Genomic DNA, 230,686 nt, shown 5'->3' on the forward strand with positions numbered 1-230,686 from the left:
GGGTCGGGCATGCCCCCATCGTAGGCGCGGCCGGAGCCCGGTCGGCCGGGTCGGAGGTCCCGGACCGGACGTGAGCCCCGTCGCACGACGAGCGCCGCGGAACGGCGCTACCGTGCACGGATGGACGCCCTGGCCTCCCTCGCGCGGGACAGCGAGCTGTTCGGCGACGCCGTGCGCAGCGCCCCGCCCGACGCGCGCGTGCCCGCGTGCCCCGAGTGGACGGGCGCCGACCTGCTCTACCACCTCGCCGAGGTGCAGGACTTCTGGGCGCGCGTCGTCGGCCCGGCTCCCGGGGAGGGGATGGACGGCGACGAGGTCGAGCCGCTCGCGCGGCCGGCGTCCGACGCCGAGCTGCCCGCGCTGCTCCAGCGCTCGACGAGCCGGCTCGTCGCGGCGCTCACCGGTCGCGACCCCGACGAGCCGTGCTGGTCGTGGCACGACGACGGCCGGCACGTCGGCTGGGTGCTGCGACGCCAGGCGCACGAGGCGCTCGTCCACCGCGCCGACGCGGAGCTCACGGCCGGGCGTCAGGTCACGCCCGCCGACCCGGGCGTCGCGGCGGACGGCGTCGACGAGGTGCTGTCCGTCATGGTGGACGGGGTGCCCGGGTGGGGCGTCTTCACGCCCGACGGCGCGACGGTCTCCGTCGTCGTCGACGGGCCGGGGGAGCGGCCGCGGAGCTGGGAGCTCGCGTTCGGCCGCTTCACGGGGACCGGTCCGGAGTCGGGGACGGCGTACGACCTCGACGTCGCCCAGCTCGTCGACCTGCCCGGCTCGACGACCACGCAGGTGTCCGGCCCGGCCTGGGCGCTCGACCTGTGGCTCTGGGGCCGCGGCCCGGCGGACGGGCTCGTCGTCACGGGCGACCCCGCCCTCGCCGCGCGCCTGCGCCGGGTCGCGGCGGAGGGCACGCAGTAGGGCCCCAGGGTCAGCGGTCGGCGACCTCGTCGTCGGGCTGACGGGCCGTCTTCTCCTCCAGCTCCTCGAGCAGGTTGCGGATCTCGGACCGCACGAAGTCGCGCGTGGCGACCTCGCTCAGCGCGATGCGCAGCGCGGCCATCTCGCGCGCGAGGTACTCGGTGTCCGCGAGGTTGCGCTCCGCGCGCTGACGGTCCTGCTCCGCGGTGACGCGGTCGCGGTCGTCCTGACGGTTCTGGGCGAGCAGGATGAGCGGCGCGGCGTACGACGCCTGGAGCGAGAGCATGAGCGTGAGCGCGGTGAACCCGAACTCGGCGGAGTCGAACCGCAACCCCTCCGGGCCCCACGAGTTCCACGCGATCCACAGCGCGCAGAACACGGTGAGGTAGACGAGGAACCGCGGCGTGCCGAGGAAGCGTGCGATGCCCTCCGTCGAGCGGCCGACGGCGTCCTGGTCGACCTTGACGCGCGGGAAGAAGCTGCGGCGCGCGGTCTTCGGCGTGTCGAGGCGGTCAGCCACGGGCCACCCCCGCGGTGCCCGGCCGTCCGGGCGCGGCGGTGCGCGCGCGCCCGCTCGCGACGGCACGGCGCGCGGCCTCGGTGTCCTCGTCGTCGGTCTCGCGCCAGTCGTCGGGCAGCATGTGGTCGAGCACGTCGTCCACGCTGATCGCGCCGAGCAGGCGTTTCTCCGCGTCGAGCACGGGCACGCACAGCAGGTCGTAGGTCGCGAGGATGCGGGTCACGCGCCCGAGCGGCGCGTCGGGCGTCACGCCCTCGACGTCGGAGTCGAGCACCGAGCCGACGGCCGCGTGCGGGGGCTCGCGCAGCAGGCGCTGGAAGTGCGCGACGCCGAGGAACCGGCCCGTGGGCGTCTCGAGCGGCGGGCGCGCGACGAACACCATCGACGCGAGCGCGGGCGCGAGGTCCTTGCGGCGGATCTGCGCGAGCGCGGTCGCGATGGTGGTCTCCGGGCCGAGCACGACCGGGTCGGACGTCATGAGGCCGCCCGCGGTGTCCTCCGCGTAGGAGAGGAGGCGGCGCACGTCGCGCGCCTCGTCGGGCTCCATGAGCTCGAGGAGCTGGGCGGCCTGGGCCTCGGGGAGCTCGTGCAGGAGGTCGGCCGCGTCGTCGGGCTGCATCGCCTCCAGGACGTCGGCGGCGCGGTCGGTGTCGAGCCCGGAGAGGATCGCGACCTGGTCGTCCTCGGGCAGCTCCTCCAGGACGTCGGCGAGCCGCTCGTTGTCGAGCGCGCCCGCGACCTCGAGCCGGCGCGTGTCGCCGAGGTCGTGGATGACGTCGGCGAGGTCGGCGGGCTTGAGGTCGTCGTACGCGGCGAGGAGCATCGCGGCGCCCTGCGCCTCCGTGCTCCCGGCGAGCCCGGTCACGGCGTCGACGTCGACGACGAGCGCGTCGCCCCGCCGGCGCAGCCCGAGCGTGCCCTTGTGCTGCGCCTGCCGGCGCACGTACAGCTTGGTGACGAGCCAGTCGCCGGTGCGCTGGCGCTCGATCGCGAGGTCCTCGACGGTCGCCGAGCCCGACCCGTCGACGAACTGCACCGTGCGCTCCAGGAGCTCGCTCACGGCGAGCGTCTCCATCGCGCGCTGCTCGAACCGGCGCATGTTGACCAGCCCGGTGGAGATGACCTGCCCCGCGTCGATGCTCGTCACGCGGGTCAGAGGCAGGAAGACCCGACGCCGGCCGGGCACCTCGACGACCAGGCCCACCGCGCGCGGGGCTCCCTTGGGCCGGATGAGCACGACGACGTCCCGCACCCGCCCGACCTGGTCGCCGATGGGGTCGAACACGCTGGTCCCGGCCAGGCGCGCGACGAAGACGGTGGTGGCTGCACTCACGCCGCCAGCCTACGCACGCGCCCCCGTCGCCGCGCTCCGTCCCGGCAGGTGGTGGGCGTCCCGAGCCGTCTCCCGGCCGCCTCCCCGCCGTCGTCGGCCGGTCGGGGCGGGGAGCGGCCCTCGCGCGCTCCGCCCGGGTAGGACAGACTGGGCGAATGAGCATGTCACGCCCGGGTGCCGTCCCCCGTGTCCCCACCCCGCCGCGCGGCGAGGAGGTGGCGTCGTACGCGACCTACCTCGAGGCGCAGAAGGCGGTCGACTTCCTCTCGGACAACAAGTTCGCGGTCGAGCTCGTGACGATCGTCGGCACCGACCTCAAGATGGTCGAGCGCGTGACGGGCCGCCTCACCTACGGTCGCGTCGCGATCGCGGGCGCCGCGTCCGGCGCGTGGTTCGGCCTCTTCGTCGGCCTGCTGCTCTTCATGTTCTCCGGCCAGGGCGGGTTCGTGCTCACCGCCGTCGGGATCGGCGCCGGGTTCGGCCTGCTCTTCTCGGTGCTGTCGTACGCGCTGACGCAGGGCAAGCGCGACTTCACGTCGCAGAGCCAGATCGTCGCCTCGTCCTACGGCATCCTCTGCGCGCCCGAGCGCGCGGGCGAGGCACGCCAGCTCCTGGGCCGCATGCCCGAGGGCGCGGGCGGCGTCCGCGCGCCCGCCGCGCCGGCCAACCCCGGCTGGGGCACCCCCGGCACCACGCCCCCCGCCGCGCCGCCCGCCCCGGCCCCGGAGCCCTCGGCGGGCGTCCCCGCCGCGGCCCCTCCGGCCGCGCCCCCGGCCCGCACGCCCGACCCGCGCTGGACGACGCCGACCGGCGAGCCGCGCTACGGCGCCATGCGCCCGACGTCGGACCAGCCGACCGACGCGCCGGCACCCGACGCGGGCCCCGGGTCGGCGCCCGCCCCCGGCACGCACCCGGACCAGCCCGAGCGCCCTGCCTGACCGAGCAGGCGTCCCCGGACCGGTGGGACGACGAAGGCCGACCGTCGGACGTCGTCGTCCGTCGGCCGGCCCTCGGCGGAAGCGCCGCTAGCGCTTCCGCGACTTCACCGCGGTCTCGGCAGCCCTCTCGCGCTTCTGGGCGCGCTTCTCCTTGATGGACATCGACGCTTCCTTCTTGATGCTCTTCGCCACGTGAGTTCACCTCCCCTCACCGGTGGATGAACGGGCCACCATAGCCCAGTTCCTCCGCCGGTGAGCCGGGCGCGACTCAGCCGCGCAGCCGCGCCATCCAGGCCTCGACGTCCTCGGGCCGACGGGGCAGCGCGGCCGACAGGTTCTCGTTGCCGTCGGCCGTGACGAGGACGTCGTCCTCGATGCGGACGCCGATGCCGCGGTACTCCGCCGGGACGGCCAGGTCGTCCGCCTTGAAGTACAGACCCGGCTCGATCGTGAAGACCATGCCCGGCTCGAGCACCCCGTCGAGGTAGAGCTCGCGCCGCGCCTGCGCGCAGTCGTGCACGTCGAGGCCGAGGTGGTGGCTCGTGCCGTGCACCATCCAGCGGCGGTGCTGCTGCCCCTCGGGCGAGAGCGACTCGGCGGCGCTCACCGGGAGCAGACCCCACTCCTCGAGGCGCGCGGCGATGACCTCCATCGCGGCGGCGTGCACGTCGCGGAAGCGCGCGCCCGGCACCGCGACGGCGAACGCGGCGTCCGCGGCGTCGAGCACGGCCTGGTACACGCGGCGCTGGACGTCGGTGAACTCGCCGTCGACGGGCAGCGTGCGCGTCACGTCGGCCGTGTAGAGCGAGTCGACCTCGACGCCCGCGTCGAGCAGCACGAGCTCGCCGGTCCGCACGACGCCGTCGTTGCGGATCCAGTGCAGCGTCGTCGCGTGCTCGCCGGCTGCGGCGATCGTCTCGTAGCCGACCGTGTTGCCCTCGAGGCGCGCGTGGGCGTCGAACGTCGTCTCGATGACGCGCTCGCCGCGACGGTGCCCGAGGGCGCGCGGCAGGCTCCGCACGACCTCCTCGAAGCCCGCGATCGTCGCCGCGACGGCCTCGCGCATCTGCTCGACCTCGTGCGCGTCCTTGACCAGGCGCAGCTCGGAGACCGCCTCGACGAGCGCGGCGTCCGTGCGGCGGTACGCGGCCTCGGCGCGCGCGAGCCACTCGGCCTCGCTGAGCTGCTGGTCCTCGGCGGCCTCGTCGACGCCCGCCTCCGCGCGGATCGCCTCGACGAGCGCCTCGACGGCCTCGTCCGCGCCCGCGACGACGAGGAGCGTCACCCCGCCGGCGCCGACGTCCTTCGCGAGCGCGTCACGCAGCTCGTCGACGTGCCGCGCCTCCACGCCGGTCGCGGTCGTGACGTCGTCGAGCGACGGACGCGCGCCGACCCAGAACTCGCCGTACCGCGCGTCCGCGTAGAACTCCTCGGTGTCGCGCGCCGCGAGCGGGCGGACGTAGAGCACGGCGTGGTGGTCGGACCCGGCGTCCCCGGTCCCCGGCTCCACGGGGTGCAGCACGAGCACCGCGTCGGGCTCCTGGTCCGTGCCGTAGCCCGTGAGGTGCGCGAACGCCGAGTGCGGGCGGAAGCGGTAGTCCGTGTCGTTCGACCGCGTCTTGAGCGGGCCGGCGGGCACGACGAGGCGCGCGCCCGGGAACCGGGCCGACAGCGCGGCGCGGCGCGCGACGGTGAACGGGGCGGCCGGCAGCGGCTCGACGTCGAGCGCGGCGCGCGGCGCCCAGCCGCTCGTGATGAAGGCCTTGAACGCGTCGGAGTCCGGGCGCTGGGAGCGGTTGCTCCCGCGCGCGGCCAGGTCCTGGGTCTCGCCGGGACCGGCGTGCTCGGTGGCCTGGTCGGGCGTCTCGGACGGGGGCGCGGGCGTGACGGGGGTGGCGTCGGTCATGCCCCCAGTCTCGCACCGCGCACGCGGCCGAAGTCCGCGAGCGCGCGCCCGAGCACGCGGTTGAAGGCCTCGGGGGCCTCGCTGTTGACGTCGTGGCCGGCGCGCGGCACGACGACGAGCGCTGCGTCCGCGGCCGCCGCGAGGTAGCGCTGCTCGTCGAGGCGCATGTGGTCGCGCGCGCCGTTGACGAGCCACACCGGGACGTCGACGTCGCGCACGTGGGCGAGCCACGAGCGGCCCGCGAGCTGGGTGAGCGCGTCGGTGACGACGTGCCAGCCGGGCGCGACCGGCGTCGGGGGCCCGGCGTCGGCCGGCCCGGCCAGCGCGTACGACGACGCGGCACCGCCTGGCAGGCCGCGGCCGCCGCGGGCGATCGTGCCCCACGCGGTCGCGGTCGTGCGCGCGGCCCAGCGCGCGCCGCGTCCGACGGCGCCGCCCCCGGCGACGACGAGGCGCGCGACGTCGCGGTACAGCGCGACGGGCTTGCCCTTGGGGTCGGACGTGCAGGCCGCGGCCACCACGCCCGCGAGGTTCGCGGGACGTCGGGCCGCCCAGGCGATCGACGTGTAGCCGCCGAGCGAGAGGCCGACGAGCGCGACCCGGCGGTCGGGGCCGAACGACGCGGCCGCCTCGTCGAGCACCTCGAAGGAGCGGTCGAGCGTGAAGCGCTCGTGCGCGCGGGCGCCGTGCGCGGGCAGGTCGACCGCGACGGCGTCGTGGCCGAGGGCGCGCACGTGCTCGACCTGGTGGTCCCAGATCGCGCCCGAGGTGCGCATGCCGTGGACGAAGACCACCGCGGGCGGGGCCTGCGTGGGGTCGGGGGACGCCGGCGTCGAGGGGGTCGAGGGGGAGGTCGTCGCGAGGGCTGCCGTGGGGGGCGTCGTGAGGGTCATCGCTCCCGACTCTGGCACCCCAGCCTGGGACGACCGTGGGGAGGGGCCGCGCCCCGTGTGGACATCGTGTGGGGGTCCCGTGCCGCCGCCTCGGTGCGTCGTCACTATCCTGGTCCCGTGCGCATCGACCTCCACACCCACTCGACCGCGTCCGACGGCACGGACGCCCCGGGGGAGGTCGTCGAGGCGGCCGCCGCGGCCGGGCTCGACGTCGTCGCGCTGACCGACCATGACACGACGGCGGGCTGGGCGCAGGCGACGGACGCGGCGCTCGCGCACGGGGTCGCGCTCGTGCGCGGCGCGGAGATCTCGGCCCGCTCCGGCGGCATCAGCGTGCACGTGCTGTCCTACCTGCACGACCCGGCGCACGCCGCCCTCCTCGCCGAGCTGGACCGCACGCGCGACGCGCGCACGAGCCGGGCCCGGCGGATGGTCGACCTCATCGCCGAGGACTACCCGATCACGTGGGAGGATGTGCTCGCCCAGACCGTCGCGGGGACGACGATCGGGCGACCGCACATCGCCGACGCGCTCGTCGCGGCCGGGCTCGCGCCCGACCGCTCCGCCGCGTTCGCGACCATCCTCGCCACGGACACCCCGTACTACGTGCCCCACTACGCGCCCGACGCCGTCGTGGCCGTGCGCGGGATCCGCGCCGCGGGCGGCGTGCCCGTCTTCGCCCACCCGGGCGCGGACGGTCGCGGCCGCGTCGTGGCCGACGCCGTGATCGAGGAGATGGCCGAGGCGGGGCTCGCCGGGCTCGAGGTGTTCCACCGCGACCACGACGAGCGTCAGCGTGCACGGCTCGAGGACCTGGCCCGGACCCTGGGCCTGTTCGTCACCGGGTCGAGCGACTACCACGGGGCCGGCAAACCGAACCGGCTCGGGGAGAACACGACAGCACCGACCGTGCTGGAGCAGATCGAGGAGCTGGGACAGTTGGACGTGATCCGATGATCGGACGATGAGCGAGTTCTTCGACGTCCGGCTCTTCACGGAGGTCTTCGTCACCCTGTTCGTCATCATGGACCCGCCCGGCACGGTGCCGGTGTTCCTGGGCCTGACGAGCGCGATGGGCGCCAAGCAGCGCAACCAGGCGGCGCGCACCGCGATCCTCGTGGCGTTCGGCGTGATCGTCGCGTTCGCGGTGTTCGGCCAGCAGATCCTCAGCTACATGCACATCTCGCTGCCCGCGCTCCAGACGGCGGGCGGCCTGCTGCTGCTCCTCGTGGCGATGGAGCTGCTCACCGGGAAGATGGAGGAGCCGCAGCCGTCGGGCAACAAGGGCGTCAACGTCGCGCTCGTGCCGCTCGGGACGCCGCTGCTCGCCGGCCCGGGCGCGATCGTCGCGACGATGGTCTTCGTGCAGCGCGCGGGGGAGCGCGGCGGGGGCGTCGCCGAGTGGGTCGCCATCGCGGCGGGCGTCGTCGCGGTGCACGTGTGCCTGTGGCTCTCGATGCGCTTCGCGAACGTCATCAACCGCGTCCTCGGCGACTCGGGCACGATCCTCGTGACCCGGATCGCCGGTCTGCTGCTCGCGGCCATCGCCGTGCAGCTCGTCGCCGACGCCGTGATCGAGTTCGTCCAGACCGCCTGACCGCGTCCCGCCGTCGGAGGCGACCGGCGTCCGGGAGCGGGTTCCCGGACGCCGGTCGCGTGCGCGACCGTGACCCGCTCGTCAGGGCCAGTACGCGTCGAAGCTCCGGGAGAACTCCCCGCCGTTGAAGCGGTCCCAGTTGATCGACCACGTCATGAGGCCGCGCAGCCCCGGCCAGCGCCCGTGGGTCCGGTACGACCCGCAGCCCGTGCCCTTCGTGAGGCAGTCCAGGGCCTGGGCGACCTGCGCGGGCGGGGTGTGGCCGTTGCCCGCCTGCGTGCTGGCCGGGAGGCCGATCGCGACCTGCTCGGGGCGCAGCGGGGGGAACATCCGCGTCGTGTCGCGCGCGACCGGGAAGCCGGTGAGCAGCATGTCCGTCAGCGCGACGTGGAAGTCCGCGCCGCCCATCGAGTGGTACTGGTCGTCGAGCCCCATGATCGGCCCCGAGTTGTAGTGCTGGACGTGGAGCAGCGTCAGGTCGTCGCGCAGGGCGTGGATCACCGGCAGGTAGGCGCCGCAGCGCGGGTCCTGGCCGCCCCACGGGCCGGAGCCGTAGAACTGGTAGCCGTTCTGGACGAAGAAGGTCTCCGGCGCCATCGTCAGCACGAAGTCGTCGCCGTACCGCGCCGTGAGCGTCTTGAGCGCGGAGATGAGGTTGACGATCACGGGGGTGGTCGGGGAGCGGAAGTCCGTGTCTCCCGGGTTCAGGTACAGCGAGTGCCCCTCGAAGTCGATGTCGACCCCGTCCAGCCCGTAGGTGTCGATGATCGAGCTCACGGAGGCGACGAACGCGTCCCGCGCGGCGGTCGTCGTGAGCTGGACCTGACCGTTCTGCCCGCCGATCGACAGGAGCACCTTCTTCCCGGCCGCGCGCTTGGCGGCGACGGCGGCCTTGAACTCCGCGACCGACTCCACGTTCGGGCACTCTGCCCGCGGGCAGAGGCTGAACCGGATGTCGCCGGACGTGACGCTCGTCGGCTCGCCGAACGCGAGGTTGATGACGTCCCACGAGTCCGGGACGTCCGCCATCCGGACGTAGCCCGAGCCGTTGGCGAACGACGTGTGCAGGTAGCCGACGAGCGCGTGCGCCGGCAGCCCGGCGCCGGGTCCGCCCCCGGTGCCGCCGGTCGCCGTGGTGACGGCGACGGCGGCGGAGCGGGGCGACTCGCCCGCGCCGTTGGTCGCGGTGACCTGGAAGGAGTAGGCGGTGGCGGCGGTGAGCCCGGAGACGGTGGTGGACGGGGCCGTGGTCGTGGCGACGCGGGTGCCGTCGCGGTAGACGGCGTAGCCGGTGGCGCCGGCGACGGCGCCCCAGGTGAGGGGCACGCTGGTGGCGGTGGGCGTCCCGGCGGTGAGGCCGGTGGGGGTCGCGGGCGGCTGCGCCGTGCCGCCGCCCGGGCCCACGAGGCTGACGTCGTCCACGAGGTAGGCGGGCTGGCCGTACCAGCCGTGCACGAAGACCGTCGCGGTCGTCGCCGCCGCGGTCGTCGTGAAGGTCACGCTGAGCCGTTGCCAGGTCGAGGCCGAGGGCGTCCAGGTGGTGACGTCCTGCGCCGTCGCGCCGCTCGCCCCGAGGTACGCGTAGGAGCCCTGGACCCACGCGCTGAGCGTGTAGGTCGACGAGGGTCGGACGGCGACGGTCTGCGAGCAGCGCGCGTTGTCCGTCCCGGCGGGCGTGGCCCGGAGCGCCCCGCTGCCGGTGCGGACCGTGCTCGTGACCGGCTGCCCCGTGGAGCCGGAGCAGGTCCACCCGGACAGCCCGGACTCGAACCCGCCGTTGACGGCGAGCTCGGTGTCCGCGGCCGCGGCGGTCGTGGTCCCGGTGAGGAGCGTCCCGACGAGCGTGGCGGAGGCGACCAGGGCGAGGAGGCTGCGCAGCCGTCGTCGGGGTCGTGACGCGGTGTGGTCCATGGTGGTCTCGCTTTCGCCGTCGAAGGAGCGGTCCTGTCGCAAGGTCCTCGCGGTGCCGCGCGCTGGTCAACCCCCGTACGCGGGACCCCGTACGCCCGCTGCGCCGCCCGCACCAAACAGGGGATGTTAGGTTCTTTCGGTGAACCAGCCGATCATGCCTCCCCGCAAGGTGTCGGAGCTCGTCGTCGAACGGCTCACGGAACGCGTCGAGCGCGGGGAGTGGCCCGTCGGCACGCGCATCCCGGCCGAGCCGGAGCTCGTCGCCGAGCTCGGCGTCGGGCGCAACACGGTGCGCGAGGCCGTGCGCGCGCTCGAGCACGCCGGGATCCTCGAGCCGCGCCGCGGCGACGGCACCTACGTGCGCGCGGCCGACGGGCTCGACGCCGCCCTGACCCGCCGGGCCCGGACCACGGACGCGCTGCACGTGCTCGAGGTGCGCGAGATCCTCGAGCGCGGCGCGGCGCGCGCCGCCGCCGGGCGGGCCGACGCCGTCGCGCTCCACCGACTCGACGCGGCGCTCGCCGCCCAGGTCGCGGCCCGCGACGGGGACGAGCAGGCCTTCCAGGCCGCCGACGTCGCCTTCCACGGCGAGGTCGTGCGCGCCGCGGGCAACCCCCTGCTGGCCGACCTCTACGACGGGCTCGACCACGCGCTCGTCCGCACGCTCCCGTCCGGCGGGCAGCGTCGGCACCACCGCGACGTCCCCGGCCACGAGGAGGTCGTCGCGGCGGTCCGGGCGGGCGACGCCGAGGCGGCCGAGGCCGCCGTCGTCGCGACGATCGACGCCGTGCGGGCGCAGCTCGTCGAGGCCGCCGCGGACCGTCCTGGTCGCGCCGACGCCGACGCCGACGAGGTCGAGGCGTGAGCGGGCTGCGCCGTCCGCTGGGGCTGGCCGCCGTCGTCGCGATCGTCCTCGCGGCGCTCAACCTCCGGCCGGCCGTCGTCGCGATCTCGCCCGTGCTCGGCGAGATCCGCACGGACCTGGGCCTCAGCGCGACGGCGGCGGGCGTGCTCACGACGCTTCCTGTCCTCTGCTTCGGGCTCTTCGCGCCGCTCGCGCCCGTGCTCGCGCGGCGCTGGGGGCTCGAGCGCGCGCTCTTCGTGAGCCTCGTCCTGCTGTGCGTCGGCTTCGCGCTGCGCCTCGTGCCCTCGACCGCCGGGCTGTTCGCCGGGACGGTCGTCGCCGGGTGCGCGATCGGGCTCGGGAACGTGCTGCTGCCCGCGCTCATCAAGCGCGACTTCGCCGACCGCATCGGTCTCATGACCGGCCTGTACTCCATGGCGCTCTCCGGCGGGGCGGCGCTCGCGGCGGGCCTGACCCTGCCGGTCGCGTCGGCGGCCGGTCTCGACTGGCGCGGCGCGCTCGCGACCTGGGGCGTCCTCGCCGTGCTCGGGGCGCTCGTGTGGGTGCCGCGCGCGCTGCGGCCCGACCCCGCCGGCACGGTGGCGTTCGGACCCGGCGCGGGGCCGGCCGCCGCGCGGTCGGCGGTGTGGCGCAGCCCGCTCGCCTGGGCTGTCACCGTCGTCATGGGCATGCAGTCGCTGTCGTTCTACGCGGTCAACGCCTGGCTGCCCGAGATCATGGTCGCGCTCGGCCGGACGCCGGAGGTGGGCGGCTGGCTCCTGGCGCTGTGCAACCTCGCGGGGATCGTCGGCTCGTTCGTCACCCCGGTCCTCGCCGGGCGCATGCCGCGCCAGCGCGGCATCGGCCTCGTGCTCGTGGTGCTCGTCGGCTCGGGGCTGCTCGGGCTCGCCGCCGCCCCCGGCGGCGCGGCGCTCTGGGTCGTGCTCGTCGGCCTCGGGCAGGGCGGCGGGATCAGCCTCGCGCTCACCCTCATGGCGCTGCGGGCGCGCGACGCCGCGCACACGTCCGAGCTCTCCGGCATGGCGCAGAGCGCCGGCTACCTGCTCGCCGCGACCGGCCCGCTCGGCCTCGGGCTCGCGCACGACGTCACGGGCACATGGACGGTCCCGCTCCTGCTCCTCGTCGCCGCGGCGGCCGTCCAGGGCGTCGCGGTGTGGTTCGCCGGGCGCGACGCGCACGTGCACTGACCCGGACGCGACGAACCCCGGGCCGCGTCCCCGCGGCCTGGTGACCGTGGGACGCGACCCGGGGTTCGTCGTCGGGCTCGGGAACCGCCGGGAGCGGCTACTCCGCGGGCTGGGCGGTCGCCTCGGCGGCACCGCCCTGCTGCTCGACGGGGCGGCCGCCGCGCGTGCGGCGGCGGCTGCGGGACCGACGGCGGCGCTCGCCGCCCTCGGTCGCCGGGGCGCCCTCGGTCGCCTCGGTGCGCTCACCCTCGGCACGCGCGCCCGTGCGCTCGGTCTCGCCGCGACGCCCGCCGGAGCGGCCCTGGCCGCCGGACCGGCCCCGGTCGCCCTCGGGACGGCCGCGGCCGCCGTCGGACCGGCCGCCCTGGCGCCCGCGCGACCCGCCCGCGGGCGTGTGCCGCTTGCCGGTCTCGCCGAGGTCCTCGATCTCCTCCGCCTCGAGCCCGGCGAGCGTGCGCCGCTCCTTGGGGAGGCGGCCCTTCGTGCCCTCGGGGATGTGCAGGTCGGTGTACAGGTGCGGCGAGCTCGAGTACGTCTCGACCGGCTCGGGGATGCCGAGGTCGAGGGCCTTGTCGATGAGCGACCAGCGGGGGATGTCGTCCCAGTCGACGAACGTCACGGCGGTGCCCTTGTTGCCCGCGCGGCCGGTGCGGCCGGTGCGGTGCAGATACGTCTTCTCGTCCTCGGGGCACTGGTAGTTCACGACGTGCGTGACGTCCTCGACGTCGATGCCGCGTGCCGCGACGTCGGTCGCGACGAGCACGTCGATCTTGCCGTTGCGGAACGCGCGCAGCGCCTGCTCGCGCGCGCCCTGCCCGAGGTCGCCGTGGATCGAGCCGGCGGCGAACCCGCGGTCGACGAGCTCGTCCGCAACCTTCGCGGCGGTCCGCTTGGTCCGGGCGAACACGATGGTGCGCCCGCGGCCCTCGGCCTGGAGGATGCGTGCCAGCATCTCGACCTTGTCCAGCGCGTGCGCGCGGTAGACGACCTGCTCGATGTTCTTGACCGTCTGGCCGCCGTCGTCGGGGTCGTTCGCGCGGATGTGCGTCGGCTGCTTCATGTAGCGGCGCGCCATCGAGACGACGGCGCCCGGCATGGTCGCCGAGAAGAGCATCGTGTGGCGCTGCGCGGGCGTGCGAGCCAAGATCTTCTCGACGTCCGGGAGGAACCCGAGGTCGAGCATCTCGTCCGCCTCGTCGAGGACCACGGTCGCGGCGCGCGTGAGGTTGAGGTGGCCCTGGTTCATCAGGTCGATCATGCGGCCGGGCGTGCCGACGACGACCTCGACGCCGCGCGTCAGCGCCTCGACCTGCGGCTCGTAGGCGCGACCGCCGTAGAGCTGGACGATGCGCACCGAGCGGCGCTTCGAGGCCGTGGTGAGGTCGTTCGCGACCTGGACGGCGAGCTCGCGCGTCGGGACGACGACGAGCGCCTGCGGCTTGCCGGGGGAGGGCAGCTCGTCGAAGCCGGGCTCGCCCGGGGCGACGACGCGGTGCAGCAGCGGCACGCCGAAGCCGAGGGTCTTGCCGGTACCGGTCTTGGCCTGGCCGATGATGTCGTGGCCGGACATGGCGACCGGGAGCGTCATCGCCTGGATGGGGAAGGGCTGGACGATGCCCGCGTCGGAGAGCGCGTCGACGATCTCCTGGCGGACGCCGAAGTCCGCGAAGGTCGTGTTGTCCGCGTGCACGCTGGCGGCGACGGACGTCGCGTCCGCGCTCACGTCCGGCGTCGCGTCGGTGGTGGTGGCGTCTGTGGTGGTCACTGGTGCCTCTGTCTCGTTCGGGCACGCGCGACCGTCGGCGGGCCCGTCGGGGCCCGGAGCCGGGGAGGTTCCCGGTCGCGGTCGTGCGCACCTCGTGGCCGGCAGCCGATCGTGGGATGTCGTGGCCAGGCCCGCGCTGCGGACCGTGCCGTGCCGTCGTCGTACGCGTGACGAGCGTGAGGTCTGGACGACCGGGCAACCGATGTACGTCGGCCATGATATCGGAGAACTATCCTGGCCCGATGAGCGACGCCGAGCACGCGAGCCCCACGACCCTGCCCCCGGCGGACCACACCGACGCGGTGGAGCTGCTCGGCCTCGTCGCGTACACCGAGCTCGCGAGCTTCGGGCGCCTCGCGGGCGACGCCGCGCACGCCCCCACGCTGCGCCAGCGCCAGGCCCTGTCCCGTCTCGCGGCCGCGATGCTCGACCGGCAGGAGCGCGTGCTCGTGCGCGTCGAGGAGCTGGGCGGTGACCCGGCGGACTGCATGACCCCGTTCGACGGCCTGTTCGACGACTTCGACGCGCGCACCAAGCCCAGCACGTGGTGGGAGGGCATCCTCAAGGGCTACGTGGGCCAGGGCGTCGCGGACGACTTCTGCCTCCTCGCTGCCCACGGTCTCGACGAGCGCTCGCGCGACGTCGTCGTGGAGGCGCTCACGCACGACACCCCCTCGCAGCGCTACGCCCCGGTCATCGCCGAGGTCGCCGCCGAGGACCCGGTGCTCGCGTCGCGCCTCGCGCTGTGGGGGCGGCGTCTCGTCGGCGAGGCGCTCGGCGTCGTCGGCGACGTGCTGTCGCGGCGTCCAGCGCTCGCCCGGCTCGTGGCGGCGGGGGCCGAGCCGGTCGCCGCGGGCGGCGGCAGCGGGCCCGCGCCCGCGACGCAGTCCTGGGTGTTCGCGCGCCTCACGGCGGAGCACTCCCGACGGATGGACCGCCTGGGTCTCGCGGCATGACGAAGCCGCCGCCGCGCCCGGGGGCGCGACGGCGGCACGTGACGCTTGGGTCCCGACGCTCGGGGCCCGACGTTCAGACCTTCAGGCTCAGAGGGAGCCGAAACCGACCCGGCGCTGCTCCTCGGTGCCGATCTCGACGTAGCCGAGCGACGCCGTCGGGACGATCACGCGGCGACCGCGCGAGTCGGTGAGCTCGAGGGCGGGGGCGCCGCCGAGCGCGTCGGCGACCGCGGTGGCCACGGCCTCGGCGGTCAGGTCCGTGTCGACGACGATCTCACGGGCCAGGTTCTGCACACCGATCGTGACTTCCACTCAGCTCTCCTCACAGCGGCTGCGCCAGGCGCAGCGACGACGGGCCTCGGGCCGCCGGTGGGCGTCCCACCGGCGGCAACGCGATCGATAGTAGTCAGATTCCCGTCGCCGACCCGTCGGGCGCGCTGAGGGAGCCCGACGGCGGCCGCCGCAGCATGCCGCGCACCCCGCGCCACACGAGGCGCGGCACGAGGCGGGTGACGTCGTCGGCCGTCGCGCCGCCGTCGGGGCGCACGACCTCCGTCGCGGCGGCCCGCCCGACGGCGGTGCACGTCCGCGCGACGACGAGCGCCTCGTCGGCGTCGAGGTCCGTGATGCGCACGAGCACGTCGGCGAACGCGCCGGCGATCGTCGTGTCCGGCGCGAGCACGCGCGCCCGGACGACCGGGTCCCGCATGACGTCGGACTCGAAGAGCAGCGCGGCCGAGCGGCCCGCCGCGCGCGCGTACGCGACGTAGGCCCGCACGATGCCCTCGATCACGGCGAGGCCGTCGACCGCGAGGGCGTCGAGGTCGCCCGCGGGGTTCCCCGGCGCGGGCTCGCGGAACGGGTCCAGCGTCGCGTGCACGGCTCCCACGAGGCGTTCGCCCTGGTCGTCGACGATCGCGAGGTAGAGGTCGAGCTTCGACGGGAAGTGCCGGTACAGCACGGGCTTGCCGACCCCGGCGCGGTCGGCGATGTCGTCCATCGAGATGTGGTGGTAGCCGTGAGAGGCGAAGAGCTCCTCGGCGATCGTGAGGAGCTGCGCGCGGCGCTCGTCGCGCGGCATCCGGGTGCGCAGGCCCGGGGGAGCGGCGGCCGCGCCGCGCGTGCGTCCCTCGGTGGCTCCCATGGGGGGAGGATACGGAAACCGCGGTTCGTGTCGACCTCGCGTCGCGAGGAGTGGGACGATGGGCGGGTGCCCGACAGACATACCCCCCCGAACCGCCTCTCGACCGCCCGTGCCGGGGGTCGCACGACGGGTCTGCGGCACGGCGCCGCGGTCGCCGCGTGCCTCGTCGTCGGCCTCGGCGGCGGTGCGGCGACGGCGGAGGTCTGGGACCTGGGCCGGGCGGCGGGCACCGCGGCTGTTCCCGCCACAGACGTCCGCGCGGAGCCGCCGGCCCCGGAGCGCGACGAGTCGGCGGCCGTGAGCCGGTCGTCCGTCGAGCGCGCGGGCGCCGTCGAGCAGGGCCCGGGCCTCCTCGGCCCGATCGCGCCGCGCCCGGACGCGATCACCGCGCCCGAGCCCACCCCCGCCCCCACGACGACGACGCCCGAGCCCCTCGCGGAGCCGGCACCCGTCGAGACGCCCGAGGCCCCGGTCGCGGAGCCCGGCTCCGGTCTGGTCGGGACGGTCGTCGTCGCGCCGGACCTCGGCGGTTCGCTCGTCGTCGTGCCGGGGGAGAGCCCCGCGCCCGGGACGGGCACCGTCCGCTCCGTCCGGGTCGAGGTCGAGGCCGGGCTGCCCGTCGACGGCGAGGTGTTCGCCGCCGCGGTGCTCGCGACGCTCAACGACCCGCGCGGCTGGTCGGTCCCCGACGGCGTGACGTTCTCGCGGACGGCGGCCGACGACGCGTCCATCCGGGTCGTGCTCGCGAGCCCCGCCACGACCGACCGCCTGTGCGCCCCGCTGGCGACCGAGAGCCGCTACTCGTGCGGCAACTCGGTGACGGGCGCCGCCGTGCTGAACTTCGAGCGGTGGGTGCTCGGGGCGCCCGACTTCGGCGACGACCTCGCCACGTACCGGCAGTACCTCGTCAACCACGAGGTCGGGCACGTGCTCGGCCACGGCCACGAGGACTGCCCCGCGCCGGGCGCCGTCGCCCCGGTCATGGTCCAGCAGTCCATCTCGGCCCAGGGCTGCCTGACCAACGGCTGGCCCGTCCCGTAACCCCCGGCCCCACGGCGCGCGCCCGCGCGGCGGTGTGGGTGGCGCGTGATGGGATCAGGTCCGTGCCCCGGACGACGACCGCCCCCCGCCTCGTCGCGCGGCCTCGCGAGCTCGAGGCCGACGCGGTGCTCGACGACTCCCAGCGCGCGGCGCTCGCCGCCGCGGCCGGCCCCGGGGCCACCCTCGTGGTGGGCGCATCCGGGACGGGCAAGACCCTCGTCGCGCAGGAGGTCGTGCTCGCGGCCCTGCGCGACGGCGTGGCGCCCGAGCGGGTGCTCCTCCTCGCGGCGTCGCGCCGCGCCGCCGCCGCGCTCCGTGACCGGCTTTCGGCCCGCGCGCGCCGCACGGTCGGCGCGCCTCTGGTGCGCACCGCCGCGTCCGCGGCCTTCGCCGTCCTGCGGGAGCGCGCGGCCGCGCTGGGCGAGCCCGTCCCCACGCTGATCTCCGGCCCGGAGCAGGACCTCGTGCTCGCCGAGCTCCTGGAGGGCCATCTCGACGGCGGCCTCGCGCACCTCGGCACCCCGCTCGCGCTGCCCGCGGGCCTGCCCGAGGAGGCGCTCGGCCTCCGGGGGCTGCGCCAGGAGCTCCGCGACCTCCTCATGCGCGCGGCGGAGCGCGGCCTGACCCCGGCCGACCTCGCCGCCCTCGGCGAGCGCTACGACCGCCCGGAGTGGTCGCTCGGCGCGCAGCTCTTCGCGGAGTACCTCGACGTCACCGCCCTGCGCACGGGCACGCCCGACGCCGGGTCGCGGTTCGACCCGGCGATCGTCGTCGACGAGGCCGCGGAGGCGCTGCTCGCCTGGGACGACGAGGTGCCCGACGCCGCCCGGCCGCGCTGGGACCTCGTCGTCGTCGACGACTACCAGGAGGCGACGGTCGCGACCGCGCGCCTCCTGCACGTGCTGCACGACGACGGCGCGCGCCTCGTGCTGCTCGGCGACCCCGACGCGGCGGTGCAGACGTTCCGCGGCGCGAGCCCGGGGCTCGTGGGCCGGGCGTCCGCCCCGGCCCGGCGGGACGGCGCGCGCCGGGGCGAGCTGGGCGCGCGCGTCGCCGTGCTGGGCACCGCCTGGCGCCAGAGCGCGCCGCTGCGCGAGGTGACGCGCCGCGTGACCGCGCAGGTCGGCACCGTCGCCGGGGCGGTGCACCGTGGCGCCGCGCCGCGGGACGTCGACGGGCGTCCGGGCGAGGCGGCCGACGTCGGCCCCGGCGTCCCGCCCGTGCAGGTCGCGGTGCTCTCGGCCGTCGCGCAGGAGGCCGCGTTCGTCGCCCGGGAGCTGCGCGCGGAGCACCTGCTGCACGGCACCCCCTGGCACCGGATGGCCGTCGTCGCGCGCACGGGGACGCGGCTCGCGGCGCTGCGCCGCGAGCTCGTCGCCGCCTCCGTCCCCGTGACGCTGCTCGGCTCCGACGTCCCGCTGCGCGACGAGCCGGCGGTCGCGCCGCTCCTCGCGGCCGTGCGCGTGTGCGTCGCCGACGCGGAGGACCCCGAGGCTCTCGACCCGTTCACCGCGGCGGCGCTGCTCACGTCGCCCGTGGGCGCGCTCGACGTCGTCGCGCTGCGCCGTCTGCGCCGGGCGCTGCGGGCCGAGGAGCTCGAGGGCGGGGGCGGGCGCTCGTCCGACGCGCTGCTCGTCGAGCTGCTCCTCGACCCGGCGCGCGCCGCGACGCTCCCGCCCACGGTGCGTCGCGGGCCGGTCGCGGTCGCGCGGGCGCTCGCGGCGGGGCGGGCTGCGGCGGCGGAGCCCGGCGCGACGGCGCAGACGGTCCTGTGGGCGGTGTGGGCCGCGACCGGTCTCGCGGAGCGCTGGCGCTCGGCGGCGCTCGACGGCGGCCCCGCCGGGGCGCGCGCGGACCGTGACCTCGACGCGGTGCTCGCGCTGTTCCGCGCCGCGGAGACGTTCGTCGACCGCATGCCGGGCGCGCCCGCCGGGGCGTTCGTCGAGTACCTCGCCTCGCAGGACCTGCCCGCCGACTCGCTCGCGGCGAGCGCCAGCGGGGCCGACGCCGTCGCGGCGCTCACCCCGGCCGGTGCGGCCGGGCGCGAGTGGGACGTCGTCGTGGTGGCGGGCGTCCAGGACGGCGTGTGGCCCGACCTCCGGCTGCGCGACTCGCTGCTCGGCTCGCAGGCGCTCGTCGAGCTCCTCGCCGGCCGCGCCCAGGACGCGCACGGGGTCGGTTCGCAGGCGCGAGCCCAGGTGCTCGCCGACGAGCTGCGGGCCTTCGTCGTCGCGACGTCGCGTGCGACGCGTCGCCTCGTCGTGACGGCCGTGCAGGACGCCGAGGAGGCGCCGTCGGTGTTCTGCGACCTCGTCGTGCCGCCGTCGGCGCCCGAGGGCCCCGACGGCACGGACGGTCCCGACGAGCGTGGTCCCCAGGACGGCCCGGACGTACCCGCGGCGGGTGCCGGTCCCGCACCCGTCGGCCCCGCACCTGTGGGCCGCGCACCCGTCGGCCCGGGGTCCGCGGACGGCGGGGGCGGGCAGGTCGAGCCGGCCGAGCCCGCCGAGCGGCGGCACGTGCGCGTCGGGGCGCCTCTCGACCTGCGCGGGCTGGTCGCCGCGGCCCGCGGCGTCCTCGTCGAGGCGGCTGCGCGCGAGGCCGGCGGCGCCGGGACGCCCGGGCCGGACGAGCGCGCCGTCGCGGCGGCGACGCTCCTGGCGGACCTCGGGGCGCTCGGCGTCGCGGAGGCCCGCCCGGAGACGTGGTACGGCGTGGCGGGCGTGTCGAGCACGGCGCCGCTGCGCGGTGCGGAGGAGACCGTCACGGTGTCGCCCTCGAAGGTCGAGACGGTCTCGACGTGCCCGCTGCGGTGGTCGCTCGAGGCGGCCGGCGGGACGGCGCCCGACGCGACGCACCAGAGCCTCGGCACGCTCGTCCACTCGATCGCCGAGACCCACCCGTCCGGGTCGCTCGCCGAGCTGCGCGCGGAGCTCGACCGCCGGTGGGCGGAGCTCGCGCTGCCCGACGGCTGGCCTGCGCGCCAGCTCCGGCGCCGGGCCGAGCGCATGGTCGAGAAGCTCGCGGCCTACGTCGCGCAGGCGGGCGAGCCGCTCCTCGTCGAGCCGTCGTTCGACGTCACCGTCGGCCGCGCCCGGCTGCGCGGCACGATCGACCGGGTCGAGGCAGCGGGGGAGGGCAAGGTCCGCGTCGTCGACCTCAAGACCGGTCGGCGCACCGCCACGAAGGCGGAGGGCGCGGAGCACCCCCAGCTCGGTGCCTACCAGCTCGCGGTCGAGGCGGGCGCGCTCGACGTGCCGGAGGGCACGCGCAGCGCGGGTGCGCAGCTCGTCTACGTCGGGAGCACCCACGTGGGCCCTGCCGTCGTGGCCCAGCCCGCGCTGGAGCCGGAGCCCGACGGGTCGAGCTGGGCGCGCGACCTCGTGGAGGAGGCCGCCGGCACCATGTCGGCGGCGACGTTCACGGCCCGCCAGAACGGGCTGTGCGAGATGTGCCCCGTGCGCCGGGCGTGCCCGGTGCAGCCCGAGGGCAGGAGGGTGGTGGCGTGAGCAGCGAGCTGTTCGAGCTCCCGGAGGCGGGCGCGAGCGGGCCGACGGTGCGTCTCGTCGCGGCCGACGGCCTCCCGGTCGAGAGCGCCGACGCCCCGGGCGACGGGCACCGGGCGGCGGAGGCGCCGCAGCCGACGCTCTCCGCGACGCGGATCGCCGACCTCCTCGGACGTCCTCGCCCGACCCCGGAGCAGGTCGAGGTGATCGAGGCGCCGCTCGAGCCGACGCTCGTCGTCGCCGGGGCCGGCTCGGGCAAGACGGAGACGATGGCGGCGCGCGTCGTCTGGCTCATCGCGAACGAGCTCGTCCCGCCGGACGCGGTGCTGGGCCTCACGTTCACGCGCAAGGCGGCGGGGGAGCTCGCGGAGCGCGTCCAGGTGCGGCTCGCCCAGCTCGCGCGCGCCCGGGGCGGGGCGGCGTCGGCGCTCTCGCTGCTCGACCGGCCGACCGTCGCGACGTACAACGCGTACGCCGCGTCGCTCGTCGGCGACCACGGGCTGCGCGTCGGCGTCGAGCCGGGGGCCCGCCTCCTCGGCGAGGCGCAGCAGTGGCAGCTCGCGTCCGAGGTCGTGGAGTCGTGGGACGACGACCTGGGCACCGACCGCGCGCTGAGCACGGTCGTCGCGGCGGTACTCGGCCTCTCCGGCGCGCTCGGCGAGCACCTCCTCGACCCCGCCGAGGCGCGGGACCGCCTGGCCGAGATCGTCGAGCAGCTCGACGCGCTCCCGCTCGGGCCGCGGCAGAAGGCCCGGACCAAGGAGGTCGAGAAGCTCGTCGGCGACGTCGCGGAACGGGTCCGCCTGCTCGACGTCGTCGCGGAGTACCGCCGCCGCAAGCGCGCAACCGACTCCCTCGACTTCGGCGACCAGGTGGCGCTCGCGGCGCGGCTCGCGCGCGAGGTGCCCGTGGTGGGGGAGACCGAGCGCGCCCGCTTCCGCGTCGTCCTCCTGGACGAGTACCAGGACACGTCGCACGCGCAGGTCGAGCTCCTCGCGGGGCTGTTCGGCGGCGGGCACCCCGTGACGGCCGTGGGCGACCCGCACCAGTCGATCTACGGGTGGCGCGGCGCGAGCGCGGGCGGCCTCGCGCGGTTCCCCGACCGCTTCCCGCGCGCGGGCGGCGACCGCTCGGCCGTGCGCTTCCTCTCGACGTCGTGGCGCAACGACGCCGCCGTCCTCGCGGCGGCGAACGTCACGGCCGGTCCGCTGCGCGGTGCCGTCGCCGGTGGCCGGGGCGACCGGGTCGAGGTGCCGCCGCTCGCGCTGCGTCCCGGCGCGGGCCCGGGCGCGGTGGCCGCGCACGTGGCGGCGACCGCCGAGGAGGAGGCCGCGGCCGTGGCCGAGCGCGTCGCCGCGCGTTGGCGCCCGGCGAGCGCGCCGGGCGGGCGCGTCACCGCGGCCGTGCTGTGCCGCAAGCGCAGCCAGTTCGCGGCGGTCGAGGTCGCGCTGCGGCGGCGCGGGCTCCCCGTGGAGGTCGTCGGCCTCGGCGGGCTGCTCACGACGCCCGAGGTCGTCGACGTCGTCGCGCTGCTCGAGGCCGTGCACGACCCCTCGCGCGGCGACGCGCTCGTGCGTCTCCTCATCGGGCCCCGGCTCAACCTCGGCGCCGCCGACCTGCACGCGCTCGGGAGCCGCGCGGCGGACCTCGCGCGGCTCGAGGGCGCGCTCGGCTCGCGCCGTCGTGCGCCCGCCGCGGAGGACGCCGAGTCGGGGCTCGTGGTCGTCGAGGGCGACGTGGCCGACCACCGCTCGATCGTCGACGCGCTCGACGACCTCCCGGACCCGGGCGAGCCGGCGGCGGACGGGCGCACGCTCTCCGCGGAGGGCCACGCGCGGCTCTCGGCGCTCTCCCGGACCCTGCGCGCGCTGCGCGGCCTCACCTACCTGTCGCTCCCGGAGCTCGTCGTCGAGGCGGAGCGCGCCCTGGGCCTCGACGTCGAGGCCGTGACGAACGAGGCGCTGCTCGCGTCGCGGCGGCTCGTCGACCCGGAGGCGGTGAGCGACCGGGCCCGCGAGCACCTCGACGCGTTCCGCGACGTCGCCGCGACGTTCACGCAGACGGCGGACGTCGTGACGCTCGGGGCGTTCCTCGCCTGGCTCGGGGTCGCCTCGACCCGGGAGAACGGGCTCGACCTGCCCGTGCGCGAGCCCGACCCGGACGCGGTGCAGGTCATCACCGCGCACGCCGCGAAGGGCCTCGAGTGGGACGTCGTCGTCGTGCCTGGGCTCGTGGACGGCGTGTTCCCGACCACTGCGCAGTCGTCGTCGGGGGTGCGCGCGGACAGCGGCTGGCTCACCGACGTGAGCCAGCTCCCGTACCCGCTGCGCGGCGACGCCGCCGACCTACCGGAGTTCCGCTTCGACCTCGCCGCGGACACGAAGGAGCTCGTGGCGCGGCGCGACGAGTTCCGCGCGGCGAGCGGGGAGCACCAGCTCGCCGAGGAGCGACGGCTCGCCTACGTGGCCTTCACGCGCGCGCGGCGCGAGCTGTACCTCACGGCGTCCTGGTGGCAGACGGGGTCGCGCCCGCGCGCGCTGTCGCCGTTCCTCGTCGAGCTCGTCGAGGCGGGGGTCGTGACGGCCGACGGGTGGTCGGCACCTCCCGGCCCCGACGACTCCAACCCGCTCGAGGACGTCGAGGTGACCGGGACGTGGCCCGTGCCCGACGACGCTCCCGGCGGGTCTGCGCGGTCCGTCCTGCGGGACACCGCGGCGGCCGTCGAGCGTGCGGCGGCCGAGCGTGCGGCAGCCGAGCGTGACGCGGCGGGACGTGACGCGGCGGGACGCGGCGCGGCGGACCGTGTCGCGCCCGCCGGGGCCGGGACGGTCGACGCCCTGCCCGGGCAGGGGGGCGTGGACGGCACGGGCGGCCCCGCCGGGCTCACGGCGCCCTCCGGGGTCCTCGTCGACGCCGAGGGGCGTGACCTCGTCGCGCTCGCGCGCGTCCTGCTCGCGGAGCGCGCCGAGCGTTCGGGCCGGGAGGTCGAGCTGCCGGCGCACGTCTCGGCGTCGAGCCTCGTGCGGCTCGCGGCGGACCGCGACGAGTACGCGCTCCACCTGCGCCGCCCGGTCCCGGTCGAGCCCACGGTCCACGCGCGCCGGGGCACCCGGTTCCACCTGTGGGCCGAGCGGTACTTCACGACGTCGTCCTTGCTCGACGTCGAGGACCTCCCCGGGGCGGACGACGACGACCTCGACCCCGACGCCGACCTCGAGACGCTCCAGCGGACGTTCCTGGCCTCGGAGTGGGCTACGCGCACGCCGGTCGCGGTCGAGGTCGACGTCGAGACGCCCGTCGGGTCGACGGTCCTGCGGTCGCGCATCGACGCGGTGTTCCCCGAGCTCCCGGAGCACGCGGGCGGCGCCCACGACGCCGTCGTGGTCGTCGACTGGAAGACGGGGCGTGCGCCGTCCGACCCGGAGGCGCGCAGCGTGCGCGAGGTGCAGCTCGCGGTCTACCGGCTCGCGTGGTCGCGCTGGACGGGGGTGCCGCTGGAGCAGGTGAACGCCGCGTTCTACTACGTCGCGTCCGACGAGACCGTGCGTCCGCGCCGCCTGCTGAGCGAGGCCGAGATCGAGGCGCTGCTGGTCGCCGACTGAGCCGGCGACGCCTCAGTCGTCGGCGTCCTGCGTCGCCTCGTCGAGGTCGGCCAGCATGTCGAGGGCGTCGGCGACCACGTCGTCGAGCCCGTTGCGCACGCCGTGCAGGAGCCAGCGCGCGAGCGCGAGCTCGCCGACGAGGAGCGCACGGTCCAGCAGGTGCTTGTCGGTGAGCTCGGTGCGGCGCAGCTGGTACGCCTCCATGATCGAGTCGACGGCCTCGGGCGGTGCCGAGACGAGCAGCCACGCGAGGTCGTCGGCGGGGTCCGCGACGCGCGCGCTCGCCCAGTCCGTCACAGCGACGACGCGTCCGCGGGCGACGAGCACCTGCTCCGGGCCCAGGTCGCCGTGCACGACGACCGGCTGGAACCGCCACAGCGAGACGTCCTCGAGCGCGGTCTCCCAGCGGCGCAGGAGCGTCGGCGGGACCTTGCCCGTGGCCGCGGCCTCGTCGAGCTCCGCCATGCGGCGCGCGCGGTACTCCTCGACCTCGTAGCCCGGCAGGCCGGCGTCGTCGACGATCGTGCGCGGCAGCTCGTGGACCGACGCGAGCACGCGGCCCAGGTCGGCCGCGAGGCCCGGTCCGGGCCGCAGGCTGTCGACGTCGAGCGGCTCGCCCTCGAGCGCCGGGTGCACGACGGCCCGCCCGCCCTCGGGCAGGAGCGCGGTGCCGCTGACGCGCGGCACGGCGAACGACAGCACCCCCGACTCGGCGTAGTGCTGCAACGAGCCCAGCAGCTCCGCCTCGGCCTCGAGCGCGGCGCCGGCCTGGAGGCTGCGGGGTGCGCGCACGGTCCAGCGGGCGCCGTCGGCGTCTGTGACGACGGCGGTGTCGTAGTCGCCCGGGTCCTCGACGGGTCGCGCGCTGCGGGCGTCCAGGCCGGGCACGGCGGCGGTCGCGAGCGCGGCGAGGGTCAACGGAGAGCGAGGCACGCGACCACGGTAGTCGGTCCCCGCACGCGCCCGGTCGACCCACGCCGTCCGACGCCGCACCCCGCCCGGCGGCGCCCGCGCAGGCGGGTGGCCCGGCCGGGGGTGGCCTACGGTCGGGGGGTGAGCACCCCTGCCGCCCGGCCGTCGTCGGGCACGAGCGACCCCGCCGCGGCCCCGGACCGACCCACGACCACGTCGACCGGCACCCCGACCGACACCGGGACCGGCACGGTCCCCGGGCCGGGCGCCCTGCCGCGCACCCCGCTGGACCACCTCCCGCTGCCGCTCGACGGCGCGTTCGTCGACCGCGCGGAGCACCGCCGCGCGGAGCCGGACCTCGTGCGCACGCTGCGGTCGCAGCCGACGACGCGCGTCCTGCTGGTCCACCGCGGCCGGCTCGCGCTCGGCGGCCCGGGCGCGGCGGACGGCGTCGCCCTCCTGGACCCGGCCGAGCTGCGCGACGTCGACCCGGCGACCGACGACGACCAGGGCCGCTGGCTCTTCCTCGGCGAGGGCGACGGCACGGCGTACCTCGCGCTCGTCCTGCCCGACGACGCCGACGCCGAGGAGGTCGACATCGAGGGCGTGGACGCCTCCGAGCCGTTCGCCGTGCTCGCGCGCGAGCGGACGTGGTCGGGGCTGCGGGACCTCGTCGGCGAGGTCGCGGCGCCCGTCGCGGGGCTCGCGACGGAGGCCGTCGCGCTCGCGGCGTGGCACGCGAACCACCCGCGGTGCCCGCGCTGCGGCGGCCGGACGACCGTCGAGAAGGGCGGCTGGACGCGCCGCTGCGTGGCCCAGGGCGTCGAGCTGTACCCGCGCACGGACCCGGCGGTCATCATGACGGTCGTGCACGGCGAGGGGTCCGACGAGCGCCTGCTGCTGGGGCACGCGGCGCACTGGCCGGAGCGGCGGTTCTCGACCCTCGCGGGCTACGTCGAGCCCGGGGAGTCGCTCGAGAACGCGGTGCGGCGGGAGGTCGCGGAGGAGGCGGGCGTCGTCGTCGGCGACGTGGCCTACCGGGGGAGCCAGCCGTGGCCGTTCCCCGCCTCGCTCATGCTCGGGTTCTCGGCGCGCGCGCTGACGACCGAGCTGCACGTGGACGGCGTCGAGCTCACCGACGCGCGCTGGTTCACGCGGGCCGAGCTCGCCGACGCCGTCCGGTCGGGCGAGGTGCTGCTGCCGGGCCGGTCGTCGATCGCGCGGGCGCTCGTCGAGGACTGGTTCGGCGCGCGCCTCGCCGACGACTGACAGCGGCTCAGGGCCGCTCAGAGCGGCGGGCGGCGAGGGGCGGCGCGACGCACCGCCGTCGGACGACCCCTGCTCGGGGACGCGGAAGGGCCCGGTCCGGACGTCCGGACCGGGCCCTCCCACGACCGCGTCAGGCGGCGAGGCGCTTCTTGACCTCCGCGAGGGACGGGTTCGTCGCGGCGGAGCCGTCCGGGAAGACGACGGTCGGCACGGTGCGGTTGCCGTCGTTGACGGACTCCACGAACTCGGCGGTGCCGGGCGTCTCCTCGATGTTGACCTCGGTGTAGCCGATGCCCTCGGAGTCGAGCTGCGTCTTGAGGCGGCGGCAGTACCCGCACCAGGTCGTCGAGTACATGACGATCGAGCCGGCGTCGGGAAGGGTCGGGGCGGTGCTCATCGAGGGCTCTCCTGCTGCGGTTCCGGGCGGCGCGTGCCGCGGGCGGTCGGGTCGTGACGGTAACACCGGGGGAGCGCGGGCTGTTCCCCGCCCGCGTGTCACCGGGGGCTGCGAGAATCGCGGGTGATGTCCACGCCACCGGTCTCACGCCCGCTCTCCCACCGCTCCGCCGACGAGATCCTCGACGCGCTCGACCCCGACCAGCGCGACGTCGCGGTCGCGCTGCGCGGGCCCGTGTGCGTGCTCGCCGGCGCGGGGACGGGCAAGACGCGCGCGATCACGCACCGCATCGCGTACGGGGTCCGCACGGGCGTGTACGTGCCGACGAGCGTGCTCGCCGTGACGTTCACGGCGCGCGCGGCGGGCGAGATGCGCACGCGGCTGCGCGAGCTCGGCGCGACGGGCGTCCAGGCGCGCACGTTCCACGCGGCCGCGCTGCGCCAGCTCGGCTACTTCTGGCCCAAGGTCGTCGGCGGGGCGCCGCCGCGCATCCTCGAGCACAAGGCGCCCGTCGTCGCGGAGTCGGCGCGGCGGCTCGGCGTCGGGGTGGACCGCGTCGCGGTGCGGGACCTGTCGTCCGAGATCGAGTGGGCCAAGGTCTCGCTCGTCACCGCCGACGACTACGTCCGGGCGTGCGAGGCGATCGACCGCGAACCCCCGGCCGGCTACGACCACCAGACCGTCGCGCGCCTCCTCACGGCCTACGAGGACGTGAAGACCGAGCGGTCGGTCATCGACTTCGAGGACGTGCTCCTCATGCTCGGCGACATGCTCGCGACACAGGGCACGGTGGCCGACGAGGTGCGGCGCCAGTACCGCCACTTCGTCGTCGACGAGTACCAGGACGTCTCGCCCCTGCAGCAGTTCGTGCTCGACCAGTGGCTCGGGGGGCGCGACGAGCTGTGCGTCGTCGGGGACCCGTCGCAGACGATCTACTCGTTCACCGGCGCGACGCCGCACCACCTCCTCACGTTCTCGCGCACGCACCCCAAGGCCCAGGTGATCCGCCTCGTGCGCGACTACCGCTCGACGCCGCAGGTGGTGAACCTCGCGAACCAGCTCCTCGCACGCGCGGGCCGTGCGGGCGGCGCGCACCAGGCGCTCGAGCTCGTCGCCCAGCGGCCGGCGGGGCCGCCCGTCGCCTTCACCGCGTACGACGACGACGAGGCGGAGGCGAGCGGGATCGCGCAGCGCATCGGGCGGCTCCTCGCCGCGGGCACGCGCGCGAGCGAGATCGCGGTGCTCTACCGGACCAACGCGCAGTCGGAGGCGTTCGAGTCGGCGCTCGCGGACGCGGGCATCGGCTACCTCGTGCGGGGCGGGGAGCGCTTCTTCCAGCGTAAGGAGGTCCGCGACGCGATCGTCCTGCTGCGCGGGGCGGCCCGCTCCGCCGACCCGGACGTCCCCATGCCGGAGACGGTGCGCGACGTCCTGGCCGCCGCGGGCTGGGCCCCCGCGCCGCCGGCCGCGCGCGGCGCGGCGCGGGAGCGCTGGGAGTCCACGCAGGCTCTCGTCGCGCTCGCCGACGACGTCGCCGGGCTCGCCGCGGCGTCCGACGCCCCGGCCCCGACCGTCGCGACCTTCGTCGCCGAGCTCGACGAGCGCGCCGCGGCCCAGCACGCCCCGACGGTCGAGGGAGTGACCCTGGCGTCGCTGCACGCGGCGAAGGGCCTGGAGTGGGACGCCGTCTTCCTCGCCGGGATGAGCGAGGGGCTCATGCCGATCTCCCTCGCGGAGACAGACGAGGCGGTCGCGGAGGAGCGCCGGCTGCTCTACGTCGGCATCACGCGGGCACGCGAGCACCTCGAGCTCTCGTTCGCGCGCTCGCGCAACCCCGGCGGCCGGGCGACGCGCCGGCGCACGCGGTTCCTCGACGGGCTCTGGCCCGACGAGCCGGGCGTGCGCGGGACGCGACGTGCGCGCGCGGGGCAGTCCAAGGTCCGGCTCACGGGGGAGTACGACCAGGCGCTGTTCGAGGAACTGCGCGAGTGGCGTCGCCAGGTCGCGCAGGAGACGGACAAGCCGGCGTTCACCGTGCTCGTGGACTCGGCGCTCGCGGCCGTCGCCGAGACGCGGCCGACGAGCCAGGCCGACCTCGCACGCATCAACGGTCTGGGGCCCGCGAAGATCGAGCGGTACGGGGCCACGATCCTCGAGATCGTGCGCCGCGCGGAGGGCTGACGAGCCCCCGTCCGTGCCTCTCGACGAGGGCCGGGTGAACTCGTCGAAGAATTTCTCGTAAATAAGTTGTGCCTCCTGTGAGGGGCGGCATATGGTCGACGAGTCCTGTTGGGAAGGGGCGCGCCGAGAGGCGGGCGCCTGATGGAGAGAGGGGGTGGGAGAGCTGATGAACAACCAGATCGCCATGGCGAACCTGCTGGATCACGCGTCCGCGTACACGGGCACGCCAGGAGAGCTCCGTCCGCGTGCCATCGCGCACCGCGGCGGCACCTTCATCGCCCGCCCCGCTCCCGACTCCGCCCCCAGGACGAACCCGGTCTGACCGACCGGAACCTTCCAGGCCGCGGAGTCCCTCTAGGACCCGCGGCCTTCGTGTTCTCCGAGCACGTCCGCCGATGAGGATCACCGGCCCCACCCGTCTCCACGAGACGGGGCCGCTGTCCTCAGGGTCCTGTGACGACGACGTTCACACCCACGACAGGACATCACTGGAGGACATCGTGCGGCTCACCGCGCTGCTCGACAACATCACCGCTCAGGGGGGATCCGGCCCCTGGGTCCCTCACCAACCGCTGGCCACGCCGCTCGGCGAGAACGACTCCGCGGAGTTCGACCGCCTTCTCGCGGGCCTGCTGCCCTGCCGCACCAACGACCCGGAGCTCTGGTTCGCCGAGCGCACCGCCGAGGTCGAGGAGGCCAAGGCCCTGTGCCGCACCTGCCCGCTCGTCGAGGGCTGCCTCGCCGGTGCGGTCGAGCGTCGCGAGCCCTGGGGCGTCTGGGGCGGCGAGGTCTTCGTGGACGGCGTCGTGGTCGCGCGCAAGCGCGGCCGCGGCCGTCCGAGCAAGGCCGAGGTGCTCGCCCGCGAGGCCGAGCGCCAGGCCCAGGAGGCCGCACGGACCGAGGCGTCAGTCGGCGCCTCGACGGCGGCCTGACATGGGCAGCGGCGCCCCGTCCGGGGGCGTGCGCGCCAGCTCGCCGCACCCGCAGCGCGGGTGGCGGCTCGACCCGCGCAGCCGCGGCACGGCATCGGGAGCAGGAATCTCGATGCAGGCCGTGGCTGCGCGGGGCACCAGCCCGTCCAGGGCTGCCAGGACCTGACCGAGCGCGACGGCCGCGGCCGACGCCGCGAGCAGCGTCTCCTCGCTCCGGTGCGCGGACGCCTCGCGCAGCTGTCGAGCGACCTGCGGCCAGCAGGGGTCCACGTCCGCGCGGTGCAGGTCCGCGCACGTCAGGCACGGGTCGAGCCCCGGCCGGACGAACGGCCCGACCACGACGTCGGCCTCGCGCACCACGACAGACAGGTGCGCGACCCCCGCACCCACCAACCTCCGGACCCGGACCGGGTCCGCGGCTCCGTGCTCGACCACGACGACGACGTCGGGCGCGGGGGCCCGCGCCTCCTCCGGCGTGACCGGGGTCGAGGTCGTCACGACGCCCGGAGCGACCTCCTCGACGATCCGCCGCACCGCGCCCTCGCGCGGCGACCCGACGTCCCGCAGCCGGTACGCCCCGCCCCCGACGTCCGTCGCGAGCACCGTGCCCGGGTCGTCGAGCACGAGCACGCCCACCCCCGCGGTCGCGAGGTGGACGGCGAGCGCGGCACCCACCCGGCCGAGCCCGACGATCCCGACCGTCGCCCGGGCGCGCGCCGCGAGGACGCGGTGCCCCGCGCCGTCGGGCAGCAGCGCCGACAGCACCGCGAGGTCCGCCGCGCCGTGGCCCGGGGCGGGCGACGCCGGCCGACGCCGGCGCGCCGCCACGAGGAGGTGCGCCTCGTCGAGCAGGCGGACGAGCGCGGCGCGGCGCGTGCGCTGCGCCGGGGAGCCCGGGACGTCGGGTGCGTCGCCGCGCCGCGCGGGCCCGGCGAGCGCGCGGAGCCAGCGCTCCTCGTCGGCGTCGAGCCCGGTGAGCCGCACCGACCACCGGGGGTCGGAGCCGACCTGCACCTCGCCGGGGCCCCGCCGCAGGAGCGGCGCCTCGGGTCGCAGCACGCGTCGTCGCTGCACGGCTCCTCCGTCCGTTCGTCGTCCGGGCGCCCGACCGGCCGCCCGCCGTCAGCCTGGCACGGCCCCGAGGCGCGCCGACGGTTGTCCACAGGCTCTTCGCGATGGTCCCGCGGGGAGGATTTCTTTGCCGTCGCCACAGGTCTCCACGTCGTCCGCTCGACCGAACGTCGCGGGAGAGCGCGCCACTCCGGGCGTGCCCCTGCCATTTCGTGGCGAGAACCACTACGGTCTGAGGCGTGGTCCGGGAGACGATCGTGGAGGTTCGGCGCAGCCGCCGACGCAAGAGCACGGTGAGCGCCTACCGCGACGGCGAGCGCACGATCGTCGCGATCCCGGCGCGGTTCACGCGCGCGCAGGAGCGCGAGTGGGTCCAGCGCATGCTCGACCGCCTCGCCGACTCCGAGCGTCGGCGGCGGCCGTCGGACGCCGAGCTGGCGCGCCGCGCCGTCGAGCTGTCCGACAAGTACCTGGACGGCCGCGCCCGCCCCACGAGCGTGCGGTGGGCGGGGAACCAGGACCGCCGCTGGGGCTCGTGCACGCTCATCGACGGCACGATCCGCATCTCGACGCGCGTCCGGGGGATGCCGTCCTGGGTCCTCGACTACGTGCTCCTGCACGAGCTCGCGCACCTGCTCCACGCCGGCCACGGCCCGGGGTTCTGGAAGCTCCTCGAGGCCTACCCGCGTACCGAGCGGGCACGAGGATTCCTGGAGGGCGTGTCGTTCTCGCGCGACGCGGACCTCGAGCCGGACGACGCGGACCTCGAGCCGGGCGACGTCGAGGCGGGGGACGGCGCCGCGGAAACCGCGGCACCGCCCGCGGACGCCGGGAACTGACGCCCAGGTCAGGTCAGCGCGGCGCGCCGCCCTGGCCGGTCGCCTCGCCCGTCCCGCCGTCGTCCGTCGGTCCGGCCGCGTCCGGGTCGTCCGCGGACCCGTCGGCGACCGGGGCGTCGTCGTCCGAGCCGTCGGCCGTCGCCTGCGCCGACTCGGTGGTGGGCGATCCCTCCGCGGCGCGGAAGATCTCCTCGAGCGCGCGGTCGACGTCGGCCTCCTCCGCACGGGTCGCGGCGCGCCGGCCCTCGTAGCCGGACGGGTCGTCGAGGTCGGTCCCGTCGGGGAGCAGGTCGGGGTGGTCCCACACCGCGTCGCGCGCACCCGCGCCGGACTGCGCCGCGATGAGCGCCCACAGGGCGGCCGCGTCGCGCGAGCGCCGCGGGCGCAGCTCGAGGCCGACGAGCGTCGCGAACGTGTGCTCCGCGGGCCCGCCCGCCGCCCGACGACGGCGCAGCATCTCGCGCAGCGGGACGGCGTGGGGCAGGTGGGGGAGCGCGGCGACGGCGGTCACCTCGTCGACCCAGCCCTCGACGAGCGCGAGCGTCGTCTCGAGGCGCAGCAGGGTCGCCTGCTGCTCGGGCGTGTTCTGCAGGCCGAAGACGCCGCCCGACAGCGCGCGCTGGAGCGCGTCGGTGTCCGCGAGGTCGACGTCCGCGAGCTGCGACTCGAGCGCGGAGAGGTCGATGGTGATGCCGCGCGCGTAGGCGTCGACGAGCCCGCGCAGGTGCCCGCGCAGCCACGACACGTGCGTGAACAGGCGCGCGTGGGCGGCCTCGCGCAGGGCGAGGAAGAGGCGGACCTCCTCGGCGGGGGCGTCGAGGCCCTCGGCGAACGCCGCGACGTTCGTGGGCAGGAGGACCGTCGCGGGCCGGTCGAGCAGCGGCAGCCCGACGTCGGTCGCGCCGAAGACCTCGCGCGAGAGCGTCCCGGCGGCCTGGCCCACCTGCATGCCGAACACCGCGGAGCCGAGGCGCCGCATGAGCGCGGCCGGGTCGCCCGCGGGCAGCCCGAGCGCACCGGCCGGCACGCCTGGCAGGGTGAACCCGACGCCCGGCAGGGCGGAGGTGTCGTCCCCCATGCCCTCGGGGAGCTGGTCGCGCAGGACCGTGGCGAGCGCGTCCGCGACGGACGCGGCGACCGGGGCGACGAGCTCGTTCCACGCGGGGAGCGTGTGCTCGACCCACTCGGACCGGCTCCACGCCTGGCTCTTCCCGCCCGACGGCGGCAGGTCGGTGACGGCGTCGAGCCAGAGCTCGGCGACGGACAGCGCCTCGGTGACCGCGCGCTGCTGCGCCGGCGAGATCGACGGGTCGCCCTCGGCGACGGCGACCTGGCGCGCGACGTCGTGCGAGACGTCGGTGTTGACCGGGCCGTCGCTCGGCGTCGAGAGCATGCGCTGCACCTGCGCGAGGACGTGCTGGAAGAGCTGCGGGTCGGCCGCGCCGCCCGCGGCGAGCGCCTGCGGGTCGAGCCCGCGGGCACGCAGCTCGCGCAGCGCCTCGTCGGCGTCGGGCCCGAGCATCGAGCGGAGCAGCTCCTCGAACCGCGGGTCGAAGGGCGTGTCGTCGTCCGGTCCGGGCGTGCGGTCGGGGGGAAGGCTGCTCATGGCGACTCCTCACGGTAGCGTCGGTGATCACCGTAACCACGATCGAGCGCCGAGAACGGGGGCTGGGCCATGTCCGAGGGCCGGGTTCGCTCACGGCGCAGCGAGGCGCTCCCCGCGGCGGGCGAGCCCCCGGCCGGTCCGGGGGAGGACCCCACGGCGAGCGCGGTGACCGCCCCGGCGGACGAGGTCGCCGACCCTCACCCGGTGGTGGTCGTCGGCGTCGGGCAGGTCGCGGACGCGGTGCGCGCGGGCCTGGGCGCCGCCGAGGCGTCGCCCGTGGACGCGCTCGTCTGGCCCGCCGGGGCGCGACGGCTCGTCGTGGTCGCTCCCGCGGGGGAGTTCGGGACGCCGCGCGCCCGGACGGACGCGGAGCAGCGCGCGCGCCTCGCGCTCCTGGGCCGTCGTGCGGGGGAGGCGGCGGTCGCGGCCGGGATCGAGCACGTCGTCGCCGTGTCGTCGGCCGCGGTGCACGGCGCGTCGCCCGAGCGGGGCGTGATCGACGACGACGACCCCGTGGCCGCCGACGACGGGCCCGGCTTCGCGGGCGACCTCGTCGCGTTCGAGGACGCGCTGCGCGACGCGCTCGACGGGGTGCCGCTCGCGCTCGTGCGGCCGGCGGTCGTCGTCGGGCCGGGCGTGGACACCGTGCTCACGCGGCACTTCGAGGCCCCGCGCCTGCTCACGGTGCGCGGCGGCGGCCGCACGTGGCAGCTCGTGCACGTCGACGACGTGGTGGGCGCGGTGCGCGTCGCGCTGGACCAGGGTCTCGTCGGCGGACTGACGGCCGGGCCGGTGCGCGACGGCGAGCCCGACGCGCTCGACTCGGAGACGGTGGCCGCGGCGGCCGGGATGCGCACGGTCCAGCTCCCGCCCGCGACGGCGTTCGGCACCGCCGAGCGGCTGCACCGGGTCGGTGCGCTCCCGTCCCCGGCGAACGACCTCGCGTTCGTCGTGCACCCGTGGTCGGTCTCGGCGCGGCGCCTGCACGACGCCGGGTGGCGCCCGGAGTGGTCGGGCGCCGCGGCGCTCGAGGTGCTCCTGGCCGAGGTGCGCGGCCGCACGGGTGTCGGGGGCCGCCGGTTCGGCGGCCGGGACGCCGCGGCGCTCGGCGCGGCCGGGGCGGCCGTCGCGGTCCTGGGCACGGCCGCCGTCTGGCGGCAGGCCCGCTCGCGCCGCCCGTAGGGGCGGCTCCCGGGCGGTGTCCCCGCCGTCGGCAGGGAGATCCCAGCAACCTCGGGGATGATGTCCCGGTGAGCGACGCCCCCTCCTTCGACGCCCTCCTCACCGAGGACGAGCACGACCCGCCGCCCGTGACCCGGCGGTCGCTGACGTTCGGCATCTCCCTGCTCGCGACGACGCTGCTCGTCGCGGGCCTCGCGATCCTGCCCGCGCCGTACGCGGTGCGGTCGCCGGGCCCGACGGAGGACACGCTCGGCCAGCAGGACGGCACGCCCCTCATCTCGATCACGGGCGCCGAGACGTACGACTCGACGGGCGAGCTGCTCCTGACGACCGTGTCCGTCGCCGGCGGCCCGGGCTACCCGGTGAACCTCGGCCAGGTGGTGCAGGGCTGGTTCGACCGGTCGCGCAGCGTGCGCCCGGTCGAGGAGGTCTTCCCGACGGGCCGCACCAAGGAGGAGACCGAGCAGCAGGGCCAGGCCGAGATGATCAGCTCGCAGGAGAACGCGACGGTCGCCGCCCTCACCGAGCTGGGGTACGACGTGCCCGCGACGCTCACGGTCGAGGGGACGGTGCCGGACAGCGGGTCCGACGGCGTCGTCGAGCCGGGCGACGTCATCGTCGCGCTCGACGGCGCGCCCGTGCGGACGTACCAGGACCTCATCGACGGGCTGGCCGCGGTCGACCCGGGCGACGACGTGACGCTGCGCGTGCAGCGCGACGGCGCGGAGACGGACCTCACGGTCGCGACGACCGACGGCGGCGACACCGCGCTGCTCGGTGTGTTCATCGACCCCGCGTTCGACTTCCCCGTCGACGTCGAGATCCAGATCGAGGACATCGGCGGCCCGAGCGCGGGCACGATGTTCGCGCTCGGGATCGTCGACCAGCTCACGCCCGAGGACGAGGCGAACGGCGTCGTCATCGCGGGCACGGGCACCATGAGCGTCGAGGGCGACGTGGGGCCGATCGGCGGCATCCAGCAGAAGCTCTACGGCGCGCTGCGCGACGGCGCGACGTGGTTCCTCGCCCCGCAGGCCAACTGCCCCGAGGTCGTGGGGAACGTGCCCGACGGCCTGCACGTGGCGGCGGTCTCCACGCTCGCCGACGCGCGCGCGGCGATGGAGGCCATCGGCGCGGGCGAGGGCGACTCGCTGCCCACGTGCGAGGCGCGCGGCTGACGACGCCGCGCGCCGTCAGTCCTCGAGCGTCGCGCGCAGCGCCTCGACCAGCCCCGGCACGAGGTCCGGTCCGCCCGCGACGTCCGTCGCCGAGTCGTGGGCGCGCGAGCGGACGGCGCACCACGTGGTGCCGTCGCGCAGCACGCCGACGGCGAGGCGCACGTCCTGCCGGTCAGGGTGGTTCGTGAGGTAGTCGAGCGCGGCGTCCGGGTCGTCGGGGACGCCCTCCTCGGCGGCCGGCGGCAGCACGATCCGCTCGACGACGAGCGCGGCGCCGTCGACCGTCGCCGGCCACGCGACGCGGGCGAGCCCGTCCTCGAGGTCGCCGTCCACGGCGAAGCCCTCCTGCTCGATCGACAGCAGGTGGTGCGGGTCCGCCTCGGCCGCGGCCACGACGTCGGGCGGGAGCCGGTCGGCGAGCGTCGGGTCGGCGCCGAGGGCGCCCGCGGTCCCGACGAGCGCGAACAGCCGGGGCGGGACGTCCCAGCCCGCGTCGGCCGCGTGCGACTCGATCTCGTGCACCGCGAGCGCGAGGGCGTGCTGCGGGGTGGGGCCGCCGGGCGCGACCGGGTCGGGACCGGCGTCGGGTCCGGGCGCGGGGGTGGTGGCGTCGGGACCGGGGGCGGCGTCGTCAGGCTGGGGCATGACCCCATCGTCCCTCATCGGCGCCGCCCCGCGCCGCCGCGGGCCGGGTGCCGGCCGTCCCCCACGAGGCGCCGGACCGTGGGAACCTTGGGGGAGGACCGGGCGTTGACCCCGGTGCACGCCCGAGCCACGACCGAAGAGGTATACCCACCGTGTCATTCGCCGCAGCGCCCCGCCGGCCGTCCTCCGGGGGGCGGCCCGCCCGGCGCCGGAGCCCGATCGGGATCGCGATCGCCGTCGTCGGCGCCCTCGTCGTCCTCCTGCTCCTGCTCGCCCAGTTCTGGACCGAGGTGCTGTGGTTCCAGCAGCTCGACTTCGCGAACGTCCTGTGGACCCAGTGGGGCACGCGCATCGCGCTGTTCGTCGCGGGCTTCCTCGTCATGGGCGGGCTCGTCTTCCTGTCGTTCTCGCTCGCGTACCGGTCGCGGCCCATCTACGCGCCGTCCACCCCCGAGCAGGCGACCCTCGACCAGTACCGCGAGGCGATCGAGCCGCTGCGCAAGGTCGTCATGATCGTGGCCCCGGCGCTCGTCGGCTTCTTCGCCGGCGCGGCGGCGTCCTCGCAGTGGCAGACGGTCCTCCTCGCGCTGAACTCGGTCCCGTTCGGCACGACGGACCCGCAGTGGGGCATCGACCTGTCCTTCTACGTCTTCACGCTGCCCGCCCTCCGGTTCGTCGTGAGCTTCCTCATGGCGGTCGTCATCATCGCGGGCATCGCCGCGGTCGCGACGCACTACCTCTACGGCGGCCTGCGGATCGGCGGCGGCTCCGACGCGGGCCCGCGCACGACGACCGCCGCGCGTGTCCAGCTCTCGGTGATCGCGGCGCTGCTGCTCGTCCTCATCGGCGCGAACTACTGGCTCGACCGGTACTCGATCCTCACGTCGGGCGGCGCGAAGTTCGACGGCGCGTCGTACGCGGACGTGCACGCGGTGATCCCGTCCAAGGCGATCCTCACGGTCGTCGCGCTCTTCGTCGCGGCCCTGTTCGTGGTGACCGCGGTGCGCGGCAACTGGCGCCTGCCCGCCATCGGGGTGGGCCTCATGGTGGTCTCCGCCATCGCGATCGGCGGGATCTACCCGGCCGTCGTCCAGCGCTTCCAGGTCACGCCGAACGCGCAGGACTTCGAGGAGGAGTACATCCAGCGCAACATCGACGCGACGAAGGCTGCCTACGGCATCGACAACGTCGAGACCGAGCAGTACAACGCCAAGACCGAGGCCGAGGCCGGCGCGCTGCGCGAGGACGCGGACACGACGGCGTCGATCCGCCTCCTGGACCCGGAGATCGTCAGCCCGTCGTTCAGCCAGCTCCAGCAGAACAAGCAGTACTACCAGTTCTCGAGCTCGCTGTCGGTGGACCGCTACACGATCGACGACGAGAGCCGCGACACCGTCATCGCCGTGCGCGAGCTCAACCAGGACGGACTCGGCGCCGACCAGCGCAACTGGGTCAACGACCACACCGTCTACACGCACGGCTTCGGCGTCGTGGCGGCGTACGGCAACCAGATCGGCCCCGACGGCCGCCCGGCGTTCTACGAGGGCTCGATCCCGTCGACGGGTGCGTTCACGGACGCCGGCGGCTACGAGCCGCGCATCTACTTCTCGCCCGAGGCGCCCGAGTACTCGATCGTCGGCGCGCCCGAGGGTCGTGAGCCGTGGGAGCTCGACTACCCCGTGGACGACGCGGGCGGCCAGGTCAACAACACGTTCCCCACGGACGAGGTCGCGGCCGGGCCGAGCGTCGGGTCGTTCGTCAACAAGGTGCTCTACGCCCTGAAGTTCGGGTCCGAGCAGATCCTGTTCTCCGACCGCGTGACGGACGAGTCGCAGATCCTCTACGACCGCAGCCCGCGCGACCGCGTCGCGAAGGTCGCGCCGTACCTCACGCTCGACGGGCGCGTGTACCCGGCGGTCGTCGACGGTCGCGTGAAGTGGATCGTGGACGGCTACACGACGTCGAACGCCTACCCGTACTCCACGTCCGAGTCGCTCGAGGACTCGACGCGCGACTCGCTCGTCGCGGCCAACTCGGTCGAGGCGCTCGCCCCGCAGCAGGTGAACTACATCCGCAACTCGGTCAAGGCGACGGTCGACGCGTACGACGGCTCCGTCGACCTCTACGCGTGGGACACGGAGGACCCGGTCCTCCAGGCGTGGTCGAACGTCTTCCCGAGCTCCGTGCAGCCGCTGTCCGAGATCTCGGGCGACCTCATGAGCCACCTGCGCTACCCCGAGGACCTGTTCAAGGTGCAGCGCACGCTCCTCGCGAGCTACCACGTGGACGACGCGAACGAGTTCTTCTCGGGCCAGGACTTCTGGCGCAGCCCGGAGGACCCGACGGCGAGCGGGAACAACAAGCCGCTCCAGCCGCCGTACTACCTCACGCTGCAGATGCCGAGCCAGGAGGCGCCGACCTTCTCGCTCATGTCGACGTACATCCCGGGCGGTGGCTCGGACCGCAACATCCTCACCGGCTTCCTCGCGGTGGACGCGGAACCGGGCAGCGAGGCCGGCGTGCGGTCGGAGGACTACGGCACGCTGCGGCTCCTCGAGCTGCCGCGCAACGCGACGGTGCCCGGACCGGGCCAGGTGCAGAACAACTTCAACACCGACCCCACGGCGGCCGACGGCCTGCTGGCGCTGCGCCGCGGTGACTCGACGGTCATCAACGGCAACCTGCTGACGCTGCCGGTCGGTGGCGGCCTGCTCTACGTCCAGCCGGTGTACGTGCAGTCGACCGAGGGCACGCGGTTCCCGCTGCTGCGCAAGGTGCTCGTCTCCTTCGGTGACGAGATCGGCTTCGCCGACACGCTCGACGAGGCGCTGGACCAGGTGTTCGGCGGCGACTCCGGCGCGAACGCCGGTGACGCGGACGGCGGCGTCGAGACCGAGGTCCCGGACCAGCCGGCCGACGGCGAGTCGCCGGACGCGGGCACGACCGACCCGGGCACGACCGACCCCGGCACCGAGCCCCCGGCGACCGAGGAGCCGGCCCCGCCGGCCGACGGCGGCACGGTCGACGGCGGCGCGCGCGCCGAGCTCGACCAGGCGCTGCGCCAGGCGCAGCAGGCCATCGAGGACGGCCAGGCGGCGCTCGCCGAGGGCGACTTCGCGGCCTACGGCGAGGCGCAGGACCGCTTGCAGCAGGCGCTCGAGTCGGCCCTCGCGGCCGAGCAGGCGCTCGACACCGAGTCGTCGGCGGGCTGACGCACCGGTCGCGCGAGCGACGCAGCGCCACGGACGGGCGGGGACACCAGCGGGTGTCCCCGCCCGTCCGTCGTCTGCGGCCGTCCGGGACGGAGTTGTCATTTCTCGCCCCGGGCGGGAGGATCGCTCCTCGTGACTTCTGCAACGGTTTGCAGCAACGCTTTCAGCGCGGCGAGCGACGAGACCACGACCGTGCCGGCGGTGCGGCTGCACCACACCTCCGGCGCCGAGCTCGTGGTCACGCTGCGTGGCGCCGCCGTCCTCGCGTGGCGCGCCCCCTGGCGCGGCGCCGACGGCGTCAAGCGCGTCGAGGACCTCGTCGACGGGTACGCCGACGAGGCGGAGGTCGCCGCGCACGACGCCGCGCGGTCGGCGCTCATGGCGCCGTTCGTCAACCGCCTCGCGGGCGGGGAGTACGTGTTCGACGGCGTCCGGCACCACGTGCCCCCGGTGCTCCCCTGGGAGCCGCTCACCATGCACGGGTTCGCGCGCACGCTCGACTGGACGGTCGTCGAGGACGCGGGGGAGGGCGGGGTCGCCGCGCGCGACACGGCGGCCGCCGACGGGGCGGAGCGGGAGTCCGTGACGCTCCGGACGGTCGTCCACGCCGACGCGCACGCGGGCTACCCGTTCGCGCTCGTGCTGGAGGTCCGGTACGTCCTCGGCGCCGGCTCCCTCGACGTCACGCTGTGCGCCCGCAACGTCGGGACGACGGCGGCCCCCGTCTCGCTCGGCTGGCACCCCTACCTCCGGGTCCCCGGGCACGGCACGGTCGACGCGTTGGAGCTCACGGTGCCGGCCCGTCGCGCCGTCGTGACCGACGGCGGGATGCTCCCGCTCGCGGGGGAGGCCGCGTTCGGGGCGATCGACGGCGTCGGTCCGCTCCCGCTCGCGGGCACGAGCCTCGACCACGCGTTCGCCGACCTCCGGGCCGACGCCGACGGCCGCGCGCGCACGGTCGTGCGCGACCCCGCCACGGGGCAGGGGCTCGCCGTCTGGCAGGAGCGTGGCCTCGTGCACGTCTACACGGGCGACGGTCTGGCGCGGCGGGGCCGCGCCGCCATCGCGGTCGAGCCGGTGGAGACCCTGACCGACGCGTTCAACCGTCCCGACTGCGCCGCCGACGTGCGGCTCGAGCCGGGGGCTGTCCGCGAGTTCGGCTTCGGGGTCGAGGTCCTGGCGTGACCCACGTCTCGTCCACCCGATTTGGCCTGGTCCGGAACCTCACGTAGAGTAGTGATCACCGACGCGGGGTGGAGCAGCTCGGTAGCTCGCTGGGCTCATAACCCAGAGGTCGCAGGTTCAAATCCTGCCCCCGCTACTCCTGAGAGGCCCTCGGTCAGCAGAAATGCTGACCGAGGGCCTCTCGCTTTGTCCCGTGCGCGGCGGGTGTCCTCGTGCTGTGACGCGCCCCACCCGGCCGAGGCGCGGGCGGGGGAAGCCCGGCCCACGGCCCGGCGTTATCGTCAGTGGCCGGCGCCCACCACTCCCGCGGGCGCCCGACACCCGGAAGGTCACCATGCGCCGTCTGCGTCCCCGTCCCGCCGTCCTAACCGCCGTCACGGCGGTCGCCGCGCTCACGCTGGCGGCCTGTTCGTCGGGTGCCGACGACGGCGGCGACGCCGCGAGCCCGAGCGAGAGCGCGTCGGGCGACGCGCAGTGCGAGCCCGGTGCGCTCCCGACGCTCACCGACGGCGTGCTGACCGTCGGTGCGGGCGAGCCGTACTCCCCGTGGTACGTGGGGGAGCAGGACTCGGGCGAGGGCTTCGAGTCGGCTCTGATCTACGCCGTCGCGGACCGCCTGGGCTACGCGGCGGACGACGTGGTGTGGGAGACGGTGACGTTCGAGCAGATCATCAGCCCGGCCGTGAAGCCGTTCGACGTGGCGGCGTACCAGACGTCGATCACGGACGAGCGCAAGCAGGCCGTCGACTTCTCGAGCCCGTACCTCACGACGCGCCAGGGCGTCATCGTCATGGAGGACGGCCCGTACGCGGGCGCGACGACGCTGGCCGAGCTCGACGGCGCGCGCATCGGGGTCACCGCCGCCCAGACCAGCCTCACGCTCGCGGAGGCCGCGTGGGGCGAGGACGCCGACATCTCGCCGTACAGCGCTGCGGGCGACGGCATGCAGGCGCTGCAGTCCGGAACGATCGACGCGATGGTCATGGACGTCGACCAGGGGGTCGCCGCCTCGACCGAGTACTTCCCGGACTCCGTCGTCATCGGCACCCTGCCGGACGAGGGCGTCGTCGAGCAGTACGGCCTCGTGCTGGACCTCGGCTCGGAGCTCACGGACTGCGTGTCGCAGGCCGTCGACGACCTGGAGGCGGACGGCACGCTCGCCGAGCTGCGCACGACGTGGCTCAAGTCGGACGACATCCCCGTCATCCAGTGACCCGGCCATGACCGTGCCCGACGACGCGCGCCCGCCCGGAGGCGTCGGGTCGCCCGACGCCGTTCCGGCCGCCGCGTGGTCGCCGTCGCCGCTCGCGCTCGACCGGGCTGCGTTCCGGCGTGCGCAGCGGCGGCGCTCGCTCCTGGTCGCGCTCGTGAGCACGGTGCTCGTCGTCGCGGCGGTCGTGCTCGTCGTCGTGAACGCACCGGGCTGGGAGCGCGCGCGGACCGCGTTCTTCGATCCGGCGATGGCGTGGGAGTCGCTGCCCGCGATCCTCGAGGGCCTGTGGCTCAACCTGCGCGTGTGGGTCGTCGCGGGCGTCGTCGGCACGGTGCTCGGGCTCGGCCTCGCGGTCGCGCGCACGAGCCGTATCCCGGCGCTGTTCCCGCTGCGCGCGTTCGCGACGGTGTACGTCGACCTGTTCCGCGGCGTGCCGCTCCTGCTCGTGCTGCTGCTCGTCGGGTTCGGGCTGCCGGCGTTGCGGCTGGAGTGGCTGCCGACGTCGGGCGCGTTCCTCGGCGCGCTCGCGATCGTCCTCACGTACACCGCGTACCTCGCGGAGGTGTTCCGCGCGGGCATCGAGTCGGTGCACCCGTCGCAGGTCGCGGCGGCGCGCTCGCTCGGCCTCACGCGCGCGCAGACGACGCGGCGCGTCGTGCTGCCGCAGGCGGTGCGCAACGTCACCGCGCCGCTCGCGAACAACCTCGTCTCGCTGCAGAAGGACTCGGGCCTCATCTCCGTCCTCGGCGCCGTCGACGCGATCCGCGCCGCGCAGATCGCGACGACGGGCAGCTACAACTTCACGCCCTACGTCGTCGCGGGGATCCTGTTCTTCCTCGTGTCGTTCCCGCTGACGCGCGCGGTCGACGCGTACCAGGCGCGCCGCGGCTGGGGCCGGTCGCTCGCGACGGTGAGCGGAGCGGGGGACATCCGATGAGCGCGTCCGCGACGTCCGGCGCGATCCCCCAGGACGCGCGTCACCTGCTGTCCCTGCGGGGCGTGCGCAAGACGTACCCGGCTGCGGGCGCCCCGGGCGGGCGGCGGGTCGTGCTCGACGGCATCGACCTCGACGTCGACGCCCACCGGTGCGTCGTGCTCGTCGGGTCGTCCGGCTCGGGCAAGTCGACGCTGCTGCGCGTCGTCAACCTGCTCGACGAGGTCGACGACGGCCAGATCCTGCTCGACGGCGAGGACGTCGCCGACCCGCGCCTCGACGCGAACCGCGTGCGGGCGCGCATGGGCATGGTCTTCCAGGCGTACAACCTCTTCCCGCACCTCACGGTGCTCGACAACGTGACCCTCGCACCCCGGCTCGTGCACCGGCGCTCGCGCGACGAGGCCGAGGCGGCAGCGGTCGAGATGCTGGGTCGCGTCGGGCTCGGGCACAAGGTGACGTCCTATCCCGACCAGCTTTCGGGCGGCGAGCAGCAGCGGGCGGCGATCGCGCGCGCCCTCGTCAACGGCCCCGAGCTGCTCCTGCTCGACGAGGTGACGTCCGCGCTCGACCCCGAGCTCGTGGGCGAGGTGCTCGACCTGCTCGCCGAGCTGCGCGCGGAGGGCCGCACGATGCTCGTCGCGACGCACGAGATGGGGTTCGCGCGCCGCGTCGCCGACGAGGTCTGCTTCCTCCACGAGGGTCGCGTCCACGAGCGCGGCACGCCCGAGCAGGTGCTCGGCGACCCGCAGCGCGAGCGGACCCGCGCGTTCCTGCGCCGTCTGCACGTCTGACCGCGCCCTCGGGACCGCGCCGAGCAACGCCCGACCCGGCCCGGACCCCGGTCAGCCTCGCAGCACGAGCACGACCGTGGCAGCGACCGACGCGCAGGCGACGAGGACGTACGGCCACGTCCACGTGCGCTGCCCGGCGACACGCAGCACCACGGCCACCGCGAGCGCGGCCAGGGCGAGCACGGGACCGTCGACGAGCGGGGCCAGGTCGACCGAGACGCGCAGGGTCTCCAGGAGCTGTGGCGGCAGGGGGACGAACGGTTGGCTCTGGCGGGCCGCGCCGTCGGGGACGAGCCACAGCGTGCGCAGGACCGCCAGGACCGCGAGGACGCGCGGAAGAGCCCGCAGGAGCGCGCCGCCGACCCGGGAACGGTCCTGGGACGACGACGCGGCAGGTCGGGCGGGCCGTGCGGACCGCGTGGCCGACGCCGAGGCCGCCTCCTGGTGCGGCGCCGTCGCGGCCGCGGACGGGCCGACGGCGCGCGGGGCCGGGGTGCTCGTGACCGCCGCACCGACGATCCGTGGCCGGGCGGACCCCGGACGCGCGGAGGGCGACGACGGCGTCGGGCCGAGGTGCTGGACGGGGCTCCGGCGCGGCGGGACCGACGGCGGGACCGGCCGGCCGACCTGCGTGGCGACGAGGTCGGGGGAGTCCATGACGCGGGTCCGTCCGACCGCAGCCGCAGCCGCAGCCGGAGCCGGCTCCGGCCGGGGTCGCGCCGACGGACCGCGGCCCAGCGTGGAGACCCGCTGCACGGGCACCGGCCAGGGACGCGGGTCCGGGGAGCCGGACGCCGGCACCGGGACGGGGCCGTCGGTCCGCGACCGCGAGCCCCGGGCCACGGGCTCGGCGCCGGAGCCCGGCACGGGGAGCATCGGGTGCGTCGGGCGACGGTACTCGCGCCACCCGCGCAGGGTGTCGGCGTGGCCCGCGGGCGGTGCCGCGGCCTGCCACCGCATCGCCTGCCAGAGCCAGTCCTTGAGCTCCGCCGGGGTCCGGCCGTCGGCCACGTGCGCGCCGATGCTCGCGACGTGGTCCGCGATGACCTCGGCGGCCGCGCCGTCGAACCCGTCGCCGTGCACCTCGGCCAGCACGCTCATCAGCGTCGCGTCGTAGACCAGGGCGTGCCACGGCTCCCGGACGCGGGCCGCGCCGGCCGCCCTGCCGACCGGCGAGACCTCCGTCGCCCGCTCGGCCCGGACGGGTGCGCCGGTGGCGGCGGCCAGCCCGGCGACGGGGCCCAGCGCGCGCTCGGCCGCGGTGGCGCCGTCGGCCACGATCCGTGACGTGAGGAGCAGGGTGTCGTCGGGGGAATCCCCGGCGAGCCGGGCGCGCAGCACCGCGACGACGCTCTCGAGCGCGGGGCGGTGGTTCGGCTGGTAGCGGGTCGCCGACAGGATGAGGTCCTGCAGGTGGGGGTCGATCTCGGGCAGCTCGGCCGGGGACGGGGCCGGTTCCGTCCCGGCCGGCACCCCGACCAGGTCGTCCGGGACCTCCCGCACGAGGTCGGCGGCCTCGAGGTCGCGGCCGAGGAAGTTGAGGTCCGCCGGCACGACCCCCGTGGTGGCGAAGATCAGGAGCAGGCCGAGCGCGTACACGTCCGAGCGGGGGTGCACGCGGCGGGCGAACAGCTCCGGCGCCATGTACGCGAGCGTCCCGACGGGTTGGGTGGACGTCGCCGTGTCGAACAGCTTGGCGATGCCAAGGTCGATGAGGACCGCCCGGTCGCCGTCGACCATGATGTTGGCGGGCTTCAGGTCGCGGTGCACGCAGTGCTGCTCCTGCAGCACGAGCAGGGCCTCCGCGACGTGCGAGGCCAGCCGCAGCGCCTGGCGTCCGTCCAGCGGGCCCGACGCGCGGACCTGCTCGCGCAGCGTGGTGCCGGGGACCAGCTCCATGGCGAACCACGGCTGGTCGTCGTCCAGGCCCGAGCGCACGAACGCGGGGAAGCCGCGCCCGCCCACGGCCTCCAGCAGCCTCGCCTCCTGCGCGAAGCGCTCGCGGGAACCCTCTTGGAGACCCGTGAGCACCTTCACGGCGACCTCCGCGCCGTCCGCGTCCGTCGCGCGGTAGACGTGCGCGAACCCGCCGTGCCCGAGCACGTCGCCGAGGGTGAACGGGCCCTTGCGGTCACCGCTCGCCGGCACCTGGCGGACGGGCCGGCGGGGCAGCGGCGCGGGGCCCGGCCCGGCGTCCGGATCGGCGGCAGGTCGGACGGGGACGTCGGTCGCCACCGCGAGGGCGGGCTGCTCGGGGCCGGGCATGGGCGCAACGTTACAAGCGCGCCGCTCCGGGACGGAGCAGACAACTCCGACGGCCCGGGCCGCGAGCGGCGCGTCGACCTGGGAGGCTGGACGTCATGGTCAACCGTCTCGCCGCCGCCGTGAGCCCGTACCTGCGCCAGCACGCCGGCAACCCGGTCGACTGGTACCCGTGGGGCGCCGAGGCGTTCGCGGAGGCGCGCCGCCGGGACGTGCCGGTCATGGTCTCGGTCGGGTACGCCACGTGCCACTGGTGCCACGTCATGGCGCGCGAGAGCTTCTCGGACCCGGACATCGGTGCGCTCCTCGCGCGCGGGTTCGTCGCGGTGAAGGTCGACCGCGAGGAGCACCCCGACGTCGACGCGAGCCTCCTCGCCGCGGCGAGCGCGTTCACCCCGGACCTGGGGTGGCCGCTCACGGTGTTCACCACGCCCGACGGCGCCCCGTTCTACGCGGGCACGTACTGGCCGCCCGTCCCCGTCGCCGGGCGACCCGCGTTCCGGGACGTGCTCGACGCCGTCGCGCAGGCCTGGGAGCAGCGGCGCGACCAGGCGGTCGAGACGGGGGACGCGATCCGCGCGGCGCTGCGCGACGCGGCGGCGGGCCGGAGGACGGGCGTGCCGCGCGCGGCCGCGACGGCGGTCGACGGCTCGGGGGCGTCCGCCGGCGCGGACGCCGGGCCGGTCGCGGACCTGGCCGAGCACGCCCGCCGGGTCGTCGAGCGGCTGGAGGCGGCGGAGGACCGCGTGCACGGCGGCTTCGGGGGCGCCCCCAAGTTCCCCGTCGCCCCGACGCTCGAGCTCCTGCTCGACGTCGCGGCGTCGTCCGTCGTCGACCCGGAGGTCGCGCGGCGCGCGCTCGTCCTGGCGGGGCGCACGGTCGACGCGATGGCGGCGAGCCCGCTGCGCGACGTCGACGGCGGCTTCTTCCGGTACGCGACCCGGCCGGACTGGTCGGAGCCGCACTACGAGCGGATGCTCTACGACAACGCGCAGCTGCTCTCGGCCGCGACGACGCTCGCGGTGCTGCGCCGGACCGGGCCCGTGGACGGACCGCTGCGCACTCCCGCCGAGGCGCCCGGCACGCCCGACCCGGGCGAGGCCACGGCGGAGGTGGCGGGCGACGTCGGGCGCTTCCTCCTGCGCGTGCTGCGCCTGGCCGACGGCGCCTTCGCGAGCGCGCAGGACTCGGAGTCCGTCGTCGACGGCGAGCGCGTCGAGGGCGGGTACTACCTGCTCCCGCCGGGCGAGCGCGCGCACCACGAGCCGCCCCCGCTCGACACGAAGGTGCTCACCGGGTGGAACGGGCTCGCGATCGAGGCGCTCGCCCGCGCCGGGCACCACCTCGGCCTGCCCGACCTCACGGACGCCGCGCGCGCGGCCGCCGACCGGCTGCTCGCGACCCACGTCCGGGCCGACGGGTCGCTCGTGCGCGCGTCGGAGGGCGGCGTCGCCTCGGACGCCGTCGCGACGCTGGAGGACCACGGCGCGCTCGCGACGGCGCTCCTCGTGCTCGGGGGCCTGACCGGGGAGGCGCGGTACGTGCGCGAGGGCCTGCGCCTCGTCGACGCGACGGTCGGCCCGGACGGCGACCTCACGCCCCCGCAGGGCACGGACCCGGTGCTCACCGACCTGGGGCTGGCCGCCGGTGCGGCGGCCGACCCGTCGGAGGGCGCGGTGCCCTCGGGCACGACGGCGGCCGCCCGGGCCGCTCTGCTCGCCCACCTCGCGACGGGCGAGCCGCGGTACCGGGACGCGGCGCTCGCGCACGCCGCCGCGGCCGCCGCGGCGAGCGAGCACCCGCTCGGCGCGGCGGGGGTGCTGCGCGTCGCCGTCGGGCTCGCGGAGCCGCCCCACCAGCTCGTGGTCGTCGCCGACGCCGACCGGCGCGAGGGGTTCCTCGCCGCCGCGCGCGACTGGTACCACCCGGGCGCGCTGCTGCTCGCCGCGACGCCCGACGCCGCCGCGACCCTCGCCGCCGACGGCGTCGCCCTGCTCGCCGACCGCGGGCCGGGCGCCTACCTCTGCGCGGACTTCGTGTGCCGGCTCCCGGTGCACGACCCCGCGGCGCTGCGGGACCAGCTCGGCGCCCGGACTCGCTGAGACCGGGGGTGCAGCGCACTCCCCGCGGTCGCATGATGGAAGGACGGTGCGGCACGAGGAGGAGCCATGAGGGCATCGGTCGGGGACAGGATCGTGACCGCCTCGGGCGTCGTCGGCGGGGCGGTGCGCGACGGGGTCGTGGTCGAGCTGCGGCACGAGGACGGCTCGCCGCCGTACCTCGTCGAGTGGGCCGACACGGGCGAGCGGACCCTCGTCTACCCGGGGTCGGACAGCTACGTCGAGCACGTCCCGGGAGCGGAGACGGGCGACGGCACGGACACCACGAAGGTGTGGCGCGTGCAGGTGAGCGTCGTCGAGTCGGAGGGCCGGACGACGGCGGAGGCGGTCCTCGTCGCGGAGACGCCGGAGCACGTGCGGACCGTCGGGCGGGCGCGGCGCGACCCGCACGACCGCGACGTCCCGCTCATCGGCGACGAGATCGCCGTCGGGCGGGCGCTGCGCCGGCTCGCGGACCGGCTGCTGGACGACGCCGAGTCGGACATCGCGTCGTCGACGGGCGCCCCGGCGCACGTGCACCAGTGACGCGCCCGGGGGAGGGCGCGGCGCCCGGTGCCGCGGACGCCGCCGTGCGAGCGCGCGTGCACGGGCGCGTGCAGGGCGTCGGCTTCCGCTGGGCGACGCGCGAGCGGCTCGCCAGGCTCGGCCTCGACGGCACCGCGACCAACCGGCCCGACGGCACCGTCGAGGTCGTCGCGTCCGGGGCGCCGGACGCCGTCGACCGCCTCGTCGCCTGGCTGCGCGACGGCCCCACGCCGGGCGACGTCACGCACGTCGACGTCGAGCGGGCGCACGCCTCCTGAGGACGCGCCCCGGCGCTCCCGGGGTCCCCGGCGCGACCGGCGGCGGGCTCAGCCGTCCGCGCGTGCCAGCACGGACTCCCAGTGCCAGGGCTCGGGCACGCGCCCGTCGGGCTCGGCGAAGTCGGGGTGCGTCCAGCCGTAGGTCTCGGCGTGCTGCTTGAGCCACTCGTACTGCGGGGTGCCGAACGCCTGGACGCCGCCGCCCAGGTCGACGGCGAACCCCAGCCCGTGGTTCGAGCACCCGGGCGGCGCCGCGATGGGCGACGACGGGTCGTACAGGCCCTGCTGCTCCTCGAACGTCCGGTAGGAGGAGTTGACCGTCAGGTGCACGCCGAACCGCTCGACGTACGCGGCGTCGAGGGCGACGAGCCCGTCCAGCACGTCGGCGCGCACACGGTCGGTGGGGGACCACGGGATCGGCGCGAGGGCGGAGTCGGGCACGCGGCCGCTGTCGGGGTCCCACACCTGGTCCGGTGCCGGGCACGAGACGGCGTCCTGCGCGACCGACGTCTCCTCGGTCGACGCGCTCACGACCCCGAGGCCCGCGCCCAGGTCGAGCACCGCCTGCTCGAGCGTCGAGAGGTCGTCGCCCGCGAGCCCCGCGTCGGCGGCGGCGTCGGCCGCGGCCGCGGTGTCCAGCGCGTCGCGCAGCCGGGCGCGGACCGCCTCGTCGGCACCGAGCCCCTCCGTGGCGGCGTAGATCTTCTCGCCGAGCTCGCGGGCGGTCGCGAGGCTCGCGCGCGCCGCGGTCACCTCGTCGCGCGCGTGGTCGAGCATCGAGGCGTGCACGGCGTCCGAGGCCGACACGAGCGACCGGTCCGCCGCGTCCGTGCCCGTGGTCATCCGGTCGAGGAACGGCGCCGCGAGCAGGGCGCGGGCGTCGTCCACCTCGGTCGTCAGCGCGGTCCGCACCGCCGGGTCCGCGACCTTCCCGTCCGACGCCGCGAGCAGGTCCTCGGCGGTCGCGGCCCGGTCGGCCAGCGCGTCGTACTCGGTGTCCCGGTACCAGGCGAACGCGCCGCCGCCCCCGCCCAGCACGAGCACGAGCGCCACGACGGCCGCGATCCACGCAGCCCGGTGCCGACGCTGAGCGCGCGCGTGCCGACGCTCCCGGCCGCCCGGCGGGTGGTCCGCGGGGCCGGCGGGCGGGGCGGTGCTCGTGGCGGTCACACCGCCAGAACCTACGGCACGACGACGGCCCTCCCGGACGGATCCGGGGGTGCGCACGGACACGCTCACGGCTTGCTCACGAACCCCGACCGGTCCGTGCGTCGGCAGGCGCCGTCGTGCATCAGCCGGGGCGCGACGACCCTCCCCAGATGGTGTCCCCGACGCGCCGCCGGGGGCGGATCGGGGAGGGACCATGAAGCGGCTGGTGCTGTGCTGCGACGGCACGTGGAACTCGCCGGTGAACGCGAGCGTGTCGAACATCGAGAAGATCGCGCGCTCGGTCCGCACCGGGATCGGACCGGACGGCGTCCAGCAGATGGTGTTCTCCGTCGAGGGCGTCGGGGCGCAGGGCTACCTCGTCGACCGGCTCCTCGGCGGGGCGTTCGGCTACGGCCTGACGCGCAACGTCGTCGCGGGGTACCGCCACCTCGCGCTCAACTACGAGCCCGGCGACGAGATCTACGTGTTCGGGTTCAGCCGCGGGGCGTACACCGCGCGCAGCGTGGTCGGGATGGTCGCGACCGTCGGCCTGCTCACCCAGGACGCGCTCGCGCGCGACCACCTGTGCGAGGCAGAGGAGGTCTATCGCGACCGCGACCCCGCCCGCCGCGCCGACCGTGCCCGCACGTTCCGCGCCGCGTACTGCCACGACCACGTGCCGGTCGCGTTCCTCGGGGTGTTCGACACGGTCGGCGCGCTCGGCGTGCCGGGCCTGTCGCGCCGCCGGAGCCGGTTCCACGACCTGCGCCTGTCAACCGACGTGCGGTGCGCCCGCCAGGCGCTCGCCATCGACGACCGCCGCATCACCTTCGAGCCGTGCCTCTGGGACGTGCCCGTGGCCATGGCGCCCCGGGTCAAGCAGGTCTGGTTCCCCGGCGGGCACAGCGACGTCGGCGGCGGCGCGCGGGCGCGCGCCCTCTCGGACACCGCGCTGCTGTGGATGCTCGGCGAAGCCGTCGCGCGCGGTCTCGTCGTCGACGAGGAGCGGCTGCGCGCGTAGCTCCACCGGGACGACGAGCTCGTCTGCCGCGTCCGCCCCGGGCTGCTGTTCGGCGCGCTCAACCTCGTCAAGCGCCTGCACCACCGCCCGCGCTTCCGCGGCGCGCTGCGCGTCCTCGCGGGCGTGCCCACCCCGCCCGAGACCGTCGACGCCGTCTACCTCGCCGAGACGGCGGTGACGCTCAGCGCCGACCCCGCGTCGGTCTACGCGCGCCACGCGCGGAACCTCGGCTGGTGGCGCGACAGCGCGGGCCCGGACCTCGCGCGTCTCGTGGAGCCCGTGCCGGGCGCGGCCCAGGAGACCCGGCCGCTCGCGCTCGCCTGACCGCGGGCGCCGCGCCCGTGCCATGCTGGGCAGCGTGAGCGAGCAGACCCCCGACCGCGTCCCGGCCGAGCAGCTCGTCCCCGCCGACGCGCACGTCCTCGGGGACCCTGCCGCGCCTGTCACCATCGTCGAGTTCGGCGACCTCGAGTGCCCGTACTGCGCCGCCGCCGCCCCGGTGCTGCGGCAGGTCGTCGAGTCCTCCGGCGGCCGGGTGCGGCTCGTGTTCCGCCACTTCCCGCTGTTCGAGATCCACCCGCACGCGCTGTCGGCCGCGCTCGCCGTCGAGGCGGCCGCCGCGCAGGGCCGGTTCTGGGAGATGCAGGCTGCGCTGTTCGCGCACCAGGACCAGCTCGGCGAGGCCGGGCTCGCCGAGCGGGCCGAGGAGCTCGGGCTCGACGGCGCGTCGGTCGTCGGGGACGCGGCCCAGCAGTACGCCGCGCCGGTGCAGCGCGACTACGCCGACGCGCTCGCGGTCGGCGTGCAGGGCACGCCGACGCTCTTCGTCGAGGGCGTCCGCTACCGCGGGCGCGTCACCGCGGAGGGCTTGCGGGCCGCGATCACCGCCGCGGCGCGGCCGTAGGCGCTCGCGGGGCCGGGCGCCCGGGCGGCGCCCCCACTCACCCGTGCGGTGCCGTGCCGTGTGCTCCCACGCGCCGCCCGGTCACGTGGTCGCGGGCGGGTGCCAGGGGAGCGGCGGGAGCTCGGGCGGCGGACCGTCCGCGCCGGGCGAGCACAGGGGCCAGCGCTCGCCGAAGAGCCGGAGCGCCACGGACCCGAGCACGGCGGCGACGAGCGAGCCCGCGAGGATGCCGATCTTGGCCTGCTCGACGAGCGCCTCGTCGTCGAACGCCAGCTCGGCGATGAAGAGCGAGATGGTGAACCCGATGCCGGCGAGGATCGCCCCGCCGAGCAGGTGGGAGTACCGCACGCGCCCCGGCAGGTCGCCGAGGCCGAGGCGCAGGGCCAAGGTCGCGGCCCCGAAGATGCCGACGGCGTTGCCCACGACCAGCGCGACGGCGACGCCGATCGTCACGGGCGACGTGGCCGCCGCGCGCAGCGACTCGCCGTCGAGCTGCACGCCCGCGTTCGCGAGGCCGAAGACGGGCACGACGACGTACGCGCTCCACGGGTGCAGCACGCGCTGGAGGCGCTCGCTCGTGGGCACGGCCGCGCGCGCGGCGAGCTCGGTGAGGTGCTCGCGCTCCGCCGTCGTCTCCTGCGCGAGCCGCTTGGCGTACTTCGGCACGACGGCGACGTCCACGGGCCGCGACGAGCGCGACGGTACGAGCAGGCCCACGAGCACGCCCGCGAGCGTCGCGTGCACGCCCGACGCGTAGACCGCGCCCCACAGCGCGATCCCGGCGAGCGCGTACGGCGCGAGGCGCCAGACGCCGAGCCAGCGCAGCACGAGGATCACGACGACGAGCACGGCGGCGACGAGGAGGCCCGGGAGCCAGAGGTCGTCGGTGTAGAAGAGCGCCATGACGGTGATCGCGCCGATGTCGTCGACGACGGCGAGCGTGAGGAGGAAGAGCCGGAGCTGGTCGGGGCAGCGCGGCCCGAAGAGCGCGAGGATGCCGACGAGGAACGCGGTGTCCGTCGACATGACGATGCCCCAGCCGTGCTGCGCGGGGGACCCCACGTTGAACGCGAGGTAGATCAGCGCGGGCACGGCGAGGCCGCCCAGCGCGCCCAGCGCGGGGACGGCGACGGTGCGGCGGTTGCGGAGCTCGCCGCTCGTGACCTCGCGGTTGATCTCGAGGCCGATGACGAGGAAGAACACGGCCATCGCGGCGTCGTTGACCCAGTGGTGCAGGTCCATCTCGAACGTCCACGGCCCGACGCGCCAGCCCGCCTCCGTGGACCAGAGCGCGTCGTAGGCGCCGGACCACGCGGAGTTCGCCCACACGAGCGCGACGACCGTGGCGGCGAGGAGCAGGACGGCGCCGCCCGCCTCGGTCGCGAGGAACGAGCGCAGCGAGGGCGCCACGGGGCGGAGCTGGAAGCGTAGCGGCGGGCCCGGCCGGGCGGGGACGCGGACGACGGGGAGGGACGACGGCGGAGCGGGCTCGGTCACTGGGCCTCCGGGTGGGTCGGGACGGGGCGACGCCCCGGGCGTCGGACCTGCGCTGGGACAACTCTTCCGGGCGGCAGATCCTTCCGCAACAGTCCTCGTGGGGGCGCTCCGGGCACGGACCCCCGGGGACCTCGTCCATATCGTGGAAAAGTTCTTCCGAAACTCTTGTGGCGTCCGTCACGCGCTGCTAGCGTCGAGCGTGCCAACGGCGGGCCCGGGCCGAGCGACACGCTCGGTGGTCGACACGTTCGATCCGACACCGGCAGCTACCTACCAGGCGGACGTGACAACTCGCCTGCAGCGGCCCGCCGGCCGCCTCCTCCCGGCTCACCGACGAGCCCGGACGCCGGAGGCGGAGCACCCGGCGTCGCTGCCCGAACCGTGGAGACTCACCATGGACACTCTTGTCGTGGACACCGCACACCTGGACCGAGCCGTCGCCCTCGCGGTCGACAGCGTCGCGCACGCCGGAGGACCCTTCGGCGCCGTCCTCGTCACCGCCGACGGGCAGGTGTTCGAGGGCAACAACCGGGTCACGCAGGACAACGACCCGACCGCGCACGCCGAGGTCACCGCGATCCGGCGCGCCTGCGCCGCGCTCGGCACCTTCGACCTGACGGGCGCGACGCTCTACTCGAGCTGCGAGCCGTGCCCCATGTGCCTCGCGTCCGCCCTCTGGGCGCGCGTGCACGCCGTGCACTACGCCGCCGACCGGTACGACGCCGCGCGCGCCGGGTTCGACGACGCCGCCTTCTACGACTTCTTCGACGCCGACCCGGCCGACCGGGTCATGCAGGTCGTGCACGAGCGCACGGCCACCGCCACCGCGCCGTTCGACGCCTGGCGCGCCCTCGAGTCCCGGGTCGAGTACTGACCGGCCGCGCGGCCGGTCAGTACCTCAGGAAAGGGCACAAGGACGTGACTCTCCTCGGCATGCGGCGGGAGACCGCCGGGAACGACGACGCACGCGGCACCGGACCGGCCACCGGCCGGCTCGACCGCTTCTTCCGGATCACCGAGCGCGGCTCGACCACCGGGCGCGAGCTCCGCGGCGGGCTGGTGACCTTCTTCGCGATGGCGTACATCGTCATCCTCAACCCCCTCATCCTCGGCGGGACGAGCGCCGAGAACGCGCCCGTCGACGTCGCGGGCGGGTGGCTCCAGACGGCGCAGGTCGGCGCGATGACCGGCCTCGCCGCCGGAGGTCTGACCATCCTGTTCGGGCTCGTCGCGAACCTCCCGTTCGCGCTCGCGGCCGGGCTGGGCATCAACTCGTTCCTCGCCGTCGCCGTGATCGGCGACGTCACGTGGCCCGAGGCGATGGGGCTCGTGCTCGTCAACGGCCTGCTCATCGTGCTGCTCGCCGTGACGGGCGCCCGGTCGGCGATCTTCAACGCCGTCCCGCGCCAGCTCAAGGCGGCGATCACGGTCGGCATCGGTCTCTTCATCGCGTTCATCGGGTTCGTCGACGCCGGGTTCGTCACGCGCACCCCGGGCGGGCCGCCGGTCCAGCTCGGCGACGGCGGGTCGATCACCTCGGTCCCGACGCTCGTGTTCGTCGTCGGGCTGCTCACCATGGGCGTCCTCGTGGCGCGCAAGGTCAAGGGCGGGCTGCTCATCGGGCTCGTCGCGACGACCGTCGTCGCGATCGTCGCCGAGTCCGTGCTGCACCTCGGCCCGGCGTCGGAGACGAACCCCGGCGGCTGGCACCTCACCGTGCCCGCCCTGCCGAGCTCGCTCGTCTCGGTGCCCGACCTCAGCCTGTTCGGGCAGCTCTCGTTCGGCGCGTTCGACCGGATCGGGGCGCTCGCGGCGACGATGCTCGTGTTCACGCTGTTCTTCACGAACTTCTTCGACGCGATGGGCACGATGACGGGGCTCGCCAAGCAGGGCGGCCTCGCCGACGCGGACGGCAACTTCCCGCGCATCAAGTCGGCGCTCGTCGTCGAGGGCGTGGGGGCGGTCGTGGGCGGCGCGACGTCGTCGTCGTCGAACACGGTGTTCGTCGACTCGGCGGCGGGCGTGGGCGAGGGGGCGCGGACGGGCCTCGCCTCGGTCGTCACGGGCGGGCTCTTCCTCGTCGCGATGTTCCTCACGCCGCTCACGGCGGTGGTGCCGATCGAGGTCGCGAGCGCGGTGCTCGTCGTCGTGGGCGCGATGATGATGGGCCAGATCAAGGAGATCGACCTCACCGACTTCACGGTGACGCTGCCGGTGTTCCTCACGATCGTGACGATGCCGCTCACGTACTCGATCGCGAACGGCATCGGCATCGGGTTCGTCACGTGGGTCCTGCTGCGGACCGCGTGCGGGAGGGCGCGCGACGTCCACCCGCTGCTGTGGGTGGTCGCGGCCGGGTTCGTCGTGTACTTCGTGCGCGGTCCGCTCACCGCGGCCGTGGGAGGCTGAGCCTCGACATCGACCGCACGGCCGACGGGTCGCCCGCTCCTGGGGGTGGCCCGTCGGCGTGCGGGGAGCGGGAAGGGCGAGGCATGGCAAGAACAGCACGGGTGAGCGTCGACGAGCACCGCGCGGACGTCGCGGCCCTCCTCGCACCCCTCGTGGACGCGGCCCGACGCCGCACCCGCACCGAGGACGTCGACCTCGCCGACGCGCTCGGCCGGGTCCTCGCGGGCGACCTCGTCGCGCCCGTCGCCGTCCCGCTGTTCCGCAACGCGCAGATGGACGGGTACGCCGTCCGCGCCGCGGACGTCGCCGACGCGCGGGCGGACGCGCCCGTCCGGCTGGCCGTGGTCGCCGAGATCGCGGCGGCGCCGGGCGTCCCGCCGCGGCTCGCGCCGGGCACGGCTGCCCGCATCATGACGGGCGCGCCCGTGCCCGAGGGGGCGGACGCCGTCGTGCCCGTCGAGGACACCGCGACCGGGACGTTCGCCCGCACGCCCGCGGGCACGGCGCGCGCGGGCGTCACCGACCCGGCGGCCGGACAGGCCTCCACGACGCCGACCGACCCGGAGCCCGTCGAGGTCCGGGTGCCGCGGGCCGCGGGGGACTTCGTGCGCGAGGCGGGCTCCGACGTCCGCCCGGGCGACGTCCTGCTGACCGACGGGACCGTCCTCGCGCCGCACCACCTCGCGGCCGCCGCGGCGTGCGGGGTCGGGCGCGTCCGGGTCGTCGCGCGGCCGCGGGTCGCGGTCCTGTCGACGGGGTCGGAGCTCGTCGGCCCGGAGGAGGCCCCGGGGCCCGGGCAGGTCTTCGACGCCAACGCCGACGCGCTCGGCGCCGCCGTGCGGCGCGCGGGGGGCGACGTGGTGCTCACGGCCCGCTGTGGCGACGACGCCGAGCGGTTCGCCGCCGTGCTCGCCGAGGCTGCGGCGGTCGCGGACCTCGTCGTGACGTCGGGAGGCGTGTCGCAGGGCGCGTACGAGGTGGTCAAGGACGTCCTCGGCGGCGGTGCGTCGTCGGACGTGACGTTCCGCTCCGTCGCGATGCAGCCGGGCGGGCCGCAGGGGTTCGGCACCGTGGACGGGACGCCCGTGCTCACCTTCCCGGGCAACCCGGTGAGCGCGCAGGTGTCGTTCGCGATGTTCCTGCGCGAGCCGCTCGAGCGGGCCGCCGGGCTGCCCGGCGCCGAGCGCGTGCGCACGGCGGTGCTCGCCGAGCCGCTGACGTCGCCCACGGGCAAGCGGCAGCTCCTGCGGGGCGCGACGGGTCCGGGGGGCACGGTGCGCGTCGTCGGGGGAGCGGGCTCCCATCTCGTCGCGTCGATGGCGCGCGCGGACGTGCTCGTGGACGTCCCGGCCGACGTGACAGAGTGGGCCGCCGGGACCGAGGTGGAGGTGCGGGAGCTGTGACGCAGACGACGGACGGCGGCGCGCCGCCCACAGACCCGAGCCGCGTGACGACGGACGTCCTCGACGACGCCGTGTCGCGCGCCGTCGAGGACGCCGTCGGGGGTCCCGAGTGCGGGGCCGTCGTGACGTTCCGCGGCGTGGTCCGCGACGTCGACGGCGGCCGGGGCGTGACGCGGCTCGACTACGAGGCGCACCCCGACGCCACGGCCGTGATCCGGCGCTGCGTCGCGGACGTGGCGGCCGAGACGGGGCTGCGGGTCGCCGCGGTCCACCGGTACGGCAGCCTGGGGATCGGCGACGTCGCGCTCGTCGCGGCGGCCGCCGCGGGCCACCGCCGGGAGGCGTTCGAGGCCTGCTCGCTGCTCGTCGAGCGCATCAAGGCCGAGGTGCCGATCTGGAAGCGCCAGCACTTCGACGACGGCGTCTCGGAGTGGGTCGGGCTGTAGGACGCGTCCCTGGACCGCCCGCGAGACGACGAGAGGCGAGAAGTGGCCCCCGGCCGGAGCCGGGGAGGGGCCACTTCTCGCCTCTCGTGAGTTCTTCTGATCCGCCGGGCGACGACGATGTCGGGCGGGGACCCGGCCGTGCGGGCCGGGAGGGGGAGAGTCGGGTCAGCGCTCGGCGGGGCGGTTGTCGAGCAGCATGCCGATGCCGAGGCCGACGGCGGTGCCGAGGACGAGGCCGAACCAGCTGAGCACGACGACCCCGACGACGGCGCCGACGGCCGCGCCCAGGACGCTCTTGGTGCCGGCCTTCCAGGCGGCGGACCGCTCGTCGGTGCGGTAGATCGGGAGCGCGGACGCGCTGTTGTCCGGGGTCGTCGAGGACGCGCCGGAGATCGAGGAGGATGGGCGGTTGGTGGGTGCAGGAGAGATCGTCGTCACGACATCCATGGTAGGAAGAGACGGCGGCTCTGACCTGGGCTGATGCCCTGAGGTGACCGGCTTCACCCTATGATCTGCGCCACCGCCGGGCGCCCGCCTCAGCCGCCGATCGCGCCCATGCTGCGGGTCGTCGCCGCGAAGGCGTCGGCGGCGAGCGTCGGGGCGTCGCTGCCGTGCGCGAGCGGCTTGCGCCACATCGCGCCCTGCCACGCGCGGGCGAGGGCGTCGTCGCGCTCGTCCTCGGCGAGCTCCGCCGAGCGCAGGATCGCGCGCAGGTCGGTCTCGTCGTCGCCGAACAGGCACGAGCGCACGGTGCCCTCGGCGGTGAGCCGGGTGCGGTCGCACGCGCCGCAGAACGAGCGCGTGACGGAGGCGATGACGCCGACCGTCTGCGGCCCGCCGTCCACGAGCCACTCCTCGGCGGGCGCCGACGGGTCGTCGCGCCCGACCTCGAGCAGGTCGAAGCGGGTGCCCAGCACGGCCAGGAGGTCCGTGGCCGACACGAGGTCGTCGCGCGTCCAGCGCCCGTCGGCGTCGAGCGGCATCTGCTCGATGAACCGCAGGTGGCAGCCGTGCTCGACGGCCCACGCGAGGAGGTCGGCCGCGCCCGCCAGCGTCTCGGGCATGAGGACCGCGTTGAGCTTCACCGGGGCGAGGCCGGCGTCGAGCGCGGCGCGGATCCCGGCGAGCACGTCGGGGAGGCGGTCGCGCCGCGTGAGGCGCGCGAAGTGCGCGCGGTCGACCGAGTCGAGGGAGATGTTCACGCGGTCGAGCCCGGCGTCGACGAGCCCGCGGACGCGCTTGTCGAGGCCGATCGCGTTGGTCGTCAGCGAGAGGGACACGCCCGGCGCGGCGGCGCGCGCGGCGCGCAGGATGTCGGCGAGGTCGTTCCGCAGGAGCGGCTCGCCGCCGGTGAACCGGACGTCGGTGATGCCGAGCCGCTCCACCGCGACCCGTACGACCCGGCCGATCTCGTCGGGCGTGAGCAGGTCCTCGCGGGGGATCGCGGGCAGCCCTTCGGCGGGCATGCAGTACGTGCACCGCAGCGAGCACTTCTCGGTGATGGAGACGCGCAGGTCGCGTGCCACGCGGCCGTACCGGTCGACGAGCGCGTCGGTCGCCGGGCGGGCCGGGTCCAGGTCGTCCGGAGCGCCGGAGGGCACGGCGGACCGCACCCTGGGCATCCCGAGCGAGACGGCGGTCATGGGCCGATCGTAGTCGTCCGTCCCGCCGGGCCGGTGACCTGCGCCTCATCGCGTGCTAGCGTGGAGTCCGTTGAGTGGAACTGTAGTTCCATCAGACGGAACTCTCTCCCATGAGTCGGAGGGGGTCCACAGCGGATTCAAGCCCTGTGTTTCGGCCGCGTCACAGGGGACGCGGGCCAGGACACGCAGGGGACTCACCGCAAGGGTTCACTGGAAGGACGCCGGTACGCCGGCACCCTGCGGAAGCGAGGCCACGATGCTCCACATCGTCGACCGGCTCGCCCCCTGGCTCGGTCCGGGGCAGCCGCCCTTCGCCGTGGCGACGGTGGTCGCCGCGTCGGGGTCCGTGCCGCGCCCGGTCGGCACCGCGATGGCGGTCCGCGCCGACGGCGCCGTGCTCGGCAGCCTGTCCGGCGGGTGCGTCGAGGGCGCCGTCCACGCCGCGGCGCTCGACGCGATCGCGTCCGGCACGAGCCACCGCGAGACGTTCGGGTACAGCGACGACGACGCGTTCGCCGTCGGGCTGAGCTGCGGCGGGACGCTCGACGTCCACGTCCAGCCCGTGCTCCCGGACGACGACGCGACGCGCGCCCTGCACGCGCTCGCTGCGCGAGCCGAGCCCGCCCCGCCCGTGGCGCTCGTCCGCCGCATCGACGGCGGCGCGCGCACGGCCGTCGTCGTGGACGACCCGGGCGCCACCGACGAGGCGGCGGTCGCCCGGGCGCTGCGCGGCCTCGTCGGGCCCGACAGCCTGACCGCCGCCGCGGCGCAGGTCGTGGCGGTGCTGCGCGCGGGCGGCACGGCGACCGTGCACGCGGCGCACGGCGGCCCGGGCGCGTCGCCGTCGGCGGGGCGCGCCGCCGCACCGGCTCCGGCAGGGGGAGCCGCCGGCGACGCGTGCGACGCGGCCGAGCCCGTCACGCTGCTCGTCGAGACGCGGCTGCCCGCGCCGCGGTTCCTCGTGTGCGGGGCCAACGACTTCGCGGGCGCGCTCGTGCGGCACGTCCGGCTCCTCGGCTACCGCGTGACGCTCGTCGACGCGCGCGAGGTGTTCGCCGACCCGCGCCGCTTCCCCGAGGCGGAGGTCGTCGTCGAGTGGCCCGACCGCTACCTCGCCGGCGAGGCCGCCGCGGGCCGGCTCGACGCACGGACCGCCGTCGCCGTCCTCACGCACGACGCGAAGTTCGACGTGCCGCTCCTGCGGCTCGCGCTGGACCTGCCGCTCGCGTACGTCGGCGCGATGGGCTCGCGCCGCTCGCACGCCCAGCGCGTCGCCGCGCTGCGCGCCGAGGGCGTGGGCGAGGCCGCGCTCGCGCGCCTGCGGTCGCCCATCGGGCTCGACCTCGGCGCCGTCACGCCCGAGGAGGTCGCCGTCTCCATCACCGCGGAGCTCGTCGCCGCCCGGCACGGGCGCTCCGCCGTCGTCCCGCTCAGCAGCAGCTCGGGCCCGCTCCACGCGGAGCCCGCCGCACGACCGGACGGTGCACCGACGCACCGCCCCCACCCCGAGGAGGCCCCCTGATGGACCTGGGCACCGTCACCGACCTCGTCCCGACCGCCGACCCCGCCGACTGGCGCGAGGGCGACGCGTGGCTCGCGGGCGGGACCGTCCTGTTCTCCTACGGCAGCGAGACGCTCCGGCGCCTGCTCGACCTGACGAGCGCGGGGTGGCCCGCGCTGACCGTCACCGACGAGGGCCTCGAGATCGCCGCGACGTGCACCGTCGCCGAGCTGTGGGCGTTCGAGGAGAGCGCGCAGGCCGCGCCCGTGCGCGACCGGTGGCGCGCGCTGGACCTCGTGCGCCCGTGCTGCGACAGCTTCGTCGCGTCGTTCAAGATCTGGAACACGTCGACCGTCGGGGGCAACGTCTGCACGTCCCTGCCGGCCGGGCCGATGATCTCGCTCACCGCGGCGCTCGACGGCGTCGCGGAGGTCTGGGGGCCGGGCGGTACCCGGCGGGAGCAGCCCGTCGTCGACCTCGTCACGGGCGAGCTGCGCAACACGCTCGCGCCCGGGGAGCTCCTGCGCGCGATCCGTCTGCCGGACCACGCGCTGCGGTCGCGCACGGCGTTCCGCCGCCTGTCGCTGTCGAACCTCGGGCGCTCCGGCGTGCTGCTCGTGGGTCGGGTCGACCCGCCCGACGCCGGGGGCGCCTTCGTCCTCACGGTCACCGCCTCGACGCGCCGGCCCGTGCAGCTCCGTTTCGCGGCGGACGCGCTGCCCACCGCCGCCGACCTCGTCGCCACGCTCGACGCCGCGATCCCCGCCGACCTCTACCACGACGACATCCACGGGCTGCCCGAGTGGCGCCGGGACATGACCTACCGCCTCGGCGAGCAGATCCGCGCGGAGCTCGTCGACGGCACGACCTCGGACGGAGGCCTCCGATGACGACGACGCCCGCCCCGCACCCGGCCCCGCCGGTGACGATCGACGGCCGCACCGCCCGCACCGAGCCCCGCGCGGGCCAGTGCCTGCGCACGTACCTGCGCGAGCAGGGCGCGCTCGGCGTGAAGAAGGGGTGCGACGGCGGCGACTGCGGCGCGTGCACCGTGCACGTCGACGGCGTCCCGGTGCACTCGTGCGTCTACCCCGCGCGGCGCGCGGCGGGCCACGAGGTGACGACGATCGAGGGGCTCGCGGCGACGTCGTGCCCGGGCGGTGCCGGGGACGAGGCGGCGGGCGCGTGCGACCACGACCCCCACGGCCCGCAGGACGCGCTGCACCCGGTGCAGCAGCAGTTCCTCGACGCGCAGGGCTTCCAGTGCGGGTTCTGCACCGCCGGGATGATCATGACCGCCGCGACGTTCGACGACGCGCAGCGCGAGAACCTGCCGCGCAACCTCAAGGGCAACCTGTGCCGCTGCACGGGGTACCGCGCGATCGAGGACGCGGTCCTGGGGCGCGGCGACACGACCGGGACCGCGCCGGGCACGGGCGAGCGTGCGCCGTCGGGCGGCGACCGGGCCTCTACCTCGCCGGACCGGGGCTCTACCTCGGCGGACCACGGCGCTACCTCGCCGGACCGGGGCTCTACCTCGGCGGAGCAGGGCTCTGGCGAGGCGGGCCGGGCGTTCGGGCGCGACGTGCCCGCGCCCGCGGGCCGGGGGATCGTCACCGGGACGGTGCGGTACACGCTCGACGTGGACCCGGCCGACTACCCGGGCCTGCTCCACCTCAAGCTCGTGCGGTCGCCGCACGCGCACGCGCGCGTCGTCGCGATCGACACGACGGACGCGCTCGCGGTGCCCGGCGTGCACGCCGTGCTCACGCACGAGGACGCGCCCGCGACGCGGTTCTCGACGGCGCAGCACGAGCTGTTCACCGACGACCCCGACGACACGCGGATCCTCGACGACGTCGTGCGGCACGTCGGCCAGCGGGTCGCGGCCGTCGTCGCCGAGACCGTCGCGGCCGCCGAGGAGGGGGTGCGCCGGGTCCGCGTCGAGTACGCGCCGCTGCCCGCCGTCGTCGACCCGGAGGAGGCCATGGCCCCGGGGGCGCCGCTCGTGCACCCCGAGCTCGACGCCGCCGCCGCGCGCGTCTCGCGGCCGGAGGCGAACGTCGTCGCCGAGGTGCACAGCGAGCTCGGCGACGTCGAGCGCGGGCTCGCGGAGGCCGACGTCGTGCACGAGGCCACGTACCGCACCCACCGCGTGCAGCACGCCGCGCTCGAGACGCACTGCGCCGTCGCGTCCCTCGACGACGACGGGCGGCTCGTCGTGCGGTCGTCCACGCAGGTCCCGTTCCTCGCGCGCCGCCACCTGGCGCGCGTCCTCGACCTCGACCCGGAGCGCGTGCGCGTGCACTGCGAGCGCGTCGGCGGCGGGTTCGGCGGCAAGCAGGAGGTGCTCACGGAGGACGTCGTCGCGCTCGCGACGCTGCGGCTCGGCCGGCCCGTGCAGCTCGAGCTCACGCGCCGCGAGCAGTTCGTCGGCACGACGACGCGCCACCCGTTCCGCATCCGCGTGCGCGCGGGCGCGCGCCGCGACGGCACCCTCACGGCGCTGCACCTCGACGTCCTCAGCAACACCGGGGCGTACGGGAACCACGGCCCGGGCGTCATGTTCCACGGGTGCGGCGAGTCCCTCGCCGTCTACCGGTGCGACAACAAGAAGGTCGACGCCCACTGCGTCTACACGAACACCGTGCCCGCGGGCGCGTTCCGCGGGTACGGGCTGTCGCAGATGATCTTCGCGGTCGAGTCCGCGGTCGACGAGCTGGCGCGGCAGCTCGGCATGGACCCGGTCGAGCTGCGGCGTCGCAACGTCGTGCGCGACGGCGACCCCATGCTCTCCACGCACCCGACGCCCGAGGAGGACGTGCTCTACGGCAGCTACGGGCTCGACCAGTGCCTCGACCTGGCCGCCGACGCGCTCGCGCGCGGCCGGGCGCGCGACGTCGTTGCGTACGGCGCGGGCGCCGGGTCGGGGCCGGACGCGCTCCCGGACCTCGGCCCGGAGTGGGGCGTCGGGGAGGGGACGGCACTGTCCATGATCGACACCGTCCCGCCCCGGGGGCACTACTCCCACGCGCGCGTGCGGCTGCGGCCGGACGGGGTCGTCGAGGCCGAGGTCGGGACCGCCGAGTTCGGCAACGGCACGACGACCGTCCACGCCCAGCTCGTCGCGAGCGCGCTGGGGCAGGACGCCGCCGACGTCGTCGTGCGGCAGTCCGACACCGACCTCGTCGAGCACGACACCGGCGCGTTCGGCTCCACCGGCACGGTCGTCGCGGGCAAGGCGTCGCTCGCCGCCGCGCAGGACCTGGCCGAGGCGGTGCTCAAGGTCGCGGCCGGGGTCGCGGGCGCGGCGCCCGGCGACTGCCGGCTCGTGCCCGGCGGCGTCGACTGCGCCGGGACGGTGCTGCCGCTGGCCGACGTCGCGCGCGCCGCCGACGACGCCGGGATCGCGCTCGTCGCCGAGGGCCGCTGGGGCGGCACCCCGCGCTCGGTCGCGTTCAACGTCCACGGCTTCCGCGTCGCGGTGCACCGCGGGACGGGGGAGATCCGCATCCTCCAGTCCGTCCAGGCCGCCGACGCCGGGGAGGTCGTCAACCCGCGCCAGTGCCGCGGCCAGGTCGAGGGCGGCATCGCGCAGGCCCTCGGCGCGGCGCTCTACGAGAACGTGGTGGTCGACGAGACGGGCCGCGTGACGACCGACATCTTCCGCCAGTACCACCTGCCCACGTTCGCGGACACCCCGCGCAGCGAGGTCTACTTCGCGCGGACGTCGGACACCGTGGGCCCGATGGGCGCGAAGTCGATGAGCGAGAGCCCGTTCAACCCCGTCGCGCCCGCGCTCGCCAACGCGATCCGCGCCGCGACGGGCGTGCGGTTCACCGAGCTCCCGCTCGCGCGCGACCGGGTCTACCTGGGCATCAAGGCCGCCACCTCCGCCCGCTGAGCGCGGGAAGCAGTCCCGTCCGACGCCGGTCGGCGCGACTGCTTCCCGCACTCAGCGGGGCGTGGGGTCGTCCAGGAGGTCGAGGTCGGCCGCGGTGTCGAGGTCGCGGCCGTCGCCCGCGTGGTCGACGACGTCGACCAGGTCGGCGTGGGCACGCAGGAAGCCGCGTGCTCCGTGGTCGCCGCGGGCGCTCGCGGCCGCGGGCCGCGCGAGCGCGGCGTCGAGGACGAGCGGGTGCGCCCACCGAGGGCGGCCCGTCCCCACAGCGTCCTCCGCCGCGTCCTCCGCGGCGCCCCCGGCGAGCCACCGCGATGCGGTCACGCGACCGGGGCGGTGCGCGGCGAGGAGGTGCGCGACGTCGTCGGGCCCGACGCCGGGCTGGTCCACGTGCGCGACGACGACCCGGGCGGGGCCGAGACCGAGAGCGGCGGCGACGCCGACGCGCAGGGACGACGCCATCCCGGTGGCCCAGTCGGGGTTGTCGACGACGCGCACCCCGGGCCCGTCGAGCGACGACTCGGCCCGCACGCGCGCGGCCTCGGCGCCGAGCACCACGACGACGGCGTCGCACCCGCCCGTGAGCAGGACCCTCGTCGCGTGCTCGACGAGCGTCCCGCCGCGGTGGGGGAGCAGCGCCTTGGGGCCGCGGCCGAGGCGCGTCCCCGCGCCGGCGGCGAGCAGGACCGCGACGGCGGGCGCGGCAGCCGTCGGCGGGCCCGACGGTGGCGAGGTGGGCACCCGGCCAGGGTAGGTCGCCGCGCCGCGCGCGCGTCGTGGCCACCAGTGGGTTTTACCCGTCCTTGGCCATTTCATCGGCAGACGGGGATGCCGCTATGCTCGGCGCGCCGGGGCGACGCGGCGGGTCGCGGACCTGCTCGCTGGCGACCGTCCCGCACGACGAGCGAAGGAGTCCGGATGAGCTTCATGGAGAAGCTGCGCGGCCAGCTGATCGACATCGTCGAGTTCCTCGACGAGAGCCGGGACACGATCGTCTGGCGCTTCCCGCGCCAGGGCAACGAGATCAAGAACCAGGCGAAGCTCGTCGTGCGCGAGGGGCAGAGCGCCGTCTTCGTCAGCGAGGGCCGGCTCGCCGACGTGTTCGGGCCGGGCACGTACACGCTCGAGACCCAGAACCTGCCGATCCTGTCGACGCTGCAGGGCTGGAAGCACGGGTTCAGCTCACCGTTCAAGGCGGAGGTCTACTTCGTCACGACGCGCCAGCTCACCGACCTCACGTGGGGCACGCAGAACCCGGTGATCCTGCGCGACCCGGAGCTCGGCGCGGTGCGGCTGCGCGCGTTCGGCACGTACGCGCTGCAGGTCGTGGACCCGGCGGCGCTGCTGCGCCAGCTCGTGGGCACCGACCCGCAGTTCCGCACCGACGAGATCGGCGACTACTTCCGCCGCCTCGTGGTCGGCCAGCTCGGGCCGGCGCTCGCGGAGACCGGCGTCGCGGCGGTCGACCTCGCCGCGAACCAGGGCCAGATCGCCACGCGCCTCGCGGGCCAGCTCTCGGAGGACCTCTCGGAGTACGGCATCGCCGTCCGGCGCTTCGTCCTCGAGAACGTCTCCTTCCCGCCCGAGGTCGAGGCGGCGCTCGACAAGCGGACCCAGATGGCCGTCGTCGGGAACCTCGACCAGTACACGAGGTTCCAGGCGGCGAACGCGATCGAGACCGCGGCGGGGAACCCCGGCGGGGCGGGCGACGGCCTGGGCCTCGGTGCGGGGATGGGCTTCGGGGCCGCGATGGGGCAGCAGCTCGCGCAGTCGCTCGGGACGCCGTCGGCCCCGCAGGCTCCGGCGGCGCCCGCCGGTCCGCCGCCGCTGCCCGCCGCGGAGTCGCCCTGGTACTGGGCCGCGGACGGCGCGCAGGCGGGTCCCGGCACGGCGGCGGACCTCGCGGGCCACGTCCGGTCCGGGGCCCTGACGCGCGGTTCGCTCGTCTGGCAGCAGGGCATGGACGCGTGGACGCCCGCCGGGCAGGTACCCGCGCTCGCGTCGCTGTTCGCCGCGACCCCGCCACCGCTGCCGCCGACGGGCACCCCGACCGGCACCTCCAGCGACCCGGCGGCGGGCTGACGGTGAGCGACATCCCGGGCGAGCTGGTCCGCACGCGCTGCGACGCGTGCGGGTCGCAGCTCGCGTACGCGCCGGGCACGCAGCACCTGCGCTGCGTCGCGTGCGGCGGCACGGTCGACATCGTGCACGCCGCGGGCGACGCCGTCGACGAGCACTCCTTCGACGCGTGGGCCGCGGCCCAGGGCGGCGTGCGCGCCGGGATCCTCGACGCGCGCACCCTCGTGTGCGACGGCTGCGGCGCGACGACGCAGGGCACGGACCTGTCCGTCGCGTGCCGCTTCTGCGGGGGCCACCTCGTCGTGGCGGGCGAGGCGGACGGGCTCGTGCAGCCGGAGGCGGTCGTGCCGTTCGGCGTCGAGCAGGCGCAGGCGCGCGAGGCGTTCCGGCGGTGGGTCCGCTCGCGCTGGTTCGCGCCGGGCGAGCTGAAGAAGGTGGGGGACACCGAGTCGCTGCACGGCTCGTACGTGCCGCACTGGACGTTCGACGCGCGCACGTCGTCCGCGTACACGGGGCAGCGGGGCGACGCGTACTACGTCACCGTGAAGCAGGGGGACCAGGAGCGCCAGGAGCGGCGCGTGAGCTGGACGCACGTCGCGGGGCACGTCGCGCGCGACTTCGACGACGTGCTCGTGCCCGCGTCGTCCCAGGTCGCCGAGCGCGACCTCGCCCGGCTCGGGCCGTGGCCGCTCGCGCAGGCCGTGCCGTTCCGCGCCGAGTACCTCGCCGGGTTCGCCGCGGCGCGCTACGAGGTCGAGCCGCCCGTCGGGCTCGAGCGGGCGCAGCAGAAGATGGCCCCGGTGATCCGGAGGGACGTCGAGCGCGACATCGGCGGCGACGAGCAGCGCGTGGGGTCGGTCCGCACCGCCTACGCCGACGTGATGTTCAAGCTCGTGCTCCTGCCGCTGTGGGTCGCGACGTACGTGTACGCGGGCAGGCAGTGGCAGGTCATGGTCAACGCGAACACGGGACAGGTGGTCGGACGACGCCCCTACAGCGTCGGCAAGATCGTGCTCGCCGTCGTGGCTGGCCTGCTCGTGGTCGCCGCGCTCGTCTGGTGGTACGTGCGCTCGCAGACGTGAGCGGTCAGTCCCGGCGCGCGTCGTACGCGCGCTGGGACGCCGACACCTCGTCGACCGCGCCCTCGAGGACGTCGATGAGCCCCGAGAGGCTGTCCGCGACGCGGCGCCCGAGGTCGGTGAGGGAGTACTCGACGTGGGGCGGGATGCTCGCCCGCACCTCGCGCACGACGATGCCGTCGCGCTCGAGCGACTGGAGGGTCTGCGCGAGCATCTTCTCGCTGACCCCGTCGATGCGGCGGCGGAGCGCGTTGAAGCGCACCGCGCCGTCGCGCAGGCCCGCGACCGTGAGCACGCCCCAGCGCCCGGTCACGGCCTCGAGCACGTGGCGCGAGGTGCAGCCGCGCTGGAAGACGTCGGCCACCATCGCGTCGGTGGGTCCGGTGTCCTCCGCGGGGCGGGCGTCGGTCGTCATCGCCCCAGGATACGGCGCGCCCGCTCGGACAGCACTGTGAGATAGAACGCACTCTCTACTTGTTGGCACTTACGAAAAGTAAGCGCATCCTGGTGGTCGTGCGGCCGACCGGCCGCGCTCCCCGCACTCGAAGGAGCCCGCGCATGTCCATCGCCGTCACCGGAGCCAGCGGCCACCTCGGCCGCCTCGTCGTCGAGTCCCTCCTCGCCCGCGGGGCCGACGCGTCCCAGGTCGTCGCGCTCGCGCGCACGACCGCCAAGGTCGCGGACCTCGCCGACCGCGGCGTCGAGGTCCGCGAGACCGACTACGCACGGCCCGAGACGCTCGCCCCGGCGCTCGCCGGGGTGGACGTCCTCGTGCTCGTCTCCGGCTCCGAGGTGGGGCAGCGCGTCGAGCAGCACCGCAACGTCGTCGACGCCGCACGGGCCGCCGGGGTCGCGCGCGTGATCTACACGAGCGCCCCGCACGCGACGACGTCCGCGCTCGTGCTCGCACCCGAGCACAAGGCGACCGAGGAGCTCCTCGCCGCCTCGGGCCTCGCCACGACGGTGCTGCGCAACAACTGGTACACCGAGAACTACGTCGGCGACGTGCTCGGCGCGCGCGAGTCCGGCGAGATCGTCGCGAGCGTGGGCGACGGCCGCGTCGCGAGCGCGAGCCGCGCGGACTTCGCCGAGGCGGCGGCCGTCGTCGCGCTCGCCGCGCACGAGGACGCGTCCGCGCACGCGGGCGCCGTGTACGAGCTGAGCGGCGACGTCGCGTGGACGTACGACGACCTGGCTGCCGCGGCCGCCGAGGTGCTCGGGCGCCCCGTCGTCTACCGGCGCGTGTCGCCCGACGAGCACCGCGCGCTCCTGCTGGGCGCCGGCCTGGACGAGGGGACGGCGGGGTTCGTCGTCGCGCTGGACGGCAACATCCGCGACGGCCTCCTCGCCGAGGTCACCGAGGACCTGCGCCGGCTCCTGGGCCGCCCGACGACGCCGCTCGTCGACGGGCTGCGCGTCGCCGTCGCGCAGGGCTGAGCCGGGCGGCGCGGCCGTCCGGGCGACCGGGCGGCCGCGCGACGGCGTCCGTCAGTGGGACGCCTTGACGACGAGCACGGGGACGGGCGAGTCCAGCAGGACGCGCTGCGTGGTGCTGCCGAGCAGGAACTTGCCGACGGGTGAGCGCTTGCGCGCCCCCACGACGACGAGGTCGGGGGTCGTGCGCTCGGCCTCGTCGATGATCGCCTCGGCCGGGTCGCGGTGCTCGGGGCGGTACGACACCTCGGGGCGCGCGACCTGGGCCGGGAGCGTGTCGAGCAGGTGCGCGAGGCTCGCGGGGACGCCCGCGTCGGCGTCCTGCGGCGTGAGCACGAGGACCGCGAGCGCGGTCGAGCGGTGGACCGCCTCGGCGACGGCCGCCCGGAATGCGGTCTCGCCCTGCGGGGAGTCGTTGTACGCCACGAGGACGGTCATCGCGCAGGCCCTTCCGTCATTCCTTCGTGCTGCGGTTGAACTCTCTCACAGCGCGGCGTCCGTCGCCGGTCGGCGGGTCGCCCCGTCGCCGGAGCCGCGGAGCGCGGCGTCGGGCACCGCCAGGGTCGGGGGCAGCAGGGGCGGCACGACCTCCCGCAGGACCGCCTCGATCTCCCGCCGTCGTCGGGGGCCGAGCCGCTCGGCGGGCGCCGTGACGCTCACGGCGGCGACCGGCTGCCCGGCGCGCAGGACCGGGACGGCGACGCAGCTGATGCCCGGCTCGTTCTCCTCCGTCTCCGTGGCGAACCCCGTCGCGCGCGTGGCCTCGCACGTCGCCCTCAGCGCGGCGGGCGTGACGGGGTGGTCCTCGGGCGCGGCGGCGGCGTACCAGGCGAGCGCGCCGTCGTCGAGGGTCTGCTGGGAGAGCAGCGCGCGCCCGAGCGCGGTGGTCGCCGCGGGGCGGCGGCGCCCGACGGCCGACCAGACGCGGACGGCGCGCGCCGGCTCGACCTTGTCGAGGTAGACGATCTCGGTCCCGGCGAGGGTACCGAGGTGCACGAGCTCGTCGGTCGCGCGGCACACGGCGACGAGCACCGGGTGCAGGAGCGCGGGGAGGTTCTCCTCGCCGAGGTAGACCGTCGCGAGCGCCGTCGCCGCGGGGCCGAGGCGGTAGTCGCCGGTCGTCGCGTCCTGCTCGGCGTACCCGCGGAACCGCAGGGCCGCGAGCGTGCGGTGCAGCGACGCCTTGTGCAGCCCGAGCGAGCGCGCGAGGTCCCCGAGCGCGACGCCCTCGGGGCCGGCCGCGGCGAGCGCCTCGAGCGCGACGAGGGCCTTGTCGACGCTGCCGAGCGGGCTCTCGGCCGACCCCGGGGTGCCCGACGGCGCACGGCCGGCTTCCGCCATGGTGACTCCTTCGCCTAGAGTACGTTCCGTAGTGAACAACAGGTGTTCACCATAGCGAAACGGAGCCTGGATGTCACCCCTGGGACCCCTGGAGAGGATCGCCCGCGCCCGCGTCGTGCCGGTCGTCGTGGTCGACGACGCGGCGCAGGGCGTCCTCGTCGCGAGCGCGCTGCGCGACGGCGGCCTGCCCGTCGCCGAGGTCACGTTCCGGACCGCCGGGGCGCGCGCGGCGATCGAGGCGATCGCGCGCGAGGTGCCCGACGTGCTGGTCGGGGCGGGCACCGTCGTCACGGCCGCCCAGGTCGACGAGGCCGTCGACGCCGGGGCGCGGTTCCTCGTCTCGCCCGGCCTCTCCGCCGCGGTCGTGCGTCGCGCCCAGGAGCTCGGCGTGCCCGTCGTCCCCGGCGTCGCGACGCCGTCGGACGTCATCGCCGCGCTCGACCTCGGCCTCGACGTCGTCAAGCTGTTCCCCGCGAACATCGTCGGCGGGCCGGCCGCGGTCAAGGCGTTCTCCGCGCCGTTCCCCGGCCTGCGGTTCGTGCCGACCGGCGGCGTGAGCGCCGCCAACCTGCTCGACTACCTCGCCCTGCCCGCCGTGCTCGCCGCCGGCGGCTCCTGGATGGTCGACGCCGCGCTCGTGCGCGCGGGCGACACCGCCGAGATCGCGCGCCGCACGCGCGAGGCCGTCGCGCTCGCCGCGACCGCCCCCCACCCCGCCGAAGGAGCCTGACCCATGACCGACACGACCACCGCCCGCGCCCCGCTCGCCGTCCGCCCCGCGGCCGACTGCGCCTACGACGTCGTCGCGCTCGGCGAGGTCATGCTGCGCCTCGACCCGGGGGAGCGCCGCATCAAGACGGCCCGCCGCTTCGACGTGTGGGAGGGCGGCGGCGAGTACAACGTCGCGCGCGGCCTGCGCCGTGCGTTCGGCCTGCGCGGCGCGGTCGTCACCGCGCTCGCGGACAACGAGGTCGGGCGCCTCGTCGAGGACCTCATGCTCACGGGCGGCCTCGACACGCGCTGGGTCCGGTGGCGCGAGGACGACGGCATCGGCCGCACGGTGCGCAACGGGCTCAACTTCACGGAGCGCGGCTTCGGGGTGCGCGGCGCGGTCGGCGTCTCCGACCGCGGCAACACCGCGATCGCCCAGCTCCGGCCCGACGACGTCGACTGGGACGCCGTGTTCGGCAGCGGCGTCCGGTGGTTCCACACCGGGGGGATCTTCGCCGCGCTGTCGGAGTCGTCCGCCGACGTCGCGGAGGCGGCGATGGCCGCCGCCCGCCGTCACGGCACGGTCGTCTCCTACGACCTCAACTACCGCCCCTCGCTGTGGAAGGGCATCGGCGGCGTCGAGCGCGCGCAGGAGGTGAACCGCCGCCTCGCGCGGTACGTCGACGTGATGATCGGCAACGAGGAGGACTTCACCGCGTCGCTCGGGTTCGAGGTCGAGGGCGTCGACGAGAACCTCACCGACCTCGACACGTCCGCGTTCCGCGCGATGATCACGCGCGCGGCCGAGGAGTACCCGAACTTCCAGGTCGTCGCGACGACGCTGCGCGGGGTGCGGACCGCGACGGTCAACGACTGGGGCGCGATCGCGTGGTCGCGCGTGCAGGGCTTCGCCGAGGCGACGCACCGCCCCGGCCTGGAGATCCTCGACCGCGTGGGTGGCGGCGACTCGTTCGCCTCGGGCCTCGCGTACGGGCTCATGGAGCTCGGCTCGATCCAGGAGGCCGTCGAGTACGGCGCGGCGCACGGGGCGCTCGCGATGACGACCCCCGGCGACACGTCGACGGCGTCCCTCGCCGAGGTCCGCAAGCTCGCGTCGGGCGGCAGCGCGCGCGTGCAGCGCTGACCCGTCGACCTCCCGTCTCCCGCCGTGCCGGGCCGCACGTCCAGGGTTAGTGTGGGCGCGCTGTCAGCGGGAGGCGGGAGGTACGGCGTGGCTGGTGGGGCCTTCGTGCCCGGGCTGCCCCGCCGCGGCGCCGAGGAACCGCCGGACCTGGGTCGAGCCCTGGAGCACGCGCGCATCCTCCGCGCGGCGGGAGACCCGGCCGGTGCCGCCCAGGTCCTGGACCGGGCCTTCGCCGCCGAGGGCGTGCGGACCCGCACCGTCGCCGAGCGCGTCCGGTTCCGCGCCCTGGTGCTCCGTGCCGACCTCGCGCTGGCCCTGCACGACGACGCGGCCGCCGCACGGTTCCTCGAGGGCGTGGAGTGGTTCCGCGCCGGGGCCGACTTCCTCCCGCGCGTGGCCGACGCGCTCGCCGCCCTCGACGACGAGGTGCTCCTCGCCGACGAGCTGCGCGACCGCCTCGCGAGCGAGCGCCGCACGGGCTGAGCCGCACCGGCAGCCTGCCCGGCCGGGAACCGCTCACGCCGGAGCCGCGTTGGACTGCGCAGTACCGGTGCGGGCGCCGACCGCGCCCGGCCCATCTCGCGAGGAGGCAGACATGCTGTGCCCCACCGACCAGACCGTGCTCGTCATGACCGAGCGCAAGGGCGTGGAGATCGACTACTGCCCCACGTGCCGCGGCGTGTGGCTCGACCGCGGCGAGCTGGACAAGATCATCGACCGCTCGGTGGAGAGCGAGATCGCCGCCGAGGCCGCGGGGCCGGCCGCCGCCGTGCCGCCCGCACCTGCCGCGCCCGCCCCGACGTCGTACCCGCCGGCCGCCGCCGTGGACTACGGCAGCCCCGCCCCGCGCTCCGGGGAGCGGTACGGCGACCGCCGCGAGGACGACCGCGACCGCTACCGCGAGGACCGGTACCGCGACGACCGGTACGACGAGCGCTCGCGCGACGACCGGTACCGCGACGACCGGGACCGCCGGTACGACGGCCGCGACGGCTACGACCCCCGCTACCGCAAGCGCAAGAAGAAGGAGTCGTGGCTCGAGGACCTCTTCGACTTCTGACGCGCCCCGTGGTCGACTGTCCCGCGTGACCGTCCTCGACTCGTTCTCGCTCGTCGGCCGCACGGCCCTGCTCACCGGCGGCAGCCGCGGCATCGGGCGCGCCGTCGCCCGTGCGCTCGGCGAGGCGGGGGCCCGCGTCGCGGTCACGGCGACCACCGCGGCGGCGGCCGACGAGGCCGCCGCCGCGCTCCGGGACGCGGGCACCGACGCCCGCGGCTACGTGCTCGACGTCACCGACCGCGAGCAGGTGGACGACGTCGTCGCGCGCGCCGCCGCCGACCTCGGCACGGTCGACCTGCTCGTCAACAACGCGGGCGTGTCGATCGGCGGCGCGGCCCTCGAGATCGGCGACGACGTGTGGCACCGCACGCTCGCCACCAACCTCGACGGCGTCTGGTACTGCTCGCGCGCCGTCGCCCGGGAGCTCGTCGCGCAGGGCCGGCCGGGGACGATCGTCAACGTCGGCTCGATGTCCGCGTCGATCGTCAACCGGCCCCGCTGGCAGCCCGCGTACCTCGCGTCCAAGGCGGCGGTGCACCAGCTCACCAAGGGCCTCGCCGCCGAGTGGGCGCCGCACGGCATCCGCGTGAACGCGGTGGCGCCCGGGTACGTGCGCACCGAGGCGTCGCCGGTGGACCGGCCGGAGTACCACGACGACTGCGTCGCGCCCGCCGCGATGCAGCGCTGGGCGGAGCCGGAGGAGATCGGGCCGCCCGTCGTCTTCCTCGCGAGCGCGGCGTCGAGCTTCATGACGGGCGCCGTCGTCACGGTCGACGGCGGCTACACGCTGTTCTGACCGGGCGGGGCGGCCCCGTCGGGCGCTCCGGGCTGGACGACGGGCGCCTGCCGGGCGGGTGCCGCCCCGGGTCGTGCGCCGGGCTAGGCTCGGTCCCCGTGCGCGCAGTCCTGAGCAGGTGGGTCGACCCCTTCGTCGTGACGCTGCTCGTGGTGCTCGTGCTCGGGCTCGTCGTGCCCGTGGGACCGGGCGCGCAGCGCGTGGTCGACGCCGCCGCGGACGTCGCGGTCACCGTCCTCTTCCTCGTCTACGGCATGCGCCTGTCCACGCGGGAGGTCTGGGCCGGGCTGCGCAACTGGCGCCTGCAGGGCGGGATCCTCGCCGCGACGTACGTCGTCTTCCCGGTGCTGGGGCTCGTTACCGCGTGGGCGATCGAGCCGCTCGTCGGGGCGCCGCTCGCGGCCGGCATGCTCTACCTGTCGCTGCTCCCGTCGACCGTGCAGTCGTCCGTGGCGTTCACGTCCGTCGCGCGCGGCAACGTCGCCGGGGCGATCTGCGGCGCGACGGTGTCGAACGTCGCGGGCATGGTGATCACCCCGCTGCTCGTGCTGTGGCTCATGACGGGGACCGGCGGGGGAGCCGACGGGCCCACGGGCGGGCTCGGCGGCCTGCGCACCGTGCTGCTCCAGCTGCTGCTGCCGTTCGTCGTCGGGCAGCTCCTCCAGCCGTGGGCGGGGGACTGGGTCCGGGCGCGGCGCTGGCTGACGCTCGGCGTCGACCGCGGCACGATCCTCGTCGTGGTGTTCGGCGCGGTCGCGGCGGCGTCGTCGGCGGGCGTGTGGTCGAGCGTGTCCGGGTGGTCGATCGTCGCGCTGCTCGTCGTGAGCGCGATCGTCCTCGCCGTGATGCTCGCGGCCACGTGGTGGGGCGGCGCGGCGCTGGGGCTCTCGACCGAGGACCGGGTCGCCCTGCTCATGTGCGGGTCGAAGAAGTCGCTCGCGACGGGCCTGCCCATGGCGAGCGTCCTGTTCCCCGTCGCGGTCGCCGGCGTCGTCGCCGTGCCGGTGATCGTCTTCCACCAGCTCCAGCTCGTCATCTGCGCCGTCCTGGCGCGACGCCTGGCCCTCCGAGACTGACGCGCCCGAACCGACTGACGCCGACCATGCGGAGGCGTCCCGTCGTGGCGGCCGGGCGGGCGACGACCGCATGCTCGGCGGGTTTGGGCGGGTCTCCCGTCAGCCGCGGGCCGCGACCTGCTCGCGGACCTGGCGCTTGGCGCGCGTGAGCATGCCGTTCATCCCGCCGATGCGCAGCGGGCTCACCGCGCGCGTCAGGCCGATCGACATCGGGAAGTCGTCGGGCACGTCGAGCACCTCCTGCACCGTCAGGCCCGAGAGACCCTGCGCGAGGATCGACGCGAAGCCGCGCGTCGTCGGGGCCTCGGCCGGGGCGGTCGCGTAGAAGTGCACGACGCCCGCGTCGTCGACCTCCGCGAAGGCCCGCACCGGCGACTGGCACTCCTCGATCCGCTCCAGCAGGCCGGGCGCGCTCGCGTAGCGCTCGGGGAGGTCGGGCAGCTCGTTCGCGAACTCGAGCAGCAGCTGGAGGCGCTCGCGCTCCGGCATCGCGAGGAAGTCCTCGCGGATCTCCGCGAGCGTCGCGGGCAGGTCGGGCGAAGCGTCGGAGGGGGAGCTCATGGGGGCGATCCTCGCATCGGGGCCGGGGCGGCGGGACGGCAGTCCCACCGTGCGGAACGCTCCGCGGACGCGTCGTATGCCCGCGGCACGCCGACGGCGCGCGGCCCGTCGTGAAGGACGGGCCGCGCGCCGTCGGGCACGCTCGCGCGGGACGCGGGTCAGTTGAGCGACGCCGGGGCCTCGCCGGGCTCCTCGCCCTTGACGATCGGCACGCGCACGGCGTTGCCCCACTCGGTCCACGAGCCGTCGTAGTTGCGGACCTTGTCGAAGCCGAGCAGGTACGTGAGTGCGAACCACGTGTGGCTCGACCGCTCGCCGATGCGGCAGTACGTGACGACCTCGTCGTCCGTCGCGAGGCCGAGGCCGCCCTCCTGGTAGATCGCCTCGAGCTGCTCGCGCGACTTGTAGGTGCCGTCCTCCGCGACCGCCGTCGCCCACGGCACGTTGCGCGCCGTCGGGATGTGCCCGCCGCGCAGCACGCCCTCCTCCGGGTAGTCGGGGATGTGCAGGCGCTCGCCGGTGTACTCCTGCGGGGAGCGGATGTCGACGAGCGGCCCGTTGCCGATGTGCGCGAGGACGTCCTCCTTGAACGCGCGGATCGTCACGTCGTCGCGCTCGACGACCGGGTACTCGACCGCGACCGGCTCGGGGACGTCCGTCGTGACCTCGCGGCCCTCGGCGATCCACTTGCCGCGGCCGCCGTCGAGCAGGCGCACGTCCTCGTGGCCGAACAGCGTGAAGACCCACGCCGCGTAGGCCGCCCACCAGTTGTTCTTGTCGCCGTAGACGACGATCGTCGTGTCGCGCGCGATGCCCTTGCTGCCGAGGAGCTGGGCGAAGCCCTTGCCGTCGATGTAGTCGCGCGTGTCCGGGTCGTTGAGGTCGGTGTGCCAGTCGATCTTCACCGCGCCGGGGATGTGCCCGGTCTCGTAGAGCAGCACGTCCTCGTCGGACTCGACGACGACGACGCCCGGCTCGCCCAGGTGCTCGGCGAGCCAGTCGGTGCTCACGAGGCGGTCGGGGTGGGCGTACTGCGTGATCTTCTCGCTGGTGTCGAGCGGTGCGGGCATGGTGTCCTCCGGGCGCGTGGTGGGCGTTCGCTCGTCAGGCTAGGTCGGCCGTCCGCATCACGGAAGGCGGACGACGCATGCTGAGACGGTGTAAACGCACGCTGCGGACGCTCGCTCCGGGAGCCACACTGGACGCGTGACCGCGACCGTCCCGGAGCGCGTGCGGCGCGCCGTCGAGCTGCTCGACCTCCGCGGCGACGAGGCCGTGCTCGAGATCGGACCCGGCCCGGGGGCCGCCGCCGAGCTCGTGCTCGCCACCCACCCCGGCGTGCGGTACGTCGCGCTCGACCGGTCCGCCACGGCGGTCGCCCGCACGACGGCGCGCAACCGGGTCGCTGTCGACGACGGCCGCCTCGTCGTGCGGCGCGGGGAGCTCGCGGCGACCGGCGGTCCGGACGTCCCCGGCGGCCCGTTCGACGTCGCGTTCGCGGTGGACGTCAACGTCTTCTGGACGCGCGTGGCCCACGCCGAGGCGAGCGCCCTCGCCGCGCTGCTCGTCCCGGGCGGAGCGATCTGGCTCGTCCATCAGACGCCCGACGGCGCCGACGACCGGGTCCGCGACTGCGTCCGCGCGTCGCTCGACGTCCCCGCGCTGGGCCCGGTGACGGTCGTGCGTGACGGGGTGCTCGCCGTCGGCGCGCGCCGGGTGGCCGATCCGCCCGGATGACGGGCGGTCAGCCCAAGAGCTCGCGCGCCGCGTCGCCGAGCGCCCGGTCGAGCAGCTCGAGGCCGAGGTCGAGCTCCTCCTCGCTCACGGTGAGCGGGGGCGCGATGCGGAACACGCCACCCATGCCGCGGAGCTGCACGACGTTCATGTGGAGCCCGAGCTCGAGCGCACGCCGCGTGACGAGCGCGCCGAGGGCGTCGGCGCCCTCCTTCGTCTCGCGGTCGAGCACGAGCTCGATGCCCTGGAGCAGCCCGCGCCCGCGGACGTCGCCGATCGTCGCGTGGCGGTCCTGGAGGTCGAGCAGCCCGGCGCGCAGGCGGTCGCCGAGCACCCGGACGCGGGCATCCATCCGCTCGGCCTGGAGCACGTCGAGCACGGTGGTGCCGACCGCCGCGACGAGCGGGTCCGAGACGTGCGTCGTGAAGAAGAGGAAGCCGCGCTCGTGCGCGCGGGCCTCGATCTCGGCGCTCGTGACGACCGCGGCGAGCGGGAGCCCGGCACCGAGGGTCTTGGAGAGGGTGAGGATGTCCGGCACCACGGGCTCCTCGCCGTCGCGCCCTTCGAACGCGTACCAGGAACCCGTGCGGCACAGCGCCGTCTGCGCCTCGTCGAGGATCAGGAGCATCCCGCGCTCGTGGCACTTGTCGCGCAGCGCCGCGAGGTAGCCCGGTGGGAGCTCGACGATCCCGCCCGAGCTGAGGATCGGCTCGACGAGGCATGCCGCGAGGCTGCCGGTCGACTGCACGTCGACGAGGTCGAACGCGAGGTCGAGCTGGCGGCGCCAGTCGTGCGTGCCGTCGGGCGCGACGTGGTCGGGCCGGTACGCGTTGGGCACGGGGATGACGAGGTTGCCGGGCGCCGTCGGGCCGTAGCCGCGGCGGCCCGCGCTGTACGTCGCGGCGGCCGCGGCGTGCGTCATGCCGTGCCACGACCCGGCGAGCGAGACGACCTCGTGCCGCCCCGTGACGAGCTTCGCCATCCGGATCGCGGCCTCGTTCGACTCGGCCCCGGTGGTCAGCAGGAGCACCTTCTCGAGCGGGTAGGGCAGCGTGTCCGCGAGCCGGCGCGCGAGGTCGACGACCGGGCGCGACAGCATCCCGGAGAACAGGTGGTCGAGCGTCCCGACCTGGCGGCGCACCGTCTCGACGATCGCCGGGTGGCTGTGCCCGAGGATCGCGCTCATCTGCCCGGACGTGAAGTCGAGGACCCGGCGCCCGTCCGCCGTCGTGACGAAGCTGCCCGCCGCGCTCTCGACGATCTCCGGCGTGAACGGCCCGCCGTACCGCACGAGGTGACGGTCGGCGTCGGCCCAGAACCGCGCGGCGTCGTCCGCGGCGGCCCGGCCCCCACCGGGGGACGGGGCGGACGGCGGGGCGGGCGCGGGGGAGGGCGGGAACGTCATCCTCGGAGCGTAGGGATGCACGGCTGTGCGCGTACAGCGCGAGTCTGCGTACAGTCTGTGCGAAGAACCCGCACAGAGAGGAGTGCGCACTTGCTCAACGCGGCCCGGCTGCAGATCCTCGCGCGGCTCGAGAGCCTCGGGACCGTGCGCGCCGTCGGGGCCTCGCTCCACCTGAGCCCGTCGGCCGTCTCCGCGCAGCTCGCCGCGCTCGAGGCCGAGACCGGCGCACGCCTCCTGGAGCGCACGGGCCGACGCGTCCGCCTCACGCCTGCCGGCCGCACGCTCGCGCGGCACGCGCGCGTCATCCTCGACCAGATGGCGCTCGCCGAGGCCGAGCTCGCCCATCCCGACGGCGAGCCGGCCGGCGTCGTGCGGGTCGCCGCGTTCTCGAGCGCGGTGCGCGCGCTCGTCATCCCGCTCGCGGCGCGGCTCGCCGTCGAGCACCCGCGCGTCGAGGTGGAGGTCGACGAGCTCGACCCGCGCGAGAGCGGGCCCGCGCTCCGGCGGGGGGACGTCGACGTCGCGGTGACCGCTGACCTGCTCGACGGCGCGCTGCTCGCCGGGCCCGACGTCGCGACCGTCCCGCTGCTCGAGGACCCGGTCGTGCTCGTCACGGCGCGCGGCGACCAGGCCCCCGGCGAGCCGGCCGACCTCGCGCGCCTCGCCGACGCGCCGTGGGCGGCCGACCTTCCCGGGCGCTACCTGTCCACGCTCGTCGAGAGCGCGTGCCGCGAGGCCGGCTTCGAGCCGCGCGTCGTCGCCCGGCTGCCCAGCTACGAGCTGCTGCTCGCGCACGTCGAGGCCGGGCTGTCCGTCGCGCTGCTGCCGGGTCTCGCCGTCGACCCGCGGTACGCCGTCGACGCCCGCCCGCTCCGCGTGCCCCGGACCCGCCCGGTGTACGCGGCCGTGCGCCGCGGGTCACCGCCGACCGCCGCGACCACCGTCGTCCTCGGCACCCTGCGCCGCGTCGCGCGCGAGGTCGCCGGTCCCGGGCCTGCCGGCACCGGCTGACGCCCGCTCGCGCCGGATCCCGCGCGACCTACACTGGCCCCAGCACCGCACGACGACGTGGAGGTCCCGTGCCGCGCACTCCCGCACCGCCGCCCCGCTCCGAGGAGCACCCGCGCCGCCCCGACGCGCGCCGCGACCCGCGCTCCGTGCGCGCCGCCTACCGCTCGTTCCTCGACCACGGCGTCCTCCCGCGCGGCGTCCACCCGCTCGTCGCCGACTCGTGGCGCCGGTCCGTGCACAGCGGCGTCGACCCGGAGGCGCCCCGCACCGACTCGGGCCTCGCCCACGACGACCTCGTCGCCTACCGCGAGGCGCACCCGCTCGCGGGCGTCATGCCGGTCGTGCGCGAGCTCGTCGTGGACGCCGCCGCCGACGACGGCCTCGTCGTCGCCGTGTCCGACGACGCGGGCCGCCTCCTGTGGGTCGAGGGCGACCGGGCGCTGCGCGACGCCGTCGACCGGGTCGGGTTCGTCGAGGGGTCGGTCTGGCGCGAGGAACGGGTCGGGACGAACGCGCCCGGCACCGCGCTCGCGACGCGCAGCCCGGTCCAGGTCCTCGGCGCCGAGCACTTCTCCCGGCCCGTGCAGGCGTTCAGCTGCACGGCCGTGCCCGTCCACGACCCCGCGAGCGGGCGCGTCCTCGGGGTCCTCGACGTGACGGGGCGCCAGTCCGCCGCGTCGGGCGTCGTGCTGTCGCTCGTGCGCGCGACGGTGCTGAGCCTCGAGCGCGAGCTCGCCCAGCGCGCTGCGGCGACGGGTCCCGACGACGGCCCGGGCCGGCTCCCGGGACCTCCCCGCGACGGCGCGCCCGAGCTGCTCGTGCTCGGCACGGCGCCCGTGCTGCGCTCGCCGGACGGTCTCGACCACCGCCTCTCGCTGCGGCACGCCGAGATCCTCGTGCTCCTCGCGACGCACCCCCGCGGGCTGTCCGCCGACGAGCTCGCCGTCCTGCTGCACCCCGGCGAGCTCTCCGACGTGACCGTCCGCGCCGAGGTGTCGCGCCTGCGGCGCGTCGCGGGCGCGCTCCTCGCGGGATCGCGCCCCTACCGGCTCGCGCGACCCCTGCGGACCGACGCCGACGTCGTGCGGGACCACCTCGCGGTGGGCGACGTCCGCGGCGCCGTCGCCGCCTACCGCGCGCCGCTCCTGCCGCGCTCGGGCGCGCCTGCCGTCGAGCACCTGCGCGCCGAGCTCGCGGCCGAGCTGCGCACCGCCGTCGTAGCCGCGGGCGGCGCCGACGTGCTCGACGCGTGGACGCGCACCGACGACGGCGCCGAGGACCACGCCGCGTGGACGCGGCTGCAGCGCGTCACGGACCACGGCAGCCCGCTGTGGCTGCGCGCCCGCGCCCACCTCGACCTGCTCGACGACGAGCTCGCCTGAGGTCGGGCAGGGGCCGCCCGCTGCAACGGTCCTGCAACCCTGCGCCGCCTACCGTCGGCCGCACGGCGCGACGAGGCGCCGGGCCGCGCACCGCCGTCGGACGCTCCCCGCCCGACGGCGACCTCCCCCAGGGCGCGGCGAGGACCAGCACTGCGAGTCAGCACTGCGAGGAGGCAGACGATGACGGTCTACGCAGCCCCCGGCACGGACGGGGCGATCGCCGAGTACAAGGCCCGGTACGACCACTGGATCGGCGGCGAGTACGTCGCGCCGGCCGGCGGGCAGTACTTCGAGAACCCGAGCCCCGTGACGGGCCGGACCTTCACCGAGGTCGCGCGCGGCACCGCCGACGACATCGAGCGCGCGCTCGACGCCGCGCACGGCGCAGCCCGGTCGTGGGGCCGCACGAGCGCGACCGAGCGCGCCAACGTCCTCAACAAGATCGCCGACCGCATGGAGGAGAACCTCGAGCGGATCGCCGTCGCCGAGTCGTGGGAGAACGGCAAGCCCGTCCGCGAGACGCTCGCCGCCGACATCCCGCTCGCGATCGACCACTTCCGCTACTTCGCGGGCGCGATCCGCGCGCAGGAGGGGTCGATCTCCGAGATCGACGAGGACACCATCGCGTACCACTTCCACGAGCCGCTCGGCGTCGTCGGCCAGATCATCCCGTGGAACTTCCCGATCCTCATGGCCGTGTGGAAGCTCGCCCCGGCGCTCGCGGCGGGCAACTGCGTCGTGCTCAAGCCCGCCGAGCAGACCCCCGCGTCGATCCTCTTCCTCATGGACATCGTCGGGGACCTGCTGCCGCCCGGGGTGGTGAACGTCGTGAACGGGTTCGGCGTCGAGGCGGGCAAGCCGCTCGCGTCCAGCCCCCGCATCCGCAAGATCGCGTTCACGGGTGAGACGACGACCGGCCGCCTGATCATGCAGTACGCGAGCCAGAACATCATCCCGGTCACGCTCGAGCTCGGCGGCAAGTCGCCGAACATCTTCTTCTCCGACGTCGCCGACGCGCGCGACGACTTCTACGACAAGGCTCTCGAGGGGTTCACGATGTTCGCCCTCAACCAGGGCGAGGTGTGCACGTGCCCGTCGCGCGCCCTCATCCAGTCGTCCATCTACGACACGTTCCTCGGCGACGCGATCGAGCGCACGAAGGCGGTGCGGCAGGGCAACCCGCTCGACACCGAGACGATGATCGGCGCGCAGGCGTCGAACGACCAGCTCGAGAAGATCCTGTCGTACATCGAGATCGGCAAGGCCGAGGGCGCGAAGGTGCTCACGGGCGGGTCGCGCGCCGAGCTCGGCGGCGACCTCGCGGGCGGGTACTACGTGACGCCCACGATCTTCGAGGGCAAGAACTCGATGCGGATCTTCCAGGAGGAGATCTTCGGGCCCGTCGTCGCGGTGACCGACTTCTCCGACTTCGACGACGCCATGACGATCGCCAACGACACCCTGTACGGGCTCGGGGCCGGCGTCTGGTCGCGGTCGGGCAACACCGCCTACCGCGCGGGCCGCACCATCGAGGCCGGGCGCGTGTGGACGAACTGCTACCACGCGTACCCCGCCGCCGCCGCGTTCGGCGGCTACAAGGGCTCCGGCGTCGGCCGCGAGAACCACAAGATGATGCTCGACCACTACCAGCAGACGAAGAACCTCCTCGTCTCCTACTCGGCCCAGAAGCTCGGCTTCTTCTAGCCCAACCCCACCCGCCCTGCCCGCCCTACCGACCACGGGCTCGGCTCCCCCCGGGGCCGCCGAGCAGGTGGTCTTGGCTCGTCCGGCCGTCCGGACGGACCACGACCACCTGCTCGCGGCGCCGGGATCGCCTGGTCGGCCGACACCTGGAGAGTTTCGTGGTCGACGACGTTTCCTCGGTCCGCCCGGTTGGCGCGACACCCGCGCGCGTCGCGCTCACCGACGACGCCGCGGCGCTGCTCGCGCGGCTGCGGACGGTCCACGGCGAGCTCATGTTCCACCAGTCCGGCGGGTGCTGCGACGGGTCGTCGCCCATGTGCTACCCGCAGGGCGAATTCCTGCTCGGCGACGCCGACGTGCACCTCGGTGACCTCGTCGTCGACGCGCCCGGTCGCACGGACGGTCCCGGCGCGGACGGCCCCGCCGGGGCGGACGGCCCCGCCGGGGCGGACGGCGCGGCGGGCCGGTTCGTCGTGCCCGTCTGGATGAGCCGCGCACAGTTCGAGTACTGGAAGCACACCCACCTGACGATCGACGTCGTGCCCGGCCGCGGCGCCGGGTTCAGCGTGGAGGCGCCCGAGGGCGTGCGTTTCATCATCCGGTCGCGCCTGCTCACCGACGACGAGTGGGCGGCGCTCGACGTGGCCTAGGCTGACCTCACCGACGGGCTCCACGACGGGCCCGACGGCGGGCCCTACGGGGCCCCGACGGCCCGGAGAGGAGGCGGTGCGATGAACGACCTGCTCGTCGTGGCGCGCGACCTCGCCTCCGCGCTCACGCTCCTGCTCGGCACGTCGACCCTCACGGCCACGCTCTTCCTCCTCGGCGCCACCGCCCTCGTCGCGGCCGTGGCTGCCGTGGCCGCGCGCTGGGGCGCACCCCTCGCGCTCGGTGTGGCGGCTCGCCCCGCGGGCCGCCTGCGCGACACGGTCGACGTCGGTCCCGCCGTCACGCAGAGCGACCCGGACGCCCCGGGTCGTGCCCGACCCCGGGCTCCCGGCCGACTCCTCGGCTGATCACCCGGCCGAGGGGCCCCACCCGCACCCGCGTCGCTGCGCGGCGTGCTGCTGCCTGCCCACCGCAGGGTGATCGGCGAACGCGTACCCCGCACGTTCGACCGAGGACACCACCATGAACCTGCTCGACCTCCCGCTCGTCTCCACCGTGCTCGACGCCGCGTACCGCGCGCTGATGGGCCTGTCCGACCTGCTCGAACCCCTCGCGGGCGGCGCCGCGGCCGCGGCGGCCGTCGTCCTGCTGACGCTCGCCGTGCGCGCCCTGCTCGTCCCCGTCGGCGTGTCGCAGGCGAAGGCGGAGCGCGACCGCGCGCGTCTCGCACCGCGGCTCGCCGAGCTCCAGCGTCGGCACCGGAACGACCCCGAGCGGCTGCGGCGCGCAACCGTGGAGCTCTACACCCGCGAGGGCACGACGCCGCTCGCGGGGTGCCTCCCGATGCTGGCCCAGGCGCCCGTGGTCGGGGTGGTCTACGCGCTGTTCCTGCACGCGGAGATCGCCGGCCACAGCAACGCGCTGCTCGGCCACACCCTGTTCGGCGCGCCCCTGGGCTCGAGCCTCGTCGGCGGGCTCGGGGCGGGTGGTGTGCCGACCGTGGTCGTGGCCGGCGTGGTCGTGCTCGCGATCGCCCTCGTCGGCGAGCTCACGCGCCGCGCCTCCCTGCCCGGCGGTCGGCTCGCGCTGCCCCGGACGACGCCCGGTGCCGACACCGGGCCGAGCATGTCCGGTGCGGCGGTGCTCTCCGGCCCGGGCCTGCAGAACGCGCTCGGTGCCCTGCAGTTCGTCACCGCCGTGATCGCCTGCTTCGTGCCCCTCGCCGCGGGCCTGTACCTGCTGGTGACGGTGACGTGGACCCTCGGGCAGCGCCTCGTCCTGCGCCGCCGGTACCCGCTCGTCGCGACGGCGTAGCGGAGGCCGCGGGGCTGTCCAGCGGACCGTCGGCCGCGCGAGAGTGTCGGGGTAGGGCCGACCTGTCGCCCTTGCGCGAGGCCGTCAGCGCGCTCCCCGCAGCCCCGGGGCGGCCTGGGGGCGGGCCGCGGCCCGCCCGCGGGTCACAGCGCCGCGAACCGGCCGACGGCGACGAACACCGCGAGGGCGAGCAGCACCACGTTCGCCGGGACGGCCTTCGCCTCGCCGAGGCGCCGGTGCAGGGGGATCGCGCCGACCTGCGTGAGCGCGAGCCCGACCGCGGCGACGGGGGTGAGCACCGGCGCGACGCCGAGCGCCCAGGGCAGGATCACTCCGACGGCGCCGGCCACCTCGAGCCACCCGATGGCGCGCACGCCCGCCGCGCGCTCGGGCGTGACCCACCGCATCTGCTCCTGGAGCACGGGGATCGGGCGCAGCGCCTTCATGAGCCCGGCGCCGAGGAAGGCGGCGGCGAGCAGACCGGAGGCGATCCACAGGGCGACGTTCATGCGTGAGTCCTTCGAGAGGAGGCGGCGACGGCCCAGGATGGCCGGTCACTCTTTGTGCCTGGGCACATGATGGGTAACCATGAGCACCGGTACAAAAGGCACACCGGTGTGCGTGAGGCACACGGAGCAGCACCCGGAGAAGACGGAGACACCCATGACGACGACGCCCAGCACGGACGTGCCGGTGGTGCGCGAGCTCGCCGAGCGCCACGGCATCCCGGTCGACCGCGGCTGCGCCGCGGCGGAGGCGACGAGCGAGGTGCGCTCGGTCCTCGACCGGGTGGGCGACAAGTGGAGCGTCCTCATCCTGGGGATGCTCTCCGCCGGCCCGCAGCGCTTCACCGAGCTGCTCCACGGGATCGACGGGATCTCCCAGCGCATGCTCACCCTCAACCTGCGCCAGCTCGAGCGGGACGGCCTCGTGAGCCGCACCGTGCACGCCGTCGTGCCGCCGCGCGTCGACTACGCGCTCACAGGGCTCGGCGAGACGCTGCTGCCGCCCGTGCTCGCGCTGGTCGAATGGGCGCTCGCCCACACGCGCACCATCCGCGAGAACCGAGACGTGTTCGACGCGCGGCGCCCCGCGGGCTGACGGGGCCGTCCTACCCGCGGGGGACCGAGCGGGTCGGACGCAGGGCGGTCAGCCCGCGAGCGGGTCGGCCGCGCGCAGGTACCAGGGCTCGTACCGCTCCAGCGAGAGCGTCCAGAGGCCGGGGGCGCCCGCCGGCACCGCGAGGCACACGTTGCCGGTCACGGTGTCGCCCGAGCCGATGAGGCCCGTGCTCACGAGCGCGTGCGGCACCGCGCCGCACCCGCTCTCGGCGTGGACGCCGTCGTCGCCGACGAACCCGACGTCGACCGCGCCCCACGCGGTCACCTGCGAGCTGGACCCGGTGTAGGTGGCGGTGACGGGCACGATCCAGTACTCGACGCCGTCGGGCGGCGGGGCGTTGACGTCGTCGTGCGCGAGCACGTCCGCGGTCGCCTCGTACGGCTCCTCGAGGAGGACCTCCCACTCCTCGCCGCCGATCGTGTACCCGTCGAACAGCCACGGGTCGTCGCGGGTGCCCGTGCCCTCCCAGTCGCCCTCGGGCCAGTCCTCGTCCGACCAGCCGTCGCCCGGCCACTCGTCGCCGTACGCGTCGTCGGTCGGGGCCGTGACCCACGCGGCGATCCGGGCGCCGGCGTCGGTCGCGACGCCCGCGGCGTACCCCGTCCCGCCCCCGACCACGAGGCACACGACCCCGACGAGCAGCCCGACGGCCGTCCGAGACAGACCGCCACGCCCCGGTGCCGCGCGCGGCGGGGCCGGCTGCGGGACGTGGGGGTGCGGCGGTCCCGGGTGCGGTGCGAGGGGCTGCGGGGCGCCCGCGTACGGAGGGCCGGGGTGCGCTGCGGACGGCGGCGCCGCGTACGGGTTCGGGTGCGCGGCCGGGCCGGGGGAGGAGGGCGGCGGGCCGGGAGGGGGCGTCGGCGAGGACGGCGGCGTCACAGGGGTGCTCATGGTGCTCCGGTGTCGTGCGGGCGGGCGCCCGGACGACAGGTGCCACCGTGCGTGGCCGGATGCTCCCACACTGCGGTCTCCGCCGTCGAGGGCGATGGCACGCGCCCGTGAGCACGGCCTCGGTGCCGCCGCCGGGTGGGGCGACGGCACCGGGGCCGTGGAGGGCGGGAGACCGCGCTACGGCTGGTCCACCTCGGAACCCACGAGGAACTGCGAGTACGCCCCGATGGTGAGGAACGTCGGGAAGTCCTCGGCGAGCGCGACGGCGCGGAACACGTGCGCGGCGTCGTCGATCCGGTTCCCCGGGGTGCGCGGCAGGTCGTCGACGATCTCCGCGAGCAGCGCCTCGACGCGCTCGCGCGTGATCGGCACGCCGTTCTCGGTGCGCGTGCCGGACGCGATCCACTGCCACACCTGCGACCGCGAGATCTCGGCCGTCGCGGCGTCCTCCATGAGGTGGTCGATCGCGGCGGCCCCGACGCCGCGCAGCCACGACTCGAGGTACCGCACCCCGACGGAGACGTTCGAGCGCAGCCCCGCAGCGGTGACGGTGGCCCCGGCCCGGCGGGCCGACCCGATGTCGAGCAGCTCGTGCTGGCCCACCCGGACGTCGTCGCGCTGCCGCGAGACCTGGTTCGGCGCGTCCCCCAGCACCGCATCGAACTCGGTGCGCGCGACCTCGATGAGGTCGGGGTGCGCGACCCACGTGCCGTCGAACCCGTCCGTCGCCTCCCGGCGCTTGTCCGCGCGCACCTGCTCGAACGCGCGCTCGGTGACGTCCGGCCGACGGCGGTCCGGGATGAACGCGCTCATGCCGCCGATCGCGTGCGCGCCGCGCCGGTGGCACGTCTGCACGAGCAGCTCGGTGTACGCGCGCATGAAGGGCGCGGTCATGGTGACCTGCGCGCGGTCGGGCAGCACGTACGAGTCGCCGCGCGTGCGGAACGCCTTGATCACGGAGAACAGGTAGTCCCAGCGCCCGGCGTTCAGCCCGGCGCAGTGGTCGCGCAGCTCGTGGAGGATCTCCTCCATCTCGAACGCCGCGGGCAGCGTCTCGATGAGCACCGTGGCGCGGATCGTGCCCTGCGGCAGGCCGAGGTAGTCCTGGGCGAGCACGAACACGTCGTTCCACAGCCGGGCCTCGCGGTGCCCCTCGAGCTTGGGCAGGTAGAAGTACGGGCCTCGCCCGCGCGCCACGAGCTCGTGCGCGTTGTGGAACAGGTACAGCCCGAAGTCGACGAGCGACGCCGACGCCGAGACGCTCACGCCCGCCCGGTCGACGTACCGCATGTGCTTCTCGATGAGGTGCCACCCGCGCGGGCGGAACACGATCGTCGGGAGGTCGGTGAGCGTCGTCGAGCGCAGGCGGTACTCCTTGCGGTGCTCGCCCGAGCCGGTCGTGTGCGTCAGCGTCCCGCGGATCGCGTCGTGCAGCGCGAGCTGGCCCTCGATCACGTTGCGCCACGTGGGGCTCGACGCGTCCTCGGCGTCTGCGAGCCAGACCTTGGCGCCGGAGTTGAGGGCGTTGATCGTCATCTTGGGGTCGGTCGGGCCGGTGATCTCGACGCGGCGGTCCTCGAGTCCCGGCGCGCCGGCCGAGCCCGCGACGCGCCACGACGGGTCGTCGCGCACGGGCCGCGTCGAGGCGCGGAAGTCGGGGTCGATGCCGTCCGCGACGTCCTGGCGGCGCTGCTGGCGGTCCATGAGCAGCTCGTGGCGGCGCGCCACGAACCGGTCGTGCAGCAGCGTGAGGAAGTCGAGCGCCTCGGGCGTGAGGATCTCGCGGTAGCGCTCGCCCAGCGTGCCGGTGACGCGCAGGGTCCCGGTGACCCGCGGGCTGCTCGCGGGGGCAGGGGACGACGGGGGAGAGGTGGTCGTGGTCAGCGTGGTCATGGCGTGCTCCGAAGGTCGATGTCGCGAGGTAGAGCTCTGGCAGGCCGAGGTAGGGCTTGGGTCCCGCGAGGTAGAGGCGTGGTCATGACCAGGCCTCTACCTCGCGGGACCGCTCCTCTACCTCGCGAAGGGCTTAGTGGAACTGGGCGGTCTCGGTGGACCCGGCGAGCGCGAGGGTGGCGGCGTCGGGGTTGAGAGCCGTGGCGACCCGGTCGAAGTAGCCGGTGCCGACCTCCCGCTGGTGGCGGGTGGCGGTGTAGCCGTCGGCCTCGGAGGCGAACTCGGCCTCCTGCAGCTCGACGTAGGCGGACATCGCGCGCTCGTTGTAGCCGCGCGCGAGCTCGAACATGGAGTGCGAGACGGCGTGGAAGCCGGCCAGCGTGATGAACTGGAACGCGTAGCCCATCGCGGCGAGCTCCTTCTGGAAGCTCGCGATCTGGGCGTCGTCGAGGTGCTTCTTCCAGTTGAACGACGGCGAGCAGTTGTAGGCGAGCTTCTTGCCCGGGTGCTGCGCGTGGACCGCCTCGGCGAACGTCCGCGCGAGCTCGAGGTCGGGCTCGCCCGTCTCGACCCAGATGAGGTCGGAGTACGGCGCGTACGCGAGGCCGCGCGCGACGACCGCGTCGAAGCCGGGGCGCACCCGGTAGAAGCCCTCGGACGTGCGCTCGCCGGTGAGGAACGGCTGGTCGCGCTCGTCGACGTCGGACGTGAGGAGGTCCGCGGCGAGCGCGTCCGTGCGGGCGATGACGATCGACGGCACGCCCGCGACGTCGGCCGCGAGACGCGCGGCGTTGAGCGTGCGGATGTGCTGGCTCGTGGGCACGAGCACCTTGCCGCCGAGGTGGCCGCACTTCTTCTCGGACGCGAGTTGGTCCTCCCAGTGCACGCCCGCCGCGCCCGCGGCGATCATCGAGTGCATGAGCTCGTAGGCGTTGAGCGGGCCGCCGAACCCGGCCTCGGCGTCGGCGACGATCGGGGCGAGCCAGTCGCGGTCGGGCGCCTGCCCGTCCGACGCCGCGCGCTCCGCCGTCTCGATCTGGTCGGCGCGCAGGAGCGCGTTGTTGATGCGGCGCACGACGGCGGGCACGGAGTTGGCGGGGTAGAGCGACTGGTCGGGGTACGTCTGTCCGGACAGGTTGGCGTCGGCCGCGACCTGCCACCCGGACAGGTAGATCGCCTTGAGGCCCGCCCGCACCTGCTGCACGGCCTGGTTGCCGGTGAACGCGCCGAGCGCGGCGACCCACTCCTCGGTGTGGATGAGGTCCCACAGCGTCTCGGCGCCGCGGCGGGCGAGCGTGTGCTCCTCGCGCACGGAGCCACGCAGCGCGACCACGTCCTCGGCGGTGTAGTCGCGCTGCAGGCCGGCCCAGCGCGGGTCGGTCGCCCACTGCTCGGCGAGCTCGGCGGCGCTCTGCGTCTGGTCGCCCGGACGGGCGGACGGGCGCGAGGCGTCGCCCGGGGTCGGGGCGGAGCCGGGGCCGGTGACCGTCGCCGTCGTCGCGACGGCGCCGAGCGGGCGGGCGCCGCCCGCGTACTCGGACGGGGAGCGGCGGCTGACGATGGTGGGCCTGTTCACGGGTGCCTCCTGGTGGTGCGCCGGCCCGCGTGGTGCGGGCCGGCCGGGCCGGTCGGTGGACCTCGGCGAGGTCCGTGCTTCGACCTTCCTCCCGCCTGCAAGCCCTTCTCAAGCCAGATCGGACGAAAGAAACGCGGTTCTTCTCTTGTGCGCAAGGAGTGGCGCGTGTCACTCTCAGTCATGGCTATCCCGACGACGCGACCGGCCGGAATCGCGGAACATGCGGAAATCCCGCTCGAGAGCGAGCCCGACGCCCTGACGATCGGCCGCAGGATCCGGCACCTGCGCACCGCGCGCGGCATGACCCTCGACGAGCTCGGCGCCGCGATCGGCCGCGCGCCGTCGCAGGTGTCGCTCCTCGAGAACGGCAAGCGCGAGCCGAAGTTCGGCCAGCTCCAGGCGGTGGCGCGCGCGCTCGGCGCGAGCCTCGACGACCTGCTCTCGCCGGAGGCGCCCTCGCGCCGGGACGCGCTCGAGATCGAGCTGGAGCGCGCCCAGCGCGGCCCGCTCTTCGACGCGCTCGGGCTGCGGCCCGTGCGGGTGGGCAAGTCGCTGCCCACCGACGCGCTCGAGACCATCGTCGCCCTCGAGCGCGAGCTCCAGCGCCTGCACACCGAGCGCGCCGCCACGCCCGAGGAGGCGCGCCGCGCGAACGCGGAGCTGCGCGCGACCATGCGCGCGCAGGACAACTACTTCCCCGAGCTCGAGGACGCGGCGGCCGGGCTGCTCGACGGCGTCGGGCACGCGGGCGGGCCGATGCCCCAGCGCGTCGCGGCCGACCTCGCCGCCCACCTAGGCTTCACGCTGCACTACGTCGGCGACCTGCCGCACTCCACCCGGTCCGTGCTCGACCTGCGCCACCGCCGCGTGTACCTGCCGAGCAACGGGATGCGCGGGCGGTCCAACGCGACGTCGGCGCTGCTCCAGGCGCTCGCGCCGCACGTGCTCGGGCACGCGGAGCCGCGCGACTACCGCGAGTTCCTCCGCCAGCGCGTCGAGGCCAACTACCTCGCCGCGGCGCTCCTGCTCCCGGAGCGGCACGCGGTCAAGGCACTGCGCGCCGCGAAGGACGCGCGCGAGATCTCCATCGAGGACCTCCGGGACGCGTTCGCGGTGTCGTACGAGACCGCCGCGCACCGGTTCACCAATCTCGCGACGAAGCACCTCGGCATCCCGGTGCACTTCATGAAGGTGCACGAGTCCGGGGTGATCCACAAGGCCTACGAGAACGACGGCGTGCGCTTCCCTGCCGACCCGCTCGGCGCGGTCGAGGGGCAGTACGTGTGCCGGAGCTGGACCGCGCGCACCGTGTTCGCCGTCGAGGACCGGCTCAGCCCGTTCAGCCAGTACACGGACACCCCGAGCGGCACCTACTGGTGCACGTCGCGCGTGCAGGCGTCGGCCGACGGCGAGTTCTCCGTGAGCGTCGGCGTCCCGTTCGCGCACGTCAAGTGGTTCCTCGGGCGCGACACGACCGAGCGGCTCGTGTCCCGCTGCCCCGACGGCGCGTGCTGCCGCCGCCCGCCCGACGACCTCGCCGACCGCTGGGCCGGCCACGCCTGGCCGAGCGCCCGCCCGCACGCGTCGATGCTCGCGGCGATGCCGACCGGCGCGTTCCCCGGCGTCGACCAGACCGAGGTCTTCTCGTTCCTCGAGGCCCACGCGCCGGGTTAGCCGGCCCGTGCCTGCGCGCGCTCCGCCCGGTGCGCGCCGTCCGTGCGAGCCGGGTCGGCGGACGCCGGTCGGCCGTCAGCCGATCGAGCCGCCCTCGACGGGCGCGACCATCGCGTCCTTGAGGCGCGCGGTGTCGGCGTCGGTCCAGCCGTCGGGCGCGTGCAGCGCGGCGAAGCCGTCGGCGTACTCGAGCTGGTAGACGTGCCCGTGGCCGGGCGGGATGTCGGACGCGGCCGCGACGAAGAGGTCGCCCGTGAGCTGCCAGAACGTGACGAACGGGTACCAGCGCACGTCGCCGAGCACGTCGGGCCCGCGTGGCTCGCGGAGCCAGTCGGGCTCGGACCACAGGGTCTCCGGGCCCCACCAGGTGACGCCGTCGGACGCGTGCTGGAGGTACACGACGCGCGGCTCGTCCCAGCGCGGGCCGGGGCCCCAGAGGTCGGCGACGCCGGTCGCGACCGGGTCGCCCCAGCGGACCTGGCGGCCGTCGTCCACCACGGGTGCGTACTCGAGCGACCCGGGGTCCCGCGCGTCGGTGAGCTCGCGCCACATCGGCGTGAACCCGGGCGTCCCGGTGAACATCGCGCCGTCGGAGCGAGCCTCGACGTCCTGCACGCCGCTGAACGCGCCCTGCATCCCGAACGACCCGAGCGAGATGCCGAACGCGAGCAGGCGCGGGCGGTCGCCCTCGGGCAGGTCCGACCACCGCGCCCACACCGCCTCGAACAGCGCCTTGCCCGCGGCGGGCGGGGTCGAGCGGTCGCCGACGAAGCTGATCCAGCTCGGCAGGTAGGAGTACTGCATGCTGGCGATCGCGGTGTCGCCGCCGTGCATGAGCTCGAGCGCCTCGACCATGGCGGGGTCCACCCAGCCGGTCCCGGTCGTGGTCGCGACGACGAGGACGGACCGGTCCCACGCGTCCGTCCGGTCGAGCTCGTCGACGACGCGGGCCGCCGTGGCGTCGAGGTCGCCCTCGGGGTCGAGGCCCGCGTACGCGTGGATCGGCTCGCGCACGTCCGCGGGGTCGACGACGTCGCCCGCCGCGGCGAACGCGCGCAGCTCGTCGAGGGTCGGGCCGGAGACGACGAACTTGCGCCCCTCCGCGCCGAGCGAGTCCCAGGGCTCGAGGGAGTCGGGGGAGCCGGACCGTTCGGGGAGCGTCGGGGGCGTGAGCCGAGGGCTGATCTCGGCGTTCGCCGCCGCGTAGACCGAGTTCAGCGCGCTGAGCGTGCCTGACCAGATGACGCCGTTGAACAGCAGGACCACGACGACGGCGACCGCGACGCCGCTGACGAACCGCGCCACGGGGGCAGGCACGACCTTGCCGACGAGGACGCTCAGCCATCGGGCGACGCGGCGCAGGCCGCGGCCCGCCTGGAGCACGAGCAGCGCGACGGCGAGCGCCGCGAGCAGCGTGACGACCTCGCGTCCGGGGACATCCTCCGACATGCCGAACAGGTGCCGCAGCTCGATCTGGCGCCGCGCCCCGAGGATCAGCGCCAGCGGCACGAGCACGACGGTCGCCCCGGCGAGCACCCACCACGCGATCCGGCTCGCGCGCGCGGTCCACCGGATCCGCAGCCCGACCTTCACGGCGAACCACTCGACGAGCGCGCCGACGGCGTACCCGCCGACGGCGCTCACGCCCGAGATCACGGCCTGGTAGTACCAGGCGCGCGGGATGAGCGACGGCGTGAACGACAGGCAGAACCAGGCGAGCGCGACCACGAGCCCGGTGGCGGAGAACCGCCGGAGCCACCGCCCCCACGCGCCGTGCCGGGGGCGCTCCTCGTCGACGGGCTCGGGGGCGCGGGTCTCCGTCGTGGTGGGCTGCACCTCGCGATCGTAGGCGCGGCGCCCCGAGCCGTCCCCTCGAACGGCCGGGGCGCCGTCGGCCCACCGGACCCGGGCGAGCCCTACGCCTCGAGCAGCAGCGCCTCGCCCTGGCCCCCGCCGCCGCACAGCCCGACGGCGACGCGCCCGCCCCCGCGGCGCGCGAGCTCGTGCGCCGCGTGCACGGCGAGGCGGGCGCCGGACGCGCCGATGGGGTGCCCGAGCGAGATGCCGCCGCCGTGCACGTTGACGACGTCGGGCGAGACCCCGAGCACGCGCGTGGAGACCGCGACGACGGTCGCGAAGGCCTCGTTGATCTCGACGAGGTCGAGGTCGTCGACCGTCCACCCGGCCCGGTCGAGGGCCTGCCGGATCGCGCGCGCCGGCTGGGAGTGCAGCGACGTGTCGGGGCCGGCGACCTGCCCCCACGCCCGCACGGTCGCGAGCACCGGCGTGCCCGCGGACTCGGCCCGGGCGCGGGTCGTGAGCACGAGCGCGGCGGCGCCGTCGGAGATCTGCGACGCGTTGCCCGCGGTGATGGTGCCCTCGGGGTCGAACGCGGGCCGCAGGCGCGCGAGGCCTTCGACCGTCGTGTCGGGGCGCACGCCCTCGTCGTCGCGCACCTCGACCGGCTCGCCCCGGCGCTGCGGGACGCTCACGGGGGCGAGCTCGGCGTCGAACAGGCCGTCCTTCGCCGCGGCCGCGGCGCGCTGGTGCGAGGCCGCCGCGACGGCGTCCTGCTCCTCGCGGGGGACGAACACGTCGCCCACGTTGGTGCGCTCGGTCGAGACGCCCATGGAGGTGTGGTCGAACGCGTCGGTGAGCCCGTCGCGCGCGACGGCGTCGACGAGCGTCGCGTCCCCGAACGCGAACCCGGCGCGCGACCCGGGGAGCAGGTGCGGCGCGTTGGTCATGGACTCCTGGCCGCCGACGAGCACGACCTCCGCCTCGCCGGAGCGGATCATCCGGGTGCCGTCGATGACGGCGGTGAGCCCCGAGAGGCACACCTTGTTCACCGTCACGGCGGGCACGTCCCAGCCCACGCCCGCGGCGGCGGCCGTCTGGCGCGCGGGGTTCTGGCCCGCCCCGGCCTGGAGCACCTGGCCGAGCACGACGGCGTCGACGGCGTCCGCGCCGAGGCCCGAGCGCTCGATCGCGGCGCGCGCGGCGACCGCGCCGAGCTCGACCGCCGTCAGCGCGGCGAGGGAGCCCTTGAGGCGGCCCTGCGGCGTGCGGGCGGCGGCGACGACCACGACGTCGTCGGGGGAGTGCGGGGTGGTGGTGCTCACGGCTGGACCTCCAGGGGTGCGGACGGCGGTGTCTGCGCGGGCGCCGGGGGTGTGGCGCCCGCTCGTGCGGCGGCGGCGTCGACGTCGGCAACGGCAGTGTCGACCAGCCCGAGCAGGAGCCCGAGGAACACGTCCGGCTCCTCGAGGTGGGGGCTGTGCCCGATGCCGGGCCGCACCTCCTCACGGTACCGCCCGCCCGCGGCCGCGTAGGCGTCGAGGACGGCCCGGGTCTGCGCGACCATCGGCTGCGGCGGGTGCGTCTCGACCCCGGGCCAGCCAGGGACGGCGCCGAGCGCGCCGAGCTGCGCGAGGTCGAACAGCGACGTGTCCGAGACGATCGCGTCGGCGTCGCCGCGCACCCACAGCACGGGCGCGGTGGCGCTGGACGTCGCGAAGCCGGACAGGTCGCAGTACTTCGCGCTGATCGCGTTGTTCATGCCGCGCGTCCCGGGCGCCACGCCGGGCCACGTGCCCGACACCGTCCGGTCGCCCGGGTAGCTGTCGTCGCCCGTGCGCGTGGAGAGCACGGAGTCGAGCAGGAGCTCCTCGAGCGCGCCGAGCGGCTCGCCGAGCGCGGCCGGGTCGGCGACGTAGAAGCGGCGCAGCACGTCGCGGGGCGACCCGGCGTCCTCGCTGCGATCGCCGGCGGCGAGCGCCGCGACGAACGCCGGGTTCGCCGTGCCGCCGCCCGAGCCTGCGAAGTCGGGGGAGAGCGGCGTCCCGGCGACGTCGCGCGTGCCGCCGAACCCGTACGGCGACATGGGCGCCTCGAGGAGGATCGCGTCGAACAGGTCGGGCCGGTCGGTCGCGAGCTGCAGCACGACGCCCGCCCCCGCCGAGTGCGCGACGGCGACGAGCGGGCGCGCGAGGTCGAGCGCGTCGAGGACGGCCGCGACGTCGTCGGCGAAGTCCCGCACGCCCCGGGTCGCGTCGACGGGCCGGGGCTCGGCGTCGCCGTACCCGCGCAGGTCGACGGCGACGCCGCGCACGTCGGCGGGGAGCGCGCGCAGCAGCGGGTCGAAGAACGCCGACGACGAGCAGTTGCCGTGCACGAGCAGGACCGTCGCGCGGGCCGCACCCTCGGCGGCGACCTCGCGCACGTGCTCCCGACCGCGCGGGGTCGGGACGTCGCGGCGCAGCACGTCGCGCGTCACGACGGCGTCCCCGCGGCCTGCGTGGACGGTCCTGGGCCGGCGTCGGCGACGTCGAGCGGGGCGTCGTCGAGCGCGACGGCGAGGTCGGGCTCGGTCGCGGCCCGCACGTCGTCGACGCTCACGCCGGGTGCGGTCTCGCGCAGGACGAGCCCGTCGGGCGTCACGTCGATCACCGCGAGGTCGGTGATGACCCGGTGCACGACCCCGCGCCCCGTGAGGGGCAGCGAGCACGAGCGCAGGATCTTGGGCGACCCGTCGCGCGCCACGTGCTCCATGAGCACGATCACGCGGCCCGCCCCGTGCACGAGGTCCATCGCGCCGCCGGGGCCCTTGACCATCCTGCCGGGGATCATCCAGTTGGCGAGGTCGCCCGTCTCGGAGACCTGCATGCCGCCGAGGATCGCGGCGTCGATCTTGCCGCCGCGGATCATGCCGAAGCTCAGCGCGGAGTCGAAGAACGCGGCGCCCGGCAGGACGGTGACGGTCTCCTTGCCGGCGTTGATGAGGTCGGGGTCGACGGCGTCCTCGGTCGGGTACGGCCCGACGCCGAGGATCCCGTTCTCGGACTGGAGCACGAGGTGCTTGTCCTCGGGCACGTAGTTGGGCACGAGCGTCGGCAGGCCGATGCCGAGGTTGACGTACCAGCCGTCCTGGAGCTCGCGCGCGGCGCGCGCGGCCATCTCGTCGCGGGTGAGCGGCACGGCTCAGCCCTCCTTCGTGCTGGTCGCGGTGCCCGACGGCGCGGGCGCGGGCTGGTCGGTCGGGGCGGCCGAGCGCACGGTGCGGCGCTCGATGCGCTTGGGCACGTCCGGGCCCACCTCGACGACGCGGTGCACGAACACGCCGGGCAGGTGCACGGCGTCGGGGTCGATCTCGCCGGGCTCGACGAGCTCCTCGACCTGCGCGACGCACACGCGGCCCGCCATCGCGGCCAGCGGGGAGAAGTTGCGGGCCGACCGGTGGAACACGAGGTTGCCGTGCCGGTCGCCGCGCAGCGCGTGCACGAGCGCGAAGTCCGTGGTGATCGCGTCCTCGAGCACGAACTCGGCCTCGTCGGCGAACGCGCCGTCGCGACCGCGCGGCCCGACGCCGAACGTGCGCACCTCCTTGGGCGCGCTCGCCTGCGCGACGCCGCCCGCGCCGTCGTACCGCTGGGGGAGGCCGCCCTCGGCGACCTGCGTGCCGACGCCGGTGCGCGTCCAGAACCCGGCGATGCCCGCGCCGCCGGCGCGCAGCTTCTCGGCGAGCGTGCCCTGCGGGGTGAGCTCGAGCTCGAGCTCGCCCGAGAGGAACTGCCGCTCGAACTCCTTGTTCTCCCCGACGTACGAGCTCGTCATCTTCCGGATGCGGCCGGCGCCGAGCAGGACGCCCAGGCCCCAGTCGTCGACGCCGCAGTTGTTGCTCACGACCCACAGGTCGCGCGTGCCCTGGGCGAGCAGCGCCTCGATGAGCGCGATCGGGTTGCCGCACAGGCCGAACCCGCCGACGGCGAGCGACGCGCCGTCGGGCACGTCCGCGACGGCCTCGGCCGCGGACGCGACCACCTTGTCCAGCCCGGTCCCTCGTGGGGACGCGATCGTGGGGCTCATGCCGTGACCTCCTCGTCACTCGCCGGTCCGGGTCCGTCGCTCGTGACGGCGGCCAGGGCCCGCAGGGTCTCGCCCGCGACGGCCTCGACGCCGGGCGGGCTCATGATGATCGTGTAGTGATTGATACCCGCTATGTCGCGGGTGCGCAGCCCCGGCAGCCGCGCGCGCCACGCGGCGAGGTGCTCGGGGGAGTAGAGGGCCTCGGGCTCGTCGAGCAGGCCGCGCGGCGCGCGCAGCAGCACGAGGGGGACGTCGAGCGGGTGGTCGCCCGCGAGCGCGTCCGCGAGCGGCCCGCCCTCGTAGAGCTCGAGCGAGTCGGCGGAGACCGCCGCGCCCGACGACGCCGGGCGCAGCGCGGGCGCCTCGCCGACGAGGTCGTAGTCGACGTACCCCGCGACGACGTCGGCCCACGGCTCGTCCCACGCGCTCGCGAAGGCGGGGTGCGCGCGCCAGAAGCCGCGGTACTCCTCGTGGTCGGCGAACGTGCGCTCGAGGCGCTCGACGGCCGGGCCGAGCAGGGCGCGCAGGACCTCGTCGTGCGTCGCGTCCGGCGCGAGCCCGGTCGGCGGCGGGAGCGGGATGCCGCCGTCGACGAGCACGAGCCGGGAGACGCGGCCGGGGTGGCGGTGCGCGAGCACGACGGACACGAACGCGCCCATGGAGTGGCCGAGCGCGACGACGTGGTCGATCCCCAGCGCGTCGAGGACCGTCGCGAGGTCGTCCGCGTGCGCGCCCATGCCGTACGGGCCGGGCAGGCCGTTGCTGCGCCCGCGCCCCCGCAGGTCGGGCGCGACGACGCGCACGCCCGGCAGCGCCGCGACGACGGCCGGCCACGCGCGGTGCGACGCCGTGATGCCGTGCACGGCGAGGACGGTCGGGACGGCGTCGTGCGCGGGGGGCGCGCCGCCGTCGGGCCGGGCGCCCGGCTCGGGTGCGGGCGGGCCGACCGGGTCCCACACGCCGACGCGCATCCGCCCGCCCGCGACGGGGACGTCGAGCGTCGCGTAGGTGTGGGTCGCGGCGGTGACGTCGTCCGGCGCGGTCGTCGGCGCGGTCACCGGGCGCTCCAGCCGCCGTCGATCGTCCACGACGCGCCCGAGACCATCGACGCGTCCGGGCCGGTGAGCCAGCCGACGAGCGACGCGACCTCCTCCGGCTCGACGAGCCGCTTCACCGCGGACTCGGCGAGGAGCACCGTCGCGAGCACCTCGGACTCGGGGATGCCGTGCACGCGCGCCTGGTCGGCGATCTGCTTCTCCACGAGCGGCGTGCGCACGTACCCGGGGTTGACGCACACGCTCGTCACGCCGTGCGGACCGCCTTCGAGCGCCGTCACCTTGGACAGGCCCTCGAGCCCGTGCTTCGCGGACACGTACGCCGACTTGAACGGCGACGCCACGAGGCCGTGCACGGACGACACGTTGACGACGCGCCCGAACCCGCGCGCGTACATCCCGGGGAGCGCGGCCCGGACCAGCAGGAACGGCGCCTCGAGCATGATCGCGTGCAGCAGGCGGAAGTCGTCCGGGCGGAAGTCCTCGATGGGGCTCACGCGCTGCACGCCCGCGTTGTTGACGAGGACGTCGACGTCGAGCGTGAGGTCGTCGAGCGCGCGCGTGTCGGCGAGGTCCACGACCCACGCCTCGCCGCCGAGCTCGTCCGCGAGGCGCTGCGCGCCGCCGGGGTCGACGTCGGCGACGGTCACGTGCGCGCCGCGCGCGGCGAGCTCGCGCGCGCACGCCGCGCCGATGCCGCTCGCGCCGCCCGTGACGAGCGCACGACGCCCGGAGAGGGTCGGGGCGGTGCCGGGGCCGGTGGCGGGGACGGTCATCGCGCGTCTCCTTCGGTGTCGGTCGAGGTGGCGGGCCTGGTCCCGGTCGGGGGGGCGGTCCGCGGCGCGGCGAGCGCGCGCTCGATGAACTGCATGGTCTGCTCGAACACGTGCGGGGGGACCTCGGCGGCCGCGGTGTCGTACGACGGCGGCTCCGCGCCCTCGTCCCAGCGCCCGCCCCACAGCACCCAGCGCATCCCGACGATCTCGCCGATGCCCATGAGCGCCCACGCGGCGACCTCCGGGTCGACGTCGTGGCCGACCTCGCCGTTCGCGCGCGCCTTGTCGAGCCCGGTCATGTAGCCCTCGACGATGCGCGCGTAGTGGCGGCGCAGCGCCCCGGGCGAGACGAACTCGGCCTGCCGCACGATCCGGTAGAGCGCCGGGTGCTCGGCGGTGAAGCGGAAGAACGCCTCGAAGCCCGCGCGCTCGGCGGCCAGGCGCGTCGTCGCCTGCGAGCTCGCCTCGATCATCGCGTGCCGCACGCGGCGGTTGAGGTCGTCGACGAGCTCGTCGAACACGTCGATCTTCGACTCGAAGTACAGGTAGAACGTGCCCTGCCCGACGCCCGCGGACTCGGTGATCTTCACGATCGACGCGTCGTGGTACCCGACCTCGGCGAACACCTGCTCGGCCGCGGCGAGGATCTTCGCCCGGGTGCGGTTGCCGCGGGCGGTGCGGGGCTGGGTGCTCATGAGTCCTCCGGGACGGTCACGCGCTCGGCGAGCGAGCGGCGCGACACCTTGTGCAGCGACGTGCGGGGCAGGGACGGGACGAGGTCGAAGCGGCGCGGGACCTTGAAGTGCGCGAGCTCGCGGCGGCAGAACGCCTCCAGCTCCTCGGCGTCGGTGGGGTGGCCGGCGCGCGGGACGACGAACGCGGCCCCGACCTCGCCCCACCGGTCGTCGGGGACGCCCACCACCGCGACGTCCGCCACCGCGGGGTGGCGGCGGAGCACGGCCTCCACCTCGGACGGCGTGACGTTCTCGCCGCCGACGATGAAGACGTCCTTGAGGCGATCCACCACGCGGTAGCACCCGTCGACGTCGCGCTCGACGAGGTCGCCGCTGCGCAGCCAGCCGTCGCGCAGGACGGCGGCCGTGGCGGCCTCGTCGCGGAAGTACCCGGCGAACACCCCCGGTCCGCGGACCAGCAGCTCGCCCGCCGCGGGCCCGTCGAGGTGGCGGCCCGTCACCGGGTCGGCGACGGCGACCTCGACGTGCGGGTACGGCGTTCCGGCCGAGCCGCTGCGCTCGCGGGCCTGGTCGTCGGGCAGGCACAGCACGTTGGGGCCCGCCTCCGTGAGCCCGTAGCCCTGCGAGAGGGCGACGCCGCGGCGGTGCCACGTGCGCAGCAGCGGCTCCGGCATGGGCGCGCCGCCCACGACGGCGTGCCGCAGCGACGACAGGTCGGCGTCCGCGAAGCCGGGGTGCTCCGCGAGGAGCAGGTAGTTCGTCGGGACGCCCATCATCGTCGTGACGCGGCGCTCGGCGACGAGCTGGAGCACGCGCTCGGGCTCGAACGTGCGCTCCAGGACGACGGTCGCGCCGGTCCACCACGCGAGCAGCGGCTGGATGTTCCACCCGCCCGCGTGGAACTGCGGCAGCACGCTCAGCACGACGTCGTGGCTCGTCAGCTCGACCGTGCGCGAGAGCGAGAGGTTCGTCCAGAAGCAGTTCGCGTGCGTGAGCAGCGCGCCCTTGGGCGTGCCCTGCGTGCCGGACGTGAACACGAGGAGGAGCGGGTCGTCGTCGCGCACGGGCCGGCGCTCCGGCGCGGGGCCCCGCCGCGACGGCGGCGGGACGTGCGCCTCGACGCCGCTGCGCCCGAGCTCCGCCCGGCGGGGCGGGCGGCCGGGCCGCTCCCCGTCGAGCCGGCGCAGCGGGTCGAGCCGGTCGAACGCCGAGTCCGCGAGGCCGGAGAACTCCTGCTCCACGAGCACCAGCGCGGGGTCGGCCTGCTCGACCTGGGCGGCGAGCTCGCCGGGCGACAGCCGCCACGACAGCGGCGCGAGCACGAGCCCGGCCTGCGCGCACGCGAAGAACAGCACGACCTGGTCTGCGCTGTTGCCCGTGACGGTCGCGACGCGGTCCCCGACGCCGTAGCCCGCCTCCCGGAACGCGGCCGCCAGGGCGCTCGCGCGCTCGTGCAGGTCGCGGTAGCGCAGGGTCACGCCGCGGTCGTCGACGGCGACGCGGTCGGGCGTCGCGAGCGCGCGGTCGCGCGTCCAGCGCCCGAGGGTGTGCAGGCCGTCCTGGGCGTCCTGGTGCTGCGTCGTCATGCCACCTCCTCCAGGCGCTCGCGGGCCTCCTCCCGATCCTCCCGCGGGCGGCGGCGCGCGGCGAGGCGCGACGCGGCGCCCGCGATGCCGCCTGGCAGGAACATCACGACGAGGATGAAGAGGGTGCCGAGCAGGAACAGCGGCTCGCTGAGCGGCACGCGCAGCACGGCCGGGAGGTCCGCGACGGCCGCGGAGCCCGCGAGCGTCCCGAGCCGCTGGTCGAGGATCGTGTAGAGCACGCCGCCGACGATCGCGCCCCACCGGGACCCGACGCCGCCGAGCACGACCATGACGAGCAGCGTGAGCGTGAAGTCGGCGGACGTCGCGCGCGGCACGGCCCCGGACTGGAGCAGCAGGTACGCCATGCCGACGACGGTCGCGAGCGTCGCCGCGAGGACGAACACGAGGAGCTTGACGAGGTAGGGGCGCCCGCCGATGACGCGCACGCGCATCTCGTTCTCGCGCGTCGCCGCCGCGACGTGCCCCGCGCGCGACCGCTCGACCCACAGCACCACGAGGTAGACCAGGACCAGCACGGCGAGGGCGAGCCAGTAGAGGTTGCGCGTGTTGAGCACGCCCACGAACGCGTCGGGGACGTTCCGGGTCGCGAGCGCGAGGCCCTCCTCGCCGCCGGTCGTGCCCCCGGGGTTGCGGCGCACGAGCACGTTGCCCGCCTGGGCGAACGCGAGGGTGACCATGGCGAACGAGATGCCCGTGACCCGCAGCGAGACGGCCCCGACGACGTGCGCGAGGACGATCCCGCCGACGAGCACGAGCGCCGCGGCCGGCAGGAGCGGGATCTCGGTCGTGTCGAGCACGATCGCGAGCCCGTACAGCCCGGCCGCGAAGTACAGCGCGTGGCCGAAGCTCAGCAGCCCCGCGACCCCGAACAGCAGGTGGTAGCTCAGCGCGAGGGCGCCGATGAGCCAGCACATCGCCATCATCTGGAGCGCGCCGGGCGTGTACGTCGGGCCGGGCAGGACGCCCGGCACGTGGAGCGCGAGCAGCGGGAGGCACGCGAGCAGCGCGACGAGCGCGACGCCCGCGAGCGTGCGGACCAGCGTGCCCGACGGCGCCCGGCGGGCGGGTCGGTCGGCGCGCGGTGCGTCGTCGGCGGGGGCGGCCGGGGCCGTGGGAGCGGTCTGGGTGGTCATGCGGCTGCCCTCCCGAGGAGGCCGGTGGGACGGACGAGGAGCACGAGCGCGAGGAGGAGCACGACGAGGAGGTCGCCGTAGCCGAGGTAGTAGTTCGCGAACTGCTGCAGGACCGCGACGAGCACGGACGCGACCGCCGCGCCGGTCAGGGAGCCGAGCCCCCCGATGACGGTGACGATGAACGCGAAGATGAGCAGCGACCCGCCGAGGTGCGGGGAGACGTACCCGAAGTACTGCGAGGCGAGGACCCCGCCGAGCCCCGCGGCGGCGCCGCCGACCGCGAAGACGAGCGTGAACGCCTTGCGCACGTCGATGCCGAGCGCGGTGACCATGGACCGGTTCTCGACGCCCGCGCGGATGATGAGCCCGTAGCGGGTGCGCTGGAGGAACAGCACGATCGCGCCGAGCACGAGCGCCGCGGCGCCGATCGCGACGAACCGGTCGTTGGGCACCGGCGCGCCGGCCAGGTCGGTCGTGCCCTTGAGCCACGCCGGGCCGGAGATGAACTCGGGGTCCGATCCCCACATGCCCTCGAACAGCGCGACGGACGCGAGCGAGAGCCCGACGGTGACGAGCACCTGCTCGATGTGCCGCTCGTAGAGCGGGCGGATGAGCAGGAGCTCGGTGAGCGCCGCGGCCCCCGCCCCGACGACGGCCCCGGCGAGCAGCGAGAGCGCGAAGACGCCCCACGAGTCCGCGCCGAGGGAGCGTGCGACGAACCAGCCGCCGAACGCGCCGAGCGTGAGGAACGACCCGTGCGCGAAGTTGAGGACGCCCATGAGCCCGTAGATGAGCGACAGGCCCGACGCGACGAGGAAGTACAGCGCCCCGAGGCCGAGCCCCGTGACGAGGAGGAGGACGATCGTGCTCACCGGGCCACCGCCCCTTCGGTTCCGTGGTGGTCGACCTCGGCGTGCACGCCGAGGAGCTGCTGGACGCGGTCGGGGTCGTCGAGGAGCTCGCGCGCGGGACCGGTGTGCACGACGCGGCCCGCGTCGATCACGACGACGCGCTCGGCGAGCCGCTCGATGACCTCGAGGTTCTGCTCGACGAGCAGGATCGGGACCGTGCGGGCCGCCTCCGCGAGCGCGTCCGACACCTCGCCGACGATCCGGGGCGCGAGGCCCTTGGTGGGCTCGTCGACGAGGAGCAGGCGGTTGGCGTTGAGCAGGGCGCGCGCGAGCGACACCATCTGCTGCTGCCCGCCCGAGAGGGTGCCCGCGCGCTGGGCGGCGCGCTGCACCAGGTCCGGGAACAGCTCCGCGACGAGCTCGCGTCGCGGGTGGGCGTCGCGCTCCGCGAGCCGCAGGTTCTCCGCGACCGTGAGCCCGGCGAACACCTCCCGGTCCTCGGGCACGTACCCGACGCCGCGCCGCACGATCCGGTCCGTGCGCTCGCCGTCGACGCGCTCGCCCGCGAGCAGCACCTCGCCCCGGCGCTCGATCAGGCCGAGCACGGCCTTGAGGGTCGACGTCTTGCCGACGCCGTTGCGGCCCAGCACCGCCGTGACCCCGGTGGCCGGGACGGAGAAGGTCACCCCCTCGACGACCTGCTGGCCCGCGATGCGCGCGGACAGCCCGCGCACCTCGAGGACGGGTACGTCGCTCCCGACCGCGGGCTGGGCGGTGCTCCTGCTGCTGCCGCTCATGCTGCCTCTCCTGCCGTGACGCCGAGGTAGGCGCTCTGCACCGTCGGGTCCGCCATGACGGCGTCGGGGGTGTCGCACGCGAGCAGCTCGCCGTGGTGCATGACGGCGACGCGGTCCACGAGCCCCAGCACGACGTCCATGTGGTGCTCGACCATGAGCACCGTGCAACCGGTCGCGTGCAGGTCGCGGATGACCTCGACGAGGCCGGGCACGTCGGCCGACGACACGCCCGCCATGGGCTCGTCGAGCAGCACGACGCGCGGCTCGGTCGCGAGGAGCACCGCGATCTCGAGCTTGCGCTTGTCGCCGTGCGACAGGTCGCCCGCGGCGACCTCGGCGCGGCGCACGAGCCCGACGGTCTCCAGGTGCCGGTCCGCCTCCCGCGTCGCGGCGTCGCCGCGACGCGGGAAGCGCAGCACCGACAGGGCGCCGCCGAGGCGCCCCTGCGCGGCGAGCCGCACGTTCTCCCGGACGCTCAGGCGCGGGAACAGGCTCGACGTCTGGAACGTGCGGCCCAGGCCCGCGCGGGCGCGCGCGGCCACCGAAGTGGTCGTCACGTCCGCGCCCTCGAGGAGCACCGCCCCGCTCGTCGGGCGGTGGATCCCCGAGACCAGGTTGAAGAGCGTCGTCTTGCCCGCGCCGTTCGGCCCGATCACGCCGAGCATCTCGCCCTGCCCGACGGCGAGGCTCACGCCCCGCAGGATCCGCGCGCCGCCGATCTGGAGCCCGAGGTCGCGGACCTCGAGCGCGGGGAGGGTGTGCGGCTCGCCCACGTCAGCCCGCCTCGGCCGGCGCGACGTCGTCGCCCGGCACCTCGGCGACGAGCTCGGGAGCCCAGCCGTCGCCCTCGGCCACGAGCTTCACCTGGTACATCGGCTGGACGAGCGCGTGGTCGGACGCGCGGACCGTCGTCGTGCCCTTGGGGCCGTCGAAGCTCCAGCCCTCGAGCGCGTCGACCATGGCGTCGACGTCGTCGCCGCCCTCGGCGATCGCGTGGACGATCATCTGCGCGGCGACGAAGCCGTCGGGCGTGAAGAGGTCGGCCTGCTTCCCGGCCTCCTCGACGGACGCGAGCATCGCGGCCTCGACCTCGGTGCCCGCGGCGCCGGGGAAGTAGTGGTTGAGGAAGTCGACCTTGCTCGCCGCGGCGCCGTACGCGCCGTAGGTCGCGACGTCGCCGAGCCCGGTGACGACCGTGGTCGCGTCGAGGACGCCCTGCTGGTCCAGGCCCTGCCACATCGCGCCCGACGTCGCCCCGGCCCACGCGACGAACACGAGGTCGGGCGCGGCGTCGACGATCTGGTGCGCGAACGGCGTGAACTCCGTCGCGTCCTCCGGCACGAGCACGCTCGTCACCTCGGCGCCCTGCGCGCCGAGGACGGCCTCGACCGCGGCGAGGTTGCCCTGGCCGAACGCGTTGTCCTGGGCGAACACGACGACCTTCGCACCGTCCGGGTCGACGAACGTGCCGGCGGTCGCGACGTCCTGGAGCGACTGGCGCCCCGAGCGGAACGTGTAGTCGTTGATGCCCGTGAGCGCGTCGACCGCGGCGGGCCCGGAGATGTAGAGCACCTTGTTCTGCTCGGCCTGCTCGGCCAGCTTGAGCGCCACGCCGGACACGACCGTGCCGCCGAGGATCTGGTAGCCCTTGCCGATGAGGTCCTTGGCCTGCCCGACCGCCTTGTCGGGGTCGCCGCCGTCGTCGTGGAACGTCACGTTGACGGGGCGGCCGTCGACCTCGCCCGTGCCGTCGGTCGCGTAGTCGAGACCGGCCTGGAAGCCCTCGTAGTAGGCCTCGCCGTAGGCCGCGAGCGGCCCGGTCTTGGAGTAGATGATGCCGACGTCGACCGGGTCGGCGCTCGTGCTGGTCTCGCCTCCGGCGCTGCCGCCGCCGCTCGCGTCGGTCGGCGCGCAGGCGGCGAGCGCGAGGCTCGCGGCCGCGAGCGCGGCGACGGCGAGCGCCGACCGCTGGGACTTCTTCGTCCGCATGACTTCGCCCTTCGTTGGGTGGTCCTGAGGGGGAGCGCCGCTCGAACATGAGAGGCGATTCAGGTTGCGGGAATCATGGATCCCCGGGCGGCGCGGTGTCAACCCGCGTCGGGAGGGACCGCCGTGCGCCCGGTGTCGCGAGCGCGCCGGTCGCGGCAGACCTGATGTTGACAGGTGATTCAGGTCACACGTAGCGTCCGGTTCGCCCGGGTCCGGCGCGCGACGGTGCGCGCCACGGCGCGCGAAGCGCCGACGGCGACCCGACCTCGACGTGGAGGTTCAGATGGTCAGGCACTCCCTCAGACAGCGCGCCCGCGCCCGCCGGAGCGCCGTCGCGCTCGCCCTCGGCGCGGCGCTCGCGGTCGTGCTCGCCCCGCTCGTCACCGCACCGGCCACGGCCGCCGGTTCGTGGTCCCAGCGCACGGCCGGCGGGATGACGGTCGAGCTCTACCGGCCGTCGACGGCGCCCGCGCTCCCCGGCGGTCGGGCGCTCATGGTCTCCCTGCACGGGTGCGTCCAGACGTCGCAGGTGCTCAAGAACGGCGGCAACTGGACCGCGACCGCCGACGAGCACGGCATGGTCGTCGCGGTCCCCGCCGCGCCGAACGGCGGTGTCCTGCTCGGCTGCTGGGACTACTACGACACGAACCACAGCCGGACGAACCCCGCGCGGCACGACGACAACCTGCTCGACCTCGTCTCGACCCTGCTGGCAGACGCCTCGCTCGGCATCGACCCGGACCAGGTCTACGTGAGCGGCCTGTCGTCCGGCGGCGGCCAGGCGATGGTCATGGGCTGCCTCGCGCCCGACGTGTTCGCGGGCGTGGGGATCGCGGCGGGGCCGACGGTCGGGACGACGTCGGGCCAGATCGGGAGCGTCGCGACGACGCTCGCGCAGGCGCGCTCGACGTGCCGGACCTTCGCGGGGACGCACGCGGCGGACTTCGGCTCGCAGGTGACGTCCGTCGTCTTCGGCAGCGCCGACACGACGGTCGCGACCGGGTACGGGACGCTCAACGCCCAGGTCATGGCCGACCTCTACGGGGCCGGGACCACGTCGTCGTTCTCGCTCGCCGGGCTCGCGGGCACGAACCGAGCGGGCACGGGGACGCTCTGGTCCGACGCCGCCGGCCCGCGCGTCTCGCTGGTCCAGAACACCGGGCTCGCGCACGCGTGGCCCGCGGGCGGAGGTCCCGGCGGGTCCTACGTGTCGACGAACAGCATCGACTACCCGGCCTACCTCACCGACTTCCTGTTCGCGAGCAACCGGCGCGTCGACCGCGACCCGGGCCCCGACCCGGACGTCACGGCGCCGACGGTCGCGATCACCGCGCCCGGCGCGGGCGCCGCCGTCTCGGGGACGATCCGCGTGGAGGCCTCGGCGTCCGACGACCGCGCGGTCGACCGCGTCGAGCTGAGCGTCGACGGCGCGGCGCTCGCGACGCTGCGCACCGCCCCGTACGGGTTCGACTGGGACACGACGGCGCTCGCGGCCGGCTCCCACGTGCTCAAGGCCCGCGCGGTCGACACGGCGGGGAACGCGTCGACCGCGCAGGTCACGGTGACGGTGCAGGCGCCGACCGGGCCGTGGTGCGGCACCGCGACGAACGCGCAGCACCGGGCCGCGGGGCGCGCGATCTCCTACGGCGTGAACCCCTACAACCCGTACTACGCGGTCGGCTCGCTCGCGTACCTCGGGCAGGGCGACGCGACGGTCACGACGCTGCGCGAGGCCGCGCCCGGCCGGTTCGAGGTCGCCGCCGCCTGCTGAGCAGGGCGGGCCCGCTCGGGCTAGTGCTCCAGGCGGTCCTTCGGGTCACCGATGAAGTCGGTGACGTCGTCCGGGAGGTCGTCGCGGTTCATGTCGTTCGAGCGGGCCCGGCGGGCGTCCCAGCGCAGCGCGAGCGCGGCCAGCACCGCCGCGATCGTGGACGCCGCGAGGATCGCGATCTTCGCGCCGTCGGTGTGCTCGGCGTCGGGGAACGACAGCTCCGCGATGAGGAGCGAGACGGTGAAGCCGATGCCCGCGAGGAACCCGACGGGCAGGAGGTCGCGCACCCCGATGCCGGCCGCGAGCCGCAGCGGCGTGAAGCGCGTGACGAGCGCCGTGACCCCGAGCACGCCCACGAGCTTGCCGACGACGAGGCCGAGGACGATGGCGAGCACGACGGGCTGCGTCAGCACCTCCCCGACGGGCGTCTCGCCGCCCACGATCGAGACGCCGGCCGCGAAGAACGCGAACACCGGCAGCGCGACACCCTGCGAGAGCGGGCGCACCGTGTGCTCGAAGCGCTGCGTGCGCGACTCGCGCTCCCCGTGCACCGCGAGCGCCGGGACGGTGAAGCCGAGCAGGACGCCGGCGATCGTGGCGTGGACGCCCGACTCGTGCATGAACGCCCAGGCGACCACCGCGACGGGCAGCAGGAGCCACCAGCGGGTGCGGCGAGCGCGCACGAGGACGGCGTAGAGCGCGACGGCGAGCAGCGCGAGCCCGAGGTAGCCCCACCGCAGCTCCGCCGTGTAGAAGATCGCGATGACGACGATCGCGAGCAGGTCGTCGACGACCGCGAGCGTGAGCAGGAACGTGCGGATCGCGACGGGGAGCCCACGGCCGAAGACGGCGAGCACGCCGAGCGCGAACGCGATGTCCGTCGCCGTGGGGATCGCCCACCCGTGCAGCGCGCCCGGGTCGCCCGTGGTCAGCAGGACGGCGACGAAGATCAGGGCCGGCACCGTCATGCCGCCCATCGCCGCGAGCACCGGGACGCCCGCCTGCCTCGGGTTGCGCAGGCTGCCCGCGACGAACTCCTGCTTGAGCTCGACGCCGACGACGAAGAAGAAGATCGCGAGCAGGCCGTCGGCCGCCCACGTCGACAGCGTCAGGTCGAGGTGCAGCGGGGAGGACGGGCCGACGACGGTGCTCGACAGCGTCAGGTAGGACTCGCGCCAGGGCGAGTTGGCCCAGACCAGCGCGAGCAGCGCCGCGCCGATGAGCAGGGCGCCGCCCGTCGTCTCGCGCCCGACCCAGCGGCGCAGGCGTGCACCGGGGGAGGGGCGGTCGGTCGGCGGGGTGGCCGAGGGGCCGGAGGGCAGGGCGGCGTGGGTCATCGTGCTCCCGGGGTCGCTGTCGTGTCGCACGGCCGCGTCGCGGACCGTGGCCGACCAGACTTCCCGGCACACCGCCCACAATCCTACGGGGCTGCGCACCCCTCGCGGTCGACGTGTCCGGCTCGCGGTCCAGTCTCCTGGCGCTCGTCCCGCCGCGCGCGTCAGGGCGGGGTGTCCTCGGCGAGCGCGAGGAGGCGCGTCGTCGTTCTCCAGTTCCGGCCCGTCACCGGGGTCCCGGCCGCCTTCGCGAGGACGGCCGCCGTCAGCCTCGACCGACCGACGCCGTCGGGGTAGGCGACGTAGAGGACGCCGTTCGCGACGACGGCGCGCTCGGTCGTCAGGCGCGGCCCGAGCGCGGCGGCGGCGTCCGGGTCGACGGGCTCCTCGCCCACGTGGACCAGCAGCCCGGCCGGGCGGTCGGCGGCGTCGTCGGGCAGCGGGTTCCCGCGCACGATCTTCCGGAGCCGCTCGGTCGTGAGCACCGCGACCGCGGCGTCGACGCCGAAGCGCTCGGCGACGCCGTCGTGCAGGAGGCGCGCGACGTCCGCGGGCGATGACGCACCGGACGACCCCGGCCCGACGACGAGGTTCCCGCTGTTCACGACCGTGCGGGCGTGCGCGAGCCCCAGCTCGCCCGCGAGGTCCCGCAGCGCGGTCGACGGGACCTTCCGCCCGCCCACGTTCACGGCGAACAGCAGGCAGGCGTACGCCGTCACGACGACGTCCCCGGGCGACGGTGGGACCACGGCGCGGCCTCCTCGAGCCGCGTCGCGAGGGCCAGCAGCAGGGCGTCGTCCCCGTGGTCCGCGCCGAGCATCACCCCGACGGGGACGGTCGCCGCCGACCCGTCGGGGTCGGTGACGCGCGCCTCGCCGAGCGGGAGGGAGACCGCGGGCCGCCCCGTGAGGTTCCAGACGCTCGTCCAGGGCGTGAACGCCGTCTGTGCCGCGAAGTCGGCGGCCGGGTCGTCGTCGACGCGCTGGCTGCCGACGAGCGCGGGCGGCTGCGCGAGCGTGGGGGAGAGCACGACGTCGACGCCCGACCACGCGGCGGCGACCTCGCGCGTGAGCTGCTGCACCCCCGCGAGCGCCGTCGCGTACGCGAGCCCGCTCACCGCGCGCCCGCGCTCGCGCAGCCACCGCGTGAGCGGCACGAGCAGGTGCTCGCGCTCCGGCGGGACGGGTGCCTGGAGCGCCCCGACGGACCACAGCGCCGCGAACGCGTCCCAGCGCTCGGCCCCGAACGGGGGCGGGATCTCGACGACGTCGTGCCCGAGCCGGACGAGGAGCTCCGCCGCCGCGCGGGCGGCGTCGGCGCACGCCGGGTGCACGGGGGCGTCGGCGGCGATCACGGGCTCCAGCAGCAGCCCGACGCGGAGCCGCCGCCCGTCCGGCGGGGCGCCGAGCCGCGCGGTGAAGGTGTCGCCGGGCCAGGGGCGCGCGAGCACGTCGAGGAACGCGGCGGTGTCGCGGACCGACCGGGTGAGGACGCCGTGCGTCGCGAGCCCCGCGCCGTCGACCCCGTACGGGCCCGGGCTCACGAGCCCGCGCGACGGCTTGAGCCCGACGAGCCCGCACGCGCTCGCGGGGATGCGCAGCGAGCCGCCGCCGTCGCTCCCGTGCGCGACGGGGACGACGCGCGCCGCGACCGCGGCGGCCGCACCCCCGCTCGACCCGCCCGCGGACCGCGCGAGGTCCCACGGGGTGCGGGCGGTCGGGCCGACGTCGGGCTCCGTGTAGCAGGGGAGGCCGAGCTCCGGGGTCGAGGTCTTGCCGACCATCACCGTGCCGGCGCGCCGCAGGAGCGTCACGACGCCGTCGTCGTACGGGGCGGGGAACGGGTCGATCGCGGCCGAGCCCGCGCGCATCGGCACGCCCTCGACCATCGTGAGGTCCTTGACGGGGCAGGGGACGCCGAGGAACGGCGGGAGGCCGTCGCGGGGACCGGCCCGGCCGTCGCGCCGCGCCGCCACGAGCGCGTCCTGCGCGGCGAGTGCCTGCGTGCGCGCGAGGTCCGGGGTGAGCACGGTGAAGGCGCCGACGGCGGCACCGACCCCGGCGGCGGCGTCGAGCGTCGCGTCGAGGACCTCGACGGGGGAGACGTCGCCGGCGCGCAGGGCGCCGGCGAGCGCGGTCGCGTCCAGGTCCAGGAGCTCGGGGGCGCTCATGACTCGTGAACCTACGCGCGCCGTCGCACCCGCGCGACCCCGCCCCCCGCGACCCCCCCGCGCGCGCGACCTCCGCGACGCCGCGCGTGCCGGCCTCGGCGGTCGACACCGGCCGAGCGCAGGCGTATATTCCAACCGGAATATTCCAGCCGGACGCGAGCTCCCCACCCGCCGGCCTGCTACCCCGCCACCCCGTCCCGGAGACCACCGTGACCTCCCCGCGCCTCAGCCCCACGGCGACCCTCGTGCTCGCCGTGCTGCTCGAGCAGCCCATGCACCCGTACGAGATGCTCGTGCGCCTGCGCAAGCGGCGCGACGACCGCCTCGTGCGGCTCAACCCCGGCGCCGTCTACCACGCGGTGGACCGCCTCGAGCGCGACGGCCTCGTCGAGCGCGCGGGCGTCGACCGGGACGGCAACCGCCCCGAGCGCACGCTCTACGCCATCACCCCGGCCGGCGTGGCCGCGCACGACGCCCGCACGCGCGACCTCGTCCGCGAGACGCCGCGCGAGTACCCCGCCTTCCCCGTCGGGCTCGCGCTCGTGCACGACCTCCCGCGCGAGGACGCCCTCGCGCTGCTCCGCGAGCGTCGCGCGGCGCTCGCGGCCGCGATCGACGGGGTGCGCGAGCGCCTCGACGACGTGGTCGCGCGCGGCCTGCCCCGCCGCTACCTGCTCGACGCCCACTTCGAGCTCCACCAGACCCAGGCCGAGATCGCCTGGCTCGACGCGACCGTCGCGGACGTCACGTCCGGCGCGCTGAGCTGGACCGAGGAGCCCGGGCCCGCGTTCCGCCACTCCCGCACGACCTCACCTCAGGAGTCCTCGTGACCACTCCCGCCCCGGGCACCGGCCCGGCCCCGGCGCCCGCCGAGGCCGGCGCACGCGTCGTGCCCCTCGTCGACCTCCACGGCCGCAGCGCCTGGAGCATCCTGCCGCCGCTCATCCTCGGCTTCTTCATGATCATGGTGGACACCACGATCGTGAACATCGCGGTCCCCACGCTCCAGCGCGAGCTCGACGCGTCGCTGGTCGCGGTCGGCTGGGTCAACAGCGCCTACCTGCTCTCGTACGCGGTGCTGCTCCTGCTCGCGGGTCGCCTGGGCGACCGGTACGGGCCCAAGCCGGTGTTCGTCGTCGGCCTGGCGGTGTTCACGCTCGCGTCCGCGTGGTGCGGGCTGTCGGGCTCGATCGGGATGCTCATCGCCGCGCGCGTCGTCCAGGGCGTCGGCGCGGCGCTCATGACGCCGCAGACCATGGCCATGATCACGCGCGTGTTCCCGCCGCGGCAGCGCGGGGCTGCCATGGGGCTGTGGGGCGCGACGGCGGGCGTCGCGACGATCGCCGGCCCGCTGCTCGGCGGGCTGTTCGTCGAGTCGTGGGGCTGGGAGTGGATCTTCTTCGTCAACGTCCCGGTCGGGGTCGTCGCGCTCTGGCTCGCCCTGGTGCGGCTGCCGCGCCTCGCGACGAACAAGCGCTCGTTCGACGTGGTCGGCGTCGTGCTGTCCGTCGTCGGGCTCTTCGCGGTCGTCTTCGGGCTCCAGGAGGGCCAGACGTACGACTGGGGCACGATCACCGGGCCGGTCACGGTGTGGGGCGTGATCGGCGTCGGCCTGCTCGTGCTGGCCGCGTTCGTGCTGTGGCAGCGCCGGCTCGGCGACGACGCGCTGCTGCCGCTGCGGCTCTTCCGCTCGCGCAACTTCTCGCTCGCGAACGTCGCGGGCATGTCCGTGTCGTTCGCGATGATCGGCATCTTCTTCCCGCTGACGATCTTCCTCCAGTCGATCCTCGGCCTGTCGCCGCTGCACGCCGCGCTCGTCAACCTGCCGGGCTCGCTCGTGTCGGGGATCGTCGCGCCGCTCGCCGGGCGCCTGTCCGACCGCGTGCCCGCGAAGTGGGTCGTCGCGACGGGGTTCGGCGTCCTCGCGGTCGCGATCGGCTGGCTCGCGGCGGTCGTCGGGCCGGGCGTGTCGGTCGTGACGATCGTGCTCCCCATGACGCTGTTCGGCATCGGCACCGGGTGCGTCTTCTCGCCGCTCGCGAACCTCGCGACGTCGGGCCTCGACCACCGCACCGCCGGGGCGGGCGCGGGCGCCTTCAACACGACGCGCCAGGTCGGCGGCGTGATCGGGTCGGCGGCGATCGTCGCGACGCTCACCGCGCGCCTCGCGGTGACCCTCCCGGCGGCCGCGCGGGACGCGGCGGCGTCGCTCCCCGAGCAGTTCCGCCAGCAGTTCGTCGACGGGTTCGCGAACGCGGGGTCGCTCCAGGGCGGCCAGGGCGGGTCGTTCGACCTCCCGCCGGGGGTGCCCGACGACGTCGCGCGCCAGGTCACGGACGCCGCGACCACCGCGTTCCACCAGGGCTTCGCGACCGCCGTCGGGCAGACGCTCGCGGTCACGGCCGTGGTGCTCGTGCTCGGGTTCGTCGCCGCGATCGCGATGGCGCCGAAGCACGTCGAGCACTGACCCCGTCCGGGATCGACCCGACCGTCACGACGCCGGCCCCGGAGGGTCGGTCTCGGGCGCTCGGGTCGATCTCGCGCACCCGGAGGTGCGGCCTCCGCGTGAACGGTGGGTTAAACCTCGCGCGGAGGCGTGTCGGGGGTGGTGACCCGAATCACACGGGCGTAGTTTCGAGGGGACGGACGGCACCTTCGCCGTCCTCCGGGAGGCCAGCCGATGGGGTTCACGCTCCGCTCAGGAGGGCCGGCACCGGCGCTGTTGAGCCGTGGCACCCACGGCCCGACGGCCGGTCGCCCGCCTCGCCCAGAGAGAGAACGGCGCGCGTGCGCCGGAGGGGAGCCCTCGTGGTCCATTCCTCACCCACCCCCGGTACCTCACCCACACCGCAGGACGACGCACCGGACGGCGCGCGCCGCACGTTCGTCGTCGACACGTCGGTCCTGCTGAGCGACCCGCGCGCCATCGGGCGGTTCGCCGAGCACGACGTGGTCCTCCCGGTCGTCGTCATCACCGAGCTGGAGGCCAAGCGCCACCACGCCGAGCTCGGGTACTTCGCGCGCAGCGCGCTGCGCATGCTGGACGACCTGCGGGTCAAGCACGGCCGGCTCGACGCCCCGATCCCCGTCGGCGACGTCGGCGGGACGCTGCGCGTGGAGCTCAACCACACCGACCCGGGCGTGCTGCCGGCCGGGTTCCGGCTGGGGGACAACGACACCCGCATCCTCTCCGTCGCCGCGAACCTCGCGGCCGAGGGCCACGACGTCACGGTCGTGTCGAAGGACCTGCCGATGCGGGTCAAGGCGTCGGCCGTGGGCCTGCGGGCCGAGGAGTACCGGCACGAGCTCGCCGTCGACTCGGGCTGGACCGGCATGGGCGAGATCTCGTTCACCGACGCGGAGGCGGCGGCGCTCTGGGAGCACGAGTCGGTCGAGCTCACGAGCCTGGACCCGGCGGTCGTCGAGGCGGCCGGCCCGCTGCACTGCCACACGGGTCTCGTCGTGCACTCGCCGCGCGGGTCCGCCCTCGGGCGCGTCACCGCGGACAAGCACGTGCAGCTCGTGCGCGGCGACCGCGAGGTGTTCGGGCTGCACGGGCGCTCCGCGGAGCAGCGCGTCGCGATCGACCTGCTGCTCGACGAGAGCGTGGGGATCGTCTCGCTCGGCGGGCGGGCCGGGACGGGCAAGTCGGCCCTCGCGCTGTGCGCGGGGCTGGAGGCCGTCATGGAGCGCCGGCAGCACCGCAAGGTCATGGTGTTCCGGCCGCTGTACGCCGTCGGCGGGCAGGAGCTCGGGTACCTGCCCGGCTCCGAGGCCGAGAAGATGAACCCGTGGGCCCAGGCCGTCTACGACACCCTCGGCGCGCTCGTCTCGCCGCAGGTGCTCGACGAGGTCATCGACCGCGAGATGCTCGAGGTGCTCCCGCTCACGCACATCCGCGGGCGCTCGCTGCACGACGCGTTCGTCATCGTCGACGAGGCGCAGTCGCTCGAGCGCAACGTCCTGCTCACGGTGCTGTCCCGCATCGGGCAGTCGTCGCGCGTCGTCCTCACGCACGACGTCGCGCAGCGCGACAACCTGCGCGTGGGCCGGCACGACGGCGTCGCCGCGGTCATCGAGGCGCTCAAGGGCCACCCGCTGTTCGCGCACGTCACGCTCACGCGCTCCGAGCGGTCGCCCGTGGCGGCGCTCGTCACGGAGATGCTGGAGTCGATCGAGGTCTGACCCGCCGCCGAGGTAGAGGTCTGGTCATGACCAGGCCTCTACCTCGCGGTGCCAGGCCTCTACCTCGGCGGACCGGGGGTCTCGCTCGCGCGGCGGCGGGTCCGCGGGTGGACGAGGACCACCGCGAGGACGCCGACGACGGCGCCCAGGACCGTGTCGAGCGCGCGGTCGAGCGCGAGCGCCGACGGGTCGGCGGGGTGCGCGAGCGAGGTCATGAGCAGCGCCATGGGCGTGATGGTGAGCATCGCGAGCCCGTAGTGGCGCCCCACGATCGTCTCGGTGGCGGTCTGGAGCACGACGACGACGGCGGCCGTCCCCCAGAACCCGAGCGGCGCGGCGAGCAGCGGCCAGGCGAGGAGCGCGCCCGCGACCGTGCCGGCCCCGCGCTGCAGCGCCCGCACGACGGCGTGGCGCGTCGACTCGCCCTGGAGCACCGCGGTCGAGCCCATGGTCGCCCACGCCGCGTGCCCGAGGCCGGCGACGGCGGCGACCGCACCGGCGACGAGCCCGGCGACGCCGACGCGCACGGTCGGGAGCCGCCAGGGTCCTGCGACCCGGGACCGCGCCTGGGCGCGCAGTGTCGTGCGGACCGCCGGGCCGGTGTCCCCGCGCGGCACGCCGCTCGCGTCGAGCGCCTCCTCGACGGCGTCGAGCTCTGCGGCGAGCGCGGGGACGGCGGGCCGCGTCCGCCACCAGGAGGCGTCGTCCGCGAGGACGTCGCGCGCCCGGGCGACGGCACCCCGGGCAGCGTGCGCGGCGTGCCGCGCGGCCCCAGGTCGTTCGGCGGCGCGCACGGCGTCGGCGGCGCGGCGGACGGCGAGGCGCGCGGGCGCCGTCGGGCGGACGAGCACGCCGGCCGTGCACACGAGCCCCGCGAGGAGCGCGCCGAACGCGGCCGCGAGCGCGCGCGGGGCGACGTCGGCGAGCGTCGGCGCGCCCGCGAGGCCCGCGCCCGCGGCGAAGACGACGATCGTCGCGCCGGGCGGGCCCGTGCGGACGAGGAGGCAGAAGGCCGTGGCCCCGGCGGCGAGGAGCGCGACGGCGGCGGTCGTGACGAGCGCGGGCGTGCCCGCCGCGGCGAGGAGCGTGAAGGCCGCGATCGTGCCGGTCATGAGCGTGCCGACGGTCGAGAGGAGCGTGGCCCGACGCCGGTACGGGTCGTACCGGCCGTAGAGCGACGTGAGCGCGCCGAGCGACGCGAACGCCGCGAGGCCGGGGCGCCCGAGCAGGCCCGGGACGGCGATCGCGAGCGCGACCGCGGCGCCGCAGCGCAGCGCGGCGGCGACCGTCGCGTCGGCGGGGCTCACGCGCAGGGCGGCGCGGAGGTGGGCGGGGTCGAGGACGTCCTGGGCGGCGGCGCGCACGGGCGCGAGCGCCGGGCGGGCGGGGGAGGAGAGGGGCATCGACGGATCAGCCTAGCGGTGATTCCGAGATGTTTCACCAGTGAAAGAGTGTGAGACGCGCCCTATCCTGGGTCCGTGGACTACGTCGACCGCGTGCGCGCGGAGTGGGCTGAGCAGCGGCCGGACCTCGACACCGCGACGTCGGCGGTCGGGGCGCGGCTGCGTCGCGTCGCGGCGCTGCTCGAGGCGGCGCTGGAGCGCTCCGCGGCACGGCACGACGTCTCGCGCGCGGAGTTCGACGTGCTCGCGGCGCTGCGCCGCGCCGGGCGACCGCTGCGCGCGGGCGAGGTCACGACGATGACCGGCGCCCCCGGCGCGTCGATCACCAAGCGCCTCGACCGGCTCGAGCGCGCCGGTCTCGTCGAGCGCACCGTCGCCGAGCGCGACCGGCGCGGCGTCCTCGTCGCGCTCACCGACGCCGGGACGACGCTCGTCGACGAGGTCTTCCCGCAGCAGCTCGACCGGGAGCGCGCGGCGCTCGTCGATCTCGACGAGGCCGAGCGCGCCGAGCTCGCGCGCCTGCTCGCCGTCGTGCTGCGCCGCCTCGACCCCGTCGACTACTGACGTCCTCCCGCACGACCCGGGGACGACGGAGGCCGGGCGGAGCGGGACGACCCGCTCCGCCCGGCCTCCGTGGACCCGGGTCGCGGACGCTCAGGCCTGCGGCGGGCGCGTCATCGACAGGACGTCGAGCGCCTCGTCGAGCTGCGCCTCGGTGACCTCGCCGCGCTCGACGAAGCCCAGGTCGATCACGGCCTGGCGGACGGTGAGGCCCTCCTTGACGGAGTGCTTCGCGACCTTCGCCGCCGCCTCGTAGCCGATGACGCGGTTGAGCGGCGTGACGATCGACGGCGACGACTCGGCCAGCGCGAGGGCGCGCTCGACGTTCGCCGTGATGCCCGCGACGGTCTTGTCCGCGAGGACGCGCGACGCGTTCGCGAGGAGGCGGATCGACTCGAGGACGCCCTGCGCGATGACGGGGATCTGCACGTTGAGCTCGAACGAGCCCGACGCGCCGGCCCACGCGACGGTCGCGTCGTTGCCGATCACGCGCGCGGCGACCATGAGCACGGCCTCGGGCACGACGGGGTTGACCTTGCCGGGCATGATCGAGCTGCCCGGCTGCAGGTCCGGGATGAAGATCTCGCCGAGGCCCGTGTTCGGGCCCGAGCCCATCCAGCGCAGGTCGTTGCAGATCTTGGTGAGCGAGACGGCGATCGTGCGCAGCGCGCCCGAGAGCTCGACGAGGCCGTCGCGCGAGGACTGCGCCTCGAAGTGGTCGCGCGCCTCCGTGAGGGGCAGACCCGTGTCCTCGACCAGCAGCGCGATGACGCGCTGGGGGAACCCGGCGGGCGTGTTGATGCCGGTGCCGACGGCGGTGCCGCCGAGCGGGACCTCCGCGGCGCGGGGGAGCGCCGACTCCAGGCGCTCGACGCCGTAGCGGATCGCGGCGGCGTACCCGCCGAACTCCTGGCCGAGCGTCACGGGCGTGGCGTCCATGAGGTGCGTGCGGCCCGACTTCACGACCGTCGCGAACTCGGCGGACTTCGCCTCGAGCGCCTCGGCGAGGTGGCCCAGCGCGGGCACCAGGTCGCGCACGACCCCGGCCGTCGCGGCGACGTGCACCGACGTGGGGAACACGTCGTTCGACGACTGCGACGCGTTGACGTGGTCGTTCGGGTGCACGTCGCGCCCGAGCGAGCGCGTCGCGAGCGTCGCGAGGACCTCGTTCGTGTTCATGTTCGACGACGTCCCGGACCCCGTCTGGTAGACGTCCACCGGGAAGTGCGCGTCGTGCGCGCCCGACGCGACCTCGTCGGCCGCGGCGACGATGGCGGCCGCGACGTCCTCGTCGAGCACGCCGAGCTCCGCGTTCGCGCGGGCCGCGGCCTTCTTCACGCGGGCGAGCGCCTCGATGTGGCCGCGCTCGAGCGGGGTGCCCGAGATGGGGAAGTTCTCCACCGCGCGCTGCGTCTGCGCGCGGTAGAGGGCCTGCGCGGGCACGCGCACCTCGCCCATGGTGTCGTGCTCGATGCGGTACTCGGTCGTCGGTGCGGCCGCGCCGGCGGCGGCGCCGGGAGCCTCGGGAGATGCAGTCATGGGGCCATCCTGCCGCACCGCGCGCCGGCCCCCGCAACCCGCGTGAGCGAGGTCACGCGGGCTGCGGGGAGGGTCGCGCGCAGGTCGGCGGGAGCCGCCCGGGACGAGCACGCCGGGCCCGCCGGGCCAGCCCTGGCCGTGGGGTCAGGCGTCGGCGCGGGGCTGCTCGCCGACGTCGCCCACGACGTCGACCAGGTGCGCACGCCCCTCGGCGAAGTCGTACTCGACGCCGACGATCGCGCAGCGGCCCTCGGCGACGGCGGCCGCGAGGCCCGCCGAGTAGGAGTGCAGCATGTCGACCGTGTTGCGCACGTGCTCGCGGCGCAGCACGGCGGGGTCGAGGTTCTCCAGCGTGCCGTTCCCGGCGCCGGTGATCTTCGCCACGGAGGGGATGACGCGGTCGACGACGGCCCGGACGAACCCGTTCGCCTGGGCGCCCGTCCGCAGCGTCTCGACCGCCGCGCCCACGGCGCCGCACGAGTCGTGCCCGAGCACCACGACGAGCGGCGCGGACAGCACCTCGACGCCGTACTCGATCGAGCCGAGCACCGTGGTGTCCACCACGTGCCCCGCGGTGCGGACGACGAACATGTCGCCCAGGCCCTGGTCGAAGATGATCTCCGCCGCGACGCGGGAGTCGGAGCAGCCGAACAGGACCGTGTGCGGGTGCTGCGCGGCCGACGTCTCGCGCCGCCTGTCCGCGCCCTGCGACGGGTGCAGCGGGGCGTCGGCGACGAAGCGGTCGTTCCCGGTCCGCAGCGTCGCCCACGCCTCGGCGGGGGTGAGCGAACGGACCGGCTGTGCGGGGGCGGGAGACGTCATGGCTCCCATCATCGCGCAGGTCGGGGCGTGCCCCGCGTGCCCGTTCGCATGGCGGGCGGCGCCCGGGGGCGGTATCCATGGAGGGTGACACCCCCGGTACTCGGGGAAGCGCGACCGAGGGGAGCTGACGTGCGCCGACGCACCCGAGCGCTCGCCGTCCTGGTCGCCGCGGGGCTCGTGGCGCCGCTCGCCGCGTGCGGCCCGGGCGACGACGGGACGCCGGAGCTCACGTGGTACATCAACCCGGACAACGGGGGCCAGGCCGACATCGCGGCGGCCTGCACCGAGGCCGCCGGGGGCGCGTACCGCATCACGACCGAGCTGCTGCCGCGCGACGCCGCGTCGCAGCGCGAGCAGCTCGCCCGCCGCCTCGCGGCGAAGGACTCGTCGATCGACATCATGAGCCTCGACCCGGTGTTCATCGCCGAGTTCGCCGAGGCGGACTTCCTGGCGCCCGTGCCCGACGACGTCGCGCAGGCGACGACGCAGGACGTGGTGCAGGGCGCGATCGACGCCTCGACGTGGAAGGACGAGCTGGTCGCCATCCCGTTCTGGGCGAACACGCAGCTCCTCTGGTACCGCAAGTCCGTGGCCGAGGCCGCCGGGCTCGACATGTCGCAGCCCGTCACGTGGGAGCAGATCATGCAGGCGGCCCAGGACCAGGACAAGCTCCTGGCCGTCCAGGGCGCCAAGGCCGAGTCGCTCACGGTGTGGATCAACGCGCTCGTCGAGGGCGCGGGCGGCCACATCATCGACAACCCCGAGGCCCCGGCCGACGAGGTGAAGCTCGGTCTGGACACGGACGCGGGCAAGGCCGCCGCAGAGATCATCGGGGGCATCGGCACCTCGGGCGTCGGTGGGCCGGGCCTGCCGAGCGAGGACGAGCCGGCGTCGCTCACCAAGTTCCAGGGGGACCGCGGGTCGTTCATGGTGAACTGGCCGTTCGTCTGGTCGTCCACCCAGAGCGCCGTCGAGGCCGGGTCGCTCGACCAGGCGCTCCTCGACGACATCGGCTGGGCGCTGTACCCGCGCACGACGGAGGGCGAGGACGCCCGTCCGCCCTACGGCGGCATCTCGCTCGGCATCGGCGCGTTCGGCAAGCACACCGACCTCGCCTACGAGGCGGCCCAGTGCATCGTGAGCCCCGAGAACCAGGCCGAGTACTTCGTCACCAACGGCAACCCGGCCGCGAGCATCAAGGCCTACGACGACCCGGACGTCCAGAAGGCGTTCCCGATGTACGACGTCATCCGCGACTCGCTCGACCAGGCGGCGCCGCGGCCCCAGACGCCGTTCTACAACGAGGTCTCCACGGGCCTCCAGCAGACGTGGTACCCGCCCGCGTCGGTCGACCCCGACACGACGCCGCAGGAGTCCACCGAGTTCATCACCGCCGTCCTGCGAGGGGAGCGACTCCTGTGAACGCCGGACCCCCGACCGAGCCCGCACCCCGCGGCCGGCACGCCACCACGCCGTCGACGGCGACCGACGACGCCCCGCCGCGCGGCGCGGCCGCTCCCCGGTCGGGGTCGCGCGGCGCGCCGGACGCCGCCGCCAAGGCCGCACGCAGCGACCGCTCGCGGGCCGAGGCCCGCCTCGGCTGGTACCTCGCCGGGCCGGCGTTCGTCGTCATGCTCGCCGTGACGCTGTACCCGATCCTCCAGGCCGTCTACGACTCGCTCTTCAACTACAAGCTCACCGCGCCGGACGACCGGTCGTTCGTCGGGCTCAACAACTACGTCGTGATCCTCACGGACTCCGTGTGGTGGCGGGACCTCGGGGTCACGCTCTTCATCACGGTCGTCACGGTCGTGATCGAGCTGATCCTGGGCTTCGCCCTCGCGCTCGTCATGCACCGCGCGATCAAGCGCCTGCGCGGGCTCCTGCGCACCGCGATCCTCGTGCCCTACGGCATCATCACGGTCGTCTCGGCGTTCGCGTGGTTCTACGCGTTCGACATCACGTCCGGGTACGTCAACCACTGGTTCGACTGGGTGCCGGGCGTCGGGCCCGACCTCAACTGGTTCGCGCAGCAGGGCACGAGCCTGTTCGTCATCATCGCGTCCGAGGTCTGGAAGACGACCCCGTTCATCTCGCTCCTGCTCCTCGCCGGCCTCGCGCAGGTGCCGGGCGACCTGGAGGAGGCCGCGAAGGTCGACGGCGCGACCGCGTGGCAGCGGTTCACCCGCGTCATCGTGCCGAACATGAAGGCCGCGATCATGGTGGCCGTCCTGTTCCGCGCGCTCGACGCGTTCCGCATCTTCGACAACGTCTTCATCATGACGAACGGCGCGAACGGCACCGAGGTGCTGTCGCTGCTGGCCTACCGCACGTCGATCGGCCAGCTCCAGATCGGCATGGGCTCGGCGATCTCGGTGCTGCTCTTCCTGTGCGTCGTGCTCATCTGCTTCATCGCGATCAAGCTCTTCAAGGTGGATCTCGCCGGCGCGAGGGGGGAGAAGTGATGGGCAGCGTCCTCAGCACCAAGGCCAAGATCTGGTGGGCCGTCATCACGGTCGTCGTGCTCGTCGGGGCGCTGTTCCCCGTGCTGTCGATCTTCATGACGAGCTTCAAGGGGCCCAGCGACATCAACTCCGGGACGTTCCTGCCGCCGCAGTGGAGCACCGCCAACTACGAGCAGATCCTCGCGTCCGGCGGGTCCGCGCAGGAGCTGTTCCTGTCCGCGCTGCGCAACTCGATCGGCATCTCGCTCATCGCGACGGTCATCGCCGTCGTGCTCGCCACGCTCTGCGCCTACGCGATCGCGCGCCTCGACTTCCCGGGCAAGCGCCTCATCCTCACCACGGCGCTCGGCGTGTCGATCTTCCCCGTCGTGTCGATCGTCACGCCGCTGTTCAACCTCTGGCGCAACATCGGCCTCTACGACACCTGGCTCGGCCTGATCATCCCGTACCTGTCGCTCACCCTCCCGATCTCCATCTGGACGCTCGCGGCGTTCTTCCGCCAGATCCCGTGGGAGCTCGAGCAGGCCGCGCAGGTCGACGGCGCGACGCCGTGGCAGGCGTTCCGCAAGGCGATCGTCCCGCTCGCCGCGCCGGGCGTGTTCACCACCGCGCTCATCGCGTTCTTCATCGCGTGGAACGACTTCGTCTACGGCATCTCGCTCACGTCGACGAGCGCGGCCCGACCGGTCCCGGCGGCGCTCGCGTTCTTCACCGGGGCGTCGTACTTCGAGGAGCCGACGGGCGCGATCTCCGCGGCCGCGGTCGTCGTGACCATCCCCGTGGTCATCCTCGTCGTGCTGTTCCAGCGCCAGATCGTCTCGGGCCTGACCCAGGGGGCGGTGAAGGGATGAGCACCGCGTCCCCGGCCCGCCCCGTCCACCACCGCACGCCCTCCCGGTCCGCCGGGCACCGTGCCGCACGCCGAACCCGAGGAGAGAGCTGATGGCGTCGATCACCCTCAAGGACATCGTCAAGCGCTACGGCGACGGCTTCCTCGCCGTGGACAACGTCAACCTCGACATCGCGGACGGCGAGTTCGTCATCCTCGTCGGGCCGTCCGGCTCGGGGAAGTCGACGGTCCTGCGCATGATCGTGGGGCTCGAGGACATCACGGCGGGCGAGCTCGAGATCGACGGCGTGCGCGTCAACGAGAAGGCGCCGCGCGAGCGCGACCTCGCGATGGTGTTCCAGAACTACGCGCTCTACCCGCACCTCACGGTCGCGGAGAACATCGCGTTCCCGCTGCGCCTCGCGAAGGGCAAGCACAGCGAGGAGGAGATCCGGGAGAAGGTCGAGCGCGCGGCCGACATGCTCGACCTGCGCGAGCACCTCGACCGCAAGCCCGCGAACCTCTCGGGCGGTCAGCGGCAGCGCGTCGCGATGGGCCGGGCGATCGTGCGCGACGCGAAGGCGTTCCTGTTCGACGAGCCGCTGTCGAACCTCGACGCCAAGCTGCGCGGGCAGACCCGCACCGAGATCGCGCGCCTGCAGCGCCGGCTCGGCACGACGACCGTCTACGTCACCCACGACCAGACCGAGGCCATGACGCTCGGTGACCGCGTCGCCGTCCTGCGCCGCGGCGTGCTCCAGCAGGTCGCGAGCCCGCGCGGCCTCTACGAGCAGCCGGTCAACCTGTTCGTCGCGGGCTTCATCGGCACGCCGCCCATGAACTTCCTGCCCGGCGAGGTCTCGGGCGGGAAGATCACGCTGCCGTTCGGCGAGTTCGACATGCCGGAGAGCATCGCGACGGCCGTCGGCGACCGGGGCCTGGTGATCGTCGGCCTGCGGCCCGAGCACTTCGAGGACGCGCGGCTCGTCGACCCGGCGAAGAAGGACCGGGGCCACACGTTCGAGGCGCAGATCGACGTCACCGAGTGGCTCGGCGCGGAGCTCTACGCCTACGTCCCGTTCGAGATGCACGAGTCCGTGAAGGGGCAGCTCGACGAGCTGGACCGCGAGCTCGACGGCGAGGGCGTGCGCACGCAGTTCGTCGTGGCGCTCGACTCGGCGTCGCGTGCGCGCGACGGCGACGTGACCGACCTGTGGTTCGACCCGACGAAGATGATGATCTTCGACCCGGAGACGAGCGAGAACCTCACGCGCGACACCGCGGAGGCCGAGCGCATCGAGCAGGAGAACGTCGAGGACCGCAAGCGCTCCCTGGAGCGGGCGCAGAAGCAGGACGCGCAGGTCTGACGCAGGTCTCGGCCGCCCGGGCTCGTGCCCGGGCGGCCGACTTGTGCTCAGGCCCGTGGCCGGGCTCTGGGCGGGCTCGTGCCCGGGCTCGTGGGCGCGGCCTCGGAGCCGTGGTCGGGCTCAGCCGAGGGCGAGCTCCGCGCGTCGCGGCGGGTTGGCCCCGGCGCGCGAGACGGTGACGGCGGCGACCGCGACGCAGCGGCGCAGCACGTCGCCGAGCACGGTGGCGTCGATCGCACGCAGCGCCTCGCGCCGGTCCGCGCCGAGCAGGCCGGCCTCCCACAGCCCGTCGAGGAGCGCGCCCATGAACGAGTCGCCCGCGCCGACGGTGTCGACGACCTCGACGCGTGGGGCCGTGACGCGCTGCTCGCCCGCCGCGGTGACGGCGACCGCGCCCTCGCCGCCGAACGTCACGACGACGAGCGCCGGGCCGAGCGCGAGCCACTTGCGCGCGACGGCGACCGGGTTCGCGCCCGGCACGAGCCACGCCACGTCCTCGTCGCTCACCTTGACCACGTCGGCGAGCGCGACGAGCGCCTCGATGCGGGTGCGCGCGTCGGCGGGGTCGCCCATGAGGGCGGGCCGGGCGTTGGGGTCGTACGTGATCGCCGCGGTGTCGCGCGCCGCGGCGACGAGCGCGCGGACGTCGGACGCGCCGGGCTCCAGCACCGCGGCGATGGAGCCCGTGTGCACGGCGAGCGTGCCGGCGTCGGGAGCCGTGCCCGCGGGGACGCGCCACTCCAGGTCGAACTCGTACGTGGCCGCCCCGTGCGCGTCGAGGTGCGCGGTGGCGACGCTCGTCGTGGGGGCGTCGGTGCTGCCGGGCGTGAGGGTCACGGCGGAGTCGTCGAGCCATGCCCGCACCGCCTCGCCGTGCGCGTCCTGCCCGAGCCACGTGGCGAGCCGGGCGTCCCGCCCGAGCCGCCCGAGCGTGAGCGCGACGTTCGCGAGGCTGCCCCCGGGGTGCTCCGCGACGCTGCCGTCCGCGCGGTGCACGACGTCGACGAGCGCCTCGCCGACGACGAGGACGTGCTCGGTGGGCGCCGCGGCGGCGGGCTGGGCGGGGTCCGTGCTCGTGCTCATGCGTCGTCTCCGGTCGGGTCGTCGGGGTCGGTCGTGCCGCGTGCCGTCGCGTCGTCCTGCGAGCGCGCGGCGTCGAGGCGGGCGCGCGCGCCGTCGAGCCACTCCTGGCAGCGCGCGGCGAGCGCCTCGCCGCGCTCCCAGAGCGCGAGCGAGTCCTCGAGCGGCTCGCCCCCGGCCTCCAGCCGGGCGACGACCTGCACGAGCTCGTCGCGCGCCTGCTCGTAGGAGAGCGTCGACACGTCGGACGTGACAGCGTTGTCAAAGGAAGTCACGGCAGTATTCAACCCCATCTGTGCGTCGTGGCCCGACCGGTCGTCCGGCGGGCGGTCCAGAACCGGCGCGGGCGAGTCACGACGCCTCCCGGCCGGGAGCGGGTCCGTCGTCGTGCGTGCCGGTGACCGCCACGTCCAGCGCGCCGCGCGCGAGACGCACGCGCACCGCGTCGCCCGTCGCGACGTCGGCGGGGGAGCGGACCACGTGCCCGTCGGCCCGCTGCACGACGGCGTACCCCCGCTCGAGCGTCGAGGCCGGGGACAGGGCCCGCACCTGAGCCTCGAGCCGGCCGACCTCGCCCGCCGCGCGCACGAGCCGCGCGTCGAGCGCCCGGCGTGCCCGGTCCCGCAGCGCCCCGACCCGATCCTGCCGGTCGGTGAGCATCCGCCCGGGGTCGGCGAGCACGGGCCGGGACCGCAGCGCGTCGAGCCCTGCCTGCTCGCGGGACACGCGCCCCGCGATCGCGCTGCGCAGGCGCTGACGGCCCTGCGCGACGCGGGCGCGCTCCTCCGTCACGTCGGGCACCACCCGCTTGGCCGCCGCCGTCGGGGTCGAGGCGCGGTAGTCCGCGACCAGGTCGAGCAGCGGGCAGTCGGTCTCGTGGCCGATCGCGCTCACGAGCGGCGTGCGGCATGCCGCCGCGACGCGCACCAGCGCCTCGTTCGAGAAGGGCAGGAGGTCCTCGACGGCGCCCCCGCCGCGCGCGACGACGATGACCTCCACCTCCGGGTCGGCGTCGAGCGCACGGATCGCGTCACCCACCTGCTGCACCGCGTGGGCGCCCTGGACGGCCACCTCGCGGATCTCGAACCGGACCTGGGGCCAGCGGGCGCGCGCGTTGACCACGACGTCGTGCTCCGCCTTGGACTCGCGCCCGCACACCAGCCCGACGACGGCCGGGAGGAACGGCAGCGGCCGCTTGCGGTCGGCGTCGAACAGGCCCTCCGCCGCGAGCACGCGCTTGAGGTGCTCGATCCGCGCGAGCAGCTCGCCCACGCCGACGGGACGGATCTCGCGCGCCTGGAGCTGGAGCGTGCCGCGCCGCGTCCAGAACACCGGCTTCGCGTGCACGACGACGTGCGCGCCCTCCTCCACCGGCGTGCCCTGGAGCACGCGGGACGCGGCCGACACCGGGAGCGACATGTCGAGGTCCGTGTCGCGCAGCGTGAGGAACGCCGTCGACGTGCCCGGGCGCCGGTTGAGCTGGACGACCTGGCCCTCGACCCAGACCGGCGCCATCCGCTCGACGTACTGCTCGATCTTGCGCGACAGGAGCCGGACCGGCCACGGGTGCTCCGCGCTCGTCTCGAGCGCGCGCGCCGGCAGGGGGCCGCGGGCCGCCGGACCGGCGGGCGCGGCACCCGGACGCGGGGCGTCGTCGGGCAGCGGGAGGGAGGCGGTCACGGGACCAGCCTGCCGCACCCCACCCACGCCCACCCAACGCACCGCGGTACCGAGCGCGCCGGCCGGCGCGCCGGTCGAGCGCTCAGGGCGCGAGCAGGTCGACGGTGACGAGGCGGTAGCCCTGCGCGCGCAGGTCGTCGACGATCCCGGGCACGGCGTCGACGGTCGAGGCGTGGATGTCGTGCATGAGCACCACGCTGCCCGGTTGCGCGCCCTCCACCGCGCGGCGTCGCGTCTCCGCGGCGTCGCGCGTCTTCCAGTCGAGCGTGTCGAGGTTCCACAGCACCACCTGGAGCCCGGAGCGGAGCGCGACCGACCGCACGCGGTCGTCGACGTCCCCGTACGGGGGCCGCAGGAGCGTCGGGGTGACCCCCGCGGCGCTCTCGATCGCCGCCTGGGTGCGCGCGAGCTCGTCGCGGACGGCGTCGTCGTCGAGCGTCGTGAGCTGCGGGTGGTCCCAGGTGTGGTTCGCGAGCAGGTGGCCGGCGGCCGCCGTGTCGCGCACGACGTCGGGCCGCTTCTCCACGTTGCTCCCGACGAGGAAGAACGTGGCCGAGACGTGCTTCTCCGCGAGCACCTGCAGGAGCCGCTCGGTGTCGGGCCCGGGCCCGTCGTCGAACGTGAGCGCCACGCACCGCTCGACCGCGCAGTCCACGCCCGTCGCCCGCGCCTGGTCGCGCCGCTGGGCGAGCTGGAGCGCCAGCCGGTCCGACCAGACGGCCTCCGTCGCCGCGAGCACCGCGTCGCGCAGCGCCACGGTCTCGGCGACCGGGGCGCCGCCCGGGCCGGCGTCCAGCGTCGTCGTCGCCTGCGTCAGCAGCCCGTCGAGCGTCGTGCGCGTGCCCTCGTCCGTGACGAGGCCGGCCGACTCCGTGAGGACGGGCCGGCCCTCGGTCGCCGCCGCCTCGAGACCGTCGTACGCCCACTGCCGCTGCGCGGTCGCGACGGGCTCCGCCGCCTCGACGACGGCGGTGGCGGCCTCGTCCAGGGCGTCCGCCGCGGGCTCGGAGCCGGTCACGACCTCGACGTGGACGGCGGGGCGCGAGCCCGGGTGCAGCGGGTTCGGGCGGGACAGGGCGTCCACGGTGCGGTCCTCCTCCGGGTAGGTCACCGGGGTCGTGCGGAGCGTGGTGGCCTCCTGGAGCGCGGCGGCCAGGGGCTCGCGGACCGCCGGGTCGTCCACCTGGCCCTCGCTCGCGGCGAGCAGCGCCGCGCTCGCGACCTCCGCCGCGGTCGTCGGGACGAGCCGCGTGAGGTACGCCGCCTCGGCCCGCGCGCGCCCGTCCGTCGCGTCCTGCGTCACGCGCGCGACCTCGGCGTCGTAGCGCTCGACGGCGGCGACCCACGCGCGGTGCTCCAGCGTCCCGACGACCACGACCGCCGCCGCGACGACGACGAGCAGCAGCGGGACGAGCCACCACCACACGCGGCGGCGTCGTCGGTGCGCGTCGGGCACGGGTGACGTCGTGCCGCCCGGGTCGTCGCTCATGCCCTCGATCTTGGGGGGCGGCGGGACGGACGTCGACCCGGCGCGCCCGGCGGGCGGGTGCGACACGCGTGCCGCACGCCGCGCCTGCGGAGGGTCTGTGTGCGCCTCGCGCGCGGGACGTGACGACGTCGGGGCCGGGCCGTGGGTGAGCGGGCTCACCGGGGTCGGGCGACCGCCGCTCGCCTAGACTCGGGAGCGTGAGCGTCCTCCCCGCCGGCTCGTCCGCGTCCCCGACCGACCGCCCCGTCGCGACCCCTGCCGTCGACGGGACCCGCAAGCGCGTCCTGCTGGCGGCGCCGCGCGGCTACTGCGCGGGCGTCGACCGCGCCGTCGTCGCGGTCGAGAAGGCGCTCGAGCACTACGGCGCGCCGGTCTACGTGCGCAAGGAGATCGTGCACAACAAGTTCGTCGTCGAGACGCTCAGCGAGCGCGGCGCGATCTTCGTCGACGAGACCGACGAGGTGCCCGAGGGCGCGCGCGTCGTGTTCTCCGCCCACGGCGTGTCACCCGCCGTGAAGGCGGCCGCGGCCGCGCGCAACCTCGACACGATCGACGCCACGTGCCCGCTCGTGACGAAGGTGCACAAGGAGGCCGTGCGCTTCGCGAAGGACGACTACGACATCCTGCTCATCGGCCACACGGGCCACGAGGAGGTCGAGGGCACCGCGGGGGAGGCCCCCGACCACGTGCAGGTCGTCGACTCGCCCGACCACGTGGACGACGTCGTGGTCCGCGACCCGGACAAGGTCGTGTGGATCTCCCAGACGACGCTCTCCGTCGACGAGACGATGGAGACGGTCCGCAGGCTGCGGGAGAAGTTCCCGACCCTCCAGGACCCGCCGAGCGACGACATCTGCTACGCGACGCAGAACCGCCAGGTCGCGGTCAAGAAGCTTGCTCCCGACGCGGACGTGGTCATCGTGGTCGGCTCGGCGAACTCGTCCAACTCCGTGCGCCTCGTCGAGGTCGCGCTCCAGGCGGGGGCCGGGGCGTCGTACCGCGTCGACCACGCGAAGGAGATCGACCCGGCCTGGCTCGACGGCGCGACGACCGTGGGCGTGACCTCGGGCGCGTCCGTGCCGGAGATCCTCGTGGACGACGTGCTCGCCTACCTCGCGGAGCGCGGGTTCGGCGCGGTCGAGGAGGTCCGCACGGCGACGGAGGACCTCATGTTCTCGCTGCCGCGCGAGCTGCGCGCCGACCTCAAGGGCTCGACGGCCGACGGCGGGCGCCCCACCCGCGGCGGCCGCACCTCGCTCTCCGTCCAGCCCGTCTGACGCCCGCGCCGGAGCCTTCCGCGGCCGTCGGCCCCGGGGGAGCGTTCAGGCGCTCGCCCCGCCGGCCGACGGCTCCCGCCGAGGCTCGTCGCGGTCGTCGGGGCGCTCGTCGATCGCGACCACGGACTCGTTGACGGACGCGAGCAGCTCGGGCGCACTCACCGCGCTGAGCTGCGGGTTCACCGTCGGGGGCGTCGTCAGCTCGTCGTCGACCACGTGCAGGTCCGCGAACCGGCGCGCGCTGACGAGCACGCGCGTCTCGAGCGAGCCGACCGTCCGGTTGTAGGAGTCCGCGGCGCTCTGGAGCTGGCGCCCGAGCTTCGCCAGGTGCGACCCCATGACCGCGAGCCGCCCGTGGAGCTCCTTGCCGAGCGTGAGGACCTGCTGCGCGTTCGTGGCCAGGGCGTCCTGCCGCCACGCGTAGGCGATCGTCCGCAGCATCGCGACCATCGTCATGGGCGTCGCGATGACGACGTTTTTGGACACCGCGTGCTCGAGGAGCGACGGGTCCTGCTCGACCGCGGCCGAGAGGAACGACTCCGCCGGGACGAACATGACGACGAACTCCGGTGCCGGGCCGAACTGGTCCCAGTAGCGCTTGGCGCCGAGGTCGTCGACGTGCTTGCGCATGTGGCGGGCGTGGGCGGCCAGGCGGTCCGCGCGCACGGCCGGATCGGTGGCGCCCTGCGCGTCGAGGTAGCCGAGGAACGCGACCTTCGCGTCGACCACGACCTGCTTGCCGCCCGCGAGCCGCACGACCATGTCCGGGCGCAGCGCGCCGTCGTCGGTCGCGACCTGGTCCTGCTCGACGAAGTCGACGTGGGGGAGCATGCCCGCCGCCTCGACGACGCGGCGGAGCTGGAGCTCGCCCCACGCGCCCCGCACCTGCGACGAGCGCAGGGCCGTCACGAGCTGCGACGTCTCGGCGCGCAGCAGCTCGGACGCGTCGCGCACCCCGCGCACCTGCTCCGCGAGGCTCCCGTGCGCGGCGAGGCGGGCCCGCTCGGCCTCGGCGACCTCCGCGCGCACCTTCTCCAGCGCCCCGGCGAGCGGCTCGACCAGGTGGCGCACGGCCTCCTCGCGGCGCGCGAGCTCGGCCGCCCCCTGCTCCTGGCTGCGCCGCATGCGCTCCTCCGCCTGCACGAGGAACTGCTCCGTGCCCGCGGCGAGCACCTTGCGCGAGAGCGCCTCGAACTGGGCCTCGAGCCGCCGGTGGTCGCCCTGGACCTCCGCGACGCGGCGCTCGGCCGCGGCCCGCAGCTCCGCGAGCTGCTGCTCGTGGGTGGCCCGGGCGAGGTCGAGCCGCTCGTCCGCGCTGCGCTGGGCCGCGCCGAGCTGGCGCGCGAAGCCCTCGCGCTCCGCCTCGAGCCGTTCGGCGAGGCCCGCGCCGCGCGCCGCGTCCTGCTGCGCCTGGCCCAGGAGCTGGGTGAGACGGCGGACCTCCGCGCCCGCGGCGTCGGGCGAGGCGCGCCGCACCGCGAGCACGAGCGCGGCGCCGACCACCAGCCCCAGCACGAGTCCGACGGCGAAGAGCAACCATCCCGAGGAGTCCATGGCCGCACCCTCCCACGGGGCACCGACAGCACGGCCGGTCGGCGCGCGGGCGGGCGCCGTCGCGCAGGTCGTGACAAAAGGCACCGCCCCGCGGCCGAGGGCTCGGCTACCTTGGCGCCATGGTCGATCCCCACCCCGCCCCACCTGTCGCGCCCGTCCCCGGCAGCGTGCCGGGCGCCGCGCCCGACCCCCGGCCCACGGCTCCGCCGGGACAGCCCGCGCCCCCGGACCCCACCGCCGCGCTGTCCCTGCGCGCCCTGTGGAAGCGCTTCGGGGAGAAGATCGCGGTCGCCGGCATCGACCTGGACGTGCCGGCGGGCTCGTTCTACGGGCTCGTGGGCCCCAACGGCGCCGGCAAGACGACGACGCTCTCCATGGCGACGGGCCTCCTGCGGCCCGACGCCGGCTCCGCGCACGTCCACGGGACGGACCTGTGGGCCGACCCGGTCGCGGGCAAGCGCCAGCTCGGCGTCCTGCCCGACGGCGTCCGGCTCTTCGACCGCCTCACCGGCGCCCAGCTCGTGACCTACGCGGGCCTGCTGCGCGGCATGGACCGCGACACGGTGGCGGAGCGCACCACGGAGCTGCTCGCGGCCCTCGACCTCGCGAAGGACGCCAACACGTTCGTCGTCGACTACTCCGCGGGCATGACGAAGAAGATCGCGCTCGCGACCGCGCTCATCCACGCGCCGCGCACGCTCGTGCTCGACGAGCCGTTCGAGGCCGTCGACCCGGTCTCCGCGGCCAACATCCGCGACATTCTCGCCGGCTACGTCGCCAGCGGCGGGACGGTCGTGGTGTCGTCGCACGTCATGGACCTCGTCCAGCGCATGTGCGACCACGTGGCGGTCGTCGCGGGCGGGCACGTCCTCGCGGCCGGCACCGTGGACGCGGTGCGCGGCGACCAGAGCCTGGAAGACCGGTTCGTCGAGCTCGTGGGCGGTCGGCAGAGCACGGAGGGCCTCGCGTGGTTGCGCAGTTCGTAAGGCTCAAGCTCACGCTCATGGGGAACTCGTTCCGCCGGAGCGTGTGGCAGACCATCGGCTTCGTCGTCGGGGTCCTCTACGGGCTGTTCGTCGTCGGGATGCTCGTCGTCGGGATGGTCGTCCTCGGCACCGAGGACGCCGCACTCGCGGGCTCGATCACGATCCTCGCCGGGGCGCTCGCCGTCCTCGGGTGGTGGGTGATCCCGCTCTTCGCGTTCGGCGTGGACGCGACCCTCGACCCGCAGCGCTTCGTGCTGTTCGGCATCCCGCAGCGCCGGCTGCTCGCCGGCCTCGCCGTCGCGGGCGTCGTCTCGATCCCGGGCATCGTCACGGCCCTCGCGGCGCTCGGCGCGTCGTTCGCGTGGTGGCGCACGCCCCTCGCGGTCCTCGCCGCGCTCGTGGGAGCCGTGGTCGCGGTCGCGCTGTGCGTCGTCGGCTCGCGCGCGACGACGACCGCGCTGGCGCCCCTGCTCGAGTCGCGGCGCTACCGCGAGGTCGTGACGATCGCCGCGTTCGTGCCGCTCGTCCTCATCGGGCCCGCGTTCGCGTGGCTGGGGTCCCAGCTGGGCGGGGGCCCGGTCGACGGCGACGCGGTGCGCGGCATGGTGACGCGCCTCGCCGACGTCGCGGCCTGGACGCCGTTCGGCGCGCCGTGGGGCCTCGGCGCCGCGGTGCACGACGGCGCGTGGGGCCTCGCGCTCGCGCGGCTCGTCGTCGCGCTGGCGACCCTCGCGGTCGCGTGGGTCGTGTGGGACAAGGCGCTCGCGCGCGCCCTCGTCACGCCGCCCACCTCCGGCGGGGGCGGCCGCGCCAAGGGCCTCGGCTTCTTCTCGCGCTTCCCGGCGACGCCCACGGGCGCCGTCGCCGCGCGCACGGCCACCTACTGGCTGCGCGACCCGCGCTACTCCGGGTCGATCGCGGTCGTGCCGCTCATCCCCGTCGTGCTGCTCGTCGTCGGCGGCGGCACCGGCTCGGAGATCTTCCTCGCGCTCGCGCCCTTCACGGCGTGGATCCTCGGCTTCTCCATCTCGGCCGACATCGCCTACGACCACACCGCGTTCGCGCTCCACGTGTCGTCGGGCGTCCCCGGGCGGGCGGACCGCTGGGGCCGGGCGCTCCCCGTGCTCGTCGCCGGCGGCGCCGTGTCCTTCCTGTTCGCGGTGGTCTCCGTCGCGGTGGCCGGGCGCTGGGACGCGCTGCCCGCGCTGCTCGGCCTCACCGCGGGCGTGCTGCTCACCTCGACCGGCATCTCCAGCGCGACGTCGGCGCGCCTGCTCTACCCGGTGCCCAAGCCGGGCGACAGCCCGTTCAAGCAGCCGCAGGGCGCCGCGATGGCGACCCTCGTCGCCCAGACGGTCGCGATGCTCCTCGTCCTGGCGCTGTCCCTCCCGTTCCTCGTCCCGGGCGTCATCGCGATCGTCGCCGACCTGCCCGTGCTCGGGTGGGTCACCCTCGCGGTGGGCGTGGTCGTGGGTGCCGTGGTGCTCGTGCTCGGGGTGCGGTGGGGTGCCCGCACGTACGACCGCCGGGCACCCGAGCTGCTCCAGCGCGTGCTGTCGTACGCCTGACGCGCGGGCCGGGACCGCGCGCCGCGGTCCCGGCCCGTAGACTCGGCCGACGTGGCACTCACTATCGGCATCGTCGGCCTGCCCAACGTCGGCAAGTCCACCCTCTTCAACGCCCTGACGCGCAACCAGGTCCTCGCCGCGAACTACCCGTTCGCGACGATCGACCCGAACGTCGGCGTCGTGTCCCTCCCGGACCCGCGCCTCGACAAGCTCGCCGAGATCTTCGGCAGCCAGCGCGTCCTGCCCGCCACGGTGTCGTTCGTCGACATCGCGGGCATCGTCAAGGGCGCGAGCGAGGGGGAGGGGCTCGGCAACAAGTTCCTCGCGAACATCCGCGAGGCCGACGCCATCTGCCAGGTGACGCGCGCGTTCTCCGACCCGGACGTGGTCCGCGTCGAGGGCTCGACGGACGCCGAGGGCGACATCGAGACCATCAGCACCGAGCTGATCCTCGCCGACCTCCAGACGCTCGAGAAGACGGTCCCGCGCCTCGAGAAGGAGGTCCGGATCAAGAAGGGCGACGCCGCCCTCCTCGACGCGGCCCAGAAGGCCCAGGCGGTCCTCGAGGCCGGCACGACCCTCTTCCAGGGCGCGGCCGCCGCGGGTCTCGACCTCGCGGACGTCGCGAGCCTGCAGCTCCTCACGGCGAAGCCGTTCATCTACGTCTTCAACACCGACGACGCGGGCCTCGCCGACGAGGACCTCCAGGCGCGCCTGCGCGCGCTCGTCGCGCCCGCCCAGGCGATCTTCCTCGACGCCAAGTTCGAGTCCGAGCTCGTCGAGCTCGAGCCCGACGAGGCGAAGGAGATGCTCGCGGAGTCGGGCCAGACCGAGGCCGGCCTCGACCAGCTCGCGCGCGTCGGCTTCGACACGCTCGGCCTGCAGACGTACCTCACCGCCGGGCCCAAGGAGGCCCGCGCGTGGACCATCCGCAAGGGGTGGACGGCGCCCCAGGCGGCCGGGGTCATCCACACCGACTTCGAGCGCGGCTTCATCAAGGCGGAGGTCGTCTCGTTCGAGGACCTCGTCGAGACCGGCTCCGTCGCTGCGGCGCGCGCCGCGGGCAAGGCGCGCGTCGAGGGCAAGGACTACGTCATGGCCGACGGCGACGTGGTGGAGTTCCGCTTCAACGTCTGAGACGCAGGTCACAGCCCTGGACGCCCGCCGCATCGTGAGACGCGGCGGGCGTCCACGCGTCCGGGGCCGGAGGTTTCGCGCGTGTTTCCCGGCCGTCGCGGCCCGGAAACGCGCCCGTACCGGCCAGTATCAACTCGGTAACGATCACCTGCCGCAACCGGGCAAGGGGGAGATCCTTCGCAACTTGCTGGGTAGCGTGGCCTCAAACCGTGGTGGGCATGCCCGTCCACGCGCGCCGACCCCCGGGCGAGCGCGCGAGCGACGGGGCGGCCGAGGGGCGATCGACGCCCGCTCGTCCGCGCCCACCATCCCTTGGAGGAGGAACATTGAAGATCAGGCGCACGAGTGCCGCCCTGGCCGTGACGGTCACGGGGGCGCTGCTGTTCTCGGCGTGCAGCGGCACGTCGGGTGAGGGCGAGACCGACGGCGGCGACGACGCGGGCATCAACACCGCGACCGCCGTCACCGTCGCGTGGGAGGCTCCGCTCAACGAGCTCAACCTGAGCTCCCAGAACGGCAACGCGACGCAGAACGCCGTCATCAACTACATGCTCAACTCGGGCTTCAGCTACTACGACGCCGACCTGAACATCGTCAAGGACGAGTCGTTCGGCACGTACGAGAAGCTCTCGGACGACCCGCTGACGGTGAAGTACACGTTCGGTGACGACACCAAGTGGTCGGACGGCACGCCGGTCGACGCGACGGAGATCCTGCTGGACTGGGCCGGTCAGTCCGGCAAGTTCAACACGGTCGAGGCCCAGACGGACGAAGAGGGCAACGTCACGAACCAGGCCGAGGTGGACGCCGGTGTCTACTTCGACGGCTCGGACCCGGGCGTCGCGCTCATCTCGCAGAACCCCGAGATCTCGGACGACAACAAGTCGATCACCGTCGTGTACGACAAGCCGTTCGGTGACTGGGAGCTCAGCTGGACGAACGAGTTCGTCCCGGCGCACGTCGTGGGCCAGAAGGCGCTCGAGATCGAGGACCCGGAGGAGGCCAAGGCCGCCGTCCGCGACGCGATCCTCAACAACGACACCGCGGCGCTGGCGAAGATCTCGAAGTTCTGGAACGAGGGCTTCGAGTTCACCTCGCTGCCGGACGACCCGTCGCTCTACGTCTCCAACGGCGCCTACACGCTGGAGGAGTACAAGGAGAACCAGTACCTCACGCTCAAGGCGAACCCGGACTTCAAGGGCAAGAACAAGGGCTCGGTCGAGACGATCACGGTCCGGTACATCGACGACCCGATGGCCCAGGTCCAGGCGCTCGAGAACGGTGAGGTCGACCTGATCGGCCCGCAGGCCTCCGCGGACGTCCGCACGGCGCTCGAGGGCCTCGACGGCGTCGAGACCCACTCGGGCATCGAGGGCACGTACGAGCACGTCGACCTGGTCTTCCAGAACGGTGGTCCGTTCGACGCCAACACCTACGGTGGCGACGCCGAGAAGGCCAAGGCCGTGCGCCAGGCGTTCCTGCTGACGATCCCGCGCCAGACGATCGTCGACAACCTCATCAAGCCGCTGAACCCGGACGCCGAGGTGCGCAACTCGAACATCCTGCTCCCGGGGTCGCCGAACTACGACCAGATGGTCGCCGAGAACGGCTCCGACTTCTACCCGCCGGCGGGTGACATCGAGAAGGCGAAGCAGCTGCTCGCCGACGCCGGCGTCGCCACCCCGGTCAAGGTGCGCTTCGCGTACAACAACGAGAACACGCGTCGCGTGAACGAGCTCGCGCTCATCACCGACACCGCGGCGCAGGCCGGCTTCGAGATCGTCGACACGGGCCGCCCGGCCGCCGAGTGGGGCACGCTCCTCGCCACCGGCCAGGACCAGTACGACGCGTCGCTCTTCGGCTGGCAGTCGACCTCGACCGCGGTCACCGAGTCGGACGCGAACTTCCGCTGGGCGCCGAACCCGGGCGTCAACAACTACGGCAAGTACGACAACCCTGCCGTGGACGCCGCGCTCGACAAGCTCCAGGTCTCGACGGACCCGGAGGAGCAGTTCCAGCTCCAGCTCGAGGTCGAGAAGAACCTCTGGGCCGACGGCTTCGGCGTGACGATCTTCCAGTTCCCCGCCATCCAGGGCTGGGACGAGAACCTGAAGGGCGTCGAGTCGATCACGATCAGCCCGACGATCTTCCACGGGTTCTGGAACTGGACGTTCGAGGGCTGAGTGCCCTGAGTCCGTGACGCGCCCTGCCGCCGCCCCGTGCGGCGGCAGGGTCGTCCAGGTGTGAGACCGGGGGTCCCGGCGGCTTTCCGCCCGGGGCCCCCGGTCCTCGCGTGCACCCGCCCCGACGCCCAGACCCGCGGCGTCCCGGGCCCTCGGTTCACGACCACGCGAGACCCGCGCGTAGAATCGACCGGCCCCTGACCCGGGGTCCCTACCGACCAGCGAGGTAAGACCTCCGATGTTCTCCTTCATCTCGCGGCGTGTGCTGGCAGGGTTGGCGACCCTCCTCGTGTCCACGTTCGCGATGTACCTGCTCGTCGACGCCGCGATCCGGCCGTACATCTTCGCGGATCTCGAGTCGAGCACGAAGCCCAACAAGGCCCAGCTGATCGCCCAGCGCACCGCCGACCTCGATCTCGACACCCCGTCGGTGATCCGCTACTTCAAGTGGCTCGGCGACTTCGTGACCGGTGACCTCGGCACGGCCTGGCAGAGTGGCCAGTCCGTCTCGACCCTGCTCCAGGGCGCGGTCATCTCGACGATCCAGCTCGTCGCCGCCGCGACCGTCCTTGCCGTGGTCTTCGGCGTCATGGTCGGCATCGTCAGCGCGCTGCGGCAGTACAGCACCTTCGACTACCTGACGATCTTCGTCTCGTTCGTGCTCTACTCGCTCCCGGCCTTCTGGGTCGCCGTCCTGCTCAAGCAGTGGGGCGCGATCGGCTTCAACGACTTCCTCCGCGACCCGAACCTCTCGATCCTCGTGATCGTGGGCATCGGCGCGATCTCCGGCCTGCTGTGGTCCCTCGCCTTCGGCGGGACCGCGCGGCGGCGGCTCACGGTCTTCGGCCTGGGCTTCGCGGCGAGCGCGCTCGCGCTGCTCTACCTGCAGCTCTCCGGCTGGTGGGAGAAGCCGAACCTCGGGCCGGTCATCATCGTCGTTACGGGCGCCGCGCTGGCCTTCGCCATCACCGCGCTCGTCTCGGGCCTGAAGAACCGCCGCGCCCTGTACGCGTCGCTCACCACGGTCCTGATCGGGGTCGTCGTCTACTTCCCGATCCAGTCGGTCCTCAAGCAGGTCGACAACTGGTGGATCGTGCTGGTGCTCGCCGTGGTCACCGTCGGCGTCGGCATCGGGGTCGGGTACGCGTGGGGCGGTCCCGACAAGGGCGTGTCCGCGCGTGCTGCGGCCATCACCGCGTTCCTCGTCGGGTCCATGGTCTTCGTCGACAAGGTGATGTCGGTCTGGCCCGCGTACTTCGGCGCACCGGCGATCAACGGCCGGCCCATCCCGACGATCGGCAACAGCACGCCGAACCTCGGCGGCAACTTCTGGGTGCAGGTCCTCGACCAGTACACCCACCTGCTGCTCCCGACGATCGCGCTCGTGCTCATCCAGTTCGCCGGGTACACCCGCTACTCGCGCGCGAGCATGCTCGAGGTGATGAGCCAGGACTACATCCGCACGGCGCGGGCGAAGGGTCTGCCGGAGCGGACCGTCGTCATGCGCCACGGGTTCCGCAACACGCTGATCCCGCTCGCGACGATCGTCCCGATCGACGTCATCACGCTCCTGGGCGGCGCGATCATCACCGAGAAGGTGTTCGCCCGGCCCGGCATGGGCCTGCTCTTCCTCAACGCGCTGCAACGCGGCGAGATCGACCCCGTCATGGCGTACCTCGTCATCGTCGCGGCCCTCGCCATCATCGCCAACATCGTGGCTGACCTCATCTACGCAGCCCTCGACCCGCGGATCCGGGTGAACGCATGACCAACACACCGAACGACGCGTCGCAGAGCGGCGCGGTCGAGAACCAGATCGAGCTGCGCGAGGTCGAGGGCCTGTCCCAGGGCCAGATCGTCCGCCGTCGCTTCTTCCACCACAAGGGCGCCGTGGTCGCGCTCGTCGTGCTGATCGGCATCGTCGCGCTCGCGATCACCTCGATCGGCATCGGCGGCTGGCAGGGCTGGTACGCCTACAAGCCGTCCGGGCAGGGGTCCACGTACCCCCTGGTCAACGGCGGTGCACCGTCCGAGGCGCACATCTTCGGCCAGGACGAGGCAGGTCGTGACGTGTTCGCCCGCGTCATGCAGGGCACCCAGACCTCGTTGCTCGTCGTGCTCTCCGTCGGCGTCATCGCGACGATCGCGGGCGTCCTCGTCGGGGCGCTCTCCGGGTACTACCGCGGTCGTACCGACTCGTGGCTGATGCGGTTCACGGACCTCATCATCACGATGCCGGTCATCGTCATCGGTGCGGTGCTGGCCCTGCTCTCGGGCGGCAGCAACGCGCTCATCCTCGGGGCGTTCCTCGGGCTCGTGCTGTGGCCGCCGCTCGCGCGCCTCGTGCGCGGCGAGTTCCTCTCGCTGCGCGAGCGCGAGTTCGTCGACGCCGCCCGGGTCGCGGGCGCGAGCGACCGGCGGATCATCTTCAAGCACATGCTGCCGAACGCGGTCGGCGTGATCATCGTCAACGTCACGCTGCTCATGAGCTCGGCGATCCTGCTGGAGACCGCGCTGAGCTACCTCGGCGTCGGCATCCAGGCGCCGGCGACCTCGCTCGGCAAGCTCATCAGCGACTACCAGGAGGCGTTCGCGACGCGTCCGTGGCTGTTCTGGTGGCCGGGTCTGTTCATCGTCGCCATCGCGCTGTGCGTCAACTTCATCGGTGACGGCCTGCGCGACGCGTTCGACCCCCGTCAGAAGCGCATCCCCTCGGAGCGCAAGATGGCCCGTGCGAAGCGCGTCGCCCGCCCGACGGCCGCCACGGCGCCGAGCGCGACCGGCGAGGCCGGGGCCAGCTGATGACCGCCGTCGTCGCCGCCCGCCCGGGAGGTCGTGGACCTCTCGGGCGGCGCGGCGCGCCGCGGTCAGGCGGTGAGCGCCACGACCGTCCCCACCGCGAGCGCGCCCAGCACGGCGAGCTGCACGACGTGCCACGTCGTGCGGGCGCCGGGGGCGCCCTGGACCGCCCGGTCGAGGTGGCCGGCCGCCGTGAGCATCGCGTGGCGCTGTGTCACGGCGTCGGCCACGGCCTCGGCGCTCGCGCCGGTGACCACCTGCTCCTGGCCGACGGCGCGCCGTCGCGAGCTGCGCAGCCAGCGGGCCGTGCCGCTCGAGCGGGGCGCGGACCACGCGGTCACGCGTCCGCCGGCGTAGCGCACCTCGAGCGAGTAGCGGGTGTCGACGCCCTCGTACGCCGTCCACGGCACGTGCACGGTGCGCGTGACGTTGCGGACCTCGACCCCGCCGTCGGACACCTCGACGGCGGGACGCCAGAACAGCATCCAGACGAGGTACGTCACGAGCGCGGCGGGCACCAGTGCGCCGACGACCGCGCCGACGTCCCCCGTCAGGGCCGTGCTCACGCCCAGGGCGACGGCGACGACGCCCGTCGCCACCGTGAGAACTCGGCCGTACGTCGAACGGAAGACCAGCGTGGGACCCATGCGCCCATGCTCGCAGAGTCGCGGCGCCACGAGCGCCGGCTCCGGCAGGAAGGACACTGATCAGCGTGGCCATCGAGACGTCTCCCGCGGCCCCGGCCGCGCGCCAGGGCAGCCCCGTGCTGACCGTGCGCAACCTCGGCGTGGACTTCTACGTCGACAAGGCCTGGTACCCCGCGGCCGCGGACGTGAGCTACGACCTCCACTCCGGTGAGGTCCTCGCGATCGTCGGCGAGTCCGGCTCGGGCAAGTCCCAGTCGTCGCTCGCGCTGCTGGGCCTGCTCCCGCCGAACGGCCGCGCCAGCGGCTCGGCCAAGCTCGGCGACCGCGAGCTCATCGGCATGTCGCACGGCTCGCTGCGGCATGTCCGCGGCAAGGAGATCTCCATGATCTTCCAGGAGCCGATGACGGCGCTGAACCCCGTCTACACGGTGGGCTTCCAGATCGTGGAGACCATCCGGACGCACTTCAACGTCGGTCCCGCCGACGCGAAGAAGCGTGCGATCGAGCTCCTGCGGCTCGTCGAGATCCCCGAGCCCGAGCGCCGGTTCGACGCGTACCCGCACCAGCTCTCCGGCGGTCAGCGCCAGCGCGCGATGATCGCGCAGGCCCTCGCGTGCGACCCGAAGCTCCTCGTTGCCGACGAGCCCACCACGGCGCTCGACGTCACTGTCCAGGCGGAGATCCTCAAGCTCCTGCGCGACCTGCGCTACCGCGTCGACGCGGCGATCATCCTCATCACGCACGACATGGGCGTGGTCGCCGACATGGCGGACTCGATCATGGTCATGAAGGACGGCCAGGTCGTCGAGCGCGGCACGTCGGCCGAGATCTTCGGCAACCCGCAGCACCCGTACACGGTGCGCCTTCTCGAGGCCGTGCCGCACCTCGGCTCCAAGCGCGGCACGACGACCGCCACGGACCGCGTGCCGGCGGGCGCCCCGGTCCCGGAGCGGCCGCTCGTGCTCGACGCGCAGGACATGGTCATCGAGTACCCGGGCCGCGGCCGGCAGGCGGCGTTCCGGGCGGTCGACGAGGTCTCGCTCCAGATCCACCAGGGCGAGGTCGTCGGCTTGGTCGGCGAGTCCGGCTCCGGCAAGACGACGATCGGCCGCGCGGCCGTGGGTCTGCTGCCCGTCACGGGCGGCTCGCTGAAGATCGTCGGGACGGACATGGTGGGCGCCCGGCCCAAGGACCTCAAGCCGCTGCGCACCGAGGTCGGCATCGTCTTCCAGGACCCGGGGTCGTCGCTCAACCCGCGCCTGCCCATCGGCGAGTCGATCGGCGAGCCGCTCATGCTGCACAAGGGCGTCAAGGGCAAGGAGCTCAGCCGTGAGGTCGAGCGCCTGCTCGACCAGGTCGAGCTTCCCCGGGCGATGCGCAACCGCTACCCGCACGAGCTCTCCGGCGGTCAGCGCCAGCGCGTCGGCATCGCGCGGGCGCTCTCGCTCGAGCCGAAGCTGCTCGTCGCGGACGAGCCGACGTCGGCCCTCGACGTGTCGGTCCAGGCGAGGGTCCTCGACCTGTTCACCGACCTGCAGCGCGAGCACGGGTTCGCGTGCCTGTTCATCTCGCACGACCTCGCGGTCGTGGAGCTGCTGTCCGACCGCATCGCCGTGATGCACAAGGGCAAGCTCGTCGAGGTGGGCGACACGTCGCAGATCGTGCACGAGCCGAAGCACGCGTACACGCAGCGCCTGCTCGCCGCCGTCCCCGTCCCGGACCCGGCCGCGCAGCGCGAGCGCCGCGCCGCGCGCGACGCCCTCCTCGAGGCCGCCGCCCGCGACATCGCGAACGACGAGGTGTCCTCGCTGGCGGACGAGGAGCGCGCGCTCGCAGCGGCGCGCGAGGACGTGGACCACGAGCGCAGCGCCCCGCCCACCGCGGGCGCCGGCTTCTGACCGCACGCTCCACGGCTCGCTGAGCCCTCACGACGCCCCGGGGGCGGCCGCGCACGCGGCCGCCCCCGGGGCGTTCCCGCTGCCAGGACCGGCGTTGTTGCTGCCGGGGCGGGCGTTCCGGTTGCCGGGGCCCGCGCGTCCGACAAGCCTTGAGACCATGAACGCCCCGCACCACGAGACGCCCCGCGAGCCAGCACGTGACGAGGAGGCCGCGCCAGCGCCCGACGGGGGAGGGGCCGACGCGCCCCGCGACGGGGGCGCCGCGACGACCGGCGCCGCGACGACCGACGCCGCGACGGCCGATGCCGTGGCGACGGACGCCGTCGGGCCGGGCACCGGCTCCGCGCCGGTCGTGTCCTCGCACGATCCCGACGCCCCGCGGACGGGTCGGCCGGACCCGCGCGTCTTCTACCCGGCGGCGGGCATCATCCTGGTCTTCGTCCTGCTCACGGTGCTGTTCACGGACACCGTCACGTCCGTCATGGAGACCCTGCAGTCGGACGTGATCGGCGCCTTCGGGTGGTACTACGTCATCGTCGTCGCCGGCTTCGTGGTCTTCTCGCTGTGGATGGGTCTGAGCCGGTTCGGCGACATCGTGCTCGGCAAGGACGAGGAGACCCCGCTCTTCCGCCTGCCCGTGTGGTTCGCGATGCTGTTCGCCACCGGGATGGGTATCGGCCTCGTCTACTGGGGCGTCGCCGAGCCGCTCTCGCACTACGTGAACCCGAAGCCCGGCGTCGAGGGGAGCGACGCGTCGCTCGCGCAGGCCGCGATGGGGCAGAGCTACCTGCACTGGGGCATCCACGCGTGGGCGATCTACGTCGTCGCGGGCCTCGCGCTCGCGTACGCGATCCACCGCAAGGGCCGCCCCGTCTCGATCCGCTGGGCCCTCGAGCCGTTGTTCGGCGACCGCGTGAAGGGGCGCCTCGGCGACGTCATCGACGTCGTCGCGATCATCGGGACCGTCTTCGGCGTCGCGACGTCGCTCGGTTTCGGGGTCCTCCAGATCGCGGCCGGACTCGGGTACCTCGACGTCGTCGAACCGAGCACCGCGCTCGAGATCGGGCTCATCGCCGCGATCACGGCCCTCGCCACGCTCTCCGTCGTCTCGGGCCTGGGCAAGGGCATCAAGTGGCTGTCGAACGGCAACATGGTCCTCGCCGGCGTCGTGCTGGCGCTCGTGCTGGTTCTCGGCCCGACGCTGTTCCTCCTGCGCGAGTGGGTCCAGTCGCTCGGCTACTACCTGCAGAACGTCGTGCGCCTCACGTTCGACACCACCGCCTTCCAGGGCCAGGCCGGCCTCGAGTGGCAGTCGCAGTGGACGATCTTCTACTGGGGCTGGTGGATCTCCTGGGCCCCCTTCGTCGGGGTGTTCATCGCCCGGATCTCGCGCGGTCGCACGGTCCGCGAGTTCGTCCTCGGCACCCTCCTCGTCCCGACGATCGTCACGACGCTCTGGTTCTCCGTGTTCGGCGGGTCGGCGCTGTACCGCGAGCTCATGGAGCCCGGCAGCATGCTCGTCGACGGCGAGGTCGACACGGACACCGCGCTCTTCCAGCTGTTCGACGGCCTGCCTCTCGGGAACGTCCTCGCCGTGGTGGGGATCGTGCTCATCGTCGTCTTCTTCGTGACGTCGTCGGACTCCGGCTCGCTCGTCGTCGACATGCTCGCGAGCGGGGGTAACCCGAACCCGCCCACCTGGAGCCGCATCTTCTGGGCGGGTACTTCCGGCCTGCTGGCCATCGCGCTCCTGCTCGCGGGCGGTCTCCAGGCGCTGCAGACGGCGGCGATCCTCATCGCGCTGCCGTTCTCCGTGGTGATGATCGGGATGGCGGTGTCCACGGTGCGTGCGCTCCGGGTCGAGCACGCCGCGATCCTGCGCGCCGAGCGGCGCGCGGCGCGCGCCGCCCTCACCGAGCACGTGACGACGCGCGTCTCGGAGTCGATCTCCGAGCAGTGGGAGGAGCTCTACCCCGACCGCCCGGACCGGTGGCGCGCGCTCGTGCGTCGGCCGCGGCGCAAGACGCCCTCCGGAGGAGGCACCTCCTGAGGAGGCACCTCCGAACGGTGCACGACGGCGGGCATGGTGTCCCGAGCGCGGACCCGGTAGGATAGCCGGGCCCGGGTGACGGCCCGTGCTCCGTGATGCTGCGGCGGGCCGAGCCCGCCGTCGTGCGCGCTGAGGTGGCCGGCCGTCGTCGCCCCTCGTACCCCACGAAATGAGAACCGTAGATGTCTGTGCGCTCCGACCTGCGCAACGTGGCGATCGTCGCCCACGTCGACCACGGCAAGACCACGCTCGTCGACGCGATGCTGCGCCAGTCCGGCGCCTTCTCCGCGCACCAGCACGTGGACGAGCGCGTCATGGACTCCGGTGACCTCGAGCGCGAGAAGGGCATCACCATCCTCGCGAAGAACACCGCGGTGCGGTACGCCGGCCCGGCGGCCGCCGCGGTGGGCGAGCCCGACGGCATCACGATCAACGTCATCGACACCCCGGGCCACGCCGACTTCGGCGGCGAGGTCGAGCGCGGCCTGTCCATGGTCGACGGCGTCGTGCTGCTCGTGGACGCGAGCGAGGGCCCGCTCCCGCAGACCCGGTTCGTGCTCCGCAAGGCGCTCGCGGCGAAGCTCCCGGTGATCATCGTCGTCAACAAGGTCGACCGGCCCGACTCCCGCATCACCGAGGTCGTCGCCGAGGCGACCGACCTGCTGCTGGGCCTCGCGTCCGACCTCGCGGACGACGTGCCGGACCTCGACCTCGACGCGATCCTCGACGTCCCGGTCGTCTACGCGTCCGCGAAGGCCGGCCGCGCGTCGCTCGACCAGCCGCTGGACGGCCAGCTCCCCTCGAACGAGGACCTCGAGCCCCTGTTCACGACGATCCTCGAGAAGATCCCCGCGCCGACGTACGACGAGGGCGCGCCGCTCCAGGCGCACGTGACCAACCTCGACGCCTCGCCGTTCCTCGGGCGCCTCGCGCTGCTGCGCATCTTCAACGGCGAGCTCCGCAAGGGCCAGGTCGTCGCGTGGGCGCGCCACGACGGCACGCTCCAGAGCGTGAAGATCACCGAGCTGCTGGAGACGAAGGCGCTCGACCGCGTCCCCACGGACAAGGCCCGGCCCGGCGACATCGTCGCCGTCGCGGGCATCGCGGACATCACGATCGGCGAGACGCTCACCGACCCCGACGACCCGCGCCCGCTGCCGCTCATCACGGTCGACGACCCGGCCATCTCGATGACCATCGGCATCAACACCTCGCCGCTCGCGGGCAAGGGCGGCAAGGGCCACAAGGTCACGGCCCGCCAGGTCAAGGACCGCCTCGACGCCGAGCTCGTCGGCAACGTGTCGCTGCGCGTGCTCCCGACCGACCGCCCCGACGCGTGGGAGGTCCAGGGTCGCGGCGAGCTCGCGCTGGCGATCCTCGTCGAGCAGATGCGCCGCGAGGGCTTCGAGCTCACGGTCGGCAAGCCGCAGGTCGTCACGCGCACGATCGACGGCAAGACGCACGAGCCGATGGAGCGCATGACGATCGACGTCCCCGAGGAGTACCTCGGCGCGGTCACCCAGCTCCTCGCCCAGCGCAAGGGCCGCATGGAGACCATGTCGAACCACGGCACGGGCTGGATCCGCATGGAGTTCATGGTCCCGGCGCGCGGCCTCATCGGGTTCCGCACGCGGTTCCTCACCGAGACGCGCGGCACCGGCATCGCGTCGTCGATCTCCGAGGGCTACGAGCCGTGGGCCGGCGCGATCGAGACCCGCACCACGGGCTCGCTCGTCGCCGACCGTGCGGGCAAGGTGACGCCGTTCGCGATGATCAACCTCCAGGAGCGCGGCTCGTTCTTCGTCGACCCCACGCAGGAGGTCTACGAGGGCATGATCGTCGGCGAGAACTCGCGCAACGAGGACATGGACGTGAACATCACCAAGGAGAAGAAGCTCACGAACATGCGGTCCTCGACGGCCGACAACTTCGAGAACCTCGTGCCGCCGCGCCACCTCACGCTCGAGGAGTCGCTGGAGTTCGCGCGCGAGGACGAGTGCGTCGAGGTCACGCCCGAGGTCGTCCGCATCCGCAAGGTCGTCCTCGACCAGACCGAGCGCGCCCGCGCGGTCTCGCGCGCGAAGCGCGCCTGACGCCACCCCCGGGGTGACCGTCCCGCAGAGGCAGCAGGCCGCCGTCGTGCCCGACGGCGGCCTGCTGGCCGTCCACGCCCACCCCGACGACGAGACCCTGGCGACGGGCGCGCTGCTCGCGACCTGGGCTCGCGCGGGGGAGCCGGTCACCGCCGTGACGTGCACGCGGGGAGAGCGGGGCGAGGTGATCGACACGCCCGCGCACCCGACGGGCGTCGGGCACCTCGAGGGCGACGGGCCCGCGCTCGCGGCGTTCCGCGAGACCGAGCTCGCCCGCGCGCTCGCCGCGCTGGGTGTGCGGGACCACGTCTTCCTCGACACCGTCACGAGCCCGGTCGAGCCGTCCGACGGCGGCGCGACCGTGCGGTTCGAGGACTCGGGCATGGCCTGGGTCGCGCCGGGCGTGGCCGGCGGGGTCGCGACCGAGCAGCTCCCGCCGCGCGCGTTCGTCGGCGTCCCGCTCGACGAGGCCGCCGCCCGCCTGGCGGCGGTGGTCCGGGACCGGCGTCCCGCCGTCGTGGCGACGTACGAGGCGGGCGGCGGCTACGGCCACCCCGACCACGTCCGGGCCCACGATGTCACGGTCCGCGCGCTCGAGCTCCTCGCCGCGGACGGCGAGCCGCTGCCCGCGCTGTGGCAGGTCGTCGCCCCCGAGACCACGGTGCGCGCGGCACGCCGCGCCCTCGCCGAGCACCCCGGCGCGCTCGAGCTGCTCGCGGCCGACGCGCGGCTCACGCTCCCGGACCCGGACGAGGCGCTGCCCCCGCTCGCGCGTCCCGACGCGTCGCTGCCCGCGCTCGTGAGCGTGCCGGTGGGGCCCGTGCTCGACGACGTGCTCGGCGCGATGCGCGCGCACGCGACACAGGTCCAGCACGTGACGGCCGCCGCGGGGGGCGAGCCGGTGCTGCTCGGGTGGTACGCCCTGAGCAACGACGTGCTGGCGCCCGTCCCTTCACACGAGTTCTACGCTCCCTCCGGCCCTGCTCTCCCGGGCGACCAGGTCCCGCCCGGACCCACGCGTTAGCCTGGGGCCCGTGGAGACCGGTACGGGGCGGCTCGTGGGCCGCGGGGTGGCGTGCGCGCTCGTGGGCGCGCTCGTCGGGCTCGTCGGCACGGTCGCGCACCGGGCGCACCTCCTGGGCGTCGACCTCCCGGGCGGGGCCGGGCTCGGCATCGTGCTCGCCCTGCTCACCGTCCTCGCGGCGGCCACCCTGGCCCGCGCCTGGGGCGGGATGGCGGGTCTCCTGGGCTTCGGCATCGGGTGGGTCGTCGTCGTGCAGCTCCTCTCGCTCGAGGGGCCGGGAGGCGACGTGCTCGTCCCGAGCGAGCCCGTCGGGTACGTCTGGATCTACGGCGGCATGCTCGTGGTCGCCGCGGCGGCCTTCCTGCCCCGGTCGTGGTTCAGCGACCGCCCGGTCCGCACGGCCCAGCACGGGCGTCCCACCAGGCACGACGGACCCGAGAACCCCCTCGCGTCCCGCTAGTATTCGCCGTGCGGATCCCCGCACACCCCTCGTCGTCGCGCGGACCGCCGCGCGCCTTTCGTCACGGAGACAGTGGATGGGTCAGCCGACCGACCGAGACGCCGATCTCGACTCCCCTCAGGACGCCGTGCCGGAGCCCGCCGAGACGGTCGAGCCCGCGGCTCCCGAGACGGCGTCCGGCCCCGACGCGCAGCGTACCGACGCTTCCGGCGACGTCGCCCCGGGCGCTCCCACGCCGACGGACGAGCCGACGAGCGCGTCGACGGACGAGCCGACGAGCGCGCCGACGGACACCGCCCCGGACGGTCCCGCCCCCGCCGCGCCTGCGGACCCCGGTCCCGCGGGTGCCGGCCCGGCCGAGCCTGGCTCCGCACCCGGAGCGACCCCGGCGGACGACGCGCCGACGTCCGTGGAGCCGTCGGCGGTCGACGCGCCGGCCACCGGCGCAGCCACCGCCGACGCGTCCGCGGCTGGCTCTCCCGCCGCGGAGAGCCGCCCGGAGGTCGCCTCCTCGGAGCCGGTCGCCGCTGCGGAGCCGCTCGTGCCCTCGGAGCCTGTCGCGGTCCCCGAGCAGACGGCCGCGGCCCCCGAGCAGACGGCCGCGCAGCGCACCGCCGCCTCGGAGCAGCGCTCCGCGGTGCCGGACGACGCTAGCCCGGCACCCGCCGCGTCGTCAGACGCTGTGGATGCGAGCCCGGCCACCCACGCGGCGCCCGCAGCCGCGGCGGACGAGGCGCCCACCGAGACCCAGGTGACGACCGGCACGGTCGCGCACGCCGGCGCTCCGGTGAGCGCCGCCGTGGAGCCCGACGCCCAGGGCACCCCGGTCGAGCGCGGTCCCGACGCGTCCGTCGCGGAGTCGCCCGTCGCGGACGGGTCCGCGCCGGGCGGGTCGACGGCCGACCCGACCGAGGCGAGCGGCGAGCCGACGTCGACCACCCCCGACGCGCCGGTCGCCGGCGCTGCCGAGAGCCCGGCCCCTGTCGGCCACGCGGACGGCGGCACCACGGCCGAGAGCAGCCCGCGGACGGTGGGCACTCCAGGCGGCAGCGGTGCGGACGAGGCCGACGAGGAGCCGTACGTCCCGCGCGTGTTCGCGTTCGACCCGGACGTCCCCGCGGTTCTCGTCCCCGCACCGGGCGCACAGGCCGACTCCCCGGCCGCCCCGGCCGCGGGCACCGCCGACCGGGAGGCCCCGGCACCCGTCGCCCACACCTCGGTCGCCCCGGACACCACGCCCTCGGACGACACGGCCTCGGACGACACGGCCTCCGTCGCGACGGCCGCGGACGCCTCGTCCGCGAGCAGCGCGACACCGGACGACGCGACGTCGGCCGACCGGTCGGCCGCCGCGACCGGGGGAGACCCGGCCGACGAGCGCGCGGCCGAGCGGACCGCCGTCGTGCCCGTGGTGCCGACGCCGGCGGACGGCCCGGCTCGTCCCGCGGGCGAGGGGAGCGACGCCGCGCCCGACGCGACGCAGGTGATCCCACCCGTCGACCCGTGGTCGCGGCCCGCGCCCGTCGTGCGCACGTCGATCCTGTCGCCCGCGTCCCCCGACGAGCCGGCGAGCCCGGCGCCGGACGCCGCCGGCGCGACCGCTCCGACGGAGGCCACCGCAGGGGCCCCGGCCGAGAGCTCCGGTGCGACGGCCCCGGCGACTGCCGCGGGGACCGCCGCACCCAGCGCGTTCACGCCGGTCCCGCCCGACGACTCGCGCGAGGCCTCGCCCTTCGAGGGCTTCGACGAGGACGGGCCGCGGCGCGGCTGGGCCCGCGGGCTGCTGTGGACGGGGATCGCCGTCCTGGTCCTGGGCGGCCTGTACACCGGCGCCCAGTGGTTCTACTCCGACAAGGTCCCGAGCGGGACGAGCGTCGCCGGCGTCGACGTCGGTGGCCTGTCCCGGACGGCGGCCGAGGACCGGCTCGAGTCGGAGCTCGGGCCGCGCGCGGCCGAGCCGATCACGCTCGCGGCGGGCGAGGCGAGCACGACGCTCGACCCGGCGACGGCGGGCCTGACCTTCGACGCCGCGGGGACGGCCGAGGAGCTCACGTCGTTCTCGATGAACCCGGCGCGCCTGTGGCAGCACCTGTTCGGCGGCAAGGACGCGGAGCCCCTGGTCACGGTCGACGACGCGGCCCTCGACGCCCAGGTCGAGGCGCTGCGCGGCAGCCTGGAGATCGAGCCCGTGGACGGGGCCGTGCAGTTCGTCGACGGCGCGCCCACGAGCACGCCGGCCGCGGACGGCTCGGCGCTCGTCACGGACGAGGTGCCCGCGACCATCACGGAGAGCTGGCTCGTCACCGACGGGCCGGTCGAGCTGCCCACCGAGCCCGTCGAGCCCACGATCACGCAGGACGAGACGGACGCCGCGCTCGCCCTGGCGGAGAAGGTCGTGTCCGCGCCCGTCGTCGTCTCCGTCGGCGGCCAGTCGCCGGAGCTGCCCCCCGAGGCGCTCGCCGCGGCCGCCTCCTTCGCGGCGACGGACGGCGTCCTCACGCTGACCTTCGACGGCCCGGCGCTCGTGCAGTCCGTGGTCGACCGGACGAACGACCTGCTCACCGCGGCCGACGACGCGCACTTCGTCTTCCGGGACGGCGCGCCGGTGATCGAGGGCGGCCAGCCCGGCACGACGATCGACCCGGCGGCCATCGCGACGGCCGTCACGACGGCCGCCTCGGGCGACGAGCGCACGGCGACGGTCGAGCTCGTCGAGTCGGACCCGGAGCAGTCGGTCGCGGCGCTCGAGGCGCTGGGGATCAAGGAGAAGGTGTCGGAGTTCTCGACGCCCGTCCCCAACGTCCCCGTCCGCACCGCGAACCTGAAGCGCGGGGCGGAGAAGGTGAACGGGACGCTCGTCAAGCCGGGGGAGACCTTCTCGCTCGTCGACGCGCTCTCGCCCATCACGCTCGAGGGCGGCTACTACGCGGCCGGCATCGTCGAGAGCGGGCGCCACACCGAGGGCGTCGGCGGCGGCCTGTCGCAGATGGCCACGACCACGTACAACGCGGGCTTCTTCGCAGGGCTCGAGGACGTCGAGCACCGCCCGCACAGCTACTGGTTCGAGCGCTACCCCGCGGGCCGCGAGGCGACGATCTTCGTGGGCTCGATCGACATGAAGTTCAAGAACGACACCCCGTACGGCGTCCTCATGCAGTCCTGGGTCGGCGGCGGACAGCTGCACGTCGCGGTCTGGAGCACCAAGTACTACGACGTCGAGACGTCGTCGAGCGGCAAGTCGAACGTGGTCCAGCCGACGACCGTCACGCACTCGGGCGCCGACTGCGCCCCGACGCCCGCGGGCAGCCCCGGCTTCTCCATCACGAACTACCGCAAGGTCTACCGCGAGGGCGAGCTCGTCAAGGACGAGTCCTACCGGTGGACCTACAAGCCGGACAACGCGGTCGTCTGCGAGTAGACCCGGTCCACCCACGAACCACGGAGGTCCCATGCTCGGACGCAGCGAACGGGAGTCGGGAGCGCAGGCGCTGCTCGCGGCCACGGCGGCGGGATGGGTCGACGGCGACCCGACGGAGGCGCTGCTCGACCTCGGGTCGACGACGGCGACGCTGTCGACCGTCGCGAGCATCGACGCGCTGGCCGCCGTCGTGCACCTGGGCCACCCGGCACAGCCGTCGCACGAGCTCGAGCGCGCGCTGCTCGCGGCGCCGCCGTCGCTCGTGCTGACCGGCGCGTCGGCGGTGCCGTCGCAGTGGGTCTGGGTCGGCCGGTCGACGGCGGCCCGCGACCTGACGGGGCACGTGGTGGTCGACGAGGCGGGCATGCGCGACCGGCGCCACGTGCTGCGCACGATGGGCGTCAGCCCGTCGCTCGTCCCGACCCGCACCACGCTGGAGGAGCGGGTCGCGCTCGCCGGCGCCGACGGCAGCCTCGTCGTGGAGCGCTCGGTGGCCCACGGGCCGCTCGCCGCGCTCGGCTATGCCGAGCTCCCGGGGAGCGAGCTCCTCGGCGAGGGCGCGCCCGTCTGGTACGGGCTGCTGGAGAGCCGCGACGCGGCGCCGCGGGCGGAGGGCGTCGCCCAGGTGTGGCTCGCGTTCGGGCCCCGGGACGACCACCGCGGCTCGCTCCAGGAGACGCTCGCGCTCGTCGCCGCCGCCGGGATCGACCTCCAGCACCTGCGCAGCCACCGCTCGCAGGCGGGCCCGCACATCTTCTTCTGCGCGTTCTCGTGCCCCGACGCGACGACGCTCGACGCCCTCGTCACGGGGTTCGGGGAGCGGGGCGTCGCGCACCGGGTGCTCGCGGTCCTGCCCGGGCAGGAGTTCGTGCCCGGCCCGGACGCGCTCGAGCCGCGCTGGGCGACCGCCCCCGACCCCGTCCACGCGTGAGCGTCGGGTACCTCGGCCCCGAGGGGTCGTTCACGCACCAGGCGGCGGCCGCGTGGTCGGCCGAGCACGGCCCGGTGGGTGCCGGGCTCGCGGCCCGCGAGACCGTCGCGGACGTCTTCGCGGGCGTGGCCGCGGGCGAGCACGAGCGGGGCGTCGTCGCGATCGAGAACACGGTCGAGGGGTACGTCGTGCCCTCGCTCGACGCGATCGTCGGGAGCGCGAGCGTCGTCGCGGTCGACGAGGTCGTGCTCGACATCTCGTTCGACGCGTTCGCCCGCCCGGGCCACGGCGACCTCACCGAGGTGACGGCGCACCCGCACGGCCTCGCGCAGTGCCAGGGCTTCGTGCGCCGGACGGGCCTCGTCCCGGTCGCGGCGTCGTCGAACGCCGCGGCGTGCCGCGACGCCGGGCCGCACCAGGTCGCCCTCGGCCCGACGATCTGCGGTGAGCTCTACGGCCTGGAGACTGTCGAGCGCGCGGTCGAGGACTTCGCGGGCGCGCGCACGCGGTTCCTCGTGCTGGCACCGCGTGCGGAGGCCGCCGCGGCGCTCGGCCGCGCGCGCAGCGGTGGCGAGACGACGTGGCGCACGATGCTCGCGGTCACGCCCGTCGTCACGGGCCCCGGGGTGCTCGCCCGCATCACCCAGTCCTTCGGCGCACGGCGCGTCAACCTGTCGAGCCTCATCACCCGACCGCTCAAGGCCGTCGCGGGCACCTACGCGTTCGTCCTCGTGGTCGACGGCGCGCCCTGGGACACGCCGGTGCGTGCGGTCCTGGAGGACCTCGTCCGGGCCGGGGACGCGCTCAAGACGCTCGGGGTCGTCCCGGCGCGCGGCGAGCTCGACGGGGCGGTGCGCGCCGACGTCGACGCCGCGCACGTCCCGGTCGGGAGCGTCGACGCGTCGACCGGCGCGGCGGGCCTCGCGACGGGGCTGCTGTGGTGACCGCCGCGGGTGCCGCGCCGGAGCCGGGCACGTCCCGCGCGGTGGTCCGGGTCGGCGTCGTCGGCCTCGGTCTCGTCGGCGGCTCGGTCGCCCGGCTCCTGCACGAGCGGGGCGTCGAGGTGGCCGGCTATGACGCCACGGCGACCACGCGCGCGGCGGCGCGCGCCGCCGGCCTGCGCGTGGTCGGCGACGTCGCGGAGGTCTGCGCCGACGAGCCGGACGTCCTCGTGCTCGCCGTGCCGCTGCGAGCCATGCGGGCGGTGGCGGCCGACGTCGCCCGGCACGTGCGGGGCGCGACGGTCGTGACGGACGTCGGGAGCGTCAAGGGCGCGGTGCGCGACGCCGTCCGGTCCGCCGGGCTCGACGCCCGGTACGTCGGGGCGCACCCCATGGCCGGGACCGAGCACTCGGGCTTCGAGGCGTCGGACCCCGCGATGCTCGCGGGCGCGCGCTGGGCCCTGACGGTGGACGCGACCACGCGACCGGACGCGTTCACGACCGTGCTGCGGCTCGTCACGGGTCCGCTCGGCGGCACGGTGCACGTGCTCACCGACGACGTCCACGACGAGTCCACCGCGCTGGTCAGCCACGTCCCGCACGTCCTGGCCACCGAGCTCCTGGGCGTCGTCGCCGACGCGCCCGTGCGCGACGTCGCGCTGGGCCTCGCCGCGGGCAGCTTCCGCGACGCGACGCGCGTGGGGCGCACCGACCCGCGCCGGACCGAGGCCATGGTCACGGACAACGCCGCATGGGTCGCGTCCGCGCTGCGCGTCGTCGTGCGCGACCTCGAGCAGCTCGTGCGCGCGCTGGAGACCAATGCGCCCGTGGGCGAGTTCTTCGACCGGCCCGACCCGGTGCGCGCCGCCACGGGCGGCACCGGCGAGCCCGTGCGCGTCGACCTCGACGACGCGGGCACCTGGCGCGAGACGCTCACCGCCGCGGGGGCCCGCGGCGCCGTCGTCGTGGACGTCGAGGACCGGGCGGTCGTCGTCGCCTGAGGTGCGACCGCGGTCCCGGCGTCGCCCGGGGCGGGTCACGTCGTCGCCGAGGCCCCGTCGAGAGGCCCCGTCGACCGGTCGTCCGTCGGGCCCGGTCGTCAGTCCGGGCGCGAGGCGGGCCGTCGCGGCGGCCGCGGCGGGACCGGCTTGCCGGCCACGATCGCGTCGAGCGGCACGGAGACCAGGGGAGGGGCGTCGTCGCGCGGGCCGTGGCCGCGGTGCGGCGGGGCGCTGCCGCCCGCGTCCTCGCGCAGCACGAGCGTGGTCGCGGTGGTCTCCACGACCACCCCGATCACGTCGGTGAGGGGCTTGCCCGCGGCGGCCGCGTCGTCGGGCGAGAGCCTGCGGCGGACGACGACCCGCGTCCCCGGCGCCCACGTCGTCCAGGGCGAGTCGGGCACGCGGCGGCTCCTCGGGTCGTGTGACGTTCGTCCACGGGCTGGTCAGAGAGGGTCGGGCACCGCCCGACCTGAGCGATACTAGTCGTGCATGTCCCTGTCATGACCTCGCCCCTCGCCGGGCCGGGTCCGGACGAACCCAGAAAGGTACTCGGTCGTGACTTACGTGATCGCCCAGCCGTGCGTGGACGTCAAGGACAAGGCGTGCATCGAGGAATGTCCTGTCGACTGCATCTACGAGGGCAAGCGGTCGCTCTACATCCACCCGGACGAGTGCGTCGACTGCGGCGCGTGCGAGCCGGTCTGCCCCGTCGAGGCGATCTACTACGAGGACGACGTGCCGACGGAGTGGAGCGACTACTACCGCGCCAACGTCGAGTTCTTCGACGACCTCGGCTCGCCCGGCGGTGCCGCGAAGATGGGTCTCATCGAGAAGGACGACCCGATGATCGCCGCCCTGCCGCCGCAGGCCTGAGCCCTCGGCGCCGGCGCTCGTGGGACTCGCCGACCTCTCCGGTCTCGCCTATCCCTGGGACACGCTGACCCCGTACGCGGAGCGCGCGCGAGCGCACCCCCGCGGCGTGGTCGACCTCTCCATCGGCACGCCGGTGGACCCGACCCCCGCCGTGGTGCGCGACGCGCTCGCCGCCGCGTCCGACGCGCACGGCTACCCGACGACGCACGGGACGCCCGCCCTCCGCGAGGCGGTCTCCGCGTGGTTCGCCCGCCGTCGCGGCGTCCCCGGCCTCGACCCCGACGCCGTGCTCCCCACCGTCGGGAGCAAGGAGCTCGTCGGGCTGCTGCCCTCGCTCCTGCGGCTCGGGCCGGGCGACGTCGTCGTGCACCCGCGGACGGCGTACCCCACCTACGACGTCGGCGCGCGCCTCGCGGGCGCGACGCCCCTTGCGACGGACGACGTCGACGCGTGGGCCGGGCGCGACGACGTGCGCCTGGTCTGGGTCAACTCGCCGAGCAACCCGACGGGCCGCGTGCTCGATGCCGCGCACCTCGCGCGCGTCGTCGCCGCGGCCCGCGAGATCGGCGCGGTCGTCGCGAGCGACGAGTGCTACGCGGAGCTCGCGTGGACCGAGCCCTTCACGACGACCGGTGTCCCGAGCCTGCTCGACCCGGCGGTGTGCGGCGGGTCGCACGACGGCCTGCTCGTCACCTACTCGCTCTCCAAGCAGTCGAGCATGGCGGGCTACCGCGCGGCGTTCGTGGCCGGGGACGCGGCGCTCGTCGCGGACCTGCTCGCGACGCGCAAGCACCTCGGCATGATCGTCCCCGCACCGGTCCAGGCCGCGATGGTCGCGGCCCTGTCCGACGACGCGCACGTCGCCGCGCAGCGGGACGTCTACGCGCGCCGCCGCGAGGTGCTCGTCGACGCCCTCACCGGCGCGGGCCTCGCGATCGACCACTCCGAGGCGGGCCTCTACCTGTGGACGCGGCCCGTCGACGAGGCGGCCGGCGACTGCTGGCGGACGATCTCCGCCCTCGCAGACCGGGGCATCCTCGTCGGGCCCGGGGCGTTCTACGGGACCGAGGGTGCGGGGCACGTGCGCGTCGCCCTCACCGCGACCGACGAGCGGGTCCACGAGGCCGCGGCTCGACTCTCCGGAGGCCTCCCGCTGGCGTGACCTGGATCACAGCGGGTGTGGTGTTCTCGTGACGGTTCCTGATTGGTCACGTGCGGGTGGGGCGGGGTACGGTCGACCGCGCGGCAACGGCGCGAGCAGCAGCAGGAAGGGAACCATGACCATCACTCAGCAGGCGAAGGTCCGCCTCCTCGTCGACGACCAGGCGCAGGACCTGCCCGTGGTCGCGGCGACCGAGGGCAACGACGGCATCGTCGTGTCCTCCTTGCTCAAGTCGACCGGCCTCGTGACCGTCGACCCCGGCTTCATGAACACCGCGTCGTGCGAGTCGAGCATCACGTACATCGACGGCGAGGCCGGGATCCTCCGGTACCGCGGCTACCCGATCGAGCAGCTCGCCGAGCGGTCGAGCTTCCTCGAGGTCGCCTACCTCCTCATCCACGGCGAGCTTCCCGACGCCGCGACGCTCGACGCCTTCGTCGAGCGCGTCAACCGGCACACGCTCGTGCACGAGGACTTCCGCACGTTCATGGGCACGTTCCCGCGCAACGCGCACCCCATGGCGGTGCTGTCGTCCGCGATCAACGCGCTGTCCACGTTCTACCCCGAGTCGCTCGACCCGTTCGACGACGAGACGGTCGAGCTCGCGACGGTCCTGCTCCTCGCGAAGTCGCGCACCATCACGTCGTACCTGCACCGCCGCCGCGTCGGCGAGCCGCTGCTCTACCCGGACTACTCGCGCGGGTACGTCGACGACTTCCTGCGCATGACGTTCGCGACGCCGTACCAGCAGTACGAGGCCGACCCGGTCGTGGTCGACGCGCTCGACAAGCTGCTCATCCTGCACGCCGACCACGAGCAGAACTGCTCGACCTCGACGGTCCGCGTCGTCGGGTCCTCGCACGCGAACCTCTACGCGTCCGTCGCGGCCGGGGTCAACGCGCTCTCGGGCCCGCTGCACGGCGGCGCGAACGAGTCGGTGCTCACCATGCTCGACAAGATCGCGGGCGCGGAGTACGACGTCGACACCTTCATGAAGAAGGTGAAGAACAAGGAGGACGGCGTCCGCCTCATGGGCTTCGGCCACCGGGTCTACAAGAACTACGACCCGCGCGCGGCGATCGTCAAGAAGTCGGCCGACGCCGTGCTCTCCACCCTCGGCAAGAAGGACCAGCTCCTCGACATCGCCATGGGCCTCGAGGAGATCGCGCTCAACGACGACTACTTCATCGAGCGCAAGCTCTACCCCAACGTGGACTTCTACACGGGCCTCATCTACAAGGCCATGGGCTTCTCGCCCGCCATGTTCACGCCGCTCTTCGCGCTGGGCCGCATGCCCGGCTGGATCGCGCAGTGGCGCGAGATGATGAAGGACCCGCAGACCAAGATCGGCCGCCCGCGCCAGGTCTACGTCGGCGAGACCGAGCGCGACTACGTCGCCGTCTCCGACCGCTGACGCCCGTCCACCGAGACGCCGCGCCGCTCACCCCACGGTGAGCGGCGCGGCGTCTCGTCGTCCCCCCGGCGGCGAACCCCGGGACGAGTCGCGAGACGTGGCCCCGCCGCGGGGGGTGCGCGAGGGCCACTTCTCCCGTCTCGGCGAGGCACCGTCCGCGACACCGCGCCGGCGCGGGCCGACGGCGGTCGGTCAGGACGCGTCGGGGACGGCGACGTGGACGCGCAGGACGCCCGGGTCGAGCGGGGCGAGGTCGGCCGGGTCGGGGGTCGTCCACGTCGCGCCGTCGCGCGACCAGCGGCGGTCGCCGACCTCGACGGCGACGACGTTCGTGGCGTCCGCCGTCGCCACGGCCCACTGGGCGACGGCCCACGCCGACCGCTCGACGCTGCCGTCCTCCGCGGCGCCGGGGAGCGCGGACGCGTCGACCACGACCAGGCCCCCGTCCCCGCCGTCCGACGGGGCGACGCGGACGGCGTCCCCGAGGTCGCGCGCGACGCGCTCCCGGAACGGCTCGGCCGGGTCGCCGTCGGCCGGGACCTCCTCCGCCGGGACCGCCGCGAGGTCGCACGTGAGCGACGCGGGCGACCAGCCGGTCAGCGCGGAGGCCCACGCGCGCGAGCGGGGCTCGTGCTGCGCGTACGCGTCGGGGAACGCGGACCGCTGGACGGTCTGCGCGGCGACCGTGACCTCCATGCCCTCGTAGCCCTCGACCGTCTCGAGCGCGTCGTAGAACGTGTTGGTCGAGTAGACCGGGTCCATGATCTCCGCGACGGTGCCCCACCCCTGCGAGGGGCGCTGCTGGAACAGACCGACGGAGTCGCGGTCGCCGTAGTCGATGTTGACGAGCCGCGACTCCTGCAGCGCGGTCGCGAGCCCGATGGTGGCGGCGCGGGCGGGCAGCCCGCGCCGCACCGTGGCCCCGGTGATCAGCGCCGCGTTGTCGGCCTGCGTCACGGAGAGGTACCACGTGCGGCCGTCGGCGGTCGCGGCGCAGCGCTCCGCGACGGGCGTCGCGTCGTCGAGCCGGTTGAGCGCGACCACGACCGCGCCGACCCCCACCGCGGCCACCGTGACGAGGGTGACCGCGGTGCGCAGGGGGCGTCGGCGCGACCGGACGCGCCCCGGCGCCGGGGCGTTCGGGGAGCGCAGGGGCTGCGTCGTCGTCATCGTCGAGGCGGGGCGTGCTCGGCAGGGGCCGGTCAGTTCGCGTGCAGCGCGGCGTTGAGCTCGACGCCCGCGCCGGTCCGCGAGACCGCCTCGACCCCGCCGGTCAGCGAGTTGCGCCGGAAGAGGATGCCGGACCGGCCGGCGAGGTCGCGCGCCTTGACGACGAGCGGCTCGCCCGAGGCGTCCTGCTGCCCGACGACCGTCACCTTGGTCCCGGCGGTGACGTACAGGCCGGACTCCACGACGCAGTCGTCGCCGAGCGGGATGCCGAGGCCCGCGTTCGCGCCGAGCAGGGAACGCTGCCCGACCGAGATGACCTCGCGGCCGCCGCCGGACAGCGTGCCCATGATCGACGCGCCGCCGCCCACGTCGGAGCCGTCGCCCACGACGACGCCCGCCGAGATGCGACCCTCGACCATCGACGTGCCGAGCGTGCCCGCGTTGAAGTTCACGAAGCCCTCGTGCATCACCGTCGTGCCGGCCGCGAGGTGCGCCCCGAGGCGCACGCGGTCCGCGTCGGCGATGCGGACGCCCGACGGTACGACGTAGTCCACCATGCGGGGGAACTTGTCGACGCCGAGCACGGTCACGGGCTGGCCGGTCGCGCGCAGGCGCAGGCGCGTCTCCTCGAAGCCGTCGACGGCGCACGGGCCGTGGTTCGTCCACACGACGTTCGTCAGCACGCCGAAGAGGCCGTCGAGGTTCAGGCCGTGCGGGACGACGAGGCGGTGGGAGAGCAGGTGCAGGCGCAGGTAGGCGTCGGCGGTGTCGGCGGGGGCGGCGTCGAGGTCGATCTCGGTCCGCACCACGACGACGTCAACGCCGCGCAGCTCGTCGCGCTCGGCGAGCGCGTCGAGGGACGCGGGGACGGCGGCGTCCGCCGGGGCGGCGCCGAGCTCCGGCGCGGGGTACCAGACGTCGAGGGTCGTGCCGTCGTCGGTGACGGTCGCCAGGCCGTAGCCCCACGCCGTACGCGGCTCGGACGCGCCCGCCGAGGGGGCGGGCGCGGGGGTCGCAGAAGTCATGCGCCCACCCTATCCGGCACCGGTAGGGTGCTGGCGTGACGTCTCCCACCCCTGGTACCGGACCCGTGCTCGACCTCCGCGGCGACCTCGTCGCCCTGTTCCGCGCGGTGTGCGACGTGCCGTCCGTGAGCGGGGACGAGCGCGCTCTCGCGGACGCGGTCGAGGCCGCGTTGCGCACGGTCGCGCACCTGGAGGTCGTCCGCGACGGCGACACGGTCGTCGCGCGCACGGCGCTCGGCAGGGAGCGGCGCGTCGTGGTCGCGGGCCACCTCGACACCGTGCCGCTCACGGTCCCGCCGAACCTGCCGACGCGCGTCGTCGGCGAGGGCGCGCACGCCGAGGTCTGGGGCCGCGGCACGGTCGACATGAAGGGCGGCGTCGCCGTCGCGCTCGCGCTCGCGGCGGAGCTCGACGCCCCTGCCCAGGACGTCACGTGGGTCTTCTACGACAACGAGGAGGTCGCCGCGGACCTCAACGGGCTCGGGCGCCTCGCGCGCAACCGTCCGGACCTGCTGGAGGCGGACTTCGCGGTGCTCGGGGAGCCCACGTCGGCCGGCCTCGAGGGCGGGTGCAACGGGACGCTGCGCGCCGAGGTGCGCGTGCCGGGCGTCGCGGCCCACTCCGCGCGCTCCTGGACGGGGACCAACGCGATCCACGCCGCGCACGAGGTGCTGGACCGCCTGGCCGCGTACGTCCCCCAGGAGATCGAGGTCGACGGCCTCGTGTACCGGGAGGGGATGAACGCCGTCGGCATCACGGGGGGCATCGCGGGCAACGTCGTGCCCGACGAGTGCGTCGTCACGGTGAACTTCCGGTTCGCCCCCTCCCGCAGCGTGGCCGAGGCCGAGCAGCACGTCCGCGACCTCTTCACCGGGTTCGCGGTCACGCTCACCGACGCGGCGCCCGGCGCGCGGCCCGGCCTCGACGACCCGCTCGCGGCGGACTTCGCGGCGGCCGTCCTCGGCGTGACCGGCGGGGCACCGGCCCCGAAGTACGGCTGGACCGACGTCGCGCGCTTCGCCGAGCTCGGCGTCCCGGCGGTGAACTTCGGCCCCGGGGACCCGCTGCTCGCGCACAAGGACGACGAGCGGTGCCCCGTCGGGCAGCTCGCGCTGTGCCGCGACGCGCTCCGTGCGTGGCTGACGGCCACCCCTGCGGCATAGGCTCGTGGCCATGAGCGACACGGTGCGTGACCAGCAGGGTTCCGACGACGGCGTGCCCCAGACGGGTACCGGGTACCGCAAGGGGCCGGTGCTGCTCCGTGGCGACCAGATCCCCGGCCAGACGACGGACCAGCGCCTCCTCGACTCGCGCGGCAACGCGGACTGGGTGCACTCCGACCCGTGGCGCGTGATGCGCATCCAGAGCGAGTTCGTCGAGGGTTTCGGCGCGCTCGCGGAGGTCGGCCCGGCCGTCTCCGTGTTCGGCTCGGCGCGGACCAAGCCGGACCACCCGGACTACGCGCTCGCCGAGGACGTCGGTCGCCTCCTGGTCGACGAGGGCTTCGCGGTCATCACGGGCGGCGGCCCCGGCATCATGGAAGCAGCCAACAAGGGGGCGTCGGAGGCGGGCGGCCTGTCGATCGGGCTCGGGATCGAGCTGCCGTTCGAGCAGGGCATGAACCGCTACGTCAACCTCGGCGTGAACTTCCGCTACTTCTTCGCCCGCAAGACGATGTTCGTCAAGTACGCGCAGGGCTTCGTGGTGCTGCCGGGCGGGTTCGGCACGTTCGACGAGCTGTTCGAGGCGCTCACGCTCGTCCAGACGCACAAGATCACCGAGTTCCCCGTCGCGCTCGTCGGGACGGACTACTGGACCGGCCTGCTCGACTGGGCGCGGACCGCCGTCGTGGGGCGCGGCATGATCAGCGAGCACGACCTCGACCTCGTCCACCTCTGCGACGACCCGGCCGAGGCCGTCGAGTACGTGTGTGACCGCGGCGCCGAGCTGCGCGCGGAGGAGCGCGAGGCGACCGAGGAGCTCGCCCGGGCGCAGGCCGGCGACGCGAGCTGACGGGCGCGGCACGATGACCGCAGGTCCCGGCGCGCCCGGCTCCGGTGCGGGCGAGCCGGGGACGCGCCCGTCCGAGGGCGCGCCCGTCCCGCTGCCGCCGCTCGGGGTGCCGCCGCGTGGCACGTCGCTCGTGCTGCGCGGGCGCGAGCTCGACCGGCCCGCCGTGATGGCCATCGTCAACCGCACCGACGACTCGTTCTACGCCGGGGCGCGCCAGCTCGACGACCGCCAGGCGCTCGCCGCCGTCGAGCGCGCGGTCCGCGAGGGCGCCGAGATCCTCGACGTGGGCGGCGTACGCGCGGGGGTCGGCCCGGAGGTCACCCCGGCGGAGGAGATCCGCCGCGTCGTCCCGTTCGTCGCCCGCGTGCGGTCGGAGTTCCCGGAGCTCCTCGTCAGCGTGGACACGTGGCGGGCCGGCGTCGCGCACGAGGCGGCGCTCGCGGGCGCGGACCTCGTCAACGACACGTGGGCCGGGCACGACCCGCGGCTCGTCGAGGTGGCCGGGCAGCACGGGATCGGGGTGGTGTGCTCCCACACCGGGGGAGCGCGGCCGCGCACGGACCCCGTCCGCGTCGACTACCCGGCCCGCCCCGGAGCGGCCGACCCGCGCGACGGCGTCGTGCAGGACGTCGTGACGACGCTGCGGGCCGCGGCCGAGCGGGCGGTGTCGTGCGGCGTCCCGCGCGCGTCGGTGCTCGTCGACCCGACCCACGACTTCGGCAAGAACACGTGGCACTCGCTGCACCTGCTCCGCCGCACCGAGGTGCTCGCGGGGCTCGGCTTCCCGCTCCTCATGGCCCTGTCGCGCAAGGACTTCGTGGGGGAGACGCTCGACCTCCCGGCCGACGAGCGACTCGAGGGCACGCTCGCGGCGACGGCGGTCGCCGCGTGGCTCGGCGCGCGCGTCTTCCGCGCGCACGACGTCGCGGCGACGCGCCGCGTCCTCGACCTGGTCTCCGCCGTCCGCGACGAGACGGCCCCGGCAGCGGCCCTGCGGGGCCTGGCGTGACGACGCCGCGCACGGCCACCCTCCCCGCGGCGCGGGCGCGGCTGCTGCGGCCCGCCACCTGGCGGTGGTGGGTGCAGGTGCTCGTGGTCTACGCCCTGGCCCGGGCGGTGAGCGCCGTCGTCCTGCTCGTGGCCGCGCGGTCCCAGGAGCAGAACCTGTGGACCGACGCCGCGCCCTCGTACCTCGCCTACGTCGGTCGGATGTGGGACGCGAGCTGGTACGAGCAGATCTACTCCTCCGGCTACCCGGACACGCTCCCCGTGGGCCCCGACGGCGCCGTGCAGCAGAACGTGTGGGCCTTCTTCCCGCTCTTCCCCGCGCTCGTCCGCGCGCTCGACGCCGTCACGGGGCTCGGCTGGGAGGTGCTCGCACCGACGCTCGCGCTCGCGTGCGGGGCGGGCGCGGTGCTCGTCGTCCATCGGCTCGTCGCGACGGCCGCCGTCGAGCGGCGCCCGGGCCTGCCGCTCGCGACGGTGCTGCTCGTCAGCGTCTTCCCCTCCAGCCCGGTCCTCCAGGTCGCGTACACCGAGTCGCTCGCCCTGCTCCTCGTGGCCGGTGCGCTGCTCCTGCTCGCGCGGCGCCGCTACGCCGGGGTGGCGCTCCTCGTCGCGCTCCTCGGCTTCTGCCGCGCGGTCGCGCTGCCGATGGCGGCGGTCGTGCTGTGGCACGGCTTCGTGCGGTGGCGCCGCGGTGACCTGCGCGGGCCCGACGCCGCCCGGCTGGGCGGGCTGCTCGTCGTCGCCCTCGCGAGCGGGCTCGTGTGGCCCTGGCTGTGCGGCGCGGTCACGGGCGTGCACCAGGCGTACTTCCGCACCCAGGAGGCCTGGCGCGGCGGCGCGGAGGTCGTGCCGTTCGTGCCGTGGGTGGACGTCTCGCGGTGGCTCGCGGGCGACGCCGGCCCGTGGCTCCTCGCGCTCGTGCTCGTGGTGGCCGCCGCGCTCGTGCTCAACCCGGTGGCGGCGCGTCTCGGCCCGGAGATGCACGCGTGGTCCGGGGCGTACCTGGCGTACCTCGTGGCGACCGTCCAGCCGGGCACGTCGCTCGTGCGCTTCCTCCTGCTCGCGTTCCCGCTCGGCGCGGTGACGGTCGGGTGGACGCGGTCGCGCGCGTGGCTCGCGGCGGTGACCGTCGCGTGCGTCGTGGGTCAGGTGTGGTGGGTCTGGTCGCTGTGGCGGCTGGTCCCGCCGTCGGGCTGGCCGCCGTGACCGGGACGCCCGGGATGTCGGCACGCGTGAACTAGACTGTCCCCCGGGCGTCGTCCGAGGTCGGACGCCCCTCCTCGCGCGTGCGGGGTGGACTCGGGACAAACGGAAATGGAGTGCCATCGATGGCTGCGATGAAGCCGCGGACGGGTGACGGACCGCTGGAGGTCACCAAGGAAGGGCGAGGCATCGTCATGCGGGTCCCGCTCGAGGGTGGCGGGCGTCTGGTGGTCGAGCTCAACGCGACCGAGGCCAGCGAGCTGGGTGAGGCGCTCCAGGCCGTGGTGGGCTGATTGCCCGCACGTGAGCGCCGGGTCTCCGGAACCTCGGAGATCCCGCGCGCGCTGCCGGAGGTGGTCGGTGCACGGGGCGCGCTGAGCGACGCCCCGCTCGTCGACGAGGCACAGGCCGACGCGGTCGTGGTCGCCGTCGCGCCGCCGCGCGAGGCGGAGGACGGGCTGCAGCCGCGCGCCGGCACGGTCGACGCGACCCTGCGGTACGGCGTCGACCTCGCCGAGCTGGCCGAGCGTGCGGGCGGCCCGGGCTTCCGCGGCGCGGCCGGCGAGGTCGTGCGCGTGGACCTGCCGCGCGCGCACGTCGGGTCCACGACCCGGCTGCCGTGGGCGGGCCTGCCGCCCCGCCTCCTGCTGCTCGGCGTGGGCGCCGGCACCGCGACGGACCTGCGCCGCGCCGGTGCCGCGCTGGCCCGTGCGTCCCGCGGCCTCGATCGGGTCGTGAGCGCCGTGACCGCGGACGCCGGGGCGGCCGAGGTCCGCGCCTACGTCGAGGGCTACCTGCTCGCCGCGTACGCCCAGCCGCGTCGCGGCGACGCGCCCGCCGGCGCGCAGGACGCCGCCGCGCAGCTCGTGCTGCTCACGCCGCCCGACCGTCCCGACGTGGCGGCACCGATCGAGGCGGCGACCCGCGCGGCCGCCGCGACGTGGCTCGTGCGCGACCTCGCGAACACGCCGTCCGACGTCAAGGACCCGGCCTGGTTCGCCGACCGCGCCCTCGGGCTGGCCGACGCGCTCGGCCTCGACACCACCGTCCGCGGCCCCGCCGAGCTCGCCGCCGACGGCTTCGGCGCGCTCCTCGCCGTGGGCGCCGGCTCGGCGCGCGGGCCCCGGCTCGTCACCGTCACGTACGACCCCGCGGACCACGGCGTGACCCCGGCGACGGACCGCTCCGCGCCGCGGCACGTGGTCGTCGTCGGCAAGGGCATCACCTACGACACGGGGGGCCTGTCCATCAAGCCGCGCGAGGCGATGGTGCCCATGAAGACCGACATGGCGGGCGCCGCCGTCGCGCTCGCCGTCGTGCTCGGGGCCGCCCGGGCCCGCTCGGACCGGCGCGTCACCGCCGTGCTGCCGCTCGCGGAGAACCACGTCGGCGCGGCGTCGTACCGTCCCGGTGACGTGCTGCGCACGTGGTCGGGGCGCACGGTCGAGGTCGCGAACACGGACGCCGAGGGCCGGCTCGTCCTCGCCGACGCCGTCGGGTACGCCGTGCAGGAGCTCGCTCCCGACGTGCTCGTCGACGTCGCGACGCTCACCGGCGCGGCGAGCGTGGGCCTGGGTCGTGGCCACGGAGCCCTGTTCGCCACCGACGACGGGGTCGCCGACGTGCTCCAGGACGCCGCCCGCACGACGGGCGAGCAGGTGTGGCGCATGCCGCTCGTCGAGGACTACGCGGGTGCGCTGCGCTCCGACGTCGCCGACCTGCGGCACGTCCCTGTCGAGAGCCCCGGCGGTGGGGCCATCACGGCCGCGCTGTTCCTGCGGGAGTTCGTGGGCGACGTGCCCTGGGCCCACCTCGACGTCGCGGGACCGGCGCGCGCGACAGCCGACCGGCACGAGGTCGTGGCCGGGGCGACGGGCTTCGGCGCCCGGCTGCTGCTCGAGGCGCTCGACCGGCTCTGATCTCGACCGGCTCTGATCTCGGCCGGCTCCGACGCGGCGGGTCAGCGGCGGACGGCGAGCAGGAGGCCGTCGCCGCTGGGCAGCAGCGCCGGCAGCACGCGCTCGTCGGACCGGAGCGACCGGCCGACCTCGCGCACGATCGTCGTCACCTCGTCGCGCCGCGCGGGGTCGGCGACGCGGTCGTGCGAGAGCGCGCCGTCGACCGCCAGCACGCCGCCCGGCCGCAGGAGGCGCAGCCCCTGCTCGACGTACTCGGGGTAGCTGTGCTTGTCGGCCCCGACGAGGACGAGGTCGTACGCGCCGTCGGTGAGGCGGGGGAGCACGTCGCTCGCGCGGCCCGGGATCGTGCGCGTGCGGGACGCGGGCACGCCCTCCTCCGCGAACGCCGCCTTCGCCGCGCGCTGGTGCTCGACCTCGACGTCGATCGTCGTCAGCACGCCGTCGGCGGGCATGCCGCGCAGGAGCCAGATCGAGGCGACGCCCGTGCCGGTGCCGATCTCGACGACCGCGCGGGCCGCGAGGGACGCGGCCAGGACCTGGAGCACGGCCCCGACGCCCGGGAGGACCGCGGGGCAGCCGAGCTCGGCCGCGCGGTCGCGCGCCCGCAGGAGGACCTCGTCCTCGGGGACGAACTCCTCGCTGTACACCCAGCTCGCCGCCTTGGCGCTGCGGTGGGTGCCGACGTCGCTGGTGATCAGGTCCTCCTGGTGGTCCGTCGTCCGGCCCCGGGGGCCGGGCCGGCACTGTCTCGGATCGTACCCGCCCCCTCCCACGCCGGCCCGTTCCCACGCCGCGCGCGTGTGCACGGGCCGTGGACGTCGCGCGCACGTCCCGCGCGAGCCGGGGAACACGCGCCGGGGGCGGGACGTTCTTCTGGGACGATGGACCACGTGGACGACGCACGACCGAGGACCAGCACGCACGGCCAGCAGGACGCGGGCACGTGGGTGCCGCCGTCGTGGGACTCGATCGTGCGCGAGCACTCGGCGCGGGTCTACCGGCTCGCCTACCGCCTCACCGGCAACCGCCAGGACGCGGAGGACCTCACGCAGGAGACGTTCGTCCGGGTGTTCCGCTCGCTGTCGAGCTACACCCCGGGCACGTTCGAGGGCTGGCTCCACCGGATCACGACGAACCTGTTCCTCGACCAGGTGCGGCGCAAGCAGCGCATCCGGATGGAGGCCATGGGCGACGACGACGGGCACTACCCGGCACGTGCCGAGGCCCAGCCGGAGCGCGGGTTCGAGCACGCGAACCTCGACCACGACGTGCAGCGCGCGCTCGACGCGCTCTCGCCCGAGTACCGGGCCGCCGTCGTGCTGTGCGACATCGAGGGCCTCTCCTACGAGGAGATCGCCGTGACGCTCGGCATCAAGCTCGGCACGGTCCGCTCGCGGATCCACCGCGCGCGCTCGCAGCTGCGCGCCGCACTGCCGCACCGCGACCCCGCCGAGCGTCCGGCGTCGGACGATGCACCGACCGCCGTGGGCGCCCGGGGGGCGGCGTGACCCATCTCGGCTCGCGGCTCTCCGCGCTCGTCGACGGGCAGCTGTCGCCCGCGGAGGCGGAGCGCGCCCTGGAGCACGTGGCCTGCTGCCCGCGGTGCGCGGCGGAGCTCTCTGCCGCCCGGGCGGCCCGGCGTGCGCTGAGCGCGGCCGGGCCGGTGGAGCCGGCGCCGGACCTCGCCGCGCGCCTGCTCGCGCTGTCCGCCCAGATCCCGCCGACGGACGGCGACCCGCTGCGCGCGGCGCCCGCGCCGAGCGACCCCTGGGCGGAGACCGCGACGCTCCCGCGCGGCGCGTGGAGCGGCGAGGTGCGCCGCGGTTCGCTCCGGCGGCGGGTCGTCGGCCTCGTCGTCGGCGGCGTCGGCGTCGTGGCGGTGGGCCTCTTCGCGCTCGGGGAGAGCCCGCTCGTCACGCCGGACCTGCACCGCAGCGACCCGCTCACCGTGCTCGCGCAGGCCGCGCCCCGGGCCACGGGCGCGCTCGTCGTCGGCGGCGCGCGGACCGACGGTCCGGACGGCGGGTCGGGCGGGGGGACGGTCGCCGACGGCGGCGCTTCCGCCCTCGCGGCGCTCGCCGCGCAGGGCTGGACCTGCCCGACGCCGCTCCCCGAGGGCTTCCGCGTGGCGGACGTGCGCGACGACGCGCGGCGCGGCGTGCTGGAGATCGACCTCGAGGCGCCGGGCGGGGAGGCGGTCGTGCGCGAGCAGACCGGCCTGCTGGACACGTCGGCGCTCGCGGGCGGCGAGACGTGGGACGTCGACGGTCGCCGCGTGCACGTGCTGTCCGAGGCGCCGTGGCACGTCGTGTGGCAGTCGGGCGACACGGTGATCGACGTCGTCGCCGACACCGAGCAGGGAACGGTCGCCGCCCTCGTGGCGGCGTTCCCGGCCCGTGACTACGATGCCGGGGTCCCGGCGCGCATCTCCCGGGGCTGGACGACCATGACAGGAGCGCTCGGCACCTCATGACCGACCCCCAGAACGGACCGGAGCAGCCCGGTCCGCGCGACGCCGCGCCGAACCCGTTCGCGCCGCCGTCGGCCTACCGCAGCGTGCCCGTCCCGCCGTCCGCCGAGGTGCCACGGCCCACCCAGGCCCCAGGGCCCGCTGAGGGCGCTGCGTCGGGGCACGTCGCGCCCCCGCACGGTCCGGGACCGGTCCCGCCGCCGCCCGCGGTGCCTGCGCGGGCGGAACCCTCGACCGCGGGGCCCACGGACCCCTGGGAGCGGCTGAGCGCGTTCGGCCAGCCCGAGGCGCCGACGCGCCCGGGCGGGTCCGTCGACCCGACCCTCGTGGGCGTGCCCCGCGGAGCCGTCGGCTCCGCGCCGCGGCGCGGCCTGCGTCCGGCCGCGGTGGCGGGCGTCGCGGTGCTCGCGCTCGTCGCGGGCGCCGTCGGCGGCGTCGCGGCCGACCGCCTCGCCGACCCGCAGTCCTCCGGCTCGTCCGTCTCGGCGCTGCCGCCCGCGAGCGTCGAGCCGGGCGCGGACCGCCCCGACGGCTCGGTGGCGGACATCGCCGCGACCGTGCTGCCCAGCGTCGTCTCGCTCCAGGTCCGCGGGGCCGACGGCGTCGCGACCGGCTCGGGCTTCGTGCTGCGGGAGGACGGCTTCATCCTCACGAACAACCACGTCGTCGCGTCGGCCGCCGACGGCGGCGACATCGTCGTGCTCTTCTCCGACGGGCACGAGAGCCCGGCCGAGCTCGTCGGGCGGACGGTCGACTACGACCTCGCGGTCGTCAAGGTCGAGGACTCCGGCCTCACGCCGCTCGCGCTCGGTGACTCCGACGAGGTGGTCGTCGGGGACCCGGTGGTGGCCATCGGTGCGCCGCTCGGGCTCAACGGGACCGTGACCACGGGGATCATCAGCGCGCTCAACCGCCCGGTCCAGGCGGGCGCCGCGGCCGAGACGGCGTTCATCAACGCGATCCAGACGGACGCCGCGATCAACCCCGGCAACTCCGGCGGCCCGCTCGTCGACGGCCGCGGCCAGGTGGTCGGCATCAACTCGGCCATCGCGCAGCCGCCGGGGAGCGGCGAGGCCACGGGCAGCATCGGCCTCGGGTTCGCCATCCCGTCGAACCAGGCCCGCCGCACCGCCGAGCAGCTCATCGCCGACGGCGTCGCGACGTACCCCGTGATCGGCGTGCTCCTCGACCAGCGCTACCAGGGCGAGGGCGTGCAGGTCTCGACCGACGCGCAGTCCGGGACGCCCGCCGTGACGCCCGACGGCCCGGCGGACGCCGCCGGGATCCGGCCGGGAGACGTGATCCTGTCCATCGACGGCCGGCCCGTCACGGAGTCGGACGAGCTCATCGTCGCGATCCGGGCGAAGGCGCCGGGAGACGCGGTGACCCTGCGCGTGCGGACCGGCGACCAGGAGCGCGACGTGCGCGTCGTCCTCGACGAGGCCACGAGCGAGTAGTCTGTCGGCGTGTTCGGGATCAACGGAGCCGAGTTCGTCGTGCTCCTCATCGTGGCGGTCGTCGTCATCGGTCCCGAGCGCCTGCCGCGCTACGCGGAGCAGCTCGGGGCGTTCGTGCGGTCCGCGCGGGGCTACCTGCGCGACGCGAAGTCGCGCGTGGACGCGGAGCTCGGCGAGGAGCTGTCGGACGTCGACTGGGCCAAGCTCGACCCGCGCCAGTACGACCCGCGCCGGATCGTCCGCGAGGCACTCCTGGACGACGACCCCCTGCCCGAGCGCGTCTCCCCGCCCCGCCCGGCCGCTCCCGTCGCGCCGACGGGGCCCGCCCCGTTCGACGACGAGGCCACCTGACCCGGTCGTCCGGCCGCGGCACGACGGCGATTCGTTCCGGCGCCCGAGCACCTGTCAGAATGGGGCAATGTCCATCGAGGCGACGCACATCGGTCCGGCACCGGTCCCGGAGACCACGCAGGAGCCCGGGAGCCCGACGGGCACCCGGCCACGGATCCTCTCGGGCATGCAGCCCACGGAGGACTCCCTGCAGCTCGGAAACTACATCGGTGCGCTGCGCCAGTGGGTCTCCCTCCAGGACGCGTACGACGCCCTGTACTGCGTCGTCGACCTCCACGCGCTGACGGTCAACCCCGACCCGGAGCGGCTCCGCGAGCGCACCCGCCGCACGGCCGCCCAGTACCTCGCCGGCGGCGTGGACCCGGACCGCTCGGCGCTGTTCGTCCAGTCGCACGTGCCTCAGCACGCCGAGCTGTCCTGGGTGCTGTCGTGCCAGACGGGCTTCGGCGAGGCGGGCCGGATGACCCAGTTCAAGGACAAGTCCGCGAAGCAGGGCGCCGACGGCACGACCGTCGGGCTGTTCACGTACCCGGTGCTCATGGCAGCCGACATCCTGCTCTACGACGCGGCGCTCGTGCCGGTCGGCGAGGACCAGCGCCAGCACCTCGAGCTCACCCGTGACCTCGCGGAGCGGCTCAACGCCCGCTTCGGCGACGGGACCGCCGTCGTGCCGGAGGCCCACATCGTCCGGTCGGTCGCGAAGATCTACGACCTCCAGGAGCCGACGGCGAAGATGAGCAAGTCCTCGTCCAACGGCAAGGGCGTCATCTGGCTGCTCGACGACCCGAAGGTCGCCGCCAAGCGGATCCGGTCGGCCGCGACCGACTCCGGCACGGAGATCCGCTACGACCCGGTCGCCAAGCCAGGCGTGTCGAACCTGCTGACCATCTACTCGGCGCTCACGGGGCGGGACGTCGAGGCGATCGCCGCCGAGTACGACGGCCAGGGCTACGGGCGCCTCAAGGTGGACCTGGCGGACGTCGTCGTCGACTTCCTCGTGCCGTTCCAGGAGCGTGCGAACACCTACCTGGCGGACCCGGCCGAGCTCGACGCGGTGCTCGCGCGCGGCGCGCAGAAGGCCCGCGAGATCGCGGCCGGCACGCTCGCCCGCATCTACGACCGCGTCGGCCTGCTGCCCGTGGGCGGGACGACCGCGTGAACCTCCCGGAGCGCGAGCCCCACCAGGTGCGGATCGGCATCGCGATCGAGGTGCCCGAGCCGTTCGCGACGCAGCTCCAGGACGCGCGCGCACGGTTCGGCGACCCGCTCGCGCGGTCGATCCCGCCGCACGTGACGCTCCTCGGCCCGACGGTCCTGGACCGCACCGCGCTCGACACGGCGCGCGCGCACCTGACCGAGGTCGCGTCGACCGCGGCGCCGTTCCGCCTCCACCTGCGGGGGAGCGCGACGTTCCGTCCCGTCTCGCCCGTGGTGTTCGTCCAGGTGGTCGAGGGCATCGCGGAGTGCGAGCACCTCGAGAGCGCGATCCGCACCGGCCCGCTCGCCCAGGACCTGCGGTTCAACTACCACCCGCACGTGACCGTCGCGCACGAGGTGCCCGAGGCCGCGCTCGACGCGGCGTTCGACCAGATGGCGACCTACGACGCGCAGTTCGACGTCGCCGGCTTCTCGCTCTACGAGCACGGGGACGACGGCGTCTGGCGCCCCGAGCAGGTGTTCCCCCTGGGCGCGGATGCCGCGGGAGCGACCGCCTCGTAGGGTTCGGGGCGTGACGTCGCCTCGCCCTGCCGCCCCGCGCGTCGTCACGCGCACGCGCGCGCGGGTGGACGCCCTCGTCGAGCGCTGGAAGGACAGCCGGCCCGGCCGCGCGACCTACCGCTACCTGTACGCGCGCGGTGCGCTCCTGTGCGGCGGCATCGCGTACTCCGCGCTGTTCTCGCTCTTCGCCGCGCTGACGATCGGCTACACCGTCTTCATGCGGGTCCTGGGCGGGCGCGAGGAGCTCATGGACGTCGTCTTCGGCGAGATCAACGAGTTCGTCCCCGGGCTCATCGCCCTCGACGGCCAGCCGGGCGAGATTCGGCCCGACCAGCTCCTGCTCGACTCCGGGCTCAGCGTCACGAGCGTCGTCGCGGGCGTGGTGCTGCTCTTCTCCGTCGTGTCGTTCATGTACCACCTGCGTGGCGCCGTGCGGACCATGTTCGGCGTGAGCGACGTCGGCCAGAGCCCCGTGCTCGCCCGGGCGCGCGCCCTCCTCGGGTTCTTCCTGCTCGCGCTGTTCCTCCTCGTCTCCGCCGTCGCCGGCATCGCCGTCACGTCCCTCGGCAACCAGATCCTCGAGGCGATCGGGCTCTCCGGCGGGCCCGCCGTCCTCGTGACCGGCGCGGGCCTCGTCGTGAGCGTCCTGCTCGACGCGCTCGTCGTGGTCGTCGTCGTGCGGCTCCTCGCCGGGGTGCGGGTCCGACGCCGCGACCTCCTCGTCGGCTCGCTCACCGCCGCCGTCGGGTTCGGCGTGCTCCGCTACCTCGGGTCGTCGTTCGTCGAGAGCAGCGCCACGAGGAACGCCCTCCTGGCGTCGTTCGCCGTCCTCGTGACGCTGCTGCTCCTCGTCAACTTCACCGCGCGCATCCTCCTGGCCGTGTGCGCATGGATGGCGAACCCACCGCGCCCGCCCGACCCGGTGCCCGACGGCGCCCGGCACGCGCGCGACGGCCGTCCCGAGCTGCCCGTCCTCGACGGCGACCCCCCGGCCGACGGCCGCCACCTCCGGGCGCCCCGCCACGCCGTCGAGAGCACGCGCGACGACGTCCAGAAGAGGCGCGACGCCGTCGAGGGCACGCGCGACGCCGTCGTCCCGTCGCCCGAGGAGCACCTCCGCGCCGGTCACGGGTCGCACCGCCCGTGGAGCCCGGTGGTCCGTGGTGTCCGTCGAGCCCGCCGTCCGCGCGGGACGTGAGCGTCGCGCTCGCGCGGTAGGTCGACATCGGCACGCGCTGCCGAGATCGGCACGTGCGGCTGCCGATCTCAGCCGCAGATGCCGATCTCGGTCGAGACTGCCGATCCCGGCCGTGGGTGCCGATCGGTGCGGGGCCGCGCGGGCGGCGGCGTCACCCGGGGACGACGAAGGGCGCCGACCGTGCGGTCGGCGCCCTTCGTGGCGGTGCGGGGGGTGTCAGAACGCGCGGGTGATCATCGCGCGCTTGACCTCCTGGATCGCCTTCGTGACCTCGATGCCGCGCGGGCAGGCCTCGGTGCAGTTGAAGGTCGTGCGGCAGCGCCACACGCCCTCCTTGTCGTTGAGGATCTCCAGGCGCTGCGTGGCGCCCTCGTCGCGGCTGTCGAAGATGAAGCGGTGCGCGTTGACGATGGCGGCGGGGCCGAAGTACTGGCCGTCGGTCCAGAACACCGGGCAGGACGACGTGCACGCGGCGCACAGGATGCACTTGGTGGTGTCGTCGAAGCGCTCGCGCTGCGCGGCCGACTGGAGGCGCTCCTTGCTCGGCTCGTTCCCGGACGTGATGAGGAACGGCATGATCTCGCGGTACGACGCGAAGAACGGCTCCATGTCCACGACGAGGTCCTTGACCACGGGCAGGCCCTTGATGGGCTCGACCGTGATCGGCTTGTCGGGGTTGACGTCCTTGAGGAGCGTCTTGCACGCGAGCCGGTTGCGGCCGTTGATGCGCATCGCGTCCGAGCCGCACACGCCGTGCGCGCACGAGCGGCGGAACGTCAGGGAGCCGTCGTGCTCCCACTTGATCTTGTGCAGCGCGTCGAGGACGCGGTCGGTGCCGTGCGCCTGGACGGTGAACTCGTCCCAGTACGCCTCCTCGCCGTGCTCCGACTCCGGGGAGTAGCGGCGGACGCGGAGCGTGACCTCGAACGAGGGGATCTCCCCGGCCTTGGGCTCGGCGGCCGGGCTCTCGAGTGTGGCAGTCATCAGTACTTCCGCTCCATGGGCTCGTACCGGGTCTGGGTGACGGGCTTGGAGCCCAGGGCGACCTTGTAGCCGTCGAACTGCTCGACGTGGTCGAAGTAGCCCGCGACGTGCCCGTCGGCGACGTCGCTGGCGGACGTCGGACGGCGGTAGGCCATCGTGTGCAGCATGTAGTTGGTGTCGTCGCGGTCCGGGAAGTCCTCGCGGTAGTGGCCGCCGCGGGACTCCTTGCGGTTGATCGCCGCGACCACGGTGACCTCGGCGATGTCGAGGAGGAACCCGAGCTCGATCGCCTCGAGGAGGTCGGTGTTGAACAGGCGGCCCTTGTCCTGCACCGACACGTTCTTGTAGCGCTTCTGCAGGTCGCGGATGTCCGCGAGGGCCTGGTTGAGCGACTCGCCCGTGCGGAACACCTGGGCGTTGGCGTCCATCGTCTCCTGGAGCGCCTTGCGGACGTCGGCGACGCGCTCGCCGTCGGGACGGTTGCGCATCTCCTCGAGCTGCGCGACGACGGCCGCGGCGGGGTTCTCCGGGAGCTCGCTGTACGACGCGGTCGCGGCGTAGGCGGCGGCCGTGCGGCCGGCGCGCTTGCCGAAGACGTTGATGTCGAGCAGCGAGTTGGTGCCGAGACGGTTGGAGCCGTGCACGCTGACGCACGCGACCTCACCGGCGGCGTAGAGGCCCTTGACGACGTTGTGGCTGTCGCGCAGCACCTCGGCGTCGACGTTCGTCGGGATGCCGCCCATCGCGTAGTGCGCCGTGGGGTACACGGGCACGGGCTCGGTGTACGGCTCGATCCCGAGGTAGGTCCGGGCGAACTCGGTGATGTCGGGGAGCTTGGCGTCGATGTGCGCCGGCTCGAGGTGCGTGAGGTCGAGCAGGACGTAGTCCTTGTTCGGCCCGGCGCCGCGGCCCTCGCGGACCTCGTTCGCCATGGACCGGGCGACGATGTCGCGCGGCGCGAGGTCCTTGATGGTGGGGGCGTAGCGCTCCATGAAGCGCTCGCCGTCCGCGTTGCGCAGGATGCCGCCCTCGCCGCGGGCGGCCTCCGACAGGAGGATGCCGAGGCCCGCGAGGCCGGTCGGGTGGAACTGGAAGAACTCCATGTCCTCGAGCGGCAGGCCGCGGCGGTAGGCCAGGGCCATGCCGTCGCCTGTGAGCGTGTGCGCGTTGGACGTCGTCTTGAAGATCTTGCCCGCGCCACCGGTGGCGAAGATGATCGCCTTCGCCTGGAAGACGTGGATCTCGCCGGACGCGAGGTCGTAGGCGACGACGCCGGTCGCGGTGACCGTCTCGTCGTCGGGGATCTCGCCCGCGGAGAGGTCGTGGTCGGTGATGAGGTCGAGGACGTAGAACTCGTTGAAGAACTCGACGTCCTGCTTGACGCACTGCTGGTAGAGCGTCTGGAGGATCATGTGACCGGTGCGGTCCGCGGCGTAGCACGAGCGGCGCACCGCGGCCTCGCCGTGGTTGCGGGTGTGCCCACCGAACCGGCGCTGGTCGATGCGGCCCTCGGGCGTGCGGTTGAACGGCAGGCCCATGCGCTCGAGGTCGAGGACGGCGTCGATGGCCTCCTTGGCCATGATCTCCGCGGCGTCCTGGTCGACGAGGTAGTCGCCGCCCTTGACCGTGTCGAACGTGTGCCACTCCCAGTTGTCCTCCTCCACGTTCGCGAGCGCGGCGCACATGCCGCCCTGCGCGGCGCCCGTGTGCGAGCGCGTGGGGTAGAGCTTGGAGATGACGGCCGTCCGGACCTTGCCGGACGACTCCAGCGCCGCGCGCATCCCGGCGCCGCCTGCGCCGACGATGACGACGTCGTACTGATGGGTTTGCATCGGGGTCGATGCCTCCTGGGAGAGAGCCGGGTGGAGCGAGAGGAAGACGGGGGCGTGCGGTGGTGCGGTGCTCAGGCCGTGCAGAACGACGCGAGCAGCTCGGCCGGGGCGTTCGCGGGGCAGGGCTCGAACGTGAAGATCACGAGCGTGCCGAGGACCGTGACGATCGTGAAGGCGAGGTACAGCGCGAGCTTGAGGACGAGGCGAGTGCCGTCACGCTCGGCGTAGTCGTTGATGATCGTGCGGACGCCGTTGGTGCCGTGGAACATGGCGAGCCACAGCATGAGCAGGTCCCAGATCTGCCAGAACGGCGAGGCCCACTTGCCGGCGACGAAGCCGAAGTCGATCGCGTGCACGCCCTCGCCGACCATGAGGTTGACGAACAGGTGCCCGAAGATGAGGACGATCAGCACGACGCCGGAGGCGCGCATGAAGATCCAGCTGTACAGCTCGTAGTTGCTGCGCGTGGCCTTGCGGCGCTTGTACGGGTCGCGCGGGCTCGCGACCTCGACCGTGGGTGCGGCGGCCATCAGTGCCCCCCTCCGAAGACGTTCATCAGGTGGCGCGGCAGGAACCCGGCCATCGTCACGACGAACAGGCCGACGACGACCCAGAGCATCGTGCGCTGGTACCGCGGGCCCTTGGACCAGAAGTCGACCAGGATGATGCGGATGCCGTTGAAGGCGTGGAAGACGATGGCCGCGACCAGGCCCGCCTCACCGATGCCCATGATCGGCGTCTGGTACGTCCCGATGACGGCGTTGTACGCCTCGGGCGAGACCCGCACGAGCGCCGTGTCGAGCACGTGCACGAGCAGGAAGAAGAAGATGAGCACGCCGGTCACGCGGTGCGCGACCCACGACCACATGCCTTCGCGGCCGCGGTAGAGCGTGCCGGCTGGTGCACTGGGCACTTTGGGGGCCTCCTGTGGCGAGATCAGGGGGAGATGTCACGTTCCGGCCGTGGTCCGGAACTCCCTCAGTCCGGACCCCGGGACCGTCGTCGGCATCGGTCTCAGGGCTTCCACCATAGTGACATCGACGTCATGATGCGGACCGCCGGGGGCGGCGGATCGGCCCGCTGGCATGGGTTTGTGACTGATCCCACAGCCCGCGGGGGAACTGCGGCCCTCACTATGCTGGCCCTCATGGCCTCTTCGCCGCACGACTCCTCCGGCCCGTCCGGGTCGCCGATCCCCGGCTTCTTCGCCGTCGTCCCCGCGGGAGGCGCCGGCACCCGGCTGTGGCCGCTCTCGCGGGCGGGCTCCCCGAAGTTCCTGCTCGACCTCACCGGCTCGGGGCGCTCCCTGCTCCAGGCGACGGTCGACCGGCTCGTGCCGCTCGCGGGGGAGCAGGGCGTCGTGCTCGTCACGGGCGACCGGCACGTCGCGGCGGCGCGCACGCAGCTCCCGGGCCTGCCGGCCGAGAACGTGCTCGCGGAGCCGTCGCCCCGGGACTCGATGGCGGCCATCGGGCTCGCCGCGGCGGTGCTCGAGGCGCGGCACGGCGACGTCGTCGTCGGGTCGTTCGCCGCGGACCAGGTGATCACGGGTCGTGCCGCCTTCGAGTCCTCGGTGCGCGAGGCGGTGGAGGCGGCGCGCGCCGGGTACGTCGTGACGATCGGCATCGCGGCGTCGCGGCCGTCGACGGCGTTCGGGTACGTGCACAGCGGCGCCCCGCTCGGCGTCGCGGGGGCGCCGACCGCGCAGCACGTGCGCGGCTTCACGGAGAAGCCGGACGCCGCGACCGCGCAGCGCTACCTCGCGTCCGGGGAGTACCGGTGGAACGCCGGCATGTTCATCGTGCGCTCGTCCGTGCTCCTCGGGCACCTCGCGGACCAGCGCCCCGAGCTGCACGACGGCCTGCGCGCGATCGCGGCCGCGTGGGACGGCCCCGACCGCGACCGCGTGCTCGCGGAGCGGTGGCCGGCGCTCGAGCGGATCGCGATCGACCACGCGGTGGCCGAGCCGGTCGCCGCGGTCGGGGGCGTCGCCGTCGTCCCCGGCACGTTCGGGTGGGACGACGTGGGCGACTTCAACTCCCTCGCCGCCCTCCTCCCGTCCGTCGACGGGGCGGGCTCCAAGGTGCTCGGCGACACGGGGCGCGTCGTGCGACGCGAGAGCGCGGGCTCGGTCGTCGTGCCCGCGAGCGACCGCGTCGTGACGGTCCTCGGTCTCGACGACGTCGTCGTGGTCGACACCCCCGACGCACTCCTCGTCACGACGCGGGCGCGCGCGCAGCAGGTGAAGTCGATGGTCGACACGGTGCGCGAGCTCGGGATGGACGAGCTCCTGTGAGCGCCGACGTGACCCTCGCCGCCCGCATCGGGGCCGCCGTCGCGCGTCACGTGGACGAGGTCGTGGCGATCCGCCGCGACATCCACGCCCACCCCGAGGTCTCGCGCGCCGAGACGCGCACCACGGCGCTGCTCGCCGACCGCCTGCGCGCGGCGGGCCTCGAGCCGCGGCTCCTGCCGGGCACGGGGCTCGTGTGCGACGTCGGCCCGGAGCCGGGCACGACCGCCGCTGGCGTGCCCGACGGCGCGGCCGTCCCGGAGGGTCGCGTCGCCCTGCGCGCGGACATCGACGCGCTGCCGCTGCAGGACCGGTGCGACCTCCCGTGGGCGTCGACCGTGCCGGGCGTCGCGCACGCGTGCGGCCACGACGTGCACACGGCCGTCGTGCTCGGTGCCGGGCTCGTGCTCGCGGACCTCCACGCGCAGGGCGAGCTGCGCCGCGGCGTGCGGCTCGTGCTCCAGCCCGCCGAGGAGGTCCAGCCGGGCGGGTCGCTCGACGTCCTCGCGGCCGGGGCGATGGACGGCGTCGACGAGATCTACGCCGTGCACTGCGACCCGAAGGTCGACGTGGGTCGCATCGGCACGCGGATCGGCCCGATCACGTCGGCGTCCGACGAGGTCTCCGTGACGATCGCCTCCCCGGGCGGCCACACGTCGCGACCGCACCTGACCGGCGACGTGGTGTACGCGCTGGGCCAGGTCATCACGCAGGTCCCCGCGGTGCTCGGCCGTCGGCTGGACCCGCGCTCGGGCGTCAACCTCACGTGGGGGGCCGTCCACGCGGGCTCCGCGCACAACGCCATCCCGAGCACCGGCACGGTCCGCGGCACCCTGCGCTGCCTCGACGTGCGCGCGTGGGAGTTCGCGGGGCAGGTGCTGCACGACGCGGTGGAGCAGGTCGTCGCGCCGTACGAGGTCGAGGTGACCGTGCACCACACGCGGGGCGTCCCGCCCGTCGAGAACGACGAGCGCTGCACCGGCCTGCTCGAGGCCGCCGCGCGCGACGTCCTGGGCCCGGACAGCGTGGTGCTCACCGAGCAGTCGCTCGGCGGCGAGGACTTCGCCTGGTACCTGACGAAGGTGCCCGGGGCGATGGCCCGCCTCGGCACGCGGACGCCGGGCGGGCGCAGCTACGACATCCACCAGGGCGACCTCCAGGTGGACGAGCGCGCGATCGGCCTGGGCATGCGGCTCCTCGCGCGCGTCGCCGCGGGCCAGGACGGGTGAACCGGTCCCGACCCGTGGACAGGGGTGTGTCACGCCTCAGACGCAAAGTGACGCTTGCATAACGAAGCGCCCGCGTTACCGGCAAGTAACGTGCTGGACCCCTCGGGCTGATTAGTCTTCGGTCCTATAGAGGCCGACGGACCGGTCCTCCCGTGCAACGGTGCTCGGGAGGGCCCAGGGGTCCTTCCCTGCGCGGCACTGCTACGAGAACGACAGGAGCTATCAGGTGAAGAGAGCGACTCAGGTCACCGCCCTCGCGGCGGTCGCCGCGCTCGCGCTGGCCGCGTGCGGCGCCGCGCCCGAGGACGACGAGACGAGCGGCGGCGGCGACAGCACCGCGGGCGGCAACTCCGACTTCTCCGCGTGCATGGTCTCCGACGCCGGCGGGTTCGACGACCAGTCCTTCAACCAGTCGGGCTACGAGGGCCTCGAGAAGGCCAAGACGGAGCTCGGCATCACGACGCACGAGGTCGAGTCCCAGGCGGACACCGACTACGGCCCCAACATCGACAGCCTCGTCCAGCAGGGCTGCAACCTCATCATCGGCGTCGGCTTCCTCCTCGAGGACCCGATCCAGTCGGCTGCCGAGGCGAACACGGACGTGCACTTCGCCCTCATCGACTCGGCGTTCAGCAACCCGGGCGCCACGGCGGACGACCCGCCGGAGTCGGTCGAGATCGACAACGCGAAGCCGATCCTGTTCAACACCGCGGAGGCGGCGTTCCTCGCCGGGTACCTCGCGGCGGGCATGACCGAGACGGGCACGGTCGCCACGTTCGGCGGCATCCAGATCCCGTCGGTCGCCATCTTCATGGACGGCTACGCCGACGGCGTCGCGAAGTACAACGAGGACAACGGCACCGACGTCAAGGTCCTCGGCTGGGACAAGGAAGCGCAGACCGGCACGTTCACCGGCGACTTCGACAACCAGGCGAACGGCCAGAACGTCACGCAGGGCTTCATCGACCAGGGCGCGGACATCATCATGCCCGTGGCCGGCCCGGTGGGCCTCGGTGCCGCCGCGGCGGCCGAGAGCGGTGGCGCGAAGATCATCTGGGTCGACTCGGACGGCTTCCTCACGACGGACTACGGGAGCATCATCCTCACGTCCGTGATGAAGCAGATCGGCCCGGCGGTCTTCGACACCGTGAGCGAGTCGGCGGACGGCAACTTCACGAGCGAGCCGTACGTCGGCACGCTCGAGAACGAGGGCGTCGGCCTGGCGCCGTTCCACGACTTCGAGGACGCGGTCCCGGCCGAGCTGCAGGACCAGATCGCCCAGTACCAGGAGCAGATCATCGCGGGCGACCTCGTCGTCGAGTCGCCGAACGCGCCGTGACGCGACGCTGAACCCGCCGGCCGCCCACGGGCGACCGGCACCGGTGGCCCGGGCCCAGCGCCCGGGCCACCGTCATGACGACGACGGTGTCGTCGGGGCCGCGACGACGCGCCGCGCTCCCGCGAGTGCGGTTCGATGGAGTACCTCGACGGGATCGGGGTCGACACCGCGGTACGACTGCGAAGCACGAGGAGAGGCAGACCGGTGAAGCTGGAGCTGCGAGGGATCACGAAGGTCTTCGGGTCCCTGGTCGCCAACGACCACATCGACCTGGTCATCGAGCCCGGCGAGATCCATGCCCTGCTCGGGGAGAACGGGGCGGGCAAGAGCACGCTCATGAACGTGCTGTACGGGCTGTACGACCCGGACGACGGGCAGATCCTCGTCGACGACGTGCCCGTGCAGTTCGCGGGCCCGGGCGACGCGATGGCCGCCGGTATCGGCATGGTGCACCAGCACTTCATGCTCGTCCCGGTGTTCACCGTCGCCGAGAACGTCGCGCTGGGGCACGAGCCCGTGAAGGGCGCGGGTCTCATCGACGCGCGCCGCGCGCGCCGCCTCGTCCAGGAGATCTCGGACCGGTTCGGGTTCGAGGTGAACCCGGACGCGATGGTCGAGGACATCCCCGTCGGCGTGCAGCAGCGCGTCGAGATCATCAAGGCCCTGTCGCGCGACGCGCGCGTCCTCATCCTCGACGAGCCGACCGCGGTCCTCACACCGCAGGAGACGGACGAGCTCATCGCGATCATGCGCGAGCTCAAGGCCGCGGGGACGTCGATCGTCTTCATCACGCACAAGCTGCGCGAGGTGCGCGCCGTCGCCGACCGCATCACGGTCATCCGCCGCGGCAAGGTCGTCGGCACCGCCGACCCGAGCGCGAGCGAGACCGAGCTCGCGTCCCTCATGGTCGGGCGCTCCGTCTCCCTCGGGGTCGACAAGGCGCCCGCGGAGAACGGTGACACCACGTTCCACGTCGACGAGCTCACGGTCATGGACGACGCCGGCACGGCCGTCGTCGACCGCGTGAGCCTGGAGGTCGCGCGCGGCGAGATCCTCGTCGTCGCGGGGGTCCAGGGCAACGGCCAGACCGAGCTCACGGAGACGATCGTCGGGCTGCGCAAGCCGGTCGCGGGCTCGATCCTGCTCGACGGCAAGGAGCTCGTGGGGCGCAGCGTGTCCCAGGTGCTCGAGGCGGGCGTGGGCTACGTGCCCGAGGACCGCAGCACCGACGGGATCATCGGGACGTTCTCCGTCGAGGAGAACCTCGTGCTCGACCTCGTGACGTCCGCGCCCTACTCGCGCGGCGGCGCGCTCGCGCGCGGCACGATCCGCGCGAACGCGGAGCAGCGCATCGGCGAGTTCGACGTGCGCACCCAGTCGGTCGAGACCCCGGCGGGCACGCTCTCCGGCGGCAACCAGCAGAAGGTCGTCCTCGCGCGCGAGATGTCGCGCCCGCTGCGCCTGTTCATCGCGTCGCAGCCGACGCGCGGCCTCGACGTCGGCTCGATCGAGTTCGTGCACCGGCGCATCGTGCAGGAGCGCGACAACGGCACCCCCGTGATCATCGTGTCGACGGAGCTCGACGAGGTGCTCGCCCTCGCCGACCGGATCGCCGTCATGTACCGCGGCCGCGTCGTCGGGGTCGTGCCCGGCGACACCGACCGCGACGTCCTCGGCCTCATGATGGCCGGGGTCCCGCTCGAGGAGGCCGTCGTGCAGGCCGCCGAGCACCACACGACCCTCGGCGAGGCGGACGCCGTCGCCGAGGACGCGCCGTCGGGCGCCACGCAGGACGCGGCCGCCGCCCGCGAGGAGGAGATCCAGTGACCCAGCAGGCCACGCCCGACGACGCGTCGGCGCTCCCGCCGACGGCCGCACCGCCGAGCGACCCCCAGAAGCCGGAGGCGCCCGCCGGGCAGGGCGTCCTGCGCGAGATGCTCGAGAGCAGCTGGCTCGTCTCGCTGCTCGCGATCGTCGCCGCGCTGGTCCTCGGCGGCGTCCTCATCGCGGCCGCCGACCCCGCGGTCCAGGAGGCGGCGTCCTACTTCTTCGCGCGCCCATCGGACTTCTTCCAGGCCGTCTGGGACGCGGTGTTCGGCGCGTACGCCGCGCTCTTCCAGGGCGCGGTCCTCAACGTCGACGCGCCCGACGTCTCGCGGGCGCTGCGCCCCCTCACCGAGACGATGACGGTCGCGACGCCGCTCATCCTCGCGGGCCTCGGGCTCGGCATCGGCTTCCGCGCGGGCCTGTTCAACATCGGTGCGCAGGGCCAGATCATCCTCGGCGGCATCTTCGCCGGGTTCGTCGGCTGGACGTTCGCGCTCCCGCCGGGGCTGCACCTCCTGCTCGCCGTGCTGGGCGCCGCGCTCGGCGGGGCGCTGTGGGCGAGCATCGCGGGCGTGCTCAAGGCCCGCACGGGCGCCCACGAGGTGATCGTCACGATCATGCTCAACAACATCGCGATCTACCTCGTCGCGTACCTGCTCACGACGAAGCCGTTCCAGGCGCCGGGCAGCTCCAACCCGATCAGCCCGCGCATCCCGGGGAACGCGCAGTTCCCGCTGCTGCTGGGCGAGGGCTTCCGCCTCCACGCGGGGTTCGTCCTCGCGCTGCTCGTCGCGGTCGGCGTGTGGTGGCTCATGGAGCGCTCGACGCTCGGCTTCCGCTTCCGCGCCGTCGGCGAGAACCCGCACGCGGCCCGGACAGCAGGCATGTCGGTCCCGTGGACGACGGTGTGGGTCATGGCCATCGCGGGCGCGCTCGCGGGTCTCGCGGGCAGCGCGCAGGTGCTCGGCACGGAGCACGTGCTCACCGCGGGCGTCGCGGCGAGCTTCGGGTTCGACGCGATCACGGTGGCGCTGCTCGGGCGGTCCCGTCCGCTCGGGACGGTGCTCGCCGGCCTGCTGTTCGGCGCGCTGCGCGCGGGCGGGTTCGTCATGCAGGCCCGCACGGGCACGCCGATCGACATCGTCCTCGTCGTGCAGTCGCTGATCGTGCTCTTCATCGCCGCGCCGCCGCTCGTGCGGGCGATCTTCCGCCTCCCGACCCCGGGCGGCCCGACACGCGCCGAACGGCAGGCAGCCCGCCGCCGCGCGAAGGCCGTCCCGACCACGACGACCACGCAGGAGGCCGGAGCATGAGCACCGCGACCACCACCCCGGCACCGGCCGCCGCGCCGGAGCGCGCGGCCAAGCCGCTGCCGCCCATCAGCTGGAAGGCCCCGGTCGCGTACGGGGTCATCGGGCTGCTGGCCCTCGTCTTCTTCGCGCTGCTCCCTGCGGGCGGCCAGCAGACGACGTTCCGCCTCTCCACCGCGAAGGACTTCTTCCAGATCGAGCCGATCACGGTGAGCTCCACCGGGGCGGCGCTGTTCCTGTCGATCCTCGCGCTGCTGCTCGCCGGCCTGTCGTTCTGGGCCGCGCGCGACCGGCGCAAGGTCGGCGTGTGGCTGCCGATCGTGTACGGCGTCGCGGTCGTCTTCGCGTTCCTCTCCTGGGCCGGGGCCGGGAAGTCGGCGATCCCGCTGACGGGCCTGCTCCAGGGCTCGCTCTTCCTCGCGGTCCCGCTCGTGTTCGGCGCGCTCTCCGGCGTGCTGTGCGAGCGCGTCGGCATCATCAACATCGCGATCGAGGGCCAGCTCCTCGCGGGGGCCTTCCTCGCCGCGGTCGTCGCCTCGCTCACGTCGTCGGCGTACGCCGGCCTCATCGCCGCGCCGATCGCGGGCGCGCTCGTGGGCGTGCTGCTCGTGATCTTCTCGGTGAAGTACTGGGTGAACCAGATCATCGTCGGCGTCGTGCTCAACGTGCTGGTCGTCGGCGTGACGAGCTACCTCTACTCGACGGTCCTCAGCGCGGACCCGGCGACGTGGAACTCGCGCAACCCGCTGCCCGTCATCGAGATCCCGGTGCTGTCGCAGATCCCGGTCGTCGGGCCGGTGCTGTTCCGCCAGACCCTCCTCGTGTACCTCATGTACGTGGTCGTGATCCTGCTGCAGGTCTTCCTGTTCCGCAGCCGCTGGGGCCTGCGCCTGCGCGCGGTCGGCGAGCACCCGAAGGCCGCCGACACCGTCGGCATCAAGGTCAACGCGACGCGCGTGCGCAACACGATCCTCGGCGGCGCGGTCGCCGGCCTCGGCGGCGCGTTCTTCACCGTCGCCGCGGGGCTCGCGTTCGGCAAGGAGATGACGGGCGGCAAGGGCTTCATCGCGCTCGCCGCGATGATCCTCGGGCGCTGGAACCCCGTCGGCGCGCTCGTCGCGGCGCTCCTGTTCGGGTTCTCGGACAACCTCCAGACGGTGCTCGGCATCGTCGGGACGCCGATCCCGAGCCAGATCATGCTCATGACGCCGTACGTCGTGACGATCTTCGCCGTCGCCGGCCTCGTCGGGCGCGTGCGCCCGCCGGCCGCCGAGGGCATCCCCTACGTCAAGTGAGGACGGCATGACGGACGTGCACGACGGCGGTACCCGGCCGGGCGGGGGGACGGGCCCGGACGGGGCCGCCACCGGGCCGGCCGTCGACTGGGACGCGCTGCGCACCGCGGCGCGCGACATCATGACCCGCGCCTACGCGCCGTACTCGGGCTTCCCCGTGGGTGCGGCCGCGCTCGTGGACGACGGCCGCGTCGTCGTCGGCTGCAACGTGGAGAACGCCGCGTACGGCGTGACGCTGTGCGCGGAGTGCTCGCTCGTGAGCTCGCTCGTCGGCTCGGGCGGCGGCCGTCTCGTGGCGTTCGCGTGCGTCGACCGGCACGGCGCGCCGCTCATGCCGTGCGGCCGGTGCCGCCAGCTCCTGTGGGAGCACGGAGGGCCCGACCTGCTGGTCGAGACGGTGCGTGGTATCAAGACGATGAGGGACGTGCTGCCCGACGCCTTCGGGCCCGAGGATCTGGAGGAGCGCTCGTGACCAGCGACGACGTGGCCACGCAGGACGGCATCGAGGACGACGGCGAGGACCGCGCCACCGAGGGGCCGGCCCCGGAGGCGTTCGACGCGGTCGACGTCATCCGGACCAAGCGCGACGGGGCGCGGCTCGCGCCCGAGCAGATCGACTGGGTGATCGACGCGTACACGCGCGGCGTCGTGGCCGAGGAGCAGATGGCCGCCCTCGCGATGGCGATCTACCTCAACGGCATGGACCGCGCCGAGATCGGCCGCTGGACGCAGGCGATGATCGCGTCGGGCGAGCGCATGGACTTCTCGGGGCTCTCGCGCCCGACGGCGGACAAGCACTCGACCGGGGGAGTCGGCGACAAGATCACGCTGCCCCTCGCGCCGCTCGTCGCGGTGTACGGCGTCGCGGTGCCGCAGCTCTCCGGCCGCGGCCTGGGCCACACGGGCGGCACGCTCGACAAGCTCGAGGCGATCCCGGGGTGGCGAGCGGCGCTGACCAACGCGCAGATGATGAACGCGCTCGAGCACGTCGGCGCCGTGATCTGCCAGGCGGGCTCGGGCCTCGCGCCCGCCGACCGCCTCCTGTACGCGCTGCGCGACGTCACGGGGACGGTCGAGTCGATCCCGCTCATCGCGAGCTCGATCATGAGCAAGAAGATCGCGGAGGGCACGGGCGCGCTCGTGCTCGACGTGAAGGTCGGCTCGGGCGCGTTCATGAAGGAGCTCGGCTCGGCGCGCGAGCTCGCGCGCACGATGGTCGACCTCGGGACCGACGCGGGCGTGCGCACGGTCGCGCTGCTCACCGACATGTCGACCCCGCTCGGCCTCACGGCGGGCAACGCGCTCGAGGTGCGCGAGTCCGTCGAGGTGATGAAGGGCGAGGGGCCGCAGGACGTCGTCGACCTCACGGTCGCGCTCGCGCTCGAGATGCTCGCCGGGGCGGGCCGCCCGCAGGACGAGGACGACGTGCGCCACGCGCTCCTGGGCGGGCGCGCGCTCGACAAGTGGCGCGAGATGATCGCGGAGCAGGGCGGCGACTCGCGCGCCCCGCTGCCCGTCGCGCGCGAGCGCGAGCACGTCGTGGCCGACCGCGACGGGGTGATCGAACGGCTCGACGCGTACGCCGTCGGGGTCGCCGCGTGGCGTCTCGGGGCGGGCCGGGCCCGCAAGGAGGACCCGGTGCAGGCGGGCGCGGGCGTCGAGCTCTTCGCCAAGCCCGGCGACACCGTCCGCAAGGGCCAGCACCTCATGACCCTGCACACCGACACCCCGGAGCGCTTCGAGCGCGCGGTGCAGGCCCTCGACGGCGCGTGGTCCGTCGCGGAGCCCGGCACCGTGGTCGAGCGCGGCTCGGTCGTCCTGGACCGCGTCGACTGAGCGTGACGGGCGACGAGCAGGCCCCGCCCGAGCCGGCCGACACGCGTCGGCCGCGGTCGGTCTACGGCGTGGGGACCGAGCCCGACGCGCGGTTCAGCCTCGCCAACGAGCGCACGGCCCTCGCGTGGGTGCGCACCGGGCTGGGCCTGGTCGCGGGCGGCGTCGCGCTGACGTCGTTCGCGACGTTCGCGGGCATGGCGGGCCTGCTCGACGTCGTCGCGGGGGTCGCGTGCCTCGCCGGCGCCGGGTTCGCGGGCTACGCGCTCGTGTCGTGGCGCCGCAACGAGCGGGCGCTGCGGCTGCGGTGGCGCCTCCCGGCGCCGAGCGGCCTGCCGGTGCTCGTGGTCGGCGTCGTCGTGCTGGCCCTGCTGCTCGCGGGCTACGCCGTCGGGGCGGCGACCGGAGGGTGAGCGTGCCGTCGGGAGAGCTGGGCGCCGTGCCGCCGCGGGACGAGGGCCTGCAGCCCGAGCGCACGGCGCTCGCGTGGCAGCGCACGGTGCTCGGCGTCGTGGTGGGGGCGCTCGTGCTCGCCGCCGCCGGGCTGCGCTCCGGCTCCGTGGTCACGGTGTGCGCGGCGGTCGCGGTGGCGGTGCTCGCGCTCGTCCCCGCGGTGCTGCGCCCGCCGACCGGCGGGCTCCCGCGCGACGGGCGGCTGCACTCGTGGTCGTTCCTCGTGCGCGTCGGCGGCCTCGTCGTCGTGCTCGCCCTCGTGGGCGCGGCCTGGGCGTTCGGCCGGGTCCTCGGCGGTGCCGCGTGAGGCGCGGTCCGGGGGCGCTGCGGGCGACCGACGTCGCGCGCCTCCTCCCGGCGCGCACCCTGCCGCCGTCCCCGCCGCCCGGCGCCTACGCGCCCGACGCCGCGACCTCCCACGTGCTCGACCTCGCGCGCCGCGCGGGACACCCCGAGCAGCGCGTGCGCGCGCTCGCGACGACCCTCGACGGGCTGCGGCCCGCGGACCGGCGTGCCGTCGTCGACCCGCTGCGCCGGCTCGACCGGCCCGACGAGGGGCCCGCGGTCCGGCCGCTCGAGATCGAGGGCGCGCCCGCGCGCCAGACCGACGGGACGACGTGCGGCTCGGCCGTACTGGGCCTCCTCGCCGCGGCGGGCGACCCGGTGCTCGCCCTGTGGCTCGCCACCGGGCTGCGCCCGGGGGACGCCGCGCGGCACCACCCGGAGGACGCTCGCGCACGGGGTGGCGTCGAGCGGTTCCGGACGCTCCAGCAGACGCTCAAGCGCCGCACGAACCGGCGCGCGCTCGGGCCGCTGCCGTGGCCCGCGGCGCTCGGGACGCCACCCTGGGGCGCCGCTCGGACCGCACGCCACGCGGACGTGCGGTTCGTGGACCGGGTCGTCGCGGGGCCGGGCGCGGAGCGCGTCGCGCGCGCCGCGCTCGCCGCGGCGGCGCGCGGCGTGCCCGTGCCGCTCTTCACCGGGGGAGACCTCGCGCTCGGGCTCGCGACCGCCGTCCCGCGCCACGTCGTGCTCCTCACCGACGCCGACGCCGGGGCGGGGTGGTGCCGGGTCTACGAGCCGTCGTCGGGCACGCTCGGCACCGTCGCGGCGGGCGCGCTCCTCGACGGTGCCCGGGTGCCCGCCGTGCGCCGCGCGCTCGGGGGCTGGCCGCACGTGTGCTGGGCGCTCCTGCCCGACGGCCGCGCTGGCGAGGGGGCGCGCCCGGCGGCAGGATGGGCGCAGCCGCCACGACCGTGGTGAGCACGCCGATCGTCGAGGAGGAGTCGCGATGAGCACCGTGCCCGGGAACGACGCATGGCGGGACGCCGGTCTGGACGAGCAGGGCGAGGACGCCGTCAGCCTGGTGGAAGAGGTCGAGGACGACGACCCCGGGGTCGAGGACCCCGTGCACGAGGTCGACGAGTACCAGCCGCGGACCCCGCGCCCCGACCTGGAGGGCGAGGCCGCCGAGGCCGACGTCGTCGAGCAGGCGTCCGCCGTGCCCGGCAGCGACGACGACTACGCCTGACCGTCCGCACCCGGCCGGTGCGCTCGGCGCGAGGCGGGGCGTACCGGCCGGTACCGTGAGCGCATGACCACCGAGAACGCCCCGCTGACGGTCGACGTCATCCGCGCGCTGCCCAAGGTCGTGCTGCACGACCACCTCGACGGCGGGCTCCGCCCCGCCACGATCCTCGAGCTCGCCGCCGACGTGGGGCACCAGCTCCCCGCGGACGACGCCGAGGCGCTCGGCGCCTGGTTCGCGGAGTCCGCGGACTCCGGGTCGCTCGTGCGCTACCTCGAGACGTTCGACCACACGATCGCCGTCATGCAGACGCGCGACGCCCTCGCCCGCGTGGCCCGCGAGGCGGTGCTCGACCTCGCGCGCGACGGCGTCGTGTACGCCGAGCAGCGCTGGGCGCCCGAGCAGCACCTCCAGCGCGGCCTCACCCTCCAGGAGACGGTCGACGCCGTCCAGTCCGGCATCGAGCAGGGCGTCGCCGAGGCGGCCGCGGAGGGGCGGACCATCCGCGTCGGGCAGCTCGTCACCGCGATGCGGCACGCCGACCGCTGGTCGGAGATCGCGGAGCTCGCGGTCGCGAACCGCGGGAACGGCGTCGTCGGGTTCGACATCGCGGGCGCGGAGGACGGCTTCCCGCCCTCGCGCCACGTCGAGATCTGGCGCTACCTGGCCGAGCAGAACTTCCCCGTGACGATCCACGCGGGCGAGGCGGCGGGACCGCAGTCGATCGCCGAGGCCGTGCACCTCGGCCAGGCGAGCCGCATCGGTCACGGCGTCCGCATCGTCGAGGACATCGCGTTCGACCCGGAGTTCCCGCACAGCGCCGAGGGCGAGCCCGGGACGGCCGCGCTCGGCCTCCTCGCGCACTGGGTCCGCGACCACCAGGTCCCGCTCGAGCTGTGCCCGTCGTCGAACGTGCAGACCGGGGCGGCGACGTCGATCGCGGACCACCCGATCACGCGCCTCAAGGAGCTCGACTTCGCGGTCACGCTCAACACCGACAACCGGCTCATGTCGCGCACGACGATGACCCAGGAGATGGCGCTCCTCGTCGAGCACGCCGGCTGGACCATCGACGACCTCGCGGACGTCACGATGACCGCCGCGTGGAGCGCGTTCGTGCACCACGACGAGCGTCGTGCGCTCGTCGACGACGTGATCCTCCCCGGCTACCAGCAGATCGAAGGAGCGCAGCTGTGAGCGACACGACCGGCACGCAGCCCCTGGACGCGGCGGGCCTGGCCCGCTTCGTCGACCACACGCTGCTCAAGCCAGAGGCCACCCCCGCGGACGTCGCGGCGCTCGTCGAGGAGGGCGTCCGCCTGGGCGTCTACTCCGTGTGCGTCTCCCCGTCGATGCTGCCCCTGGACCCGGCGACCACGCGCGAGCGCGGGCTGCTCGTCGCGACGGTGTGCGGCTTCCCGTCGGGCAAGCACCACAGCGACGTCAAGGCGTTCGAGGCGGCCCGGTCCGTCCGCGACGGCGCCGACGAGGTCGACATGGTCATCGACGTCGGCGCGGCCAAGGCCGGCGCGTGGGACGCGGTGCGCGACGACGTCGCGGCCGTCCGCGCCGCCGTCCCTGTGGACAGGGTCCTCAAGGTCATCATCGAGTCCGCCGCGCTCACGGACCACGAGATCGTCGAGGCGTGCCGCGCGTCCGAGGCGGCGGGCGCGGACTTCGTCAAGACCTCGACCGGGTTCCACCCGGCCGGAGGCGCGTCGACGCACGCCGTCTCGATCATGGCCGAGACCGTCGGCGGTCGCCTGGGCGTCAAGGCGTCCGGCGGCGTCCGCACGCTCGCCGACGCGCTCGCGATGATCGAGCACGGCGCCACGCGCCTCGGGCTGTCCGGCACCGCCGCCGTCCTCGCGGGGTTCGACGGCGCGGACGCCCCCTCCGCCGGGGACGCGGGCTACTGAGCGTCGTGACGGCGGCGGTGACCGTCGTCGCGCAGGTGTGACGAGCCGGGGTCCCCGGTCACCGGAACGTTCCGGCGACCGGGGACCCCGGCTCGTGGTGGCTCAGAGGCCGAGCGCGCGCGTCATGTCGGCCTTGACGCGGTCGATGCGGTCGCGGGCGAAGGCGCGGGCCGCGGTGAGGTCGTCGTGCGAGGCGTCCGGGGCTACCGGGACCACGACCTCCAGGTAGCACTTGACCTTCGGCTCGGTGCCGCTCGGGCGCACGATGACGCGCGTGCCGTCCGCGGTGAGGATCCGCACGCCGTCCGTCGGCGGGAGCCCGTCCAGGCCCGCGGAGAGGTCGGTGACGTCGGAGACGCCGGCCCCCGCGAGGGTGCGCGGGGGAGCGGCCCGCAGGTGGGCCATCGTCTCGCCGATGCGGTCGAGGTCCTCGAACCGGGCGGAGAGCTGGTCGCTCACGTGCAGACCGTGGGCGCGCGCCAGGTCGTCGAGCGCGTCGACGATCGAGCGCCCCTCGGCCTTGAGGCGGTTCGCGAGCTGCGCGACGAGCAGCGCCGCGCTGATGCCGTCCTTGTCCCGCACGTGGGCCGGGTCGACGCAGTAGCCGAGCGCCTCCTCGTAGCCGAACACGAGGCCGTCGACGCGCGAGATCCACTTGAACCCGGTGAGCGTCGTCGCGAAGCCGAGCCCGTGCGCGGCCGCGATCTTGCCCAGCAGCCGCGACGACACGATCGAGCAGGCGAGCACGCCCCCCGTGGCGCCCGACGCGGCGACGCGACGCGCGACGTCGTCGCCCAGGAGCGCGCCGACCTCGTCGCCGTGCAGCATGCGCCAGCCGTTCGACCGGGCCGTCTCCGCGCCCTGGTAGGTCCCGACGCGCGGGTCGAGCACCGCGACGGCGCACCGGTCGGCGTCGGGGTCGTTGGCGAGCACGACGTCGGCCGCCGCGTCCTGCGCGACGGCGAGCGCGAGGTCCATCGCGCCCGGCTCCTCGGGGTTGGGGAACGCGACGGACGGGAAGTCGGGGTTCGGGTCGAGCTGCTCCTCGACCGGCACGACCGTCGTGAAGCCCGCGTCGCGCAGGACGTGCGCGACCGTCTCGCCGCCCACGCCGTGCAGCGCCGTGGTGACGACCTTGAGGTCGCGCCGTGCGCCGTCGGACAGCGCGAGGACCGACCGCTCGTAGGCGACGACGACCTCGCGGTCCAGCACGGTCCACCCGGACGACGCGCGCGGGACGGACCGCGCCGGCCCGACGGCCGCGATCGCGGCGGCGATGTGCGCGTCGTACGGCGGGACGATCTGTGCGCCCTGGCCGGAGTCGGTGACGACGCGGCCGCCGAGGTAGACCTTGTACCCGTTGTCGGCAGGCGGGTTGTGGCTCGCGGTCACCATGACGCCCGCGTCGGCGCCGAGGTGGCGCACCGCGAAGGCGAGGACGGGCGTCGGCAGGGCCGACGGCAGCACGAGCACGTCGAGGCCCGCCGCGGTGAGCACGGCCGCGCTGTCCACCGCGAACGTGCGGGAGCGGTGCCGCGCGTCGAACCCGACGACGACGCGCGGGCGCGCCGCGCCGCCCGCGCCCGCCGGGCCGAGGGTGTCGAGCAAGTAGGCGCCCAGGCCCGCGGCCGCGCGGATCACGACCGCGCGGTTCATGCGGTGCGGCCCCGCCTCCATGCGCCCGCGCAGGCCCGCCGTGCCGAACTCGAGCGGGCCGGAGAACCGGTCCTGCAGGTCGGCGAGCGCCCGCACGCGCACGTCGTGCTTGCGCGGGTCGGGGGAGTCGACGAGCTCGAGCAGACGGCGCAGCTCGTCCTGGTCGCTCGCGTCGACGTCGTCGTCGATCCACGCCGTGACGCGCGCGAGGAACGCCGCGTGGTCGGTCCCCGGGTCGAAGGTCGGGTCGTCGGCCGGGTCGGCCCGGTGCCCCGCAGTGCGGTCCGTCATGTCACACCAGCTTCGCGATGTCGGCCAGGAGGGCGCTGATCCGGGGTCCCGCGGCCTGGCCGGCCTCGATGACCTCGGCGTGGGAGAGCGGCGTCGGGCTGATCCCGGCGGCGAGGTTCGTCACGAGCGAGACGCCGAGCACCTCCAGGCCGCAGTGCCGGGCCGCGATGGCCTCGAGCGTCGTGGACATGCCCACGAGGTCGGCGCCGAGGATCCCGGCCATCCGGACCTCGGCGGGCGTCTCGTAGTGCGGCCCGGGGAACTGGGCGTACACGCCCTCGGGGAGCGTCGGGTCGACGCGGTGCGCGAGCTCGCGCAGGCGCGGCGAGTACACGTCGGTCAGGTCGACGAACGTCGGCCCCTCCAGAGGGCTGCGTGCCGTGAGGTTGATGTGGTCGGAGAGGAGGACGGGCGTGCCCGCGCCCCACTCCTGGTTGAGCCCGCCGCAGCCGTTCGTGAGGATGAGCGTCTCCGCGCCCGTCGCGGCGGCCGTGCGCACGCCGTGCACGACGGCGCGCACCCCCTTGCCCTCGTACAGGTGCGTGCGCGAGCCGAGCACGAGGGCGTGCCGCACCGAGCCGTCGGCGCGCTCGACCCGGATGGACCGCGTCACCGAGAGGTGTCCCGCGACCGCGGGTGCGGAGAAGCCGGGGATCTCGTGCGTCGGGACCTCCGCGACGACCTCGCCGAGCAGCTCCGCGGCGCCGCCCCAGCCCGACCCGAGCACGAGGGCCATGTCGTGGCCCTCGACCCCGGTGGCCTGCGCGATGTGGTCGGCCGCGGCCCGGGCCACGAGGAAGGGGTCGGTCGCGGGATCGTCGAGCGGGGGTGTGCTCGGAGGCGTCGTCGTCATGGTCGCAAGGCTAGTCCGTCCCCGGGCCCGCGACCTGACGAGCACCGCCGTCCCGTGCGGCGCGCCGGACCTGCCGCGACGTCTCGCATGCTGACATCGAGGGACGCGACGGCCTGACAGAATGTCCGGCGTGACGCACGTGAGCATGGACTCCTCGACCGCCCCGGACAGCACCCGCATCGTCGTCGTGGGGGGTGGGCCCGGCGGCTACGAGGCCGCCCTCGTCGCCCGTCGCCTCGGCGCCGACGTCACCGTCGTCGAGCGCCACGGGCTCGGCGGCGCGGCCGTCCTGACGGACGTCGTCCCCTCGAAGACGCTCATCGCCACCGCCGACTGGATGACGATCGCCGAGCGCGCCGCCGAGCTCGGCATCCGCCTCCCCGTCGACACGGCCAAGGCGCAGCACCCCGCGATGCGGCGGCACATCGTCGACCTCGAGGCCGTGAACACGCGCGTCATGGCGCTCGCGGCGGCGCAGTCCGCCGACATCCACGCGCGGCTCGAGCGCGAGGGCGTGCGCGTCGTCATCGGCGAGGGCCGGCTCGACGGCCCCGAGCGCGTCGTGGTCGACGCGCCCGACGGCACCGACGGCCCGCTCGTGCTCGACGCGGACGTCATCCTGCTCGCGCTCGGCGCGACGCCACGCGTGCTCCCGACCGCGCAGCCCGACGGCGAGCGCATCCTCACGTGGACGCAGCTCTACAACCTCTCCGAGCTCCCGGAGCGGCTCGTCGTCGTGGGGTCGGGCGTCACCGGCGCCGAGTTCGCGGGCGCGTACAACGCGCTGGGCTCGGACGTCGTGCTCGTGTCGAGCCGCGACCGCGTGCTCCCCGGCGAGGACGCCGACGCCGCCGAGCTGCTCGAGGGCGTGTTCCGCTCGCGCGGCATGACGGTCATGTCCCGCTCGCGCGCCGAGTCCGCCGAGCGCACCGAGGACGGCGTGCGCGTCACGCTCTCCGACGGCCGCGTCGTCGAGGGCTCGCACGTGCTCATCGCCGTCGGCGCGATCCCCTCGACGAGCGGCATCGGCCTCGAGGAGGCCGGGGTCCGGCTCACGCCCAGCGGGCACGTCGAGGTCGACAAGGTGTCGCGCACGTCGGTGCGCGGGATCTACGCCGCGGGCGACTGCACCGGCGTGCTGCCCCTCGCGTCCGTCGCGGCGATGCAGGGCCGCGTCGCCATGTCGCACGCGCTCGGCGACGCCGTCGTGCCGATCAAGCTGCGCACCGTCGCGGCGAACATCTTCACGGCGCCCGAGATCGCGACCGTCGGGTACAGCGAGGAGCAGCTCAAGGCGCAGAGCAGCAAGTACGTCACGACGGTCCTGCCGCTCGCGCGCAACCCGCGCGCCAAGATGCTCGGGATGCGCGACGGCTTCGTCAAGCTGTTCGCCCACCCGGAGGCGGGGGTCGTGCTGGGCGGCGTGGTCGTCGCGCCGCGCGCGAGCGAGCTCGTGTTCCCCATCACGCTCGCGGTCTCGCACCGCCTCACGGTCGACGACGTCGCGTCGGCCTTCACCGTCTACCCGTCGCTCAGCGGCTCGATCGCCGAGGTGGCGCGCATGCTGCACCACCGGGAGGACTGAGCACCCGCAGGCGGTCCCGGCGGGCGCGGCGCCTCAGCCGAGCGCGGCGGCCAGCCGGCGGGCGCTCGCGGCGGGGTCCTCGGTGCCCGTGACGAGCGTGCGGTGCGCGAGGCTCCGCGTCCCCGGGTCGTCGAACCACTCGGCGAGGAAGTCGTGCCCCGCGGGTCGCCAGTCGGTGCCCTTGGCGGCGAGGGAACGGGCACGCAGCACGCCGAGCGCGTGCTCGCGGTCGGTGCTCGGCAGCACGAGGACGACGTGCGGGACGGACGCGAGCGCGGCGCGGACGCGGGCGAGCTGCGCGGGGTCGGTGTACGACGCGTGCCCCGCGCCGAGCGCCAGCACCGAGCCCGGGTGCTCCGCGACCGCGCGCTCCGTCGCGTGCGCGCGGGCCGGCTCCCACTCGCGCTCGGCCGCCACGCGGCCCACCACGCCGACGCGCTCGACGAGGCGCTCGACGCTCCAGCCGACCTCGGGGTAGTAGCGGTCGGCCACGGCGTCGAGGTCGACGAACGGCACCCCGAGCCGCTGCGCGACGAGCGCGCCGAGCGTCGACTTGCCGGTCGCCGCGGGACCGAGCAGGACGAGGACGGGCGCCGGGGGACGAGCACCCGGCACGTCAGAGCCGTCCGTCGAGACGCAGGCTCCCGTCCGACCAGGCGAGCTCGGTGAGCTGGAAGCCGGGGAACGTGTGCTCGAGCACGCCGCCCAGGAGCGCCTGCACGTCGACCGCGACGCGCGCCTCGGGCAGCACGCGCACGGCCTCCGGCGGCAGGCCGTGCGAGCGCAGCGCGCCCTGCAGCGGCGCCTCGACGAAGCCGAGAAGCTTGTGGGCGGGCAGGCCGGCCGCGCTCGCCTCGACCGCGAGCACCGCGGTGCCCGCGACGACGGACTCCACGCGCAGCGTCGCGCGGACGACCGGGACGAGCCGGGCCGCGAGCCGGAGGGCCGACGGCGGGTCGGGCACCTCGCGCAGGTCGACGACGACCCGCACGTCGTCGCCCTCGCTCGCGACCGACCGCACGTACGGCGGCAGGCCGCCCGTCGCACGGGCGATCTCGACGGCTTCGGTCACGGTCAGCTCGATGCGCACCCGTCGACCCTAACCCGCCGCCCCGCGCTCGGGTCGGGCCGCGGGCGCCGGGATCCCGGGCCGAGGTGGCCGGGACGGGTCTCAGTCCTGCGCGCGGAGCTCGGCGAGCAGCGGGCGGTGGTCGGACGTCGTGACGTCGAGGACCTCGACCGACCGGAACGTCACCGCGGGGGAGCCGAGGACCCAGTCGATGCGGTGCGCCGGAGCCTCGGCGGGCGACGTGAGCGCCGCGGGATCGCCCGCGACGTCCTGCCCGCTCTCGAGACCGGCGTCCTCGAGGAGGGCGATCTCGTCCCAGCCGGGCTCCGCGTTGAGGTCGCCCGCCAGGACGTACGCGTCCTCGGCCGGCTCGGCGGCGAGGAGAGCGTCGAGCTGGTCGAGGCGGGTCGGGGTGTTCTCCTCCCGGTGCTGCACGTGCACCGACGTGACGCGCACCGGGACGCCCGCGGCGTCGACCGTGGCGGAGACGGCCGAGCGCTCCTGGGGACCGGCGCCGTAGGGGAGTGAGTGGCGCACGACGTCGGTGAGCTCGCCCCGCAGCGGGTCCCAGAGGATCGCGTTGCCGAACTGGCGGTCGGCCGCGGGCGCGAAGACGACCCGCATGCCCGTGGCGCGCGCGAGGTACGTCGCCATGTCGGCGCCGCCGCCGAGCACCCAGCCGCGGGACACCTCCTGGAGCGTCACGACGTCGGCCCCGGACTCCGTGATCGTCGCCGCCATCTCGTCGAGCCGGACCGACGGGTCGGCGCTCACGCCGTAGTGCAGGTTCCAGTCCAGCAGCCGGAGGTCGCCCACCGGGTAGTCGGCGACGGCGGACGTCGTCGTCGGCACGTGGACCTGGGTGACGCCGACGAGCGCGAGCAGCGCGACCGCGCCCCCGAGAGCGAGCGCGAGCGGCCCGCGCTGCCGAGGGGCGGGCCGCTCGTCGTCCGGGGTCGGCGCATCGCGGTGCGCACGCCTCCCCGCGACCACGGCGGGGACGGCCACCGCGAGCGCGGCCGCGACGGGCAGCAGGGTGTGGGGGAACGGCAGCGACACGTCGTACTCGAGCTGGTAACCCAGGAGCGGGACCGCGACGCCGAGACCCGCGGCGCTCGCGGCGCCGGCGAGCCGGAGCCACGTGAGCGGCAGGGCCGGGCGGGTCAGCGCGAGGGCGAGCGAGCGCCCCGCGACCGGGACCAGCAGCACGAGCAGGGCGAGCAGCACCCAGCCCCACGCGCCCGGCCCGTCGAGGCGGGGGACGGCGAGGAGGACGACGGCGACGCCCACCACGAGCACCGCGGGCGGGAGCCACACCGCACCGGGACCGGACCGCGCGGGGCGCGGGACGGCCCAGGCCGTGAGCAGCGCGGCGACGGCGAGCCCGGCGACCGCGAACGGGAGCGCGACCCCCGTCTGCGCCGCCGCGAACGCCGGGTTGACCAGCACCTGCACGGCGAGCGCGACGAACGGGCCGAGCACCCACAGCCCGCGCGACCCCGGCAGGGCGTCGCGCCCGCGCAGCACCCACGCGCAGGCGAGCGCCGCCCCCGTGACGGCGGCCGTCACGACCCACGCGCCGACGTCGGCCCGCCAGTAGGCGTCCCACGTGCCCAGGACCGCGCTCAGCGCCGCGGCGAGGAGGGCGCCGAGCACGACGCCCAGGGCCACGAGGCGGCCCCGTGCGAGGCCGTCGGCAGCGCCCGCGCGGACGCCGCTCGCGAACCCCGCCACGAGGACGAGCACGCCAATCCCGAGCGCGACGGTCGCCAGGCCCACGCCGTACCGGACGAGCCCGAGGTCCGCGCCCGAGGCGATCGCCGTGCCGAGCCCCTGGAGCACGAGCCGCGCCACGACGAGCGCGGAGACGGCGAGCAGCACGACGCGGCCGGTGAGCTCGAGCCGCGCGGCGATCATCGCGACGAGCAGCCCCGGCGCCGCGTACGTCGCGAGGGCCGTCAGGGCCACGGTGACGACCCCCGCGGAGAACGCGTGGTCGAGCAGCGGGCCGCTCGACCGCACGAGCTCGACCACCGTCGCCGTGACGGTGACGACGAGGAGCAGGAGGGCGAGGTCGGCGCGGTCGCGCGGGACGACGGGGGCCGGCGCGGGGTTCACGAGGTGTGACGCTACCGCCCCGGGCCCGCGCGGCACAGGGCGGCCGGTGTCCGGGCGGGCGGGGTCGGTGCTCGGGACGGCGCCCGGGCCCTCAATCCTCGGGCGGGCCCTCCAGCAGGGCACGCAGCCCCGGCCAGGCGTCCGCGAAGGCCGGGAGGAGGTCGAGGCCCGCGACGTCGTCGACCGGGACCCACCGGACCTCGATGCTCTCGGCGTCGGTCGCACGCGGCTCGACCGGTGTGCCGTCCACGACCTCCGCGAGGACCGTCGTGTACCGCCACGGGCCGTGGTCGAGCACGCGCTCGCCCACGACGCGCACGGCCGCGGGGTCGATCCCCGCCTCCTCCTCCGCCTCGCGCAGGGCTCCCTGCGCGGCGGTCTCGTCCGGCCCGACGGCGCCCCCCGGCACGCCCCACGTCCCGCCCTGGTCGGACCACGGGGCCCGGTGCTGGAGCACGACGTCGGTCGGCCGCCCGGCGCCGTCGCGCCGGGCGAGCAGCAGCCCGGCCGCCCCGAACAGCCCCCAGTGCCGGCGTCCGCACGCGCACTCGACCCAGCCGTCGCCGGGCTGGAGGTGGCGGGGGAGCCGGGTCGGCGGCTCGTCGGGGTCGCGGGGGGCGGTCGGGATCGTCACGAGCCCCATGCTGCCAGCCCGGTGCCGTGCCCCGCCGCGCGCGGCGGTGCGCCGTCGGCGAATTCCGTGGACCGTGTGGGTGGCGCCCGGCACGATGTCCGGGTGAGCCATACGCCGTACGAGAACACCGACGCCGCGCCCGCGGACGCTGTCGACCGTCCCGTCGAGGACGACGCGCTCGCCCGGCCCCGGTGGCGCCGGGACACGGCGGTGTTCCTGTCGGGGCAGACGGTGTCCCTGTTCGGCTCGATGCTCGTCCAGTACGCCGTCATGTGGCACCTGACGATCGAGACCAAGTCCGGCTCGGTGCTCGCGCTGAGCACGCTGTTCGGGTTCCTGCCGCAGGCCGTCGTCTCGATCTTCGGAGGCGTGTGGGCGGACCGGGTGAACCGCAAGGTGCTCGTCATCGCCGCCGACGCCACGATCGCCGTGACGACGCTGGCGCTCGCGCTCCTCATGCTCGGCGGGGCCGACGACCTCTGGCTCATCTACGCCGCGCTCGCGGTCCGCTCGACGGGCGCCGGCGTCCAGACCCCGGCCGTCGCGGCGCTGCTCCCGCAGATCGTGCCCACGAGCAGGCTCCTGCGGGTCAACGGCATCAACCAGTCGATCCAGTCCGCGATGATGCTCCTCGCGCCCGCGGTCGCCGCCGCCCTGTACGCGAGCCTGTCCCTGGTCGCCGTGTTCTTCGTCGACGTCGTCACCGCCGTGGTCGGGATCGGGCTCCTCCTGCTCGTGCCCGTCCCGACCCTCGCGCGCGCCGCCGCGGGCGAGCGTGCGGGGTACTTCGACGACCTCGTCGAAGGGTTCCGCTACCTCGGGTCGCACCCGTTCGTCCGGTGGGTGCTGGGCCTCTACGCCGTCGTGTTCCTGCTCATCGTCGCGCCGTCGTACCTCACGCCGCTCATGGTCGCGCGCACCTTCGGCGAGGAGGTCTGGAAGCTCACTGTCAACGAGGTCGCGTTCTCCGTCGGGATGCTCCTCGGGGGCGTGCTGCTCGCGACGTGGGGCGGCCTCAAGAACCGGATCGCGATGATCGTCGGCTCGACGTTCGTCTTCGGCCTGCTGTCGGTCGCGATGGGCGTCTCGACGAACATGTGGGTGTTCTTCGCCTTCATGTTCCTGCTCGGGCTCTCCGTGCCGCCCTTCTCCACGACGTCGATGACCGTGCTCCAGGAGACCGTCGAGCCGGAGCGCCAGGGCCGGGTGTTCGGGTTCGTCGGCATCGTCATGGCCGTCTCGATGCCGCTCGGCATGGTCGTGTTCGGCCCGCTCGCGGACCGCTTCTCCGTCGAGTCGCTGCTCGTGGTCTCCGGCGTCCTCATGTTCGTCGTCGTGACCGTCGCCGTCGCGCTGCCCTCGGGACGGCGGGCGATGCGCGCCGCCGCCCAGCCCGGCTGACGGCAGGCAGACGGCGAGCTCGGCACCCGCGGTCGGGAACGGCAGTCGGTGCTACCGATCTCGACCTCGGGTGCCGAGCTCGGTCGGAGGTGCCGATCTCGGGACGCTCGTGCCGACCCCGGCCGGTCGCCGGGGTGGGACGCGCAGGTCAGTCGACGATCTCGCAGATGGCGGTGCCCGAGCTGACGCTCGCGCCCGCGGTCGCCGAGAGCGAACGGACGGTGCCGGCGCGGTGGGCGAGGAGGGGCTGCTCCATCTTCATCGCCTCGAGCACGACGACGAGGTCGCCCTCGGCGACCTGGGTGCCGTCGGCCACGGCGACCTTGACGATGGTGCCCTGCATGGGCGAGGCGAGCGTCGTGCCCGAGCCGCCGCCGTTGGACTTCGCGGCGCTGCGACGCGCGGGGCGTCGGGCGGCGTTGGCGGTGCGGGCACGCCCGGCGGCCATGCCGAGCCCGGCGGGCAGCACGACCTCGAGCCGCTTGCCGCCGACCTCGACGACGACGCGCTCGGTCGCGAGCGGCTCGTCGTCCTCGTCCGCGGGCGCCGCGGGAGCGGGCGCGAGCGTGGCGAGCCGGTCGGCGAACTCGGTCTCGATCCACCGGGTGTGCACGCGGAACGGCTCGTCGTCGGTGGGGACGAACGCCTCGGCGTCGAGCACGGCCCGGTGGAACGGGACGACGGTCGGGATGCCCTCGACCTCGAGCTCGCGCAGGGCGCGGCGGGCGCGCTGGACGGCCTGCTCGCGCGTGGCGCCGGTGACGACGAGCTTGGCGATCATCGAGTCGAACGCGCCGGAGATGGTGTCGCCCTCGACGACGCCGGAGTCGACGCGCACGCCCGGTCCGGACGGGAAGCGCAGGCGCGTGATGCGCCCCGGGGCGGGGAGGAAGTTGGCCGCCGGGTCCTCGCCGTTGATGCGGAACTCGATCGAGTGGCCGCGCACCTGCGTGGAGGTGTACCCGAGCGGCTCCCCGGCGGCGATGCGCAGCTGCTCGCGCACGAGGTCGATGCCGGTGACCTCCTCGGAGACGGGGTGCTCGACCTGCAGGCGGGTGTTGACCTCGAGGAAGGAGATGGTGCCGTCGGCGCCGACGAGGAACTCGCACGTCCCGGCGCCCACGTACCCGGCCTCCCGGAGGATGGCCTCGGACGCCTTGTACAGCTCGGCCTCCTGCGCGGCGCTGAGGAACGGCGCGGGCGCCTCCTCGACGAGCTTCTGGTGGCGACGCTGGAGCGAGCAGTCGCGCGTGGACACGACGACGACCGTGCCGTGCTCGTCGGCCAGGCACTGGGTCTCGACGTGCCGGGGGGTGTCGAGGTACCGCTCGACGAAGCACTCGCCGCGCCCGAACGCCGCGGTCGCCTCGCGGACGGCGGACTCGTAGAGCTCGTCGATCTCGTCGGTGGTGCGTGCGACCTTGAGGCCGCGGCCGCCGCCGCCGAACGCCGCCTTGATCGCGATGGGCAGCCCGTGCTCGGCCGCGAACGCGTGGACCTCGCTCGCGTCGGCGACCGGGTCGGGCGTGCCGGGCACGAGGGGGGCGCCCGCACGGTGCGCGATGTGGCGGGCGCTGACCTTGTCGCCGAGCGCGTCGATCGCGGCGGGCGGCGGGCCGATCCAGACGAGCCCGGCGTCGAGCACGGCCTGCGCGAACTCGGCGTTCTCGGCGAGGAAGCCGTACCCGGGGTGCACGGCGTCGGCGCCGGAGCGGCGCGCGACGTCGAGGAGCTTCGCGATGTCGAGGTAGGTCTCGGCCGCGCGCGTGCCGCCGAGCGCGAACGCCTCGTCGGCGAGGTGCACGTGCAGGGCCTGGCGGTCGGGGTCGGCGTAGACCGCGACGGACGCGATGCCGGCGTCGGCGCACGCGCGCACGATCCGGACGGCGATCTCGCCACGGTTGGCGACGAGGACCTTGCTCAGGGGGCGGGTGGGGTTCGCGGGCACGGCTCACGGTAACGCGTGCGCACGGCGCGGTTCACGCTCCTGCGCGCGGTACCGGACAAGATTGGAGAACAAACCAAGCCGCGCCGAGGGCGGTTGTCGGAAACCTCCATAGCGGCCCGTCCCTGGGCTCCGAGAGGTGCGCGGCGTTGTCCGGCCTCGACAACGGGCGCCGCGCAGCGCGTCAGGCGCGCAGCGCGTGCCAGGCCACGCCGACCTCGCGCAGGAGCGACCGCACGAGCGGCAGGCTGATCCCGACGACGCCGTGGTGGTCGCCCTCGATCCGCTCGACGTACGGGCCGCCGAGGCCGTCGACCGTGAAGGCGCCGGCCACGTGGAGCGGCTCGCCGGTGGCGACGTACGCGTCGATCTCGTCGTCGGCGAGGTCGGCGAAGTGCACGACGGTCGAGCTCGTCGCGCCGACGGCGGCGCCCGTCCCCCCGGCGTCGGCCGGGCGCAGGTCCACGAGCCAGTGCCCGGTGTGCAGGACGCCGGCGCGGCCGCGCATGGCGCGCCAGCGGGCGCGCGCGTCGTCCGCGTCGGCGGGCTTGCCGAGCACCTCGCCGTCGAGCTCGAGCATCGAGTCGCACCCGACGAGCAGCGCGGCGTCGTCCTCCGGCGTCCCTGCGGCGGCCGGGTCGAGCGTGCGCACGACCTCCTCCGCCTTGGCGCGCGCGAGCACCAGCACGGCCTCGACGGGCGCGAGCCCGCCGCGCTCCGCGGCGGCGTCGCGCAGCACGGCGTCCTCGTCGACCCCGGACACGCGCACGAGCGGGTCGACGCCGGCCGCGCGGAGCGTCGCGAGGCGGGCGGGGGAGCGGGAGGCGAGGAGCAGTCGGAGCACCCGCGCAGACTACCCGGCGCGCCTCGCTGCCCCGGCTACGCGAGGAGCAGCGCGGCGACGAGGAGCACGACGGGCGAGCCGACCGTCGTGACGAGGATCGTGTCGCGCGCGAGGATCTCGCCGCGCCCGAACCGCGCCGCGTAGTTGTAGACGTTCTGCGCGGTGGGCAGCGCGGCGAGCGTCACCGCCGAGGCGACGGCCGCGTCGTCGAGCCCGAGCACGAGCCGGGCGACGACGAACGCGACCACCGGCATGACGACGAGCTTGGCGGCGCTCGCGACGCCCACGGCCGCGCGCGGCTCTCCGCGCCGCAGCGGGCGCGTGCCGTGCAGCGACATGCCGAACGCGAGCAGGATCATGGGGATCGCGGCCCCGCCGAGGATGTCGAGCGGGGCCATGACCGCGACCGGCGGCGTCCAGCCGCTCACGGAGACGACGGCGCCCGCGAGCGACCCGAGGATGATCGGGTTGCGCACGGGCTGGGCGAGGACGAGCCGCCACGACGCCCGTCCGCTCGTCGTCACGTCGAGCACGAGCAGCGTGACGGGCGCGAGCACGAGGAGCTGGAGCAGGATCACCGGCACGACGGCCGTCGCGTCGCCCAGCACGTAGACCGCGACGGGCAGGCCGATGTTGTTCGCGTTCACGTAGCCGGAGCCGACGGCGCCGACCGTCGCCTCGGGGGCGGGCAGCCGCAGCCAGAGCCGGTCGACGACGACGAACACGCCGGCCGTGACGACGGCGGACGTCGCGGCCACCGCGAGGGGCGCCTGGAACAGCGCGCCGACGTCGGCCCGGGCGAGGACGGTGAACAGCAGCGCCGGGCTCGCGACGAAGAACCCGACACGGTTGAGCGCCGTCCGCGCGTCGGGGCCCCCGATGCCCAGGCGCGCGGTGACGTACCCGGCGGCCACGACGACGGCGATGACGGCGAAGCCGGTGAGGACGGCGCCCACGGGTCAGGACGCCCGGACGCCGGCCGGCCCGGGACGGCGCGCCGCCGTCCCGGGCCGGTCGTGCGCGGGGGTCACGACGAGAGCGCGGCGCGCAGCACGTCGAGGCCCACCGAGCCGAGGTTGAGCGCACGCTCGTGGAACGCCTTCGCGTCGAACTGCTCGCCGCGCGACTGCGCCGCGGCGCGCGCGTCGTCGCGCGTGGCCTCCCACAGACGCTGCCCGACCTTGTACGACGGCGCCTGCCCCGGCCAGCCGAGGTAGCGGTCGAGCTCGAACCGCACGAACGAGTCGGGCATGTTGACGTTGGCGCGCAGGAACGCGAGCGCCTTGTCGGCGTCCCACGTGCCGCCGCCCCACTCCTGCGGCGCGGGGAGCCCGAGGTGCACGCCGATGTCGAGCACGACGCGCGCGGCACGCATGCGCTGCGCGTCGAGCATGCCGAGGCGGTCGCCGTCGTCGTCGAGGAACCCGAGGTCCGCCATGAGGCGCTCCGCGTACAGGGCCCAGCCCTCGCCGTGGCCCGAGACCCAGCACGCGAGGCGGCGCCACGTGTTGAGCGTCGCGCGCGCGTAGACGGCCTGGCCGCACTGCAGGTGGTGGCCGGGGACGCCCTCGTGGTAGACGGTCGTCTTCTCGCGCCACGTGTTGAACTCGGTGACGTCCGCGGGGACGGACCACCACATGCGGCCCGGGCGGGAGAAGTCGTCGCTCGGCGGGGTGTAGTAGATCCCGCCGGTCTGCGTCGGCGCGATCATGCACTCGAGGTCGAGCACCGGTGCGGGGATGTCGAAGTGGACGCCGTTCAGCGCGGTGACCGCGGCGTCCGACGTCTCCTGCATCCAGGCCTTGAGGGCGTCCTTGCCGAGCAGCTTGCGGCTCGGGTCGGCGTCCAGCGCCGCGACCGCGTCCTCGACGCTCGCGCCGGGACCGGCGATGCGGCGCGCGATCTCCTCCTGCTCCGCGACGACGCGCGCGAGCTCCTCCAGACCCCACGCGTACGTCTCGTCGAGGTCGACCTCGGCACCGAGGAACGTGCGCGAGAAGAGGGCGTACCGCTCGCGGCCGACGGCGTCCTCGGCGCGGGCCTGCGGGGCGAGGGTCGTCTCGAGGAAGTCCGCGAGCCGGCCGTACGCCTCGCGCGCGGCGGCGGCGCCGTGCTCGAGCTCCTTGCGCACGAGCGAGCACGCCGAGGAGTCGTCGAGGACGGCGTCGGCCTCGGGGCCCGAGACGAAGGTCGTGAAGAAGGAGCCCTGCGGGTCGGCGAGCTCGCGCGACTGCGCCACGCCGATCCGCACCTGGCGGATCGCGGCGACGTTGCCGCGCGAGGCCGCCTCCGCGAGCGACGCCATGTAGCCGTCGATCGCGCCGGGAAGGCCGTTGAGGCGGGCCGCGATGTTCTCCCACGCCTCGACGGTGCCCGTTGGCATGATGTCGAAGACGTCGCGCAGCTCCTGCACGGGCGACGCGATGTTGTTGAGGCTCGCGAGCGGCTCGCCCGCCTCGTGCAGCTCGAGCTGCAGGCCGATGCGCTCGCGCATCGCCGCGAGGGTGACGCGGTCGACGTCGTCGACCGGCTCGAGGCCGTCGAGCTCGCGCAGCACCGCGCGGTCGGCCTCGGCGCGCGCCTCGTGCCCGGCGGGGGACAGGTCGGTGACGAGGTGGTCGTAGCCGGACAGGCCCATCGAGGTGGCGGCCAGCGGGTCGAGCTCGGCGACCCGCGTGACGTACGCCTCGGCGACGGCGTCGATCGGCGTGGGGGTGCGGTCGGGGGTCCCGGCGGAGGCGCCGGCGGGGGTAGTGGTGGTGTCGCTCACCCGGACGAGACTACTCGGCGCGGGGCGGGGGCTCCGTGCGATCTTCCGGCTCGTCCGGCCAGCCCGGGTGTGCCCCGTCGTCCGCGGCCGGGACGCCCCCGCGCAGCGCGGCGAGCAGGTCGTCGGCCCAGTCGCGCTGGTAGCGGACGAGCAGCACGCCGGTCGCGTCCTCGTCGTCGGCCGCGTGCCAGACGGCGACCGGGTCACCCGGGCGCGGGGCCGCCGTGCCCGCGGGCACGACGACGCGCACCGGCCGTGCCGTCGCCACGCCCGATCCCGTCGTGACGACGAGCGTCCCGCGCACGTCGTGCGCACCGGGCTGCGGGGCGTCGGTGGCCGGCGCAGGCACGGTGAGCGTGCCCGTGGCCCGGACGGGGGCGGCGAGCAGCGCGTCGCGACCGCGCGCGAGGCGCGCGGCGGCGCGGTCGTCCAGGTAGCGCACGAGCGCGAGCACGGCCGTCAGCAGCAGGCCGAGGGTGGCGACGACGACGAGCGCCTCCGGCACGGGCCAGCCGCGCGCCGCGCCCGCGCGCTGGTAGACGAGGAGCGCGACCGTCGGCACGAAGGCGACCGCCCAGGCCCAGCGTCGCCACGCGGCGACGGGCGCGACCGGCGGCAGCGCCGTCGGGTCGGCCTCGACGGCGTCGGCCGTCGGAGCCTGCTCCACGAGCACCGCCCGCTCGGGCAGCCGCCGCACGCGCGGGGAGGGGCCGGCCGTCGTCACGAGCGCAGGCTCCAGCGCCAGGAGTCGGCGTTGTGCCGGCCCGCGCGCCCGCCGAAGCTCTTCGCCGTCGCGCCGTCGCCCGTCCCGCGCAGCACGCGCGCGCGGTTGGTCCACTCGTCCACGGGCGCGACGTCGTCGGGCACGTCGCCGGCCGCGGCCGCCGCGGCGAGCCCGGCCACGAGCGCGGCGACCTCGAGATCGTCCGGGGCGCCGCGCACGACGCGCACGCTCGGGGCGCCGGGCACCGGCTGCTGCTCGCTCACGCGTCGTCCTCGGGCTCGTCCGTGCCGCGGCCGACGCCCCACTCGGGGACGTCGTAGCCCGCCTCGGTGAGGCGCGCGTGCGCCTCGTGGCCCCACGAGTCCAGCAGCCCGACGACGTCGTCCAGGTCCGGGCCGCCGGGGTGCGAGACGACGACGTACTCCAGGGTGAACGTGTCGTCCTCCAGGTCCGCCGGGGCGGCGTCCGCGTCGTCGGCCTCCTCGCCCTCCGTCGGCTCCCACACGGACGACGTGAGGTCGGGGTGGATGCCGAGCGCCTCGTGCAGCACGTCGAAGAGCTGGGCGTTGAGCGCGCCGACGCGCGCCTCGAGCGCGAGGACGCGCGGGTCCTCGTCCGCCTCCGACGCCCCGAACTCGGCGCGCACCCCCACGGCGGTGCCGACGTACTCGTGCAGCGCCGCGGCGAGCGCGTCGACCGCGGCGTGCATCGGTGCCGGGTCGACCGCGCCGAGCGGCGCGGGGCCGTGCGTGGCGTCCTCGTGGCTCATGACCGTCCTTCTCTCGGGCCGCTCGCGCGGCGGGTCGTCGGGTGCGTGCGGTCCGCGGCGCTCACAGGGGGATGTTGCCGTGCTTCTTGGGCGGCAGGCTCGCGCGCTTGGTCCGCAGGGCCCGCAGCGCGCGCACCACCTGCACGCGCGTCTCGGACGGGCGGATCACGGCGTCCACGTAGCCGCGCTCCGCGGCGTCCCACGGGTTGACGATCGCGTCCTCGTACTCCGCGACGAGGCGCGCGCGCTCCGCCTCGACGTCGTCGCCCGCGTCGGCCGTCCGCTTGAGCGCCGCGCGCTGCAGGATGTTCACCGCGCCGCCCGCACCCATGACCGCGACCTGCGCCGTCGGCCACGCGAGGTTGACGTCCGCGCCGAGCTGCTTGGACCCCATGACGATGTAGGCGCCGCCGTACGCCTTGCGCGTGATGACCGTGACGAGCGGGACCGTGGCCTCCGCGTAGGCGTAGATGAGCTTCGCGCCGCGGCGGATGATGCCCTGGTGCTCCTGGTCGACGCCCGGCAGGAAGCCCGGGACGTCCACGAGCGTGAGCACGGGGATGTTGAACGCGTCGCACGTGCGCACGAACCGCGCCGCCTTCTCGGCCGCGTCGATGTCGAGCGTGCCCGCCATGGCGAGCGGCTGGTTCGCGACGACGCCGACCGACTGGCCCTCCACGTGCCCGAACCCGACCAGCACGTTCTTGGCGAACAGCGGCTGCACCTCGAGGAACGCGCCCTCGTCGAGCACGTGCTCGATCACCGTGCGCATGTCGTACGGCTGCGAGTCCGAGTCCGGGACGAGCGCGTCGAGCACCTCGTCCTCCTCCGTGACCGCGAGCTCGACGTCGTCGGGCAGGAACGACGGCGCGTCCGAGAGGTTGTTCTGCGGCAGGTACGACACGAGGTGGCGCACGTAGTCGATCGCGTCGTCCTCGTCGCTGCCCAGGTAGTGCGCGACACCGGACTTCTCGTTGTGCGTCAGGCCGCCGCCGAGCTCCTCGAAGCCCACGTCCTCGCCCGTCACCGCGCGGATCACGTCCGGCCCGGTGATGAACATGTTCGACGTCTTGTCGGCCATGACGATGAAGTCCGTGAGGGCGGGGGAGTACACCGCGCCGCCCGCGCTCGGGCCGAGGATGAGCGAGATCTGCGGGATCACGCCCGACGACGCGACGTTGCGGCGGAAGATCTCCGCGAACTGCGTGAGCGCCGCGACGCCCTCCTGGATGCGCGCCCCGCCGCCGTCGGAGATGCCGATGAGCGGCACCCCGGTCCGCAGCGCGAGGTCCTGCACCTTGGTGATCTTCTGCCCGTGGACCTCGCCGAGGCTCCCGCCGAACACCGTGAAGTCCTGCGAGTACACGCACACCTGGCGGCCGTCGATCGTGCCGTGCCCGACGACGACGCCGTCGCCCGCCAGCCGCTTCTTCTCCAGGCCGAAGTTGTGGGAGCGGTGCTTCGCGAACGCGTCGAGCTCGACGAAGCTCCCCTCGTCGAGGAGCGCGTCGATGCGCTCGCGGGCCGTCTTCTTGCCGCGCGCGTGCTGCTTGGTCCGCGCCGCCTCCTCGGGCAGCCCGACCGCCTCCGCGCGACGGCGGTCGAGGTCGGCGAGCTTCGCCGCGGTCCCGGTGAGGCGGGGCGCGTCGGCGCTCTCGGTCGTCGCGGGCGAGGTCGTCGCAGAGTCCGTCACGCACCCGAGCCTAGTTGGAGGATCGCACCCACTCGATGCGGCCGCCGCCAGCACCGCGGGGGCCGGTGTTGGTGGGTCCCCACAACTCCGCCGGTCGCCGGTCGGCCGGTCCCCGCCTCGTGCGGCGCCCGCGCCGTGCGCGAGGATGGCGGGCATGGCGACCGCGCGCGACCCCGAGACCCCGTCCGGCGACGAGCGACCCCCGCTGCGGGCCGACTTCCTGCGCGAGCTGCTCGTGGCGCCCGCCGGTCCGCTCGCCCGGCTCGAGGTCGTGCCCGAGTCCGCGTCCACCAACGCGGAGCTCGCGGCCGCCGTCGCGCACGACCCGGCGGCGTGGCCCGCCCCCGCGCTCCTCGTCGCCGAGCACCAGCCCGGGGGCCGCGGCCGGCTCGGCCGCTCGTGGACGACGCCGCCCCGCACCGCCCTGCTCGGCTCCCTCCTGCTGCGGCCCGACGTGCCGCGCGAGGCCCTGAGCTGGCTCCCGCTGCTCGCCGGGCTCGCGACCGCCCGCGCGCTGCGCGCCACCGCCGGCGTCGAGGCCGTCGTCAAGTGGCCCAACGACGTCCTCGTCCCCGACCCCGGCGCGGGCGAGCCCGCACCGCTGCGCAAGGTCGCCGGCATCCTCGCCGAGGTGCTGCCCGACGGCGGGGTCGTCGTCGGCGTCGGCCTCAACGTCGCACAGCGGCGCGACGAGCTGCCCGTCCCGACCGCCACGTCGCTCGCCCTCGCCGGAGCCGCGACCACCGACCGGGAGGTCGTGCTCGTCGCGCTGCACGAGGCCTTCGGCGAGGTTCTCGCGCGCTGGCAGGACGCCGGGGGCGACGCGCACGCCGCCGGGCTCGACGCCGACTGCGCCGAGGTCAGCGCCACGCTCGGCACGCGCGTGCGCGTCGAGCGCGTCGCGGGCGGGGACGTCGTCGGGCTCGCGATCGGGCTCGCCCCCGACGGCGGCCTCGAGGTCCGCCTCGACGACGGCACGACGACCGTCCACCACAGCGGCGACGTGCACCACCTGCGCCCCCACGACTGACCGGCCCACGCCTGACCCGCCCCCGGACGGCCCCTCGAGATCGGCGGTCCGCGGCCGGATCGGCGGTCGTGCGTGCCGATCTCGCGTGCGCCCGCCGACGTCGACGAGCCCGGCCGAGGAATAGGATCGCCGGGTGCCAGTGGACCCGGAGAACGAGCTCGCCCCCGCACCGTCCGCGACGACCGCGGAGGACGGCGCGCCGACCACCGAGGCCGAGGCGACCGAGGCGGTGCTCGACGAGGCGCTCCTCGGCGGACCCCGCACCCTGACCGTCGAACGGCTCGCCGAGCGGGCCGGCGTCGACGAGGACCGCGTCCGCGCCTACTGGCAGGCGCTCGGCCTCCCGCTCACCGAGGGCGAGGAGCACGCCTTCACCGAGCGCGACGCGCAGGCGCTCGCGGACGTGTTCGCGTTCGCCGAGCAGGAGCAGCTCGACCAGCGCGCGCTCACGACGCTCATCCGCTCGACGGGGCACACGACCGAGCGCCTCGTGCTGTGGCAGGTCGAAGCGCTCGTCGAGCACCTCACGCGGCGGTTCGACCTCGACGACACGAGCGCGCGCCTGCTCGTGCTCGACCGGCTGCCCGAGCTCGCGCCCGTCCTCGAGGAACAGCTCCTGCACGCGTGGCGGCGCCAGCTCGCGGCCGTCGCCGGCAGGTTCGCGGTCGAGTTCTCCGACGCCCGCGCGACGGCGGTCGACGAGCACGAGCTCCCGCTGCCGCGCGCGGTCGGGTTCGCGGACATCGTGTCCTTCACGCAGCGCACGCGCGGCCTCGGCTCGAGCGAGCTCGCCGAGTTCGTGCAGCTCTTCGAGACGAGCGCGCGCGACGTCATCACCGCGGCGGGCGGTCGCGTCGTCAAGACGATCGGCGACGCGGTGCTCTACGTGGCCGACGACGTCGCGACCGGTGCGCGCGTCGCGCTCGGCCTGGCCGCGGCGGGCGGCCGCGAGGAGGACGTCGACGTGCCGCCCGTGCGCGTGAGCCTCGTGTGGGGCCGCGTGCTGTCCCGGTTCGGCGACGTGTTCGGCCCGAGCGTCAACCTCGCGGCGCGCCTCGTCGACATCGCCGACCCGACGACGGTGCTCGTCGACCGCGAGACCGCGGGCCTGCTCGCCGGCGACCAGCGGTTCGCGCTCACGGCGCAGCCCGAGACGGAGGTGCAGGGCCTCGGGACGATCGAGCCCGTGCGCCTCCAGTGGGCCTACCGCGGCTGACCGGCTGCGCCGGGCGCGCGGCCGCCGACGTCCGCGCGGCAGGACCCGTGCCGGTCAGACGGCCTCGAGGAGCCCCGGGCCGTCGTTCGTCACCGAGTTGACCAGGGTCGAGATCTCGCGCGCGACCATGGGGACGTCGTCGTGCGGGCCGCCGAGCCCGAGGAGGTCGGCGGCGCCCCGCGCGTCGACCGCCGGGTCGAGCCACGCGTCCCAGGCGTCGGACGGCAGGGCGAGCGGCATGCGGTCGTGGATCTCGGCGAGGTAGGGCGCCGCGTCGGTCGTGATGATGGTCGTCGAGACGAGCCAGCGGTCCGGGTCGTCGTCCGCCTTGGTGCGGTCGCGCCAGAACTCGTAGAGCCCCGCGAACGCGGCGCTGCGCCCGTCGCCGGGCGCGATCCAGTACGGCTGCTTGAGGACCTTGCCCCGGCGCGCCGGCGCGCCCGCCGACCCGGCGGGGGACGCGCCGTCGGGCAGGACGCGCCACTCGTAGTAGCCGTCGGCGGGCACGAGGCACCGGCGCACGCCGAACGGCTTGGCGAACGCCGGCTTGTCGAGGATCGACTCCGCGCGCGCGTTGATCATGCGCGCGCCGCCCTTCGGGTCCTTCGACCACGACGGGACGAGGCCCCAGCGTGCGAGCCGCAGCGAGCGGCGCACCTCGCCTGTGTCCTTCGCGGCGCGCTCGACGACGATCCGCACCGGGTCCGTCGGCGCGAGGTTCCACGACGGCGGGAGGAGGCGCGCGTCGTCGGCCACGTCGGCGATCGCGAACTCGTCCGCGAGGTCCTGGGCGTCCCGGAAGGAGGCATAGCGTCCGCACATGCCTCCAGGGTGCCGCACGCCACCCACGCTCGCGTCGGGCCGGTAGGCGGGCGCCCGGGGAGGGCCGCCGGGCTGTGCGCGTGACGCCGGGCCTGCGCCGGGGGAGAGCAGGGTCACGCCCGTGAGCCCGGTCCGCACGCGATCGAATCGTTACGATGGGAGTCATGCCACCCTCCTCGGTCGACCCCGCCGTGCCCCGACCGAGATCGTCCGCCCGCTGGGTCCTGCTCCTCGGCGCGCTCGCCACGCTGCCCGCGCTCACGGTGGACATGTACCTCCCGCTCCTGCCCGAGGTGGGCGCCGAGCTCGGTGCGCCCGACTCCCTCGCGCAGCTCACGCTGTCCGGCATGCTTCTCGGCGGCGCCGTCGGGCAGCTCGTCATCGGGCCGCTCTCCGACCGCTACGGCCGTCGTCTGCCCGTGCTCGTCGGGCTCTCGCTGCACGTCGTCACGTCGATCCTGTGCGCGTTCGCGCCCAACATCGGCATCCTCGTCGGCCTGCGCGTGCTCCAGGGGTTCTTCAACGCGTCCGCGTCCGTCGTCGCGATCGCCGCCATCCGCGACCGGTTCACCGGGTCCGAGGCCGCGCGCGTCCTGTCGCGCCTCATGCTCGTCATCGGGCTCGCGCCGCTCCTCGCGCCCTCCATCGGCTCGTTCATCGGCGCGCACGCCACCTGGCGGGCGGTCTTCTGGGTCCTCGCGCTCGGCGGCGTCGTGCTCGGCGCGATCGTCCTGTTCTTCATGCCCGAGTCCCTGCCGCTCGAGCGTCGTCGCCCCGCCGGAGCGCGCACCGTCCTGCGCGGGTACGCGGGCCTCCTGCGCGACCGGCACTTCGTCGCGCTCGCCGTGCTCCCCGGTCTCGGGCAGGCCGTGCTCATGAGCTACGTCGTCGGCTCACCCTTCGTCCTGCAGGAGGGGTACGGGCTCAGCCACGGGCAGTTCGCGCTCCTGTTCGCCGTGAACGGCATCGGGCTCGTGCTGTCGGCGCAGGCGAACGCCGCGCTCGTCCGCCGCGTCGCGCCCGTGCGGCTGCTCCGGACGGCGCTCGTGGTGCAGGGCGTGTTCGCCGTCGGCCTCCTCGTGGTCGCCCTGACGGGGGCGGGCGGCATCGTCGGGATCGTCGCCGCGCTGTTCCTCGTCCTGTCCATGCAGGGCCTCATTCCCGCGAACGCCTCCGCGCTCGCGCTCACCCGGCACGGCGAGATCGCCGGCACCGCCGCCGCGGTCATCGGCGCGTTCCAGGCCGGCGTCGCCGGGCTCGTGAGCCCGCTCGTCGGCGTCCTCGGCGGCGACGCCGTCGCGATGTCCACCGTCATGCTCGGGGCGGTCGTCGCGTCGATCCTCGTGCTCGGGCTCGCCACGCCCGCGTTCCGCCGCGGAGGCTGGCACACGCCCGTCTGACCCGTTCTTCGCCGCCCTTTCACACGTCCTCCTGCCGGTCCGGCGCACGTTTCCGCGCGCAACCCTCTACTCTCGGACCGTGCCGAAGTCCGCCCCCGCCTCGCCGCCCGCACGCGCGAGGTCCCGCGCGACGCAGGAGACGCGTTCCCGGGAGGGCGGGACGGACAAGCCCACCGGGGGCCCGCACCACGCCCGCGCGCTCCGTTCGCACCGCGTCGCGAGGGCGATCGGGCTCGTCCTCACCGGCGCGCTCGTCTTCGTCGCCGTCGGCGCGGGAGCCGTGTACCTCGACCTCAAGTCGAAGATCACCGTGAGCGACGTGTCCGAGTACGTGGTCGGCATGCCGACCGAGGAACCACCGAAGGACCCCTCCGACCCGTTCGCGGGCAAGGCGCTCAACATCCTCGTCATGGGCACGGACTACCGCGACGCCGAGAACGCCGCGCTCGCGGGCGAGGAGGAGGGCATGCGGTCCGACACCACGTTCATCGTGCACGTGTCCGGCGACCGCACGCGCATGGAGGTGGTGTCGATCCCGCGCGACTCGCTCGTCGACCTGCCCGCGTGCAAGCTGCCCGACGGGTCGATGTCCTCGCCCCGGCGCAACACCATGTTCAACGAGGCGTTCCAGATCGGGTCGGGCGGCGTCGACGACATGGACGCGGCCGCCGGCTGCACGATCTCGTCGGTCTACAGCCTCACGGGCGTGCCCATCACCAACCACGTCGTGGTGAAGATGACCGGGGTCATCGGCGTGGTCGACGCGATCGACGGCGTGACGATGTGCTTCCCGGAGCCGATCAAGGAGGATCCCCGGTACGGCACCCTCGACCTGCCCGCCGGCGAGCACACGCTCGACGGTCACGAGGCGATCGGCTTCCTGCGTGCGCGTCATGGCACGGGGATGGGCCTCGAGATGGGCTCCGACCTCACGCGCATCGCCCGGCAGCAGGCGTTCATCGACTCGGCGGTGCGCGAGCTGCTCTCGCAGAACATCATCACCAACTCGCCCCAGCTCTACGGGGTCATCGAGGCCGTGCTCGGCTCCATCAGCGCGGACCCCACGATCGCGGACCCGACGGCGCTCGCCGGGCTGGCGTTCAGCCTGCGGGCCATCAAGCCTTCCGAGGTCGTCTTCACCCAGGTCCCGGTCGTGGACGCGGCGAGCGACCGCAACCGCGTCGAGTGGACGGCGGAGGCCGACGCGATCTGGCAGCGGCTGATCGACGACACGCCCCCGCCCGGCCACGAGCCCGTCACGGACCCGCGCGACGACGCCACGGCCCCCGCGGACGGCGCGACCGACCCCGGTGCGGGGACGGACCCGGGCACCACCGACCCCGGGACCGGAGCCGTCGACCCCGGCACGGGCGCGACGGACCCCGGTGCCGGGACCGACCCGGGCGACGGCGCGACGGAAGCGCCACGCGACGGCGTGTGCCCCTGACCTCGCTCAGGGCCGCGACGCGCCGAGCGCGGCCAGGCGCCGCACCGCCTCGTGCAGGACGTCCTCGCGCTTGACGAACGTGAACCGGACGCGGGACGCGAGCGCGCGCGCCGTCGTCGACCCCGGGGTGCAGAACGCGCTCACGGGGACGGCCACGACGCCCGCGAGGGCGGGCAGCTCGCGGCACAGCGCGGTGCCGTCCTCGAATCCGAGCGCGGCGCCGTCGGCGATGACGAAGTACGTGCCCTGCGGCACGACGACGTCGAACCCCGCGCGGACCAGGCCCTCGCACAGCAGGTCGCGGCGTGCGGCGAGCGAGTCCGCGAGCGCGCGCGGGGTCTCGTCGTCCGCGAGCGCGTCGGCGATCGCGGGCTGGAACGGCGCGCCCGACGTGTAGGTGAGGAACTGCTTCACCGTGCGGACCGCCGTCACGAGCGGCTCGGGGCCGTGCAGCCACCCCACCTTCCACCCCGTGAACGAGAACGTCTTGCCGGCCGAGGAGATCGTGATCGTCCGCTGCCGCATCCCCGGCAGGGTCGCGATCGGCACGTGCCGGGCGTCGTCGAACGTCAGGTGCTCGTACACCTCGTCCGTGACGACCACGACGTCGTGCCGGCGCGCGACGGCGGCGATCGCGTCGAGCTCGTCGAGGTCGAGTACCGTGCCCGTCGGGTTGTGCGGCGAGTTCACGACGATCAGGCGCGTCCGGTCGGTGACGGCGGCGCGCAGCGCGTCCACGTCGAGCCGGAAGCGGTCGGGGCCGGGGAGCAGGGGGACCGTGACGTGCCGCGCGCCCGCGAGCGCGATGCACGCGGCGTGGGAGTCGTAGAACGGCTCCAGCGTCACGACGTCGTCGCCCGGCCCGGCGAGCGCGAGGATCGTCGCCGCGAGGGCCTCGGTGGCGCCCGTCGTCACGAGCACCTCGGTCTCCGGGTCCGGGTCCAGGCCGTAGTGGCGGAGCTGGTGGCTCGCGACGGCGTTGCGCAGCTCGAGGATGCCCGGGCCCGGCGGGTACTGGTTGTGGCCGTCCTCGATCGCGCGCACCGCGGCGTGCTTCACCGCGGCCGGGCCGTCGACGTCCGGGAAGCCCTGCCCGAGGTTGATCGCCCAGGTGCGCTGCGCGAGCGCCGTCATCTCGGCGAAGATCGTCGCCGCGACCGCGCCGTCGGCGCCCAGGAGGCCCGTGGCGCGCGCGGCGGCCTGCCAGCGGCCGGGCGGGAGGTCCGTCATGGCCCGACCCTAGCCGTCGCGACGACCACGATGTGGGACGCCGGGAGGGAGGTCTTGCCTCGACGGCGCGGGATTCCGGGGCGCCCGCGACCTCGTCCACAGGGGCGGTTCACGGGGGCGCGTCCATGCCCTACTCTCTGGCGCAGATCGTTGACGACCGGCGGGGCAGCCGGCCGACGGAGCAGGGGGAATGCTCGACATGTCTACGGACACGCACGCCGTCGGCGTGCTCGAGGGCGAGGTGCGCGAGCTCGTCCGACGGCGCGGGGTGGACCCCGCGCGCGACCGCGCGGCCGTCGACCAGCTCGTGCGCGACGTCGTCGCGGACTACGAGACGCGCAGCGCGCTCGGGGCCGTCGCGCCGCTCGCCGACCCCGCCGCCGCCGGTCGCGCGGTCGTCGACGCCGTCGCCGGGCTCGGGCCGCTCCAGCCGTACCTCGACGACCCCGAGATCGAGGAGATCTGGATCAACGCGCCCTCCCAGGTGTTCGTGGCGCGCGGCGGCTCGTCGGAGCTGACGACGACGATCCTCACGGCGCAGCAGGTGCGCGACCTCGTGGAGCAGATGCTGCGGTCGTCCGGGCGGCGGCTCGACCTGTCGAGCCCGTTCGTCGACGCGTGCCTCCCCGGCGGGGAGCGGCTGCACGTCGTCATCCCCGACGTCACGCGCAGCGAGTGGGCGGTGAACATCCGCAAGCACGTCGTCCGGGCGTCGCACCTGGACGACCTGGTCCGGCTCGGCGCGCTCCCGCCCCAGGCCGCCGCGTTCCTCGACGCGTCCGTGCGGGCCGGGCTGAACATCCTCGTCGCGGGAGCCACGCAGGCGGGCAAGACGACGATGCTCAACGCCCTCGCCGGGTCGGTCCCGCCCGCGCAGCGCGTCGTCACGTGCGAGGAGGTGTTCGAGCTGCGCTTCGCCGTGCGCGACGTCGTGTCGCTCCAGTGCCGGCAGCCGAGCCTCGAGGGCACGGGGGAGATCCCCCTGCGGCGCCTGGTCAAGGAGGCGCTGCGCATGCGCCCCGACCGCATCGTCATCGGCGAGGTCCGCGAGGCGGAGAGCCTCGACCTGCTCGTCGCGTTGAACGCCGGGGTCCCGGGGATGTGCACGATCCACGCGAACTCCGCCCGGGAGGCGATCACCAAGATGTGCACGCTGCCCCTGCTCGCGGGCGAGAACGTCTCGGACCGCTTCGTGGTGCCGACGGTCGCGTCCGCGATCGATCTCGTCGTGCACATGGGCGTCGACGCCGACGGGCGCCGCGGCGTGCGCGAGATCCTCGGTGTGACGGGGCGCGTCGAGCAGGGCGTCGTGGAGGCCGCGGAGATCTTCGTGCGTTCGGGCGACCGGCTGGTGCGGGCGGGGGGCTTCCCGCCGCGTGCCGAGCGCTTCGCACACGCGGGCATCGACCTGGCAGCGGTCCTGCGGCCGGGCCCGGCCAGTGCCGACGTGCTCGACGGCGCCGCGCCGACGAGGGTGGGCTGACCGTGGGCGTGGCGGTGGGCCTCCTCCTCGGCGCGGGGCTGTTCTGCGTCTGGTGGTCGTTCTGGGCGCCCGGGCCGCCGCGCGTGCGCCGTGCCGACGGGTGGGCGGCGCGTACGCAGGACCTGCTCGTCCAGGCCGGTGCACCGGCGGTGACGCCCGGTGCCCTGGTGGTCGCGAGCGTCGGCGTCGGGCTCGTCGTCCTCGTGGTCGGGACGGTCCTCGCGCGCTCGTGGACCATCGCGGCCTGCTTCGCCGTGATCGCCGCGGGAGCGCCCTCCCTCCTCGTGCGGTCCCGCGCCCGGCGGCGGCGTGCACGGCTGCGGGAGGTCTGGCCCGAGGTGCTGGACCACCTGTCCTCGGGCGTGCGCGCGGGGCTGTCGCTGCCCGAGGCCGTGGGCCAGCTCGGCGAGCGCGGTCCGGTCGAGCTGCGCGAGCCGTTCACCCAGTTCGCGCGGGACTACCGCGCGTCCGGCCGGTTCGGGGAGTGCCTCGACCTGCTCAAGGACCGGCTCGCGGACCCGGTCGCCGACCGCATCGTCGAGGCGCTCCGGATCACGCGGGACGTCGGCGGCACCGACCTGGGGCGCCTCCTGCGCACCCTGTCGACCTTCCTGCGCGAGGACGCCCGCACGCGCGGTGAGCTCGAGGCCCGCCAGTCGTGGACCGTGAACGGGGCACGGCTCGCGGTCGCCGGCCCGTGGGTCGTGCTCGGCTTCCTCGCGACGCGCCCGGAGACGGCGGCCGCGTACAACTCCATGGCGGGTGCGGTCGTCCTCGCCGCCGGCGCGGCGTGCTCCGCGGCGGCGTACCAGCTCATGCTGCGGATCGGGCGGCTGCCCGAGGAAGAGCGGGTGCTGCGATGAGCGCCGTCGACGTGTCCTGGACCGGTGCCGCGCTCGGCGCGCTCGGCGGGCTCGGTGTCCTCCTCGTGGTCGCCGGGCTCCGGGGGCGGTCGATCCGCCTCGACGAGCGGCTCGCGCCCTACCTGCGCACCCACGACCGCACGTCCGTCCTGCTGCGCGACCACCCCGTGCGATCACCCTTCCCGACCCTCGAACGACTCCTCGCGCCGCTGCTCGTCGACGCGGGCCGTGCGCTGGAACGGTTCGGCTCGACGGCGGCTGACGTCCGGCGCCGCCTCGACCGTGCCGGCCGCGGACGCAGCGTCGAGCAGTTTCGCGCACGGCAGCTCGTGTGGGGCGTCGTCGGGCTCGGCGGCGGGACGGCGCTCGCCGTGCTGCTCGCGGCGACGCGGGGGTCGTCCGTCGCCGCCCTGGTGATCCTCGTGCTGCTGTGCGGCGTCGGCGGGGTGCTCGCGTGCGACCACGCGCTGACCCGCGCCGTGCGACGTCGGGAGGAGCGCATGCTCGCCGAGTTCCCCACGGTCGCCGAGCTGCTTGCGCTCGCGGTGAACGCGGGCGAGGGGCCGGTCGCCGCGCTCGAGCGCGTCGCGACCACCGCGCACGGCGAGCTCTCCGGCGAGCTGCGCACGACCCTCGCGACCGTGCGTGCCGGGACCCCGCTCGCCCGGGCGCTCGAGCAGCTCGCCGACCGCACCGGGCTGCCGAGCCTCACCCGATTCGCGGAGGGGGTCGCGGTGGCCGTCGAACGGGGGACCCCGCTCGCCGACGTGCTGCGGGCGCAGGCGCAGGACGTGCGCGAGTCGGGACGCCGCGCGCTCATGGAGGCGGGCGGGAGGAAAGAGGTCGTGATGATGGTCCCCGTCGTCTTCCTCATCCTTCCCGTGACGGTGGTCTACGCCGTATTCCCGTCGCTCGCGACCCTGCGGCTCGGCTTCTGAGCAGCAGCCCACGACCGTCCGGCACGACCGTCCGGCACGACCGATCGAAACGACGACGAAGGAGAAGCATGCAGGGGTGGAGTCGAGGGAACCAGGCCGTGCGCGCCGCAGCGCGCGGCGCGCTCGGGCGGCTGACCGGTCAGGACCCGGAACGCGGTGACGTGCCGGGCTGGGTGCTCATCACCTTGATGACGGCGGGGCTGGTGATCGCCCTGTGGGCCGTCGCCGGGCCGGCGCTGACGGAGGCCTTCAGCAACGCCATCTCGAGCGTCGGCGCCCCCTGAGGTGGTGCGTCGCGGTGGCCCGGGAGTCGGCGTCGAGGACCCGGAGCGGGGCTCCGCCGTCGTCGAGTTCACCCTCGTCTCCGTCCTCGTGCTCGTGCTGTTCCTCGGGGTCGTCCAGGTCGCGCTCGCCGTCCACGTGCGCGCGACGCTGGTGGACTGCGCGGCGGAGGGCGCCCGCGTGGCGGGCCGTGCCGACCGTGGCCCGCACGACGGCGCGGCCCGCACGCGCGACCTCGTCGTGTCCGCGCTCTCGGCGCGGTACGCGCAGGACGTCGTCGCGCGCCAGACCGTCGTGGACGGTCTGCCCGTCGTCGAGGTCACGGTGACCGCGCCGCTCCCGGTCGTCGGGCTGCTCGGCCCGGCCGGAGCACTCACAGTCCGCGGTCACGCGCTGGAGGAGGCTCCGTGACGCGCCTGCTCGCTCGGCTCCGCGCGAGGCTGACGGGGCAGCGCTCGGACCGGGGGAGCGCGGTCGTCGAGTTCCTCGGCGTCGCGCTCGTCCTCCTCCTGCCGGTCCTCTACCTCGTGCTCACGGTGGGTCGGGTGCAGGCCGCGACGTTCGCCGTGGAGGGCGCCTCCCGCGAGGCGGCGCGCGCGTTCGTCACGGCACCGTCGAGCGACGACGGCGCCCGGCTCGCCTCGGCGGCCGTGGCCCTGGCGCTCGGCGACCAGGGGTTCGCCCCGAGCGCGGGTGGTCTGACGATCGCCTGCTCGTCACATGTCTGCCTGGAGCCGGGCGGCGAGGTGACGGCGCACGTCCGGCTCGACGTGCCGCTCCCGCTCGTGCCCGAGCTCGTGCGGGGGGTCGTCCCCCTCGCGGTCCCCGTGGAGGCGCGGCACGTCGCGTCCGTCGACGCGTACGCGGCGCGGCGGCCGTGAGCGCCCCGTCGCCCGCGAGCGCCGCGTCGCCCATGAGCGCCCCGACACCCATGAGCACCCCGTCGCCCCTGGGCGCAACGACACGCGGAGGCACGCCGGTACCCGTCGGCACGCCGGCACCCGTAGGCGCCCTGACCCCCGCGGGCACCTCGACACCTCCGAGCACGGCGGCACCTCGGGGCACCCCGACATCCGGGGGCGCACCCGGACGCGCTCCCGAGCGGCGGTCCGGCGCGGTCGTGCGCGGGTCGACGGCGCTCGTCGCGCGGCTCCAGGGCTCGGACGAGCGGGAGGAGGACGGCCGCATCCTGCTGCTCACGAGCGCGTTCGTCGCGTTCGCGCTGCTCCTCGTGACGGTCGTGGTGAGCGCCACGGAGGTGCACCTCGAACGCAAGCGGCTCTACGCGCTCGCGGATGCGCTCGCTCTCACGGCGGCCGACTCGACGACCCCTGAGACGTTCTACTCCGGCGGCGCCGCGCCGCCGGTCGAGGGCGCCGTCCTCACGCTGACCGACGCCGGGATCCGCGCGGACGTCGACGACTATCTCGCCCGGAACCCCGCGGCGCTCGCCGGTCTGAGCGAGGTCGTGGTGACCGACGCGTCGACCGGCGACGGGCGCACGGCGTCGGTCGGCCTTGCCGCGCGGGCGCGACCCGCGATGATCAGCTGGGTGACCGGGGCGTGGAGTGATGGCATCATCGTGCGTGCAGAGTCACGTGCCAGAGCGTGGTGAGCACCTGTTGCTGTTCGACGAAGAACGTCCAGGGAAAGGAATACCGCAACGTCGCGTGAGCGCGCTCGCGCGCCTTTGTTCACTTTCTTAACTTTGGATGGCCACTTCTGGTTCGGCCCTGTCAAAACCCTAGGTTCGCCGCTATGGTGATCCGGTCCGACAACAACTCCAACGATGGAGAGCTACAACATGAACGCACGAGCAACGAAGAAGCTCGTCGCCGGGGGTGCCCTCGGTGCGATGCTCATCGGCACGGTCGCCCTCGCGTCCGCCGCCTCCGCCGACCCGGTGGACGGCACCGACGTCGACGTCTCCGTGGAGATCGAGTCCAACGTGGAGCCGGGCAACCTCGCCCTCACCGTCGCCGCGAACTCGACCACGCTGACCGAGGCCGACGAGTCGTCGGTCGAGGGCACGCGCGAGTTCAACGGTGCGCTGCCGGAGGTCACCGTCACCGACACGCGGACCGAGGTGCCCGAGGGCGCCTACTGGTACGTCCTGGGCAGCGCGTCCGCCTTCACGGGCGACGCGGGCGAGATCGGTGCCGACAACCTCGGCTGGGCCCCGACCCTCGTCGACGGTGGCGACACCGGCCTGGTCTCCGAGGGCGAGCCGGTCGAGCCCTCCCTCGAGGACGGCCCGGGTCTCGTCGACCAGGAGCTCCTGGTCTCGACGTTCGACTCGGCCGAGGTCAACCCCGAGGGTTCCTGGACCGCCGGCGCCAACCTCACGCTGCGCACGGGCGAGGACGTCGCGCCGGGCGCGTACAACTCGACCATCACGCTGTCCCTGTTCGAGGACTGAGCCGTCCCGACGTCCCGGTGACCGGTTCCGGCCGGGCACCGACCAAGTAGTCACACGACGGGTCGCACCGTCCCGCACGACCACGGTCGTGCCGGGCGGGCGACCCGTCGTCGTACGGAGAGAAGCCCCTGCGTGATCCCCGCACCAACGCACCCCGCCCGCCCCGGGTCCCCGTCCCGCCGTCGCGGGCGTCGTCTCGTCCTCGCCGCGACCGCCCTCGCCCTCGGCCTCCTGCCCGCGACCCCGCTCGCCGTCGCCGCGTCCGCGACGACCGCCGCCACGAGCGCGCACGCCGGCGCCGCGAGGGCGCAGGCCGACGTCGTGAGCGCTCTGCCGACGGTGATGCCCCTCGACACCGAGGAACGCATCACGTGGGGCGCCAAGCCCGCGGACGCGAACGGTCCCGACGGGCGTCGCGGCGTCGACCTCGTCGCCGACCCGGGCACGACGGTCGAGGAGCACATCGCCGTCTCGAACTTCAGCGACGTGCCGGCCACGTTCGCGCTCAAGGCCGCGGACGGCTACCTCACCGCCAACGGGCGCTTCAACATGCTCTCCTCGGACCAGGAGTCCACCGACGCGGGGACGTGGTTCACCGTCCAGGAGAGCGTCGAGGTGGGCCCGAAAGAGACCGTGGTCGTCCCGTACACGATCACGGTCCCCGAGAACGCGACCCCGGGCGACCACCCGGCGGGCATCGCCGCGTCGGTCACGAGCACGGGCGGCGGCGAGGGCGGTACGAGCGTCGGCGTCGAGAGCCGTGTCGGGTTCCGCGTCACGACGCGCGTCACCGGCGAGATCCAGCCCGCGCTCGCCATCGAGGACGTCAAGGCCTCCTACGCGCCGTCGTGGAACCCGTTCGCCGCGGGCGACCTCAGCGTCTCCTACGACGTCGCCAACGACGGCAACGTGCGCCTCGGCGCCGAGGGCCAGGTCGCGACGTCCGCCCTCTTCGGCGCCGTGACGGACGAGGCGACGGCGGAGCCGCTCGGGGAGGTCCTGCCGGGCGGATCCCTGCGGAGCAAGGTCGCGTTCGCCGACGTCTGGCCGCTCGGGCCGGTCAGCACGACGATCACCGTGACGCCGACCGTCGTCGGCGACGACCAGGTGGACGCGCCGCTCGAGCCGGTCACGGTCACCGTCACCACGTGGGCGGTCCCGTGGCCGCAGCTCCTGCTCCTCGCGATCGTCGTGGTCGTGATCGTGGGCGTCCGGGACGACCGCCGACGCCGGCGCCAGCGCCTCGAGGCGATGCTCGCGAAGGCGCGCGACGAGGGCCGCCAGCAGGCGACGACCGCCGAGCCGGCGCCGTCGACCGCGGGCGGCTCCGCCCCGCAGGGCGGCACGAAGGACTGACGGCGACGCGCCGTCGGGCGGCCCTCGCCCGGCGGCGCCGAACCCCCGCGCCGACCCCCGCGCCGTCGCCCGCGGCGGCCCGCGCGCGGACCCCGCGAGGAGACCCCGCGCTGATCCCTCGCGGTGACCTCGCGCGACGGCGCCGACCGCGCGCGGGGTCGCGTAACCTTGAACCTCGTGGCCACCATCGACTTTCCGTCCGAGATCAAGGCGCTGCGGAGCACGCTCGAGTCCATCGAGAGCGTGAGCGACCCGGAGGAGCTGCGCGCGACGATCGCGAACCTCTCGGAGAAGGCGTCGGCGCCCGACCTGTGGGACGACCCCGACGCGGCGCAGAAGGTGACGTCGGCGCTCTCCGCCGCGCAGTCGGAGCTGGACCGGGTGAAGAAGCTCGGGCAGCGCATCGCCGACGTCGAGACCCTGGTCGAGATGGGCCAGGAGATGGAGGACGAGGACACCCTCGTCGAGGCCGAGAACGAGGTCGCCGCCATCCGCAAGGACCTCGACCAGCTCGAAGTCCGCACCCTGCTCGCCGGCGAGTACGACGCGCGCGAGGCCGTCGTGACGATCCGTGCGGGCGCCGGTGGCGTGGACGCGGCCGACTTCGCCGAGATGCTGCTGCGCATGTACCTGCGCTGGGCGGAGCGCCACGGCTACCCGACGACGGTCCTCGACACGTCGTACGCCGAGGAGGCGGGGCTCAAGTCCGCGACGTTCGAGGTGAAGGCGCCCTACGCGTTCGGCCACCTGTCGGTCGAGGCGGGCACCCACCGCCTCGTGCGCATCTCGCCGTTCGACAACCAGGGCCGCCGCCAGACGTCGTTCGCGGCGGTCGAGGTGATCCCGCTCATCGAGCAGACGGACTCGATCGAGATCCCGGAGTCGGAGATCAAGGTCGACGTGTTCCGGTCCTCGGGCCCGGGCGGGCAGTCGGTCAACACGACGGACTCCGCGGTGCGCATGACGCACATCCCGACGGGCATCGTCGTCTCGATGCAGAACGAGAAGTCGCAGATCCAGAACCGCGCCGCCGCTCTCCGCGTGCTCCAGTCCCGCCTGCTGCTCGTGCGCCAGGAGGAGGAGAACGCGAAGAAGAAGGAGCTCGCGGGCGACATCAAGGCGAGCTGGGGCGACCAGATGCGCTCCTACGTGCTGCAGCCGTACCAGATGGTCAAGGACCTGCGCACCGAGCACGAGGTGGGCAACCCCTCGGCGGTGTTCGACGGCGACATCGACGACTTCATCGAGGCCGGGATCCGCTGGCGCCGCGGGGTGCAGAAGGAGGCCTGACCCTCCGCGGCCGCCCCGGGCCGATTGATCCGAGCAACGGATCGATGCACCCGGGCGCGGCGTGTCCGCCCCGCCGGGCCGCAGACGCATGCCTACCCTCGGGATCGTGCGACGAACCCTGTTCGTCCACGGATCGACCCCCGACCCGAGGAACGTGCCGCTGTGATCCGCTTCGAGAACGTCACCAAGGTCTACGCGCGCGGCGCGAGGCCGGCCGTCGACGACGTGTCGTTGGAGGTCCGGCGCGGCGAGTTCGTCTTCCTCGTCGGTGCGTCCGGCTCCGGCAAGTCGACGTGCCTGCACCTCGTCCTGCGCGAGGAGCGCCCGACGAAGGGCAAGGTCTTCGTCGCGGGCCGCGACCTCGGGTCCATGTCGAGCTGGAACGTCCCCAAGCTGCGCCGCCAGATCGGGGTGGTCTTCCAGGACTTCCGCCTGCTGCCCAACAAGACCGTGTTCGAGAACGTCGCGTTCGCGCTCCAGGTGATCGGCAAGCCGCGTCACACCATCGCGATCACCGTGCCCGAGACGCTCGAGATGGTGGGCCTCGCGGGCAAGGAGAAGCGTCGCCCGCACGAGCTCTCCGGCGGTGAGCAGCAGCGCGTCGCCATCGCGCGCGCCATGGTCAACCGCCCGCCGATCCTGCTCGCCGACGAGCCGACCGGGAACCTCGACCCCACGACGTCCCTCGGGATCATGCGCCTGCTCGACCGCATCAACCGCACCGGCACGACCGTCGTCATGGCGACGCACGACGAGGAGATCGTCAACCAGATGCGCCGCCGCGTCGTCGAGCTCGACACCGGCACGCTCGTGCGCGACCAGGCGCACGGCTCGTACGGCGCGCGCGGCCAGGTCATCCCCGACCCGACGACCGGCCCGGCGCCCGAGTCGGCGCCGACCGCCGTCGTGCGCCGGACCGCGCGCCCGTCCGCGGCGCCCGACCCGGCGCCGTCCTCGACGCAGGACCCGGCCGAGGCGCCGGACCGGACGCCGGCGACCGGCGCGACGCCCGCGGTCGACGCGTCGAGCCGGCCCCCGCTGCCCCGGCGACGCTCGACGCGTCGCCACGTCGAGGCGACGGCGGGGGAGTGAGCGGCGTGCGACTCCAGTTCATCCTCGCGGAGCTCGGCCAGGGCCTGCGGCGCAACGTCTCCATGGCCGTCTCCGTCGTGCTGGTCACCTTCGTCTCGCTGACGTTCGTCGGGTCCTCGCTGCTGCTCCAGGCGCAGATCGGCAAGCTCAAGGACGACTGGTACGACAAGGTCGAGGTGTCCGTCTTCCTCTGCCCGGCCGGGTCGCCGTCGCCCACGTGCGCGGCCGGCGAGGCCACGCCCGACCAGATCGCGGCGATCGAGGACCTGTTCGACACCGAGCTCGGCGACGAGATCCAGACGGTCTACTTCGAGTCCAAGGACGACGCGTTCGCGGCGTTCACCGAGCGCTACCCCGACGGGTACCTGGGCACGCAGCTCACGGTGGACGACATGCAGGCGTCCTTCCGCCTCAAGCTCACCAACCCGGAGAACTACGAGGTCGTCAACGACGTCGTGACGGGGCGGCCGGGCGTCGAGGTGGTCGAGGACCAGCGCCGCATCTTCGACTCGCTGTTCCTCGCGCTCAACCGCGCGTCCCTGCTCGCGGCCGGTCTCGCGGCGGTCATGCTGCTCGCGGCCGTGCTGCTCATCACGACGACGATCCGCCTCTCCGCGCTGAGCCGACGGCGCGAGACGGGCATCATGCGGCTCGTCGGGGCGTCGAACCTGTTCATCCAGCTCCCGTTCCTCCTCGAGGGCGCGATCGCCGCCGTGCTCGGCGCGGTCCTGGCGGTCGGCGGGCTCTGGGTCGGCGTGAAGTACCTCGTCACGGACTGGCTGTCCCAGTCCGTGACGTGGGTGGCCTACGTCGACGAGGCGGACGTGCTGCGCATCGCACCCGTGCTCGTCGGGATCGCTTTCCTGCTGGCGGCCGTGTCCTCGGTCGTCACGCTCAACCGCCACACGAGGGTGTGAGATGACCCGGGACCTCCGCCGCGCGACAGCGGCTCTGATCGCCACGACCCTGCTCCTCGTGGGCGGTGTCGCCTCGGCGTCCGCCGACGACATCGACGACCGCCGGGCGGCGGCGGAGCGTCGCCAGTCCGAGATCCTCGGCAACCGCGAGCAGCTCCAGTCCGAGCTCGAGGACACGGACGCGGCGCTCGCGCAGGCCGTCGTCGACCTCCAGGCCATCGAGGCACGGCTGCCCGTCGCGCAGGCCGAGCTCGACGCGGCCCAGGCCGAGGTCGAGCGGACGCAGCGCGAGGCGGAGCTGCTCGCGCAGCGGCTCGAGGACGCGCTGGGCCAGGAGGCCGCGATCAGCGCCGAGATCGAGCGCGGCGCGACCGAGGTGGCCGACGCCAAGTCGAGCATCGCCGAGATGGCGCGCCAGGCGTACCGCGGCCAGGGCGACGTCTCGAGCCTCGGCATCGTCACGGGTGCGCAGAGCACCGAGGAGTTCATCGCGGAGTACGCCGTCTCCTCGACGGCGGCGCGCAGCCAGTCCCGCTCGCTCCAGGAGCTGCTCGAGGCCGAGTCGGTGTCGCGCAACCGCGAGGCGCGCCTCCAGGCGGTGCGCGAGACGGTCACCGACCTCAAGCAGCAGGCGGACGAGAACCTCGTCGCCGCCGAGGCGGCGCGCACGGCCGCGGCCGACCGCAAGGCCGAGGTCGAGCAGCTGATCGTCGACCAGCAGGCCAAGAAGGCGACGATCGAGGAGCGCAAGTCCGCGGCCGAGGCCAAGGTCGCCGAGAACGAGGCCGCGCAGCAGTCCCTGCAGAGCGAGATCAAGGGCATCATCGCCGAGCAGGCCGAGCGTGACCGCAAGGCCGCCGAGGAGGAGGCACGCCGCCAGCAGCAGAGCCAGCAGTCCGGTGGTGGAGGCGGCGGTGGTGGAGGCGGTGGCGGTGGCGGGTCGTCCTCCGGCGGGGGCGGCGGCGGAGGTGGCGGTTCGTCCTCCGGCGGCGACCGCGGCAGCATCTCGAGCTTCCTGTCGTATCCGACGGCGGTGCCCTACGTGACCTCGAGCTACGGGATGCGCCTGCACCCCATCCTCGGTTACTACCGCCTGCACGCGGGGACGGACCTGCGCGCCTACTGCGGCACGCCGATCATGGCGGCCGGGCCCGGGACGGTCGTCCACGCCCAGTGGCGCAACGGTTTCGGCAACCAGGTGCTCGTCAACCACGGCACGGTGGGCGGCAAGAACCTCATGACGAGCTACAACCACCTCACGCGCTTCGCGGTGTCGTCCGGCCGGACCGTCAACAAGGGTGACGTCATCGGCTACTCGGGCAACACCGGCCTCTCGGGGGCGTGCCACCTGCACTTCGAGGTGTACGTCAACGGGTCGACGATCGACCCGATGTCCGTGCTGCGCTGACCGGGCCGGGTCGCGCTCCGGGCGTCGCGCCCGACCCGCCCCGGCCCCCGCGCGACCGCACCCGAGGGATAATCGGTACCGGGCGCCGTCGGGCACCCGTACGCTGGGGCGCCCGCACGGCTCGGGGCCGGCGCACGGACGGTGCCCCGGACGAGCACCCCGGGCGACAGCACCGACAGCAGAGAAGGACGGTAGGACACGGATGGCGAAGGACAGCGGCCGCAAGGTCGTCGCCAGCAACCGCAAGGCACGCCACGACTACGTGATCGAGGACGTGTACGAGGCGGGGATCGTCCTGTCCGGGACCGAGGTCAAGGCGCTGCGGATGGGCAGGGCGTCGCTCGTCGACGGCTACGTCGCGGTCGACCGCGGCGAGGCCTGGCTCGAGAACGTCCACATCCCCGAGTACACCGAGGGCACGTGGAACAACCACGCCCCGCGCCGCAAGCGCAAGCTGCTCCTGCACAAGGAGGAGATCCTGCGCCTGGAGTCCAAGACGCGCGAGAAGGGGCACACGATCGTGCCCCTCGCGCTGTACTTCCTCGACGGCCGCGCCAAGGTCGAGATCGCGCTCGCGCGCGGCAAGAAGGAGTACGACAA

General features: G+C 75.0%; 207 protein-coding genes, 1 tRNA gene and 1 pseudogene (2 of these 209 only partly in view). 129 read left to right on the forward strand and 80 right to left on the reverse strand.

From position 1 onward, the window contains the following. On the reverse strand, positions 1-11 hold the 5' end (the start) of the coding sequence (locus ACI769_RS00475; protein ID WP_085388348.1) for an Mrp/NBP35 family ATP-binding protein. 1,138 nt of this gene lie to the left of the window's left edge; the window shows 11 of its 1,149 coding nt (coding positions 1-11); the start codon lies at positions 9-11; the stop codon falls past the left edge of the window. A gap of 109 nt (positions 12-120) precedes the next feature. On the opposite strand from ACI769_RS00475, the gene ACI769_RS00480 reads away from it, so the two are divergent. Further along, positions 121-918, forward strand: coding sequence for a maleylpyruvate isomerase N-terminal domain-containing protein (locus ACI769_RS00480; protein WP_085388347.1), 798 nt, complete (start codon positions 121-123; stop codon positions 916-918). 10 nt (positions 919-928) lie between these two features. On the opposite strand, the gene ACI769_RS00485 is transcribed toward ACI769_RS00480, so the two are convergent. Further along, positions 929-1,438 (reverse strand): DUF1003 domain-containing protein, encoded by a 510-nt coding sequence (locus tag ACI769_RS00485; RefSeq protein ID WP_085388831.1) that lies wholly within the window; start codon positions 1,436-1,438, stop codon positions 929-931. Beyond that, positions 1,431-2,771: a magnesium transporter MgtE N-terminal domain-containing protein gene (locus ACI769_RS00490; protein WP_085388346.1), complete on the reverse strand. Its 1,341-nt coding sequence runs from the start codon at positions 2,769-2,771 to the stop codon at positions 1,431-1,433. The genes ACI769_RS00485 and ACI769_RS00490 overlap by 8 nt, the downstream gene beginning before the upstream one ends. A gap of 155 nt (positions 2,772-2,926) precedes the next feature. Between ACI769_RS00490 and ACI769_RS00495 the strand changes: the two genes are divergently transcribed. Further along, positions 2,927-3,709, forward strand: coding sequence for a general stress protein (locus ACI769_RS00495; RefSeq protein ID WP_085388345.1), 783 nt, complete (start codon positions 2,927-2,929; stop codon positions 3,707-3,709). A 268-nt stretch (positions 3,710-3,977) separates the two neighbouring features. Here the strand turns inward: ACI769_RS00495 and ACI769_RS00500 are convergent, their stop codons facing one another. Both ACI769_RS00500 and ACI769_RS00505 read right to left on the reverse strand, forming a co-directional pair. Further along, a complete protein-coding gene (locus ACI769_RS00500) occupies positions 3,978-5,615 on the reverse strand; it encodes an aminopeptidase P family protein (protein WP_085388344.1) in 1,638 nt (545 codons plus the stop codon). After that, the gene (locus ACI769_RS00505; RefSeq protein WP_085388343.1) at positions 5,612-6,508 is read right to left on the reverse strand and encodes an alpha/beta fold hydrolase; all 897 of its coding nucleotides are present in this window, start codon (positions 6,506-6,508) and stop codon (positions 5,612-5,614) included. Before ACI769_RS00505 ends, ACI769_RS00500 begins: the two co-directional genes overlap by 4 nt. 117 nt (positions 6,509-6,625) lie before the next feature. Here ACI769_RS00505 and ACI769_RS00510 point away from each other — a divergent pair, with 117 nt between their 5' ends. Both ACI769_RS00510 and ACI769_RS00515 read left to right on the forward strand, forming a co-directional pair. Next, a complete protein-coding gene (locus ACI769_RS00510; protein WP_085388342.1) occupies positions 6,626-7,465 on the forward strand; it encodes a PHP domain-containing protein in 840 nt (279 codons plus the stop codon). Between the two features lie 7 nt (positions 7,466-7,472). Continuing rightward, positions 7,473-8,105, forward strand: a complete 633-nt coding sequence (locus ACI769_RS00515) for a MarC family protein (RefSeq protein WP_021482981.1) — start codon at positions 7,473-7,475, stop codon at positions 8,103-8,105. 81 nt (positions 8,106-8,186) lie between these two features. On the opposite strand, the gene ACI769_RS00520 is transcribed toward ACI769_RS00515, so the two are convergent. After that, a complete protein-coding gene (locus tag ACI769_RS00520) occupies positions 8,187-10,016 on the reverse strand; it encodes a chitinase (protein WP_409141042.1) in 1,830 nt (609 codons plus the stop codon). A 139-nt stretch (positions 10,017-10,155) separates the two neighbouring features. Here ACI769_RS00520 and ACI769_RS00525 point away from each other — a divergent pair, with 139 nt between their 5' ends. Together ACI769_RS00525 and ACI769_RS00530 are read left to right on the forward strand one after the other, a co-directional pair. Beyond that, positions 10,156-10,881 (forward strand): FadR/GntR family transcriptional regulator, encoded by a 726-nt coding sequence (locus tag ACI769_RS00525; RefSeq protein ID WP_409141043.1) that lies wholly within the window; start codon positions 10,156-10,158, stop codon positions 10,879-10,881. Beyond that, a complete protein-coding gene (locus ACI769_RS00530; RefSeq protein ID WP_085388339.1) occupies positions 10,878-12,068 on the forward strand; it encodes an MFS transporter in 1,191 nt (396 codons plus the stop codon). Before ACI769_RS00525 ends, ACI769_RS00530 begins: the two co-directional genes overlap by 4 nt. 97 nt (positions 12,069-12,165) lie before the next feature. Here the strand turns inward: ACI769_RS00530 and ACI769_RS00535 are convergent, their stop codons facing one another. After that, the gene (locus ACI769_RS00535) at positions 12,166-13,833 is read right to left on the reverse strand and encodes a DEAD/DEAH box helicase (protein ID WP_085388338.1); all 1,668 of its coding nucleotides are present in this window, start codon (positions 13,831-13,833) and stop codon (positions 12,166-12,168) included. A 242-nt stretch (positions 13,834-14,075) separates the two neighbouring features. On the opposite strand from ACI769_RS00535, the gene ACI769_RS00540 reads away from it, so the two are divergent. Continuing rightward, positions 14,076-14,789: a ferritin-like fold-containing protein gene (locus tag ACI769_RS00540; RefSeq protein ID WP_409141044.1), complete on the forward strand. Its 714-nt coding sequence runs from the start codon at positions 14,076-14,078 to the stop codon at positions 14,787-14,789. Positions 14,790-14,876: 87 nt separating this feature from the next. On the opposite strand, the gene ACI769_RS00545 is transcribed toward ACI769_RS00540, so the two are convergent. Next, positions 14,877-15,101 carry a DUF3107 domain-containing protein gene (locus ACI769_RS00545; RefSeq protein ID WP_034654117.1) on the reverse strand — a complete coding sequence of 75 codons (225 nt, stop codon included), beginning with the start codon at positions 15,099-15,101 and terminating at the stop codon, positions 14,877-14,879. Between the two features lie 94 nt (positions 15,102-15,195). Continuing rightward, positions 15,196-15,933 carry a TetR/AcrR family transcriptional regulator gene (locus ACI769_RS00550; protein ID WP_085388337.1) on the reverse strand — a complete coding sequence of 246 codons (738 nt, stop codon included), beginning with the start codon at positions 15,931-15,933 and terminating at the stop codon, positions 15,196-15,198. Between the two features lie 66 nt (positions 15,934-15,999). Between ACI769_RS00550 and ACI769_RS00555 the strand changes: the two genes are divergently transcribed. The 3 genes from ACI769_RS00555 to ACI769_RS00565 all read left to right on the forward strand — a co-directional run bounded on the left by ACI769_RS00555 (position 16,000) and on the right by ACI769_RS00565 (position 24,082). Continuing rightward, positions 16,000-16,974: a DUF3152 domain-containing protein gene (locus ACI769_RS00555; RefSeq protein WP_085388336.1), complete on the forward strand. Its 975-nt coding sequence runs from the start codon at positions 16,000-16,002 to the stop codon at positions 16,972-16,974. A 62-nt stretch (positions 16,975-17,036) separates the two neighbouring features. Beyond that, positions 17,037-20,483 carry a PD-(D/E)XK nuclease family protein gene (locus ACI769_RS00560; RefSeq protein WP_409141045.1) on the forward strand — a complete coding sequence of 1,149 codons (3,447 nt, stop codon included), beginning with the start codon at positions 17,037-17,039 and terminating at the stop codon, positions 20,481-20,483. Then, the gene (locus tag ACI769_RS00565; protein WP_409141046.1) at positions 20,480-24,082 is read left to right on the forward strand and encodes a UvrD-helicase domain-containing protein; all 3,603 of its coding nucleotides are present in this window, start codon (positions 20,480-20,482) and stop codon (positions 24,080-24,082) included. The genes ACI769_RS00560 and ACI769_RS00565 overlap by 4 nt, the downstream gene beginning before the upstream one ends. A gap of 12 nt (positions 24,083-24,094) precedes the next feature. Here the strand turns inward: ACI769_RS00565 and ACI769_RS00570 are convergent, their stop codons facing one another. Beyond that, complete coding sequence (locus ACI769_RS00570; protein WP_085388334.1) at positions 24,095-25,015, reverse strand: phosphotransferase; 921 nt, start codon at positions 25,013-25,015, stop codon at positions 24,095-24,097. A 120-nt stretch (positions 25,016-25,135) separates the two neighbouring features. On the opposite strand from ACI769_RS00570, the gene nudC reads away from it, so the two are divergent. Beyond that, positions 25,136-26,263 carry an NAD(+) diphosphatase gene (gene nudC, locus ACI769_RS00575; protein WP_232322608.1) on the forward strand — a complete coding sequence of 376 codons (1,128 nt, stop codon included), beginning with the start codon at positions 25,136-25,138 and terminating at the stop codon, positions 26,261-26,263. Between the two features lie 130 nt (positions 26,264-26,393). On the opposite strand, the gene ACI769_RS00580 is transcribed toward nudC, so the two are convergent. Beyond that, the gene (locus ACI769_RS00580) at positions 26,394-26,660 is read right to left on the reverse strand and encodes a mycoredoxin (RefSeq protein WP_076405151.1); all 267 of its coding nucleotides are present in this window, start codon (positions 26,658-26,660) and stop codon (positions 26,394-26,396) included. A gap of 126 nt (positions 26,661-26,786) precedes the next feature. Here ACI769_RS00580 and ACI769_RS00585 point away from each other — a divergent pair, with 126 nt between their 5' ends. From ACI769_RS00585 to ACI769_RS00595, 3 genes and pseudogenes are all read left to right on the forward strand, one after another. Then, positions 26,787-28,841, forward strand: a complete 2,055-nt coding sequence (locus tag ACI769_RS00585) for an ATP-dependent helicase (protein WP_409141047.1) — start codon at positions 26,787-26,789, stop codon at positions 28,839-28,841. Positions 28,842-28,995: 154 nt separating this feature from the next. Next, a complete protein-coding gene (locus tag ACI769_RS00590; RefSeq protein ID WP_257418475.1) occupies positions 28,996-29,163 on the forward strand; it encodes a hypothetical protein in 168 nt (55 codons plus the stop codon). Between the two features lie 250 nt (positions 29,164-29,413). Continuing rightward, positions 29,414-29,701: pseudogene (locus tag ACI769_RS00595) on the forward strand (WhiB family transcriptional regulator); the annotation flags it as partial. A 45-nt stretch (positions 29,702-29,746) separates the two neighbouring features. Here ACI769_RS00595 and ACI769_RS00600 read toward each other — a convergent pair. Then, positions 29,747-30,847 carry a ThiF family adenylyltransferase gene (locus ACI769_RS00600; protein ID WP_085388331.1) on the reverse strand — a complete coding sequence of 367 codons (1,101 nt, stop codon included), beginning with the start codon at positions 30,845-30,847 and terminating at the stop codon, positions 29,747-29,749. A 236-nt stretch (positions 30,848-31,083) separates the two neighbouring features. On the opposite strand from ACI769_RS00600, the gene ACI769_RS00605 reads away from it, so the two are divergent. Continuing rightward, positions 31,084-31,683, forward strand: a complete 600-nt coding sequence (locus ACI769_RS00605) for a YgjP-like metallopeptidase domain-containing protein (RefSeq protein WP_232322607.1) — start codon at positions 31,084-31,086, stop codon at positions 31,681-31,683. A gap of 13 nt (positions 31,684-31,696) precedes the next feature. Here ACI769_RS00605 and ACI769_RS00610 read toward each other — a convergent pair whose 3' ends face one another. Then, the gene (locus ACI769_RS00610; RefSeq protein ID WP_085388330.1) at positions 31,697-33,289 is read right to left on the reverse strand and encodes a zinc-dependent metalloprotease; all 1,593 of its coding nucleotides are present in this window, start codon (positions 33,287-33,289) and stop codon (positions 31,697-31,699) included. Between the two features lie 165 nt (positions 33,290-33,454). Between ACI769_RS00610 and ACI769_RS00615 the strand changes: the two genes are divergently transcribed. Beyond that, positions 33,455-34,471: an NAD-dependent epimerase/dehydratase family protein gene (locus ACI769_RS00615; protein WP_409141048.1), complete on the forward strand. Its 1,017-nt coding sequence runs from the start codon at positions 33,455-33,457 to the stop codon at positions 34,469-34,471. 68 nt (positions 34,472-34,539) lie between these two features. Next, a complete protein-coding gene (locus ACI769_RS00620; RefSeq protein ID WP_061266919.1) occupies positions 34,540-35,649 on the forward strand; it encodes a PDZ domain-containing protein in 1,110 nt (369 codons plus the stop codon). A 15-nt stretch (positions 35,650-35,664) separates the two neighbouring features. On the opposite strand, the gene ACI769_RS00625 is transcribed toward ACI769_RS00620, so the two are convergent. After that, complete coding sequence (locus tag ACI769_RS00625; protein ID WP_232322606.1) at positions 35,665-36,294, reverse strand: PPA1309 family protein; 630 nt, start codon at positions 36,292-36,294, stop codon at positions 35,665-35,667. 152 nt (positions 36,295-36,446) lie between these two features. Between ACI769_RS00625 and ACI769_RS00630 the strand changes: the two genes are divergently transcribed. From ACI769_RS00630 to ACI769_RS00655, 6 genes are all read left to right on the forward strand, one after another. After that, positions 36,447-39,506 (forward strand): UPF0182 family protein, encoded by a 3,060-nt coding sequence (locus ACI769_RS00630; protein WP_085388329.1) that lies wholly within the window; start codon positions 36,447-36,449, stop codon positions 39,504-39,506. A 132-nt stretch (positions 39,507-39,638) separates the two neighbouring features. Further along, positions 39,639-40,691 carry an aldose 1-epimerase gene (locus tag ACI769_RS00635; protein WP_085388328.1) on the forward strand — a complete coding sequence of 351 codons (1,053 nt, stop codon included), beginning with the start codon at positions 39,639-39,641 and terminating at the stop codon, positions 40,689-40,691. A gap of 62 nt (positions 40,692-40,753) precedes the next feature. Continuing rightward, a tRNA-Met gene (locus ACI769_RS00640) sits at positions 40,754-40,827 on the forward strand. A 198-nt stretch (positions 40,828-41,025) separates the two neighbouring features. Then, the gene (locus ACI769_RS00645; RefSeq protein WP_198163088.1) at positions 41,026-41,904 is read left to right on the forward strand and encodes an ABC transporter substrate-binding protein; all 879 of its coding nucleotides are present in this window, start codon (positions 41,026-41,028) and stop codon (positions 41,902-41,904) included. Positions 41,905-41,911: 7 nt separating this feature from the next. Further along, complete coding sequence (locus ACI769_RS00650; protein WP_085388326.1) at positions 41,912-42,841, forward strand: amino acid ABC transporter permease; 930 nt, start codon at positions 41,912-41,914, stop codon at positions 42,839-42,841. Continuing rightward, positions 42,838-43,632: an amino acid ABC transporter ATP-binding protein gene (locus tag ACI769_RS00655; protein ID WP_085388325.1), complete on the forward strand. Its 795-nt coding sequence runs from the start codon at positions 42,838-42,840 to the stop codon at positions 43,630-43,632. Before ACI769_RS00650 ends, ACI769_RS00655 begins: the two co-directional genes overlap by 4 nt. Positions 43,633-43,683: 51 nt before the next feature. On the opposite strand, the gene ACI769_RS00660 is transcribed toward ACI769_RS00655, so the two are convergent. Further along, a complete protein-coding gene (locus ACI769_RS00660) occupies positions 43,684-45,897 on the reverse strand; it encodes a serine/threonine-protein kinase (RefSeq protein WP_085388324.1) in 2,214 nt (737 codons plus the stop codon). A gap of 95 nt (positions 45,898-45,992) precedes the next feature. Between ACI769_RS00660 and ACI769_RS00665 the strand changes: the two genes are divergently transcribed. The 3 genes from ACI769_RS00665 (at position 45,993) to ACI769_RS00675 (ending at position 48,817) form a co-directional block, all read left to right on the forward strand. Further along, positions 45,993-47,996, forward strand: a complete 2,004-nt coding sequence (locus ACI769_RS00665) for a thioredoxin domain-containing protein (RefSeq protein WP_085388323.1) — start codon at positions 45,993-45,995, stop codon at positions 47,994-47,996. 66 nt (positions 47,997-48,062) lie between these two features. Then, entirely contained in the window at positions 48,063-48,539 is a 477-nt protein-coding gene (locus ACI769_RS00670; protein WP_061266925.1) for a dsRBD fold-containing protein, read from the forward strand. Continuing rightward, positions 48,536-48,817 carry an acylphosphatase gene (locus ACI769_RS00675; RefSeq protein WP_085388322.1) on the forward strand — a complete coding sequence of 94 codons (282 nt, stop codon included), beginning with the start codon at positions 48,536-48,538 and terminating at the stop codon, positions 48,815-48,817. The genes ACI769_RS00670 and ACI769_RS00675 overlap by 4 nt, the downstream gene beginning before the upstream one ends. Before the next feature lie 48 nt (positions 48,818-48,865). On the opposite strand, the gene ACI769_RS00680 is transcribed toward ACI769_RS00675, so the two are convergent. Further along, entirely contained in the window at positions 48,866-49,987 is a 1,122-nt protein-coding gene (locus ACI769_RS00680; RefSeq protein WP_157446664.1) for a M15 family metallopeptidase, read from the reverse strand. Positions 49,988-50,180: 193 nt separating this feature from the next. Between ACI769_RS00680 and ACI769_RS00685 the strand changes: the two genes are divergently transcribed. The 3 genes from ACI769_RS00685 to ACI769_RS00695 all read left to right on the forward strand — a co-directional run bounded on the left by ACI769_RS00685 (position 50,181) and on the right by ACI769_RS00695 (position 51,891). Beyond that, positions 50,181-50,987 (forward strand): DUF2235 domain-containing protein, encoded by an 807-nt coding sequence (locus tag ACI769_RS00685; protein WP_085388828.1) that lies wholly within the window; start codon positions 50,181-50,183, stop codon positions 50,985-50,987. A 123-nt stretch (positions 50,988-51,110) separates the two neighbouring features. Next, a complete protein-coding gene (locus ACI769_RS00690; RefSeq protein WP_085388320.1) occupies positions 51,111-51,311 on the forward strand; it encodes a hypothetical protein in 201 nt (66 codons plus the stop codon). Positions 51,312-51,345: 34 nt separating this feature from the next. Next, entirely contained in the window at positions 51,346-51,891 is a 546-nt protein-coding gene (locus ACI769_RS00695) for a DsbA family protein (RefSeq protein ID WP_232322605.1), read from the forward strand. An 81-nt stretch (positions 51,892-51,972) separates the two neighbouring features. On the opposite strand, the gene nhaA (ACI769_RS00700) is transcribed toward ACI769_RS00695, so the two are convergent. Beyond that, on the reverse strand, positions 51,973-53,388 hold the full coding sequence (gene nhaA / locus ACI769_RS00700; protein WP_085388318.1) for a Na+/H+ antiporter NhaA: 1,416 nt from the start codon (positions 53,386-53,388) through the stop codon (positions 51,973-51,975). A 394-nt stretch (positions 53,389-53,782) separates the two neighbouring features. Between nhaA (ACI769_RS00700) and ACI769_RS00705 the strand changes: the two genes are divergently transcribed. From ACI769_RS00705 to ACI769_RS00720, 4 genes are all read left to right on the forward strand, one after another. Then, positions 53,783-54,262, forward strand: coding sequence for a nucleoside deaminase (locus ACI769_RS00705; RefSeq protein WP_034655539.1), 480 nt, complete (start codon positions 53,783-53,785; stop codon positions 54,260-54,262). A 59-nt stretch (positions 54,263-54,321) separates the two neighbouring features. Continuing rightward, positions 54,322-55,797, forward strand: a complete 1,476-nt coding sequence (locus tag ACI769_RS00710; RefSeq protein WP_085388317.1) for an NCS2 family permease — start codon at positions 54,322-54,324, stop codon at positions 55,795-55,797. 101 nt (positions 55,798-55,898) lie between these two features. Then, the gene (glp, locus tag ACI769_RS00715; RefSeq protein ID WP_232322604.1) at positions 55,899-57,200 is read left to right on the forward strand and encodes a gephyrin-like molybdotransferase Glp; all 1,302 of its coding nucleotides are present in this window, start codon (positions 55,899-55,901) and stop codon (positions 57,198-57,200) included. After that, positions 57,197-57,646, forward strand: a complete 450-nt coding sequence (locus ACI769_RS00720; protein ID WP_082774251.1) for a molybdenum cofactor biosynthesis protein MoaE — start codon at positions 57,197-57,199, stop codon at positions 57,644-57,646. The genes glp and ACI769_RS00720 overlap by 4 nt, the downstream gene beginning before the upstream one ends. Before the next feature lie 165 nt (positions 57,647-57,811). Here ACI769_RS00720 and ACI769_RS00725 read toward each other — a convergent pair whose 3' ends face one another. Together ACI769_RS00725 and moaA are read right to left on the reverse strand one after the other, a co-directional pair. After that, entirely contained in the window at positions 57,812-58,084 is a 273-nt protein-coding gene (locus ACI769_RS00725; protein WP_043660040.1) for a hypothetical protein, read from the reverse strand. A 98-nt stretch (positions 58,085-58,182) separates the two neighbouring features. Beyond that, positions 58,183-59,289, reverse strand: a complete 1,107-nt coding sequence (gene moaA, locus ACI769_RS00730) for a GTP 3',8-cyclase MoaA (RefSeq protein WP_085388315.1) — start codon at positions 59,287-59,289, stop codon at positions 58,183-58,185. A gap of 256 nt (positions 59,290-59,545) precedes the next feature. On the opposite strand from moaA, the gene ACI769_RS00735 reads away from it, so the two are divergent. Genes ACI769_RS00735 through ACI769_RS00745 form a run of 3 tightly spaced genes read left to right on the forward strand, consistent with a single transcriptional unit; the run spans position 59,546 to position 64,694 of the window. Then, entirely contained in the window at positions 59,546-60,811 is a 1,266-nt protein-coding gene (locus ACI769_RS00735) for an XdhC family protein (RefSeq protein ID WP_085388314.1), read from the forward strand. Then, complete coding sequence (locus tag ACI769_RS00740; RefSeq protein WP_043659903.1) at positions 60,811-61,680, forward strand: xanthine dehydrogenase family protein subunit M; 870 nt, start codon at positions 60,811-60,813, stop codon at positions 61,678-61,680. The genes ACI769_RS00735 and ACI769_RS00740 overlap by 1 nt, the downstream gene beginning before the upstream one ends. Further along, a complete protein-coding gene (locus tag ACI769_RS00745; protein ID WP_409141049.1) occupies positions 61,677-64,694 on the forward strand; it encodes a molybdopterin-dependent oxidoreductase in 3,018 nt (1,005 codons plus the stop codon). Before ACI769_RS00740 ends, ACI769_RS00745 begins: the two co-directional genes overlap by 4 nt. Before the next feature lie 51 nt (positions 64,695-64,745). Here ACI769_RS00745 and ACI769_RS00750 read toward each other — a convergent pair whose 3' ends face one another. Next, complete coding sequence (locus ACI769_RS00750; RefSeq protein WP_232322603.1) at positions 64,746-65,432, reverse strand: NTP transferase domain-containing protein; 687 nt, start codon at positions 65,430-65,432, stop codon at positions 64,746-64,748. Between the two features lie 177 nt (positions 65,433-65,609). On the opposite strand from ACI769_RS00750, the gene ACI769_RS00755 reads away from it, so the two are divergent. Both ACI769_RS00755 and ACI769_RS00760 read left to right on the forward strand, forming a co-directional pair. Then, positions 65,610-66,773 carry an SPFH domain-containing protein gene (locus tag ACI769_RS00755; protein WP_085388311.1) on the forward strand — a complete coding sequence of 388 codons (1,164 nt, stop codon included), beginning with the start codon at positions 65,610-65,612 and terminating at the stop codon, positions 66,771-66,773. A 2-nt stretch (positions 66,774-66,775) separates the two neighbouring features. Beyond that, entirely contained in the window at positions 66,776-67,852 is a 1,077-nt protein-coding gene (locus ACI769_RS00760; RefSeq protein WP_085388827.1) for a hypothetical protein, read from the forward strand. Positions 67,853-67,856: 4 nt separating this feature from the next. Here ACI769_RS00760 and ACI769_RS00765 read toward each other — a convergent pair whose 3' ends face one another. Continuing rightward, the gene (locus tag ACI769_RS00765) at positions 67,857-68,264 is read right to left on the reverse strand and encodes a helix-turn-helix domain-containing protein (RefSeq protein ID WP_031316645.1); all 408 of its coding nucleotides are present in this window, start codon (positions 68,262-68,264) and stop codon (positions 67,857-67,859) included. Positions 68,265-68,407: 143 nt separating this feature from the next. Here ACI769_RS00765 and ACI769_RS00770 point away from each other — a divergent pair, with 143 nt between their 5' ends. Next, positions 68,408-69,286, forward strand: coding sequence for an SDR family oxidoreductase (locus tag ACI769_RS00770; protein WP_085388310.1), 879 nt, complete (start codon positions 68,408-68,410; stop codon positions 69,284-69,286). A gap of 51 nt (positions 69,287-69,337) precedes the next feature. Here ACI769_RS00770 and ACI769_RS00775 read toward each other — a convergent pair whose 3' ends face one another. Beyond that, a complete protein-coding gene (locus ACI769_RS00775) occupies positions 69,338-69,721 on the reverse strand; it encodes a universal stress protein (protein ID WP_034653722.1) in 384 nt (127 codons plus the stop codon). Between the two features lie 45 nt (positions 69,722-69,766). Next, positions 69,767-70,624, reverse strand: a complete 858-nt coding sequence (locus ACI769_RS00780; protein ID WP_085388309.1) for an IclR family transcriptional regulator — start codon at positions 70,622-70,624, stop codon at positions 69,767-69,769. Positions 70,625-70,694: 70 nt separating this feature from the next. On the opposite strand from ACI769_RS00780, the gene eda reads away from it, so the two are divergent. The 6 genes from eda (at position 70,695) to ACI769_RS00810 (ending at position 75,411) form a co-directional block, all read left to right on the forward strand. Next, positions 70,695-71,354: a bifunctional 4-hydroxy-2-oxoglutarate aldolase/2-dehydro-3-deoxy-phosphogluconate aldolase gene (gene eda / locus ACI769_RS00785; RefSeq protein ID WP_085388308.1), complete on the forward strand. Its 660-nt coding sequence runs from the start codon at positions 70,695-70,697 to the stop codon at positions 71,352-71,354. Positions 71,355-71,357: 3 nt separating this feature from the next. Further along, positions 71,358-72,479 carry a sugar kinase gene (locus ACI769_RS00790; RefSeq protein WP_085388307.1) on the forward strand — a complete coding sequence of 374 codons (1,122 nt, stop codon included), beginning with the start codon at positions 71,358-71,360 and terminating at the stop codon, positions 72,477-72,479. 87 nt (positions 72,480-72,566) lie between these two features. Continuing rightward, on the forward strand, positions 72,567-72,962 hold the full coding sequence (locus ACI769_RS00795; RefSeq protein ID WP_157446663.1) for a hypothetical protein: 396 nt from the start codon (positions 72,567-72,569) through the stop codon (positions 72,960-72,962). 112 nt (positions 72,963-73,074) lie between these two features. Next, the gene (locus ACI769_RS00800; protein ID WP_085388305.1) at positions 73,075-73,539 is read left to right on the forward strand and encodes a zf-TFIIB domain-containing protein; all 465 of its coding nucleotides are present in this window, start codon (positions 73,075-73,077) and stop codon (positions 73,537-73,539) included. A gap of 25 nt (positions 73,540-73,564) precedes the next feature. Beyond that, on the forward strand, positions 73,565-74,335 hold the full coding sequence (locus ACI769_RS00805) for an SDR family NAD(P)-dependent oxidoreductase (RefSeq protein WP_085388304.1): 771 nt from the start codon (positions 73,565-73,567) through the stop codon (positions 74,333-74,335). Positions 74,336-74,433: 98 nt separating this feature from the next. Next, on the forward strand, positions 74,434-75,411 hold the full coding sequence (locus ACI769_RS00810) for a bile acid:sodium symporter family protein (protein WP_085388303.1): 978 nt from the start codon (positions 74,434-74,436) through the stop codon (positions 75,409-75,411). A 99-nt stretch (positions 75,412-75,510) separates the two neighbouring features. On the opposite strand, the gene ACI769_RS00815 is transcribed toward ACI769_RS00810, so the two are convergent. Both ACI769_RS00815 and ACI769_RS00820 read right to left on the reverse strand, forming a co-directional pair. After that, positions 75,511-75,972 (reverse strand): SufE family protein, encoded by a 462-nt coding sequence (locus ACI769_RS00815; protein WP_021482841.1) that lies wholly within the window; start codon positions 75,970-75,972, stop codon positions 75,511-75,513. Between the two features lie 158 nt (positions 75,973-76,130). Next, positions 76,131-77,042, reverse strand: a complete 912-nt coding sequence (locus ACI769_RS00820; RefSeq protein WP_021483735.1) for a sulfurtransferase — start codon at positions 77,040-77,042, stop codon at positions 76,131-76,133. Positions 77,043-77,178: 136 nt separating this feature from the next. Between ACI769_RS00820 and ACI769_RS00825 the strand changes: the two genes are divergently transcribed. Beyond that, complete coding sequence (locus ACI769_RS00825) at positions 77,179-77,709, forward strand: cyclopropane-fatty-acyl-phospholipid synthase family protein (protein ID WP_085388302.1); 531 nt, start codon at positions 77,179-77,181, stop codon at positions 77,707-77,709. A 7-nt stretch (positions 77,710-77,716) separates the two neighbouring features. Here ACI769_RS00825 and ACI769_RS00830 read toward each other — a convergent pair whose 3' ends face one another. Continuing rightward, positions 77,717-79,111 carry an aspartate aminotransferase family protein gene (locus ACI769_RS00830; RefSeq protein ID WP_409141050.1) on the reverse strand — a complete coding sequence of 465 codons (1,395 nt, stop codon included), beginning with the start codon at positions 79,109-79,111 and terminating at the stop codon, positions 77,717-77,719. A 90-nt stretch (positions 79,112-79,201) separates the two neighbouring features. On the opposite strand from ACI769_RS00830, the gene ACI769_RS00835 reads away from it, so the two are divergent. The 6 genes from ACI769_RS00835 (at position 79,202) to ACI769_RS00860 (ending at position 85,131) form a co-directional block, all read left to right on the forward strand. Next, entirely contained in the window at positions 79,202-80,122 is a 921-nt protein-coding gene (locus ACI769_RS00835; RefSeq protein WP_085388300.1) for a LysR family transcriptional regulator, read from the forward strand. A gap of 68 nt (positions 80,123-80,190) precedes the next feature. After that, a complete protein-coding gene (locus ACI769_RS00840; protein WP_085388299.1) occupies positions 80,191-81,504 on the forward strand; it encodes a GAF domain-containing protein in 1,314 nt (437 codons plus the stop codon). A 180-nt stretch (positions 81,505-81,684) separates the two neighbouring features. Further along, positions 81,685-83,208, forward strand: coding sequence for an aldehyde dehydrogenase family protein (locus ACI769_RS00845; protein WP_085388298.1), 1,524 nt, complete (start codon positions 81,685-81,687; stop codon positions 83,206-83,208). Positions 83,209-83,366: 158 nt separating this feature from the next. Next, positions 83,367-83,858, forward strand: a complete 492-nt coding sequence (locus ACI769_RS00850; RefSeq protein ID WP_085388297.1) for a DUF779 domain-containing protein — start codon at positions 83,367-83,369, stop codon at positions 83,856-83,858. 81 nt (positions 83,859-83,939) lie between these two features. Continuing rightward, complete coding sequence (locus tag ACI769_RS00855; protein WP_034653680.1) at positions 83,940-84,224, forward strand: DUF6412 domain-containing protein; 285 nt, start codon at positions 83,940-83,942, stop codon at positions 84,222-84,224. 115 nt (positions 84,225-84,339) lie between these two features. After that, positions 84,340-85,131 (forward strand): membrane protein insertase YidC, encoded by a 792-nt coding sequence (locus ACI769_RS00860; protein WP_043654817.1) that lies wholly within the window; start codon positions 84,340-84,342, stop codon positions 85,129-85,131. Between the two features lie 143 nt (positions 85,132-85,274). On the opposite strand, the gene ACI769_RS00865 is transcribed toward ACI769_RS00860, so the two are convergent. Next, on the reverse strand, positions 85,275-85,640 hold the full coding sequence (locus tag ACI769_RS00865) for a DoxX family protein (protein WP_085388296.1): 366 nt from the start codon (positions 85,638-85,640) through the stop codon (positions 85,275-85,277). A gap of 154 nt (positions 85,641-85,794) precedes the next feature. Here ACI769_RS00865 and ACI769_RS00870 point away from each other — a divergent pair, with 154 nt between their 5' ends. Beyond that, complete coding sequence (locus ACI769_RS00870) at positions 85,795-86,232, forward strand: helix-turn-helix domain-containing protein (protein ID WP_081600010.1); 438 nt, start codon at positions 85,795-85,797, stop codon at positions 86,230-86,232. A 48-nt stretch (positions 86,233-86,280) separates the two neighbouring features. On the opposite strand, the gene ACI769_RS00875 is transcribed toward ACI769_RS00870, so the two are convergent. From ACI769_RS00875 to aceA, 3 genes are all read right to left on the reverse strand, one after another. Then, entirely contained in the window at positions 86,281-87,144 is an 864-nt protein-coding gene (locus ACI769_RS00875) for a hypothetical protein (protein ID WP_137280196.1), read from the reverse strand. Positions 87,145-87,321: 177 nt separating this feature from the next. Beyond that, on the reverse strand, positions 87,322-89,037 hold the full coding sequence (gene aceB, locus ACI769_RS00880) for a malate synthase A (RefSeq protein ID WP_034653672.1): 1,716 nt from the start codon (positions 89,035-89,037) through the stop codon (positions 87,322-87,324). A 133-nt stretch (positions 89,038-89,170) separates the two neighbouring features. After that, entirely contained in the window at positions 89,171-90,613 is a 1,443-nt protein-coding gene (gene aceA / locus ACI769_RS00885) for an isocitrate lyase (RefSeq protein ID WP_232322602.1), read from the reverse strand. A 180-nt stretch (positions 90,614-90,793) separates the two neighbouring features. Here aceA and ACI769_RS00890 point away from each other — a divergent pair, with 180 nt between their 5' ends. Next, a complete protein-coding gene (locus tag ACI769_RS00890) occupies positions 90,794-92,287 on the forward strand; it encodes a helix-turn-helix transcriptional regulator (protein ID WP_061266961.1) in 1,494 nt (497 codons plus the stop codon). 75 nt (positions 92,288-92,362) lie between these two features. On the opposite strand, the gene ACI769_RS00895 is transcribed toward ACI769_RS00890, so the two are convergent. The 14 genes from ACI769_RS00895 to ACI769_RS00960 form a co-directional block, all read right to left on the reverse strand. After that, complete coding sequence (locus ACI769_RS00895) at positions 92,363-94,123, reverse strand: alpha/beta-hydrolase family protein (protein ID WP_198163087.1); 1,761 nt, start codon at positions 94,121-94,123, stop codon at positions 92,363-92,365. Positions 94,124-94,203: 80 nt separating this feature from the next. Then, complete coding sequence (locus tag ACI769_RS00900) at positions 94,204-95,409, reverse strand: acetyl-CoA C-acetyltransferase (RefSeq protein WP_085388294.1); 1,206 nt, start codon at positions 95,407-95,409, stop codon at positions 94,204-94,206. Beyond that, complete coding sequence (locus tag ACI769_RS00905; RefSeq protein ID WP_085388293.1) at positions 95,406-96,563, reverse strand: alpha/beta fold hydrolase; 1,158 nt, start codon at positions 96,561-96,563, stop codon at positions 95,406-95,408. Before ACI769_RS00905 ends, ACI769_RS00900 begins: the two co-directional genes overlap by 4 nt. Then, entirely contained in the window at positions 96,560-97,264 is a 705-nt protein-coding gene (locus tag ACI769_RS00910; RefSeq protein WP_409141051.1) for a CoA transferase subunit B, read from the reverse strand. The genes ACI769_RS00905 and ACI769_RS00910 overlap by 4 nt, the downstream gene beginning before the upstream one ends. A gap of 3 nt (positions 97,265-97,267) precedes the next feature. Further along, on the reverse strand, positions 97,268-98,152 hold the full coding sequence (locus ACI769_RS00915; RefSeq protein WP_409141052.1) for a CoA transferase subunit A: 885 nt from the start codon (positions 98,150-98,152) through the stop codon (positions 97,268-97,270). Beyond that, complete coding sequence (locus ACI769_RS00920) at positions 98,149-99,210, reverse strand: alpha/beta hydrolase (protein ID WP_409141053.1); 1,062 nt, start codon at positions 99,208-99,210, stop codon at positions 98,149-98,151. Before ACI769_RS00920 ends, ACI769_RS00915 begins: the two co-directional genes overlap by 4 nt. Next, a complete protein-coding gene (locus tag ACI769_RS00925) occupies positions 99,207-99,983 on the reverse strand; it encodes a 3-hydroxybutyrate dehydrogenase (RefSeq protein WP_409141054.1) in 777 nt (258 codons plus the stop codon). The genes ACI769_RS00920 and ACI769_RS00925 overlap by 4 nt, the downstream gene beginning before the upstream one ends. Continuing rightward, entirely contained in the window at positions 99,980-100,678 is a 699-nt protein-coding gene (locus ACI769_RS00930; RefSeq protein WP_163184608.1) for a TetR/AcrR family transcriptional regulator, read from the reverse strand. The genes ACI769_RS00925 and ACI769_RS00930 overlap by 4 nt, the downstream gene beginning before the upstream one ends. Continuing rightward, complete coding sequence (locus ACI769_RS00935) at positions 100,675-102,264, reverse strand: class I adenylate-forming enzyme family protein (RefSeq protein ID WP_409141055.1); 1,590 nt, start codon at positions 102,262-102,264, stop codon at positions 100,675-100,677. The genes ACI769_RS00930 and ACI769_RS00935 overlap by 4 nt, the downstream gene beginning before the upstream one ends. After that, positions 102,261-103,418, reverse strand: coding sequence for a branched-chain amino acid ABC transporter permease (locus tag ACI769_RS00940; RefSeq protein WP_409141056.1), 1,158 nt, complete (start codon positions 103,416-103,418; stop codon positions 102,261-102,263). Before ACI769_RS00940 ends, ACI769_RS00935 begins: the two co-directional genes overlap by 4 nt. Next, the gene (locus ACI769_RS00945) at positions 103,415-104,290 is read right to left on the reverse strand and encodes a branched-chain amino acid ABC transporter permease (protein ID WP_076405207.1); all 876 of its coding nucleotides are present in this window, start codon (positions 104,288-104,290) and stop codon (positions 103,415-103,417) included. The genes ACI769_RS00940 and ACI769_RS00945 overlap by 4 nt, the downstream gene beginning before the upstream one ends. Next, on the reverse strand, positions 104,287-105,066 hold the full coding sequence (locus ACI769_RS00950) for an ABC transporter ATP-binding protein (RefSeq protein WP_409141057.1): 780 nt from the start codon (positions 105,064-105,066) through the stop codon (positions 104,287-104,289). Before ACI769_RS00950 ends, ACI769_RS00945 begins: the two co-directional genes overlap by 4 nt. Next, the gene (locus ACI769_RS00955) at positions 105,063-105,839 is read right to left on the reverse strand and encodes an ABC transporter ATP-binding protein (protein ID WP_085388287.1); all 777 of its coding nucleotides are present in this window, start codon (positions 105,837-105,839) and stop codon (positions 105,063-105,065) included. Before ACI769_RS00955 ends, ACI769_RS00950 begins: the two co-directional genes overlap by 4 nt. A 1-nt stretch (position 105,840) precedes the next feature. Then, positions 105,841-107,055 carry a substrate-binding domain-containing protein gene (locus ACI769_RS00960; RefSeq protein ID WP_076405209.1) on the reverse strand — a complete coding sequence of 405 codons (1,215 nt, stop codon included), beginning with the start codon at positions 107,053-107,055 and terminating at the stop codon, positions 105,841-105,843. 283 nt (positions 107,056-107,338) lie between these two features. On the opposite strand from ACI769_RS00960, the gene ACI769_RS00965 reads away from it, so the two are divergent. Beyond that, positions 107,339-108,826, forward strand: a complete 1,488-nt coding sequence (locus ACI769_RS00965; RefSeq protein WP_409141058.1) for a PHB depolymerase family esterase — start codon at positions 107,339-107,341, stop codon at positions 108,824-108,826. 20 nt (positions 108,827-108,846) lie between these two features. Here the strand turns inward: ACI769_RS00965 and nhaA (ACI769_RS00970) are convergent, their stop codons facing one another. From nhaA (ACI769_RS00970) to ACI769_RS00980, 3 genes are all read right to left on the reverse strand, one after another. Further along, complete coding sequence (gene nhaA, locus ACI769_RS00970; RefSeq protein ID WP_085388284.1) at positions 108,847-110,163, reverse strand: Na+/H+ antiporter NhaA; 1,317 nt, start codon at positions 110,161-110,163, stop codon at positions 108,847-108,849. Positions 110,164-110,324: 161 nt separating this feature from the next. Then, a complete protein-coding gene (locus ACI769_RS00975; protein ID WP_043655497.1) occupies positions 110,325-110,879 on the reverse strand; it encodes a DUF1697 domain-containing protein in 555 nt (184 codons plus the stop codon). Further along, positions 110,876-112,330: an amidase gene (locus tag ACI769_RS00980; protein WP_409141059.1), complete on the reverse strand. Its 1,455-nt coding sequence runs from the start codon at positions 112,328-112,330 to the stop codon at positions 110,876-110,878. The genes ACI769_RS00975 and ACI769_RS00980 overlap by 4 nt, the downstream gene beginning before the upstream one ends. Before the next feature lie 209 nt (positions 112,331-112,539). Here ACI769_RS00980 and ACI769_RS00985 point away from each other — a divergent pair, with 209 nt between their 5' ends. The 3 genes from ACI769_RS00985 (at position 112,540) to ACI769_RS00995 (ending at position 116,515) form a co-directional block, all read left to right on the forward strand. Further along, a complete protein-coding gene (locus ACI769_RS00985) occupies positions 112,540-113,160 on the forward strand; it encodes a PadR family transcriptional regulator (protein WP_076405212.1) in 621 nt (206 codons plus the stop codon). Further along, positions 113,157-114,797: a DHA2 family efflux MFS transporter permease subunit gene (locus tag ACI769_RS00990; protein ID WP_157446662.1), complete on the forward strand. Its 1,641-nt coding sequence runs from the start codon at positions 113,157-113,159 to the stop codon at positions 114,795-114,797. The genes ACI769_RS00985 and ACI769_RS00990 overlap by 4 nt, the downstream gene beginning before the upstream one ends. 341 nt (positions 114,798-115,138) lie before the next feature. Next, on the forward strand, positions 115,139-116,515 hold the full coding sequence (locus ACI769_RS00995; protein WP_061266974.1) for a PhoH family protein: 1,377 nt from the start codon (positions 115,139-115,141) through the stop codon (positions 116,513-116,515). 59 nt (positions 116,516-116,574) lie between these two features. Here ACI769_RS00995 and ACI769_RS01000 read toward each other — a convergent pair whose 3' ends face one another. Beyond that, complete coding sequence (locus ACI769_RS01000; RefSeq protein ID WP_409141060.1) at positions 116,575-117,918, reverse strand: FUSC family protein; 1,344 nt, start codon at positions 117,916-117,918, stop codon at positions 116,575-116,577. Between the two features lie 75 nt (positions 117,919-117,993). On the opposite strand from ACI769_RS01000, the gene ACI769_RS01005 reads away from it, so the two are divergent. Beyond that, on the forward strand, positions 117,994-118,482 hold the full coding sequence (locus tag ACI769_RS01005) for a MarR family winged helix-turn-helix transcriptional regulator (protein ID WP_085388279.1): 489 nt from the start codon (positions 117,994-117,996) through the stop codon (positions 118,480-118,482). 90 nt (positions 118,483-118,572) lie between these two features. Here ACI769_RS01005 and ACI769_RS01010 read toward each other — a convergent pair whose 3' ends face one another. Then, a complete protein-coding gene (locus ACI769_RS01010; RefSeq protein WP_085388278.1) occupies positions 118,573-120,018 on the reverse strand; it encodes a class II fumarate hydratase in 1,446 nt (481 codons plus the stop codon). Between the two features lie 144 nt (positions 120,019-120,162). Further along, positions 120,163-120,840 (reverse strand): carbonic anhydrase, encoded by a 678-nt coding sequence (locus ACI769_RS01015; protein ID WP_043659766.1) that lies wholly within the window; start codon positions 120,838-120,840, stop codon positions 120,163-120,165. 129 nt (positions 120,841-120,969) lie between these two features. Between ACI769_RS01015 and ACI769_RS01020 the strand changes: the two genes are divergently transcribed. The 4 genes from ACI769_RS01020 to ACI769_RS01035 all read left to right on the forward strand — a co-directional run bounded on the left by ACI769_RS01020 (position 120,970) and on the right by ACI769_RS01035 (position 125,501). Next, positions 120,970-122,262, forward strand: a complete 1,293-nt coding sequence (locus ACI769_RS01020) for an extracellular solute-binding protein (protein ID WP_043659768.1) — start codon at positions 120,970-120,972, stop codon at positions 122,260-122,262. Next, complete coding sequence (locus ACI769_RS01025) at positions 122,259-123,305, forward strand: carbohydrate ABC transporter permease (RefSeq protein ID WP_085388276.1); 1,047 nt, start codon at positions 122,259-122,261, stop codon at positions 123,303-123,305. Before ACI769_RS01020 ends, ACI769_RS01025 begins: the two co-directional genes overlap by 4 nt. Next, a complete protein-coding gene (locus ACI769_RS01030; protein ID WP_034651432.1) occupies positions 123,305-124,156 on the forward strand; it encodes a carbohydrate ABC transporter permease in 852 nt (283 codons plus the stop codon). The genes ACI769_RS01025 and ACI769_RS01030 overlap by 1 nt, the downstream gene beginning before the upstream one ends. Positions 124,157-124,247: 91 nt before the next feature. Next, positions 124,248-125,501: an ABC transporter ATP-binding protein gene (locus tag ACI769_RS01035; RefSeq protein ID WP_021482413.1), complete on the forward strand. Its 1,254-nt coding sequence runs from the start codon at positions 124,248-124,250 to the stop codon at positions 125,499-125,501. Positions 125,502-125,621: 120 nt separating this feature from the next. Here ACI769_RS01035 and ACI769_RS01040 read toward each other — a convergent pair whose 3' ends face one another. The 4 genes from ACI769_RS01040 to ACI769_RS01055 all read right to left on the reverse strand — a co-directional run bounded on the left by ACI769_RS01040 (position 125,622) and on the right by ACI769_RS01055 (position 129,750). Then, positions 125,622-126,584, reverse strand: coding sequence for a carbohydrate kinase (locus ACI769_RS01040; protein ID WP_085388275.1), 963 nt, complete (start codon positions 126,582-126,584; stop codon positions 125,622-125,624). Beyond that, positions 126,581-126,874: an exodeoxyribonuclease VII small subunit gene (locus ACI769_RS01045; protein ID WP_051028398.1), complete on the reverse strand. Its 294-nt coding sequence runs from the start codon at positions 126,872-126,874 to the stop codon at positions 126,581-126,583. Before ACI769_RS01045 ends, ACI769_RS01040 begins: the two co-directional genes overlap by 4 nt. A gap of 58 nt (positions 126,875-126,932) precedes the next feature. Further along, on the reverse strand, positions 126,933-128,261 hold the full coding sequence (gene xseA / locus ACI769_RS01050) for an exodeoxyribonuclease VII large subunit (RefSeq protein WP_085388274.1): 1,329 nt from the start codon (positions 128,259-128,261) through the stop codon (positions 126,933-126,935). 82 nt (positions 128,262-128,343) lie between these two features. Beyond that, positions 128,344-129,750 (reverse strand): polysaccharide deacetylase family protein, encoded by a 1,407-nt coding sequence (locus ACI769_RS01055; RefSeq protein ID WP_157446661.1) that lies wholly within the window; start codon positions 129,748-129,750, stop codon positions 128,344-128,346. A 197-nt stretch (positions 129,751-129,947) separates the two neighbouring features. On the opposite strand from ACI769_RS01055, the gene ACI769_RS01060 reads away from it, so the two are divergent. Continuing rightward, positions 129,948-131,027 (forward strand): 4-hydroxy-3-methylbut-2-enyl diphosphate reductase, encoded by a 1,080-nt coding sequence (locus ACI769_RS01060; RefSeq protein ID WP_051028399.1) that lies wholly within the window; start codon positions 129,948-129,950, stop codon positions 131,025-131,027. Positions 131,028-131,072: 45 nt separating this feature from the next. On the opposite strand, the gene rmuC is transcribed toward ACI769_RS01060, so the two are convergent. Further along, positions 131,073-132,581 (reverse strand): DNA recombination protein RmuC, encoded by a 1,509-nt coding sequence (gene rmuC, locus ACI769_RS01065; protein WP_085388272.1) that lies wholly within the window; start codon positions 132,579-132,581, stop codon positions 131,073-131,075. Positions 132,582-132,700: 119 nt separating this feature from the next. Here rmuC and ACI769_RS01070 point away from each other — a divergent pair, with 119 nt between their 5' ends. From ACI769_RS01070 to ACI769_RS01095, 6 genes are all read left to right on the forward strand, one after another. Next, positions 132,701-133,567, forward strand: a complete 867-nt coding sequence (locus ACI769_RS01070; RefSeq protein ID WP_085388271.1) for an ABC transporter ATP-binding protein — start codon at positions 132,701-132,703, stop codon at positions 133,565-133,567. Next, positions 133,549-135,135: a hypothetical protein gene (locus tag ACI769_RS01075; protein ID WP_085388270.1), complete on the forward strand. Its 1,587-nt coding sequence runs from the start codon at positions 133,549-133,551 to the stop codon at positions 135,133-135,135. The genes ACI769_RS01070 and ACI769_RS01075 overlap by 19 nt, the downstream gene beginning before the upstream one ends. Before the next feature lie 51 nt (positions 135,136-135,186). Next, positions 135,187-136,272: a redox-regulated ATPase YchF gene (ychF, locus tag ACI769_RS01080; RefSeq protein ID WP_034651448.1), complete on the forward strand. Its 1,086-nt coding sequence runs from the start codon at positions 135,187-135,189 to the stop codon at positions 136,270-136,272. 326 nt (positions 136,273-136,598) lie between these two features. Next, complete coding sequence (locus ACI769_RS01085; protein ID WP_085388269.1) at positions 136,599-138,455, forward strand: ABC transporter family substrate-binding protein; 1,857 nt, start codon at positions 136,599-136,601, stop codon at positions 138,453-138,455. Positions 138,456-138,693: 238 nt separating this feature from the next. Next, on the forward strand, positions 138,694-140,223 hold the full coding sequence (locus ACI769_RS01090; RefSeq protein WP_021482266.1) for an ABC transporter permease: 1,530 nt from the start codon (positions 138,694-138,696) through the stop codon (positions 140,221-140,223). Next, positions 140,220-141,257, forward strand: coding sequence for an ABC transporter permease (locus ACI769_RS01095; RefSeq protein ID WP_085388268.1), 1,038 nt, complete (start codon positions 140,220-140,222; stop codon positions 141,255-141,257). The genes ACI769_RS01090 and ACI769_RS01095 overlap by 4 nt, the downstream gene beginning before the upstream one ends. Positions 141,258-141,322: 65 nt before the next feature. Here ACI769_RS01095 and ACI769_RS01100 read toward each other — a convergent pair whose 3' ends face one another. Further along, positions 141,323-141,901 carry a PH domain-containing protein gene (locus ACI769_RS01100; RefSeq protein ID WP_081599989.1) on the reverse strand — a complete coding sequence of 193 codons (579 nt, stop codon included), beginning with the start codon at positions 141,899-141,901 and terminating at the stop codon, positions 141,323-141,325. A 65-nt stretch (positions 141,902-141,966) separates the two neighbouring features. Between ACI769_RS01100 and ACI769_RS01105 the strand changes: the two genes are divergently transcribed. From ACI769_RS01105 to ACI769_RS01145, 9 genes are all read left to right on the forward strand, one after another. After that, positions 141,967-143,799, forward strand: coding sequence for an ABC transporter ATP-binding protein (locus tag ACI769_RS01105; protein WP_034651454.1), 1,833 nt, complete (start codon positions 141,967-141,969; stop codon positions 143,797-143,799). Positions 143,800-143,956: 157 nt separating this feature from the next. Further along, positions 143,957-145,849, forward strand: coding sequence for a BCCT family transporter (locus ACI769_RS01110; protein ID WP_085388267.1), 1,893 nt, complete (start codon positions 143,957-143,959; stop codon positions 145,847-145,849). Between the two features lie 182 nt (positions 145,850-146,031). Further along, complete coding sequence (typA, locus tag ACI769_RS01115) at positions 146,032-147,942, forward strand: translational GTPase TypA (protein ID WP_021479795.1); 1,911 nt, start codon at positions 146,032-146,034, stop codon at positions 147,940-147,942. 13 nt (positions 147,943-147,955) lie between these two features. After that, complete coding sequence (locus ACI769_RS01120) at positions 147,956-148,966, forward strand: PIG-L family deacetylase (RefSeq protein ID WP_232322601.1); 1,011 nt, start codon at positions 147,956-147,958, stop codon at positions 148,964-148,966. 10 nt (positions 148,967-148,976) lie between these two features. Next, positions 148,977-149,426: a hypothetical protein gene (locus ACI769_RS01125; RefSeq protein WP_185981318.1), complete on the forward strand. Its 450-nt coding sequence runs from the start codon at positions 148,977-148,979 to the stop codon at positions 149,424-149,426. A gap of 76 nt (positions 149,427-149,502) precedes the next feature. Continuing rightward, positions 149,503-152,844, forward strand: coding sequence for a VanW family protein (locus ACI769_RS01130; protein ID WP_085388266.1), 3,342 nt, complete (start codon positions 149,503-149,505; stop codon positions 152,842-152,844). Positions 152,845-152,875: 31 nt separating this feature from the next. Then, positions 152,876-153,775, forward strand: coding sequence for a hypothetical protein (locus ACI769_RS01135; protein WP_086151501.1), 900 nt, complete (start codon positions 152,876-152,878; stop codon positions 153,773-153,775). Further along, positions 153,772-154,719 (forward strand): prephenate dehydratase domain-containing protein, encoded by a 948-nt coding sequence (locus ACI769_RS01140; protein WP_232322600.1) that lies wholly within the window; start codon positions 153,772-153,774, stop codon positions 154,717-154,719. The genes ACI769_RS01135 and ACI769_RS01140 overlap by 4 nt, the downstream gene beginning before the upstream one ends. Next, positions 154,716-155,717, forward strand: a complete 1,002-nt coding sequence (locus ACI769_RS01145) for a prephenate dehydrogenase (RefSeq protein ID WP_409141061.1) — start codon at positions 154,716-154,718, stop codon at positions 155,715-155,717. Before ACI769_RS01140 ends, ACI769_RS01145 begins: the two co-directional genes overlap by 4 nt. A gap of 98 nt (positions 155,718-155,815) precedes the next feature. Here ACI769_RS01145 and ACI769_RS01150 read toward each other — a convergent pair whose 3' ends face one another. Beyond that, complete coding sequence (locus ACI769_RS01150; RefSeq protein WP_034651460.1) at positions 155,816-156,118, reverse strand: hypothetical protein; 303 nt, start codon at positions 156,116-156,118, stop codon at positions 155,816-155,818. Positions 156,119-156,272: 154 nt separating this feature from the next. Between ACI769_RS01150 and fdxA the strand changes: the two genes are divergently transcribed. The 3 genes from fdxA to ACI769_RS01165 all read left to right on the forward strand — a co-directional run bounded on the left by fdxA (position 156,273) and on the right by ACI769_RS01165 (position 159,166). Next, positions 156,273-156,590 (forward strand): ferredoxin, encoded by a 318-nt coding sequence (fdxA, locus tag ACI769_RS01155; RefSeq protein WP_024841122.1) that lies wholly within the window; start codon positions 156,273-156,275, stop codon positions 156,588-156,590. 19 nt (positions 156,591-156,609) lie between these two features. Then, positions 156,610-157,752 carry a succinyldiaminopimelate transaminase gene (gene dapC, locus ACI769_RS01160; RefSeq protein WP_085388264.1) on the forward strand — a complete coding sequence of 381 codons (1,143 nt, stop codon included), beginning with the start codon at positions 156,610-156,612 and terminating at the stop codon, positions 157,750-157,752. A gap of 115 nt (positions 157,753-157,867) precedes the next feature. Then, positions 157,868-159,166 (forward strand): citrate synthase, encoded by a 1,299-nt coding sequence (locus ACI769_RS01165; protein ID WP_085388263.1) that lies wholly within the window; start codon positions 157,868-157,870, stop codon positions 159,164-159,166. Between the two features lie 192 nt (positions 159,167-159,358). Here ACI769_RS01165 and ACI769_RS01170 read toward each other — a convergent pair whose 3' ends face one another. After that, a complete protein-coding gene (locus ACI769_RS01170; protein ID WP_198163086.1) occupies positions 159,359-160,336 on the reverse strand; it encodes a hypothetical protein in 978 nt (325 codons plus the stop codon). Positions 160,337-160,368: 32 nt separating this feature from the next. After that, positions 160,369-161,361, reverse strand: coding sequence for a 2,3,4,5-tetrahydropyridine-2,6-dicarboxylate N-succinyltransferase (gene dapD / locus ACI769_RS01175; protein ID WP_051876515.1), 993 nt, complete (start codon positions 161,359-161,361; stop codon positions 160,369-160,371). Positions 161,362-161,396: 35 nt separating this feature from the next. Here dapD and dapE point away from each other — a divergent pair, with 35 nt between their 5' ends. The 6 genes from dapE (at position 161,397) to ACI769_RS01205 (ending at position 167,504) form a co-directional block, all read left to right on the forward strand. Beyond that, positions 161,397-162,524, forward strand: a complete 1,128-nt coding sequence (gene dapE / locus ACI769_RS01180) for a succinyl-diaminopimelate desuccinylase (protein ID WP_043656457.1) — start codon at positions 161,397-161,399, stop codon at positions 162,522-162,524. 10 nt (positions 162,525-162,534) lie between these two features. Next, positions 162,535-163,374 carry a TIGR00730 family Rossman fold protein gene (locus tag ACI769_RS01185; protein ID WP_409141062.1) on the forward strand — a complete coding sequence of 280 codons (840 nt, stop codon included), beginning with the start codon at positions 162,535-162,537 and terminating at the stop codon, positions 163,372-163,374. Between the two features lie 13 nt (positions 163,375-163,387). Then, on the forward strand, positions 163,388-164,383 hold the full coding sequence (gene folP / locus ACI769_RS01190) for a dihydropteroate synthase (protein WP_409141063.1): 996 nt from the start codon (positions 163,388-163,390) through the stop codon (positions 164,381-164,383). Next, entirely contained in the window at positions 164,380-165,588 is a 1,209-nt protein-coding gene (locus tag ACI769_RS01195) for a hypothetical protein (protein ID WP_409141064.1), read from the forward strand. The genes folP and ACI769_RS01195 overlap by 4 nt, the downstream gene beginning before the upstream one ends. A gap of 122 nt (positions 165,589-165,710) precedes the next feature. After that, positions 165,711-165,878 (forward strand): DUF3117 domain-containing protein, encoded by a 168-nt coding sequence (locus tag ACI769_RS01200; protein WP_064506638.1) that lies wholly within the window; start codon positions 165,711-165,713, stop codon positions 165,876-165,878. A gap of 60 nt (positions 165,879-165,938) precedes the next feature. Continuing rightward, positions 165,939-167,504: a M17 family metallopeptidase gene (locus tag ACI769_RS01205; RefSeq protein WP_241005621.1), complete on the forward strand. Its 1,566-nt coding sequence runs from the start codon at positions 165,939-165,941 to the stop codon at positions 167,502-167,504. Positions 167,505-167,545: 41 nt separating this feature from the next. Here the strand turns inward: ACI769_RS01205 and ACI769_RS01210 are convergent, their stop codons facing one another. After that, positions 167,546-168,151: an O-methyltransferase gene (locus ACI769_RS01210; RefSeq protein ID WP_369824879.1), complete on the reverse strand. Its 606-nt coding sequence runs from the start codon at positions 168,149-168,151 to the stop codon at positions 167,546-167,548. Positions 168,152-168,394: 243 nt separating this feature from the next. On the opposite strand from ACI769_RS01210, the gene sigE reads away from it, so the two are divergent. From sigE to ACI769_RS01245, 7 genes are all read left to right on the forward strand, one after another. Continuing rightward, positions 168,395-169,012: an RNA polymerase sigma factor SigE gene (sigE, locus tag ACI769_RS01215; protein ID WP_241005622.1), complete on the forward strand. Its 618-nt coding sequence runs from the start codon at positions 168,395-168,397 to the stop codon at positions 169,010-169,012. After that, a complete protein-coding gene (locus tag ACI769_RS01220) occupies positions 169,009-169,977 on the forward strand; it encodes a zf-HC2 domain-containing protein (protein WP_409141065.1) in 969 nt (322 codons plus the stop codon). The genes sigE and ACI769_RS01220 overlap by 4 nt, the downstream gene beginning before the upstream one ends. Next, entirely contained in the window at positions 169,974-171,431 is a 1,458-nt protein-coding gene (locus ACI769_RS01225; RefSeq protein WP_409141066.1) for a trypsin-like peptidase domain-containing protein, read from the forward strand. Before ACI769_RS01220 ends, ACI769_RS01225 begins: the two co-directional genes overlap by 4 nt. Before the next feature lie 9 nt (positions 171,432-171,440). Beyond that, a complete protein-coding gene (locus ACI769_RS01230) occupies positions 171,441-171,782 on the forward strand; it encodes a twin-arginine translocase TatA/TatE family subunit (RefSeq protein WP_034651176.1) in 342 nt (113 codons plus the stop codon). A 67-nt stretch (positions 171,783-171,849) separates the two neighbouring features. Beyond that, positions 171,850-172,941 carry a tryptophan--tRNA ligase gene (trpS, locus tag ACI769_RS01235; RefSeq protein ID WP_081599752.1) on the forward strand — a complete coding sequence of 364 codons (1,092 nt, stop codon included), beginning with the start codon at positions 171,850-171,852 and terminating at the stop codon, positions 172,939-172,941. Next, a complete protein-coding gene (locus tag ACI769_RS01240) occupies positions 172,938-173,501 on the forward strand; it encodes a 2'-5' RNA ligase family protein (RefSeq protein ID WP_034651171.1) in 564 nt (187 codons plus the stop codon). Before trpS ends, ACI769_RS01240 begins: the two co-directional genes overlap by 4 nt. A gap of 10 nt (positions 173,502-173,511) precedes the next feature. Further along, on the forward strand, positions 173,512-174,699 hold the full coding sequence (locus ACI769_RS01245) for a YihY/virulence factor BrkB family protein (RefSeq protein WP_409141067.1): 1,188 nt from the start codon (positions 173,512-173,514) through the stop codon (positions 174,697-174,699). A gap of 216 nt (positions 174,700-174,915) precedes the next feature. Here ACI769_RS01245 and ACI769_RS01250 read toward each other — a convergent pair whose 3' ends face one another. The 4 genes from ACI769_RS01250 to sdhC all read right to left on the reverse strand — a co-directional run bounded on the left by ACI769_RS01250 (position 174,916) and on the right by sdhC (position 178,428). Beyond that, a complete protein-coding gene (locus ACI769_RS01250) occupies positions 174,916-175,683 on the reverse strand; it encodes a succinate dehydrogenase iron-sulfur subunit (protein WP_034651163.1) in 768 nt (255 codons plus the stop codon). Then, positions 175,683-177,515: a succinate dehydrogenase flavoprotein subunit gene (sdhA, locus tag ACI769_RS01255; protein WP_076405240.1), complete on the reverse strand. Its 1,833-nt coding sequence runs from the start codon at positions 177,513-177,515 to the stop codon at positions 175,683-175,685. The genes ACI769_RS01250 and sdhA overlap by 1 nt, the downstream gene beginning before the upstream one ends. Before the next feature lie 71 nt (positions 177,516-177,586). Next, the gene (locus ACI769_RS01260; RefSeq protein WP_021481378.1) at positions 177,587-178,045 is read right to left on the reverse strand and encodes a succinate dehydrogenase hydrophobic membrane anchor subunit; all 459 of its coding nucleotides are present in this window, start codon (positions 178,043-178,045) and stop codon (positions 177,587-177,589) included. Then, positions 178,045-178,428, reverse strand: coding sequence for a succinate dehydrogenase, cytochrome b556 subunit (gene sdhC, locus ACI769_RS01265; protein ID WP_021481379.1), 384 nt, complete (start codon positions 178,426-178,428; stop codon positions 178,045-178,047). Before sdhC ends, ACI769_RS01260 begins: the two co-directional genes overlap by 1 nt. Positions 178,429-178,662: 234 nt before the next feature. Between sdhC and ACI769_RS01270 the strand changes: the two genes are divergently transcribed. The 14 genes from ACI769_RS01270 (at position 178,663) to deoC (ending at position 192,541) form a co-directional block, all read left to right on the forward strand. Continuing rightward, positions 178,663-179,811 (forward strand): mannose-1-phosphate guanylyltransferase, encoded by a 1,149-nt coding sequence (locus ACI769_RS01270; RefSeq protein ID WP_114552702.1) that lies wholly within the window; start codon positions 178,663-178,665, stop codon positions 179,809-179,811. Further along, positions 179,808-181,037: an amidohydrolase gene (locus ACI769_RS01275; protein WP_114552697.1), complete on the forward strand. Its 1,230-nt coding sequence runs from the start codon at positions 179,808-179,810 to the stop codon at positions 181,035-181,037. Before ACI769_RS01270 ends, ACI769_RS01275 begins: the two co-directional genes overlap by 4 nt. A 226-nt stretch (positions 181,038-181,263) precedes the next feature. Further along, on the forward strand, positions 181,264-182,376 hold the full coding sequence (locus tag ACI769_RS01280) for a BMP family protein (RefSeq protein WP_395413729.1): 1,113 nt from the start codon (positions 181,264-181,266) through the stop codon (positions 182,374-182,376). A 204-nt stretch (positions 182,377-182,580) separates the two neighbouring features. After that, entirely contained in the window at positions 182,581-184,203 is a 1,623-nt protein-coding gene (locus ACI769_RS01285; protein WP_409141068.1) for an ABC transporter ATP-binding protein, read from the forward strand. Then, entirely contained in the window at positions 184,200-185,516 is a 1,317-nt protein-coding gene (locus tag ACI769_RS01290) for an ABC transporter permease (RefSeq protein ID WP_051027472.1), read from the forward strand. The genes ACI769_RS01285 and ACI769_RS01290 overlap by 4 nt, the downstream gene beginning before the upstream one ends. Continuing rightward, positions 185,513-186,808 carry an ABC transporter permease gene (locus ACI769_RS01295; RefSeq protein WP_034651148.1) on the forward strand — a complete coding sequence of 432 codons (1,296 nt, stop codon included), beginning with the start codon at positions 185,513-185,515 and terminating at the stop codon, positions 186,806-186,808. Before ACI769_RS01290 ends, ACI769_RS01295 begins: the two co-directional genes overlap by 4 nt. Before the next feature lie 7 nt (positions 186,809-186,815). Beyond that, the gene (locus ACI769_RS01300) at positions 186,816-187,280 is read left to right on the forward strand and encodes a cytidine deaminase (RefSeq protein WP_114552696.1); all 465 of its coding nucleotides are present in this window, start codon (positions 186,816-186,818) and stop codon (positions 187,278-187,280) included. Between the two features lie 29 nt (positions 187,281-187,309). Next, positions 187,310-188,644, forward strand: coding sequence for a thymidine phosphorylase (locus tag ACI769_RS01305; RefSeq protein ID WP_114552701.1), 1,335 nt, complete (start codon positions 187,310-187,312; stop codon positions 188,642-188,644). A 2-nt stretch (positions 188,645-188,646) separates the two neighbouring features. Next, positions 188,647-189,054, forward strand: a complete 408-nt coding sequence (locus tag ACI769_RS01310) for a YidH family protein (RefSeq protein ID WP_034651145.1) — start codon at positions 188,647-188,649, stop codon at positions 189,052-189,054. 2 nt (positions 189,055-189,056) lie between these two features. Next, complete coding sequence (locus tag ACI769_RS01315; protein ID WP_396050938.1) at positions 189,057-189,401, forward strand: DUF202 domain-containing protein; 345 nt, start codon at positions 189,057-189,059, stop codon at positions 189,399-189,401. After that, positions 189,398-190,357, forward strand: a complete 960-nt coding sequence (locus ACI769_RS01320; RefSeq protein WP_409141069.1) for a hypothetical protein — start codon at positions 189,398-189,400, stop codon at positions 190,355-190,357. The genes ACI769_RS01315 and ACI769_RS01320 overlap by 4 nt, the downstream gene beginning before the upstream one ends. Positions 190,358-190,385: 28 nt before the next feature. Next, the gene (locus tag ACI769_RS01325) at positions 190,386-190,625 is read left to right on the forward strand and encodes a hypothetical protein (RefSeq protein WP_009863298.1); all 240 of its coding nucleotides are present in this window, start codon (positions 190,386-190,388) and stop codon (positions 190,623-190,625) included. A 63-nt stretch (positions 190,626-190,688) separates the two neighbouring features. Then, a complete protein-coding gene (locus ACI769_RS01330; RefSeq protein WP_114553819.1) occupies positions 190,689-191,819 on the forward strand; it encodes an adenosine deaminase in 1,131 nt (376 codons plus the stop codon). Continuing rightward, the gene (deoC, locus tag ACI769_RS01335) at positions 191,816-192,541 is read left to right on the forward strand and encodes a deoxyribose-phosphate aldolase (protein WP_409141070.1); all 726 of its coding nucleotides are present in this window, start codon (positions 191,816-191,818) and stop codon (positions 192,539-192,541) included. The genes ACI769_RS01330 and deoC overlap by 4 nt, the downstream gene beginning before the upstream one ends. A 102-nt stretch (positions 192,542-192,643) precedes the next feature. Here deoC and ACI769_RS01340 read toward each other — a convergent pair whose 3' ends face one another. Together ACI769_RS01340 and ACI769_RS01345 are read right to left on the reverse strand one after the other, a co-directional pair. Next, entirely contained in the window at positions 192,644-194,488 is a 1,845-nt protein-coding gene (locus tag ACI769_RS01340; protein ID WP_409141071.1) for a phospho-sugar mutase, read from the reverse strand. Position 194,489: 1 nt separating this feature from the next. Continuing rightward, on the reverse strand, positions 194,490-195,341 hold the full coding sequence (locus tag ACI769_RS01345; protein ID WP_031316850.1) for a purine-nucleoside phosphorylase: 852 nt from the start codon (positions 195,339-195,341) through the stop codon (positions 194,490-194,492). Positions 195,342-195,462: 121 nt separating this feature from the next. Here ACI769_RS01345 and ACI769_RS01350 point away from each other — a divergent pair, with 121 nt between their 5' ends. Next, on the forward strand, positions 195,463-196,926 hold the full coding sequence (locus ACI769_RS01350) for an NAD(P)H-quinone dehydrogenase (protein ID WP_061267658.1): 1,464 nt from the start codon (positions 195,463-195,465) through the stop codon (positions 196,924-196,926). Positions 196,927-196,959: 33 nt separating this feature from the next. On the opposite strand, the gene ACI769_RS01355 is transcribed toward ACI769_RS01350, so the two are convergent. From ACI769_RS01355 to ACI769_RS01370, 4 genes are all read right to left on the reverse strand, one after another. Next, positions 196,960-197,541 carry a shikimate kinase gene (locus tag ACI769_RS01355; protein WP_409141072.1) on the reverse strand — a complete coding sequence of 194 codons (582 nt, stop codon included), beginning with the start codon at positions 197,539-197,541 and terminating at the stop codon, positions 196,960-196,962. A gap of 1 nt (position 197,542) precedes the next feature. After that, the gene (locus tag ACI769_RS01360) at positions 197,543-198,016 is read right to left on the reverse strand and encodes a hypothetical protein (RefSeq protein ID WP_034653947.1); all 474 of its coding nucleotides are present in this window, start codon (positions 198,014-198,016) and stop codon (positions 197,543-197,545) included. 81 nt (positions 198,017-198,097) lie between these two features. Further along, positions 198,098-200,113, reverse strand: a complete 2,016-nt coding sequence (locus ACI769_RS01365) for an endonuclease/exonuclease/phosphatase family protein (protein ID WP_409141073.1) — start codon at positions 200,111-200,113, stop codon at positions 198,098-198,100. A gap of 91 nt (positions 200,114-200,204) precedes the next feature. Then, a complete protein-coding gene (locus ACI769_RS01370) occupies positions 200,205-200,741 on the reverse strand; it encodes an NUDIX domain-containing protein (RefSeq protein WP_043651364.1) in 537 nt (178 codons plus the stop codon). Between the two features lie 108 nt (positions 200,742-200,849). On the opposite strand from ACI769_RS01370, the gene ACI769_RS01375 reads away from it, so the two are divergent. Continuing rightward, positions 200,850-202,148 carry an MFS transporter gene (locus tag ACI769_RS01375; protein ID WP_043651307.1) on the forward strand — a complete coding sequence of 433 codons (1,299 nt, stop codon included), beginning with the start codon at positions 200,850-200,852 and terminating at the stop codon, positions 202,146-202,148. A gap of 148 nt (positions 202,149-202,296) precedes the next feature. Here the strand turns inward: ACI769_RS01375 and ACI769_RS01380 are convergent, their stop codons facing one another. The 8 genes from ACI769_RS01380 to ACI769_RS01415 all read right to left on the reverse strand — a co-directional run bounded on the left by ACI769_RS01380 (position 202,297) and on the right by ACI769_RS01415 (position 210,893). Next, entirely contained in the window at positions 202,297-204,072 is a 1,776-nt protein-coding gene (locus tag ACI769_RS01380; RefSeq protein WP_076405403.1) for a biotin carboxylase N-terminal domain-containing protein, read from the reverse strand. Positions 204,073-204,277: 205 nt separating this feature from the next. Beyond that, the gene (locus ACI769_RS01385; RefSeq protein ID WP_043651310.1) at positions 204,278-204,937 is read right to left on the reverse strand and encodes a nucleoside triphosphate pyrophosphatase; all 660 of its coding nucleotides are present in this window, start codon (positions 204,935-204,937) and stop codon (positions 204,278-204,280) included. A gap of 35 nt (positions 204,938-204,972) precedes the next feature. Continuing rightward, complete coding sequence (locus ACI769_RS01390; RefSeq protein ID WP_043651312.1) at positions 204,973-205,893, reverse strand: AEC family transporter; 921 nt, start codon at positions 205,891-205,893, stop codon at positions 204,973-204,975. 71 nt (positions 205,894-205,964) lie between these two features. Then, complete coding sequence (locus ACI769_RS01395; RefSeq protein ID WP_051027485.1) at positions 205,965-207,707, reverse strand: DUF885 domain-containing protein; 1,743 nt, start codon at positions 207,705-207,707, stop codon at positions 205,965-205,967. Between the two features lie 10 nt (positions 207,708-207,717). Beyond that, a complete protein-coding gene (locus tag ACI769_RS01400; protein ID WP_085388244.1) occupies positions 207,718-208,431 on the reverse strand; it encodes a hypothetical protein in 714 nt (237 codons plus the stop codon). Beyond that, the gene (locus tag ACI769_RS01405) at positions 208,428-208,694 is read right to left on the reverse strand and encodes an acyl-CoA carboxylase epsilon subunit (RefSeq protein WP_409141074.1); all 267 of its coding nucleotides are present in this window, start codon (positions 208,692-208,694) and stop codon (positions 208,428-208,430) included. Before ACI769_RS01405 ends, ACI769_RS01400 begins: the two co-directional genes overlap by 4 nt. After that, entirely contained in the window at positions 208,691-209,200 is a 510-nt protein-coding gene (locus ACI769_RS01410) for a hypothetical protein (protein ID WP_409141075.1), read from the reverse strand. Before ACI769_RS01410 ends, ACI769_RS01405 begins: the two co-directional genes overlap by 4 nt. Before the next feature lie 61 nt (positions 209,201-209,261). Next, positions 209,262-210,893, reverse strand: a complete 1,632-nt coding sequence (locus ACI769_RS01415) for an acyl-CoA carboxylase subunit beta (protein WP_409141076.1) — start codon at positions 210,891-210,893, stop codon at positions 209,262-209,264. 154 nt (positions 210,894-211,047) lie between these two features. Here ACI769_RS01415 and ACI769_RS01420 point away from each other — a divergent pair, with 154 nt between their 5' ends. Continuing rightward, positions 211,048-211,923, forward strand: a complete 876-nt coding sequence (locus ACI769_RS01420; protein ID WP_085388241.1) for a biotin--[acetyl-CoA-carboxylase] ligase — start codon at positions 211,048-211,050, stop codon at positions 211,921-211,923. Positions 211,924-212,056: 133 nt separating this feature from the next. Then, positions 212,057-213,139, forward strand: a complete 1,083-nt coding sequence (locus ACI769_RS01425) for an adenylate/guanylate cyclase domain-containing protein (protein WP_369824877.1) — start codon at positions 212,057-212,059, stop codon at positions 213,137-213,139. Positions 213,140-213,193: 54 nt separating this feature from the next. Here the strand turns inward: ACI769_RS01425 and ACI769_RS01430 are convergent, their stop codons facing one another. Beyond that, on the reverse strand, positions 213,194-213,961 hold the full coding sequence (locus ACI769_RS01430) for an SOS response-associated peptidase (RefSeq protein WP_043651325.1): 768 nt from the start codon (positions 213,959-213,961) through the stop codon (positions 213,194-213,196). Positions 213,962-214,125: 164 nt separating this feature from the next. Between ACI769_RS01430 and ACI769_RS01435 the strand changes: the two genes are divergently transcribed. Together ACI769_RS01435 and ACI769_RS01440 are read left to right on the forward strand one after the other, a co-directional pair. Then, on the forward strand, positions 214,126-215,361 hold the full coding sequence (locus ACI769_RS01435; protein WP_085388240.1) for a multidrug effflux MFS transporter: 1,236 nt from the start codon (positions 214,126-214,128) through the stop codon (positions 215,359-215,361). A 79-nt stretch (positions 215,362-215,440) separates the two neighbouring features. Further along, the gene (locus tag ACI769_RS01440) at positions 215,441-216,808 is read left to right on the forward strand and encodes an LCP family protein (protein WP_409141077.1); all 1,368 of its coding nucleotides are present in this window, start codon (positions 215,441-215,443) and stop codon (positions 216,806-216,808) included. A gap of 6 nt (positions 216,809-216,814) precedes the next feature. On the opposite strand, the gene ACI769_RS01445 is transcribed toward ACI769_RS01440, so the two are convergent. Then, a complete protein-coding gene (locus ACI769_RS01445) occupies positions 216,815-218,038 on the reverse strand; it encodes a pyridoxal phosphate-dependent aminotransferase (protein ID WP_409141078.1) in 1,224 nt (407 codons plus the stop codon). Positions 218,039-218,237: 199 nt separating this feature from the next. Here ACI769_RS01445 and ACI769_RS01450 point away from each other — a divergent pair, with 199 nt between their 5' ends. The 14 genes from ACI769_RS01450 to smpB all read left to right on the forward strand — a co-directional run. After that, on the forward strand, positions 218,238-219,521 hold the full coding sequence (locus tag ACI769_RS01450) for a CpaF family protein (RefSeq protein WP_409141126.1): 1,284 nt from the start codon (positions 218,238-218,240) through the stop codon (positions 219,519-219,521). 2 nt (positions 219,522-219,523) lie between these two features. Next, positions 219,524-220,384 carry a type II secretion system F family protein gene (locus ACI769_RS01455; protein WP_021482885.1) on the forward strand — a complete coding sequence of 287 codons (861 nt, stop codon included), beginning with the start codon at positions 219,524-219,526 and terminating at the stop codon, positions 220,382-220,384. Next, complete coding sequence (locus ACI769_RS01460) at positions 220,381-221,322, forward strand: type II secretion system F family protein (RefSeq protein ID WP_085388206.1); 942 nt, start codon at positions 220,381-220,383, stop codon at positions 221,320-221,322. The genes ACI769_RS01455 and ACI769_RS01460 overlap by 4 nt, the downstream gene beginning before the upstream one ends. A gap of 68 nt (positions 221,323-221,390) precedes the next feature. Then, positions 221,391-221,606 (forward strand): hypothetical protein, encoded by a 216-nt coding sequence (locus ACI769_RS01465; protein WP_369824876.1) that lies wholly within the window; start codon positions 221,391-221,393, stop codon positions 221,604-221,606. Between the two features lie 4 nt (positions 221,607-221,610). After that, positions 221,611-222,015 carry a TadE/TadG family type IV pilus assembly protein gene (locus tag ACI769_RS01470; RefSeq protein WP_031317226.1) on the forward strand — a complete coding sequence of 135 codons (405 nt, stop codon included), beginning with the start codon at positions 221,611-221,613 and terminating at the stop codon, positions 222,013-222,015. Next, positions 222,012-222,485 (forward strand): TadE/TadG family type IV pilus assembly protein, encoded by a 474-nt coding sequence (locus ACI769_RS01475; RefSeq protein WP_085388205.1) that lies wholly within the window; start codon positions 222,012-222,014, stop codon positions 222,483-222,485. The genes ACI769_RS01470 and ACI769_RS01475 overlap by 4 nt, the downstream gene beginning before the upstream one ends. A gap of 239 nt (positions 222,486-222,724) precedes the next feature. After that, positions 222,725-223,219 (forward strand): hypothetical protein, encoded by a 495-nt coding sequence (locus ACI769_RS01480; RefSeq protein WP_051027493.1) that lies wholly within the window; start codon positions 222,725-222,727, stop codon positions 223,217-223,219. 189 nt (positions 223,220-223,408) lie between these two features. Further along, positions 223,409-224,023, forward strand: a complete 615-nt coding sequence (locus ACI769_RS01485; RefSeq protein WP_114554064.1) for a hypothetical protein — start codon at positions 223,409-223,411, stop codon at positions 224,021-224,023. A gap of 132 nt (positions 224,024-224,155) precedes the next feature. Next, positions 224,156-225,379, forward strand: a complete 1,224-nt coding sequence (locus tag ACI769_RS01490; RefSeq protein WP_409141079.1) for a hypothetical protein — start codon at positions 224,156-224,158, stop codon at positions 225,377-225,379. 177 nt (positions 225,380-225,556) lie between these two features. Further along, positions 225,557-226,669, forward strand: coding sequence for a peptide chain release factor 2 (gene prfB / locus ACI769_RS01495; RefSeq protein WP_031316541.1), 1,113 nt, complete (start codon positions 225,557-225,559; stop codon positions 226,667-226,669). A gap of 162 nt (positions 226,670-226,831) precedes the next feature. Beyond that, positions 226,832-227,761: a cell division ATP-binding protein FtsE gene (gene ftsE, locus ACI769_RS01500; RefSeq protein ID WP_085388203.1), complete on the forward strand. Its 930-nt coding sequence runs from the start codon at positions 226,832-226,834 to the stop codon at positions 227,759-227,761. A gap of 5 nt (positions 227,762-227,766) precedes the next feature. Continuing rightward, positions 227,767-228,678, forward strand: coding sequence for a permease-like cell division protein FtsX (gene ftsX, locus ACI769_RS01505; protein WP_021483124.1), 912 nt, complete (start codon positions 227,767-227,769; stop codon positions 228,676-228,678). A gap of 1 nt (position 228,679) precedes the next feature. Next, on the forward strand, positions 228,680-230,086 hold the full coding sequence (locus ACI769_RS01510; RefSeq protein WP_043652586.1) for a M23 family metallopeptidase: 1,407 nt from the start codon (positions 228,680-228,682) through the stop codon (positions 230,084-230,086). A 202-nt stretch (positions 230,087-230,288) separates the two neighbouring features. Continuing rightward, positions 230,289-230,686: the 5' portion of an SsrA-binding protein SmpB gene (gene smpB, locus ACI769_RS01515; RefSeq protein ID WP_021482407.1), read on the forward strand. 73 nt of this gene lie beyond the right edge of the window; 398 of the gene's 471 nt are visible here — the first part of the coding sequence; the start codon lies at positions 230,289-230,291; the stop codon falls past the right edge of the window.

This window comes from Cellulosimicrobium sp. RS (genome assembly GCF_046159675.1).
Classification (GTDB): Bacteria; Actinomycetota; Actinomycetes; order Actinomycetales; family Cellulomonadaceae; genus Cellulosimicrobium; species Cellulosimicrobium funkei.

What these genes read in the sequence shown, in the direction of transcription:
- ACI769_RS00480 (WP_085388347.1), top strand. Translation starts at nt 121, where the DNA reads ATGGACGCCCTGGCCTCCCTCGCGCGGGACAGCGAGCTGTTCGGCGAC.
- ACI769_RS00495 (WP_085388345.1), top strand. Translation starts at nt 2,927, where the DNA reads ATGAGCATGTCACGCCCGGGTGCCGTCCCCCGTGTCCCCACCCCGCCG.
- ACI769_RS00500 (WP_085388344.1), bottom strand. Translation starts at nt 5,615, where the DNA reads ATGACCGACGCCACCCCCGTCACGCCCGCGCCCCCGTCCGAGACGCCC.
- ACI769_RS00505 (WP_085388343.1), bottom strand. Translation starts at nt 6,508, where the DNA reads ATGACCCTCACGACGCCCCCCACGGCAGCCCTCGCGACGACCTCCCCC.
- ACI769_RS00515 (WP_021482981.1), top strand. Translation starts at nt 7,473, where the DNA reads ATGAGCGAGTTCTTCGACGTCCGGCTCTTCACGGAGGTCTTCGTCACC.
- ACI769_RS00520 (WP_409141042.1), bottom strand. Translation starts at nt 10,016, where the DNA reads ATGGACCACACCGCGTCACGACCCCGACGACGGCTGCGCAGCCTCCTC.
- ACI769_RS00540 (WP_409141044.1), top strand. Translation starts at nt 14,076, where the DNA reads ATGAGCGACGCCGAGCACGCGAGCCCCACGACCCTGCCCCCGGCGGAC.
- ACI769_RS00550 (WP_085388337.1), bottom strand. Translation starts at nt 15,933, where the DNA reads ATGGGAGCCACCGAGGGACGCACGCGCGGCGCGGCCGCCGCTCCCCCG.
- ACI769_RS00580 (WP_076405151.1), bottom strand. Translation starts at nt 26,660, where the DNA reads ATGAGCACCGCCCCGACCCTTCCCGACGCCGGCTCGATCGTCATGTAC.
- ACI769_RS00585 (WP_409141047.1), top strand. Translation starts at nt 26,787, where the DNA reads ATGTCCACGCCACCGGTCTCACGCCCGCTCTCCCACCGCTCCGCCGAC.
- ACI769_RS00610 (WP_085388330.1), bottom strand. Translation starts at nt 33,289, where the DNA reads ATGAGCAGCCTTCCCCCCGACCGCACGCCCGGACCGGACGACGACACG.
- ACI769_RS00625 (WP_232322606.1), bottom strand. Translation starts at nt 36,294, where the DNA reads ATGCCCCAGCCTGACGACGCCGCCCCCGGTCCCGACGCCACCACCCCC.
- ACI769_RS00645 (WP_198163088.1), top strand. Translation starts at nt 41,026, where the DNA reads ATGCGCCGTCTGCGTCCCCGTCCCGCCGTCCTAACCGCCGTCACGGCG.
- ACI769_RS00650 (WP_085388326.1), top strand. Translation starts at nt 41,912, where the DNA reads ATGACCGTGCCCGACGACGCGCGCCCGCCCGGAGGCGTCGGGTCGCCC.
- ACI769_RS00655 (WP_085388325.1), top strand. Translation starts at nt 42,838, where the DNA reads ATGAGCGCGTCCGCGACGTCCGGCGCGATCCCCCAGGACGCGCGTCAC.
- ACI769_RS00660 (WP_085388324.1), bottom strand. Translation starts at nt 45,897, where the DNA reads ATGCCCGGCCCCGAGCAGCCCGCCCTCGCGGTGGCGACCGACGTCCCC.
- ACI769_RS00665 (WP_085388323.1), top strand. Translation starts at nt 45,993, where the DNA reads ATGGTCAACCGTCTCGCCGCCGCCGTGAGCCCGTACCTGCGCCAGCAC.
- ACI769_RS00670 (WP_061266925.1), top strand. Translation starts at nt 48,063, where the DNA reads ATGAGGGCATCGGTCGGGGACAGGATCGTGACCGCCTCGGGCGTCGTC.
- ACI769_RS00685 (WP_085388828.1), top strand. Translation starts at nt 50,181, where the DNA reads ATGAAGCGGCTGGTGCTGTGCTGCGACGGCACGTGGAACTCGCCGGTG.
- ACI769_RS00705 (WP_034655539.1), top strand. Translation starts at nt 53,783, where the DNA reads ATGGACACTCTTGTCGTGGACACCGCACACCTGGACCGAGCCGTCGCC.
- ACI769_RS00710 (WP_085388317.1), top strand. Translation starts at nt 54,322, where the DNA reads ATGCGGCGGGAGACCGCCGGGAACGACGACGCACGCGGCACCGGACCG.
- moaA (WP_085388315.1), bottom strand. Translation starts at nt 59,289, where the DNA reads ATGACCGCCGTCTCGCTCGGGATGCCCAGGGTGCGGTCCGCCGTGCCC.
- ACI769_RS00735 (WP_085388314.1), top strand. Translation starts at nt 59,546, where the DNA reads ATGCTCCACATCGTCGACCGGCTCGCCCCCTGGCTCGGTCCGGGGCAG.
- ACI769_RS00740 (WP_043659903.1), top strand. Translation starts at nt 60,811, where the DNA reads ATGGACCTGGGCACCGTCACCGACCTCGTCCCGACCGCCGACCCCGCC.
- ACI769_RS00745 (WP_409141049.1), top strand. Translation starts at nt 61,677, where the DNA reads ATGACGACGACGCCCGCCCCGCACCCGGCCCCGCCGGTGACGATCGAC.
- ACI769_RS00755 (WP_085388311.1), top strand. Translation starts at nt 65,610, where the DNA reads ATGAGCTTCATGGAGAAGCTGCGCGGCCAGCTGATCGACATCGTCGAG.
- ACI769_RS00765 (WP_031316645.1), bottom strand. Translation starts at nt 68,264, where the DNA reads ATGACGACCGACGCCCGCCCCGCGGAGGACACCGGACCCACCGACGCG.
- ACI769_RS00770 (WP_085388310.1), top strand. Translation starts at nt 68,408, where the DNA reads ATGTCCATCGCCGTCACCGGAGCCAGCGGCCACCTCGGCCGCCTCGTC.
- ACI769_RS00775 (WP_034653722.1), bottom strand. Translation starts at nt 69,721, where the DNA reads ATGACCGTCCTCGTGGCGTACAACGACTCCCCGCAGGGCGAGACCGCA.
- ACI769_RS00780 (WP_085388309.1), bottom strand. Translation starts at nt 70,624, where the DNA reads ATGGCGGAAGCCGGCCGTGCGCCGTCGGGCACCCCGGGGTCGGCCGAG.
- eda (WP_085388308.1), top strand. Translation starts at nt 70,695, where the DNA reads ATGTCACCCCTGGGACCCCTGGAGAGGATCGCCCGCGCCCGCGTCGTG.
- ACI769_RS00790 (WP_085388307.1), top strand. Translation starts at nt 71,358, where the DNA reads ATGACCGACACGACCACCGCCCGCGCCCCGCTCGCCGTCCGCCCCGCG.
- ACI769_RS00800 (WP_085388305.1), top strand. Translation starts at nt 73,075, where the DNA reads ATGCTGTGCCCCACCGACCAGACCGTGCTCGTCATGACCGAGCGCAAG.
- ACI769_RS00815 (WP_021482841.1), bottom strand. Translation starts at nt 75,972, where the DNA reads ATGAGCTCCCCCTCCGACGCTTCGCCCGACCTGCCCGCGACGCTCGCG.
- ACI769_RS00820 (WP_021483735.1), bottom strand. Translation starts at nt 77,042, where the DNA reads ATGCCCGCACCGCTCGACACCAGCGAGAAGATCACGCAGTACGCCCAC.
- ACI769_RS00830 (WP_409141050.1), bottom strand. Translation starts at nt 79,111, where the DNA reads ATGACGTTCCCGCCCTCCCCCGCGCCCGCCCCGCCGTCCGCCCCGTCC.
- ACI769_RS00845 (WP_085388298.1), top strand. Translation starts at nt 81,685, where the DNA reads ATGACGGTCTACGCAGCCCCCGGCACGGACGGGGCGATCGCCGAGTAC.
- ACI769_RS00855 (WP_034653680.1), top strand. Translation starts at nt 83,940, where the DNA reads ATGAACGACCTGCTCGTCGTGGCGCGCGACCTCGCCTCCGCGCTCACG.
- ACI769_RS00860 (WP_043654817.1), top strand. Translation starts at nt 84,340, where the DNA reads ATGAACCTGCTCGACCTCCCGCTCGTCTCCACCGTGCTCGACGCCGCG.
- ACI769_RS00865 (WP_085388296.1), bottom strand. Translation starts at nt 85,640, where the DNA reads ATGAACGTCGCCCTGTGGATCGCCTCCGGTCTGCTCGCCGCCGCCTTC.
- ACI769_RS00870 (WP_081600010.1), top strand. Translation starts at nt 85,795, where the DNA reads ATGACGACGACGCCCAGCACGGACGTGCCGGTGGTGCGCGAGCTCGCC.
- ACI769_RS00875 (WP_137280196.1), bottom strand. Translation starts at nt 87,144, where the DNA reads ATGAGCACCCCTGTGACGCCGCCGTCCTCGCCGACGCCCCCTCCCGGC.
- aceB (WP_034653672.1), bottom strand. Translation starts at nt 89,037, where the DNA reads ATGACCACGCTGACCACGACCACCTCTCCCCCGTCGTCCCCTGCCCCC.
- ACI769_RS00890 (WP_061266961.1), top strand. Translation starts at nt 90,794, where the DNA reads ATGGCTATCCCGACGACGCGACCGGCCGGAATCGCGGAACATGCGGAA.
- ACI769_RS00915 (WP_409141052.1), bottom strand. Translation starts at nt 98,152, where the DNA reads ATGAGCCCCACGATCGCGTCCCCACGAGGGACCGGGCTGGACAAGGTG.
- ACI769_RS00925 (WP_409141054.1), bottom strand. Translation starts at nt 99,983, where the DNA reads ATGACCGTCCCCGCCACCGGCCCCGGCACCGCCCCGACCCTCTCCGGG.
- ACI769_RS00930 (WP_163184608.1), bottom strand. Translation starts at nt 100,678, where the DNA reads ATGAGCACCCAGCCCCGCACCGCCCGCGGCAACCGCACCCGGGCGAAG.
- ACI769_RS00935 (WP_409141055.1), bottom strand. Translation starts at nt 102,264, where the DNA reads ATGACGACGCAGCACCAGGACGCCCAGGACGGCCTGCACACCCTCGGG.
- ACI769_RS00940 (WP_409141056.1), bottom strand. Translation starts at nt 103,418, where the DNA reads ATGACCACCCAGACCGCTCCCACGGCCCCGGCCGCCCCCGCCGACGAC.
- ACI769_RS00950 (WP_409141057.1), bottom strand. Translation starts at nt 105,066, where the DNA reads ATGAGCGGCAGCAGCAGGAGCACCGCCCAGCCCGCGGTCGGGAGCGAC.
- ACI769_RS00960 (WP_076405209.1), bottom strand. Translation starts at nt 107,055, where the DNA reads ATGCGGACGAAGAAGTCCCAGCGGTCGGCGCTCGCCGTCGCCGCGCTC.
- ACI769_RS00965 (WP_409141058.1), top strand. Translation starts at nt 107,339, where the DNA reads ATGGTCAGGCACTCCCTCAGACAGCGCGCCCGCGCCCGCCGGAGCGCC.
- nhaA (WP_085388284.1), bottom strand. Translation starts at nt 110,163, where the DNA reads ATGACCCACGCCGCCCTGCCCTCCGGCCCCTCGGCCACCCCGCCGACC.
- ACI769_RS00980 (WP_409141059.1), bottom strand. Translation starts at nt 112,330, where the DNA reads ATGAGCGCCCCCGAGCTCCTGGACCTGGACGCGACCGCGCTCGCCGGC.
- ACI769_RS01000 (WP_409141060.1), bottom strand. Translation starts at nt 117,918, where the DNA reads ATGCCCCTCTCCTCCCCCGCCCGCCCGGCGCTCGCGCCCGTGCGCGCC.
- ACI769_RS01010 (WP_085388278.1), bottom strand. Translation starts at nt 120,018, where the DNA reads ATGACTGCATCTCCCGAGGCTCCCGGCGCCGCCGCCGGCGCGGCCGCA.
- ACI769_RS01015 (WP_043659766.1), bottom strand. Translation starts at nt 120,840, where the DNA reads ATGACGTCTCCCGCCCCCGCACAGCCGGTCCGTTCGCTCACCCCCGCC.
- ACI769_RS01030 (WP_034651432.1), top strand. Translation starts at nt 123,305, where the DNA reads ATGGGCAGCGTCCTCAGCACCAAGGCCAAGATCTGGTGGGCCGTCATC.
- ACI769_RS01035 (WP_021482413.1), top strand. Translation starts at nt 124,248, where the DNA reads ATGGCGTCGATCACCCTCAAGGACATCGTCAAGCGCTACGGCGACGGC.
- ACI769_RS01040 (WP_085388275.1), bottom strand. Translation starts at nt 126,584, where the DNA reads ATGAGCACGAGCACGGACCCCGCCCAGCCCGCCGCCGCGGCGCCCACC.
- ACI769_RS01045 (WP_051028398.1), bottom strand. Translation starts at nt 126,874, where the DNA reads ATGGGGTTGAATACTGCCGTGACTTCCTTTGACAACGCTGTCACGTCC.
- ACI769_RS01055 (WP_157446661.1), bottom strand. Translation starts at nt 129,750, where the DNA reads ATGAGCGACGACCCGGGCGGCACGACGTCACCCGTGCCCGACGCGCAC.
- rmuC (WP_085388272.1), bottom strand. Translation starts at nt 132,581, where the DNA reads ATGGACTCCTCGGGATGGTTGCTCTTCGCCGTCGGACTCGTGCTGGGG.
- ACI769_RS01070 (WP_085388271.1), top strand. Translation starts at nt 132,701, where the DNA reads ATGGTCGATCCCCACCCCGCCCCACCTGTCGCGCCCGTCCCCGGCAGC.
- ACI769_RS01090 (WP_021482266.1), top strand. Translation starts at nt 138,694, where the DNA reads ATGTTCTCCTTCATCTCGCGGCGTGTGCTGGCAGGGTTGGCGACCCTC.
- ACI769_RS01095 (WP_085388268.1), top strand. Translation starts at nt 140,220, where the DNA reads ATGACCAACACACCGAACGACGCGTCGCAGAGCGGCGCGGTCGAGAAC.
- ACI769_RS01100 (WP_081599989.1), bottom strand. Translation starts at nt 141,901, where the DNA reads ATGGGTCCCACGCTGGTCTTCCGTTCGACGTACGGCCGAGTTCTCACG.
- ACI769_RS01110 (WP_085388267.1), top strand. Translation starts at nt 143,957, where the DNA reads ATGAACGCCCCGCACCACGAGACGCCCCGCGAGCCAGCACGTGACGAG.
- typA (WP_021479795.1), top strand. Translation starts at nt 146,032, where the DNA reads ATGTCTGTGCGCTCCGACCTGCGCAACGTGGCGATCGTCGCCCACGTC.
- ACI769_RS01130 (WP_085388266.1), top strand. Translation starts at nt 149,503, where the DNA reads ATGGGTCAGCCGACCGACCGAGACGCCGATCTCGACTCCCCTCAGGAC.
- ACI769_RS01135 (WP_086151501.1), top strand. Translation starts at nt 152,876, where the DNA reads ATGCTCGGACGCAGCGAACGGGAGTCGGGAGCGCAGGCGCTGCTCGCG.
- ACI769_RS01165 (WP_085388263.1), top strand. Translation starts at nt 157,868, where the DNA reads ATGACCATCACTCAGCAGGCGAAGGTCCGCCTCCTCGTCGACGACCAG.
- ACI769_RS01170 (WP_198163086.1), bottom strand. Translation starts at nt 160,336, where the DNA reads ATGACGACGACGCAGCCCCTGCGCTCCCCGAACGCCCCGGCGCCGGGG.
- dapD (WP_051876515.1), bottom strand. Translation starts at nt 161,361, where the DNA reads ATGACTTCTGCGACCCCCGCGCCCGCCCCCTCGGCGGGCGCGTCCGAG.
- ACI769_RS01185 (WP_409141062.1), top strand. Translation starts at nt 162,535, where the DNA reads ATGAGCGACACGGTGCGTGACCAGCAGGGTTCCGACGACGGCGTGCCC.
- folP (WP_409141063.1), top strand. Translation starts at nt 163,388, where the DNA reads ATGACCGCAGGTCCCGGCGCGCCCGGCTCCGGTGCGGGCGAGCCGGGG.
- ACI769_RS01200 (WP_064506638.1), top strand. Translation starts at nt 165,711, where the DNA reads ATGGCTGCGATGAAGCCGCGGACGGGTGACGGACCGCTGGAGGTCACC.
- ACI769_RS01225 (WP_409141066.1), top strand. Translation starts at nt 169,974, where the DNA reads ATGACCGACCCCCAGAACGGACCGGAGCAGCCCGGTCCGCGCGACGCC.
- trpS (WP_081599752.1), top strand. Translation starts at nt 171,850, where the DNA reads ATGTCCATCGAGGCGACGCACATCGGTCCGGCACCGGTCCCGGAGACC.
- ACI769_RS01250 (WP_034651163.1), bottom strand. Translation starts at nt 175,683, where the DNA reads ATGACTGCCACACTCGAGAGCCCGGCCGCCGAGCCCAAGGCCGGGGAG.
- sdhA (WP_076405240.1), bottom strand. Translation starts at nt 177,515, where the DNA reads ATGCAAACCCATCAGTACGACGTCGTCATCGTCGGCGCAGGCGGCGCC.
- ACI769_RS01260 (WP_021481378.1), bottom strand. Translation starts at nt 178,045, where the DNA reads ATGGCCGCCGCACCCACGGTCGAGGTCGCGAGCCCGCGCGACCCGTAC.
- ACI769_RS01270 (WP_114552702.1), top strand. Translation starts at nt 178,663, where the DNA reads ATGGCCTCTTCGCCGCACGACTCCTCCGGCCCGTCCGGGTCGCCGATC.
- ACI769_RS01295 (WP_034651148.1), top strand. Translation starts at nt 185,513, where the DNA reads ATGAGCACCGCGACCACCACCCCGGCACCGGCCGCCGCGCCGGAGCGC.
- ACI769_RS01300 (WP_114552696.1), top strand. Translation starts at nt 186,816, where the DNA reads ATGACGGACGTGCACGACGGCGGTACCCGGCCGGGCGGGGGGACGGGC.
- ACI769_RS01325 (WP_009863298.1), top strand. Translation starts at nt 190,386, where the DNA reads ATGAGCACCGTGCCCGGGAACGACGCATGGCGGGACGCCGGTCTGGAC.
- ACI769_RS01330 (WP_114553819.1), top strand. Translation starts at nt 190,689, where the DNA reads ATGACCACCGAGAACGCCCCGCTGACGGTCGACGTCATCCGCGCGCTG.
- ACI769_RS01340 (WP_409141071.1), bottom strand. Translation starts at nt 194,488, where the DNA reads ATGACGGACCGCACTGCGGGGCACCGGGCCGACCCGGCCGACGACCCG.
- ACI769_RS01345 (WP_031316850.1), bottom strand. Translation starts at nt 195,341, where the DNA reads ATGACGACGACGCCTCCGAGCACACCCCCGCTCGACGATCCCGCGACC.
- ACI769_RS01350 (WP_061267658.1), top strand. Translation starts at nt 195,463, where the DNA reads ATGTCCGGCGTGACGCACGTGAGCATGGACTCCTCGACCGCCCCGGAC.
- ACI769_RS01410 (WP_409141075.1), bottom strand. Translation starts at nt 209,200, where the DNA reads ATGAGCCACGAGGACGCCACGCACGGCCCCGCGCCGCTCGGCGCGGTC.
- ACI769_RS01420 (WP_085388241.1), top strand. Translation starts at nt 211,048, where the DNA reads ATGGCGACCGCGCGCGACCCCGAGACCCCGTCCGGCGACGAGCGACCC.
- ACI769_RS01430 (WP_043651325.1), bottom strand. Translation starts at nt 213,961, where the DNA reads ATGTGCGGACGCTATGCCTCCTTCCGGGACGCCCAGGACCTCGCGGAC.
- ACI769_RS01435 (WP_085388240.1), top strand. Translation starts at nt 214,126, where the DNA reads ATGCCACCCTCCTCGGTCGACCCCGCCGTGCCCCGACCGAGATCGTCC.
- ACI769_RS01445 (WP_409141078.1), bottom strand. Translation starts at nt 218,038, where the DNA reads ATGACGGACCTCCCGCCCGGCCGCTGGCAGGCCGCCGCGCGCGCCACG.
- ACI769_RS01450 (WP_409141126.1), top strand. Translation starts at nt 218,238, where the DNA reads ATGTCTACGGACACGCACGCCGTCGGCGTGCTCGAGGGCGAGGTGCGC.
- ACI769_RS01460 (WP_085388206.1), top strand. Translation starts at nt 220,381, where the DNA reads ATGAGCGCCGTCGACGTGTCCTGGACCGGTGCCGCGCTCGGCGCGCTC.
- ACI769_RS01465 (WP_369824876.1), top strand. Translation starts at nt 221,391, where the DNA reads ATGCAGGGGTGGAGTCGAGGGAACCAGGCCGTGCGCGCCGCAGCGCGC.
- ACI769_RS01485 (WP_114554064.1), top strand. Translation starts at nt 223,409, where the DNA reads ATGAACGCACGAGCAACGAAGAAGCTCGTCGCCGGGGGTGCCCTCGGT.
- ACI769_RS01510 (WP_043652586.1), top strand. Translation starts at nt 228,680, where the DNA reads ATGACCCGGGACCTCCGCCGCGCGACAGCGGCTCTGATCGCCACGACC.